Origin of the sequence: Lysobacter sp. TY2-98, assembly GCF_003367355.1 — a bacterium.
Classification (GTDB): Bacteria; Pseudomonadota; Gammaproteobacteria; order Xanthomonadales; family Xanthomonadaceae; genus Cognatilysobacter.
Genome location: NZ_CP031413.1, coordinates 2,267,658 through 2,487,723 on the forward strand (window position 1 = coordinate 2,267,658; position 220,066 = coordinate 2,487,723).

The 220,066-nt window shown below is 67.7% G+C and carries 231 protein-coding genes, 1 tRNA gene and 4 pseudogenes (2 of these 236 only partly in view); 131 read left to right on the plus strand and 105 right to left on the minus strand.

Features of this window, described 5'->3' with window-relative positions; all coding sequences use genetic code 11:
- Together DWG18_RS10970 and DWG18_RS10975 are read left to right on the plus strand one after the other, a co-directional pair.
- A protein-coding gene (locus tag DWG18_RS10970) for a hypothetical protein (RefSeq protein WP_115647225.1) crosses the window boundary here: on the plus strand, positions 1-103 show its 3' portion. Its footprint begins 101 nt before the window's first position; the window shows 103 of its 204 coding nt (coding positions 102-204); its start codon lies off the left edge, out of view; its stop codon occupies positions 101-103.
- Between the two features lie 3 nt (positions 104-106).
- Positions 107-832 (plus strand): annotated as a pseudogene (locus tag DWG18_RS10975) (DNA-formamidopyrimidine glycosylase family protein); the annotation flags it as partial.
- 211 nt (positions 833-1,043) lie between these two features.
- Here DWG18_RS10975 and DWG18_RS10980 read toward each other — a convergent pair.
- From DWG18_RS10980 to DWG18_RS10990, 3 genes are all read right to left on the minus strand, one after another.
- The gene (locus DWG18_RS10980) at positions 1,044-1,877 is read right to left on the minus strand and encodes a hypothetical protein (protein ID WP_115647227.1); all 834 of its coding nucleotides are present in this window, start codon (positions 1,875-1,877) and stop codon (positions 1,044-1,046) included.
- 74 nt (positions 1,878-1,951) lie between these two features.
- On the minus strand, positions 1,952-2,839 hold the full coding sequence (locus DWG18_RS10985; protein WP_115648147.1) for a DMT family transporter: 888 nt from the start codon (positions 2,837-2,839) through the stop codon (positions 1,952-1,954).
- Positions 2,840-2,875: 36 nt separating this feature from the next.
- The gene (locus DWG18_RS10990; protein WP_115647228.1) at positions 2,876-3,388 is read right to left on the minus strand and encodes a hypothetical protein; all 513 of its coding nucleotides are present in this window, start codon (positions 3,386-3,388) and stop codon (positions 2,876-2,878) included.
- 115 nt (positions 3,389-3,503) lie between these two features.
- Here DWG18_RS10990 and DWG18_RS10995 point away from each other — a divergent pair, with 115 nt between their 5' ends.
- Complete coding sequence (locus tag DWG18_RS10995) at positions 3,504-3,986, plus strand: YajQ family cyclic di-GMP-binding protein (RefSeq protein ID WP_115647229.1); 483 nt, start codon at positions 3,504-3,506, stop codon at positions 3,984-3,986.
- On the plus strand, positions 3,987-4,538 hold the full coding sequence (locus DWG18_RS11000) for a DUF1415 domain-containing protein (RefSeq protein ID WP_115647230.1): 552 nt from the start codon (positions 3,987-3,989) through the stop codon (positions 4,536-4,538).
- Here DWG18_RS11000 and DWG18_RS11005 read toward each other — a convergent pair.
- Both DWG18_RS11005 and DWG18_RS11010 read right to left on the minus strand, forming a co-directional pair.
- Positions 4,529-5,230 carry a 16S rRNA pseudouridine(516) synthase gene (locus DWG18_RS11005; RefSeq protein ID WP_115647231.1) on the minus strand — a complete coding sequence of 234 codons (702 nt, stop codon included), beginning with the start codon at positions 5,228-5,230 and terminating at the stop codon, positions 4,529-4,531. The two genes, DWG18_RS11000 and DWG18_RS11005, sit on opposite strands and share 10 nt — an antisense overlap.
- Entirely contained in the window at positions 5,227-6,252 is a 1,026-nt protein-coding gene (locus tag DWG18_RS11010; protein WP_115647232.1) for a methyltransferase, read from the minus strand. The genes DWG18_RS11005 and DWG18_RS11010 overlap by 4 nt, the downstream gene beginning before the upstream one ends.
- A 128-nt stretch (positions 6,253-6,380) precedes the next feature.
- Here DWG18_RS11010 and DWG18_RS11015 point away from each other — a divergent pair, with 128 nt between their 5' ends.
- Complete coding sequence (locus DWG18_RS11015) at positions 6,381-6,638, plus strand: hypothetical protein (RefSeq protein WP_115648148.1); 258 nt, start codon at positions 6,381-6,383, stop codon at positions 6,636-6,638.
- A 4-nt stretch (positions 6,639-6,642) separates the two neighbouring features.
- Here the strand turns inward: DWG18_RS11015 and DWG18_RS11020 are convergent, their stop codons facing one another.
- On the minus strand, positions 6,643-7,302 hold the full coding sequence (locus DWG18_RS11020; protein ID WP_115647233.1) for a M23 family metallopeptidase: 660 nt from the start codon (positions 7,300-7,302) through the stop codon (positions 6,643-6,645).
- Between the two features lie 120 nt (positions 7,303-7,422).
- On the opposite strand from DWG18_RS11020, the gene DWG18_RS11025 reads away from it, so the two are divergent.
- The 4 genes from DWG18_RS11025 to DWG18_RS11040 all read left to right on the plus strand — a co-directional run bounded on the left by DWG18_RS11025 (position 7,423) and on the right by DWG18_RS11040 (position 11,556).
- A complete protein-coding gene (locus tag DWG18_RS11025) occupies positions 7,423-7,779 on the plus strand; it encodes a DUF3247 family protein (protein ID WP_162823803.1) in 357 nt (118 codons plus the stop codon).
- 70 nt (positions 7,780-7,849) lie between these two features.
- Positions 7,850-8,464 carry a PAS domain-containing protein gene (locus DWG18_RS11030; protein WP_115647235.1) on the plus strand — a complete coding sequence of 205 codons (615 nt, stop codon included), beginning with the start codon at positions 7,850-7,852 and terminating at the stop codon, positions 8,462-8,464.
- 193 nt (positions 8,465-8,657) lie between these two features.
- A complete protein-coding gene (locus tag DWG18_RS11035) occupies positions 8,658-10,397 on the plus strand; it encodes a diguanylate cyclase (RefSeq protein ID WP_115647236.1) in 1,740 nt (579 codons plus the stop codon).
- Between the two features lie 106 nt (positions 10,398-10,503).
- Entirely contained in the window at positions 10,504-11,556 is a 1,053-nt protein-coding gene (locus tag DWG18_RS11040) for a GAF domain-containing protein (RefSeq protein ID WP_115647237.1), read from the plus strand.
- Between the two features lie 77 nt (positions 11,557-11,633).
- Here DWG18_RS11040 and DWG18_RS11045 read toward each other — a convergent pair whose 3' ends face one another.
- Both DWG18_RS11045 and DWG18_RS11050 read right to left on the minus strand, forming a co-directional pair.
- On the minus strand, positions 11,634-11,840 hold the full coding sequence (locus tag DWG18_RS11045; protein WP_115647238.1) for a cold-shock protein: 207 nt from the start codon (positions 11,838-11,840) through the stop codon (positions 11,634-11,636).
- A gap of 142 nt (positions 11,841-11,982) precedes the next feature.
- Positions 11,983-12,462 carry a hypothetical protein gene (locus tag DWG18_RS11050; protein ID WP_115647239.1) on the minus strand — a complete coding sequence of 160 codons (480 nt, stop codon included), beginning with the start codon at positions 12,460-12,462 and terminating at the stop codon, positions 11,983-11,985.
- Positions 12,463-12,556: 94 nt separating this feature from the next.
- On the opposite strand from DWG18_RS11050, the gene DWG18_RS11055 reads away from it, so the two are divergent.
- The 3 genes from DWG18_RS11055 to DWG18_RS11065 all read left to right on the plus strand — a co-directional run bounded on the left by DWG18_RS11055 (position 12,557) and on the right by DWG18_RS11065 (position 15,042).
- On the plus strand, positions 12,557-12,823 hold the full coding sequence (locus DWG18_RS11055; protein ID WP_115647240.1) for a DUF3297 family protein: 267 nt from the start codon (positions 12,557-12,559) through the stop codon (positions 12,821-12,823).
- Positions 12,824-12,941: 118 nt separating this feature from the next.
- Positions 12,942-14,201 carry a PilT/PilU family type 4a pilus ATPase gene (locus DWG18_RS11060; protein WP_115647241.1) on the plus strand — a complete coding sequence of 420 codons (1,260 nt, stop codon included), beginning with the start codon at positions 12,942-12,944 and terminating at the stop codon, positions 14,199-14,201.
- 43 nt (positions 14,202-14,244) lie between these two features.
- Positions 14,245-15,042: an MOSC N-terminal beta barrel domain-containing protein gene (locus DWG18_RS11065; RefSeq protein WP_115647242.1), complete on the plus strand. Its 798-nt coding sequence runs from the start codon at positions 14,245-14,247 to the stop codon at positions 15,040-15,042.
- A gap of 2 nt (positions 15,043-15,044) precedes the next feature.
- Here DWG18_RS11065 and DWG18_RS11070 read toward each other — a convergent pair whose 3' ends face one another.
- From DWG18_RS11070 to DWG18_RS11080, 3 genes are all read right to left on the minus strand, one after another.
- Complete coding sequence (locus tag DWG18_RS11070; RefSeq protein ID WP_205289343.1) at positions 15,045-16,025, minus strand: NAD(P)H-quinone oxidoreductase; 981 nt, start codon at positions 16,023-16,025, stop codon at positions 15,045-15,047.
- A gap of 55 nt (positions 16,026-16,080) precedes the next feature.
- The gene (locus DWG18_RS11075; RefSeq protein ID WP_115647243.1) at positions 16,081-17,691 is read right to left on the minus strand and encodes a diguanylate cyclase; all 1,611 of its coding nucleotides are present in this window, start codon (positions 17,689-17,691) and stop codon (positions 16,081-16,083) included.
- 208 nt (positions 17,692-17,899) lie between these two features.
- Positions 17,900-18,496 carry a YdeI/OmpD-associated family protein gene (locus DWG18_RS11080; RefSeq protein WP_115647244.1) on the minus strand — a complete coding sequence of 199 codons (597 nt, stop codon included), beginning with the start codon at positions 18,494-18,496 and terminating at the stop codon, positions 17,900-17,902.
- Positions 18,497-18,724: 228 nt separating this feature from the next.
- On the opposite strand from DWG18_RS11080, the gene DWG18_RS15655 reads away from it, so the two are divergent.
- Positions 18,725-19,027: a KGG domain-containing protein gene (locus DWG18_RS15655; RefSeq protein WP_115647245.1), complete on the plus strand. Its 303-nt coding sequence runs from the start codon at positions 18,725-18,727 to the stop codon at positions 19,025-19,027.
- Positions 19,028-19,102: 75 nt separating this feature from the next.
- Here the strand turns inward: DWG18_RS15655 and DWG18_RS11090 are convergent, their stop codons facing one another.
- Entirely contained in the window at positions 19,103-19,999 is an 897-nt protein-coding gene (locus DWG18_RS11090) for an HAD family acid phosphatase (protein ID WP_115647246.1), read from the minus strand.
- Positions 20,000-20,114: 115 nt separating this feature from the next.
- On the opposite strand from DWG18_RS11090, the gene DWG18_RS11095 reads away from it, so the two are divergent.
- From DWG18_RS11095 to DWG18_RS11110, 4 genes are read left to right on the plus strand one after another with little or no spacing between them, the layout of a single operon-like run.
- Complete coding sequence (locus DWG18_RS11095; RefSeq protein ID WP_162823804.1) at positions 20,115-20,570, plus strand: hypothetical protein; 456 nt, start codon at positions 20,115-20,117, stop codon at positions 20,568-20,570.
- 3 nt (positions 20,571-20,573) lie between these two features.
- Entirely contained in the window at positions 20,574-21,809 is a 1,236-nt protein-coding gene (locus tag DWG18_RS11100) for a divalent metal cation transporter (protein WP_115647248.1), read from the plus strand.
- Positions 21,806-22,186: a hypothetical protein gene (locus DWG18_RS11105; protein ID WP_115647249.1), complete on the plus strand. Its 381-nt coding sequence runs from the start codon at positions 21,806-21,808 to the stop codon at positions 22,184-22,186. Before DWG18_RS11100 ends, DWG18_RS11105 begins: the two co-directional genes overlap by 4 nt.
- The gene (locus DWG18_RS11110) at positions 22,183-22,479 is read left to right on the plus strand and encodes a hypothetical protein (protein WP_115647250.1); all 297 of its coding nucleotides are present in this window, start codon (positions 22,183-22,185) and stop codon (positions 22,477-22,479) included. Before DWG18_RS11105 ends, DWG18_RS11110 begins: the two co-directional genes overlap by 4 nt.
- Positions 22,480-22,536: 57 nt before the next feature.
- Here the strand turns inward: DWG18_RS11110 and DWG18_RS11115 are convergent, their stop codons facing one another.
- Complete coding sequence (locus tag DWG18_RS11115; protein ID WP_162823805.1) at positions 22,537-23,811, minus strand: L,D-transpeptidase; 1,275 nt, start codon at positions 23,809-23,811, stop codon at positions 22,537-22,539.
- 222 nt (positions 23,812-24,033) lie between these two features.
- Between DWG18_RS11115 and DWG18_RS11120 the strand changes: the two genes are divergently transcribed.
- From DWG18_RS11120 to DWG18_RS11130, 3 genes are all read left to right on the plus strand, one after another.
- On the plus strand, positions 24,034-24,441 hold the full coding sequence (locus DWG18_RS11120; RefSeq protein WP_115647252.1) for a hypothetical protein: 408 nt from the start codon (positions 24,034-24,036) through the stop codon (positions 24,439-24,441).
- Positions 24,438-24,869 (plus strand): VOC family protein, encoded by a 432-nt coding sequence (locus tag DWG18_RS11125; RefSeq protein WP_115647253.1) that lies wholly within the window; start codon positions 24,438-24,440, stop codon positions 24,867-24,869. Before DWG18_RS11120 ends, DWG18_RS11125 begins: the two co-directional genes overlap by 4 nt.
- Positions 24,870-24,937: 68 nt before the next feature.
- Positions 24,938-25,276: a hypothetical protein gene (locus DWG18_RS11130; protein WP_115647254.1), complete on the plus strand. Its 339-nt coding sequence runs from the start codon at positions 24,938-24,940 to the stop codon at positions 25,274-25,276.
- Positions 25,277-25,312: 36 nt separating this feature from the next.
- On the opposite strand, the gene DWG18_RS11135 is transcribed toward DWG18_RS11130, so the two are convergent.
- On the minus strand, positions 25,313-27,229 hold the full coding sequence (locus DWG18_RS11135) for a M61 family metallopeptidase (RefSeq protein WP_115647255.1): 1,917 nt from the start codon (positions 27,227-27,229) through the stop codon (positions 25,313-25,315).
- A gap of 176 nt (positions 27,230-27,405) precedes the next feature.
- On the opposite strand from DWG18_RS11135, the gene DWG18_RS11140 reads away from it, so the two are divergent.
- From DWG18_RS11140 to DWG18_RS11155, 4 genes are all read left to right on the plus strand, one after another.
- The gene (locus DWG18_RS11140; protein ID WP_115647256.1) at positions 27,406-27,831 is read left to right on the plus strand and encodes a hypothetical protein; all 426 of its coding nucleotides are present in this window, start codon (positions 27,406-27,408) and stop codon (positions 27,829-27,831) included.
- A 67-nt stretch (positions 27,832-27,898) separates the two neighbouring features.
- Positions 27,899-30,019 (plus strand): M13 family metallopeptidase, encoded by a 2,121-nt coding sequence (locus DWG18_RS11145; protein ID WP_115647257.1) that lies wholly within the window; start codon positions 27,899-27,901, stop codon positions 30,017-30,019.
- Between the two features lie 199 nt (positions 30,020-30,218).
- Positions 30,219-30,509 carry a hypothetical protein gene (locus DWG18_RS11150; protein WP_115647258.1) on the plus strand — a complete coding sequence of 97 codons (291 nt, stop codon included), beginning with the start codon at positions 30,219-30,221 and terminating at the stop codon, positions 30,507-30,509.
- Positions 30,510-30,614: 105 nt separating this feature from the next.
- Positions 30,615-30,869 (plus strand): hypothetical protein, encoded by a 255-nt coding sequence (locus DWG18_RS11155; RefSeq protein WP_162823806.1) that lies wholly within the window; start codon positions 30,615-30,617, stop codon positions 30,867-30,869.
- On the opposite strand, the gene DWG18_RS11160 is transcribed toward DWG18_RS11155, so the two are convergent.
- The 3 genes from DWG18_RS11160 to DWG18_RS11170 all read right to left on the minus strand — a co-directional run bounded on the left by DWG18_RS11160 (position 30,870) and on the right by DWG18_RS11170 (position 34,499).
- A complete protein-coding gene (locus DWG18_RS11160) occupies positions 30,870-32,489 on the minus strand; it encodes an ATP-binding protein (RefSeq protein WP_115647260.1) in 1,620 nt (539 codons plus the stop codon).
- Entirely contained in the window at positions 32,486-33,970 is a 1,485-nt protein-coding gene (locus DWG18_RS11165) for an ATPase domain-containing protein (RefSeq protein WP_115647261.1), read from the minus strand. The genes DWG18_RS11160 and DWG18_RS11165 overlap by 4 nt, the downstream gene beginning before the upstream one ends.
- 124 nt (positions 33,971-34,094) lie before the next feature.
- Positions 34,095-34,499, minus strand: coding sequence for a biopolymer transporter ExbD (locus DWG18_RS11170; RefSeq protein WP_162823807.1), 405 nt, complete (start codon positions 34,497-34,499; stop codon positions 34,095-34,097).
- A 136-nt stretch (positions 34,500-34,635) separates the two neighbouring features.
- On the opposite strand from DWG18_RS11170, the gene DWG18_RS11175 reads away from it, so the two are divergent.
- The 4 genes from DWG18_RS11175 to DWG18_RS11190 all read left to right on the plus strand — a co-directional run bounded on the left by DWG18_RS11175 (position 34,636) and on the right by DWG18_RS11190 (position 37,047).
- The gene (locus tag DWG18_RS11175; protein WP_115647263.1) at positions 34,636-35,034 is read left to right on the plus strand and encodes a GFA family protein; all 399 of its coding nucleotides are present in this window, start codon (positions 34,636-34,638) and stop codon (positions 35,032-35,034) included.
- A gap of 104 nt (positions 35,035-35,138) precedes the next feature.
- Positions 35,139-35,522 carry a response regulator gene (locus tag DWG18_RS11180; RefSeq protein ID WP_205289344.1) on the plus strand — a complete coding sequence of 128 codons (384 nt, stop codon included), beginning with the start codon at positions 35,139-35,141 and terminating at the stop codon, positions 35,520-35,522.
- A gap of 97 nt (positions 35,523-35,619) precedes the next feature.
- Positions 35,620-36,267 (plus strand): glutathione S-transferase family protein, encoded by a 648-nt coding sequence (locus tag DWG18_RS11185; protein ID WP_115647264.1) that lies wholly within the window; start codon positions 35,620-35,622, stop codon positions 36,265-36,267.
- A gap of 36 nt (positions 36,268-36,303) precedes the next feature.
- Positions 36,304-37,047, plus strand: a complete 744-nt coding sequence (locus tag DWG18_RS11190; protein WP_115648150.1) for a YafY family protein — start codon at positions 36,304-36,306, stop codon at positions 37,045-37,047.
- On the opposite strand, the gene DWG18_RS15310 is transcribed toward DWG18_RS11190, so the two are convergent.
- Entirely contained in the window at positions 37,048-37,326 is a 279-nt protein-coding gene (locus DWG18_RS15310; RefSeq protein WP_162823808.1) for a type II toxin-antitoxin system HicB family antitoxin, read from the minus strand.
- Positions 37,327-37,440: 114 nt separating this feature from the next.
- Between DWG18_RS15310 and DWG18_RS11200 the strand changes: the two genes are divergently transcribed.
- The 6 genes from DWG18_RS11200 (at position 37,441) to DWG18_RS11220 (ending at position 42,350) form a co-directional block, all read left to right on the plus strand.
- Positions 37,441-38,742, plus strand: a complete 1,302-nt coding sequence (locus DWG18_RS11200; protein WP_115647265.1) for a sorbosone dehydrogenase family protein — start codon at positions 37,441-37,443, stop codon at positions 38,740-38,742.
- A 204-nt stretch (positions 38,743-38,946) separates the two neighbouring features.
- Positions 38,947-39,258, plus strand: coding sequence for a hypothetical protein (locus DWG18_RS15315; protein WP_162823809.1), 312 nt, complete (start codon positions 38,947-38,949; stop codon positions 39,256-39,258).
- 28 nt (positions 39,259-39,286) lie between these two features.
- Positions 39,287-39,817, plus strand: coding sequence for a GNAT family N-acetyltransferase (locus DWG18_RS11205; RefSeq protein ID WP_162823810.1), 531 nt, complete (start codon positions 39,287-39,289; stop codon positions 39,815-39,817).
- A 131-nt stretch (positions 39,818-39,948) separates the two neighbouring features.
- Positions 39,949-41,199 carry a histidine kinase gene (locus tag DWG18_RS11210; protein WP_115647267.1) on the plus strand — a complete coding sequence of 417 codons (1,251 nt, stop codon included), beginning with the start codon at positions 39,949-39,951 and terminating at the stop codon, positions 41,197-41,199.
- Positions 41,192-41,971: a LytTR family DNA-binding domain-containing protein gene (locus tag DWG18_RS11215; RefSeq protein WP_115647268.1), complete on the plus strand. Its 780-nt coding sequence runs from the start codon at positions 41,192-41,194 to the stop codon at positions 41,969-41,971. Before DWG18_RS11210 ends, DWG18_RS11215 begins: the two co-directional genes overlap by 8 nt.
- A 16-nt stretch (positions 41,972-41,987) precedes the next feature.
- The gene (locus tag DWG18_RS11220) at positions 41,988-42,350 is read left to right on the plus strand and encodes a hypothetical protein (protein WP_115647269.1); all 363 of its coding nucleotides are present in this window, start codon (positions 41,988-41,990) and stop codon (positions 42,348-42,350) included.
- Positions 42,351-42,410: 60 nt separating this feature from the next.
- Here the strand turns inward: DWG18_RS11220 and DWG18_RS11225 are convergent, their stop codons facing one another.
- Positions 42,411-42,821: an RcnB family protein gene (locus tag DWG18_RS11225; RefSeq protein WP_115647270.1), complete on the minus strand. Its 411-nt coding sequence runs from the start codon at positions 42,819-42,821 to the stop codon at positions 42,411-42,413.
- A gap of 147 nt (positions 42,822-42,968) precedes the next feature.
- Positions 42,969-44,309, minus strand: a complete 1,341-nt coding sequence (locus DWG18_RS11230) for an amidohydrolase family protein (protein WP_115647271.1) — start codon at positions 44,307-44,309, stop codon at positions 42,969-42,971.
- A 162-nt stretch (positions 44,310-44,471) separates the two neighbouring features.
- On the opposite strand from DWG18_RS11230, the gene DWG18_RS11235 reads away from it, so the two are divergent.
- The 3 genes from DWG18_RS11235 to DWG18_RS11245 are packed head-to-tail and all read left to right on the plus strand — an operon-like array spanning position 44,472 to position 47,704.
- The gene (locus DWG18_RS11235; RefSeq protein WP_115648152.1) at positions 44,472-45,263 is read left to right on the plus strand and encodes a lytic transglycosylase domain-containing protein; all 792 of its coding nucleotides are present in this window, start codon (positions 44,472-44,474) and stop codon (positions 45,261-45,263) included.
- 25 nt (positions 45,264-45,288) lie between these two features.
- Positions 45,289-45,801 carry a hypothetical protein gene (locus DWG18_RS11240; RefSeq protein WP_115647272.1) on the plus strand — a complete coding sequence of 171 codons (513 nt, stop codon included), beginning with the start codon at positions 45,289-45,291 and terminating at the stop codon, positions 45,799-45,801.
- Positions 45,802-45,841: 40 nt separating this feature from the next.
- Positions 45,842-47,704, plus strand: coding sequence for an ABC transporter ATP-binding protein (locus tag DWG18_RS11245; RefSeq protein WP_115647273.1), 1,863 nt, complete (start codon positions 45,842-45,844; stop codon positions 47,702-47,704).
- A 5-nt stretch (positions 47,705-47,709) separates the two neighbouring features.
- Here the strand turns inward: DWG18_RS11245 and DWG18_RS11250 are convergent, their stop codons facing one another.
- Positions 47,710-48,300 (minus strand): hypothetical protein, encoded by a 591-nt coding sequence (locus DWG18_RS11250; protein ID WP_115647274.1) that lies wholly within the window; start codon positions 48,298-48,300, stop codon positions 47,710-47,712.
- Positions 48,301-48,618: 318 nt separating this feature from the next.
- Here DWG18_RS11250 and DWG18_RS11255 point away from each other — a divergent pair.
- From DWG18_RS11255 to prpF, 6 genes and pseudogenes are all read left to right on the plus strand, one after another.
- A pseudogene (locus DWG18_RS11255) lies at positions 48,619-49,098 on the plus strand (fasciclin domain-containing protein); the annotation flags it as partial.
- Between the two features lie 152 nt (positions 49,099-49,250).
- A complete protein-coding gene (locus DWG18_RS11260; RefSeq protein ID WP_115647276.1) occupies positions 49,251-49,754 on the plus strand; it encodes a VOC family protein in 504 nt (167 codons plus the stop codon).
- A gap of 187 nt (positions 49,755-49,941) precedes the next feature.
- Entirely contained in the window at positions 49,942-52,557 is a 2,616-nt protein-coding gene (acnD, locus tag DWG18_RS11265; protein ID WP_115647277.1) for a Fe/S-dependent 2-methylisocitrate dehydratase AcnD, read from the plus strand.
- 26 nt (positions 52,558-52,583) lie between these two features.
- Positions 52,584-53,132 carry a hypothetical protein gene (locus DWG18_RS11270; protein WP_162823811.1) on the plus strand — a complete coding sequence of 183 codons (549 nt, stop codon included), beginning with the start codon at positions 52,584-52,586 and terminating at the stop codon, positions 53,130-53,132.
- 31 nt (positions 53,133-53,163) lie between these two features.
- Positions 53,164-53,619: an SRPBCC family protein gene (locus DWG18_RS11275; RefSeq protein WP_115647279.1), complete on the plus strand. Its 456-nt coding sequence runs from the start codon at positions 53,164-53,166 to the stop codon at positions 53,617-53,619.
- A gap of 39 nt (positions 53,620-53,658) precedes the next feature.
- Positions 53,659-54,852 (plus strand): 2-methylaconitate cis-trans isomerase PrpF, encoded by a 1,194-nt coding sequence (prpF, locus tag DWG18_RS11280; RefSeq protein WP_115647280.1) that lies wholly within the window; start codon positions 53,659-53,661, stop codon positions 54,850-54,852.
- Positions 54,853-54,868: 16 nt separating this feature from the next.
- Here prpF and DWG18_RS11285 read toward each other — a convergent pair whose 3' ends face one another.
- Positions 54,869-55,231, minus strand: coding sequence for a J domain-containing protein (locus tag DWG18_RS11285; protein WP_162823812.1), 363 nt, complete (start codon positions 55,229-55,231; stop codon positions 54,869-54,871).
- Positions 55,232-55,388: 157 nt separating this feature from the next.
- Between DWG18_RS11285 and DWG18_RS11290 the strand changes: the two genes are divergently transcribed.
- Complete coding sequence (locus DWG18_RS11290) at positions 55,389-56,072, plus strand: YbhB/YbcL family Raf kinase inhibitor-like protein (RefSeq protein ID WP_115647282.1); 684 nt, start codon at positions 55,389-55,391, stop codon at positions 56,070-56,072.
- Positions 56,073-56,184: 112 nt separating this feature from the next.
- The gene (locus tag DWG18_RS11295; protein WP_115648153.1) at positions 56,185-56,799 is read left to right on the plus strand and encodes an ACP phosphodiesterase; all 615 of its coding nucleotides are present in this window, start codon (positions 56,185-56,187) and stop codon (positions 56,797-56,799) included.
- 92 nt (positions 56,800-56,891) lie between these two features.
- Here the strand turns inward: DWG18_RS11295 and DWG18_RS11300 are convergent, their stop codons facing one another.
- The gene (locus DWG18_RS11300) at positions 56,892-57,107 is read right to left on the minus strand and encodes a hypothetical protein (protein ID WP_115647283.1); all 216 of its coding nucleotides are present in this window, start codon (positions 57,105-57,107) and stop codon (positions 56,892-56,894) included.
- Between the two features lie 232 nt (positions 57,108-57,339).
- On the opposite strand from DWG18_RS11300, the gene DWG18_RS11305 reads away from it, so the two are divergent.
- Positions 57,340-58,278 (plus strand): DUF72 domain-containing protein, encoded by a 939-nt coding sequence (locus DWG18_RS11305; RefSeq protein ID WP_115647284.1) that lies wholly within the window; start codon positions 57,340-57,342, stop codon positions 58,276-58,278.
- Positions 58,279-58,305: 27 nt separating this feature from the next.
- Here the strand turns inward: DWG18_RS11305 and DWG18_RS11310 are convergent, their stop codons facing one another.
- The gene (locus DWG18_RS11310; protein ID WP_162823813.1) at positions 58,306-58,731 is read right to left on the minus strand and encodes a hypothetical protein; all 426 of its coding nucleotides are present in this window, start codon (positions 58,729-58,731) and stop codon (positions 58,306-58,308) included.
- Between the two features lie 62 nt (positions 58,732-58,793).
- Positions 58,794-59,438, minus strand: coding sequence for a DUF5671 domain-containing protein (locus DWG18_RS11315; RefSeq protein ID WP_115647286.1), 645 nt, complete (start codon positions 59,436-59,438; stop codon positions 58,794-58,796).
- Between the two features lie 158 nt (positions 59,439-59,596).
- Here DWG18_RS11315 and DWG18_RS11320 point away from each other — a divergent pair, with 158 nt between their 5' ends.
- Both DWG18_RS11320 and DWG18_RS11325 read left to right on the plus strand, forming a co-directional pair.
- A complete protein-coding gene (locus DWG18_RS11320; protein ID WP_240318515.1) occupies positions 59,597-60,838 on the plus strand; it encodes an amidohydrolase family protein in 1,242 nt (413 codons plus the stop codon).
- Between the two features lie 330 nt (positions 60,839-61,168).
- Entirely contained in the window at positions 61,169-61,726 is a 558-nt protein-coding gene (locus DWG18_RS11325; RefSeq protein ID WP_162823814.1) for a hypothetical protein, read from the plus strand.
- Between the two features lie 130 nt (positions 61,727-61,856).
- On the opposite strand, the gene DWG18_RS11330 is transcribed toward DWG18_RS11325, so the two are convergent.
- The 5 genes from DWG18_RS11330 to DWG18_RS11350 form a co-directional block, all read right to left on the minus strand.
- Positions 61,857-62,246, minus strand: a complete 390-nt coding sequence (locus tag DWG18_RS11330) for a DUF3037 domain-containing protein (RefSeq protein WP_115647288.1) — start codon at positions 62,244-62,246, stop codon at positions 61,857-61,859.
- Positions 62,233-62,988: a HipA family kinase gene (locus DWG18_RS11335; RefSeq protein ID WP_115647289.1), complete on the minus strand. Its 756-nt coding sequence runs from the start codon at positions 62,986-62,988 to the stop codon at positions 62,233-62,235. Before DWG18_RS11335 ends, DWG18_RS11330 begins: the two co-directional genes overlap by 14 nt.
- 142 nt (positions 62,989-63,130) lie before the next feature.
- Positions 63,131-64,003, minus strand: coding sequence for an alpha/beta fold hydrolase (locus tag DWG18_RS11340; RefSeq protein ID WP_162823815.1), 873 nt, complete (start codon positions 64,001-64,003; stop codon positions 63,131-63,133).
- 66 nt (positions 64,004-64,069) lie between these two features.
- A complete protein-coding gene (locus tag DWG18_RS11345; RefSeq protein ID WP_115647291.1) occupies positions 64,070-64,684 on the minus strand; it encodes a TetR/AcrR family transcriptional regulator in 615 nt (204 codons plus the stop codon).
- Between the two features lie 90 nt (positions 64,685-64,774).
- On the minus strand, positions 64,775-65,638 hold the full coding sequence (locus DWG18_RS11350) for an AraC family transcriptional regulator (RefSeq protein WP_115647292.1): 864 nt from the start codon (positions 65,636-65,638) through the stop codon (positions 64,775-64,777).
- A gap of 137 nt (positions 65,639-65,775) precedes the next feature.
- Here DWG18_RS11350 and DWG18_RS11355 point away from each other — a divergent pair, with 137 nt between their 5' ends.
- Positions 65,776-66,333 (plus strand): DUF1579 family protein, encoded by a 558-nt coding sequence (locus DWG18_RS11355; RefSeq protein ID WP_115647293.1) that lies wholly within the window; start codon positions 65,776-65,778, stop codon positions 66,331-66,333.
- A 5-nt stretch (positions 66,334-66,338) separates the two neighbouring features.
- On the opposite strand, the gene DWG18_RS11360 is transcribed toward DWG18_RS11355, so the two are convergent.
- From DWG18_RS11360 to DWG18_RS11395, 8 genes are all read right to left on the minus strand, one after another.
- The gene (locus DWG18_RS11360) at positions 66,339-66,890 is read right to left on the minus strand and encodes a YaeQ family protein (protein ID WP_115648155.1); all 552 of its coding nucleotides are present in this window, start codon (positions 66,888-66,890) and stop codon (positions 66,339-66,341) included.
- Between the two features lie 108 nt (positions 66,891-66,998).
- The gene (locus tag DWG18_RS11365) at positions 66,999-69,644 is read right to left on the minus strand and encodes an EAL domain-containing protein (RefSeq protein ID WP_115647294.1); all 2,646 of its coding nucleotides are present in this window, start codon (positions 69,642-69,644) and stop codon (positions 66,999-67,001) included.
- 6 nt (positions 69,645-69,650) lie between these two features.
- Complete coding sequence (locus DWG18_RS11370) at positions 69,651-70,115, minus strand: prepilin-type N-terminal cleavage/methylation domain-containing protein (RefSeq protein ID WP_205289346.1); 465 nt, start codon at positions 70,113-70,115, stop codon at positions 69,651-69,653.
- Between the two features lie 323 nt (positions 70,116-70,438).
- Positions 70,439-71,107, minus strand: a complete 669-nt coding sequence (locus DWG18_RS11375) for a DsbA family oxidoreductase (RefSeq protein ID WP_115647296.1) — start codon at positions 71,105-71,107, stop codon at positions 70,439-70,441.
- Positions 71,108-71,239: 132 nt separating this feature from the next.
- Positions 71,240-71,530 (minus strand): hypothetical protein, encoded by a 291-nt coding sequence (locus DWG18_RS11380; protein WP_115647297.1) that lies wholly within the window; start codon positions 71,528-71,530, stop codon positions 71,240-71,242.
- 263 nt (positions 71,531-71,793) lie between these two features.
- On the minus strand, positions 71,794-72,432 hold the full coding sequence (locus tag DWG18_RS11385) for a dihydrofolate reductase family protein (protein WP_115647298.1): 639 nt from the start codon (positions 72,430-72,432) through the stop codon (positions 71,794-71,796).
- 375 nt (positions 72,433-72,807) lie between these two features.
- Positions 72,808-73,146 (minus strand): hypothetical protein, encoded by a 339-nt coding sequence (locus tag DWG18_RS11390; protein WP_115647299.1) that lies wholly within the window; start codon positions 73,144-73,146, stop codon positions 72,808-72,810.
- A gap of 169 nt (positions 73,147-73,315) precedes the next feature.
- Entirely contained in the window at positions 73,316-73,600 is a 285-nt protein-coding gene (locus tag DWG18_RS11395) for a hypothetical protein (protein ID WP_115647300.1), read from the minus strand.
- 342 nt (positions 73,601-73,942) lie between these two features.
- On the opposite strand from DWG18_RS11395, the gene DWG18_RS11400 reads away from it, so the two are divergent.
- The 3 genes from DWG18_RS11400 to DWG18_RS11410 all read left to right on the plus strand — a co-directional run bounded on the left by DWG18_RS11400 (position 73,943) and on the right by DWG18_RS11410 (position 76,163).
- On the plus strand, positions 73,943-74,485 hold the full coding sequence (locus tag DWG18_RS11400) for a cytochrome c (RefSeq protein ID WP_115647301.1): 543 nt from the start codon (positions 73,943-73,945) through the stop codon (positions 74,483-74,485).
- Between the two features lie 145 nt (positions 74,486-74,630).
- Entirely contained in the window at positions 74,631-75,677 is a 1,047-nt protein-coding gene (locus DWG18_RS11405) for an oxidoreductase (protein WP_115647302.1), read from the plus strand.
- Between the two features lie 255 nt (positions 75,678-75,932).
- Entirely contained in the window at positions 75,933-76,163 is a 231-nt protein-coding gene (locus DWG18_RS11410; RefSeq protein WP_162823816.1) for a hypothetical protein, read from the plus strand.
- 108 nt (positions 76,164-76,271) lie between these two features.
- Here DWG18_RS11410 and DWG18_RS11415 read toward each other — a convergent pair whose 3' ends face one another.
- Positions 76,272-76,760: a hypothetical protein gene (locus tag DWG18_RS11415; protein ID WP_115647304.1), complete on the minus strand. Its 489-nt coding sequence runs from the start codon at positions 76,758-76,760 to the stop codon at positions 76,272-76,274.
- A 242-nt stretch (positions 76,761-77,002) separates the two neighbouring features.
- Between DWG18_RS11415 and DWG18_RS11420 the strand changes: the two genes are divergently transcribed.
- The 3 genes from DWG18_RS11420 (at position 77,003) to DWG18_RS11430 (ending at position 80,007) form a co-directional block, all read left to right on the plus strand.
- A complete protein-coding gene (locus tag DWG18_RS11420; RefSeq protein WP_115647305.1) occupies positions 77,003-77,800 on the plus strand; it encodes a M48 family metallopeptidase in 798 nt (265 codons plus the stop codon).
- A gap of 285 nt (positions 77,801-78,085) precedes the next feature.
- Positions 78,086-78,943 carry a PA4780 family RIO1-like protein kinase gene (locus DWG18_RS11425; protein ID WP_115647306.1) on the plus strand — a complete coding sequence of 286 codons (858 nt, stop codon included), beginning with the start codon at positions 78,086-78,088 and terminating at the stop codon, positions 78,941-78,943.
- A 416-nt stretch (positions 78,944-79,359) separates the two neighbouring features.
- Positions 79,360-80,007, plus strand: coding sequence for a hypothetical protein (locus DWG18_RS11430; RefSeq protein ID WP_162823817.1), 648 nt, complete (start codon positions 79,360-79,362; stop codon positions 80,005-80,007).
- A 529-nt stretch (positions 80,008-80,536) separates the two neighbouring features.
- Here DWG18_RS11430 and DWG18_RS11435 read toward each other — a convergent pair.
- The gene (locus DWG18_RS11435; RefSeq protein WP_115647308.1) at positions 80,537-81,883 is read right to left on the minus strand and encodes a peptidoglycan-binding domain-containing protein; all 1,347 of its coding nucleotides are present in this window, start codon (positions 81,881-81,883) and stop codon (positions 80,537-80,539) included.
- Between the two features lie 1,133 nt (positions 81,884-83,016).
- Here DWG18_RS11435 and DWG18_RS11445 point away from each other — a divergent pair.
- Positions 83,017-84,930: a M14 family zinc carboxypeptidase gene (locus tag DWG18_RS11445; RefSeq protein WP_115647310.1), complete on the plus strand. Its 1,914-nt coding sequence runs from the start codon at positions 83,017-83,019 to the stop codon at positions 84,928-84,930.
- A gap of 370 nt (positions 84,931-85,300) precedes the next feature.
- Here DWG18_RS11445 and DWG18_RS11450 read toward each other — a convergent pair whose 3' ends face one another.
- The 6 genes from DWG18_RS11450 to aceE form a co-directional block, all read right to left on the minus strand.
- A complete protein-coding gene (locus DWG18_RS11450; RefSeq protein WP_115647311.1) occupies positions 85,301-85,606 on the minus strand; it encodes an antibiotic biosynthesis monooxygenase in 306 nt (101 codons plus the stop codon).
- A 192-nt stretch (positions 85,607-85,798) separates the two neighbouring features.
- Positions 85,799-86,791, minus strand: a complete 993-nt coding sequence (locus DWG18_RS11455; protein WP_115647312.1) for an LLM class flavin-dependent oxidoreductase — start codon at positions 86,789-86,791, stop codon at positions 85,799-85,801.
- A gap of 236 nt (positions 86,792-87,027) precedes the next feature.
- Positions 87,028-87,840 (minus strand): CHAD domain-containing protein, encoded by an 813-nt coding sequence (locus DWG18_RS11460; RefSeq protein ID WP_115647313.1) that lies wholly within the window; start codon positions 87,838-87,840, stop codon positions 87,028-87,030.
- A 531-nt stretch (positions 87,841-88,371) separates the two neighbouring features.
- Positions 88,372-90,234: a UvrD-helicase domain-containing protein gene (locus DWG18_RS11465; protein WP_115647314.1), complete on the minus strand. Its 1,863-nt coding sequence runs from the start codon at positions 90,232-90,234 to the stop codon at positions 88,372-88,374.
- Positions 90,231-92,576 carry an AAA family ATPase gene (locus DWG18_RS11470; protein ID WP_115647315.1) on the minus strand — a complete coding sequence of 782 codons (2,346 nt, stop codon included), beginning with the start codon at positions 92,574-92,576 and terminating at the stop codon, positions 90,231-90,233. The genes DWG18_RS11465 and DWG18_RS11470 overlap by 4 nt, the downstream gene beginning before the upstream one ends.
- 65 nt (positions 92,577-92,641) lie before the next feature.
- Positions 92,642-95,344, minus strand: a complete 2,703-nt coding sequence (gene aceE, locus DWG18_RS11475) for a pyruvate dehydrogenase (acetyl-transferring), homodimeric type (protein WP_115647316.1) — start codon at positions 95,342-95,344, stop codon at positions 92,642-92,644.
- A gap of 239 nt (positions 95,345-95,583) precedes the next feature.
- Between aceE and DWG18_RS11480 the strand changes: the two genes are divergently transcribed.
- From DWG18_RS11480 to DWG18_RS11490, 3 genes are all read left to right on the plus strand, one after another.
- Positions 95,584-95,973, plus strand: a complete 390-nt coding sequence (locus DWG18_RS11480) for a BlaI/MecI/CopY family transcriptional regulator (RefSeq protein WP_115647317.1) — start codon at positions 95,584-95,586, stop codon at positions 95,971-95,973.
- 5 nt (positions 95,974-95,978) lie between these two features.
- Positions 95,979-97,757 carry a cytochrome c oxidase assembly factor Coa1 family protein gene (locus DWG18_RS11485; protein WP_162823818.1) on the plus strand — a complete coding sequence of 593 codons (1,779 nt, stop codon included), beginning with the start codon at positions 95,979-95,981 and terminating at the stop codon, positions 97,755-97,757.
- Positions 97,758-97,835: 78 nt separating this feature from the next.
- Positions 97,836-98,927, plus strand: coding sequence for a S41 family peptidase (locus DWG18_RS11490; protein WP_115648156.1), 1,092 nt, complete (start codon positions 97,836-97,838; stop codon positions 98,925-98,927).
- A gap of 36 nt (positions 98,928-98,963) precedes the next feature.
- Here DWG18_RS11490 and DWG18_RS11495 read toward each other — a convergent pair whose 3' ends face one another.
- From DWG18_RS11495 to rsgA, 4 genes are all read right to left on the minus strand, one after another.
- On the minus strand, positions 98,964-100,001 hold the full coding sequence (locus tag DWG18_RS11495) for a glycosyltransferase (RefSeq protein ID WP_240318516.1): 1,038 nt from the start codon (positions 99,999-100,001) through the stop codon (positions 98,964-98,966).
- Between the two features lie 3 nt (positions 100,002-100,004).
- Entirely contained in the window at positions 100,005-102,302 is a 2,298-nt protein-coding gene (locus tag DWG18_RS11500; RefSeq protein ID WP_115647319.1) for an NADP-dependent malic enzyme, read from the minus strand.
- An 85-nt stretch (positions 102,303-102,387) separates the two neighbouring features.
- Positions 102,388-103,659, minus strand: coding sequence for a flavohemoglobin expression-modulating QEGLA motif protein (locus tag DWG18_RS11505; RefSeq protein ID WP_115647320.1), 1,272 nt, complete (start codon positions 103,657-103,659; stop codon positions 102,388-102,390).
- Entirely contained in the window at positions 103,659-104,792 is a 1,134-nt protein-coding gene (gene rsgA / locus DWG18_RS11510) for a ribosome small subunit-dependent GTPase A (RefSeq protein WP_115647321.1), read from the minus strand. Before rsgA ends, DWG18_RS11505 begins: the two co-directional genes overlap by 1 nt.
- Positions 104,793-104,890: 98 nt before the next feature.
- Between rsgA and DWG18_RS11515 the strand changes: the two genes are divergently transcribed.
- From DWG18_RS11515 to DWG18_RS11525, 3 genes are read left to right on the plus strand one after another with little or no spacing between them, the layout of a single operon-like run.
- Complete coding sequence (locus DWG18_RS11515; RefSeq protein ID WP_115647322.1) at positions 104,891-106,138, plus strand: aminotransferase class I/II-fold pyridoxal phosphate-dependent enzyme; 1,248 nt, start codon at positions 104,891-104,893, stop codon at positions 106,136-106,138.
- A 1-nt stretch (position 106,139) separates the two neighbouring features.
- Positions 106,140-106,751, plus strand: coding sequence for an SGNH/GDSL hydrolase family protein (locus tag DWG18_RS11520; protein ID WP_115647323.1), 612 nt, complete (start codon positions 106,140-106,142; stop codon positions 106,749-106,751).
- Entirely contained in the window at positions 106,748-107,446 is a 699-nt protein-coding gene (locus DWG18_RS11525) for a methyltransferase domain-containing protein (protein ID WP_240318517.1), read from the plus strand. Before DWG18_RS11520 ends, DWG18_RS11525 begins: the two co-directional genes overlap by 4 nt.
- Positions 107,447-107,453: 7 nt before the next feature.
- On the opposite strand, the gene DWG18_RS11530 is transcribed toward DWG18_RS11525, so the two are convergent.
- Positions 107,454-108,290 (minus strand): polysaccharide deacetylase family protein, encoded by an 837-nt coding sequence (locus DWG18_RS11530; RefSeq protein WP_115647324.1) that lies wholly within the window; start codon positions 108,288-108,290, stop codon positions 107,454-107,456.
- A gap of 74 nt (positions 108,291-108,364) precedes the next feature.
- Between DWG18_RS11530 and grxD the strand changes: the two genes are divergently transcribed.
- Positions 108,365-109,291 carry a Grx4 family monothiol glutaredoxin gene (gene grxD, locus DWG18_RS11535; RefSeq protein ID WP_115647325.1) on the plus strand — a complete coding sequence of 309 codons (927 nt, stop codon included), beginning with the start codon at positions 108,365-108,367 and terminating at the stop codon, positions 109,289-109,291.
- Positions 109,292-109,348: 57 nt separating this feature from the next.
- Here grxD and DWG18_RS11540 read toward each other — a convergent pair whose 3' ends face one another.
- On the minus strand, positions 109,349-109,888 hold the full coding sequence (locus tag DWG18_RS11540; RefSeq protein ID WP_205289447.1) for a DUF924 family protein: 540 nt from the start codon (positions 109,886-109,888) through the stop codon (positions 109,349-109,351).
- A 4-nt stretch (positions 109,889-109,892) separates the two neighbouring features.
- A complete protein-coding gene (locus DWG18_RS11545; RefSeq protein WP_115647327.1) occupies positions 109,893-110,450 on the minus strand; it encodes a lysozyme inhibitor LprI family protein in 558 nt (185 codons plus the stop codon).
- A gap of 246 nt (positions 110,451-110,696) precedes the next feature.
- On the opposite strand from DWG18_RS11545, the gene DWG18_RS15320 reads away from it, so the two are divergent.
- A complete protein-coding gene (locus DWG18_RS15320; protein WP_162823819.1) occupies positions 110,697-111,254 on the plus strand; it encodes a hypothetical protein in 558 nt (185 codons plus the stop codon).
- A gap of 11 nt (positions 111,255-111,265) precedes the next feature.
- Here the strand turns inward: DWG18_RS15320 and DWG18_RS11550 are convergent, their stop codons facing one another.
- Positions 111,266-112,042, minus strand: a complete 777-nt coding sequence (locus tag DWG18_RS11550) for an AMP nucleosidase (RefSeq protein ID WP_115647328.1) — start codon at positions 112,040-112,042, stop codon at positions 111,266-111,268.
- Between the two features lie 178 nt (positions 112,043-112,220).
- Between DWG18_RS11550 and DWG18_RS11555 the strand changes: the two genes are divergently transcribed.
- The 8 genes from DWG18_RS11555 (at position 112,221) to DWG18_RS11590 (ending at position 121,832) form a co-directional block, all read left to right on the plus strand.
- Positions 112,221-113,648, plus strand: a complete 1,428-nt coding sequence (locus tag DWG18_RS11555) for an amidohydrolase (RefSeq protein ID WP_115647329.1) — start codon at positions 112,221-112,223, stop codon at positions 113,646-113,648.
- Positions 113,645-114,940 (plus strand): amidohydrolase family protein, encoded by a 1,296-nt coding sequence (locus DWG18_RS11560; protein ID WP_115647330.1) that lies wholly within the window; start codon positions 113,645-113,647, stop codon positions 114,938-114,940. Before DWG18_RS11555 ends, DWG18_RS11560 begins: the two co-directional genes overlap by 4 nt.
- Positions 114,941-115,084: 144 nt before the next feature.
- Positions 115,085-115,486, plus strand: coding sequence for a DUF1761 domain-containing protein (locus tag DWG18_RS11565; RefSeq protein ID WP_115647331.1), 402 nt, complete (start codon positions 115,085-115,087; stop codon positions 115,484-115,486).
- Entirely contained in the window at positions 115,477-116,136 is a 660-nt protein-coding gene (locus tag DWG18_RS11570) for a hypothetical protein (protein ID WP_115647332.1), read from the plus strand. Before DWG18_RS11565 ends, DWG18_RS11570 begins: the two co-directional genes overlap by 10 nt.
- A gap of 92 nt (positions 116,137-116,228) precedes the next feature.
- Entirely contained in the window at positions 116,229-117,173 is a 945-nt protein-coding gene (locus DWG18_RS11575) for a DegV family protein (protein WP_115647333.1), read from the plus strand.
- A 92-nt stretch (positions 117,174-117,265) separates the two neighbouring features.
- Positions 117,266-120,667: an amidohydrolase family protein gene (locus tag DWG18_RS11580; RefSeq protein ID WP_115647334.1), complete on the plus strand. Its 3,402-nt coding sequence runs from the start codon at positions 117,266-117,268 to the stop codon at positions 120,665-120,667.
- A 126-nt stretch (positions 120,668-120,793) separates the two neighbouring features.
- Positions 120,794-121,138 (plus strand): hypothetical protein, encoded by a 345-nt coding sequence (locus DWG18_RS11585; RefSeq protein WP_115647335.1) that lies wholly within the window; start codon positions 120,794-120,796, stop codon positions 121,136-121,138.
- Between the two features lie 10 nt (positions 121,139-121,148).
- Entirely contained in the window at positions 121,149-121,832 is a 684-nt protein-coding gene (locus DWG18_RS11590; protein ID WP_240318518.1) for an adenine nucleotide alpha hydrolase, read from the plus strand.
- Positions 121,833-121,844: 12 nt separating this feature from the next.
- On the opposite strand, the gene pyrC is transcribed toward DWG18_RS11590, so the two are convergent.
- The 6 genes from pyrC to DWG18_RS11620 form a co-directional block, all read right to left on the minus strand.
- Positions 121,845-122,882 (minus strand): dihydroorotase, encoded by a 1,038-nt coding sequence (pyrC, locus tag DWG18_RS11595; protein WP_115647337.1) that lies wholly within the window; start codon positions 122,880-122,882, stop codon positions 121,845-121,847.
- The gene (locus tag DWG18_RS11600; RefSeq protein WP_115647338.1) at positions 122,879-123,880 is read right to left on the minus strand and encodes an L-threonylcarbamoyladenylate synthase; all 1,002 of its coding nucleotides are present in this window, start codon (positions 123,878-123,880) and stop codon (positions 122,879-122,881) included. The genes pyrC and DWG18_RS11600 overlap by 4 nt, the downstream gene beginning before the upstream one ends.
- Positions 123,877-124,566, minus strand: a complete 690-nt coding sequence (bioD, locus tag DWG18_RS11605; protein WP_115647339.1) for a dethiobiotin synthase — start codon at positions 124,564-124,566, stop codon at positions 123,877-123,879. The genes DWG18_RS11600 and bioD overlap by 4 nt, the downstream gene beginning before the upstream one ends.
- A gap of 62 nt (positions 124,567-124,628) precedes the next feature.
- The gene (locus tag DWG18_RS11610) at positions 124,629-126,689 is read right to left on the minus strand and encodes an outer membrane beta-barrel protein (protein WP_115647340.1); all 2,061 of its coding nucleotides are present in this window, start codon (positions 126,687-126,689) and stop codon (positions 124,629-124,631) included.
- 90 nt (positions 126,690-126,779) lie between these two features.
- Positions 126,780-127,106 (minus strand): hypothetical protein, encoded by a 327-nt coding sequence (locus DWG18_RS11615; RefSeq protein WP_115647341.1) that lies wholly within the window; start codon positions 127,104-127,106, stop codon positions 126,780-126,782.
- Positions 127,103-128,386, minus strand: a complete 1,284-nt coding sequence (locus tag DWG18_RS11620; protein WP_115647342.1) for a tryptophan--tRNA ligase — start codon at positions 128,384-128,386, stop codon at positions 127,103-127,105. Before DWG18_RS11620 ends, DWG18_RS11615 begins: the two co-directional genes overlap by 4 nt.
- A 146-nt stretch (positions 128,387-128,532) precedes the next feature.
- Here DWG18_RS11620 and DWG18_RS11625 point away from each other — a divergent pair, with 146 nt between their 5' ends.
- Positions 128,533-129,318 carry a hypothetical protein gene (locus DWG18_RS11625; protein WP_115647343.1) on the plus strand — a complete coding sequence of 262 codons (786 nt, stop codon included), beginning with the start codon at positions 128,533-128,535 and terminating at the stop codon, positions 129,316-129,318.
- Positions 129,319-129,380: 62 nt separating this feature from the next.
- Here the strand turns inward: DWG18_RS11625 and DWG18_RS11630 are convergent, their stop codons facing one another.
- From DWG18_RS11630 to birA, 8 genes are all read right to left on the minus strand, one after another.
- Entirely contained in the window at positions 129,381-129,533 is a 153-nt protein-coding gene (locus tag DWG18_RS11630) for an entericidin A/B family lipoprotein (RefSeq protein ID WP_115648159.1), read from the minus strand.
- A 150-nt stretch (positions 129,534-129,683) separates the two neighbouring features.
- A complete protein-coding gene (rocF, locus tag DWG18_RS11635; protein ID WP_115647344.1) occupies positions 129,684-130,607 on the minus strand; it encodes an arginase in 924 nt (307 codons plus the stop codon).
- Positions 130,608-130,703: 96 nt separating this feature from the next.
- The gene (locus DWG18_RS11640; protein WP_115647345.1) at positions 130,704-130,955 is read right to left on the minus strand and encodes a hypothetical protein; all 252 of its coding nucleotides are present in this window, start codon (positions 130,953-130,955) and stop codon (positions 130,704-130,706) included.
- 13 nt (positions 130,956-130,968) lie between these two features.
- Positions 130,969-134,283, minus strand: coding sequence for an EAL domain-containing protein (locus tag DWG18_RS11645; RefSeq protein WP_115647346.1), 3,315 nt, complete (start codon positions 134,281-134,283; stop codon positions 130,969-130,971).
- Positions 134,284-134,393: 110 nt separating this feature from the next.
- Positions 134,394-134,469 (minus strand) — tRNA-Thr (locus DWG18_RS11650).
- Entirely contained in the window at positions 134,460-135,128 is a 669-nt protein-coding gene (locus DWG18_RS11655; RefSeq protein WP_115647347.1) for a hypothetical protein, read from the minus strand. Before DWG18_RS11655 ends, DWG18_RS11650 begins: the two co-directional genes overlap by 10 nt.
- A 55-nt stretch (positions 135,129-135,183) precedes the next feature.
- Positions 135,184-135,909 (minus strand): type III pantothenate kinase, encoded by a 726-nt coding sequence (locus DWG18_RS11660; RefSeq protein WP_115647348.1) that lies wholly within the window; start codon positions 135,907-135,909, stop codon positions 135,184-135,186.
- Positions 135,906-136,883, minus strand: a complete 978-nt coding sequence (birA, locus tag DWG18_RS11665; protein ID WP_115647349.1) for a bifunctional biotin--[acetyl-CoA-carboxylase] ligase/biotin operon repressor BirA — start codon at positions 136,881-136,883, stop codon at positions 135,906-135,908. The genes DWG18_RS11660 and birA overlap by 4 nt, the downstream gene beginning before the upstream one ends.
- Before the next feature lie 371 nt (positions 136,884-137,254).
- Here birA and DWG18_RS11675 point away from each other — a divergent pair.
- A pseudogene (locus DWG18_RS11675) lies at positions 137,255-138,053 on the plus strand (M90 family metallopeptidase).
- A 1-nt stretch (position 138,054) separates the two neighbouring features.
- Here DWG18_RS11675 and DWG18_RS11680 read toward each other — a convergent pair.
- Genes DWG18_RS11680 through DWG18_RS11700 form a run of 5 tightly spaced genes read right to left on the minus strand, consistent with a single transcriptional unit; the run spans position 138,055 to position 142,013 of the window.
- Positions 138,055-139,188 carry an AI-2E family transporter gene (locus DWG18_RS11680; RefSeq protein WP_115647351.1) on the minus strand — a complete coding sequence of 378 codons (1,134 nt, stop codon included), beginning with the start codon at positions 139,186-139,188 and terminating at the stop codon, positions 138,055-138,057.
- 4 nt (positions 139,189-139,192) lie between these two features.
- Positions 139,193-139,558: a hypothetical protein gene (locus tag DWG18_RS11685; protein WP_115647352.1), complete on the minus strand. Its 366-nt coding sequence runs from the start codon at positions 139,556-139,558 to the stop codon at positions 139,193-139,195.
- Between the two features lie 7 nt (positions 139,559-139,565).
- Positions 139,566-140,141 carry a phage holin family protein gene (locus tag DWG18_RS15430; protein WP_205289348.1) on the minus strand — a complete coding sequence of 192 codons (576 nt, stop codon included), beginning with the start codon at positions 140,139-140,141 and terminating at the stop codon, positions 139,566-139,568.
- A gap of 7 nt (positions 140,142-140,148) precedes the next feature.
- Complete coding sequence (locus DWG18_RS11695; protein ID WP_115647353.1) at positions 140,149-140,544, minus strand: hypothetical protein; 396 nt, start codon at positions 140,542-140,544, stop codon at positions 140,149-140,151.
- A 38-nt stretch (positions 140,545-140,582) separates the two neighbouring features.
- Positions 140,583-142,013, minus strand: coding sequence for a trypsin-like peptidase domain-containing protein (locus DWG18_RS11700; RefSeq protein ID WP_115648161.1), 1,431 nt, complete (start codon positions 142,011-142,013; stop codon positions 140,583-140,585).
- 453 nt (positions 142,014-142,466) lie between these two features.
- Here DWG18_RS11700 and DWG18_RS11705 point away from each other — a divergent pair, with 453 nt between their 5' ends.
- From DWG18_RS11705 to DWG18_RS11725, 5 genes are all read left to right on the plus strand, one after another.
- Positions 142,467-144,629: an adenosylcobalamin-dependent ribonucleoside-diphosphate reductase gene (locus DWG18_RS11705; RefSeq protein ID WP_115647354.1), complete on the plus strand. Its 2,163-nt coding sequence runs from the start codon at positions 142,467-142,469 to the stop codon at positions 144,627-144,629.
- Between the two features lie 216 nt (positions 144,630-144,845).
- Complete coding sequence (locus tag DWG18_RS11710) at positions 144,846-145,661, plus strand: hypothetical protein (protein ID WP_115647355.1); 816 nt, start codon at positions 144,846-144,848, stop codon at positions 145,659-145,661.
- A gap of 121 nt (positions 145,662-145,782) precedes the next feature.
- A complete protein-coding gene (locus DWG18_RS11715) occupies positions 145,783-146,505 on the plus strand; it encodes an NrdJb (protein ID WP_115647356.1) in 723 nt (240 codons plus the stop codon).
- 98 nt (positions 146,506-146,603) lie between these two features.
- A complete protein-coding gene (locus DWG18_RS11720) occupies positions 146,604-148,571 on the plus strand; it encodes an AAA family ATPase (RefSeq protein ID WP_115647357.1) in 1,968 nt (655 codons plus the stop codon).
- Positions 148,572-149,077: 506 nt separating this feature from the next.
- Positions 149,078-149,392, plus strand: coding sequence for a hypothetical protein (locus DWG18_RS11725; protein WP_162823820.1), 315 nt, complete (start codon positions 149,078-149,080; stop codon positions 149,390-149,392).
- Between the two features lie 342 nt (positions 149,393-149,734).
- On the opposite strand, the gene DWG18_RS11730 is transcribed toward DWG18_RS11725, so the two are convergent.
- Positions 149,735-150,190 carry a hypothetical protein gene (locus DWG18_RS11730; RefSeq protein WP_115647359.1) on the minus strand — a complete coding sequence of 152 codons (456 nt, stop codon included), beginning with the start codon at positions 150,188-150,190 and terminating at the stop codon, positions 149,735-149,737.
- Between the two features lie 304 nt (positions 150,191-150,494).
- On the opposite strand from DWG18_RS11730, the gene DWG18_RS11735 reads away from it, so the two are divergent.
- The 3 genes from DWG18_RS11735 to DWG18_RS11745 all read left to right on the plus strand — a co-directional run bounded on the left by DWG18_RS11735 (position 150,495) and on the right by DWG18_RS11745 (position 152,372).
- Complete coding sequence (locus DWG18_RS11735) at positions 150,495-150,938, plus strand: DUF3833 domain-containing protein (RefSeq protein WP_162823821.1); 444 nt, start codon at positions 150,495-150,497, stop codon at positions 150,936-150,938.
- 297 nt (positions 150,939-151,235) lie between these two features.
- Positions 151,236-151,910, plus strand: coding sequence for a hypothetical protein (locus DWG18_RS15325; protein ID WP_162823822.1), 675 nt, complete (start codon positions 151,236-151,238; stop codon positions 151,908-151,910).
- A 108-nt stretch (positions 151,911-152,018) separates the two neighbouring features.
- The gene (locus tag DWG18_RS11745; protein WP_115647362.1) at positions 152,019-152,372 is read left to right on the plus strand and encodes an FKBP-type peptidyl-prolyl cis-trans isomerase; all 354 of its coding nucleotides are present in this window, start codon (positions 152,019-152,021) and stop codon (positions 152,370-152,372) included.
- A gap of 232 nt (positions 152,373-152,604) precedes the next feature.
- On the opposite strand, the gene DWG18_RS11750 is transcribed toward DWG18_RS11745, so the two are convergent.
- Entirely contained in the window at positions 152,605-153,231 is a 627-nt protein-coding gene (locus DWG18_RS11750) for an RDD family protein (protein WP_162823823.1), read from the minus strand.
- A 777-nt stretch (positions 153,232-154,008) separates the two neighbouring features.
- On the opposite strand from DWG18_RS11750, the gene DWG18_RS11755 reads away from it, so the two are divergent.
- From DWG18_RS11755 to DWG18_RS11765, 3 genes are all read left to right on the plus strand, one after another.
- Complete coding sequence (locus DWG18_RS11755) at positions 154,009-155,652, plus strand: DUF3300 domain-containing protein (RefSeq protein ID WP_115647364.1); 1,644 nt, start codon at positions 154,009-154,011, stop codon at positions 155,650-155,652.
- Between the two features lie 14 nt (positions 155,653-155,666).
- Positions 155,667-156,566, plus strand: a complete 900-nt coding sequence (locus DWG18_RS11760; protein ID WP_205289349.1) for a DUF2950 domain-containing protein — start codon at positions 155,667-155,669, stop codon at positions 156,564-156,566.
- Positions 156,567-156,710: 144 nt separating this feature from the next.
- A complete protein-coding gene (locus DWG18_RS11765; RefSeq protein ID WP_115648163.1) occupies positions 156,711-156,899 on the plus strand; it encodes a CPXCG motif-containing cysteine-rich protein in 189 nt (62 codons plus the stop codon).
- Between the two features lie 104 nt (positions 156,900-157,003).
- Here DWG18_RS11765 and DWG18_RS11770 read toward each other — a convergent pair whose 3' ends face one another.
- On the minus strand, positions 157,004-158,143 hold the full coding sequence (locus tag DWG18_RS11770) for a glutathione-independent formaldehyde dehydrogenase (protein ID WP_115647365.1): 1,140 nt from the start codon (positions 158,141-158,143) through the stop codon (positions 157,004-157,006).
- A 269-nt stretch (positions 158,144-158,412) separates the two neighbouring features.
- Between DWG18_RS11770 and DWG18_RS11775 the strand changes: the two genes are divergently transcribed.
- Positions 158,413-158,883, plus strand: coding sequence for a DUF1456 family protein (locus DWG18_RS11775; RefSeq protein ID WP_115648164.1), 471 nt, complete (start codon positions 158,413-158,415; stop codon positions 158,881-158,883).
- Positions 158,884-158,984: 101 nt separating this feature from the next.
- On the opposite strand, the gene DWG18_RS11780 is transcribed toward DWG18_RS11775, so the two are convergent.
- A complete protein-coding gene (locus tag DWG18_RS11780) occupies positions 158,985-160,286 on the minus strand; it encodes a dicarboxylate/amino acid:cation symporter (RefSeq protein ID WP_240318659.1) in 1,302 nt (433 codons plus the stop codon).
- Between the two features lie 269 nt (positions 160,287-160,555).
- On the opposite strand from DWG18_RS11780, the gene ppk2 reads away from it, so the two are divergent.
- From ppk2 to DWG18_RS11800, 4 genes are all read left to right on the plus strand, one after another.
- Positions 160,556-161,338: a polyphosphate kinase 2 gene (ppk2, locus tag DWG18_RS11785; protein ID WP_115648165.1), complete on the plus strand. Its 783-nt coding sequence runs from the start codon at positions 160,556-160,558 to the stop codon at positions 161,336-161,338.
- Between the two features lie 120 nt (positions 161,339-161,458).
- Positions 161,459-162,358, plus strand: coding sequence for a prohibitin family protein (locus DWG18_RS11790; protein WP_205289350.1), 900 nt, complete (start codon positions 161,459-161,461; stop codon positions 162,356-162,358).
- A gap of 132 nt (positions 162,359-162,490) precedes the next feature.
- Positions 162,491-162,883, plus strand: a complete 393-nt coding sequence (locus DWG18_RS11795) for a hypothetical protein (RefSeq protein ID WP_162823824.1) — start codon at positions 162,491-162,493, stop codon at positions 162,881-162,883.
- 94 nt (positions 162,884-162,977) lie between these two features.
- Positions 162,978-163,397 carry a hypothetical protein gene (locus DWG18_RS11800; RefSeq protein WP_115647368.1) on the plus strand — a complete coding sequence of 140 codons (420 nt, stop codon included), beginning with the start codon at positions 162,978-162,980 and terminating at the stop codon, positions 163,395-163,397.
- Positions 163,398-163,406: 9 nt separating this feature from the next.
- On the opposite strand, the gene DWG18_RS11805 is transcribed toward DWG18_RS11800, so the two are convergent.
- A complete protein-coding gene (locus DWG18_RS11805; protein ID WP_115647369.1) occupies positions 163,407-163,829 on the minus strand; it encodes a DUF6326 family protein in 423 nt (140 codons plus the stop codon).
- A 210-nt stretch (positions 163,830-164,039) separates the two neighbouring features.
- On the opposite strand from DWG18_RS11805, the gene DWG18_RS11810 reads away from it, so the two are divergent.
- Positions 164,040-164,951, plus strand: coding sequence for a CPBP family intramembrane glutamic endopeptidase (locus DWG18_RS11810; RefSeq protein ID WP_115647370.1), 912 nt, complete (start codon positions 164,040-164,042; stop codon positions 164,949-164,951).
- A 42-nt stretch (positions 164,952-164,993) separates the two neighbouring features.
- Here the strand turns inward: DWG18_RS11810 and DWG18_RS11815 are convergent, their stop codons facing one another.
- Together DWG18_RS11815 and DWG18_RS11820 are read right to left on the minus strand one after the other, a co-directional pair.
- Positions 164,994-165,464 (minus strand): hypothetical protein, encoded by a 471-nt coding sequence (locus tag DWG18_RS11815; RefSeq protein WP_115647371.1) that lies wholly within the window; start codon positions 165,462-165,464, stop codon positions 164,994-164,996.
- A 214-nt stretch (positions 165,465-165,678) separates the two neighbouring features.
- Positions 165,679-166,041, minus strand: a complete 363-nt coding sequence (locus DWG18_RS11820; RefSeq protein ID WP_115647372.1) for a DUF1428 domain-containing protein — start codon at positions 166,039-166,041, stop codon at positions 165,679-165,681.
- A 131-nt stretch (positions 166,042-166,172) separates the two neighbouring features.
- On the opposite strand from DWG18_RS11820, the gene DWG18_RS11825 reads away from it, so the two are divergent.
- The 9 genes from DWG18_RS11825 to DWG18_RS11865 all read left to right on the plus strand — a co-directional run bounded on the left by DWG18_RS11825 (position 166,173) and on the right by DWG18_RS11865 (position 171,101).
- A complete protein-coding gene (locus DWG18_RS11825) occupies positions 166,173-166,658 on the plus strand; it encodes a DMT family transporter (protein WP_205289351.1) in 486 nt (161 codons plus the stop codon).
- 83 nt (positions 166,659-166,741) lie between these two features.
- A complete protein-coding gene (locus DWG18_RS11830) occupies positions 166,742-167,299 on the plus strand; it encodes a hypothetical protein (RefSeq protein ID WP_115647374.1) in 558 nt (185 codons plus the stop codon).
- A gap of 82 nt (positions 167,300-167,381) precedes the next feature.
- Positions 167,382-167,603 carry a hypothetical protein gene (locus DWG18_RS11835; RefSeq protein ID WP_115647375.1) on the plus strand — a complete coding sequence of 74 codons (222 nt, stop codon included), beginning with the start codon at positions 167,382-167,384 and terminating at the stop codon, positions 167,601-167,603.
- A gap of 29 nt (positions 167,604-167,632) precedes the next feature.
- On the plus strand, positions 167,633-168,208 hold the full coding sequence (locus DWG18_RS11840; RefSeq protein WP_240318519.1) for a hypothetical protein: 576 nt from the start codon (positions 167,633-167,635) through the stop codon (positions 168,206-168,208).
- 3 nt (positions 168,209-168,211) lie between these two features.
- Positions 168,212-168,697 (plus strand): hypothetical protein, encoded by a 486-nt coding sequence (locus DWG18_RS11845; protein WP_115647376.1) that lies wholly within the window; start codon positions 168,212-168,214, stop codon positions 168,695-168,697.
- A 33-nt stretch (positions 168,698-168,730) separates the two neighbouring features.
- The gene (locus DWG18_RS11850) at positions 168,731-169,075 is read left to right on the plus strand and encodes a hypothetical protein (RefSeq protein ID WP_115647377.1); all 345 of its coding nucleotides are present in this window, start codon (positions 168,731-168,733) and stop codon (positions 169,073-169,075) included.
- 106 nt (positions 169,076-169,181) lie between these two features.
- A complete protein-coding gene (locus DWG18_RS11855) occupies positions 169,182-169,805 on the plus strand; it encodes a HupB (protein WP_115647378.1) in 624 nt (207 codons plus the stop codon).
- 118 nt (positions 169,806-169,923) lie between these two features.
- On the plus strand, positions 169,924-170,442 hold the full coding sequence (locus DWG18_RS11860) for a GNAT family N-acetyltransferase (protein WP_115647379.1): 519 nt from the start codon (positions 169,924-169,926) through the stop codon (positions 170,440-170,442).
- A gap of 101 nt (positions 170,443-170,543) precedes the next feature.
- A complete protein-coding gene (locus DWG18_RS11865) occupies positions 170,544-171,101 on the plus strand; it encodes a hypothetical protein (protein ID WP_205289352.1) in 558 nt (185 codons plus the stop codon).
- Between the two features lie 5 nt (positions 171,102-171,106).
- On the opposite strand, the gene DWG18_RS11870 is transcribed toward DWG18_RS11865, so the two are convergent.
- Positions 171,107-172,717, minus strand: a complete 1,611-nt coding sequence (locus DWG18_RS11870; RefSeq protein ID WP_115647380.1) for an MFS transporter — start codon at positions 172,715-172,717, stop codon at positions 171,107-171,109.
- Between the two features lie 223 nt (positions 172,718-172,940).
- On the opposite strand from DWG18_RS11870, the gene DWG18_RS11875 reads away from it, so the two are divergent.
- A complete protein-coding gene (locus tag DWG18_RS11875; protein ID WP_115647381.1) occupies positions 172,941-173,792 on the plus strand; it encodes a hypothetical protein in 852 nt (283 codons plus the stop codon).
- Positions 173,793-173,842: 50 nt separating this feature from the next.
- Here DWG18_RS11875 and DWG18_RS11880 read toward each other — a convergent pair whose 3' ends face one another.
- The 3 genes from DWG18_RS11880 to DWG18_RS11890 all read right to left on the minus strand — a co-directional run bounded on the left by DWG18_RS11880 (position 173,843) and on the right by DWG18_RS11890 (position 175,356).
- Positions 173,843-174,268: a hypothetical protein gene (locus DWG18_RS11880; RefSeq protein WP_115647382.1), complete on the minus strand. Its 426-nt coding sequence runs from the start codon at positions 174,266-174,268 to the stop codon at positions 173,843-173,845.
- 72 nt (positions 174,269-174,340) lie between these two features.
- Entirely contained in the window at positions 174,341-174,601 is a 261-nt protein-coding gene (locus DWG18_RS11885) for a hypothetical protein (RefSeq protein WP_162823825.1), read from the minus strand.
- 74 nt (positions 174,602-174,675) lie between these two features.
- On the minus strand, positions 174,676-175,356 hold the full coding sequence (locus DWG18_RS11890) for a potassium channel family protein (RefSeq protein ID WP_115647384.1): 681 nt from the start codon (positions 175,354-175,356) through the stop codon (positions 174,676-174,678).
- 112 nt (positions 175,357-175,468) lie between these two features.
- On the opposite strand from DWG18_RS11890, the gene DWG18_RS11895 reads away from it, so the two are divergent.
- On the plus strand, positions 175,469-176,110 hold the full coding sequence (locus DWG18_RS11895) for a CPBP family intramembrane glutamic endopeptidase (protein ID WP_115647385.1): 642 nt from the start codon (positions 175,469-175,471) through the stop codon (positions 176,108-176,110).
- Here the strand turns inward: DWG18_RS11895 and DWG18_RS11900 are convergent.
- From DWG18_RS11900 to DWG18_RS11920, 5 genes and pseudogenes are all read right to left on the minus strand, one after another.
- A complete protein-coding gene (locus DWG18_RS11900; RefSeq protein ID WP_115647386.1) occupies positions 176,107-176,478 on the minus strand; it encodes a response regulator in 372 nt (123 codons plus the stop codon). The genes DWG18_RS11895 and DWG18_RS11900 overlap by 4 nt on opposite strands.
- Positions 176,479-176,629: 151 nt before the next feature.
- Complete coding sequence (locus DWG18_RS11905) at positions 176,630-177,808, minus strand: diguanylate cyclase (RefSeq protein ID WP_162823826.1); 1,179 nt, start codon at positions 177,806-177,808, stop codon at positions 176,630-176,632.
- Positions 177,809-178,014: 206 nt separating this feature from the next.
- On the minus strand, positions 178,015-178,545 hold the full coding sequence (locus DWG18_RS11910; RefSeq protein ID WP_115647388.1) for a tetratricopeptide repeat protein: 531 nt from the start codon (positions 178,543-178,545) through the stop codon (positions 178,015-178,017).
- Between the two features lie 87 nt (positions 178,546-178,632).
- A pseudogene (locus DWG18_RS15520) lies at positions 178,633-178,803 on the minus strand (LysM peptidoglycan-binding domain-containing protein); the annotation flags it as partial.
- Positions 178,804-179,183: 380 nt separating this feature from the next.
- Positions 179,184-179,384, minus strand: coding sequence for a hypothetical protein (locus DWG18_RS11920; RefSeq protein ID WP_115647389.1), 201 nt, complete (start codon positions 179,382-179,384; stop codon positions 179,184-179,186).
- 186 nt (positions 179,385-179,570) lie between these two features.
- Here DWG18_RS11920 and DWG18_RS11925 point away from each other — a divergent pair, with 186 nt between their 5' ends.
- Positions 179,571-180,557, plus strand: coding sequence for a cation diffusion facilitator family transporter (locus DWG18_RS11925; RefSeq protein WP_240318520.1), 987 nt, complete (start codon positions 179,571-179,573; stop codon positions 180,555-180,557).
- A 30-nt stretch (positions 180,558-180,587) separates the two neighbouring features.
- On the plus strand, positions 180,588-181,031 hold the full coding sequence (locus DWG18_RS11930; protein WP_115647391.1) for an EamA family transporter: 444 nt from the start codon (positions 180,588-180,590) through the stop codon (positions 181,029-181,031).
- A gap of 1 nt (position 181,032) precedes the next feature.
- Here the strand turns inward: DWG18_RS11930 and DWG18_RS11935 are convergent, their stop codons facing one another.
- The gene (locus tag DWG18_RS11935; RefSeq protein ID WP_115647392.1) at positions 181,033-182,670 is read right to left on the minus strand and encodes an acyl-CoA dehydrogenase family protein; all 1,638 of its coding nucleotides are present in this window, start codon (positions 182,668-182,670) and stop codon (positions 181,033-181,035) included.
- 133 nt (positions 182,671-182,803) lie between these two features.
- Here DWG18_RS11935 and DWG18_RS11940 point away from each other — a divergent pair, with 133 nt between their 5' ends.
- The gene (locus DWG18_RS11940; RefSeq protein WP_115647393.1) at positions 182,804-184,252 is read left to right on the plus strand and encodes a PLP-dependent aminotransferase family protein; all 1,449 of its coding nucleotides are present in this window, start codon (positions 182,804-182,806) and stop codon (positions 184,250-184,252) included.
- Between the two features lie 6 nt (positions 184,253-184,258).
- Here the strand turns inward: DWG18_RS11940 and DWG18_RS11945 are convergent, their stop codons facing one another.
- Together DWG18_RS11945 and DWG18_RS11950 are read right to left on the minus strand one after the other, a co-directional pair.
- Positions 184,259-185,146: a helix-turn-helix transcriptional regulator gene (locus DWG18_RS11945; RefSeq protein ID WP_115647394.1), complete on the minus strand. Its 888-nt coding sequence runs from the start codon at positions 185,144-185,146 to the stop codon at positions 184,259-184,261.
- A 293-nt stretch (positions 185,147-185,439) separates the two neighbouring features.
- Positions 185,440-188,445, minus strand: a complete 3,006-nt coding sequence (locus tag DWG18_RS11950) for a TonB-dependent receptor (protein ID WP_240318521.1) — start codon at positions 188,443-188,445, stop codon at positions 185,440-185,442.
- Positions 188,446-188,676: 231 nt separating this feature from the next.
- Between DWG18_RS11950 and DWG18_RS11955 the strand changes: the two genes are divergently transcribed.
- Positions 188,677-189,450 carry a DUF1223 domain-containing protein gene (locus DWG18_RS11955; protein WP_115647395.1) on the plus strand — a complete coding sequence of 258 codons (774 nt, stop codon included), beginning with the start codon at positions 188,677-188,679 and terminating at the stop codon, positions 189,448-189,450.
- 11 nt (positions 189,451-189,461) lie between these two features.
- Here the strand turns inward: DWG18_RS11955 and DWG18_RS15330 are convergent, their stop codons facing one another.
- The gene (locus tag DWG18_RS15330) at positions 189,462-189,614 is read right to left on the minus strand and encodes a hypothetical protein (RefSeq protein ID WP_162823827.1); all 153 of its coding nucleotides are present in this window, start codon (positions 189,612-189,614) and stop codon (positions 189,462-189,464) included.
- A gap of 314 nt (positions 189,615-189,928) precedes the next feature.
- Here DWG18_RS15330 and DWG18_RS11960 point away from each other — a divergent pair, with 314 nt between their 5' ends.
- From DWG18_RS11960 to DWG18_RS11980, 5 genes are all read left to right on the plus strand, one after another.
- Positions 189,929-190,156: a hypothetical protein gene (locus DWG18_RS11960; protein WP_115647396.1), complete on the plus strand. Its 228-nt coding sequence runs from the start codon at positions 189,929-189,931 to the stop codon at positions 190,154-190,156.
- Positions 190,157-190,220: 64 nt separating this feature from the next.
- Positions 190,221-190,619 carry a DUF488 family protein gene (locus DWG18_RS11965; protein WP_115647397.1) on the plus strand — a complete coding sequence of 133 codons (399 nt, stop codon included), beginning with the start codon at positions 190,221-190,223 and terminating at the stop codon, positions 190,617-190,619.
- 69 nt (positions 190,620-190,688) lie between these two features.
- Positions 190,689-191,906, plus strand: a complete 1,218-nt coding sequence (locus tag DWG18_RS11970; RefSeq protein WP_240318522.1) for a cation:proton antiporter — start codon at positions 190,689-190,691, stop codon at positions 191,904-191,906.
- Positions 191,907-191,990: 84 nt separating this feature from the next.
- Positions 191,991-193,241, plus strand: coding sequence for a threonine synthase (locus DWG18_RS11975; RefSeq protein WP_115647399.1), 1,251 nt, complete (start codon positions 191,991-191,993; stop codon positions 193,239-193,241).
- Positions 193,242-193,327: 86 nt separating this feature from the next.
- Entirely contained in the window at positions 193,328-193,729 is a 402-nt protein-coding gene (locus DWG18_RS11980; RefSeq protein ID WP_162823828.1) for a hypothetical protein, read from the plus strand.
- A gap of 3 nt (positions 193,730-193,732) precedes the next feature.
- Here the strand turns inward: DWG18_RS11980 and DWG18_RS11985 are convergent, their stop codons facing one another.
- The 5 genes from DWG18_RS11985 to DWG18_RS12005 form a co-directional block, all read right to left on the minus strand.
- Entirely contained in the window at positions 193,733-194,059 is a 327-nt protein-coding gene (locus DWG18_RS11985; protein WP_115647401.1) for a hypothetical protein, read from the minus strand.
- A 106-nt stretch (positions 194,060-194,165) separates the two neighbouring features.
- Positions 194,166-194,474, minus strand: a complete 309-nt coding sequence (locus DWG18_RS15660) for a glycine zipper 2TM domain-containing protein (protein ID WP_115647402.1) — start codon at positions 194,472-194,474, stop codon at positions 194,166-194,168.
- A gap of 372 nt (positions 194,475-194,846) precedes the next feature.
- Entirely contained in the window at positions 194,847-195,167 is a 321-nt protein-coding gene (locus tag DWG18_RS11995; RefSeq protein WP_115647403.1) for a thioredoxin family protein, read from the minus strand.
- Positions 195,168-195,170: 3 nt separating this feature from the next.
- Entirely contained in the window at positions 195,171-195,359 is a 189-nt protein-coding gene (locus DWG18_RS12000; RefSeq protein ID WP_115647404.1) for a hypothetical protein, read from the minus strand.
- A 1-nt stretch (position 195,360) separates the two neighbouring features.
- Positions 195,361-195,585, minus strand: coding sequence for a hypothetical protein (locus tag DWG18_RS12005; protein ID WP_115647405.1), 225 nt, complete (start codon positions 195,583-195,585; stop codon positions 195,361-195,363).
- Between the two features lie 146 nt (positions 195,586-195,731).
- On the opposite strand from DWG18_RS12005, the gene DWG18_RS12010 reads away from it, so the two are divergent.
- A complete protein-coding gene (locus tag DWG18_RS12010; RefSeq protein WP_162823829.1) occupies positions 195,732-196,280 on the plus strand; it encodes a hypothetical protein in 549 nt (182 codons plus the stop codon).
- Here DWG18_RS12010 and DWG18_RS12015 read toward each other — a convergent pair.
- The 3 genes from DWG18_RS12015 to DWG18_RS12025 all read right to left on the minus strand — a co-directional run bounded on the left by DWG18_RS12015 (position 196,223) and on the right by DWG18_RS12025 (position 200,521).
- Positions 196,223-199,159, minus strand: a complete 2,937-nt coding sequence (locus tag DWG18_RS12015; RefSeq protein WP_162823830.1) for an EAL domain-containing protein — start codon at positions 199,157-199,159, stop codon at positions 196,223-196,225. The genes DWG18_RS12010 and DWG18_RS12015 overlap by 58 nt on opposite strands.
- Before the next feature lie 108 nt (positions 199,160-199,267).
- Positions 199,268-199,873, minus strand: a complete 606-nt coding sequence (locus DWG18_RS12020) for a DNA-3-methyladenine glycosylase (RefSeq protein ID WP_115647408.1) — start codon at positions 199,871-199,873, stop codon at positions 199,268-199,270.
- Positions 199,874-200,020: 147 nt separating this feature from the next.
- A complete protein-coding gene (locus DWG18_RS12025; RefSeq protein ID WP_115647409.1) occupies positions 200,021-200,521 on the minus strand; it encodes a hypothetical protein in 501 nt (166 codons plus the stop codon).
- A 96-nt stretch (positions 200,522-200,617) separates the two neighbouring features.
- On the opposite strand from DWG18_RS12025, the gene DWG18_RS12030 reads away from it, so the two are divergent.
- The 3 genes from DWG18_RS12030 (at position 200,618) to DWG18_RS12040 (ending at position 202,547) form a co-directional block, all read left to right on the plus strand.
- The gene (locus DWG18_RS12030; RefSeq protein WP_115647410.1) at positions 200,618-201,343 is read left to right on the plus strand and encodes an HAD family hydrolase; all 726 of its coding nucleotides are present in this window, start codon (positions 200,618-200,620) and stop codon (positions 201,341-201,343) included.
- A 102-nt stretch (positions 201,344-201,445) separates the two neighbouring features.
- Entirely contained in the window at positions 201,446-201,928 is a 483-nt protein-coding gene (locus tag DWG18_RS12035) for a hypothetical protein (RefSeq protein WP_162823831.1), read from the plus strand.
- A gap of 121 nt (positions 201,929-202,049) precedes the next feature.
- Complete coding sequence (locus DWG18_RS12040) at positions 202,050-202,547, plus strand: hypothetical protein (RefSeq protein WP_115647412.1); 498 nt, start codon at positions 202,050-202,052, stop codon at positions 202,545-202,547.
- 164 nt (positions 202,548-202,711) lie between these two features.
- On the opposite strand, the gene rpsU is transcribed toward DWG18_RS12040, so the two are convergent.
- Positions 202,712-202,927: a 30S ribosomal protein S21 gene (rpsU, locus tag DWG18_RS12045; RefSeq protein WP_115647413.1), complete on the minus strand. Its 216-nt coding sequence runs from the start codon at positions 202,925-202,927 to the stop codon at positions 202,712-202,714.
- Positions 202,928-203,079: 152 nt separating this feature from the next.
- Here rpsU and tsaD point away from each other — a divergent pair, with 152 nt between their 5' ends.
- The 3 genes from tsaD to folK are packed head-to-tail and all read left to right on the plus strand — an operon-like array spanning position 203,080 to position 205,031.
- Positions 203,080-204,135, plus strand: coding sequence for a tRNA (adenosine(37)-N6)-threonylcarbamoyltransferase complex transferase subunit TsaD (tsaD, locus tag DWG18_RS12050; RefSeq protein WP_115647414.1), 1,056 nt, complete (start codon positions 203,080-203,082; stop codon positions 204,133-204,135).
- 54 nt (positions 204,136-204,189) lie between these two features.
- Positions 204,190-204,546: a dihydroneopterin aldolase gene (gene folB / locus DWG18_RS12055; protein WP_115648171.1), complete on the plus strand. Its 357-nt coding sequence runs from the start codon at positions 204,190-204,192 to the stop codon at positions 204,544-204,546.
- Entirely contained in the window at positions 204,543-205,031 is a 489-nt protein-coding gene (folK, locus tag DWG18_RS12060) for a 2-amino-4-hydroxy-6-hydroxymethyldihydropteridine diphosphokinase (RefSeq protein WP_115647415.1), read from the plus strand. The genes folB and folK overlap by 4 nt, the downstream gene beginning before the upstream one ends.
- Positions 205,032-205,033: 2 nt before the next feature.
- On the opposite strand, the gene DWG18_RS12065 is transcribed toward folK, so the two are convergent.
- A complete protein-coding gene (locus DWG18_RS12065; RefSeq protein ID WP_115647416.1) occupies positions 205,034-205,450 on the minus strand; it encodes a hypothetical protein in 417 nt (138 codons plus the stop codon).
- A gap of 39 nt (positions 205,451-205,489) precedes the next feature.
- Positions 205,490-206,245 carry a pteridine reductase gene (locus DWG18_RS12070; protein WP_115647417.1) on the minus strand — a complete coding sequence of 252 codons (756 nt, stop codon included), beginning with the start codon at positions 206,243-206,245 and terminating at the stop codon, positions 205,490-205,492.
- A 60-nt stretch (positions 206,246-206,305) separates the two neighbouring features.
- On the opposite strand from DWG18_RS12070, the gene DWG18_RS12075 reads away from it, so the two are divergent.
- From DWG18_RS12075 to DWG18_RS12130, 12 genes are all read left to right on the plus strand, one after another.
- Positions 206,306-207,511 carry an SAM-dependent methyltransferase gene (locus tag DWG18_RS12075; RefSeq protein ID WP_115647418.1) on the plus strand — a complete coding sequence of 402 codons (1,206 nt, stop codon included), beginning with the start codon at positions 206,306-206,308 and terminating at the stop codon, positions 207,509-207,511.
- Positions 207,511-207,846, plus strand: a complete 336-nt coding sequence (locus DWG18_RS12080; RefSeq protein WP_115647419.1) for a VanZ family protein — start codon at positions 207,511-207,513, stop codon at positions 207,844-207,846. Before DWG18_RS12075 ends, DWG18_RS12080 begins: the two co-directional genes overlap by 1 nt.
- 64 nt (positions 207,847-207,910) lie before the next feature.
- Positions 207,911-209,044, plus strand: coding sequence for a lytic murein transglycosylase B (gene mltB, locus DWG18_RS12085; protein WP_115647420.1), 1,134 nt, complete (start codon positions 207,911-207,913; stop codon positions 209,042-209,044).
- Complete coding sequence (locus tag DWG18_RS12090) at positions 209,041-210,282, plus strand: septal ring lytic transglycosylase RlpA family protein (RefSeq protein ID WP_115647421.1); 1,242 nt, start codon at positions 209,041-209,043, stop codon at positions 210,280-210,282. The genes mltB and DWG18_RS12090 overlap by 4 nt, the downstream gene beginning before the upstream one ends.
- 134 nt (positions 210,283-210,416) lie before the next feature.
- The gene (locus tag DWG18_RS12095; protein ID WP_115647422.1) at positions 210,417-211,625 is read left to right on the plus strand and encodes a D-alanyl-D-alanine carboxypeptidase family protein; all 1,209 of its coding nucleotides are present in this window, start codon (positions 210,417-210,419) and stop codon (positions 211,623-211,625) included.
- Between the two features lie 159 nt (positions 211,626-211,784).
- Complete coding sequence (locus DWG18_RS12100; RefSeq protein WP_240318523.1) at positions 211,785-212,723, plus strand: CsgG/HfaB family protein; 939 nt, start codon at positions 211,785-211,787, stop codon at positions 212,721-212,723.
- 234 nt (positions 212,724-212,957) lie between these two features.
- Positions 212,958-213,254 carry a hypothetical protein gene (locus tag DWG18_RS12105; RefSeq protein WP_115647424.1) on the plus strand — a complete coding sequence of 99 codons (297 nt, stop codon included), beginning with the start codon at positions 212,958-212,960 and terminating at the stop codon, positions 213,252-213,254.
- A 53-nt stretch (positions 213,255-213,307) separates the two neighbouring features.
- Positions 213,308-213,586: a DUF493 family protein gene (locus DWG18_RS12110; protein WP_115647425.1), complete on the plus strand. Its 279-nt coding sequence runs from the start codon at positions 213,308-213,310 to the stop codon at positions 213,584-213,586.
- The gene (gene lipB / locus DWG18_RS12115) at positions 213,574-214,281 is read left to right on the plus strand and encodes a lipoyl(octanoyl) transferase LipB (protein WP_115647426.1); all 708 of its coding nucleotides are present in this window, start codon (positions 213,574-213,576) and stop codon (positions 214,279-214,281) included. Before DWG18_RS12110 ends, lipB begins: the two co-directional genes overlap by 13 nt.
- A 167-nt stretch (positions 214,282-214,448) precedes the next feature.
- Complete coding sequence (gene lipA / locus DWG18_RS12120; protein ID WP_115647427.1) at positions 214,449-215,450, plus strand: lipoyl synthase; 1,002 nt, start codon at positions 214,449-214,451, stop codon at positions 215,448-215,450.
- Positions 215,451-215,746: 296 nt separating this feature from the next.
- The gene (locus tag DWG18_RS12125; RefSeq protein WP_115647428.1) at positions 215,747-217,924 is read left to right on the plus strand and encodes a carboxy terminal-processing peptidase; all 2,178 of its coding nucleotides are present in this window, start codon (positions 215,747-215,749) and stop codon (positions 217,922-217,924) included.
- A 64-nt stretch (positions 217,925-217,988) separates the two neighbouring features.
- Positions 217,989-218,807 carry a methylated-DNA--[protein]-cysteine S-methyltransferase gene (locus DWG18_RS12130; protein WP_115647429.1) on the plus strand — a complete coding sequence of 273 codons (819 nt, stop codon included), beginning with the start codon at positions 217,989-217,991 and terminating at the stop codon, positions 218,805-218,807.
- Here DWG18_RS12130 and DWG18_RS12135 read toward each other — a convergent pair.
- Positions 218,804-219,118 (minus strand): hypothetical protein, encoded by a 315-nt coding sequence (locus tag DWG18_RS12135; RefSeq protein ID WP_162823832.1) that lies wholly within the window; start codon positions 219,116-219,118, stop codon positions 218,804-218,806. The two genes, DWG18_RS12130 and DWG18_RS12135, sit on opposite strands and share 4 nt — an antisense overlap.
- Before the next feature lie 310 nt (positions 219,119-219,428).
- Here DWG18_RS12135 and DWG18_RS12140 point away from each other — a divergent pair, with 310 nt between their 5' ends.
- Positions 219,429-220,066, plus strand: the 5' portion of a protein-coding gene (locus DWG18_RS12140; RefSeq protein WP_205289353.1) for a tyrosine/phenylalanine carboxypeptidase domain-containing protein. Its footprint extends 676 nt past the window's final position; 638 of the gene's 1,314 nt are visible here — the first part of the coding sequence; its start codon is at positions 219,429-219,431; its stop codon lies beyond the right edge, outside the window.

The window sequence follows — 220,066 nt, forward strand, 5'->3', positions numbered from 1 at the left end:
GGGCAAGCGCAAAGGATTGGAGCTGGGTTGGAAGGCGCTGATCAGCGGAGACGCCGCGCTCGCCGCCGCACTGCAGGGCAGCCTGCAACAGCTGAGGCACTGAGCGATGCCCGAAGGTCCCTCGCTCGTCATCCTGCGCGAAAGCGCCGAATCACTCGCTGGCCTCAAGGTGCTGGAGGCCACCGGCAACACCAAGCAACCGCTCGAACGCCTGCCCGGCTCGCGTCTGCGCGCCGTGCGCACGTGGGGCAAACACTTCCTGCTCGACTTCGGCGACTTCGCCATCCGCATCCACATGCTGATGTTCGGCAGCTACGCCATCGATGAGCGCAAGCCCGACAAGACGCCGCGGCTCTCGCTGCGCTTCACTCGCAAGCGCGAGATCAACTTCTATTCGTGCTCGGTGCGGTACATCGAGGCGCCGTTGGAGGAGGTCTACGACTTCTCCGCCGACGTGATGTCGGACACATGGGATCCGAAGGCCGCGCGCGCCAAGCTGAAGGCGATGCCGAAGATGATCTGCGCCGATGCATTGCTCGAGCAGGAAGTCTTCGCGGGCGTCGGCAACATCATCAAGAACGAAGTCCTGCACCGCATCCGCGTGCATCCGATGACGCGCGTCGGCGACCTGCCGCCCCGCAAGCTCTCGGACATGATCCGCGAAGCGCGCGACTACAGCTTCGACTTCTACCGCTGGAAGAAGGAGTTCACCCTGCGCGCGCACTGGCAGGTGCACGCCAAGAAGACCTGCCCGCGCGATGGAACGCCGCTGAGCTTTGAACGTCACCTCGGCACCAAGAAGCGCCGCGCGTTCTGGTGCGACACGTGCCAGGTGTTTTACGGCGATGCGCGGCCGGCTACGAAACCGGCCGCGACCGTCGCGATGAAGCGGACGAATCGGTCCGCTGCTGGCGATGCTGCGACCCCGACATCGAAGCGCGCAAAGAAGGCGCCGCCGAAAGTTGCGACGCCGCGCGCGGCGAAGGCCGCTCCGAAGCGAGCATCGCGGCCCGCAACGAAGGCGGCCAAGGCCGCGAAAGGCGTCAGTCGCCGATGATGCGGAAGCCGAGGATGATCGAGGCGAAGCTGACACCGCGAGCTGCACCGCTGATGTTCATGCGGACGGTCGTCGGCTTCTTGAAGAACTCGGTCACCTGCGCATCGCTGAGGCCGAACGTGTCCGTCAGCGTGCGGCGGTTGATGAAGCCGGCGATGCAGACCGCCGAATCGCGGTAACGCTCGGTGATCGTGGTGCCCGGCGGCAGCGGCACCTGGTAGATCTCGGACGAGGTCATGCTGGTGGTCAGGTGACCGTTGAACGGTGCGCCCGTGGTCGGGTCGATCAGCGACGGATCGGCGAGCACCGGGTTCTCAATCGTCAGCGTTGGGTTGTAACGCAGGAGCGACACCGCGTTCGCCGCGGTCGGATTCGAGTACGTGACGTTGATCACCGGCGACAGCCAGTAGCACATCAGCGACTTGGTCGCCTTGCCCGGCAGGCTGATGTGCGCCATATCGGTGAAGCTGAAATTGGTCGTCGAACCCGGCGCAGGGTTGATGACCTGGCAGGGCTCGGTGCTCGCCGGGTCGCAGGCGCTGTCGAGCGTGACGACCGACTGGGTCAGGCCCAGCCAAGTGAGATTGCGGCCGAAGGAATCGACATCACCGACGTCGTCGACCGTCACCGCGGCGGCGGCCATGGTTGGCGTGGCGGCGCTCTTGTGGCCGCGCGTCAGGCTCAGCGCGCGCTTGCTCGGCAGCAGGTCCAGTCCGCGGCGTTCGGTCTCGTTCTTGCGCGGCGCCGCGGCTGCCGTGGAAAGCAGGGCGCCCGCCAGAACGAGCGCGAGAACTGAAACGGTCGGCGTGACACGTGCCATGACATCCCCTCCGTGAGTTGTGGAGCGCGGAGGATGAACCTGTGACGGAGCGCACAAGCGGCCGTCCGTCGGCTTCACGGGGTCGTAACGATTTCCACCTCCGCGGCGCGCACGCGCTCACGCCGCAGCAGGTACAGGCCGCTGGCGACGATGATCGCCGCACCGACCCACGTCATCGCATCGGGCAGCACACCCCACAACGTCGCGTCGAGGATCACGCCCCAGACCAGCGCGGTGTATTCGAGCGGCGCGATCAACGACGCCTCCCCCAGGCGGAACGCTTCGGTCACCGCGTACTGGCCGATGCCACCGGCGACGCCCACGCCGACGATCACCGCGAAGTCCGCGCTGCGCACCGGTTGCCACTCCGGAATCGCGAGCACGCCCGCGCCCGTCGCCATCATCACCAGCAGCCACACCATCATGGCCTGCGTGCTGTCGGTGCGCGCGAGGATGCGCACGCTGATCGCGCTGACGGCGTACATCGTGGCGGCGAGCAGCACGGCCAGCGCTGCGATGCTGACGACGCCTTCGCCGGTGGGACGCAGCAGCACCAGCGTGCCGAGCAGGCCGACGCCGATCGCCGTCCAGCGTCGCGGCCCCACGCGCTCGCCCAGCAACGGCACCGACAGCGCGGTGACGATGAGCGGCGCGACGAAGAAGATCGAATAGGCCGTCGACAACGGCAGCGTTTTCAGCGCATGCACGAACGACGCCATCATGGCCACGCCCATCGCGCCGCGCAGCAGGTGCAGCGGCCAACGCACGCGCAGCAAGGGGGCGACGCCACCGCGATGCAGCGCCCACGCCAGCACGAACGGCAGCGAGGCGGCGCCGCGCAGCGCCGCGACCTGGAAGGCCGGGTAGTGCGTGCTGAGCTGCTTGAGGCCTGCGTCCATCAGCGAAAAGCTGGCGACGGCGAGCAACATCATCAGCACGGCGCGGGACGGACGGATCGGCATCGGCGGTTCCTGCACGGGAACGCGCACGATGCGGTGCTACGTGCCCCCGTGCAACCGCGCGAACCGTCGCAGCCGCGCGCGCAGCACCAGCGCGTGCGCCAGCGGATAGCCGCCGAGTAATCCCGCGAGCATCGGCAGCGTGGTGCGCATGTCCGCGGGCAGCATCGCCAGCCCGCCGGCGGTCGACAGCGCGGCGCGCAGCAGCACCGCGACAGCGAGCAGCACCATGAAGAGCCGATGCGGGCGCTGCTCGACGAAGCGCCCCTGCCGTCGCAATTCGGCGGTGGTCGCGGCACCCGCGCCGAGCACCAGGCCGACGCCGAGCCCCCAGGCGAGCGCGGTGACTGCGTCCGGATGACGCCAGGCCGCGACCGCGAACGCGACCAGCACCGCGATCGTGAGCATCAACGCGCGCAGCGTCAGCGGCGGTCCGAACACCGGCTGCCAGACCGGACGCCGGAACGGTCGACGCACGAGCCCCACCACCCCGAGCACGATGCCCAGCGCCACCACGGCCACCAGCAGGGCAAGGGCGATCAGCAGCGGCATGACGCGGCGTGTCGGCGGGATTCGGCGCGATCCATGCCGCGAGCATCGCGCCGCGCGTGTCGTCGTCGCGCGACCGCTGCGCTAACCTGTGGCCGCTTTTTTTGGGAAATCCGCCATGCCTTCGTTCGATATCGTCTCCGAAGTCGACAGCCACGAGCTCACCAACGCCATCGACCAGGCCAACCGCGAACTCTCCACGCGCTTCGATTTCAAGGGCGTGGACGCGAAGTTCGAGCTCGACGGCGAGACGATCAACCTCTCCGCGCCGAGCGAATTCCAGCTCAAGCAGCTCAGCGACATCCTGCGCGCGCGCCTGATCGCACGCGGCATCGACGCCCGCTGCCTGGAGTTCAAGGACGTGCTGACGAATGTGGCGGGCGCCCGTCAGCAAGTCGTGGTCAAGCAGGGCATCGAGCGCGAGCTCGCGAAGAAGATCCAGACCGCGATCAAGGACGCCAAGCTCAAGGTCGACAGCCAGATCAACGGTGACAAGCTGCGCGTCACCGGCAAGAAGCGTGATGATCTGCAGACGGCGATCGCGCTGCTGCGCGCCGCCGAATTCGAGCGCCCGCTGCAGTTCGACAACTTCCGCGACTGAGTGGACGCCGAGCCCGCCGAAATCGCCGCGACGCGCCGCTGGCTGGAGCGTGCGGTGATCGGGCTGAATCTGTGTCCGTTCGCCAAGGCGGTGCACGTGAAGCGCCAGGTGCGCTTCGTGCTCAGCGATGCGCGCGATACCAATGCGTTGCGCGATGAGCTCGAGCGCGAATTGCGCCTGCTCGAGTCGATCGATGCCGCCGAGATCGACACGACGCTGATCGTGCATCCGCACGTGCTGCAGGACTTTTTCGACTACAACCAGTTCCTCGACGTCGCCGACGGTTGCGTACGCGAGCTCGGGCTCGAAGGCGATATCCAGGTGGCGAGCTTCCATCCCGACTACGTCTTCGCGGGCGAGGCCGAAGACGATCCGTCGAACTGCACGAACCGCGCGCCCTACCCCACGCTTCACCTGCTGCGCGAGGCCAGCATCGATCGTGCGGTTGCCGCCTATCCTGATCCCGACGTGATCATCGAACGCAACATCGCGACGCTGCGGCGTCTGGGCGTCGACGGCTATCGACGCCTGCTCGCTGACGATCAGGCCTGAAAGATCGCCTCGACGTCGAACGGCGTCAGCTCGCGCCATTGACCCGACGGCAGGGAACCGAGGTCCAGCGCCCCGATACGCGAGCGATGCAGTGCATCGACGTGATTGCCGACCGCGGCGAACATGCGGCGCACCTGGTGGTAGCGGCCCTCGGTGATCGTGAGCCGCGCGTGGCGTGTGTCGAGCACCTCGAGCGTGGCCGGCGCGAGTGGCGTGGTTTCGTTGTCCAGCATCAGCGTGCCGCTGGCGAACAGCGCCGCTTCGTCGCCACGCAGGTCGTGCGCGAGCGTGGCCTCGTAGACCTTGGGCACGTGGTGCTTGGGCGAAATGATCCGGTGCAGCAGCGCGCCGTCGTCGGTCATCAGCAGCAGGCCGCTGGTGTCGCGATCGAGGCGTCCGACCGTCGAGAGCACGGGGTCACGAACGCGGAAACGCGGCGGCAGCAGGTCGTAGACGAGGCGGCCGGCATCCTTGGTCGAACAGGTGTAGCCGACCGGCTTGTGCAGCATGAGGATCAGACCGTGGGGCGGATCGAGCGGCTCGCCGTCGATGCGCACATCGCGCGGGTCGCGCACGTCGTCGGCGTAGAGCACATCGCCTGCCGCGTCGGTGACGAGTCCCTCGCGGAACATCTGCTGCACCTGCTTGCGCGAGCCGTAACCGAGATTGGCGATGAGGCGCAGCAGTTTCATCGGCGCGCCTCGAAGGCCTTGAAGCCTTTCGCATCGGCGAGCACGCGCACGTCGCGGAACGTACTGGCGAGCGTCGCCTCGTACGGCAGATGGCGATTGGCGACCATGAAGAAGCGCCCGCCCGGATTCAGCGCCGCAGCCGCGACTTCGATGAAGCGGCGGCCGAGATCGGGTCGATCCGTACGATCGTCCGCATGGAAGGGCGGATTGCTGACGATCACATCGAAGCGCGCATCGAGGCCGGCGGTGACGTCGGCCCAGTGCGTGTCGACGGCGACGCGCGGCGCGAAGCGCGCGAGATTGCGCGACAGCAGTGGCAGTGCGCGGTGTTGCGCCTCGTAGGCATCGAGCGTGGTGATGCCGGGATTGCGGGACAGCAGCTCGATCGCGAGATACCCCCACCCCGCACCGAGATCGGCTGCACGACCGGCCAGGTCGCTGGGCAGGTGCGCGGCCAACAGTGCGGACGCGACGTCGATGCGATCCCAGGCGAACAGCCCGGGGCGGCTCTCTACATCACCATCGAGAATCGCGCGCGGCGCATCGAGGGTGAGCCAGGCATCGACCCGCGCATCGTCGACATGACCGGGCTGCGTCCACGCGACGCGGCATTTGTGTTTGCTCAGCACGCCGACATCACCGGCGAGTGCGGCGAGGTCGTCCTGCATCGAGCGTGCGCCCGCGTTGTTGGCGGCGCAGGCGACGACGCGCCCGGTGTCGCCCGCCAATCGCATCGCGCGCGCGAGCACCGCCCGCGCCTGCTCGCGCTGACGCGGAGGCAACACCAGCACGGTTGCGAAGTTCGCCGGTGGTACCAGTTCGTCGGCGACCACCGCGAACCCCGCGCGTTCCAGCGCCGTCGCGGCCGGCCGGTAGTCCTGCTCGCAGGTCAGGCCCGCCTGCGCCCAGCGCTGCAACGCGGGGCCGGAGCGCGCGCCCAGAAAAGCCGCGCCCTGCGGGGGCGGCAACAGGCCCTCGTCGAACGGCAGGAACAGGGCATCGAGGGCCGGGTCGGCGTGCACGGCGGGGGTCCGGGGCGGCGCGACAGTCTAGAGCCTGTCCGGATCGCGCCGCCGCAACGCCCGCTTCATCGCGGGCGAACGAGCCCCGGCCCAGTCTGGTCCCATTCCATCCAACCGGAGGCGACATGATCCGTGCACTCTTCGTCGGGGGCGTGGTCGACAACAGCGAAATGGACCTGGATGGTCCGCATCCCCCGAAGCATTACCCGGAGAACACGGGCGGTGGCGCGTCGCGCTACAGCCTCCGCCAGGTCGGCACGACGGACGATCGCGTGGTCTACGCGGTGTACGGCGCGCCCGATCTCGACGATGGTTTCGTCGAACGCGTCGCGGGCGAGCGCGATTACGCGCGCCGCTTCGCCGCGAAAGTGCAGACGGTGCACTGACGCGCTACTGCGCGAGCAGCGGATACGGATTCGTCGGCGTCGATTTCCACCACTGCTTGTCCGGCCCCAGGTCGCCCACCGAGAAATGCAGGTGCGGCGCTTCGGGGCTGGCGTCGCCCGTGCTGCCGACGTAGCCGATCACCTGCCCCTGCTTGAGCGCCTGGCCTTCGACGAGGCCGGGCGCGTAGCTCTGCAGGTGCGCGTAGTAGTAGACGCGGCGGCCGTCCGGATCGAACTGGTAGATCGTCAGCCCGCCGAGCTTGCTGGTGAACAGCTTGGCGACCGGGCCGTCGACCGCGGCAAGTACCGGCGTGCCGGCCGGCGCCATGATGTCGATCGCCTCGTGCAGGCGGCCGGCCGCGCGACTCTGCGTGTAGGTGTCGACCAGCTGCGACCGCTGGATGCCGGCGACGGGAATGATCAGGCCGCTCGAGGTCACGACGGGCGTGCTTGCCGGGCTCGCGGGGGCCGCTGCCACGGGCGCTGCGGACGGCGCGCTTGAAGCGGCCGTCGTGGGCGACGCGGTCGCCGCGACGGGCACGGCCCCATTTGACGCTACGGCAGCGGTCGACGGACACGGCGTGACCGCCGGACGTGCGTAATACCAGGCGACGTTGGCGCCCAGCAGCGCGCCGATCACGAATACAAGCAAGTAACGAAGCATGCGGAGGACCTCCTGCCGCTGATGCTGCTGAGCGGCCGTTCTCGCCCGCGTGAAGCCGCTTCGTTCACCGCGGTTTGTCGCGGCGCCGCCGAGCATGGCCCCACTCCAGGAGACCGCGACATGCGCATCGCCCCCCGCGTCTACACCGCCCAGCCGGACATCGACCGCCTGCAGGCCATAGCGCTTGAACTGCCGAACGACGAGCACGTGCAGGTCACGCTCGACGATGGCCGCGTCTTCACCGGCATCGTCGCCGCGCGGCCGATCACCCAGCAGTTCTACGACGCGAACGGCGACGAGGGCACCAACGGCGCGGTGCGGCTGGAGCAGTCGGCGCTCGAACATCCGGAAGACGCGCGCTGGGTCGACCTCTATCTCGACCAGATCGTCGAAGTGCGCCACCTCGACCGCGACGAACCGGGCGCGCGGCATCCCCTCCACAGCGCGAACAACGGGCCGTGGTCGCGCAGCGGATGAACAGGCAGCGTTGACGCCTGCTTCACGGTTCCGCGCAAATCCTCCCGCCCCTTATGGCGGAGGGTCCGGGATGTTGATGCAGGCTGGCGGTTCCGGTGCGGTCGACGGGGCGCTCGTCCACCTGCATCCGATGCTCGACCTGCTGCCGGCGGGTGCCTGCATCTGCGACGTACGCGGCCACATCACCCACTGCACGCCCAAGGCGGTCGCGTTGTGGGGCTGCCGTCCCGCTGACGACGGCGTCGGGCCGCGCTGGAGCGGCGCGATGCAACTGTTCGACGAAGACGGCCGCCCGATCCCCCACAACGCCTCGCCGCTCGCGCGCGCCGTCAGTGACGGCATCCCGCATCACGGCCGACGCGTGCAGTTCGAACGCCCCGACGGCAGCCGCCGCCACGCGCTCTGCTACGCCAGCCCGCTGCTCGACGCAAACGGCGCCGTGGTGGGCGGGCTCGACCTGATGGTCGATGTCACCGAACAACACCGCGCCGCACAGGCCGAACGTGATCGCGTGCGTACGCAGGGCGAACAGCTCGTGGCGCTCGCCTGCGAGATCCGCGCCAGCCTGACGCCCCTGCGCCGCACCGATCGCGAAGCCTCCGCGCGCGCGCTCGACGACCAGCTCCGCCACATCACCCGGCTGGTCGACCGCGTCCTCAACCTCGAGGTCGACGCGGCGGACTGATGGGCGTGCTTGATCTTCGGCCTTCCGCGCTCCACGCTGAGCGCCGGCCGGGCCGCTGTGCCCGGGGACACGCCGGCTGACCCATGGGAGCTTCACGACATCGAGGCGCTTTTCGCGCGCTTCGCGGCCAGGCCGCGTGCCGCTCGCGCGCGCCTGCGACGCTCCCGCATGTTGCCACGCAGCAATCGTCGCAATGAACAGCCTGCTCCTCGACCGCCCACTGGACGCCATCGCCTTCGAGGCGACCTTCGCCGATGCGCCCTTCGGCATGGGCTGCGTCGACGCCTGCGCACGCTGGTTGCACGCGAACACCGCACTGCGCGCGATGTTCGGCGTCGACACACTGCCGTCCTTACGCGCCCTCGCCGGCCCGCAGCAGGCCGCCGCGCTCGATGACCTGCTCGACGGACGCCGCGCGCGCCTGCGCCTGGAACCCGAGCTGGGCGCGCATCGTCCCGTGCTCGACCTGTCGCCGTTGCGCGAGGCTGACGGGCGCGTCGTCGGTTTCATCGTGCACGGCGAAGACCGCGCCGCGCAGACGCACGCGACCAGCGAGCGCGACGCCTTCTTCGCCCTCACGCCCGACCTGCTCGCCTTCGTCGACGCACGCGATCGCCTGCTCGAAGTGAATCCCGCCTGGGAAGCCACGTTGGGCTGGTCCCCGCGCGACCTCGAAGGCCACCGCCTCGACGAATTCGTGCACGAGGACGACCGCGAGCGCGTGCTCGCGCAGTTCGCCGAAGTCCGCAACGGCACCGTGGTCGACGCCAGCTTCCGCGGGCGCCTGCGTTCGCGTTACGGCGGCTATCGCTGGATCGAATGGCAGGTGCGCGAATTCGACGTCGCCCGCCTGTACTGCACGGCGCGCGACGTCACCGATCAGGTGCGTGCGCGCGACTCGCTGCTGCGCAATCGTGACGAACTCGAACGTCGCATCGCACAGCGCACGCACGAGCTCGATCGCGCACTGGCGCGCCTGCAGCTGCATGCCGACAACTCGCCGCTGGCGACGATCGAATGGGATCGCCAGCTCAACGTCGCGCAGTGGTCGCACCGCGCACGCGAGATGTTCGGCTGGCACGAGGACGAGATCGTCGGTCACGCGCCCTCGGTGCTGCCGATGCTGCATCCCGATGACGTCGCTGGGGTGGACGCCGCGATGGCGCGTCTGGCGTCGCGCGAAACATCGCGCCACGTGCACACCGTGCGCATGGTCGCGCGAGACGGCCGCGTGCGCGTCTGCGAATGGTTCGATTCCGCGCTGTTCGATGCGAACGGCCGGGTCAGCTCGATCCTGTCGCTGGTGCAGGACGTGACCGAACGCGAAGCTGCAGTCGCCGCGCTGCAGCGTGCGCACGAGGACCTCGAAGCGAAGGTCGCCGAACGCACGCTCGAACTCGAACGGCTGATGGCCATGCTGGAAAGCCAGGCGCGCCAGGATCCGCTGACCGATCTGCCGAATCGTCGCGGCCTGATGGAGCGCCTGCCGCGCTCGCTGGACCGCAGCACGCGCCACGACGGCGCGATCGCGGTGATGTTCGTCGATCTCGACCGCTTCAAGCACGTCAACGACACGCTGGGCCATGACGCCGGCGACGAGCTGCTGCGCGAATGCGCGCGCCGGCTGGTGAGCGCGGTGCGCAAGACCGACATCGTCGCGCGGCTCGGCGGCGACGAGTTCGTGATCGTGCTCGAGAACGTCCGCGATCCCGAGACCCACGCGCGACGCGTCGCCGAGAAGGTGCGCGAAGCACTGGCCGAGCCGGTCGACGTTGGCACGGCGAAAGTGCGCGTGTCGGCGAGCATCGGTGTCGTCATCCAGGCCGACGGCACCATCACGGCCGAAGACCTCATCTCCCGGGCCGACCGCCGCATGTATGCGGCCAAGCACGCCGGCGGCAATGCCGTGCGGACCGACGACGGCGCGATCTGAAATCGCGATACGCGTCACCCTTCTTCACGCAGTGCAGGGGTTTTCCCCGCGTGTAGTGGGAACCGCGTCTCGCTAGGCTGGGGCCACGTCCGCAGCCCGAAGCGCCATGCCCGCCGCCCCACTGCCCGCCAACGAACTCTCCCGCCAGGCGCTGCTCGAAGCGCTGGGCATCCTCGACACCCCGCCCGAAGACGACTATGACGACATCGTGCGCATCGCCGCGGCGGTCTGCCGCGCGCCGATCGCGACGATCTCGCTGGTCGACGCCGACCGCCAGTGGTTCAAGGCGCGCGTGGGCCTGGACGACGCGCAGACGCCGCGCTCGCAGTCGTTCTGCGCGCACGCCATCCTCGATCCCAACGACCCGCTGGTCGTCGAGGACGCCACCGCCGATCCGCGTTTCGCCGACAACCCGTTGGTGACCGAGCGCGGCATGCGTTTCTACGCCGGCGCGCCGATCGAGGCGTCCGGCATGCCGGTCGGCACCGTCTGCGTGCTCGACCGCGAGCCGCGTTCGCTCACGCAGCAGCAGGTCGAGGTGCTGCAGGCGTTGGCGCGACAGGTGGCGCGCATGATCGAGTTCCGGCGCGCCAGTCGCCTGCTCAAGCTGCACCTGCGCGAGCGCGAATGGTTCGCCTCGCAGCTTGTGCGTCACGAATCACTATTGCAGGCGCATGCACCGCAGGTGGCGCCGGCGGGCGTCGTCGATGCGCTGACACGCCTGCCCGGCCCGGCGGCGTTCGCCGAAGCGCTGGACGCGGAGATCGCGGCGCATGGCCGCCAAATCGAATTGCAGGTGGCGCGCATCGAGATTGACGACCTCGCCTCGTTCGGCGCGATCCACGGGCACGACGAAGTCGAACGCATCCTCCGCGAGCTGGCGTCGCTGCTGCGCGCGGGCGAGATCGCCGAGGGACGCGTCGCGCGCGTCGGCACGGGTTTCGCGTTGCTGATGCCGATGCCGCTGTCGCAAGCGGTCGCGCAGTGCGTGCGCCTGGCCGACCACGCCGGCAATCCGGCCTCGGGCGTGCCGGTCACGCTGAGCATCGGCCTGACTACGGTGGCCGCGGGCGAAGGCGGTGCCGACGCCCTGGAATGCGCCGAGCATGCGCTCGCACAGGCGCAGGGCGCGGGTGGCGCACGCGTCGAAGTGCGCTGACGTTCGCTGAAACAGACGCAAAAAAAAGCCCGGCCGAAGCCGGGCTTTTCAGATCGTGAGACCTGAGGGGCAGCGGATTACTCCGGCTGCACGGCCTCGGCCTGCAGGCCCTTCTGGCCCTGCGTCACGGTGAAGGAGACCTTCTGGCCTTCCTTCAGGCTCTTGAAGCCCTGGGTCTGGATAGCGCGGAAATGGACGAAGACGTCTTCGCCGTTCTCACGCGAGATGAAGCCGAAGCCCTTGGCGTCGTTGAACCACTTCACGGTGCCGGTTTCACGGGACATTGTGTAACTCCTGGAACATATCTAAAGGTGCCGCACGGAGCGGCGGTAGCGCTGTTCACAAGGAGTGATCTAGCAACGATGGAGCGGATCATCGATCAACAGCATCGGGTCACAGGTCACGGTGACCCCTGGAGCAGCGGGGCTACCGTAGAGCCTGGACCGGGGAATTGCAACGCCCGTCTGTCGCTTCTTCAGCTGCGCGGCAGGCTGCGGCGACGGCCGGTTGACCGGGCTCTACCACGACGGGATCGGCCAGTAGCCAGCGCTCGGCCTCCTTCTCGCCGCGGAAAACGCGACCGGTCAGTCCCGCGCTGGTGACACGGCGTTCGGCCGCGACCAGCAGTCCGGCGTCCTCGGTCGCATCCACGTAGGCGATGCGCATGTCGCGGAAGCCCATGGCGATCAGGGCGGAGACGACGTCGGCCATCTCCGCGGGGACCGCCGTCCCGGCCAGCTCCTCGACCACCAGCAGCCGGCGGACGCCGTCCGCCCGGCATCGCGCCTCGATCTCGGTCCAGTAGGCGACGGACACTTCGTAGGTGTCCTCCGGCCCCTCGACGTGGGCATAGAGGTACTGCTCGCGGGGCTCGAAGCGGAGGGTGTAGGCCGGACGTTCGCTCATCCCGCCACCCTAGCGGCCGTGACGCCGGTCGCACACGGGCGGGAGGTCACGGTCCGCTGCGATAATGCCGGCCCGCTCCACCGACCCGATCCCGATGACCGACACGCTCCCCGACCGCCTCGCCACCGATCCGCGCAGTCCCTTCCACGACGCCGCCCTGCTCGAGCGCGGCATCGGCATCCGCTTCAACGGCCGCGAGCGCCGCGACGTCGAGGAGTACTGCGTGAGCGAGGGCTGGATCCGCGTGGCGGCCGGCCGCGCCATGGACCGCCGCGGCCAGCCGATGACGCTGAAGCTGCGCGGCACCGTGGAGCCCTACCTGCTGATCGCCGACACCGCGTCGGACGCCGACGCCGGCTGATCGCGCGGCATGCACGACCGCCGTCGCGATCTCCGGATCGCCACGGCGCGCACGGTTCACGCTGTTCATCGATCGCGCCTGCGGCCGATATCGCGGTGGTCTCCCCCGATCGCCGCGCATGACCCAGCTCACCGACGACCAGGCTCGCGATTACATGCACAAGCTCCTGGCCGCCATGGCGAACGCCGGCGGCTCGGACCTGTTCATCGCGCACGATTTCCCGCCGAGCATGAAGGCGCACGGCCAGATGACGCCGCTGAGCCCGCAGAAGCTCACCGGCGCCGTCACCCAGCAGCTCGCGCGTTCGTTGATGAACGACAAGCAGCGTGCGGAGTTCGCCGAGCAGTTCGAATGCAATTTCGCGATCGCCGTGCCCGGCGTGTCGCGCTTCCGCGTCAACGTGTTCATGCAGCAGGGCCATGTCGGCATGGTGCTGCGCACGATCGCCGCGGAAATTCCGAACTTCGAAAAGTTGCGGCTGCCCGATGTGCTGAAGGAGCTGGTGCTCGCCAAGCGCGGCCTGATCCTGCTCGTCGGCGGCACCGGTTCCGGCAAGTCGACCTCGCTCGCCGCGATGCTCGACCACCGCAACCGCACCACCGCCGGTCACATCATCACGGTGGAAGACCCGGTCGAATACGCGCACGCCTCGCAGAAGTCGCTGGTGACGCACCGCGAGGTCGGCGTCGACACGCACAGCTGGCACCACGCGCTCAAGAACACATTGCGCCAGGCGCCCGACGTGATCCTGATCGGCGAGATCCGCGATGCGGAGACCATGGAGCACGCGATCGCGTTCGCCGAAACCGGCCATCTCTGCCTGTCCACGCTGCATGCCAACAGCGCGTCGCAGACGATGGAACGCATCATCAATTTCTTCCCGGAAGAACGCCGCACGCAGCTGCTGATGGATCTTTCCGCCAACCTGCGTGCGATCGTGTCGCAGCGCCTGGTGCGCACCGAAGACGGCAAGGGCCGCGCCGCGGCGATCGAGATCCTGATCAACACGCCGACGATCGCCGAGAAGATCTTCAAGGGCGAGTTCAACGAGCTCAAGGCGATCATGAACAAGTCGCGCGAGCTGGGCATGCGCACATTCGACTGGGCGCTGTTCGAGCTCTACAACGACGGCATGATCAGCTACGACGAAGCGATCCGGAATGCCGACTCGGCCAACGAGCTGCGTCTCAACATCAAGCTGAAGAGCCGTCGTGGCGAACCGGCGAATGCGGCGGCGCTGTCGCTGTCGCTCGATGCGGCGCCGACGGCGGAAGACGCTGAAACAATCCGTCGCGAGGAACTGCGTCGCCAGCAGGAAAAGCGCGACCAGCTGGAACTCGAGCGCCTGCAGCGCGAGAAGGCCGCGCGACCGGCCTGATCCCGGCATGGCGATAATGGCGGCCCGACCGGAGCCGCCACCGATGCACGTCGCCTCGCTGCACCTGTATCCGCTGAAGTCGTGTGCGCCGCTCGATGCCGAGGCGCTCGACGTGACGTTGCGCGGCCCGGTGGGCGATCGTCGCTGGATGGCGGTCGATGCGAACGGGCGCTTTCTCACCGCGCGCCAGCATCCACGCCTCGTTGGCATTCGTGCGTTGCCGGACGACGCTGGCATCGTGCTAAGTGCGAACGACATGCCGGCGTTGCATGTCCAACCTCCAGCCAACGATGCGCCGCGCCGCGAGGTCGTCATCTGGGACGACACCGTGCATGCCGTCGATGCCGGCGACAACGCCGCGGCATGGCTGACGCAGTACCTCGGCCTGACGACGCGCCTCGTGCACATGGATGCCACGGTGCATCGGCCGGTCGACGCGAAATACGGGAAGCCGGACGACGAGGTGAGCTTCGCCGACGGCTATCCGCTGCTCGTCATCACGCAATCGGCGCTGGACGAACTCAACGCGAGACTCGCATCGCCGGTGCCGATGGCGCGGTTCCGACCGAACATCGTCGTCGCAAGCACCGCGCCGAATGCCGAGGACGGCTGGCGACGCGTGCGCGTCGGCGAGGTCGAATTCGATGCGGTGAAGACGTGCATCCGCTGCGTGTTCACTACGATCGATCCGGCGACGATGACGCGCGATCCCGGCGGCGAGCCGCTGCGCACGCTGCTGACCTATCGCCGCACGCCGAAAGGCGTGTCGTTCGGCATGAACCTGATTCCGCGCGGCACCGGTCGCATCGCGCGTGGCGATGCAGTGGTCGTACTCGACTGAGGCTACGTCACCAGCACGATCTTGCCAGTGTGCCGGCCGGACTCCAGCCAGGCGTGTGCCTGGGCGGCTTCGGCCAGCGGGAAGGTGCGATCGACGACGACGCGAACGCGGCCTGACTCGATCCACGGCCACACGACGCGCTCAACCTCGGCGGCCAGACGGGCCTTCTCATCGGCATCGCGCGGGCGCAGCGTCGAACCTGTGAGCACGGCACGTTTTCGCATCAGTGCCCACACCGGCACCTCGAGCATGTCGCCGCCCTGCGAGGCGATGTAGACGATGCGGCCGCCGGTATTGAGCGCATCGAGCGTCGTCGCGAAATACGGCGCGCCGACCATGTCGAGTGCGACGTCGACGCCGCCGTTCGCCTTCGCGATCGCGCCGAAGTCCTCGTGCGTGGTGTCGACGGCGATATCCGCACCGAGTTCGCGCGCCGCGGCTGCCTTGTCTGCGCCGCGTGCCGTCGCGATCACGCGCGCGCCCGCCGCCTTGGCCATGCCGATCGCCATGACGCCGATGCCCGACGTCGCGCCGTGCACGAGCAGCGTCTCGCCGGCTTTCAGCGCGCCATGTTCGAACACGTTCGCGTAGACGGTGAACGCGGTTTCGGGAATGGCAGCGGCGTGCACGAAATCGAGATCGTCCGGGATCGGCAGCGCATGGCGTGCGTCGACGACCGCGTACTGGGCGTATCCGCCGCCCCCCAGCAGCGCGCAGACTCGCTCACCCTCTTTCCATCGACCGGCGCCGCGTACCACCTCGCCCGCAATTTCGAGACCGAGCGTCGACGGTGCGCCAGGCGGCGGCGGATAACGACCCTCGCGCTGCAGGATGTCGGGCCGGTTCACGCCCGCCGCCCGCACGCGCACGAGCAGTTGGCCCGGGCCCGGTTCGGGCCGGTCGACGATCACCGCGTGCAGTGCTTCGGCGGGGCCGGCGCCGTCGCGCACGGCGATGGCGGTCATGGTGGCGGGCAGGCTCATGCGGGACTCGCATTCGGGGACGCGGCACCGTAGCGCAGTGGCGCGTTCGTCGGCGTCAGTGCGCGGCGACGGGCGCGAGCCCGGGTTCCCACACCGTCGCACGCCCCTTGCCACTTCGCTTGGACGCGTACATCGCCTGGTCCGCGCGTGCGAGCAGCGCGTTGGCGTCGATACCGCTGCGCGGCAGGTAGACCGCCACGCCCACGCTGGAGGACATGCGACGCGGCGCACCGCCGATCACGTACGGCGTTTCGGCCACGCGCAGCAGCTTGTCGGCGACGATGTCCGCGTTCGGCATCGGTTCGGCGAACGCCTCGGCCACCACGACGAATTCGTCGCCGGCGAGGCGCGCCACCATGTCGACCGCGCGCACCGAATCGCGGATGCGACAGGCGAACTCGCGCAGCAGGTCGTCGCCCGCGTCATGCCCATAGGTGTCGTTGACCTGCTTGAAGCCGTCGAGGTCGATGAAATACACGCCGAGCGCGGTGCCGTTGCGGTCCGCACGTTGCATCGCACGCGGCAGCGATTCCAGCAGCAGGCGACGGTTCGGCAGGCCGGTCAGTGCGTCATGCAGCGCCTGCATGGCGAGCGAGACTTCGAGCTGCTTGCGCTCGGTGATGTCGCGCAGGAACGCATCGAAGTAGCGGCGCTCGCCGCGCCAGCGCGAACGCATCGACACCTCTGCCGGGATCTCGCGGCCGTCGCGCGTCAGCGCCTGCATCTCGACACGACGGCCGATCCATTGGGTCTCGCCGGTCGCGAGGAACCTGCGCAGGTCGGCGTCGAAGGCCTCGCGATGCGCTTCGGCGAGCAGCATTTCCGAGAACAGGCGCCCATAGGCCTGGCTGCGCGACCAGCCGAAGATGGTCCGTGCGGCGCGGTTCCATTCGACGACGCGGCCGTCCTCATCGAGCATGATGAACGCGTCGTTCGCCTGCTCGAGGATGGCGCGGTGGTTGGCGGCGTTCTCCGCCATTTCCGCCGTGCGCTCCTCGACGCGGCGCTCGAGCTCCTCGTTGATGCGCGCCAGCGCCTGCTTGCGCTCGGCCAGCGCGTCGAGCATGGCGTTGAACGAATCGACCAGTCGGCCGACCTCATGCACGCGACTCGGCAATGCACGCACGTCGTGGCGGCCTTCGCGCACCGCGTCGGCGACGTCGAGCAGGCGGTAGAGCCGGCGCGTCACCATGTGCGCGAGTGCGATCGCCAGCAGCGCGCCGAGTGCGACGGCGACAAGTGCGAACAGCAGGCCGTCGCGTACCGTGTCGCGCAGCGCACAGGCGATCGGCACCGGGTCCGGCGCGACGCGCAAGGCGCCGATATCACGACCTTCGCTGCGCAGCGGCACGGACGTCGTCGGCGGCGTCCCGCCGCGTTGCCAGACAACGCGACCATGACCATCGACGATCTGCAGCGCGACAAGGCCCGCATCGTCGATCAGGTCGCGGGCATCGGCCTCGATGCCGGCGCGATCGCCCCGCGCGAGTTCCGGCGCGATGTGCAGCGCGGCGCGCGTCGCGAGCTGGTGGACGTGGCGCGCCTCGGTCTCTCGCAATGACGCCTGCTGGCGCCACACCGCGTGCGCGACGAAGGCCGTCATCAGCACCGCCTGCACGAGCATGACGCCCGCCGCGAGCTGGCGGCGCAGCGAGGCGCGACTCATCCGCACCTCCGATCACGCCCACACGGCAGCGTCCGCGCGCGTGTGCGCGTCGACAGCTCCGCTGGAGCGCCGGCCGGCGATGCAACCCCGGCCGACGGCGTGTGGTCGCGCATCGGCAAGCCCCGCAAACGTCGTCGGGCGGGACGCCCCGCCCGGCGGCCGCTAGGACGGTCCGCCGTGTTCCTTAACGGCCGGGGCGCCCGACTCTTCAGCGGGGCATGTGCTTCCAGTGGCGGGGTTTGCCCTCGGCGAGCCACTCCAGCGCCTGGGCGAGACGGCGGTCACGGGTGTCTTCGCGCTTGGCCTCGACGATCCATTCGACGTAGTCGCGGCGCTGACTCGGAGGAAAGCCGTCGAAGGTCGCCTTCGCGGCCGGATGCGCCGCGAGCGCCGAGCGCATCACCTCGGGCATCTCCAGCGCCGGCCGCGGCGTGCGCGGTCTGGCCGGACGCGGTGCATCGCTGTCGACCAGCGTGACCGCGCGACGCACCTGCTCGGCGATGTCCTTCGCCGGCGGCAGGTCATCGAGCGTGCGCAGGCGACCGAACTGGCCCATGCCGTCGTTGCGTGCCGCGCCCGTAACCTCGCTGGCGCGCCAGTAACCGAAGCTCGCGTGCTGCTTGAACGCCGCCATGCCGGCGATGAGCCGTCCCTGATGCATGAACACCGGACGGCCCCAACGGATCGATTCATCGATATGGCTGCAGGCCGCGTGCACGTCGCGCCGCAGCCGTTCGAGCAGCGGCCGCGCGAACGGCGCAGCGTTGGCGATGTAGGCGTCGACGCGCGGATCGGTGGTGGTCATGCCGGCGTGCTCCGTTCGTATCGCCCGCCATCAGCGGGCGACCGCATCGTCGCACTGTGCTGTCGCATTTGCATCGCGCGCTGCGACACCGCGATGCAGCGGAGTGCACCGCGGTGAACGCCGTTAATTGGTTTCGACATGCGGATGCCGTGGAACTTACGGCCCGATGCGGAGACTGCGCCCGGGCGTCGAGCACGTCCATGCAATCAATCCAGAGAGGAGTCGAAGATGGCGAACAACCAGGGCGGCAACAATCGCAACGACAACGATCGCGGTGGCAACCAGGGCAGCAATCAAGGCGGCAACCAGGGCGGAAACCAGGGCAGCGCCCGTGGTTTTGCCGCGATGGATCGGGACGAGCAGCGCGAGATCGCGTCGGAAGGCGGTCGCGCGGCGCACCGCAGCGGCAACGCGCACGAGTTCACCTCGCAGGAAGCCCGTGAGGCCGGTCGCAAGGGCGGCGAAGCCAGTCATGGCGGCGGCAGCAATCAAGGTGGCAACCAGGGCGGCCGCGGCGGCGACGACCGCTGACACGCGCTGATCCGCGCAAAAGAAGACAGCGCGGAATTCCGCGCTGTCTTCGTTCCCGTACCGCTGTCGACGTGATCAGTGCGCCAGTCGCAGCGCCTCGCGCTTCGCGGCGCGGCGCGCATCGCGCGGCTGGCGGTAGTTGTTGTCGAACAGCGCCGGTTCCCATGAGCCGTAGGTCGGATTGGCGAGCACCCACCAGCGCTGGCCGAACCAGTCCTGGTGCGCGTTGTAGATCGTTCCGCGATTGTCCGGCGTGTTCGGTGCGATCTGCACGAAGTCGCCGAGCTGGTCGCCGAACTGCATCAGCACGCGGTACTTGCGGCCGATGAGCTGGCGACGGCAGTTCTTGTCGCTGCCGTCCTGATCGCAGTCCTGCACGACGGTGCCGAGGCCGAGGAATGCGTCGTCCTTCACGTTCAAACCGACGCCGCGCAGGTTGGCGATCGTCGCGTCCTTGAGATCGACGGCGCGGTTGGAGATGAAGAACAGCGCGATGCCGCGTGCCTGCGCGGCCTTGGCGAATTCGAGCACGCCCGGAATCGCGGTGGCCTTGCGCTCGTTGACCCACGCCGCCCATTCGGCTTCGTTGAACTCGCCGCCCGCCTGCGTCAACCGCGCCTGGTAGGGCGAGTTGTCGAGCACCGTTTCGTCGACGTCGAAGATCACCGCCGGCGGCAGGCCGCGCGCCGGATTGCTGCGCTCGACCGGATCGAGTGCGTCCCACGTCTTGTCCTTGAGTGCGCGATCGAGCTGTGCGGTCGCGGCGCGGTACGTCTGCAACGAATTGGCGCGGTACTCGACCGACGTCTGCATCCACAGCACGGCGTTGAGGTTGTCGTCCGCAGGGACAGTGGCTGTCGGTGCGGGCGCCGAAACGGGCGCGTCGGCCGCGGGCGCATCGGCGCGCACGGCGTCGTGCTGGCAACCGGCGAGGACAAGGGCGAGGCACAGCGGGGCGAACGAAAGGCGCATGGGGTCGGCCGGGAACGCGGGCCGACAGTCTAGGCGCTCGGCCGCTTGGACAGAACGGCGGCTGCCACAGCGCGTTCACTGCCGCTTGCCTACGGTCGCCGCCAAGGAGGTGTCCGTGCAGCCCAAATCCCGACGTGCCGCATGGTGGCAGGCCATCGCGCTGGTCGCCGTGACCGCGACGATCGCCACCGCGACGACGGTCCGCCTGCATCGCCCGTTCGATGCCGACACCCTCGCGATCCAGGTCGGCGAGCTGCACTCGGTCGCCGCCGAGACGCAGTTGCTCGTCGAGCAGGCCGGTCACGACCATCTCGCGCCTGCGTTCGTGCGGCACCACGCGCAGCAGCTGCGGACGACGGTCGAGCGCACGCGTGACGCGCTGGCCGGCAAGGCGGCGATCGCGCGCTACGACGCACAGCGTCGCCAGGCCCTAGCGCTGGCCGACGCGCTGCATGCGCGCCTCGACGTGCTGGCGCGCGACGCCGCTTCGGCGTCGGCCACGCCACAGGCCTTCGCCGCGCTGGCGGACGCGCTCGACGCGCTCGATCACCGCATCAAGCCGGACGCCTGACCGATGGCGATGTTCCTTGAACTCTTCCTCGGCGTGCTGACCGCGATGGGCGGCTTCGTCGAGATCGGCGAACTCACCTTCATGCTCAACGCCGGCAGCAAGTTCGACTACTCGCTGCTGTGGGTGGTCGCGATCGGCACGGTCGGCATCATGGTCTACGGCGAGATCGCCGGGCGCATCGCCGCCGTGCGCGGCCAGGGCGTCTTCAACGTGATCCGCGAGCGCGCGGGCATCCGTCTCGGCCTGCTCACGCTGTTCGCGGCGACGCTGGTCTGCCTGCTCACCACCGCCGCGGAAATCGGCGCGATCGCGCTGCTGTGGAACCTGCTGTCGGGTTGGCCGTATCGCTGGCTGCTGCTCGCCGCGTTCGCGTTTCTCGTGCTGGTGGTGTGGTTCCTGAAGTTCGGGACCATCGAGCGCGTGTTCGGCCTGTTCGGGCTGATGATGACGGTGTTTCTCGTCGCCGTGTGGAAGATGCATCCCGACTGGAGCGCGGTCGCGCATGGGTTGGTGCCGACGGTTCCCGCGTTGCCGCCCGGTCGCAAACTGCTGTACGCGTACTACGCGGTCTCGCTCTTCAGTTCGGTGATGCTGCCGTACGAGACCTACTTCTACGCCTCCGGCGTGGTCGAGGATCACTGGACACCGAAATACCTCCGACTCAATCGTTTCATCGTCATCGTCGGCTTCGCGCTCGGTTCGTTGCTTTCGGCGTCGCTGCTGGTGATCGGCAAGCTGTATTTCGGCCATGCGCAGGTCGATCCCTCGCTGCCGGGCACCGCGGCGTTCAGCGCGGCCAGCGTGCTCGGACGTGCAGGCCTGTGGCTGGCGGTCGGTGGCATGTTCTTCGCGTTTGCGGGCGCGGGCATCGAGACCGCGATGTCGTCGGCGTACAACATCGCGCAGTTCTTCGGCTGGACGTGGGGCAAGTACCGCACCGCGCGTGGCGCGCCGCGATTCGCACTCGCATGGATCATCGTCTTCATCGCGGCCACAGCCATCGTGCTGACGGGCGTCGATCCGATCCAGGTGGTGGAGTACTCGATCGTGTTCTCGGTGGTGATCCTGCCGCTCACCTACTTCCCGATGATGGCGATCTCGCGCGATCCCGACACGATGGGCGTGTACCGCAACGGCTGGCTGTCGAACACGCTGGGGTGGGCGTTCTTCGTCGTCGTCTGCATCGCCGCGGTCGCCGCGATCCCGCTGCTGGTCATGACCCACGGAGGCCAGGGATGAAACACGGACTCGGGCGCGAGCCCTACATCGACGTGTTCCGGCAGGTGCTCGACCACGCAGTCATCGATGCGGACGACTGGATGTGCGGCATGGTCGACGACATCGAGCTCGAGGGCGGGGTCGGTGAGCCCTTGCGGATCACCGCGCTGTTGATCGGTCCCGGCGCGTGGATGCCGCGCCTGCCGGCGCTGTTCGCGCGCACGTTGCCGCATGTGTTCGGCACGCGCTGCGTGCGCGTGCCGTGGGCGGAAGTGTCGAGCGTGGGCGAGCACATCCGGCTCAAATGCCGGCGCGCGCAATACGGACTGGCGACGGTCGACCGCAGGCTCGGCCTGAGGATCGGCAAGGTTCCGGGCAGCGAACGGGGTGGCGCATGAACGCGACGACGCGGCTGACGCGCATCACCCAGCTCGAAGGCATCGCCGTGCGCGCGCAGGACGGTAGCCGGCTCGGTCATGCGTTCGAAATCCGCAGCAACGGTGCGGCGGAGACGCAGCCCACCTGGCGCGAGCGCAGCATCGATGCGCTGCTGTGCGGACGTCTCGGTCTGCTCGAACGGTTGGGCTGGAGGGAGCCTGACGCGCTCGTCGTGCCGTGGGAGGCGGTGATCGCGCGCGACGAACGCGGGCTCATCGTGCGCGGCACCCGGGACGACTACACGCGCACCTGATACGACGCGGCCCGCCTCGAGGGGCGGGCCGCAAGTCAACGCCGGCGCAGCTTCACGTCACTCGCGCATCGTCACCTGCATGCCGGGCGTGACCACCTTGGACAGTGCCTGCACATCCCAGTTGGTCATGCGGATGCAGCCATTGGATTCGGTCTTGCCGATGCGATCGGGATGCGGCGTGCCGTGGATGCCGTAGTGCTCCTTGGTCAGGCCGATCCAGACCGTGCCGACCGGGTTGTTCGGGCCCGGCTTCACGTCGGCTTCCTTGTCCGTCTTCTTGCTGCCGGCGATCAGCTTGGGGTCGTAATGCCAGACCGGGTTCTGCTGCACGGCGGTGACCTTCCAGTCGCCGATCGGCAGCGGGAACTCGGCGCTGCCCGTGGTGACGGGGAACTGGGCGAGCGTCTTGTCGTTCGCGTCGACGATCAACAGCGCGGAATCGGACTTGTCGACCACGAGCTTCGCCGGCGCGGGGAACTGCTCGCCCGGTTGCACGTTGAGCACGGTGATCGTCGTGCCGGCAGCGGGCGCAGCCTTGGTGGTGGCGGTCTTGGACGCATCCGCCTTGGCTGTCCCCTTCGACGCATCGGCCTTCGCAGCGTCGGCCTTCGTCGTCGATGCCGCGTTCGCCGCGTCCAGCGCCGCGAAGTCGACATCCGGGTTGAGCTTCTTCAGCAAGGCCGGCGCCATGTGGAACTTCTCGGCGATCTTTTCGAGCGCGCTCTCGTACGGCAGTGCATCGAGCTTGGCCATATCCATCGGCGACTTCGGCGTCTTCGCGAACGAGCCGGCGAGATCGTCGGCGGTCAGCGCGTAGTCGATCAGCACGGGTGCGGTGTCACGATTGAGCAGGTCCCAGGTCGCGCTGTCGAGCGTGCCGGTGGCCTTGATGCTGTTCGCGCCCTGGAACGCCTTGACGGCGCGCTGCATGTTGCTGCCCTTCGCGCCGTCGATTTCACCGGGCGAGAAGAACGCGCGCTCCAGAAGGACCTGCGCGCGCAGGGGATCTTCCTTGGCTAGCTTGGCGTCGGCGGCCGCGGCCACCACGGGCGGCGGCGTAGGAACGGGCGCAGGCGCCGCGGCGGCGTCGCCCGGTGCGACCGGCAACGTCGACGTCGGCGTGCCCGGCTGGCCGTCCTGCATGCCGGGCGGCTGCGCGACACCGGGTGAGACGGGTGCCGTCGTCGCGACCGACGTAGCGGCGGGTGCAGGTGTCGGTGCGGACGTCGCCGCATCCTTCGACGGGCTGGGCGACATCGAACATGCGGCGAGCAGCGCGACGGACAGCGCGGACGCGAGGGGCAACAGTTGCGAGGACGAAGTGGATCGCATGGAGACGGCACCGCGGTGGAGATGCGTTCCATCCTTCGTGCGGCCGGTCTTCGAGGCGTGAATCCCCGCCATCGCGGCAACCGTCCGTTCATGCTTGCGACGCGCTCGTCGCCGTGACATCGCGACGGCCAGCGCCGCGCGACGATCCGTCCCGACCGCCGGCCCAATTCGCAGGCCATCGCCGTGCGAGCATCGGCCGCCGCACTCCGGGGGGATTGCCGAATGGCCATGGTGTTCTGGGCGCACGTCGCGTTCGACGGCGCACTCCACTGCGAAGGCGCCGACCGCCTCGCGCTCTACCGTCACCGCCACGCGCTCGATGCGCTGGCGCAGCGACTGGGTCTGCCGCGCCTGGACGCGATGGTCGACACCACCGACCTGCGCTTCAACTTCGGTGAGCTTGATGTCCCCGACGACGACCCGAACGCGGCGATGCTGGTCAACGGCGTCTGGTGCGACGCCGAGCGGGCGCTGCTGCTGTTCGAGGGCCTCGATGCGGCGCTCGACGGCGAGGCGACGCTGGACGCCAAGGCGCGTCTGGCCGTGCGCGAGGAGCTGCAGGGCGTGCTCGACTTCCTCCGGCCGCGCGCCATCGACGGCGCGCGCTTCAACCTCGCGGTGGTGATGTGAGCCGACGCCTGACGCCGTTCCATCTCGCGATTCCCGTGCATGACGTCGCCGCGGCGCGTGCCTTCTACGGCGGCGTGCTCGGCTGCGCGGAAGGGCGCAGTGCCGAGCGCTGGGTCGACTTCGACCTGTACGGCCACCAGCTGGTCTGCCATCGCGTGGATGGCATGACGGCGCGTGTTACCGGCGACAACGCGGTCGACGGCCACGACGTGCCGGTGCCGCATTTCGGTGTCGTGCTGGAGATGGACGACTGGACCGCCCTCGCCGATCGCCTGCGCACCGCCGGCATCGACTTCGTGATCGAACCGCACGTGCGCTTCGTCGGCCAGCCGGGCGAACAGGCGACGATGTTCTTCCTCGATCCGTCGGGCAATGCGGTCGAGTTCAAGGCGTTCGCCGACATCGATGCGCAGCTGTTCGCGACGTGAGCGGAATGTTCAGCCGTTCGCACACGGCGCGTGCGAGTCTCCACGTCCCGCCACCGTGGATATCCGCCATGCAGCGACTCCTCGTCCCAGCCGCACTCGTCCTGTTCGCGACCGCCTGCGCCCATGCTCCGGGGGCGACCTCGTCGGGCAATGCGATCGAGGGCCGTGTCACCGCGCTCGACACCGCGCCGTGGGCCTATGACGGCAGCGGCACGCTGACGGTCGACGCGGGAACACGCACCGTGCGCGTGTCGTTGCCGGCCCGCTGGAACCTCTGCAAGGGCCGCGGGCTGGATCGCGTGGGCGACCTCAAGGTTGGCGACCGCGTGCGCGTGACGGGCACTGCGGGCGACGACGGCACGGTCGACGCCTGCAGCGATCCGAACGGTTCGATCGAGAAACTCTGACCGCGTGCGGCGGACCGCACGCGGCCGGATGCCGCGTCAGCGCGGCGCGTAGATCGAGGTCAGCAGATCGGGCTTGCCGGCGATGCGCTCGAGATGCGGGTAGCGCAGGCCGCCGTGGTAGTCGACCGGAATCGTCTGGTAGCGATCGAACGACTTCACCATCAGGCGGATCGGCGCCTTGTCGTCCTTGGCCGCCTTCACCGCGTCGCTCAGCACGTCCTTGCTGTACTCGCGATCGTTGACCGCGACGATCGTCATGCCGCTGCCGATGCCGGCGTTGAACGCGGGGCTGTCCCAGCGCACGTCGGACACCTTGCCGTCCTTGCCGATCGACAGGCCCAGCGAATACACGAAGTCCGCACCGCCGCCCTTGGCCGCGGCTTTGGCGACGCCGTTGGGTTCGTCCTTGTAGACGAGCTTCCAGCCCGACGCTTCCAGGCCGCCGGTGAGCGGCACCTTGCCGTCGAGGCGGTCGCGCAGGAACGTCGCCCAGTCGTCGTGCACCACGCCGTCGAGCGTCTTGACCACGTCGTCGAAGGTGTAGGTGTTCTGCACCTTCCACTCGCCGTCATTCACGCCGAAGAACGCACGCGCGAAGTCATCCAGCGACTTCTTGCCGCCGGTCTTCGCGCGGATGCGTGCGTCGGCTTCGAGCCAGATCATCTGCCCGGCGGAGTAGTAGTCCTCGGACAACTGGTAGTTGCGGTACGACTTGGGACGACGCGACGCGATGATCGGATCGTTCGTCGTGTCCTGCACCGCGCGCCACGCGAGGCCCGGGCGGTTGTCGGCATAGGTCGCCGCGGTGAGCGCGAGGGCGTCGAACGCGGCCTGCTTGCTGCGCAGGCCGGAGCGACCGGTCAGCACGTTGCCCCAGTACTGCGTCTGCCCTTCATAGACCCACAGCAGCGAGTCCTGCATCGGCACGTTGTAGTTCGGTGTCCACAGGTCGGCCGGACGGCGGTACTTGCCGTTCCACGAGTGGGTGTACTCGTGCGCGAGCAGGTCGCTGAAACCGGCCTTGGGGTCGTAGTCGGTGAAGTAGCCGGTGTCCTCGCCGTCCTCGCTGGAGCGCTGGTGTTCGAGGCCGTTGCCACCGAGCTGGTCGGACAGCGAGAACAGGAAATCGTAGTGGTCGTAGTGCTGCCCGCCGTAGAGCTTCATCGCCTGCTGGTAGAGGCGGCGATGCGCGTCGATCTGTTCGGGCTTGGCTTCGAGGTACTTCGGCGCGTCGGCAAAGATGTTGAGGCGCACCGGCACCTTCGCGCCCGGCGCGAGGTCGATGACCTTGCCGTAGCGGCCGGCGTAGATCGGCGAGTCGACGAGGATGTCGAGCGGCACGTTGCGATAGGTGACCGTGTCGCCCTTGGTCTCGGCGACGTCCAGCGCGGTGGCGGCACCGAAGCCTGCGGGATATCGCACCGACGCCGAGGTGTCGATGCGGCTCGCGTAGTGGCCCGCCGGGTACAGCACCAGCGCGTTCCACTGCAGGTTCATCATGTTCGGCGTCATGACGATGCGGCCCTGCGCGGGATCGGTCGGCGTGAGGTACTGGTATTCCGCCGTCACCGAGGTGGCGCCCTGCGGCACGTCGACGTGGAAGGCGAAGACATTGAGCGGATCGCGCGTCCACGCGAGCTTCTGGCCGTTCGCGGTGAACGCGAGGCCGGCGATCTTGTCCAGCGGGCCGGACGGGCCGTGGTTGCCCGGCAGCCACTGCGGATACAGCAGCGTGAGGCGGCCGGCCTGCGCGGGAATCTCCTCGCGAACGCGCACGATGCGACGCGCGAGGTCGGTGGCGTCGACGTGGATCGACACGGTGCCGGGGTACGCGGTGTCGGCCGGAACCGGCACCTGCGCGCTGGTCAGCGCGATGTCCTGGGCGAAGGCGGGCGCAGCGGCCAGGGCGGCGGCACAGAGCAGCGGAAGCAGGCGACGGACGGGTCGGGACATTCGATGCGGATCCGGTGGCGTGGAAGTCGCCGGATCGTACGTGGGCCAGCGGCTGCGCCGCGTGTGCCATGCGCAACGATCGGCACTGCGTCACATCGTGCACTGCAACACGTATGCACGGTCTTTAACCGCATTCGCGCAATACTCCGGCCGTCTTCCCACCAACGGCACCCGTCATGAGCCTGCGCCCCCTGATCCTCGCCGCTGTCCTCTCCGTCGCCGCGCTGCCCGCCTCCGCGGCCGACCTGTCGTGCACGCTGAATTTCTCGATGACCGGGTGGAGCGCGTTCTACAAGCACTCCGAAGGGACGGGCACCGTCACCTGCAACAACGGCAAATCGCTGCCGGTGAAGATCGAAGCCAAGGGCGGCGGCCTCACCATCGGCAAGTCCAAGGTGACCGGCAAGGGCAAGTTCTCCGGCGTGCACAACATCCGCGACGTGCTCGGCGGCTACGCGACCGGCGAAGCCAACGCGGCCGCGGGCAAGGCGGGCAAGGCGCAGGTCGTGACCAAGGGTCCGATCTCGCTCGCGTTGTCGGGCGTCGGCGAGGGCGTCGAGCTCGGCATCTCGTTCGGCAGCTTCATCATCAGCGCGCGCTGACTTCCGGTACACGCGCCTTGACGGGGCCAGCGGGTAGCCTCGGCGGATTCCACCACCGGATTCCGCCATGCGACCGCTGCCCCGTCGTCTGCTCGCCGTCACCGTTTCCGCCGCGCTCGTCGCGGGCCTCGCCGCCTGTAACCGGCAGCCCACGCCGCAGCCTGAAGGCGCCGCGCCGAAGGCCGCGCCCGCTGCAGCATCGACCAAACCCGTGCTCGGCACGTTCGGCTTCGACACGGCCGGCATGGACCGCTCGGTCGCGCCGGGCGACGACTTCTACCAGTACGCCAACGGCGGCTGGATGAAGACGACGGAGATTCCCGCCGATCGCTCCAGCTTCAACAGCTTCACCCGCATCTCGCTCGACACAGAAAAGCAGGTGCGTGACCTCATCGAAGGCGCCGCCAAGGACAAGAACGCAAGCGGCGACCTGCGTCGCATCGGTGACTACTACACCGCGTTCATGGACGAGGCCGGGATCGAGGGCAAGGGCATCGCGCCGCTGAAGCCGACGCTCGACGCGATCAATGCCATCACCGACGTCAAGTCGCTCTCGAACGAATTCGGCTCCGAACTGCGCGCCGACGTCGACCTGCTCAACAACACCGACTACTTCACCGATCGCCCGTTCGGCGTGTGGATCACGCAGGACATCCACGATCCGACGCGCAACATTCCGTACTTCGTGCAGGGCGGCCTGGGTCTGCCGGATCGCAGCTACTACCTCGACCCGAAGAGTGCGGCCCTGAAGACCGCGTACCAGGCGCACGTGCAGAAGGTGCTCGAACTGGGTGGCGTCGCCGATGCCGCCGCGAAGGCCGCGCGCATCGTCGCGCTGGAAACCGCGATCGCGAAGGTGCACGCCACGCAGGAACAGACCAACGACGTCGACCGCGGGTCGAAGAACGTGTGGACGCAGGAGGACTTCGCGAAGAAGGCGCCAGGCCTCGATTGGGCGACGTTCATGGGCGCCGCGAAGCTCGGCGGGCAGAAGGACTTCGTGGTGTGGCAGCCCGAGGCCGTCGCCGGCATCTCCAAGCTCGCCGCCAGCGAACCGCTCGATACCTGGAAGGACTACCTGACCTTCCACGCGCTCGACCGCGCGTCGTCGCTGCTGCCCAAGGCATTCGCCGATGAGCAGTTCGCGTTCTACGGCCACACGCTCAACGGCACGCCGCAGCAGCGTGACCGCTGGAAGCGCGCGGTGTCGATGACCAGCAACGTGCTGGGCGAAGCCGTGGGGCACGAATACGTGAAGCGTTACGTCGATCCCAAGACGAAGGCGCGCGCGGAGGAGATGGTCAAGAACATCGTCGCGGCGTTCGGCAAGCGCATCGACGCGCTCGACTGGATGAGCCCGGAAACCAAGGCCGCGGCGAAGGCGAAGGTGGAAGGTCTGCAGGTGGCGGTCGCCTACCCCGATACATGGCGTGACTACAGCGCACTCGACATCAAGCCCGACGACGCACTGGGCAACGCGCAACGCGCGGAGATGGCCGAGTACCAGCGCAACCTCGCCAAGCTCGGCGCGCCCGTGAAGCACGACGAGTGGTACATGACGCCGCAGACGATCAACGCGGTGAACATTCCGCTCGAGAACCGCCTGATCTTCCCCGCCGCGATCCTGCAGCCGCCGTTCTTCGATCCGAATGCCGACGATGCGGTGAACTACGGCGCGATCGGTTCGGTGATCGGCCACGAGATCAGCCACTCGTTCGACAACTCCGGCGCGCTGTTCGATGCGCAGGGCAAGTTGCACAACTGGTGGACGCCGGCGGACTTCAAGAAGTTCGACGCCGCGGGCCAGGCGCTGGCGGCGCAGTTCAGCGCCTACAAGCCGTTCCCGGATCTCGCCATCAACGGCAAGCTCAACCTGGGCGAGAACATCGCCGACGTCGCCGGCATCGCCACCGCGCTCGACGCCTACCACCTCTCGCAGCAGGGCAAGACGCCGCAGACGCTGGAAGGCTTCTCGCCGGACCAGCGTTTCTTCCTCGGCTTCGCGCAGGCGTGGCGCAGCAAGGCGCGCGACGAGGCGATGCGCAACGCGGTGCTGACCGACGTTCATTCGCCGGGTCGCTATCGCGCGCAGACCGTGCGCAACGTCGACGCGTGGTACGACGCATTCGACGTGAAGCCCGGCCAGGCGCTGTACCTGGCACCGGACAAGCGGGTCAAGGTGTGGTGACGCGAAACACGTAGCAACCCGAGAACGCCCGGCCAACGCCGGGCGTTTTTCTTTGGAATGCTCACAGGGCCTCGACGTCCCTGAGCGCTTCCAGTACGACGACTCACGGACGTCGCGATGCAGCGTTTCATTTCACGGCGGGCACGACGGCGCACTGCCTACGCTTGCGTTCGTCAATAACGCCGTACCGAGGTCTGTCATGCGCCGCTTCGTGTCTTTCGCTCTCGTGGCGCTCCTCGTGCCGGCCTGTGCATTCGCCCAGGGCGCACCAGCATCGAAAACCGCCGCTGCGCCCGCTGACGCCACCAAGGCGAAATCGAAGAGCCCGTTCGGCCTGGTGATCGCCGAACTCACGCGCGCCGCGCAGGAGAAGCAAGCGGCCGCGAAGGTCAAACCGGATTCGGCCGGGAGCGCCGCTGCAGCGCCGGCACTGCCGCCTCCGGCGCACGCATCGGCCAGCGCGACGCTCGCCGATTCCAGCGGCGGCTGAGCCGCTTCTTTCTCGCCTGCATCACGGCCGCGAGCGTCCATCACGGGCGCTCGCGGCGCGCTTGTGTATCACCGGCGGACGCGGGTGGTCCGCGAGGAGACGACGATGGAGCAGAACGAGCTGGCCAGCGCGGTTGCGCAGGCCGTGGGACAGGCACTGGGCGAGATGTCGGTCGGTGTCGCGGTGGTGATTCTCGCGGCGACGGATGCGGTTTCGAAGCAGACGGGTATCGATCGCGCGCAGCTGTTCCAGGACATGCTCGGCAACCTCCCTGACGTCGAGGGCGCCGCGCGCAACGTGGTCGACGTCGTGCGTGAAACGGTCGGCGCCGCATTGCGCGACGCGAAAGCCGCGGGCTGATCAGGCGCCGGGCGCGGCCTGCATCGTCGGTCGCGCCGCCTGCATCACTACGGGGGGCGCGGCCCCTACCAGCTCCTGCAACGCGCCGATATCCACCGGCTTGCTGAGGTGCTGATCGAAGCCCGCGGCGCGCGTGCGCTCGCGGTCCTGCGCCTGGCTCCAACCGGTGAGCGCGACCAGGCGCACGCCGTCATAGGCTGAATCGGCACGGACGCGACGCGCCACTTCGCAGCCGTCCATGCCTGGCATGCCAATGTCGAGCAGCACGATGTCCGGTCGGAATTCGGCCATCGCGGCCAACGCCGCCGCGCCGTCGAACACCACGCGATGCTCGATGCCGAGCAGGTCGAGCACCATGCCCATGGACTCGGCCGCGTCGACGTTGTCATCGACGACCAGCACGCGCGCAGGCTCCGACGCATCGCGCTCGCGCGCCGGCGCCGGGGCCACCGCCTCGAACGCGCTTGCCCGTGCCACCGGCAGCGTCACGACGAATTCCGCACCGTGGCCGCGCCCTTCGCTGGCCACGGCCACGGTGCCACCGTGCATTTCGACGAGATTGCGCACGAGCGTCAGCCCGATGCCGAGTCCATCGTGCGCGCGGTGGCGCTCGCGGCGCCCCTGGGTGAACAGTTCGAAGACGTGCGGAAGCATTTCCGGCTCGATGCCGATGCCCCGATCGCGCACGTGGATGCGCACGGTATCGCCGTCGCGTTCCACCCGCACGGAGATATGGCCGCCCGGCTCCGCGTACTTGGCCGCGTTGTTCAGCAAATTGCCGAATACCTGCGTGATGCGCACCGGATCGGCGTCGATCTCGGTGCCGGCATCGCCCAGCGAGACGTCGAGCGTGTGGTTCCCGGCGTCCACCAGCGGCCGGCTCTGGTCGATCGCATGCTGCAGCACGGTGGCGAGGTCCACGCGCTCGCGCTTGAGCGCGATCGTGCCGCGCGAGATGCGCGAGACATCGATGAGGTCGTCGACCAGACGCACCATGTGGTCGACCTGGCGCTTCATCATGTCGCAGAGTGCGTGGTCGTCTTCGGGCAGGCGCGGGTCCGACGCCAGCAGGTGCAGTGCATTGCGCACCGGCGCCAACGGATTGCGCAGCTCGTGACCGAGCATGGCGAGGAACTCGTCCTTGCGGCGCGCGGTTTCAGTCAGGGCGTCACGCGCGGCGGCGATGTCATCGAGATGCCGACGGATCTGGTACTGGCGTTCGCGCGCGCGCAGCGCCGTGCGCACGTTGCTCGACAGCGCGGCGAGGCGCAGCGGGCGCTCGAGCAGCATCACGTTGCCGAGTTCGGCCAGTGCGTCGGACACGTGTCGCGATTCGCTGCCCTCGCGCGCGAGGATCAGCACGGGAAGGTCCGACCACGCCGGCTGACGCTCCACCGCGCGGCCGATCAGCATGTGCGCGCCGGCGGCGAGCAGTTCCTCGCAGACGAAGACGCCGCCCGCACCGCGCTGCAGCTCGCGCTCGAGCTCGGCGGTCGACGAACACGCGTGCGTGGCGATGCCGTCGCGCGCGAGTACTTCGGCGGTGAGTACGCAGTCGCGCTGCGTGGGAAGCAGCAGCAACAGGCGATTTTCGATCGCCGCGTCTGCAGCTGCGGTCATCGCGCCGGGCCTGGTTCGTCGGCCTCGTATGGCACGCCGGTCAGCACGCCCCGGAACTGACGCAGCGGTTCACCGATGGACACACCATCGGGACCGAGCACCAGCGGGCGGATCGTGCGTTCGTGGCCTCCGGTGCGCTTTTTCAGCACCGAGATCGCCTGCTTCACCTCGCCGCGCATCTCGAAGTAGCGCAGCAGGATCACCGAATCGGCCAGGTAGCTGACGTCCAGTGCGTTCTGCATCTGGCCGATCAGCCCCTGCTGCGCGCTGATGAGAATGGTGACCACGCCGTGGTGCGCCAGGAAGGCGAGCAGTTCGTGCAGCTGCACCACCACGAAGCGTTCTTCGGGCATCGCGCTCAGGTAGCCGTTGAGGCTGTCGATCACCACGGTGCGTACGCCACCGTTGACGACGACGTCGCGAATGCGATGCGCGAACTCGCCCGGCGAAAGTTCGGCCGGATCGACCGATTCCACGATCATTCGACCGTCGGCGATGTGCTGCTCGACGTTGAGGCCGATGCCCATCGAACGGGTGAGGAACGAGCGCACCGTCTCGTCGAACGTGAACAACGCCACGCGCTCGCCACGCTCGGCCGCGGTCACCGCACACACCGTCGCCAACGACGACTTGCCTGTGCCGGCCGCACCGATCAGCAGCGTGCTGGTGCCGCGATGCAGACCGTCGCCGAGCAGCAGATCGAGGCCTTCCGAGCCCGTCGACACCGCGCGTTGCTCGACGTCGCGGCGATGCTCGGCGGCGACGATGCGCGGATACACGCACAGGCCACCGGTCACGATCTGGTAGTCGTGGAATCCGCTCATGAAGCGGCGCCCGCGGAACTTGGTGACGCGCAGCCGCCGGCGGTCGCCGCCGTATTCCGGATTCATCTGGTCGAGCGATATCGTGCCGTGCACGAGCGTATGCACGTGCAGGCCATGCTCGGCCGTCGCGCTGTCGTCGAGCAGGAGCACGGTGCAGTTCTGGCCGACGAAATACTGCTTGAGCGCCAGCACCTGGCGGCGATAGCGCAGCGGTGAGCCCGCCAGCAGCCGCAGCTCGGCGAGCGAGTCGAACACCATGCGCGTGGGGCGCAGGCCCTGCACGCGATCGAGAATGCGCTGCGTGGTGTCGCCGAGCTCGACTTCCGATGGGTGGAACATCGTGTAGTGCGAGTCGGGATCGAGGCTGTCGTGCGGCGGCGCAAGCTCGTGCACGTGGATGCCGTCGAGCGACCATCCGTGCGACGCCGCGACCTCGCGCAGCTCGTGCTCGGTTTCCGACAACGTGACGTAGAGGACGTTCTCGCCCCGCCGCACGCCTTCGAGCAGGAATTGCAGCGCGAGCGTGGTCTTGCCCGAGCCGGGCACGCCTTCGATCAAATACAGACGATTGGGCGTAAAGCCGCCGCCCAGTACGGTATCGAGCCCCGCGACCCCCGACTGCAGGGTGTCGGGCGCGACCGGTTCAGTGACTGCCATCCACGGATCCCGCGAGAAAGTACCGGGCCGTCGCATGGCGCGGCCCGGCGGAATGGGATCATGAAGCGGTTAATTCCGCGTCAAACCCCGTTTGCACCGTAGTCTGCGGCAGCGGCCGTGAAGATCAGTTCTCCAGCGCGAGGTTGGCGAGCCCGCTGTCCTGCGCGGCCGCGAGTGCCGTCGCAAAGCCCTGGTACTCGCTGTCGGCGGCGACGCTGACGTGCACCACGGTGTCTGGCGCAACCCGCGCGATGCCGTCAAGGGCGGCACGCAGCGACTTGGCATCGAGCGTGCGTCCGTCGAGCGTGTAGCTGCCGAACGCGTCGACGTGCAGATCCGTGCGCGGCGGCGGTGATGGCGGTTGCTCGTGACTGGGAATCGGGAGGTTCATCGGCAAGGTCCGCGTCAGCGTCGGCGCGGTGATCATGAAGATCACCAGCATCACGAGCATCACGTCGACCAGCGGCGTCACGTTCATGTCGGCCATGGCGCCGTCGCGCGGGCGGGGAGCGTAGGTGGATGCGGCCATCGTCGATCCTCCATCGGGCGGTATGCCCGACTCGACCGTACGCCGGCGTCCGGCCGCTGGCAACACGCTGCGACAACCGTTCGAGTGGCGTTTGCCGCCGGTCGTCGCTGCGCCCTGCCTGCACGACAATGGCGGCATGAACGCGACCACCCTCACCACCCACCACGGCGGCTGCCACTGTGGCCGCGTCCGTTTCGAAGTCGATGCGCCGACGCCGCTGCACGTGCTCGACTGCAACTGTTCGATCTGCCGAATGACCGGCTTCCTGCACCTGATCGTTCCGGCGGAGCGCTTCCGGCTCGTGCAAGGCGAGGACGCGCTGGTCGACTACCGCTTCAACACCGGTGCCGCGCGTCATCTCTTCTGCGGCCACTGCGGCATCAAGAGCTTCTACGTGCCGCGCAGTCATCCCGACGGCTACAGCGTCAACGTGCGCTGCCTCGACGGTGTGCCGCTCGACAACCTGCGCATCACACTGTTCGACGACGGCGATCGCGCGGCATCGATGGCCGCGCTTGCCGATCACGGTCTCTGAACCGGCGGCATCGCACCGCCTTGCGCGTCGGTGCTTTCGCGTCGACGCAACGCGCGCGGGCGCATTCTTTGCGCCGCCCGGGTGGGGCGCTTGATGTTGGGACGATGGACGGGATCGAAGGCCTGCGACTGCTGCTCGTTGAGGACGAATTCGTCCTCGCGATCGGCCTTGCCGAAGCGCTGGGCGACCTCGGCGCGGTGGTGCTCGGCCCGGTGACGACCGTCGAGGACGCGCTCGCGCTGGTCGAGCGCGTGCCCGAGATCGATGCCGCGGTGCTCGACGTCAACCTCGGCCAGCAGGTGGTGTATCCCGTGGCCGATGCGCTGCTCGCGCGCGGCATCCCGTTCCTGTTCGCGACCGCGAACGAACCGGCGAGCCTGCCCGAGCGTTTCGCGCGCGTGCCGATCTGCCGCAAACCGTTCGGCGTGCGCCATTTCCACGACGCCGTGCTGGAGCTCGCGCACACGCCGCCCCGCCGCGTCGCCTGACGCGGGAGGAAGTCTGCTGACACCACGCTGTCAGCAGGAGGCGCCGAGACTGGGTCCGTGACGCGCCACGCGTCCGCCACCGGCCAGGAGCCTTCCCATGTCGCGACGGATCACCTTCTTCTACGCCCCGCATTCGCGTGCGGCCTGCACGCTCGCCCTGCTGGAAACACTCGGCGCGGATTACGACCTGCACCCGCTCGATCTGATCGAAGGGACGCAACGCCGCCCCGACTATCTGGCGGTGAATCCGCTCGGCAAGGTGCCGGCGATCCGCCACGGCGACGCGGTGGTGACCGAGCAGGTCGCCATCCTGATCTATCTCGCCGACCTCTATGCCGATCGTGGCCTGACGCCGGCGCTCGACGACCCGCTGCGCGGCCCCTATCTGCGCTGGGCGGTGTTCTATGCCGCCTGCTTCGAGCCGGCGATCACGGACCGCTCGCGCGGCGTCGCAGCGGGCCCGGCCATGAGTTCGCCGTACGGCGACTACGACGCGGTGGTCGAAGCCATCGCGACGCAGCTGTCGAAGGGTCCGTACATGCTCGGCGAGCGTTTCACCGCGGTCGACGTGCTCTGGGGCACCGCGCTGCGCTGGGCGCTCGCATTCAAGCTGGTGCCGGATGAGCCGGTCTTCCGCGACTACGTGGACCGCGTGACCTCGCGCCCTGAGATCCAACGCGCGACCGCGCTGGACACCGAGCATGCGGCGGCGCAGGCCGCGCGTCGCGAGGCCGCGACGGCCTGAGCCGGGACGATGCCGGCGCATCGCTACAATCCGGCGATGCGCCGCGCCGACCGCTTGTTCCTGCTCGTCAACGCCCTGCGCGGCCGTCGCCGCGCGGTGCTCGCGCGCGAACTCGCGGACACGCTCGGCGTCTCGCTGCGCACCGTGTACCGCGACGTCGCCGACCTGCAGCGCTCGGGTGTGCCGATCGAAGGCGAAGCCGGTGTCGGCTACGTGCTGCGCCACGGCGCCGACATTCCGCCGCTGATGTTCGACGAGGACGAGATCGAAGCGGTCGTCGTCGGCATCCGCCTCGCGCGTGCGTTCGCCGGCAACCGCCTAAGCGAGAGTGCAGCGCGCGCACTGGTCAAGATCGAGGCTTCGATTCCCGAACGCATCCGCGCCTGTGCGGAGCGTGCGGCGATCATGGCGCCGGAATGGCGTGGCGAACTCAGCCGTGAATTCGGCGAGCTGCTCGATCGCCTCAATGAAGCGATCGCCGCGCATCGCGTCCTGCAGCTCGACTACCGCGACGAGAGTGGCGATGCGTCCACGCGCGAGGTCGAGCCGCTGTGCATCGTGTTCTGGGGCGGTTCGTGGACGCTGGGCGCGTGGTGTCGCCTGCGCGGCGCGTTTCGCCAGTTCCGGCTCAATCGCATCGTCGCAATGAACGCGACGGGCGAAATCGTCGTCGACGATCCGTCGCGCAATCTGGCGGCGTTGCTGCGGGAAGTGCGTCGACGTCCCGCGTTCGCGGCATCGACTGAGCCGCGTGTCAGTCCGCCGAACGCGCTCGCCTGATCACCAGCCCACGCCGGGCGGATATGCGGCGATCACGGGCGAGAGATCGACCAGCATCCAGTAGCCTTCGCGCGTTTCGAACGACGGCGGCAGCATCTCCGCGCGCATGGGTTTTCCCAGCGGCGTCACGCAGGCCGCGAGGTGCGCGGAGGCGGCGTGCTGCGCGGCTTCGGTGATGCCGACGAGGCTGTCCGCTTCGGTCACGCAGCCCGGGAAGTCGGGCAGCGTCACCGAGTAGTGGCGGTTCGCGTCGCGTTCGACGAAGGCGAAATATTGCATGCGGCGCACTATCCGAGCGGTGCCGCGAAGCGGCTGTGAACAAGCCGCCCCGCGTTCGCGGGATCGCGACATTGGTGCCCGGAGCCTGTGGCGATCCCGTGCGGAATCACCCTCATGCCCCTTCGGTTCGCGATCGCGTGCGCGGTCCTCGTCGCCTGCGGCGCTGCACGCGCGCAGGACCCCGGCACCGGCCCGTCGCCCGCGTTGCCGGCGCCGCACCATGCGCTCATTCCCCACGTCGACATCGCGCCCGCCGTCCACTGGCCTGCCGGCGCCATGCCGACGCCCGCGCCCGGGCTGGCGGTCACACCGCTCGCGACGGGGCTCGACCACCCCCGCTGGCTCTACGTGCTGCCCAACGGCGACGTGCTGGTGGCGGAAAGCAATGGCCCGGCCGGCAAGAGCGGTATCCGCGGCATCAAGGGCTGGGTGATGAAGCACGTGATGGCGAAGGCGGGCGCGGGCGTGCCGAGCCCCGAGCGCATCGTGCTGTTGCGCGACGCCGATGGCGACGGCCGCGCGGAGCTGCGCAGCGATTTCCTCTCCGGTCTGCACTCGCCGTTCGGCATGGCGCTGGTCGGCGACACGCTCTACGTCGCGAATACCGACGCGCTGGTGCGCGTGCCGTACGCCGCCGGCGCCACGCGCATCGACGCGACGCCCGAGCATGTCGTCGATCTGCCCGGCGCCACCGGCGAGTTCAACCACCACTGGACGAAGAGCCTCGTCGCGTCGCCCGACGGCACGCGGCTCTACGTCGGCGTGGGTTCGAACAGCAACGTCGGCGAGAACGGCATGGCGGTCGAAGCCTCGCGCGCGGCGATTCTCGAAATCGATCCGCGTGCGCGCACGACGACCGTGTTCGCCGACGGTCTGCGCAATCCGGTCGGCATTGCATGGCAGCCCGGCACGTCGACGCTGTGGGCGGTCGTCAACGAACGCGACGAACTCGGCAATGACCTGGTGCCCGACTACCTGACGCAGGTCGAGCGAGGCGCCTTCTACGGCTGGCCGTACAGCTACTGGGGCGCACACGTCGACGCGCGCGTGTCGCCGGAACGCCCCGATCGCGTCGCCGCCGCACGCGTGCCGGACTACGGCCTCGGCAATCACGTCGCGCCGCTGGGTCTCACGTTCAACACGTCGGCGACACTCCAACCCACCTTCGGCGACGGCGCATTCGTCGGCCGGCACGGCTCGTGGAACCGCACGCCGCTGTCCGGCTACGACGTGGTGTTCGTGCCGCTCGTGGACGGCCGCCCGCAGGGCGCGCCGCGCGAGGTACTCGCGGGCTTCGTCGACGCGGAGGGCAATGCACGCGGCCGACCGGTCGGTGTCGCGATCGCGCGGGACGGCGCGCTGCTGGTGGCCGACGACGTCGGCAACGCGATCTGGCGGGTGAGCCCGTCGCGCTGATCGCACGGGCTCGCTGCGACCGCAGCAGGACGGCCGGGCGCCGGCGCATGGGACGACCGCCCATCCGCCCCGTCGTGCCGTCCGCCGCCGCGCGTGCGTGGCGGCCCGGCGGGGCCGCGCCGCTCTGGCATAAACGCCCACGGCCGGCGTCACGTGGCCGAAACGTTGCCCGCATACCGTTACGCCTCCGCGCAGGATGCCGCCATGCTCATCTACGATCGCCGCCGCTGCCGGCCGCTGCCGGTCCCCGAGCTCCGTCGCCGCCTGACGATCGCCCAGCGCGCGAAGCTGAGCTGGCTGGAATACCTGGGCTGGCGCCTGCTGTTCGTCCGCGGCGAACCCGCCAACGTATTCGTAGCGCACGACGAGAAGGGCTATGCGGTCATCGGCCGCGAAGGCCGCGTCGTCGGCTGCCGCAGCCTCACGGTGCGCCCGGCCGACCGCAAGGATCCCGCCTACCGCGCAGCGCCTTCGTTCGAAGGCGACGACGGCGGGTCCGAGGCGCGTGCCGCCTGATCCGCAGCGCCGCGATCGCGCGCCGCGCATGACGGCGCCGGTCATCCGCCGCATCGAACGCCACGAGGCCGCGCGCCTTGCCGCGCTGCTGCGCCGCCTGTTCGTCGAGGCCTATGCCGACTGCAGCGCACCGGCGAATGTCGAGGCCTACCTCGACGACGCGTTCGGCGTCGCGCAGCAGACCCGGGAGCTCGACGATCCCGCCCATCCGGCCTGGGTGGTCGAGCACGATGACGAGTGGCTGGGCGTGCTGCAGGTGCGCCTGCCGTCGACGCCACCGCCCCAAGTCGATCTCCTCCGGCCCGCGCAGCTGCACCGCATCTACCTGACCACCGCCGCGATCGGCCGCGGCCTCGGGCGTCGCCTGCTCGACATCGCGCTCGACACCGCGCGCCGTGGCGGCGCCGACGGGCTCTGGCTCAGCGTCTGGCAGCGCGCACCCGGACCGATCGCCGTCTACCAGCGCGCCGGCTTCCGCATCGTCGGCACCACGACCTTCGTCGTCGGCGACGATCCGCTCGACGACTGGATCATGCAGCGGCGCATCGACGCCGCCTGACGCAGCGGGCCCGGCCGCGCCCGACGCCGCGATCCGCAGGTTCGATCCGCGAAATCCCCGGTCCGTCGCAGAGCGCTCGACGGCGCGCACGGCGTCCTTATCCTCGCCGCATCGCCTGCCGGAATCGCCCCGTGTTCAAGAGCCTCGTCTTCGTCATTCGCATCGCGATCGCCTGGGCACTCGCGTCGGCGCTGTTCGTGGGCTTCTGGTCCGGCATTCCGCTGATCGGACGCTGGGACTTCCCGCCGGTCGCGCTGGGCATGGTGGTGATGGCGTTCGTCGTCGCCGGCGCGTTCTCGCACCTGCGCCGCGTGCGCCTGATTGCCGGGCACGTCGATGGCGGCGCGCTCGGCAACCGCCATCGTCGCCAGATCGAGATCCCGTTCGAGGCGGGCCAGGCCTTCGACCTGCTCGACGCCGCCATCCGCGAACTTCCGGGCATCGAAACGGTGCTCAGCGCACGCGACAGCCTGCAGATCCGCGCGCAGGTGAATCGCCCTGACAGCTATACGCAGAGCGCGCTCGGCCGCTGGAATCCGCTGTCGGGTTTCGGCACGCAGCACAACCAGATCCGCGCGACGGTGACGCCCACTGCCGACACCGGCAGCGTCACCTTCATCTGCGAGCCGCAGGTGGGCGCGTGGAGCGACTGGTTCTTCGTCGACGACGGCACCAACCTCGAGAACGCCGAAGCGATCACCCGCGCGATCACGCGCCGCGTCGCCGACGCGCGCCGTGGCGAACAGATGGCCGCCGTGCGCACCGCGACCGAGAAGGAATTGACCGTCGCCAAGCTCAACCTGCTGCATGCGCAGGTCGAACCGCACTTTCTCTACAACACGCTGGCGAGTGCGCAACTGCTGACGCGCAGCGACCCGGCGCGTGCCGAGGAAATGCTCGGCCATCTGATCCAGTACCTGCGTCATTCGCTGCCGCGTACCGAGGATTCGCCATCCACGCTGGGCGCCGAGCTCGAACGCGCGCTGGCCTATCTCGAGATCATGAAAGTGCGCATGGGCAATCGCCTCGACGTGCAGGTCGACGTGCCCGAATCGCTGCGCGCGACGAAGCTGCCCGCGATGATGCTGCAGACGCTGGTGGAGAACGCGATCAAGCACGGCCTGGAGCCGCGTACCGGCGGCGGCACGGTGTGGATCCGCGCACGCCGCGCCGACGACACCGTCGCGATCACCGTCGCCGACGATGGCGAAGGGCTCGGCGGCAAGACCAACGGCACCGGCATTGGCCTGAAGAACGTGCGCGAACGACTGAAGCTGGCGTTCGACGGCGCGGCCTCGCTCGCCGTGGTCGCGAATTTCCCGGCCGGCGTCGCCGCCACGCTCACCGTGCCGGCCGAACGCGAGACGGTGCGCCATGACTGAGTCGATCCCCACCTGCGTCGTCGCCGAAGACGAAACGCTGCTGCGCGACGCGATCGTCGCGCAACTGCAGCGCGCCTGGCCGGCGCTGCGCGTCATCGCCGAATGCGAGGACGGCGCCAGCGCGCTGGAAGCGATCGCCGAGCATCAGCCCGACGTCGCATTCCTCGACATCCGCATGCCCGGCCTCACCGGCCTCGAAGTCGCCGCGGCCTCTGCCGAAGCCAGTCCACAGACCCAGATCGTGTTCGTCACCGCGTACGACCAGCACGCGATCGCCGCGTTCGAACGGGGCGCGGTGGATTACCTGCTCAAGCCGGTGACGCCAGAACGCCTCGACGCCACCGTCGAACGTCTGCAGTCGCGCCTGGGCCAGGGGCGCGATGAGGCGCTGGCCGCGTTGCTCGCGCGCCTCGGCCCGGTGCTGCCGCGCGAACCCAGCGCGCCGGAGCCGTTGACGTGGCTCACGGCCAGCGCGGGACGCGAAACGCGGCTGATCCTCATCGACGAAGTCGCCTACTTCCGCGCCGACCACAAGTACACGACGGTGGTCACCGCCGATGGCGAGTCGCTGTTGCGCACGTCGCTACGCGAACTGCTCGCGCGACTCGATGCCAACACCTTCAAGCAGATCCACCGCTCGACCGTCGTCAACATGAAAGCGGTGGCGGGCATCACGCGGGACGACACCGGGCGCGGCACGCTGCGCCTGCGCGGACGTCCCGAAACGCTGACGGTCAGTGCGCCGTTCATGGCGCTGTTCCGACCGAACTGATCACGGAGACGTCGTCATGGACAAGTTGTTCGCGCTGTTCGCTTTCCTTGCCTCGCTGATCGGCTGCGATGGCGGCCGCGACACGGTGGTGCATCGCATCGTCGGCACCGGCGCCGACGTGCTCTTCAGCCGTGCGACGGTGCAGGACGGCGTCGCCCGCTTCGACTGCGTGCGTAGTGCGAGCGGGCCTGCCATTACCTGGTATTGCCGCGCGGCTGCGATCTGGGCCAGCCCTGTGCGACGCATGCCAGCCGTTACGACGTCGCCGCGGGTGATTCGCGCCAGGTCACCGGCCTGCACACGTTCCGGCTGTGCGTCAGCCCCGCCGAAGGCGATGTCGCCTGCAGTGCGAGCGACGCGCTGGGCCACTGATTCCTAGGCCCGGAACGAAACGAGCCCCGCGATGCGGGGCTCGTGGTGGCGTCGGTTAAAGCGCGGATCAGATGCCAAGGATGCGCGAGATCAGGCCGGTCGCCGTCTGCACCAGGTAGACGTCGCGCGAGTCGGGGTACGGGCGCACCCACACCATGCCGCGCGGCGGCGGCGCCAGACGGTAGACGGTGTAATTCGTGACGTAGTAGCGCGGCACCACGTAGGTCATCGGCAGGCGCTCACCGCGCGCCCACTTCTTGTATTGGCCGAGGTGACGTCCCTTGTCGTGGTGGTAGTCGGGGCGATGGTCGTCGCGGTCGTGCCAGGGGCCGTTGGGATTCGGCTCACCGATGCGGATGCCTTCGACGGCCTCGTGCCCGTGACCCTTGCCGTGGCCCTTGCCATGACCCGGGTCGGCCAGCGCGGGGCCGGCGAGCAACAGCGAAGCGATCAGGACGAGCGGGGACATACGGATCATGTTCGGTCTCTCCTCGTTGGACGCCGACACGCTAGCGGTGGCGGGCTGAACCTGTCATGGAAATCGCCAGCGCCGTACCGCGTCGGCTCAGCATGGTGACGTGCGCGTGCAGGCGGCGATGCCATCCGCCTGCACGGCGTCGCACCGTCATTCGGCCCCGCGCACCACTTGGCCGTTCTTCATCACGAATACCGGGTGCTCGGTGGCGCGGATGTCCGTCAGCACGTTGCCCGGCACCGCGACCACATCGGCGTACTTGCCCGCCTCCAGCGTGCCGACATCCTTCTCGACGCCGAGAAGCGTGGCCGCGCCGATGCTGCTGGTCATCAGCGCCGCCGCCGGCGACATGCCGACGTCGACGTAGTCGCCGAACTCACGACCGTTGAGGCCGTGCGGGAATACCGCCGCGTCGGTGCCCAGCGCGATCGGCGTGCCGATGCGGATCGCATTGCGCAGCATCTGCTCGTGCGACGTGTACGCCGCATGCGCCTTGCCCGCGATCTTCGGCGGATAACCGGCGAGCTTCGACTCGGTCCACAGCAGCGTGGTGCGCGTCGGCACCAGGTAGACGCCCTTCTGCTTCATCAGCTGCAGCGTTTCGGGCTTGAGGAAGCTGCCGTGCTCGATGGAATCGACACCGGCTTCGATCGCGAGCCGCGCCGCGGTATCGCCATGCGCGTGCGCGGCGACCTTGCGGCCCCAGTTGTGCGCTTCGGAGATGATCGCCTTGAGTTCGTCCGGCGTGAGCTGCGGCACGTCGACCGGATCGGATTCACTCAGCACGCCGCCCGACGCGCAGATCTTGATGACGTCCGCGCCGTACTTCATCTGCAGGCGCGTGGCTTCGCGGCACTGCTCCGCGCCGTTGCAGACCCCTTCCATCGGTGTCGAGGGGATCACGCGCGTCGGCGGATACGGCGAACTGTCGCAATGCCCGCCGGTCGAGCCGATCGCGTGACCGGCGACGATCATCCGCGGGCCAGTCGCGTAACCGCCGTTGATCGCATTGCGCAGCGCGACATCGATGAAATCACCGGCGCCGAGCACGCGGATGGTGGTGAAGCCTGCGTCGAGCGTGACCTTCGCATTGCGTTGCGCGTGGAAGGCCTGCTCGGCGGGGAACCGCATCATCCCGTTGTAGATGCCCGCAGCCCAGTCGTCGTCGTGGTCGTCGGCGATGTGCGTATGCGCGTCGATGAAGCCCGGCAGCAACGTCGCGTCGCCGAGGTCGATCACGCGGGCGCCATCGGGGACCGCGACGTTGGCGCCCGCGCTGACGATGCGTTCGCCCTGCACCAGCACCATGCCGTTCTCGACCATGCGACCGCTGCGACCGTCGAACAGGTGGGCGGCCTTCAGCACCACCGGCCGCACCGCGGGGGGCGTGGTCGGCGCCTGCGCATGGCCGGCGAACGCGGCGAACAGACCGGTAACGAGAAGGCCCGCGGAGGCGAGACCGGCGAACAGCGGTGCAAGACGGAGCTTCATGCAGGGACCTGTCGGGCGGAAAGACCCGAGTGTAGGCAGAAGCGGCCGTGGCCTGCCTGTGCCGGCGGTCGCTGATTTCCCGTTCCGCCGGAGGCGTCCTCCCAACGTCCCCCTGACCTCGGGCACATCCCGGGTTCATGCGCGACCACTAGGATGCGCGCCATGCGTCGCCTCGCCGCCACCGCCGCTCTCGCCTGCCTGCTGCTCGCGCCGCAGGTGCAGGCGCGCACGGTGTATCGCTGCGTACGCAATGCGACGGTGAGCCTCGCGACGGCGCCAGAACCCGGCTCGAAGTGCGAAGCGAAAACCATCGCCGACGACGCGGTGAAAGTGCCCAACCTCTGGGGCGCGCTCGGCGTGGTGAAGGGCAACCTCTACGAACGCCAGCAGGACGGCAAGACCGTCTACAGCACGCGCAAGCTGCCCGGCTCGACGAAGGTGCTGTCGTTCACCGTCGAAACGCCGCCGGGTGAGCCGGCGCATGCAGGCCTCGGCCAGGTCGGCAAGCCGCAGATCGATCGCTTCGCCAAGCAGTTCAAGGCGGCGTCGAAGAAGACGGGTGTCGACGACGCCTACCTGCGCGCCATTGCCCATGCCGAGAGCGGCTTCAACGCGGCCGCGGTGTCGCCCAAGGGCGCAGTCGGCGTGATGCAGCTGATGCCGGAGACGGCGCGCGAATACGGTGCCGATCCGACGTCGCCCGACCAGTCCATCGAGGCCGCGGCGCGCATGATCCGTCAGCTCGCGACGCGCTACCGCGGCGATCTGCGCATGGTCGCGGCGGCGTACAACGCGGGCTCCGGCGTGGTCGCGCATTACGGCGGGGTGCCGCCCTACCGCGAAACGCAGCAGTACCTTGCCAAGGTCGAGGCGCTATACACGCGCTACCGCACCGCACTCGGCAAGACGCCGAAGACGCTCGACGGCACCGAGATCCTGCGCGCGGCGGAATGATGCGACGCGCCCGCATACTGCGCGGGTGACCTTCGACCTCGACTCGCTGCGCAATGCGCTCGCCGACGTGCCCGTCGTCGCGTGGTGCGCGGTCATCGCCGTGCTTCTTCTGCAGCGGGTCGCACGTCGATTCGGCTTGTGGCTGTACGCGGCCTTCGCGCTGCCCGGCACGCTCGCGCACGAACTGGCGCACTACATCGTCGCCTTGCTGCTCGCCGCGCGGCCGCAAGTGCCGCGCTTGTGGCCGGAGCGGACGCCCACCGGATGGCGTCTCGGTTCCGTCGCCTTCCGTGCACCGTGGTGGCGCGCCGGCCCGATCGCCCTCGCGCCCTTGCTGCTGTTACCGGGCGCAGTGGCCTGGATCGTCATGTTCCTCGCCGACGCACGCGGGGCGTGGATCGCGGTGCATGCATGGATCGCCGGCACGCTGTTCGGCGCAGCGATGCCGTCGCGCGCGGATGTGCGCATCGCCGCGCCGACACTCGCCGTGCTGGCCCTGATCGCCGCCGCCGTCGTCGCCGTCCGCATCACCGTTTGAAGCTGGCACCCGCTTCACGGCGCGTATCGACAATGGCGCGATGCCGTCGCCGACCACGCCCCGTCGCACGTCGATGCCGTTCCGCGAACGCGTCGACGCCCTGCGCAACCTGCGTCCTTTCCTGCGCCAGATCTGGGCGACCAGCCCGCGATTGACGCTCGCCAGCCTCGTGTTGCGACTGGTGCAGGCCCTCACGCCCATTGCGCTGCTCTACATCGGCAAGCTGATCATCGACGAGGCGATCCACCTGGTCGCCGTCGGCGGTGCGCATGCCGACCTGGGCACGCTGTGGGCCAGTGGCGCGCTGCATCACCTCGCCCTGCTCGTGGTCGGCGAGTTCGCGCTCGCCGTCGTCTCCGACCTGATGGCGCGCGCCGCCAGCTATGTCGACGGCCTGCTGTCCGAGCTGTTCACCAACGCGACCAGCATCCGCCTGATGGAACACGCGGCGACACTGGACCTCGAGGATTTCGAAGACCCCGACCTGCAGGATCGCCTCGACCGCGCGCGTCGCCAGACCATGGGGCGGATGAACCTGCTGAGCCAGCTGTTCGGGCAGGCGCAGGACGCGATCACCGTCATCAGCTTCGCGATCGGTCTGCTCGCGTATGCGCCGTGGCTGATGGTGCTGCTCGCCATCGCACTGGTGCCGGCCTTCGTCGGCGAATCGCACTTCAACGCACTCGGTTACTCGCTCAACTTCCAGTGGACGCCGGAGCGCCGCCAGCTCGAATACCTGCGCCAGACCGGCGCCAGCGTCGAGACGGCGAAAGAGATCAAGATCTTCGGGCTGCACCGTTTCCTGATCGATCGCTTCCGCGTGCTGGCCGACAAGTTCTACGCGGCGAATCGTGCGCTCGCAGCGAAGCGTGCGTTCTGGGGCACGGTGCTCGCGGCGCTGGGCACGCTGGGCTATTACGTCGCGTATGCCTACATCGTCTGGCGCACGGTCAAGGGCGACTTCACGATCGGCGACCTCACGTTTCTGGCGGGCAGCTTCCGACGCCTGCGCCAGTTGCTCGAAGGCCTGCTGATCGGCTTCTCACAGGTCGCAGGCCAGGCCTTGTACCTCGACGATCTGTTCTCGTTCTTCGAGATCGCACCGGAAATCACCTCCACGCCCGATGCGTCACCGGTGCCGCGTCCGATCGAGCGCGGCTTCGTGTTCGAGAACGTGGGCTTCCGCTATCCCGACGCGGAACGCTGGGCGCTGCGCGGCCTCGAATTCGAACTCCGCGCAGGCGAAGTGCTGGCGCTCGTCGGCGAGAACGGCGCCGGCAAGACCACGCTGGTGAAACTGCTCGCGCGTCTCTACGACCCCGACGAAGGCCGCATCCTGCTCGACGGTCGCGACCTGCGCGACTACGACCTCGACGACCTGCGCAGCAACGTCGGCGTGATCTTCCAGGACTTCGTGCGGTATCACCTCACCGCCCGCGAGAACATCGGTGTCGGTCGACTGGAAGCGATGGGCGACGAGGCGCGCATCCGCGAGTCCGCGCGCCGCGCGCTCGCCGACGAGGTCATCGAAGCGCTGCCGCAGCAGTACGACCAGATGATCGGTCGCCGCTTCAGCACGGGCGTCGAACTGTCGGGCGGCCAGTGGCAGAAGATCGCGATCGCCCGCGCCTACATGCGCGATGCGCAGGTCATGATCCTCGACGAACCCACCGCGGCGCTCGATGCACGCGCCGAATACGAGGTCTTCCAGCGCTTCAAGGAACTCAGCGAAGGCCGCACCGCGGTGCTGATCTCGCACCGCTTCTCGAGCGTGCGCATGGCCGATCGCATCCTCGTGCTCGGCGGCGGCAAGGTCGAGGCGTCCGGTACGCACGATGAACTCATGGCGCAGCGCGGCCGCTACGCCGAGCTGTTCGAACTGCAGGCGGCGGGCTACCGCTGAGGCGGTCAGTCCCCGCCCTGCGCCGCCATCGCCAGGTCGGTGCGCGCTGCGATGAGGCGTTCGAAGGCCGCCACCGTGCCGACGAACTCGCGCGCGGTGTCGACCGTGATCTTCGGATCGGAAGCATGTGCCGCGGCATTGCGCAGGCGACGCAGTTGCGACAGCAGGTCCGCCTGGCTGGCGTCGAGCAGGTCCGCGTTGATCAACGCATCGGCGAGTCGCGCCGGCTGCTGCAGCTCCTGACGCGTCACCGCGACCCCGCGACGCCGCAGCGCGTTCATCGCCGCAACCTCCAGTTCGATCCACGCTTCGAGGATCGCTGCGCGCGGCGAGATCTCCGCCAGCTGCAGGCGATGGTCTTCACCCTCGAGCGTCAGCGGCGTGCCCGCGTCCGCATCCACCAGCTCGCGTCGCGCCTGCGCCGCCAACTCGTGCACGCGGCGACCGAACCGGAAGCGGAAGTCCTTCCATTCCAGAATCTCGAGGTCGGGAACGCGCGCCAGCAGCGGGCGTCGCACGAGCAGGAACAGCACGATCAGTGCGAAGGGCCACGCCAGCGACGCGGTCATCGCCGCGATGAATTGGAGCCAGTCCATGGAGCCTCCGTGCGGTTGCGGCCGAGCCTAGCGGTCGACGCGCCGTTCGTCGAACCCGTGCATCCGAACCCGGCGCGGCGCCGTAGTGCTGGAGGTGCCCGATGAGGCACGCCCCCTCAGTCCAGGAGCGTCCCCATGAATTACCGCATTCTCAGTCTCGCGCTGATCGCTGCGCTGCCGCTCGCCGCGTGCAGCCGCCCCGCCGCCGAGGACGCCGCTGCGCCCGCGGCAACGACAGCCGACACCGCCGTGCCGGCCGAACCCACCGCGCCGATGCCCGCATCCGCCGAAACCGCGGCGGACGCGATGCCGATGCAGAACCCGATGGTCGGCGGCGCGCCGATGTACGCGGAGAAGGACATCGTCGACAACGCCGTCAATTCGAAGGACCACACCACGCTGGTCGCGGCGGTGAAGGCCGCCGGCCTGGTCGACACGCTCAAGGGCGCGGGTCCGTTCACCGTGTTCGCGCCGACCAACGCCGCGTTCGACAAGCTGCCGAAGGGCACCGTCGACACGCTGCTCAAGCCTGACAAGAAGGCCGACCTCACCAAGGTGCTGACCTACCACGTGGTATCCGGCAAGCTCGATGCCGCCGCGTTGAAGCAGCAGATCGCCGCCGGCAACGGCAGCGCGACGCTGAAGACCGTGCAGGGCGAGACCCTGACCGCGAAGGACGACGGCGCCGGCGGCATCGTGCTGACCGATGCGAAGGGCGGACAGTCGCACGTCACGATCGCCGACGTCATGCAGAAGAACGGCGTGATCCACGTCGTCGACACCGTGCTGATGCCATAAGCGTGCTCCGCCGCCGGCTCCTCGTCGCCGGCGGTGTTCGCGGGGACGGCGTTCGCGTCGTCCCCGCGTCTTTTGCGATGACCGGACGCCGAAGCACACTCGCCTAACGCCGCGGTGCGACACTTCGCACCCGCCGACAGGAGAGCCACCGGATGGGACTCGTCCACCGCATCACGCCCTGCCTCTGGTACGCCGACGCCGCCGAAGAGGCGGCGACCGCGTATTGCGAGATCTTCCCGAATTCCCGCATCAGCCGCGTGCTGCGCTACGACGCCGCTTCGGCGCGTGCCGCCAATCGGCCCAAGGGCAGCGTGTTGACGGTGGAGTTCGAACTCGATGGCCAGGGCTTCACCGCGCTCAACGGCGGGCCGCTGTTCCGCTTCAACGAGTCGATCTCGTTCGTCGTGCGCTGCGACAGCCAGGCGGAGATCGAGCACTACTGGGCCGCGCTTACGCGCGGCGGCGATCCGATGGCGCAGCAGTGCGGCTGGCTCAAGGATCGCTTCGGGGTGTCCTGGCAGGTGGTGCCGGCGTCGCTGCCCGACTGGCTGACCGACGCCGACCCCGCCCGCGCCGCGCGCGTCATGCGCACCATGCTCACCATGCGCCGGCTCGACCTCGCGCCGCTGCGTGCGGCCTATGACCACGCCGACTGAAGCCAGCGGGCTCGGCCGTGGCGTCCCATCGCCATGGCGCCGCGTTCCACCGTGGTTTCCGAAGCCCGCGCGCGTCTGCGGGATAATGGCGATCTGCCGGCCCGACCGGCCCGTCTTCTGATCCGACTGCCACGCGGCGACGCGTCGATGCGTCCGCCGCTGGCGTCCTCCACGGATTCCGCACCCGATGAACACCGCCCACCGCAAACCGCTTCCCGGCACGCCGCTGCACTGGTTCGACGCCCGCGAGGCGGTCGACGCCCTCAAGCCCGGCGCTTGGGCGACGCTGCCCTACACCTCGCGCGTGCACGCGGAGAACATCGTGCGCCGCGCCGATCCGTCGATGCTGTCGGCGTATCTCGAACAGCTGATCGAACGCCGCCGCGACCTCGACTTCCCGTGGTTCCCGGCGCGCGTGGTCTGCCACGACATCCTCGGCCAGACCGCGCTGGTCGACCTTGCCGGCCTGCGCGACGCGATCGCCGAGCGCGGTGGCGATCCCGCGCAGATCAATCCGGTGGTGCCGACGCAGCTGATCGTCGACCACTCGCTGGCCGTCGAATGCGGCGGCTTCGATCCGGATGCATTCGCGAAAAACCGCGCGATTGAAGAACGTCGCAACGAGGACCGCTTCCACTTCATCGAGTGGACGAAGCACGCGTTCCGCAACGTCGACGTGATCCCGCCGGGCAACGGGATCATGCACCAGATCAATCTGGAGAAGATGTCGCCGGTGATCTACGTCAAGGACGGCGTGGCGTTTCCGGACACCTGCGTCGGTACCGACTCGCACACGCCGCATGTCGACGCACTCGGTGTGATCGCCGTGGGCGTCGGTGGCCTCGAGGCCGAGAGCGTGATGCTCGGCCGCGCGTCGTGGATGCGCCTGCCGGAAATCGTCGGCGTCGAGCTGACGGGTCGCCCGCACGAGGGCATCACCGCGACCGACATCGTGCTCGCGCTCACCGAGTTCCTGCGCCAGGCCAAGGTGGTCGGCGCGTATCTCGAGTTCCGCGGCGAGGGCGCGCGCGCACTGACGCTCGGCGACCGCGCGACCATCTCGAACATGGCGCCCGAATACGGCGCCACCGCGGCGATGTTCTTCATCGACGACAACACGCTCGACTACCTGCGCCTGACGGGCCGCGAGGAGCAGCAAGTGTCGCTGGTCGAGACGTACGCGAAGACGGCGGGCCTGTGGGCCGACGACCTGGCCGATGCGCAGTACGAGCGCACGCTGACGTTCGATCTCTCGACGGTGACGCGCAACATGGCCGGCCCATCGAACCCGCACAAGCGCCTGCCGACGAGCGATCTCGCCGAGCGCGGCATTGCCGGCAACCTCGACCTCGCGCGCGTCCAGGAAGCCGCTGGGCTGATGCCGGACGGCGCGGTGATCATCGCCGCGATCACCAGCTGCACGAACACGTCGAACCCGCGCAACGTCATCGCGGCCGGTCTGCTCGCGAAGAAGGCGAACGAACTAGGCCTCGTGCGCAAGCCGTGGGTGAAGACCTCGCTGGCGCCGGGTTCCAAGGCCGTGCAGCTCTACCTCGAAGAAGCCGGCCTGTTGCCGGAACTCGAATCGCTCGGTTTCGGCATCGTCGGTTTCGCCTGCACGACCTGCAACGGCATGAGCGGCGCGCTCGATCCGCTGATCCAGAGCGAGATCATCGATCGCGACCTCTACGCCGTTGCGGTGTTGAGCGGCAATCGCAATTTCGACGGCCGCATCCATCCGTATGCGAAGCAGGCGTTCCTCGCATCGCCGCCGTTGGTCGTCGCGTACGCGCTCGCCGGCACCATCCGTTTCGACATCGAGAAGGACGTGCTCGGCGTCGACGCCGCGGGCAATCCGATCACGCTGAAGGACCTGTGGCCGAGCGACGCCGAGATCGACGCGATCGTGCGCGAGCACGTGAAGCCCGAGCAGTTCCGTCGCGTGTACGGCCCGATGTTCGCGGTGCGCGTCGACACCACCGGCCCGGTCAAGCCGCTCTACGACTGGCGCCCGATGTCGACCTACATCCGCCGCCCGCCGTACTGGGAAGGTGCGCTGGCTGGGGAACGCACGCTCCATGGCATGCGTCCGCTCGCGGTGCTCGGCGACAACATCACCACCGACCACCTCTCGCCGAGCAACGCGATCATGCTCGACAGCGCCGCGGGCGAATACCTCGCGAAGATGGGCGTGCCGGAAGAGGACTTCAATTCCTACGCGACGCATCGCGGCGACCACCTCACCGCACAGCGCGCGACGTTCGCGAATCCGAAGCTGCTCAACGAGATGGTGGTGGACGCCGACGGCAGCGTGCGCCAGGGGTCGCTGGCTCGTGTCGAGCCCGAAGGCCAGGTCACCCGCATGTGGGAGGCGATCGAGACCTACATGCAGCGTCACCAGCCGCTGATCATCATCGCCGGCGCCGACTACGGCCAGGGCAGTTCGCGCGACTGGGCGGCGAAGGGCGTGCGCCTCGCAGGCGTCGAAGCAATCGTGGCGGAAGGTTTCGAGCGCATCCATCGCACCAACCTCATCGGCATGGGCGTGTTGCCGCTGGAGTTCGAAGCCGGCACCAACCGCAAGACGCTGGCCATCGACGGCACCGAAACGTTCGACGTCATCGGCGAACGCACGCCGCGCGCGACGCTCACGCTCGTCATCCATCGCAAGGACGGCAACATCCTCGAAGTGCCGGTGACGTGTCGGCTGGATACGGCGGAGGAAGTGTCGATCTACGAAGCGGGTGGCGTACTGCAGCGTTTCGCGAACGATTTCCTGGAGGGCGCGCAGAGCGCGGCGTAACGCAGGTGGCGCGCGAACCCCGACTGATGCTGATTGCGCGCCCGCCACGGGCGGTCGTCGATCGCCTGTATCAGTCGTTGGTCGACGCGGGCATCATCGCCATGCTCGGCGGTGAGATGTTTCCCACCGCGAACTGGCATCAGTCGTTAAGTGACGCGTGGTCTGAGGTGCAACAGATTCATGACGCGATGATGCGGGCAGGCGACGAACTCGTCGCCGCACCCGTAACCATGCAGCTGGCACAGATCGACGGGCCGCGCCAGAACGGTCGGCGTCTCGACTGGGTGATTCGACCGTCGGCGTCGGTCGGTGGCTTCGCCGATCTCGTCGGCGCCGTGAGGTCGTCGCTCCAAAAGCACGGCATCAACGAAAGGGCCGGGCACACACCGCACATCACCGCCAGTTATCGCGGGCCCCACCTTCTTCCGAAAAAGCCAATCGCGCCCGTTGAGTGGACGATCGACACGGTCGAACTCGTCGCCACGCGCGAAACACCTTATCGGTACGAGACACTCGCGAGATGGCCGCTAACCGGTGCGCCGGAACCGCGGCCGCAGATGTCTCTTTCGTTCTGAGTAGTCCCACCCTGTCAGCGAGGACCTTGGCATGACCGAAGCAACCGGCACCGTCCGCCTCCACCGCGTGCTGCGCGCGCCGCCGTCGAAGGTGTATCGCGCTTTCCTCGAGCCGGCCGCGATGTGCAAGTGGCTGCCGCCTTACGGTTTCGTCGCGAACGTCGAGCACATGGACGCGCGCGTCGGCGGCACGTTCCGCATGACGTTCACCAATTTCGGCACCGGCAAGGTCGAAGCCTTCGGCGGCGAGTATTTGGAGCTCGTGCCCGATGAGCGCCTGCGCTACACGGATCGCTTCGACGATCCGAACCTGCCCGGCACGATCGAAGTGACGGTCGAGCTGAAGCCGGTGCTGTGCGGCACCGATGTGTCGATCGTGCAGTCGGGCCTTCCGGCAGCGATTCCGGTCGAGTTCTGCTACCTCGGCTGGCAGGAGTCACTCGAGCAGCTTGCGCGTCTGGTCGAACCGAACATTCCCGACGCCTGATCCGCGCATTTCCACGTTTTCGCATTTGACGAGCCCGCCATGACGCACGCCCCGCAACTCCGCATTCCCGCCACCTACATGCGCGGGGGCACCAGCAAGGGCGTGTTCTTCCGGCTGGACGATCTGCCCGCGGCCGCGCGCGTGCCAGGCGCCGCGCGCGATGCGTTGCTGATGCGCGTGATCGGCTCGCCCGACCCGTATGGCAAGCACACCGATGGCATGGGCGGCGCGACGTCGAGCACCAGCAAATGCGTGATCCTGTCGAAGTCGGCGGTGCCGGATCACGATGTCGACTACCTGTACGGTCAGGTGTCGATCGACACCGCCTTCGTCGACTGGAGTGGCAACTGCGGCAACCTGTCGTCGGCGGTCGGCCCGTTCGCGATCGCGAACGGCCTGATCGATCCGTCGCGCATTCCGCGGAACGGCCACTGCACCGTACGCATCTGGCAGGCCAACATCGGCAAGACGATCATCGCGCACGTGCCGGTCACGAACGGCCAGGTGCAGGAGACCGGTGACTTCGAGCTCGACGGCGTGACGTTCCCCGCCGCCGAAATTCCGCTGGAGTTCGTCGATCCGTCCGATGACGGCGATGCGGGCGCGATGTTCCCCACCGGCAACCTCGTCGACACGCTGCATGTGCCGGGCGTCGGCGATTTCCAGGTGACGATGATCACCGCCGGCATTCCGACTATCTTCCTGCGCGCGGCCGACCTCGGTTTCGACGGCACGGAGCTGCAGCCGGCGGTCAACGATCACCGCGCATTGCTCGACAAGCTCGAGCTGATCCGCGCGGCTGGCGCGGTGCACATGGGCCTGATCGCGAGCATGGACGAGGCCGCCAAGCGCCAGCACACGCCCAAGGTGGCATGGGTCGCGCCGCCGAAGGACTACGTGGCGTCGAGCGGCAGGACAGTGCACGCCGGCGACATCGATGTGCTCGCGCGCGCGATGTCGATGGGCAAATTGCACCACGCCATGATGGGCACGGCGTCGGTGGCGATCGCCACGGCGGCCGCGGTGCCGGGCACCCTCGTGAACGAAGCCGCAGGCGGCGGGAAGCGCGAGGTCGTGCGCTTCGGACATCCGTCCGGGACGCTGCGCGTCGGCGCGGATGTCGCGCAGGTCGACGGTGCGTGGGTCGTCACCAAAGCCGTGATGAGCCGCAGCGCACGCGTGCTGATGGAAGGCGCGGTGCGTGTACCCGCCGATCCGGCGTACGGCGGGTAATGGGCGACGGCGTCGCCTAGCGGCGTCCCAATCCGGCGAACTCGGCGTACGTCGCGGCCACGCGTTGGCGAACGGGCGCTGGTGGACATGCCGCGACATCGACCGGCGCGACCTTCGCGCCCGACGCAGCCACGCCCTCGCCGCCATCGCTCGAACGCCGACGCCACGCGCGACGCAATTCGCGGTCGTAGCGCGAGCGCGCGACCGGGTCCGACAGCAGGCGCCATGCCTCGTTGACCTGCTGCATGCGCCGCAGGGCATCGACATCGCCATCGCAGCGATCCGGATGGTGCCGCGCCGCGAGCACGCGATACGCCGCGCGGATCACGTCGATCGGCGCGTCCGTCGCGACCTTGAGCGTGGCGTAGTGCGTGGGCACGCGGTGACCCTGTGGAGGCGGGGGTCCAGTCTTATACCGCCGGTGTGACGGCCGCTGCAGTGTCGGGGCAGCCATGGGCAGGCTGTTGCCGCCGCAGTGACCCGTCCTCGACGTCGGCAGGACCACGCTCGGACGACACCTGCACGCGGAGGTCACCATGAATGCGCGTCGAGTTCTTGTCCCCGCCCTGCTCGCCGCCGCCCTGCTGGTCGCGATGGGTCCGGCACGCGGCCAGCCCGCACCGCCCGCCGGCGCACCGCATCCGATGTCGCACGGCACATCGCCGGTGAATACCGGTACCAGCGCGGCCGCCGCTGCGAAACAGGCCGCCGTCCAGCGCGTTGACGCGAAAGGCGCCGCGGCGATCCACGTGACCTCGCCGCAGATCCGCGCGGACACTCCGATTCCCGCGCACCACACCGCGTACGGCGACAACCTGTCGCCAGCACTCGCATGGACGCCCGTGCAGGGCGCGCAGAGTTACGCCCTGCTGCTCGAAGACCCGGACGCACCGCGCGAGCAGCCGTTCGCGCACTGGGTCGCCTGGAACATTCCGGGGAACGTGCACACCCTTCCGGGCAGCCTGCCGACACGCGGGTCACCGACCGCCGTGCGCGGAATGGCGCAGGGCCGTAACGACCGCGACGGCACCGGCTATTTCGGACCGCGCCCACCCGCCGGCGATGCGCCGCATCACTATCACTTCCAGATCTTCGCCCTCGACCGCACGCTCGATCTACCGGCAGGCGCGACCCGCGATCAGGTGGTCGCCGCGATGAGCGGCCACGTGATCGCCAAGGGCGAGCTGGTGGCGACGAGTCAGGCGCCGAAGACGCACTGAGGTACCGTCCCGCGCCCCCAAGTCGTGCCCCCGGAGGAAGCGACAATCTCGTCGGACGCTGATGCGCAGACGCCGACTGTGCGAACGTGAGGCGTCTCCGATCGGCGCCACGATGAACTGGCTCGCCCACATGCACCTCGCGCGATACAGCGACGCCGCGATGCTCGGCGCGCTGCTGGGCGACTTCGCGTTCGGCTCCAGCGGCTTGGACCGCTTCGGGGAGGTCGAGCGCCGCGAGATCCTCGTGCATCGACGCGTGGACCGCTTCACCGACAGCCATCCCGACGTCGTCGCCCTGCGCACGCATTTTGCGGACGGCCGGCGCCGCTATGCCGGCATCGTGCTCGACGTCTACTTCGACCACCTGCTCGCGCGCGACTGGTCGCGCTGGAGCGACGTGACACTGGACGCGTTCACCCGGCGTGCTTATGCAGTCCTGCACGAGCGCCTCGACGACCTTCCACCGCACCTGCGAGCGATCGCACCGCGCATGGCGTCGGGCGACTGGCTGGGCAACTATCGCGAACGGGCAAGTGTCGATCGCGCCATCACGCGCATCGCGCATCGCCTGTCTCGAAACGGGGATCGACTGGTCGCCACGCTTCACGATTTCCGTGAAGTCGAGCGGCAGGCGGCTTCGATGTTCAACGGATTCTTCGCCGAACTCGAAGAGTTCGTCGTGCGCGAGCGCGCGTCGATCGTCCAGGAAGATCGAGCGGGCCTTTAGAAAGAGCAAAAAAGAAGGGACGACGGAGTCGTCCCTCGAAGTTACTCAACCCTCTTCCCGTTTGCCCGATGTCGGGCACTCACTCCACTGCGTTAGTGGTTCGAGCTGTCACTGCGCGACGATGAGCTGCTGCCGCGACTGCTGGAACTCTTGTCGTTCTTGCCGACGTCCTGCTGCGAACCCTGGCGCGACGCGCCCTGCATCGACTGCTGTGAGCGGTCACCGCCCGACGCCTGGCGCGACGACGCGCTGTTGTCCAGGTTCTGGTTGTTGCCGCGATTCGAGGTGTTCTGATCGTTACGGTTCATGCGTCCTCCTGATCGACATCTTTCGACATCGCCCGCATTGCGGACGGTGATCAGATTACGCATGCGGCCCGTCCGAGCAGGTGACCTCGACATTAGCGTTGCGTTAGATGGCCGGTGCATTCAGCGCACCGCCATGTAGATGACGCGTGATTCATTCACGCACTTTTGCGTTTCGCGTCGCGCAACCGTCACGCTCGCGACCGCCGCGCGGTGATCGCGCTACTCTCGCCTCATGAGCCTCATACGCGTCGGCACGGCAAGCTGGACCGACCCCACGCTGATCCAGTCGAAGCAGTTCTATCCGCGCGGCTGCAGCTCCGCAGAAGATCGCCTGCGCTTTTACGCGAGCCGCTTCCCGATGGTGGAAGTCGACTCCAGCTATTACGCGATGCCGAGCGAACGCAACGCGCAGCTGTGGGCCGAACGCACGCCGGACGACTTCACGTTCAACCTCAAGGCCTTCCGCCTGTTCACCGGCCATCAGACGCCCGCGAAGGCGTTACCGCCCGACATCGCAGCGGAGCTCGCCCCCGTTTTCGCAAAGAAGCGCAACGTCTATTACAAGGACGTGCCGGACAGCCTGCGGGACGAAATGTGGCTGCGCTTCGAGCGCGCCGTGCGTCCGCTGCGCGACGCGGGCAAGCTCACCGCGCTGCATTTCCAGTTCGCGCCGTGGGTCGTCCCGTCGCCCGACTGGAAGCGGCATCTCGAGGAATGCGTCGGCCGCCTGCCCGACTACCTGCTCGCCTATGAGTTCCGCACCCGCGCCTGGTTCGACGGTCGGCACGACGACGCGACGCTCGCGATGGAGCGCGACCTCGGCGTCGCGCACGTCGTCGTCGACGAACCCCAGCTCGGTACGAAGTGCATTCCGCAGGTGTGGGACGTCGCGTCGCCGCGCCTTGCCATCGTCCGCATGCATGGTCGCAACCATGAGACCTGGGACATCAAAGGCTCGACGGTCGCCAGCGACCGCTTCGACTACGACTATTCCGACGACGAACTGCGTGAGATCGCAACGCCCGTCCGCGATCTGGCGCAACGCGTTGCGGAGCTGCACGTGGTGTTCAACAACAATCAAGGCGACCAGGGCCAGCGCAACGGCCGTTCGCTGATGGCGATGCTGGGTGACGACGCGTTCGGCGCCGACACGCGCGCCGACCTGATCTGACCCGTGCTGCTTCGGCGGGCGCGTCGATCAATTCACCGGCGCTAGCGCTGCCGCGGCGTCCGCCGCAGCATCGGCGGCGTCCTTCGCGTCGTCCTCCCGCGAGAGCACCTGCCTGAAGCAGTATCGGCCGGCCGGATGCATCCACGCGGTTTCGTACGCATACGTCGGCTCGCTGTCTTGGGTTCGCGCGGTCGCGAACACCGCGCACAGCTCGTAGTGGCGCGCATCGGTCGGCCGGTAGTCGTAGGCACGACGGCTCTCTGGGTCCACTGGAATCGCAGCTGCGTCGTGCGTGGCGCGTTCGAGCTCGTCCAGCGTTTTCGGCAGGCGATGTTCCAGACGCGCGTAGGCCTCCACCCGGCTGTCGATACCGCGCAGATCGGAGACACGCCGTTCGTCGAACCGGAGGGCGCGCTGGTGCGCCGGTGAACCGATCACGACGATCGCCGTCACCAGACTGGCGAGCACGGCGATGGCGGCTACCGAAAGAAACCACGTGCCGACAGGACGCGCGCTCATGCCTGCACCTCTTCGCGACGCAGGTCGTGGAGGTAGTAGCCGAAGATACTGCCCGCGATGAACGCGACCACCGCAACCTTGGACAGGAAGCGCGTGGTGAGCTCGCCGCCGAGCAGGTTGTAGACCAGCGTGGTGGTGTCGCCGATCAGTGCGCCCGCAGCGATGAACAGCGTGATGTAGGTGAGCCAGCGCCGGATCGGCGACAGGCGCTTGATCGGATGCTGCGCGACGTCCCGCGCGACGCGGCGGGCGACGAAGGCGAACACCGGGAACGCGATGACCAGCGCCGCCATCGACCAGCGGATCGAGCTATCGGTCGCGTTGAACATGTAGGACCGCATGGCCGGATCCGGCCAGGTGCGATTGATCAGGTCGAACAGGAGGCTGCCCAGGTTCCATGCGCCGAAGTAGAGCGTGGCGAACATCACCAGATAGGCGAACGCCTCGCGCGCGGAGAGCGACGCGCGCGGTCGCGGCACCGGAATGGGGAAACCGACATCGGCGTAGGCGTCGAGCACGCTGCGCGTCTGCTGCGGGGTCCAGCCGGCCTGCACCAGCGCCGCGTTGATGGCGTCCTTCGATTGCCCGCGCATCAGCGCGTCGCGCACGAACAGCTCCAGATCCTGCGATGGTGCGGCCATAGGCTCTCCCCCGATGTGCCGGCGACCATAGCGGAAATTCCTTGGCCGGGTGGTGGCTCTCCATCAGCCGGCGGACGCCGTTCGTTCCCCTGCCGGACGGCATGGGGCCGGCCCACCGACCGCGGCTAAGCTGCGCGCATCCGTTCCGGAGAGTCGCCATGCGCACGCTCGTTCCGCTTCTGGTGGCCGCGATGGCGGCATCGAACATCGCGCATGCCGGGACGCTGGCGTTCGTCGGTGCCAAGGTCTATCCCGCACCGGACGCGGCACCCGTCGAGCATGCGACGGTGCTGATCCGCGACGGGGTGATCACCGCAGTCGTCGGTCGCGACCTGCGCGTGCCGAAGGACGCCACGGTGATGAACGTCGACGGCAAGGTCATCGTCGCGGGGTTCTGGAACAGCCACGTGCACCTGCTGCAGCCACCGTACCGCGGTGCGGCAACGCAGCCCGCGGCAGCGCTGTCGGAAGCGCTGGAATCCAACTTCACGCAGTGGGGCTTTACGACCGTGTTCGACATCGCGTCCCTGCCGGGCGACGCGCTGGCGCTGCGCGCGCGCATCGAGCGTGGCGAGGTGACCGGGCCGCAGATCCTCACCGTCGACGCGCCCTTCTTCCCTGAAGGCGGCACGCCGATCTATGTGCACGATTTGCTGGAGTCGCTGAAGGTGCCGACGTTCGAGGTCAAGGACGTCGACGAGGCCGTCGCCCGCGCGACGCGGCAACTCGATGCCGGTGCCGACGGCGTGAAGCTGTTCGCGGGTGCGATCGTCGGTGGGCCGATCGGGGTGTTGCCGATGAAATTGCCAATCGCGCACGCCGTGGTCGGCGAGGCGCACAAACGTGGCAAGCCCGCGTTCGCGCATCCCAGCAATCTGGCCGGCCTGCAGATCGCGATTGACAGCGGCGTCGACGTGCTGGCGCATACGACGCCCAACATCGGTCCGTGGCCGGATGCGCTCACGCAATCGCTGGTGTCGCACCGCATGGCGCTGATGCCGACGCTCGCGTTGATCGAACAGGAGGCCGGCGCCGATCAGCTGCCTGAGGAACTGAAGGCGAAGATGCTCGCCGCCGCATCGCAGCAGCTGAAGAGCTTCGCGGACGCCGGCGGGCAGGTGCTGTTCGGGACCGACTGCGGCTACACCGCCGTCTACGACCCGCTGCTCGAGTACCGCTACATGGCCGCGGCCGGCCTCGACTGGCGCGCGATTCTCGCCAGCCTGACGACCGCACCGAGCGCGCGCTTCGGCCAGGCCGCACGCAAGGGCCGCATCGCGGCGGGCTTGGATGCGGATCTCGTGGTGCTGCAAGGCGATCCGGCCCAAGACGTCACCGCGCTGGATCGTGTGGAGATGACGGTGCGGGCCGGACGGGTGATCCATCGGGCACCACGATGACGGAATCGGACCGCGCGTCCCGGGACTAGACAGTGGCCTGCGTCCACGGTGCGGTGCCGTGCGCTCGTCGCGCCGGGCGCCGTCGTCAGATGCCCGGATCGATTTCTGGACCACGAACACTGCCGCGCGCTCGCATCGTTTGCTACCGTCCGCCCCAGCGCAGGGCATGGGGATGTCCGCAGCTCACGATGCCTCTCACGACAACGATCTGGACTCGCTGGGTCCGACGCCCGTCGTGCGCACGCGCGATCGTGCCCTAACCCCATCCCGCCCGATGTCCCGTTACTGATTGCCGCGCCGTAGTCCGTGCCCAATTCTCCGGAGGTTTCCATGCGCCACCCGCTGATCGCCCTTGCCCTCGCCGCATCGCTCGCCTTACCCGCTGCCGCCATGGCACAGGACGACACACAGGCCGCCGCCGCGATGATGGAGATGCTCCAGGACCCCGACGGCCTGCCGCAGGCGGACATCGAGAAGGACAACAACAACTGGCTGCTGTCGCACGAAAAGGGCCTCTGCCGGATGCTCAGCTTCAACGATCCGCTGATGCTGCAGGTCGATCCGGCGCATCCGGAGCAATCGGCCATGCACTTCCGCGTGATCGACGGAACGATCCCCGAGAAGGAAGGCACGACGATCCCGGTGATCCTCGCGATGCGCGACAAGGCGGATGCCGAGTTCGGCGGCTACCAAGGTGTAGCGCTCGTCACCAAGGACACGGTGCCGGCGTATGTCGTGCAGGTGCCGATGAAGGATCTGGCCGAGAAATTCCCGAACGGCTTCCAGGTCATGCTCATGGACTCGACCGGCGAGAAGAAGATCATGCAGTCGGACACGCTCGGCACGCGCAAGTACATGACCGCGCTCGCCAAGTGCGGTGGCGCCTGAGTTGAAGCACTGCACGCCTTCGTGCGGGTACTTCGGCGACGTGTACGCACGAACGCAGCCTGACTGATCGATTCCGCTGACTGCGTACCGCAGGGTCGCCTTCGCAAGGCGGCCCTTTTTCATGGCCGCGTCAGCCCGTTCGCACCATGCGGTCGAACAGCCGATCAATCGTGTGCAGCGGATCACCGCATTGCCCGGTGTGCACGGGGGACGGCTGGATGAGCGCGCTGCGCTTCGCCGTCAACCAGTGGAAACGCGCGCGGATCGGCAGTTCACCGATCGGGCCACTGCCGGGACGGCCTTCGCAGATCGCGACGATCGCTTGCAGTTGGCGCTCGACCAGTTCGACGTCGACGTCCGGATCCAACGCGCGCAGGCGCGCGGCGTCCACACCGACACGCGCGAGCAGCAGACGCTGCGACGGACACGACAGCAGCACGCCGACGTTGATGAACTCCTCGCGCTCGACGCGGGGCACCGCACGCAGGATGGCGTAGTCGTAGAGATCAGCCGTGTGCACGACGTGCCTCCTCGACGAATGCTGCGCGCCGCTCGAGTCGCGTGGTGAGGTAGTCGACATAGCGTTCGCGGGTGGCGACCGGCGTGTCGCCCAGCCAGGCGTCGGGCACCTCGCCCAGCACGCGTTCGAACAGGGGACGATCGAGCATTGGCGCGAGGTCGGCATCCGCTTCCATGATGCGCGACGCGGCGGGCAGCAGCACGTGCTCGCGAACCATCGGGAACGCGCTCGCGGCATCCGGCGTCTGCGTGTCCCAGCCGTGGTGGAAGTACAGCGCGGCGCCGTGATCGATCATCCACAGCGCGCGATGCCAGACCATCAGGTTCGGATTGCGTGCGGTGCGGTCGACGTTGCTGACGAAGCTGTCGAACCAGACGATGCGCGAGGCGAGATCCGCGTCCGGCAGGCCGGCGACGGGATCGAAGTTCGCCGCGCCGGGCAGGTAATCGAGCGCCACGTTCAGACCGGCACTCTCGCGGATCAGGTGCTGGATCTCGGAATCGGGCTCGGTGCGCGCCAGCTCGGGGTCGAGGTCGACGAACACGAGCTCCGGCACCGGCAACTGCAGCGCCTGCGCGATGCGTCCGGCGATCAGCTCGGCGACGAGCGCGCGCGTACCCTGCCCCGCGCCGCGGAACTTGAGCACGTAAAGGCCGAAGTCGTCACCTTCGACGATGGCGGGCATCGAGCCGCCTTCGCGCAACGGCGTCACGTAGCGGGTCGCAGTGATGTGGCGGAGCATCGTCCGGTGTCGTGTCGGGGCGTGGCCAGTATCGCGGAGAACGGGCGACGTGGTGCCATGCGCCGCCGACCCGTGTATTCCCGCCTTACCGCGGGATCGGACGATCAACGCTTCGTGGCGACGCGCTGCACCCCCCCCCGTGTCACGCAACGCCCATCGGCAACTCGTGCGTCGACACCACGCGCTGGCCCACCGCCTCGCCGCGCAGGAAGCGCACACCGGCATTGATGACGCCCGGATCGCTCAGTACACGGCTGTGCCCCAGCCCTTGCGTGCTCAGCAGACGTGCGCGCGGCCAGTAACGCGCGTAACGCTCGCCTTCGTCCCACGGCACGACCGGATCGGCGACGTCATGCACGATCAACGCGGGACGCGCGATCGAAGGCGCGGCGCGTTCGGCGCGCTGCTCGTCGAAGGTGATGCCGAGACTGGCGTGGAAGCCCGCCATCATGCGTTCGCACAGCGCACGACCGAGGCCCACGGCGCGCGCAAAGCGGTGCGCGGCTTCCACGGGATCCGCCGCCGGCGCGACCAGGATCGCGCGACCCGCCTGCAGGCCGCGCGACAGCGCGAGCATCGCCGCCGCACCGCCGAGCGAATGGCCGATCACCGCATGCGCGGGTCCGAATCGCTTGCCGACGCTGACCAAGACGTCGGCGAACTCCGGCAGGGTCGTGCGTCGCCCGGGGCTCGCGCCGTGCGCGATCTGATCGAACGCGATCACCGCGAGGCCGGCGTCGCGCAAGGCCGGTACCCATGCGGCGATGCGCGCGCCGCTGCTCGCCCAGCCGTGCGAGAACAGCACGTAGGGCTGCGTCGTCGGATCGCCCCACTGATAGCCGACGAGGCGATGCCCGCAGGCGTGGATATCGAAGCGCTGCGCGCCCTCGGCCACGGGCGTCGGCGCGTTCCCACCCGGATGCGGCGTGCAGAAGAGCGCGGCTGCGCGACGCACCGCCGCACGCGGCGCAATCCGTCGCGCCGTCGCGAAATAGACGCGGATCGACGCTCGCATCAGGTTGTTTCGAACGGTCGTGCTAATCCGGGGCGAGCGCGTGTCCATGCTGCAGTCCTCAGGCGATCAGGCGGTTGGGGAATTGGCGTCGACGAGCCGGTCGAACGCGCGCATGCCGCGTTCGTAGGCGATGTCGTAGCCGCGCAGGCCGGCGTCGTGGTGCACGACGAGCGCGAGCGCGTAGAGCTCGAAGGCGAGTTGTTCGACGTCGGTGCCGCGGGCGAGCTCGCCGGTTTCGATCGCGAGCGACGCGGCGCGTGCAAGCTCGCTGCGCCAGCGCTCCATCTGCGCGATCACGCGATCGCGTAACGGGCCCGGGCGGTCGTCGTATTCATTCGCGGCCGCGAGGAAGATGCAACCGCCGTCGTCGCGATGGCGCGCCCAGTCGAACCAGCGGTCCATCAGCGCGCGCAGGCGGGCGACGCCGCGCGGCGCGGGCAGCGCCGGCACCATCACGTGCTCGACGAAGCGGCGGCCGGCGTTGTCGAGCACCGCCAGCTGCAGGTCCTCGCGCGAGCCGAAATGGGCGAACACGCCGCTCTTGGACATGCCGACCTCGGCCGCCAGCCCGCCGATCGACAGGCCTTCCAGCCCTTCGCGGCAGGCGAGCCCGTAGGCGCGATCCAGGATCAGCTCCCGGGTGGCGGCGCCTTTGGTGACGGTGCGGGCGGCAGCGGACATGGCGCGACATTAGCACGGTCGTGCTTTTTATCGATCGACCGCTGGCGGTGATCGGACGAGTGGTCGGAGGGCGGCGATGCGCCCGGCCGGTCAGCGTCGATCAGCCACGATCTGCCCAGGGGTCACCCCGCACAGCTGCCGCAGGCAACGCGCCATGTGACTCGCATGCGCGAAACCGGTGGCGTGGGCAACCTCCGTGATCGTCGCCCGACCATCGCGCAACATCAGCCGCGCGCGCTCGACGCGGCGTTGCATGACGAAGCGATGCGGCGTCATGCCGGTCGCGTTCTTGAACAACGGCGTGAAGTGCGAAACGGCGAAGCCGGCGACGTTCGCAAGCTGCTCGAGTGCGAGATCCGCGTCGAGATTCGCTTCGACGTAGTCGATCACGCGCTGCAATCGCCACGCAGGCAGCGTGCGTCTCGCTTCGATCGACGTCGTCGCCTTGCGCGACTGCAGTGCACGCAGGCGCGCCGCGAGCGACCACGCGAGGCCGTCGGCGAACAGACGCCCCGTGGGATAGCCGTCGTCGCTTTCGGCCTGCATCAGCCAGCCGATGCGCTCGATCTGTGCGTCACGGACGTGGATCGCCGGCGCCGGGTCGCAGGCGCTGGCGCCGCTCGATTCCGCGGTCTCGCGCATCACCGCGGGCGACAGCCGCAACAGCAACGACGTCGCCGTATCCGACAACGTCCATCGTGTGCTGGCGCCCGCGGGCACCACGCAGAACTGGCCGTGCAGCCGCGTACCGCAACGCTCGACGCGGCCAGCACGGTAGGTCACCGGCACCGGCGCGCCGAGGTGCAGGCATAGCACGTGGCGATGATCGACCGGCGAATCGAACCGCCCGCTCGGCACCGGTGAGATGAGCACGTCGAGCGACGGCAGTACGGCGCCGTCCTTAGCCTGCGCGGAAGCGGCCGGATAGCACGCGGGTCTGCCGGGATCGGTCATACCCACAGGCTTCACCCGTTGCCGCGCGCGACGTAGTCCCGAAAGTCATCCATCCGTGCGCGTCGCCAGCCGATCGTGCGCGCGTCGCAGCGGATCGATGCCGACCATGGCGCGATCGCCCAACGGATCCGCAGTCGATGAAAACTCTCCATGTCGCGGTACTGACCCTGGTGCTCGCTGCCGGCACGCATGCCATCGCCGCCGCCAACGTGTCGTCGCCACTGCCGGATGCGATCGCACAGGACGATGGCCACCGTCAGCTGGCCGAATTCGCCGGCCTCTGGACCGTGCGCCAGTCGCTCTGGCTCGACGCCGGCAAGCCGCCGCAGATCGACCCGGGCACCGCGCTGTTCACGCCCGTGCTCGGCGGCCGCCAGCTGCAGCAGGATCTGCGCGTGAGTTCGCGCGAGCCGTTCCAGGCGCTGGGCTACATCGGCTACGACCCGCGCACCCACATCTACGTGACCATATGGATGGACCTGCACCTCGCCAACCCGCTGCTCATGCGGGGCCGCTATGACGTTGCGGATCGCACGTATCGCTTCAGCGGCGAGACGACGTTCGACGACGGCCAGACCGTTCCGACGCGTGAGGAATTCCACCGCATCGACGCCGACCATTTCATCGTGCGCTATTTCGAAACACGTGGTGGCCGCGAAGCGCTCGTCGTCGAGCTGGCGTACTCACGCCGATGAAGCGCCTAGCGCGGCGTGCCGCCCTGTCGAATGCGCGGACGCAGCGCGACGCTGCGCTCGGCATCCATCAGTTGCAGTTCGCCGTCCTGGATCATCGCGGTGAGGCGCGCACCGCGCGTCAACAGCGGCTGCGCGGCGTCGAGTTCCGCGCTGTCGAAATCGAGCACGGTGAGGTTCGACAGGCGCGCGAGCGTCGCCGCGTTGCGCGACCACCACATCTCCGCCGCGTTGCCGCCGTAGCCGACGACGATGACCTCGCGCGCACGTCCGGCCGCCTTGCGCAGGCGCGACTCGTCGGGTTGGCCGACTTCGATCCACTGTTCGATCGCGTCGGTGTAGTCGCGGCGCCACAGCGCGGGCTCCTCCTCGTCGCTGAGGCCGCGCCCGAACTCGAGGCGGTCATCGGCGAACAGCGCGAATGCGATCAGCCGCACCAGCAGGCGCGTGTCGGTCTCCGACGGATGCTGCGCCAGCGTGAGCGCGTGCGAGGCGTAGTAATGCCGATCCATGTCGCTGACCTGCAGCTCGACCTTCACGACGGTAGCTTTCGGGGACATGGCGGACTGCGCGGCAAGGGGCGGCCATTCTAGGCCGATGGCGTCGACGCCGACGGCCGGCCTCATGCGCCGCACGTGTACATCGCTTCGATCGACACGTTCGAGCCGTCAGACCGCCGTTCCCGCCACCGCTGCCGATTCGAGCAGCCGCTGCACATCCCCGGCCGGCATCGGGCGGTGGAACAGATAACCCTGGAAGACGCTGCAGCCCCAGCCCTGCAGCACGTGCAGCTGCGCATCGGTTTCCACGCCTTCGGTAATGACGCGCTTTCCGAGTGCGGTGGCGAGCGCGAGGATCGACTTCACCACCGACGCGGTGCCGGCTTCCTCGAGCGCGACGACGAAGGCGCGATCGATCTTGATGGTGTCCAGCGGCAGGCGCGCGAGGTAGGCCAGCGAGCTGTAGCCGGTGCCGAAGTCGTCGATCGCGACGGTGACGCCCAGCTCGCGCAACGCCTGCAGCTGGCGCGCGCTGGTTTCGACGTCGGCGATCAGCAGCGATTCGGTGATCTCGACCTCGAAGTCCGACCACTGCGCGCCCATGGCATCCAGGACACGTCCCATGTCGTCGACGAGCGTGCCGGCGCGCAACTGCTCGCTCGACACGTTGATCGCGACGCGCCCGAACTGGAGCCCGTGTGCGCGCCACCCGGCGATGTGTGCGCATGCCGCGTGCAGCACGAACGCGCCCAGCGCATCGATGAGACCGTGGCGCTCCGCCAGCGGCACGAATCGCGCCGGCGGAATCCAGCCGCGCTGCGGATCGTGCCAGCGCGCCAGCGCCTCCATGCCGGTGCGTGCACCGGTGCGCGCGTCGATACGCGGCTGGTAATAGACGTCGAGCGCGTTCGCCGCCAGTGCGGCACGCAGCGCGGCGACGAGTTCAACCTCTTCGCGCGCGGCCTCGTTCATGCCGGGCGAGTACACCGCGAAGCGACCGCCACCGTCCTGCTTGGCCCGGTACATCGCCACGTCGGCCTTCTGCACGAGCTCGTGTGCGTTGTCGCCGTCGGCGGGATGGAATGCGACGCCGGCGCTGTAGCGCAGCGCCATGACGTGCGAATCGAGCACCACGGGCACGGCGAGCGCCTCGTCGATGCGCGCACGGATGTCTTCGAGGTCCTCTGCGCGAGCAACGTTGTGCAGCAGCAGCACGAACTCGTCGCCGCCGAAGCGCGCCACCATGTCGCCGTGCGGCAGCGCGCCGCGCAGACGACCCGCCACCTCGACCAGCAAGCCGTCACCGAGTGCGTGACCCAGGCCATCGTTGACCGACTTGAAGCGGTCGAGGTCCATGAAGACCACCGCGAACGGCCCACTGGATGCGGCGAGCGCGGCGTCCAGCGCTTCGATCGCCGCAAGGCGATTGGGCAGGTCGGTCAGCGCATCGTGTCGCGACTGGTGCACCAGCCGGCGTTCGCGGGCGTCGAGCGCCAGTGCAATCGACACGCGATCGGCGAGCTGCCGCGCCGCATCGAATGTCTCGTCGCTCGGCGTCGCGCTATGCGCAAGGAGCACGACCCACGCGTGCGGTTCGCCGGACTCGCCGATGGCGAGGCGATACGCCGGTGCATCGCGTCCGGACGAATCGCCGTCTTGCGTCGCGATGGGCTGCCAGGCCGAATCGACGGCGTCCAACGTCGGCGAATCGAGCAAGCGCAGCACGGTTCCGTGATCGAGCGGGCCGTTCGATCGCCCGGCAAGGTGCACGTCGCGCATGCCGTGGGTGGACAGCTCCACGACGATCGCGGCATCGGCGATACCGGGCAGTGCGCGCAGCTCCGAGGCGACGAGCGCGAGGATGTCGTCCAGCGACTGGCGCGACACGATCCCGGAATCGACGGTCGACAGTCCGCGCAGACGCGCGAGCTGGCCGCCGATGCGCTGTTGCATGTCGTCGAACGTCGTCGACAACGCGGCGAGTTCGTCGGGCGCGCGCGCGGCGCCTGCGGGGCCGCGCGAGCCCGAGAACAGACGGATGCGGTCCATCAGCGCTTCCAGCGGCACCAGCATGCGACGGATCTGCACCAGGCTCATCAACGTCGCCATCAGCAGCAGGCCGGCGGCGAGCAGTGCGAACCAGTGCACCTGCAGATCGGGAATCGCCGCGTGTTCGTGTTCGCTTTCGAAACGCCAGGCTGGCGCGCCGAATTCCGCCTTCAGGTCGAGGTCCCACGTATCACGCATGATGCGTGCGTCGTTGTCGACGTGGCCCGCACATCCGACGGTCTGCGTGCCGGAGTGCATGCAGACGCGCGTGCCATCGACGACGTCCTCGTCCGGATGCAGCAGGTAGTGCGGGGACAGGATGCCGGCGTAGAGCGTGGTCAATCCGTCAGGCCGACGTCGCGTCGTCAGCAGGACGACACGGGTGTCGTGCGACGCGGGCCGGGTCCACACGTGCAGGCGCGGCAGCATGGACGCCGCGACGCCCGCATCGAGCGGACGCTGGATCACCGCGTCGAACAGATGCGTTTCGCCGGGCGCGTAGACGCCGCCCAGGTCGGCGATGCGCGCGAGCAGCGCTTCGGCGCTCTGCAGGCGGCTCAGCACGGTGAAGGCGACGAAGCGCGTCTCCGCGCGGACGTTGCGGTGTTCGGACGTATCGATGGCGCGATCGGCCTGGCGCCACGTCAGCCAGAACACCAGTGCAGCCGGCACGAACGCCATCGCGCAGAACATGAGGAAGACGCGCCGCGCCAGTCGGCTGCGCAGCCACGTGCCTTCGATGCGGAGGCCCGAACGGTTCGACATCGGCGATCAGTAATCCTCCGCGAGGCCGACGTAGCTGCCGCCGCGCGCGCGGATCACGTCGTCCAGGCTGTCCTTCTGGGTGATCTGCGTCTTGAACACGCCATCGCTCCCGGCGCTGAAGAGGTCGTAATCGGCGTTGAGCGGGTTCAGGCGATGGTCCTTGCGCGCCGTGCCATGGCCTTTGGTGCCGGTCAACAGCGTGTAGTAGTACGGGTTGCCCCACGGATCGAGGCGCGCGGACTCGCCGATGTCGGCAAGACTCTCGGGATAGTCGAAGTTGTTGGTGTGGTAGCGCTCGATGCGCATGCTGAGCTCGCCGATATCGGCGATCGCGTGGGAGACGCGGGCGCGTTCAACGATCGACCGGTAGCCGATGTTCGCGATCGCCGCCAGCACGAGGATCATCGCCACCACCAGCACCAGTTCCACCAGCGTCAGCCCGTCCTCGGCGCGCCGGCCTATCCGATGCATCTCACCACCACCCGTCATTCGCCTCTCCCCAGCCCCGCCCGGTGGGTGGAAGGCCAGCAGCCCTGAACTTGTACCGTCGAGGTGCCAGCCTACCCGCCATCGCCAAGGCCCTTCCGCCCGGTCTTCTGACGCTAACGGCCGTCGATCCGCAAAGATGAGCGGGGCGTGGTTCGACGGTATCCGGCGCACCGGTCGATCGGTCGACGTCGCCTTCCGACACCTATACGGATTCAGGTTCGCACTGCCGCTTGTGCGCGACGCGGGCTGAAACAGTGCAACGGACGTCGCAGTGGAGCGCGTCCGCATTGTTTTAAACGGCGGGGTCAGCCGCGGCGCTTGCCCGCGATCTGCCGCAGCGCCTGCTCGAAGACCTCGACCGGCTGGCCGCCGGAGATCAGGTACTCGCGGTCGAGGATGATCGCGGGCACCGAGCTGATGCCGGCGCGCAGGAACATCTGTTCGTCGGCGCGGACCTCGTCCGCGTACGCGTTCGACGCGAGGATGGCCGCCGCGCGGTCCGCCGGGAGTCCGACCTGGGCCGCCAGGCGCACCAGCGTCGCGTGATCGCTAACGTTCTCGCCGTCGGTGAAGTAGGCGCGCAGCAGCGCGTGCTTCAACGGCACCTGCTTGTCCATCTCCGCGGCCCAGTGCAGCAGGCGGTGTGCGTCGAAGGTGTTGTAGGTGCGCGTGCGCGCGCCCATCGCGAAGTCGACGCCCACATCCGCACCGCGCTCGCGCAGGCGCTCGCGGTTCTGCTGCAGCTGCACGGGCGACAGACCGTATTTCCGGCCCAGGTGCTCATCGATCGGCTCGCCCTCGGGCGGCATGTCCGGATTGAGTTCGAACGGCTGCACGTGCAGCTCGACGGCAACGTCGTCACCAACGCGCGCGATCGCCTGCTCCAGCGACGCCAGCCCGATCGCGCACCACGGGCAGACGACGTCCGAGACGAAGTCGATGCGGACGGGAACAGCAGTGGACGGTGTATTCATGCGTGGCCTGAAGGGTGATGTCGGGGACGAGCGGGCCGTTGCCCGGGCTCACGAACTATGTGCGGCCACCGTAGACGAAGAAAAAGGCCCCGTCGCCGGGGCCTTTCGGGTCTTGTTGCTGTGGCGGCAGCGTCAGTGGATCGTGGCGTCGGTGCCGCCGTCGCTGTCGGTGGCCGGCTGCAGCGACACCGCCAGTTCCTCCAGTTCGGCAATCTCCGCCTCGATCGCCTCATGCAGTTCGCCGGCACGCACCATCAGATCTTCGATGCGGTCGGCCTGCTTGAGCTTCTTGAGCTCGCTGTCGAACAGCAGCCACTGCGTGGTCAGGCGCTCGACATTGGCCTTCGAGTAATGACGCATCTCCTTGAGCTGCGTCACCGTGTCGTTGACGTGGTCGAACGGCGTCTTGCTTTCGGCCGACATGATGACCTCCTGCTTCGGTGGTGATGCAAGCAGGAGTACCCGATGACGCGTGTCGGCTTGTGAAACAGCGGCGCTGCCGGTTGGGAATGTGAAGCCCCGGTGGAGGGTGCGGCGGAATGACGCACGCGATGTGACACCCACCGCATCCGCGACCGAGTGGCACACGGCACTCGATCGAGCCTGCACGATCGCGGCGACTGGCCGCACTACGTTCACGCACCGATGGCTTCCGCGCACCTGTGACGCAGCGACACGGCGTCGCCCTACTCCCGCACGTAGCGCACGTGCGTCGCCGACGAGCCGTTGATCACCTGGTCGATCCGGAAACGCGGTACGGGCTCGCGCAGGTTTTCGAACAGGCGTCGACCGCCACCGAGCAGCACCGGTGCGATCGCGATCTCGAGTTCATCGACCGCGCCGAGATTCAGGTATTGCTGGATGACATCGGCGCCGCCGGAGATGCGGACGTCGCGATCGCCGGCCGAAGCACGGGCCTGTGCAAGTGCGCTTTCCGGGCCGTCGTTGACGAAATGGAATGTCGTGCCGCCGGGTCGCACCCAGGGTTCGCGCTTCTCGTGCGTCAGCACATAGACCGGCGTGTGGAAGGGCGCTTCTTCAGGCCATGAGGCCTCGCCCTGTTCGAACATGCGCTTGCCGAGGATGTTGGCGCCGGTGCGCTCCATCGTGTAGCGGGCCATGTCGTTGACCGGCCCGGTTTCGCCGCCGGGCCCGAACTTCAGGTTCTCGCGAAAGTACGCCGTCTTGAGCAGCCACCCCATGAGCGCACCCCACTTCGCGCCCCAGTCCTTGTAGTCGGGCGTGGTCCAGTGCTGCATGGTCATGCCTTCGGGCGCCATATAGCCATCGAGGCTGAGCCCGATATTCACGAAGACCTTGCTCATTGCTTCTCCCGGCCGTGATGGCGATCCGTTGTCGAAGGCCGAAGCGTACCCACCCATCGGGCGCGACGTCTGCGCACGTCGCGCCCGTAACCTCACGCGCCATGCTGCGATGTGCCCCACGCCCGCTTCGTACAGAGGCGCCGAGGCCAACAATCCGGCACCGTACCGCGAACCTTCGCTGCGTCATCCGGGCCGGCGCAGAGATCGAAGACGCGCCAGTGAAGTCGACTGAGTCAGTAAGACGACGAATCAACACCCCGGCGCTGTAGCAAGCGGTGCGGCGACTTTCGCCCCGGCGCGCAGGATTTATCGCGCGGCGCGGTGAGTCGCCACGCGAGCGAAGTGGTCGCGGACAGCAGGCGACTCGGCGATGCGTTACGCCGGACCGGACACCATGGGGTCGATCAGGCCGCCCTGCTGTCGATGCGGCACATCCATCCCGTCCATCGACTCGTGCGCGGCGCGCAAGTGGGCGATCGTGGATGCATTGCAGTGCGGGTGGATGCGGCAGATGCGCTCGAGCGCGTCGAAGACGAAGTCGCGATCACGCGGCGATGCGAACGCCAGCAGATCCTTGGCGGCGTCGCGGAACATGGCCTGGAATTCGCGATCGGAATGGTCGGTGCGCGGACTGCGCGCGTGCTGCACGGCCGCCAGTGAGAAGTTCTGGAGTTCGGCGTCCAGCGCCGACCGATCCCAATACGCGTTACCCATTCGATGCCATCGCCTGAAAACCACCGGCGCACGCTAGTGACGACGGAGTTACCGCATCGTCAACGTCGCGCGTTCATGTTGATCAAGTCAATTTCATCGGCCGACTCGACGCGGCCGTCGTCGCGAAGTGCGGCCACCATGTCCGCAGTCAGCGGTGCGCGTGCGTGCGTCAGCCGACGGGCCAATCGGCCAAGCGCTGTGCGATGGCCACGGCGATGACCAGCACCGCGGGGCATGCCCAGCCATAGCGCACCGCGATCGACACCGTGCGGCGCGACTCGCTGCGGTGGTCGAACGCGGAGAGCGCCCAGGCGAAGTTGAGGAGCCATCCCGCGCTCACGCTCAAGCCCGCCGCCACATAGCCATTCACATCCTCGGCCGACAGCACAAGGAACAGCGCGATCGGCGCGGCAAGCGCGACGACCAGTACGACGAGCGAAACCGGATTCTTCATTGGGGGACTGACGAAAGCAGGGCGTGTCGGCCGACGGCGCAACGCGCACCGGTGGGGGAAGTGGATGGATCGACGCGCTTCGCTGGCACGATGCGGACACCCGCGCGTGGTCGGCGACGCCGGCATGTCCGCGCGTCGGCACAGCCCCACATCGGCTCGCAGGCGTTTGACTTGAGTGCTTCATGGCGCTTCGGCGCTCGAACGTGCACGCCCCTACTAAATCGTTCACACGCACTGTTCGTGGCGTTCGCGGCAGGTGCTGACACACAGCGCCGCGCCCGTCCACACCGCCCACACGGCCGCCCCGCGACGCTGACACCCCGTTATTCGAGAGCGTTCGCCATGTCCGCCACCGCACGCGGCTTCCTTCTCGGCGTCGTCACTGCGCTGGGCCTCGCCGCATTGGGCGCGGTCGCGTTCGTCCATGCAGGCGCCTACCCGATCGGCGCCGACGTTCCCCACGCGCCGATGACGCTTCGCCTGATCGACACCCTGCGCGATGCGTCGACCGAGCGCGCCGCGCAGTCGGTCACCGTCCCACGCGACCTCGATGACCGCGCAGTGATCGCACAGGGCGCGCACGAATACGCCGAAGAGTGCACGGGCTGCCACCTGGCGCCGGGCATGACCACCAGCGAGCTTCGCGCCGGCCTGTATCCGCAGCCGCCGAACCTCGCGCAGGACGGCATCGACAACGACGCCGAAGCGTTCTGGATCATCAAGCACGGCATCAAGATGAGTGCGATGCCGGCGTGGGGACGCACGCATGACGATCGGACGCTGTGGTCGCTCGTGGCGTTCGTCCGTCAGATGCCGAAGTTGACGCCCGCGCAGTACCACGCACTGGTCGCGTCCCGCGCGCCCGCGGATCACGACGGCAGCTGACTTCCGCTGAGCACACGCGGCAGTGCGCGCCGATGTGACGCGCTGAAACGGCACCTGACACCACGTTGCCCGCAACCCGGGGGCGTGCTTCGCTCGGAAGCCGCTAAATTCAGCGCGCACTGCCAGCAACAGGATCCGCCTCGCGATGAAGCCCTCGGTCCCCGTCCGCGTTGCACTCATCGGGTACGGCTTCGCCGGGCGTACGTTCCATGCACCGCTTATCCACGCGGTGTCCGGGTTGTCGCTGGTGCGGGTCGCGTCGCGGTCGCAGGCGACGGTTCACCGCGATCTGCCCGACGTCGCCGTCGAGCCCGACCCGATGCGCGCGGCGGTGTCGCCCGACGTCGACCTCGTGGTGATCGCGGCGCCGAACGATGCGCACTATCCACTCGCGCGCGCGGCGCTGCAGGCCGGCAAGCACGTCGTCGTCGACAAGCCGATGACACCGCGGCTCGAGGAAGCGACCGACCTGGTGCGACTGGCGCACGCCAACGGCCGTCTGCTGGCGGTCTTTCACAATCGACGGTGGGACAGCGACTTTCTCTCCGTCAGGGAGGCGATACGCAAGGGCGCCGTCGGCGACGTATGGCATCTCGAATCCCGCATCGAACGGTTCCGACCGGAGGTGCGCGACCGTTGGCGCGAACGCCCGGGCCCGGCAGGCGGTCTGTGGTGGGATCTGGGGCCCCACGTCGTCGACCAGGCGCTCGTGCTGCTCGGGTGGCCCGATACGGTGCAGGCGAGCTTCGCGATGCAGCGCGCCGGCGCGTCGACGGATGACTGGGCGCACGTCGTTCTCGGCTTCGGTGAGCGGCGCGCAGTGCTGCATACCAGCATGACGGCCGCGGCATCCGGTGCGCGGTTCGTCGTGCATGGGCGCGCCGGCACGCTGGTCAAGGAGCGAGCCGACCGCCAGGAGTCACAGTTGATCGCAGGGCTTCGCCCTGGCGACGACGACTGGGGCGTGGATCCCGACCCGCTCGTTTGGCACAAGGCGGATGGGTCCATCGAAACCGTGCCGGCCACGCGCGGCGACCAGTCGCAGTTCTACGTCGAGCTGTGCAGCGCACTCGCGGGCGAGCGCGCGAATCCCGTGCCGCCCGACCAGGCAGTCCGCGTCATGCGTGTCCTGGAGGCGGCGATCGAGGCGGCGTCGCAACGGCGAACGGTGGAGCTGCCGCAACTCGACTGAACGCTGCCGCTGCACATTCGACTGGGGGGTTTGATCAAACGTGCTGGCGCGGTGGAGCGCGCCCGGGTATCGGCGACGTCCGCTGTCGACCCAAAGCGGATATCGGCGCCGCTTACAAAGCTGCAGGTCGCTACGTACCCACCGCTTGCAGCGGCGGACCGGCGTGCGCTTGCGGGCGCAACTCTTGCGCGATGCGGCAGGCGTCCATGATCAACACCCGGTCGGCGCTGGCAATGGTCGGGGCGGAAGGCCGAGTTGAGCCGCATCGATTTTCGATCGACCTTTCCCCAGGTGCGCGACGCCGTGTCGAAACGCGGCGTGCACCTGGTCTGCCAACCACGCGATCCCGATGGGATTACGGAATGCATCGGGGATGACCCGAAAAGCTTCGGGCTTTTCCCCACGTGGCGAATCCGGATCGACGCCGCCTTTACCGACGGCACGTTGCTGACGATTGATCAGTCGGCCGACCCGCGTCCGTTCTGAGATGTGCCGTCGACTCTCAGCGACTTGGTGCAACGAGAGGATGCGCTCAACGCTCGAGTCAACGCACGACCACGGGTGTGGACGCCAACTGATCCTCACCAGCGAAGCTCACAGCGTCGTGTGCGCACCGTGGAGACTTTCGCGCTCGAACGCTTGCGGCTCCATCGTCCGCGACATGGACCCCGATGCGCCCATCGCACACGATGCGGGACGCCATTCGTCCACGCCGATGCAATTGAGCCGTGCGAATACACGCTCTATGCCGTCGGGTTGTTCCAGCACCGACGCCGGCACCGAGCCGTCGTCCGGATCGGGGGAGGTCAGGAAGTCGACGACGGCATCCGTGGTCCCGAAGGCATCGCCCAGTGCGCGATGCAGGCGGACCAGCCGCACGCTGCGCTGGCCCATCGGTGATGCGGGGTGGACCAGTTCGCGGCCCGACAACACCGCGTCGGCTTGGTGCGCGTCAATGTCGAGAACGCGTGCGAGCTTCACCGCGTCCAGAGTCATCGTGCGCACCGCCCTCATCAGGTCGTAGGTCAGCAGCTGCGCTGCCGCCCTGCAATCGAAGAAGTCCGCTCGTGCGCCATCCCCCATGCGAGGAAGGTAGACAGCGGCTGTGTGAGCGATGTGTCAAGCGGGCCCATCCGTAAGCGGCCGCGCCTGACGGATTCAGCTCGGTGCGGTTCGACACGCTCGGATGCGTTGCTCCGTTCCCGTTTTGGTACGCCTCGACGCGCCTGCCCGCCCGTGCTGAAGGCTGAACGTGCCAAGGCCGCTTCGCGCCGCGTTGATGGGCCGCTGCCAACTCTGCTTGTCGACGTGCCTCGGAGATCCTGATGAAACCGGCCCTGCTCGCAACCGCCCTGACGTTCACCCTCGCCGCGCTGTGCGGCGTCGCTGACGCGCGCCAACCGTTGCACCTGGTGTCCGATGCGCAGCTCGCGCAGATGGGCCAGGACGAGTTCGCCAAGATGAAGGCGACGCAGAAGATGTCGACCGACACGCGCCAGCAGGCCGCCGTCGCCTGCGTCGTCAATTCGTTGCGCGCCGTGTTGCCCGCGCCCTACTCGTCGCAGCAATGGGAAGCGCGCGTCTTCGTCGACGACACGCCCAACGCGTTCGCGCTGCCGGGCGGCAAGGTCGGCGTGAACACCGGCATGTTCAAGGTCGTGCAGTCGCAGGACGAACTCGCGGCGGTCCTGGGCCATGAGATGGGTCACATCGTCGCGCGTCACACCAATGAGCGCGTGTCGCGCCAGCTCCTCACGCAGACCGGCGTGCAGCTGCTCGGTGCGGTCGCCAGCCATCATGCATCCGCCGCGACCACGCGCGGCCTCGTCAATGTCGCCGGCGCCGGCGGTCAGCTCTTCTTCCTGCTGCCCAACTCACGCACGCAGGAAGCCGAGGCGGACGCGCTCGGCCAGCGCTACATGGCGCAGGCCGGGTTCGACCCTGCGCGCGCGGTGACGCTTTGGCAGCACATGGACAGCATTTCGAAGAGCCGTCCACCGCAGTTCCTGTCGACGCACCCGAACCCCGCCAATCGCCTGCACGACCTCAGCGCGAGCGCGCCGGCCCTGCAACCGGTCGCGGCTGCGGCGCGACGTGCGGGTCGGAATCCGAAGTGCTTCTGACGTCGGGGGTGCTACGGCGGCGCTCGTGACCCGCCGCCGCTAACCCGAACTCGGCGGCGGGGCCTTTTGTTCGATCGATGAAGCGCGGAACCTCATTAATGAGGCTTGAGCTTCATGCGGGAGGCTGCGAGCCTCTTCAGGGGGCTCGGAACCGCGGGGATGAGGCGCGCCACGGGCGCCTACCGAGCGCCCATTGACGAACGGAACGTTGGTGGCCGGCAGCGACAGGCTCGACCTGCAACACTACGCGCCCTCCGCCATCGGCGCGGCGGCGACCGGAGCCCAGTGAAGACACCGCCCAGCCTGCAGACGCTCATCGACGATGGCGTGATCGACGAAGTGTTGCGCCCGCTCAAGAGCGGCAAGGAAGCTGCGGTGTACGTGGTGCGCGCGGGCGACGACGTGCGCTGCGCGAAGGTCTACAAGGACATGGCGCAGCGCAGCTTCAAGCAACGCGTGCAATACCAGGAAGGTCGCAAGGTACGCGGCAGCCGCGAGGCGCGCGCGATCGAAAAGGCCAGCAAGTACGGCAAGAAGCAACAGGAAACCGCCTGGAAGAACACCGAGGTGGACGCGCTGTACCTGCTGCGCGACGCCGGCGTGCGCGTGCCCACGCCCTACGGCTACTTCCATGGCGTGCTGGTGATGGAACTCGTCACCGACGCCGAAGGCTTTTCCGCACCACGACTGGGTGAGGTCGAACTGACGCCGGAGCAGGCACGCGCGTTCCACGTGGTGCTGGTGCGCCAGGTGGTGCGGATGCTGTGCTGCGGGCTGATCCACGGCGATCTGTCCGAATACAACGTGCTGGTCGGCCCCGACGGCCCCGTGATCATCGACTTCCCGCAGGTGGTGAGCGCGGTCGGCAACAACGCCGCGCGCACGATGCTGCTGCGCGACGTGAACAACCTCACCGCGAGTCTGGGGCGCTGGGCACCGGAGCTTCTCGACACGTGGTTCGCCGAAGAGATGTGGGCGTTGTACGAAGCCGGCGAGCTGCAGCCCGACACGCCGCTGACCGGCCGCTTCACCGCCGAGCTTCGCCACGTCGACATCGACAGCGTGCGCGAGGCCATCAACGACGCACGCGAGCTTGCGCTCATCCGCCAACAGGGCCGCGAGGAAGCGCAGTACGACGATTGAGGGCGGATGCTTCGCCGGCCGCCCTCATCGGCGCGGCGTTCCGGGGATGGATTTGCTTCGGTGGGGACGCGTTCTTCGTTCGTGAAGCTAGGAGCCTGATCGTTGAGGTTTGCAGCGTCATGCGAGCGGCTTTCTTGCTTCATCGATGAGTCCCAGAGGCCCCTTCCCTGACGCACTGCCTAGCCCACGAGCACTAGGATCTCGAGAGTCCGATACGTCGTTTCATCGATGAGGCCGCAAGCGTCGGCGGCCGAGGCTTTTTGCGTAAGCGACGACCCTTTTGAGGTGGAAGCCGACCCGGTTTCGCCTCTTAGGAGCCGCGTTGCTCACACGCGCGATCGCCCGGTTTACGCTATGGAACATCGACGCAGACGCCCTAAGACCGGGTGGCCGTCACAGCGACAGGGACTGTCACCATGATCCGAACCGCGCTCGTCTGCGCTGCAACACTTCTTCTGGTTGCCTGCACAGGCACGAACACGCCGTCCGCGCGTGCGCCGCATGCACCATCGCCCGTACCCGCTGCTCCCCATTCCGCTACCGCTACCGCAGCCGCGGCGACGCCGGCCGCATCGATCGAGTCGCTGACCGATTTCGCAAAGCGGATTCGTGTGGAGTGCACACCGAAAGGCCGCGATCTTGCGTGCATCGGTGGAAAGCCGGAGAACGGTGAGATCTACGACGTCGAATTGATGCCGGATTGTGGTCCAGACGGCTACTTCGGTGGTGTCGCGAACGAAGACGGCGCGGAATTGAGAGACGCCCTGCCGCCCAAGGACGAATCGACGCCCGCCGTGCTGGCTGCCGGGCAGCTCGTGTGTATCGAGGCGGTCGGGTCGGCCGGACAGGAGCCGTCCTATTTCTACGTAGCGGCGGTGCCTGCCGGCGATGTTCTGGCATGCCGGGGCAACCCCCTGTGCGTTACGTACGGCGATCGGAAAGCCAACGGCTGGAAGGGCGATGCCACGCAGTGCCACATCGCTTCAAGCGGTTGGCCGGCCGGAGCGTGTCCCCAAGGCTGGGTAGACGGCGAGGACATCGAAGACTTCTCGAATGGGATGTGATGCAGCATCCGCGAAGAAATCAGGAGACATTGAGTGTCGCAGCATCGAATCACTCGTCGTCTATCGGCACGACGACGCGCTGTCGACACCGAATCCCGCCAATCGCCTGCACGACCTTGGCGCAAGGGCGCCAGCGGCAGTCCGTCGCGACTGCAGCGCGCCGCGCGGGCGGAGTCCGACATGTTTCTGAGCGACGCGTGCCCGTAAGTCGAGGATGAGGTTGAGGACCTATGGAGCCCCCCGCCGCACGAGAATCACCCGGGATACGCGAGGGTTAGTTTTCCGAGCGCAGGCACAACATGGCTAGCTAAAGCGTGGGACGAGTGGACTCGCCAACCGGTGCTGATCAAACCTCTGCATGATGCGCCGTAGCGTGTCGTGCGCGGCTTGGTTGCGCCGTCCGCGCGCCGCCCGCGCGCCGGATCGGCCCGGAATCATGTCCAGTAAGGTCGATGCGGTCCTCGGCTAGTGCCCAATGGAAGCGTGCACGTTTCGCTTGCCGTGCCAAACGGGATCCCGTCCCGGACGGTTAAAGCACAGGCGCTCGCATTGGCGCGGACACACGTTGCTGATGTTCCGCGACGGAGGCCAGTCGCCGGTGGACATCCAATGCTTGGTCGCTACTGACCGCTAGCGAGCGTTGGATCGCGGCCTGCGTGTTGACGGTCTCGGTCGTCGAGTTCAACAGTGGAACGTCGCCGGCGGCAGTAAATTGCACCCCGCGAGCGAATCGACCATTCGCACCGATCTCGACGCGATCGATGCGCGTCAGTCCTGCCTGCACAGCCTCAGAGGCCACGACACCGGCCAAAGCGATCGAGTGACGCCCCGTCGTTACGCCCCTTTCCCGCTCGGCGATCATTACGGCGCCGAGCGACTGCTTGTAGAGATCGTGTAGTGGGTGCGTGGAGCTCGCCATGGTCCGGTCCTCAGCTTTCAGAGCTGCACGAGACGCCGCGTCGAGATGTCCCGTCGGATGCAGGCCCTGATCGCGTTGGAACTGCGAGATCGCGTGGTGCGTGTTGCGACCATTGCGCCCGTCAACGTCGAGGGCGCGACCGTCGGCGCCGGTGTAGCCGAGATGCGCTAGCGCGGCCTGAGCCTCCATCAGCCCGCTGTCCTGCGCATGCGGATGACGCCGGGGAGCGCTGTGCGGCGGGTGCTCTGGTCGATGCACGTGAGGGCCTGGGGCTTGCGGCGCTGGCGCCGGTACCCGCGGGTGTGCGTTCGGTGCCAACGTCGCCGCTTCCGCGAGCCCCACCAAGTCCTTGCGCTCTTCATGCGCTCGCCGAAGCAGTCCGTTCCACAACGTTGGCGATTTCGAAAAGAGTTCAGCGTTGTGGCGAATCTTGTAGTCCTGAACCGCCTCCACGATCTGCCGATCGGTCAGCTCGCCGACGTCGACATGCTGACCGTATGCCTCTTTCAGTCCGCGCTCGAAGACTCGCGGTGTCAAAGCCCGCATTTGGACAGCCGTGCTCCAGACACAGTCCTGCACCGCCGGTCCACGGTGGTAGAGATCGATCCCGCGCGCTTGTAGGCGATGCATCTGGTCGCCGTAGTGGCTTCGACCTATGAACTGGTGTTGATCGGCTGCGAAGCCTGGATCGCCATGCGCGACCTCACGCCACTTGTTGTCGAATGCCGGCGAGCCGGGCACCAACCCAGCGAACTTTGCACCGTACTGCGACTGGTTCAGATATTCGCGCAACGTGCCGGCGCGACTCGAGAGCTGGTACTCGCCATAGGAAGCGCCCCCATGGTCGCCCGGCACATGCGCGATGGTCCCGGCGCCGCCGCCGGATGATTCGTAGCGGGCCGACGTGTGGCCGAGGCGCCATGACTGCAACAGCGTTTCCGCATCATGCGTATTCATTGGTCAATCCCTGACTAAATGCTGGTTGATTACCGGCTGAGTTCGTCTGCCCTGGCAGCCATTGCCTCGAGCTCGCACGCGTTCGCTTCGAGTCGCTGGCCTTGGCCTTCCTCGGCAGCATTCCAGCTGCATCTCGCGTCGGTCGCTTTTCGCCACGTCGCCTGCGCTGCACGGGTGGCCGCCGCGTCACTCGTGGCAAGTTTTCGGTCGAGCGCTGATTGCAGCCGCTGCTCCTGATATGTGAACTCGCGACCGATACATGCTTGGGTATCTGGCACAACGCCCGCAGCGTCGTCCACGCACTTCTGGTAATCAGGACGCAAGCCCAGTGTCTCTCCTGACGACGGCGGGGTCGGCGGCGTGGCAGCCGTGTGCGAGGGACCCGACTGCGCAGGAGCGGGGGTAACCTGAGAGGTAGGCGGCGTCGCGGCGCTGCAGCCTGCGAGCAGGGCAAGCCCGACAAAAAAGATAGTGCGCTTCATAGGATTGTTCCGAGTGGCGAAGCATTGCCAGTCGGCGAGTTCACGGAATCATCCTAGTCCCGTCGCGGCGCCATCCTGGTGCGGACTTCAAGTATCTCCACTGGTGACCGGCTCGGCAATCGGTGGGCGCACTCTCCAGCCGACGCAAAAGAATGCGGCTGTGCAATCTTGGGCGCTGTGTGGTTCTGACACGCCACCTCTCAGCCCCGCAACGCATCCATCGCCAACACATACGCCCGCAGCCGTGTGTCGGGATCGAAGGCTTTCCTCGTCACGATGAGTTCGTCGGGCCGACGGCGCTCGACGAGCCTGCTCACCCATGTCGCGACCGTGGCAAAGAACCTGCGACCGAGCACGCGAGTGCGGGCTCGATGCCGACCTCTCCCATCGGCCTGCAGTGGGATGACTCCCTTCTACGCGCCGTGGGATGGCAAGCCGCGGTTCCGCTGCAACGCCTACCACTCTTAGATCGCCGCGCCCACACCACGCGGTGTCGGCCATGCGCGGTCGCGGTGAAACCGCGTTCCTGCTGCTTGCCGTGCGTCACTGCAGAGCTCCCTTGCCGCCGAGCGGTCGGTCGGCGCGCCGCGTTCAGGACAACACTCCGCGCAGCGCCTGGATTCGCTCGTTCGCCGCAAATGGAGATGCACGATGAAGCCGAATACACCCGCATTGCCCGCGCCACCGCTGCGCATCCTCGCGATCACCGCGTGCACGTTGCTTGGACTCGCCGCCGTCGACGGTTGCGCACCCGCGCCGACGCGCGCCACCGATACACCGGGCTCGACCGCATGGGGCGCGATTCCCACCGGCACCCGGCAACCGCTGCCCGGCACCGACCGCGACAAGGACGGCGTGCCCGATGATCGCGAACGCGACCTCGGCAGCAACCCGGAACAGATGGACACCGACCAGGACGGCTACGCCGACGGTGTCGAAGATCGTCTCGCCGAGTTCGGCTTCGACCCGACGAAACCCGACACCGACCGCGACCATGACGGCCTCACCGACGCGCACGAAGCGGAGCTCGGCACCGATCCCGCCTCCGCCGACACCGATGGCGACGGCTGGAGCGATTTCGATGAAGTCATCAATGCCTACTTCGGCTTCGACCCGCACGAGAAAACCGTCGACGCGGACTTCGACGGCCTCGGCGATGCGCTGGAAGAACGCCTGGGTTCATCGCCACGCAAGGTCGACAGCAACGGCGATGGCATCAGCGACTTCCAGGCCTACTCGGCGGACCAGTCGCCCATAGGCAAGCCGCTGAAAGGCCCGCTCGCCGACCTGATGGGGACGACCTACAGCCCGGCGATGGGCGAAGCGCTTGATCGCATCCGCAAAGGCGGGGACTTCCCCGCCGCGCTCGCGAGGCAGTTGCCGTATCCCGATGTCACCGCGCCATTGGTGACGGCGACGACGCCGCGTATCCGGCCCTCCGCCGCGTTGATGCAGCGTGCGCTGTACAACCCGCACAACTCGCCCGGCATCTACAAGACCTATACCGAGATCGAGCAGGAGCTGTCCAAACTCGCGACGACGTATCCGTCGCTGGTGCGGCTGTTTCACTGGACCGGGCAGACGATCGACAACTGCGACGGCAAGCGACGCGTCGGGCGCACGATCTACGCGGTCAAGGTATCCCGCAATCCACAGCAGAACGATCCCGAGCCCGAGGTCGCGTTCCTCGGCGTGCACCACGCGCGCGAGGTGATCACCGCGTACCAGACGATGCGCCTGCTGCATGCATTGACCGACGGCTACGGCAGCGACAGCACGATCACCAAACTGGTGGACTCGCGCGAGGTCTGGGTGATCCCGGTGGTCAACCCCAACGGCTACGACCGCGCGGTCGCCAACCAGTTCGACTGGCGCAAGAACACCCGCCTGGTCGAAGGGCAGAAGCGCTGCGGCATCGACCTCAACCGCAACTACGCGTTCGGACATCCGTCGACGTTCACGCAGGCGCAGCGCGCGTCGCTGCCCGACATGGGCATGAGCGGCGTCGATGCCGCCGGTAATCTCGTACCCGACTACGACACCTACCCTGGCCCCTCAGCGTTCTCCGAAGTGGAGACACAGGCCGTGCGTGGACTCGCGCACAGCCAGTTCCTGACGCGCAACAAGCGCGAGGTCGACGGCCTGGTCTGCATGCTGTCGTGGCACAGCTACGGCGGCGTGGTCGGGCACCCGATGGGCCACGTCGCGGTGCCGCCGGCGACCAACCTCAACCCGCCCGACGTCGCACCGTTCGACAAACTGACCAAGGCGATGGCCACCGCGGCCAGCTACACCGACGTGCAGGACGACTACGCCACGGTCGGCGTCGTCGACGGCTGCGCAACGCCGCATTACATGGTCTACGGCGATTCCAACGACTGGTTCTACAAGGACGGCCACACGTTCGGCACGCTGATCGAGGAGTTCTCGTCGCCGGAGCGCGGCAGCTGCCCGACCGGCCCGATCCAGAACGACTTCAATCCGCAGACCGCGGCGCTACGGGACGCCGTGGCCGACACCAACGTCAAGGCGGCGATCGCGATGTTGAAGACGTGTCCGCCGTGACGTGATCGCACGCGTCATCGCTACAGCAAAAGGCCCCGTCTCCGGGGCCTTTTCTGTGGTGCGTGAGTACTGCGATGCGAAGGCGTTCGGTTTCGCTGCGGTGCCCGTGCCGGTGTGAGATGAGTCGACGCGCCACGCAGCAACGGGAGTGCGCCCACTACGCGTCTGTTCCTGGCGCGCGTCTCTTCAGCCCCGCAACGCCTCCATCGCTAACGCATACGACAGCAGTCGCGCATCGGGATCGAAGATGTTCGCGGTAACGATCAGCTGATCCGGTTGATGAGGTTCGGCGAACGCATTCACCCGTGTGGTAAGCGTCGATAGCGAACCCACCGACGAGCGCGACGTCGAGCCGAATGCTTCGCCTGCTTCACGAACCCGGCAGTTTCGCGGCCAGAACGTCGACCTTTTCGATGGACGGTGGTGTTGAAAAGAGTTCGCCGGCTTGCGCCATGAGCGCAGCGGCAACCTTGCCCGATAAATGCGCCTGACGACCGGCCTCGTCGGGGAAGGCGTCGAAAATGCCGTAGGTCGACGGCCCCAGGCGAATGCCGAACCATGCGGTGGTCGCCGGCTCCGCCTGCACCAGTGGAAGGCCGCTCAGCAGGAACTGCTCGACGTCCTTCTCTTTTCCGGGCTTGGCTTCCAAGCGGACGAACAGAGCTACGTTGACCATGGCGCGCCTCCTCTGATGGGGGAGCCGCCGACCTTACGCCCCTCTTCCGTGAAGGCCGACATGCATCCGGTCGCTTGTGCAGGCGGATCAGACTTGGCGCCTCAACGCCCCACGGTCACGGCCTCGACTGCGCATGTGCGCTCCCACCGTCGGCGTGCGCTTCGCCGGACGCCCGTTCGCGTCGCTAGCACGTCAGCCTCGCAACGCCTCCATCGCCAACGCATACGACCGCAGCCGTGCATCGGGATCGAAGATGTTCGCGGTGACGATCAGTTCGTCGGGTTGATGGCGTTCGACGAACGCATCCACCCACGCCTTCACTGTCGACGGCGAGCCCACCGCCGAGCACGACAGCGCTTGATCGATGCCCGCCTTCTCCATCGGATTGCAGAAGGTGGCGAGGTCGTCCGCCGACGCCAGCGGGGGCGGCACGAGGCCCGGTCTGCCGCGACGCAGGTTGACGAACGCCTGCTGCTGCGTGGTGAACAGGCGTCGCGCTTCGTCGTCGGTGTCGGCGCAGACGATGTTGATCGCGAGCATCACGTGGGGTGACGCGAGCCTTGCCGACGGCTCGAAGCGCGCGCGGTAGACGCGCAGTGCGTCCTCGAGCGCGGCGGGTGCGAAGTGCGACGCAAAGGCGTAGCGCAGGCCGAGCTTGGCCGCGAGCTGCGCGCCGAACAGGCTCGACCCCAGGATCCACGGCTCGACCTCCACGCCGCTGCCGGGCACCGCCTGCACGGCCTGCCCCGGCTGCACCGGCTCGAAGTAGCTCAGCAGCTCGATGACGTCGGCCGGGAACTCGTCCGCACCCGCGTAGTAGCGGCGCAGCGCGCGCGTCGCCGGCGCGTCCGTGCCGGGCGCGCGCCCCAGGCCGAGATCGATGCGGCCGGGGTAAAGCGTGGCGAGCGTGCCGAACTGCTCGGCGACCTGCAGCGGCGCATGGTTCGGCAGCATCACGCCGCCGGCGCCCACGCGGATTGTCGACGTCGCGCCCGCCACGTACCCGATCAGCACCGCGGTCGCCGCGCTGGCGATGCCCGGCATGTTGTGGTGTTCGGCGAGCCAGTAGCGGCGGTAGCCGAGCTGCTCGGCATGGCGCGCCAGATCGCGCATGTGCGCGAACGCCTGCGCGACGTCGCGACCCTCACCGACGGGCGCGAGGTCGAGAACGGAAAGGGGAATCATGGACGCTCGATGGTGTGACCTGCGGACAGTGTCCCCCTGCGCGTGGACGCGCAGGTCAACGGCAGTGGGTTGGTGCGTTTGACGCAGGCCGAGTCGATGCGACCAAGCGAGAGCGCGAAACGGGCCGGTCGCCAATGCGTCGGTCCAGCCGAGCGAGCGGACAGGACACGAGCGACGAGTCGGGCGCCGAGCGAAATGCAGGCCAACTCCGGTGCGACGCCCGCCCCACGTCGACGCTAGCCGATGAAGCGGACCACCGACAGCAGCCGTTTGCGGTGTTCGTTCCGCGCCTTGCGTACCGCCCGTCGAAAGCGCCTTCGTTCACTGCCGCGCAGCCCGGTCAGCTGTGGTGCGCTTGCCATGAGGACGTTTTCGTCCTGGATGCGTCCAAGCTGCTCGGCCACGCACTCGGACAGGGTCTCGGCAGGTACGGGGATGCCTAGCGCGATGCACGCGTCGTACTGCTGCAGCAGGCGGCGCAGTCGACGTCGCCACGTGTGCAGTTTCTTCGGCGACGGATCAGCCAATGCGGCGCGGCGCGCATCCGCGACCTGGCCGCGTGTCGCGGTCAGCGCGGCCTGGATGTCGGCATCCACGACATCGTTCCACGGCAACGCCGCGATGCCGGCCGAAACGAATGCGACACGCTCACGTGCCGCGACCACGCGCGCGATCGACCTTGCGTCGCATTCCAGTCGTGCACGCGTGCGCTTCATGCTGCGGCGCGCGATCTTGAGCGCGTGCCGCGCTTTGCCGCTCGCACCACGTGCCAGCGTCTTCAGTGCGCCGACCTGCGCGTTCGCATCCCGCAGATCCGATAACTGGTCGTTGGCGCGCTTGAGCTGATCCAGCGCAATCGCCACGCTCGGAGTCGGGCGTCGCCAACACAGCAGCAGCGCCGCCCGCGCACGGCGCACCGCCTTCCGCCCCTGATGGATGCCGCGCCGGGACTCGCGGCTAGCGAGCTCGAGCGCGGGTAGCGCAAAACACAACTGATCGGATACGTACCGTTGGAACCGCTTTCCGACCGGGTCGTCGTGCGCGCTCATTCGACGAGCTTCGCCTACGCGTCTTGAAGAATGCGTCTAGCTGCGTCCCGAAGCGGAATCCAACTCCATATCGAGTGGGAAATGGAACCTGACCCCGTTTCGTTCACGGGCGAGGTCGGCGTCAAGGATGGTCAGCATCGGAAAATGCACTCTGACCCCTGTTTCCGGCGCCGGGGAACGATGCACACAGGCGCTGGACGCTCTCGATATCCATGCCGTGGATTCTGCGGTATGGAGCAAGAGCCTGCGTCATAGCGACGCAACGCTCGATCCACTGGCTCACTCACCAACTATCTTGGAAATGGAACCTGACCCCGTTTCCCGCGTTAACGCGGAGTCGACCTTTCGCGACCGCCCGAGAAAGACGACTCCGACCCCTGTTTTGCGAGAAGCGTCATGGTCTTCTGCATGGCATCCTCCGGTGAGGTCGTCACGATAGCGGGCGATCGGCTGCGAGGGCGCGCCGGCGGGTGATCGAGCGCGCTAGTTCGCCATGTGGGAAATGAAACCGCACTCCATTTGGTTAGCCTTTCAGTCTGGAATTCCGACCACCACTTCCTCATTGGTGAACCAGTCCTGGCCAATGACGTAGTCGCGAACCCGCGCCACATCGCTCGTATAAGCGACAAGTGCCAAGCTTCTTCGCGCCCGACTGCACGTGACGTAGAAGAGCCGTCTCGTGCTCTCTACTGTCGCGCCTGCTGTCTTACCGCCGAAGAGGTCTTCGTATTTGAATAGGAAGCCTCTTGCTTCGGCATCGTCCATGACAACCATCACGCGGTCGAACTCCAAACCTTTCACACCCTGATGTGTGTCGAAATGTGCCTGCCCGCCTAAGTATTCTGAGAACGGTGCAACTTGGGAAAACGGCGCATCCAGAAACTTCTGGATCGCCTCAGCCTGCTCTGATTGGCGATCCTCAGGATCGTCATTATTCTCACGCCCCACCGGTGACTCCGTTGGCGCGTCAGCGATTGCGCCCTTAAGGGCATCGGGAATCTCCAGAAGTCCGCTCTTCGCTACGCATAGCAAAACGTCGCGGAGCTTCGGCGATTGAGATGAGTGGCAAAGCTCAACCAATTGGCCGACTGCTGCGTTCGCCGCCTGCAACTGCCCCTCACCTGCGGCAGCACGAAGTGCATTTCGAGAGATAAGAGGCGAATAGTTCTTTACTAGGCGCGCCAAGCCGAAAGCATCTCCGCCGACTTTGGCGTTAACAATCGGCAGCACCTGCTCAGAGAAAAAACGAAGAATCGGCAGTTTCCCGTCGAGAAAACTGGTTCGCCAACTATTGACCTGATAGAGCGGCGAAAACATCTCCAAGAAGCCCATGCGCGCCGCCGCCATGCGATGTTCTAGGGTGAGAGTCTTGACGGACTTCGGGTCGCGCCACATTTCATCGTCCGCAATCTCGGCCATTCGGCGCGCAACCGCTGCTTCGGCCGCCGCCTTATCGGCGTGATCCCTAGGCATTAGAAACAAGCGAACGACGCCTTCTGTAGCCCCGGACCACGCCTGCTGCTCTTGGCCGTCAGCGGTGCTCCGTATGCGGTTAATAAGCGTCACGACGCGGCGGGGACAGCGATAGTTGAGCTTCTTGCCGGACGTCATCCAGTCGGAGGGGAGGCTTTCCCCGAGCCCATCTTTCCCGTCACTATAAATGCGCTGCATCATGTCGCCGATCAGGCCCAACATGAATTTCTTCTTCTGTGCAGCCTGGACAGCAAATAGCGAATCGACGAGATCTTTGTTCGTATCTTGGCTCTCGTCGATCAGAAGGATCGGATATCGCCCAACGAGAATGCTTTGCATCGCTGGCTTTTCGCGTAGAAAGTCTGCAGTAATCCTTAAGACTTCCGAGTGATTCAGAGCGTCCCGACCACGATTGTCGCTTGTCGGGCTATATACGAAGCGCTTGATATTTGGCAAGTCATTGAGCCGTCTAGTTTTCGATGCGATCTTCCGGAGACGCTCATTGGAGGCTTTGGTACCTTTCCTTCCCTTCGCTTCCTCTGCCGCAAGGCGATCGATGTCTGCCGCCAAGTCGACACTTAGCCATGTGCGGATGTCGTTGCTTAGGCCATCAATCAACGACCACGCGAAGCTATGGATCGTTCGGACGTCAATCAACGGGTCGAATAAAAGTCGCCGCTTGATTTCGTCGCTCGCCGCGTTCGTAAAAGTTATGACTGCAACACGTTGGCCGCGCGACCTAAGCTGCCCTCCCAAAGTCGTCTTGATGTATTCAAGTGCCGTTACAAGCGAACGCGTCTTTCCTGATCCGGCACCCGCAAACAGGAAGAAACTGCGCGGAGCCTCAAGATTTAGGCAGCCCGCAATTTGTGCATCTACGTGGTCATCCGCGGCGTCAAGCTCAGCTAGGACGACGCTCACGCGGTGGCTCCTTGTTCCGTGGGGACGGCATCGTTAGCTGCGTCCTGTTGAAGGATTGCAACCATCTTTCCATCCACTTGATCGTCTTTCCGTCGCAGCTGCTCGGCTAGCCAAAGCAAGCCACGGTCAATGTATGCGGGCACTGTCAGGGCATCGATTTCCTGGGTATGAAGCAGATCCATAGCCAACTCGGCTTTACCACCTTTACTCAGCGCATTTGCCAACCTTTCCGCGAGCTTCGCGGCACTTTCGTAGGATCCCAATGCATCGCGGAATCGCGCAATCAAGCCGGTTCCCTCTAAGTCCCTGAATGCGTCTACGTTTTCGTAGATGAGTGCATCTTCGAACGTGTTTGCGAGCGCCTCGACTGTCGTGCCGGGCTCGAATGTCGCTTGGATTGGCTGTTGGTACGCCACACGAATTCCGCAGCCAGCTGAGCCATAGGCGATGAGCTCTGCGGGCGCCTTGTCGAGCAACGAGTCGAGGGAATCCTCCTTAGGAATCCACGTCTTGAGTGTCTCGTTGCGTGCTCGAAGTCCTGCATTCCTGCACGGAGGCACGGCTCGGTTATCCGCGTCCTTAGCGTCAATATCGGTCACGATCAGGGCATGGATGCCAAGCTGCTCAAGCAACGGCCTCAGACGGTGAGCGTGGCTGCCGCCTATCTCTAGCCACGTTATGTACGCGCGCCTCAGGTACTCGTATTCAGCCCTCGTCCTAACAAAGTGCGGGAGAAGAATTCGCTCCGCGGGACCTTCAACCAGAATTGCAGCGTCAGCAAAAAAGAGATCGCAATGAGTCACTTTGAGGTACCGCTTAACAAAGCGCGCGGTTTCATCCTCGTGCCCAAATACTCTTGAGAGATTGACCACTGAAGAGATAGGAATTGAGCCTGCGGCTTCTTTTACGGGCAGGCGCCTGAAATATCTCAGCGAAGCGAAATCCGCCTCGTGTGCCAAGTGGCTTGAATGTGTGCTGACGACGAGTTGCGTTCTAAGTGCCTCCGCATCTCCGAGGTCACTGTGCTTGCGCAGGACACCATAGGCCTGTGTGATAAATACTTGCTGTACCTGAGCGTGAAGATGTGCCTCCGGCTCTTCGATCAGCACAAGGTGCAGCGGAGGAATTTGGGCCTCATCGTTAGCGACAGACTTGGCTGCCCGCCCCACGCGCATCCACTTGTCGCGGAAGCTCATGAGCGCGAAGACAATGGATACAAGGTTCTGGTACCCAAGCCCGTTAGATTCTTCGGGCAAACGATGGCCGTAGCCACTGACGGCCAGATAGGTAGGCACCTCGTACTGCACCGCCGAAGCATGATTGAGGCCATCAACCGGCTTGATGTTGGTCGATAACGTGAGCTTGGGGTCCGTTACACCGGGATAGCCGATTTGTTCCAACTCTTGCAGCGCGCTCGCAAAGGATGTTGCGAGTCTCTTCCCGAATTCGGACTGCGCTTGGTGGAGCGCCTGCAGTGCCTCTAGGTCTTTTGGTTCGGGGTCCTCAAAGGGGTCGAGGTGTTGCGCGTAATACGCCCGAAGCTGGCTGGATAGCTTTCTGCCGCTTCGAGTCGGTAACTCGCGCTCTTCGTCGCCATCTTTCGATGGTTTCGGCGCGAATCCAAAACCGCGCTGAGCGCTGATCTCGTCGATCCGAATTAGGCCTTTGAAAGGGTCACCTTCAATCGGCTCGGCTCCGTCCGCGAGAAGCTGCGGAGACGCAATACCGCCTACGGGATCCACAAGCTTGGCCGGATCCAATAGATAGGCGCGGACCTCGAACGTTGATCGAAGTCGCTTGGATAGAAAGTCCATCATGGATCGCGGCCAAAGGGCGAACGCGCCGTGTTCCGCGTCCGTCGAAGCGCTGGCGATGGCGCCTGCGGATTGAGCAGCCTTCATGACGGCGGCGGCGGCCGTTCGAGCAGCTAGGTATTCCGCCTTGAGCGCCTCTACGTCCTTGGGCTCGTATCGCAGCCGAACTCCGATATAGGAGCCGTTCCAGTCCAAGGTGGGCAAGAGCTTCTGCACGTAGTGAAGCTGCTCGATCGGCACGCTGAGCCAAACGTCGAGATGTGGCAACACGCTGGCCCACTCACCGTCATCTTGGCTGTCAGCAGACTCCCAAGCCGCTGCGGCCGCGTCGAATTTCGCCCAGTGACACAACGTTAGATCGTTGATTGAGAAGTTATCGCGCTCGATCAGAAAACGACGTAACGCAACCATCGCTGAGGTCTTTCCGCTGTTGTTCGCTCCCACGAATACCGTCGTCCTTTCAGCGAAATCTATGCGGACGGACTGCAGTTTTCGAAAGTTGCCCACTTCGACGTATTGAATGTGCATGGCTCACCCGTACGGACCTGCATTCAAAAAAAAAGGGGTGGCGCATGGCCACCCCTCTGTTTATTTCACACGCCGATCGGATTCGGCTTATCCACATCCAACCTGTACTGCTTGATCGCCCTCGCCACATCCTTCCCCGTCATCTTCCCTTCCGCCGCCAGCGCGGCGATCGCCGCGTGCGCGATGTGGAAGCGGTCGACTTCGAAGTGGCGGCGCAGGTTCTCGCGGGTGTCGCTGCGGCCGAAGCCGTCGGTGCCGAGCACGGTATAGCGCATGGGCACGTATTCGCGGACCTGGTTGGCGTAGGTGCGGATGTAGTCGGTCGCGGCGATGGCGGGGCCGGTGCGGCCCTGCAGCAGTGAGGTGACGTACGGAACGCGCTGCGTGTCTTCGGGGTGCAGACGGTTCCAGCGTTCGACGTCGACGGCTTCGCGCGCGAGTTCGGTGAAGCTGGGGCAGGACCAGATGTCCGCCGTCACGCCGAAATCCTTGTCGAGCAGTTCCGCCGCGGCGATGACTTCGCGAAGGATCGTGCCCGAGCCCATCAGCTGCACGCGCAGTTCGCCCTTCTTGGGCTTGGCGCCGCCCTGCAGCAGGTACATGCCCTTGATGATGCCGTCGGCCGCGCCTTCCGGCATTTCCGGGTGGGCGTAGTTCTCGTTCATCAGGGTGATGTAGTAGTACTCGTCCTGCTGCTCGGCGAGCATGCGCTGCATGCCGTACTGCAGGATCACCGCGACTTCGTACGAGAACGTGGGGTCATAGCTGCGGCAGTTCGGGATGAAGCTGGCCTGCACCATGCCGTGGCCGTCTTCGTGCTGCAGGCCTTCGCCGTTGAGCGTGGTGCGGCCGGCGGTGGCGCCGAGCAGGAAGCCGCGCGCGCGCATGTCCGCCGCCTGCCACGCGCTGTCGCCGATGCGCTGGAAGCCGAACATCGAGTAGTAGATGTAGAACGGCAGCATCTGCAGGTCGTTCGTCGAATAGCTGGTCGCCGAGGCCATCCAGCTGGCGAACGCGCCTGCTTCGGTGATGCCTTCTTCCAGCACCTGGCCCGCGGCGTCTTCGCGGTAGTACATGAGCTGGTCGCGGTCGACCGGCTTGTACTTCTGGCCGTGCGGCGCGTAGATGCCGAGCTGGCGGAACAGGCCTTCCATGCCGAAGGTGCGCGCCTCGTCGGCGACGATCGGCACGCAGCGGGGACCGACCTGCTTGTCGCGCAGGATGATGTTGAGCGCCTGCACGAACGACATGGTGGTGCTGATCTCGCGATCGCCCGTCGACTTCAGCAGACGATCGAACACTTCGAGCTTGGGCGCTTCGAGCGACTGCGTGGCCTTGCGGCGACGCTGCGGCAGCGCACCGCCGAGCGTGCGACGGCGCTCGAGCATGTACTCGACTTCCGGCGACTTCTCGCCCGGGTGGAAGAACGGTACTTCGCCGCCTTCGAGCTGCTTGTCGCTGACCGGAATGTTGAAGCGGTCGCGGAACGCGCGGATGTCCGCGTCGTCCATCTTCTTGGTGCCGTGCGTGGGGTTCAGCGCTTCGCCCGCGGCGCCCATGCCATAGCCCTTCACCGTCTTGGCGAGGACGACGGTGGGGATGCCCTTGGTCTGCGCGGCTTCGTGGTACGCGGCGTAGACCTTGTGCGGATCGTGGCCGCCGCGGTTGAGGCGCCAGATGTCCTCGTCACTCATGTTGGCGACGAGCGCGGCGGTTTCCGGGTATTTGCCGAAGAAGTGCTCGCGCGTGTACTTGCCGCCGAACGCCTTGCAGTTCTGGTACTCGCCGTCGACGGTTTCCATCATCAGCTGGCGCAGCCTGCCGGTGGTGTCGCGCGCGAGGAGCGGATCCCAGTAACTGCCCCAGATGACCTTGATGACGTTCCAGCCGGCACCGCGGAACTGGCCTTCCAGCTCCTGGATGATCTTGCCGTTGCCGCGCACCGGGCCGTCGAGGCGCTGCAGGTTGCAGTTGACGACGAAGACCAGGTTGTCGAGGCCTTCGCGGCCGGCGACCGAGATCGCGCCGAGGCTTTCGGGCTCGTCGGTTTCACCGTCGCCGAGGAAGCACCAGACCTTGCGGTCGGTCTTCGGCATCAGGCCGCGGCCTTCGAGGTACTTCCAGTTGCGCGCCTGGTAGATGGCGGCGATGGGGCCGAGGCCCATCGACACGGTCGGCAGCTGCCAGTAGTCGGGCATCAGCCACGGGTGCGGGTACGAGCTGACGCCGCGGCCGTCGACTTCCATGCGGAAGTGGTCGAGCTGGTCCTGCGTCAGGCGGCCTTCGAGGAAGCTGCGCGCGTACATGCCCGGCGAGCTGTGGCCCTGGAAGCCGATGAGATCGCCCGGGTGGTCGGCGCTCGGGGCGCGCCAGAAGTGGTTGAAGCCGACGTCATAGAGCGTGGCCGACGACGCGAACGACGCGATGTGGCCGCCAAGTTCGCCGGGCTTGCGGTTGGCGCGTACGACCATCGCCATCGCGTTCCAGCGCAGGATGGAGCGGATGCGCCATTCCATCGCGGCATCGCCCGGGCTCTTGGCCTCGAGGTGCGGCGGAATGGTGTTGATGTATTCGGTGGTGGGCGAGAACGGCAGGTGCGCGCCGGCGCGGCGGGTGAGTTCGACCATCCCTTCCAGCAGCTGGTGGGCCCGCTCCGGGCCCTCCCGGTCGATGACGGCGGAGATCGACTCGAGCCATTCGCGGCTCTCGGTCGGGTCCGGATCGTCGTGCAGCATTTCGGTGATTGCGCTGGAAAGATTGCCGATCATTCGTCCACGGCCCCTTGGCCGTTGCTGGTTGTGCAGGGGAAGGGCCGATTCTAGCAGTGGGGTCTGAGACGACTCTCAGCAGCGGTACGCACTGCAAACGAATACCGGGCGACGTACGCAGGCGGATGTTTTGCGTGTCACGCGACGTGTTGACCCGCGTCATCCAGGCCATGCCGACGGACGGCCGTTGACGTCTACTAACGGTTTCGTACTAAATGCGGCGTACACCGGAGAGCCGCATGTCGACCCCCCAACCCACCGAAGGCGAGCTCGCGCTGCTGCGCGTGCTCTGGGCCCGCAAGGCGCCCATGACCGTGCGCGAGGTGCACGCCGATCTTTCGAAGTCGAAGGACACGGCCTACACCACCGTGCTGAAGATGCTCACGATCATGGCGGACAAGGGCCTGGTGCATCGCGACGAGAGCGAGCGCAGCCACGCCTACACGCCGGTGCATCCGGAGCCCGTCGTGCAGCGCTCGCTGGTCAAGGACCTGGTGCGACGCGCATTCGCCGGTTCGGCCGCGACGCTGGTGCAGCGCGCGCTGGATGACGGCGTCGCCAGCGAACAGGAACTCGATGAGATCGCGCGGATGATCGCGGAAGCGAAAGCGCGTCGACAGGCGAAGTGATCGACATGGCCGCCAGCACGCAACTGCTCCTCGCGTCGGCGCTGTCGTCGGCGCTGCTGCATTCGCTGTGGATGGACGCGGTGATCGCGGGCGTCGCGGCGCTGGTGCTGGCGTTGATGACACGCGCGTCGGCGGCGTCGCGGCATTCGGTGGCGATGGCGTTCCTGGTCGCGATGGTGCTGGTGCCCGCGGGGTTCGCGGTGCGCGTGGCGACGGCCAGCGATGTCGGCACCGCGTTGCCGGTGCTTGCGCCGGTGCAGACGGTGCGTGCGGCAGCCGGATTGGTCGTGCAGGAGTCGACGCCGATCGCTTCGGTGCTCGTCGCGCTGTGGCTGGCGGGGGTGCTCGCGGTGCTCGTGTGGCGACTCGGCGGTTGGCGGTATGTCGACCGACTGGATCGCGTGCAGTGGGTGGCGTTGCCGGACTCGTTGCAGGCACGCGTCGACCAGTTGCGCGTTGCGTTGCGGATCACCCGCGACGTCTCCGTGCGCCTCGCCGATGAAGTGCTGGTGCCGTTCACCGCGCGCCTGGTGAAACCGGTGATCTGGCTGCCGTCGGAACTGCTGCGTCGCCTGCCGACCGCGCAACTCGAAGCATTGCTCGCGCATGAGCTCGCGCACGTCGCGCGGCTCGACTGGCTGTGGAACGGCGTGCAGTGCGTCGTCGAAGCCCTGCTGTTTTTCCATCCCGCGGCGTGGTGGCTCGGCCGGCGCATCCGGCTTGAACGCGAACACGCCTGCGACGACCTTGCGGTGGCGGCCTGCGGAGACGCCATCGCTCTCGCCGAAGCGCTCGCGCATCTCGAGCACCACCGGCATCCGACGCTCCGCTTCGCGCTTGCAGCAACGGGAGGTTCCCTCATGCAACGCATCACACGTTTGATCGCTCCAACATCGGCACCCGCGCGACGTGGCGCACGCGTCGCCGGGCTGCTGTTGCTCGTCGGTGGCGCACTCGCGGCCTGGCAGGTCGGCGCCGGCCCCAAGGGGGTGCACATCCAGGTCGAATCCAGCGGCAAGAACGGCAACGTGCCAGACGTGCGCGTCATCACCGATAACAACGGCAAGGTGATGCGTCAGTACCGGGGTCAGCTCAACAAGGACGGCAGCGTCGTCGAGACGTACACCGAGGACGGTGTCACCAAGCCCATCACCGCCAGGACGCGTCAGTGGCTGGCCGATGTTTCGCGCATCGCACCGCCGCCCGCGCCACCTGCACCTCCGCCGCCACCTGCGCCGATGGCGGCGCCTGCGCCGCCCCCTCCGCCCGCGCCGCTGCTGTATGACCCCGCGCATGACGCGACGACTGCTGCGCCCGCAGCACCCGCAGCACCCGCGTCGCCCGTCGCCCTGCCTGCGCCCGTTGCAAGCGCGGCGCCTGCAGCGCCGAACATGAGTGCTGCACCGCTACCGCCCGCGAAGCCGGCGCATGCAGCGCGCCCGACGGCTGCGCCCGCCCCGCACGCAGCGCCCGCGCTCGACGCCGACATCCCGGCGCCGCCTCCGCCGCCGGCACCGCCCGCGATCACCGACAGCGCCGAGTTCAAGTCGCTGCTGCAGAAGGTCAGCGCTGATCGCGGCGTGCAGGCCGCACTCGGCACGCCGATCCGCGTCAGCGGTCGCGAACTGCACGGCGAAATGAATGTCGACGATCAGCGTGGCCATGCGGACATGCGCATGACGCTGCGCGGCCCGAAGGGCGAGCGCATGGTGCATGTCGTCGCGAGCCGCAACGGCGGTGCGTGGTCGACGCAGACGGTCAACGTCGAAGGCCCTGCCCACTGAGTTTTTTTGTCCGCCAGTACTAATCCTTTCGTAGTCAAATCCGGCGGACTCGTCCGCCTCGACATGGAGAGTTCCACGATGCAACGACGGATTCTTTGCCTCGCCACGCTGCTCGCGCTTGCACCACTCGCGCGTGCGCAACACGTCGACGACAACGTGCCGATTACCGCGGCCGATCGTCACGACGTGATCGAAACGCTCGCGACGCAACTGCAGAAGCGCTACGTGTTTCCCGACGTGGCCGCGAAGCTCGCAACCACGCTGCGCGCCCGCGATGCAGGAGGCACGTACGCGAAGGACGCGACGATCGCCGCGTTCGGCAAGCACCTGGCCAACGACATGCGCACGCTCGGCGACGACGGCCACTTCAACATCCACTACGACCCGAACTTCAACCCGCCGACCGACGAGCGTCCGCCCTTCCCCGACGCCGCGGAGATCGCGCGCGGTCGCGAGGAAGTCGCCGAACGCGGCTACGGCATCGACAGCATCGCGCGGCTGCCGGGCAACGTCGGCTACATCGAAGTGCGCGGCTTCGGCCCGACCGAACTCGTCGCCGACGCGATGTCCGCCGCGATGACGCTGCTGCAAGGTACCGACGCCCTCATCATCGACCTGCGCCGCAACCACGGCGGCGAGCCGAACACCGTCGCGTACCTGATGAGCCACTTCTTCCCGGTCGGCGACCAGCGTCATCTCAACGACATCTACAGCCGCGCCGACGACAGCACGCAGCAGTTCTGGACCAACCCGAACGTGCAGCCGCGCTACAGCAAACCCGTCTACGTGCTCACCTCATCCGGCACGTTCTCGGGCGGCGAAGAGTTCGCGTACGACATGCAAACGCAGAAGCGCGCGACGCTCGTCGGCGAAACCACCGGCGGCGGCTCCAATCCCGGCGACATCTATCCCATCGGCCACGGCTTCGGCGCCTTCATCCCGCACAGCCGATCGATCAACCCGGTGACGCATACCAACTGGGAGCATGTGGGCGTCAAACCCGACATCGCCGTGCCGGCCGCAGATGCGAAGAAAGTCGCGCAGGTGGCGATCCTCAAGGATCTCGTCGGCAAGGCGACGGATGCGGACCGCAAGGCCGAACTGCAGGATGCGTTGGCGAAGGTGCAGTCAGGGAAGGACGACGCACCGGTCTATGCGTTGAGGCGGTGACGGCAGCGACGCTTCGCGGGTCGAAGCGTTGCGCGCTCAGGAGTGCGCCGGCTGCGGCTCGACCGCAGCACGGTGCAACACATCCGCAGTGAACGCATCGATCGCCGTGCGCAGGCGGTCGGGGAACGCGGCGTCGTTTTGCAGATACCAGGCACGCGCTGCGGCGCCGGTTGCATCGAGTTCCTCGTCACTCATCGCCAGCGCGCGTTCGATGGCTGCCTCGAGGGCGGCCTCGTCGACGAAGTAGGTCGTCGCCAAGTGCTGGGAGCCGGTGCGATTGCACGGCACGCAGATGCCCCGCGTCTCGTCGACCAACTCGTTCATCGGCGCGCCATCGGTGGTCAGCACGAACGCGCCGACGCTCATCGCCTCGACGAGGTAGTGACCGAAACCTTCCGTCTCCGAGCAGCAGACATGCACCCGGCTCGCGTTCTGCAGATTCCGCAGTTCGACATCGTCGATGTAGTCGATGCGGTGGGTGATGTTCGATACGGGCGGATCGATCGTGGTCGCGGTGCGTGGGCTCTGGACGATGACCAGCTGCGGCCATTCCGGATGCCGCTTCCAGGCCTCGATGAGGACGTTGGTCCCCTTGTTGACGCTGCGCCCGGCGAGATGGAAGAACGTGCGTTCGCGCTTTACCGCGGGGTCGAACCTGTCTTCGCTAGTGAAACCTATGTAGCGCGTCCATAGACCGCGCGCGGCGAAGATTGCCTCCGCGTGGCGGGTCTTGGCGAGAACGCCTTGCACCAGTGGCAGGCGTTCGACGTCGACGGGCACGCACCACTCGGGATTCGGAATGAACAGCGTCGCCACCGCGCTGCCGAGATCCTCGCGGCGCACGTGCTCGAGCATGATGTTCACGTCGTGCGCGGGGCGGCGCATCACCAGCTTGCGCAACCGACCGCGCCACGTCATCACCAGCGGCCTGAACCACTTGCGCAGCTTGCCGCGACCGATCGCGGTGACATGCACCGTGAACCCACGAGATCGCAGTGCCGAGGCGAGCAGTGCGAGATCGCGAGTCAGGCCGACCCCATTGTTCCAAGCGATGAGGTTCAGCCGCGGCAGCATTCCCTAGCTCCGTTTCGCGCCCTGCGCCGCGCGGATCTGCGCATCGACCGCCGCAATCGCGGTCATGTTGACGACGCGGCGCGGCGTCGATGCAGGGGTCAGGATATGCGCAGGCTTGTCGAGGCCCATCAGGATGGGGCCGATCGCGACACCATCGGTCATCACGCGGACCATGTTGTAGACGATGTTGGCGGCGTCGAGGTTGGGCATCACGAACAGGTTGGCGCGGCCGCGCAGGCGCGAGTTCGGGAACATGCGCACGCGCAGTTCGTCGTCCCAGGCGGTATCGGCCTGCATCTCGCCTTCGATCTCGAGCTTGGGCGCGCGTGCGGCCAGCAGCTCGCGCACCTGCGCCATCTTCCGCGCCGATGCGTTGTCGTGGCTGCCGAAGTTGCTGTGGCTCAGCAGCGCGACCTTCGGCTCGATGCCGAACAGCTTCATCCGGTACGTCGCCTGCAGCGTGGCTTCGGCGATCTGCTCGGCGCAGGGGTCGACCTGCACATGCGTGTCGAGGAAGAACCACGTGCCGAGGTTGTTGATGACCGCGGTCATCGCCGCGGTGCCGGTGACGCCGCGGTCGAAACTGAAAACGCTGCGCAGGTAGCCGAGCTTCTTGTGGAAGCGCCCGACGAGGCCGCAGATCATCGCGTCGGCTTCGCCGCGTTCGACCATCAGCGCGGCGATCAGCGTCGGCCGTGAACGCAACAGGTTCTTCGCCGCCGCCGGCGTGACGCCGCGACGCTCCGTCAGCGCGTGGTACTGCTGCCAGTAGCTGTCGAAGCGCGGATCCGAATTGATGTTGGTCAGTTCGAAATCGACGCCGGGACGCATGCGCAGGCCGAGGCGTTCGATGCGCGTGGCGATGACATCGGGGCGTCCGATCAGGATCGGTTTCGCGAGCTGTTCGTCGATAACGGTCTGCACCGCCTGCAGCACCGTCTCTTCCTCACCTTCGGCGTAGACGACGCGCTTCACATCGGCCCGCGCGCGGTCGTACACCGGCTTCATGATCAGGCCGGTGCGGTAGATGAACTGGCCGAGCTTTTCCTCGTACGCGCGCATGTCGGTAATCGGGCGCTTTGCCATGCCCGAGTCCATCGCGGCGCGCGCCACGGCCGGCGCGAGTTCGACCAGCAGGCGCGGATCGAACGGGCGCGGAATCAGATAGTCGGGGCCGAACTTCGGGACGTCGCCGCCGTAAGCGCTGGCGAGGTCACCCGCCTCCATGCGTGCGAGCTTCGCGATAGCGCGCACGCAGGCGAGCTTCATCGCCTCGTTGATCTCCGTCGCGCCGACGTCGAGCGCGCCGCGGAAGATGTACGGGAAGCAGAGCGCGTTGTTGACCTGGTTCGGGTAGTCCGAACGACCCGTCGCGATGATGCAGTCGGGCCGCACCTTCTTCGCATCTTCCGGCAGGATCTCCGGATACGGATTGGCCAGCGCGAGGATGACCGGCTTGTCGGCCATGGTCGCGACCATCTCGGGCTTGAGCACGCCGCCCGCGGAAAGACCCAGGAAGACGTCGGCGCCGACCATGATGTCGGCCAGCGTGCGCTTGTCGGTGTCGCGCGCGTAACGCTTCTTGTCCGGGTCCATGTGATCGCGACCCGTGTAGAGCACACCGTCGCGGTCGACCGCGAGGATGTTCTCCGGCTTCATGCCGAGTGCGACCAGCATGTCGAGGCAGGCGATACCGGCCGCACCCGCGCCCGACGTCGCGAGCTTCACGTCGCCGATCTTCTTGCCGACCACTTCGAGTGCATTGAGCACCGCGGCACCGACGATGATCGCGGTGCCGTGCTGGTCGTCGTGGAACACCGGGATGTTCATCCGCTCGCGCAGCTTGCGCTCGACGATGAAGCATTCCGGCGCCTTGATGTCCTCGAGGTTGATGCCGCCGAAGGTGGGCTCGAGCGAGGCGATGATGTCGACCAGCTTGTCGGGATCGCGCTCGTCGACCTCGATGTCGAACACGTCGATGCCGGCGAACTTCTGGAACAGCACGCCCTTGCCTTCCATCACCGGCTTGCCGGCGAGCGGGCCGATGTCGCCCAGGCCCAGCACGGCGGTGCCGTTCGAGATGACGGCGACGAGATTGCCGCGCGCGGTGAGTTCCGACGCCGTGTTCGGGTCGGCCACGATCGCTTCGCAGGCATAGGCGACGCCGGGCGAGTACGCGAGCGCGAGGTCGCGCTGGGTCACGAGCGGCTTGGTCGGGGCGACCTTGATCTTTCCGGGGGGGTCGGCCCGGTGGTACTCGAGGGCGGCCTGCTTGAGATCGTCGCTGGAGCTCTGGGTCATCGGGACGCGAAACCGGGCGGGCCCTCGATTCTAACCGCCGCCACCGGCCGCTTCGGACGCACGCGCACGGTTCGGGGCTCGAGCGTCAGAAATCGAGCAGGAAACCGCCCTCGTCGGCGATGCTGTCCAGGCGGATGCGATTGGCGAACAGCGAGAACGCGAGCATCCCGGCCAGCCCGTTGATGCGGGTTAGCCACGGCGGCATCCAGCGCGGCGGCAGCAGGGCACCGGATTCGAACAGGGGTTCGAAACGCTGGACGTCGGCCAGCGTCATCTTGCCCGCGAAGAGGTACCGGCACAGCGCGAGCTTGCGATTGCGCAGCGCCCAGCGGAAGAACGTGTGCACACCCACCAGGCCGCGCACGTAGACGGTGTCCTTGGTGAACGCATGGCCGCCCGTGGTGGGCACGCCACGGAAGATGCGCTGCGCCGACGAGAAGCTTTCCTGCGGCGTCTGCCCGGACTCGACGAAGTAGCGGAACACGTCGATGAAATCGGCGCCATCGAGTGCACGTGCCACCGCCTCGATGCGCAGCGAGATGCGTTTCATGCGCCCGATGTCGATGCTGCCGGTGATCTGCTCGGCGAAGGTCGCGAGGCCTTCCTGCGTCGCCGTGGTGCGCGGCGACGACAGCGACAGACTCGACAGCACCGGCTGCTCGCGGCCGTTGAGCGCGGTGATCGAATGCACGAACGCTTCGTGGTTGAGCAGCTGGTCGCGGTCGTACTGGCTGAAGTTCGCGCTGGCCCGCAGGCGGATGCGCGTCGCGCCCGCGGCGGCTTTCGCGATGAGATCCGGATCGAGTTCGACTTCGATGACGCGCTTGTTGAAGAAGTCGTCGAGATCGTTCTGCAGCTGCAGGCGAAGGGCCGTCGCGGAAATGCGGATGGTTTCCGACGGCGACAGCAGGCCGGCGTCGAGTTCATCCGCGATCGAAATGAAGTGCTGTGCGGCTTCGCGCGCAGTGGGACCGTTGCCCGGCAGCGTTTCGTTCGGCGTGCCGTACAGCTCCTTCGAATGAGCGAGAACGCGCGTCGTGCCGAGCTCTTCGCACATCAGCGCGGCGGTGCCCCAGTTGCGCGCGGAGTCGATCAGGTACTGGCCCAGCGGGTGCTGCGGATCGGCTTCGCGCACGATCGCTTCGAGTTCCCTGCGCGCCTCGCGGAAGTCACTCTTCGGGTAGGCGATGACGGGCGGCCGGGCGGTGCCGGCGGCGTAGTCGGCGAGGAATTTCGCTTCCTCGCCCGCCGGCCAGCTCACCAGCGCGAGCACGCGGATGTCGCGGGCGACGCGCACCATGCGGGCATCGAGTGCGGCGTGGTGCGCGACGTCCGCGGGCAGTTCCACGGTCGCCATCAATGCTTGCCGTACTTGTCGTCGAGGCGCTTGCTCAGCGCGCGCGTCTGCACCTTCGACTCCGCCTGCTGCTGGCGGCGCGTCGCCAGGCGATTGGCCGCGCCGGCCACCTCATCCGACAACTTGCGGAAGTTCGCGAACCGCTGCGGATCCAGCGTGCCGGCCTCGACCGCCGCACGCACGGCGCAACCCGGCTCCTTCTCGTGCTTGCAATCGCGGAAACGGCATTGGGCGGCGAGCGCTTCGATGTCGGCGAAGGTGTCGGTGACATCTTCCTCGCCGGTCGGTTTGAGTTCGCGCATGCCGGGCGTGTCGATCAGGCACCCGCCCTGCGGCAGCGGAATCAGCGCGCGATGCGTCGTCGTATGACGACCGCGCGAATCGTTTTCGCGCACCGCACTGGTCTTCATCTTGTCCAGTCCGAGCAGCGTGTTGGTGACCGTCGACTTGCCCGCGCCCGAGCTGCCCACCAGCACCGCGGTGCGACCGGCGCCGAGCCAGCGATCGAGTTGCGCGACGCTCGCCGCGTCCTTCGCGTTGACCGCGACCACGGCTAGCTGCTCGCCCACTGCCGCGCGCAGGATGGTCGCGGCCTCGGCGGCATCGGCCTTGTCGGCCTTGGTCAGCACCACCACCGGCTCGACGCCGCCGCCCTGCACCAGCAGCAGGTAACGCTCGATGCGGCGCGGATTGAAGTCGCCGTCGAGTCCGCACACCACGAAGGCGACGTCGATGTTCGCCGCGATCAGCTGCTGGCGGTAATGCTCGCCCGCGGCGCCACGCTTGATCGCCGACATGCGCGGCAGCAGCGCCACGGCCTTGGCGTGGCGGCGGCCGCCCTCGATCAGCAGCCAGTCGCCGACGCCGGGACGATCGGTGGGATCGGTGCGGCCTTCGCGATAGCCCGGCGGGCGCAGCCAGTCGCCCAGCGATTCGACGCTGAACGAGTCGTCGGGGCCGTCCAGGACGATGTAGCCGGTGCGGTGCTGTTCGACCACGCGGGCGGGACGGGCGTCCGGGCGGGCGTCGAGCGCCTCGCGCCAACCGTCGGGGCCCGCGTCGACCGTCACCGGCCAGCCGATCGCCTGCAACGCGGCGAGGTCGGATGTGAAAGCGGCGGTGGTTTCGGTCATGCATGGATTCTAGCCAGACCGCACCCCCCGCCGTCCGCCGGCTGCGACACGTTTTCCGGTAGGCTGGCCGCCATTTTCCGCGTACCAGCGCCGCTTCCATGTCCCACGCCCTCAAGACCCGCGAACGCCTCTCCGAAGTCCGCTACGAAATTCGTGGTGAACTCGCCCGGCGAGCCCGCGAGCTGGAGGCCCAGGGCCGCAAGCTGATCAAGCTCAACATCGGCAACCCCGGCGCGTTCGGGTTTCGTGCGCCCGAGCACCTGCAGCGCGCGATCACCGAGCGCATCCACGACACCGATCCGTACACCCACCAGCAGGGCCTGCCCGCGGCGCGCGAAACGCTGGCCGACTACCACCGCCGCCGCGGCACGCCCAATGCGTCGCCGGAACGCGTGTTCATCGGCAACGGCGTCAGCGAGCTGATCGACCTGTCGTTGCGTGCGCTGCTGAATCCGGGCGACGAAGTGCTGGTGCCGTCGCCGGACTACCCGCTGTGGACGGCCGCGACCATCCTCAACGACGGCTGCGCGGTGCATTACACCTGCGCGCCGGAGAACGGTTTCCTGCCCGATCCGGACGAGATCGAGCGCCTGGTGACGCCACGCACGCGCGCGATCGTCGTCATCAACCCGAACAATCCGACTGGCGCCGTCTATCCGCGCGAGCTGCTCGAACGCATCGTCGCGATCGCCGCGAAGCACAAGCTGCTGCTGATGTCGGACGAGATCTACGACGAAATCCTCTACGACGGCGCCGAATTCCAGCCGCTCGCGCCGCTGGCCGGCGACGTGCCCTGCCTGTCGTTCGGCGGCCTGTCGAAGGTGCACCGCGCCTGCGGCTGGCGCGTGGGCTGGGCGGTGCTGAGCGGCGATCCGCTCGCGATCGGCGACCTGCACCACGCGATGGACCTGCTGGGCGCACTGCGCCTGTGCGCGAACGTCCCCGGGCAGTTCGCGATCGATGCGGCGCTGTCGGGCGCGTCAACCATCCATGCACTCACCGCACCGGGCGGCCGTCTGTACGAAGCGCGTCGCGCGGTCGACGAAAGCATCGCCGCAAGCCGTCACCTGCGCATGGCGACGCCTGCGGGCGCGCTCTATGGCTTCCCGCAGGTGGTGGGCGACGCCGCGATCGATTTCGACGATCAGGCGTTCGCGCTCGAGATGCTGGAAAGCGAAGGCGTGCTGATCGTCCCCGGCACCAGTTTCAACATGCGCGACCGCGACCATTTCCGCGTGACGCTGCTGCCCGAGCCCGACCAATTGCGCGAAGTGTTCGCGCGCATCGACCGCGTGCTCGAGCGCCGCGCGCAGGCGGCGAACGCGAGCCGCGTGCAGGTCGCCTGACATGCGCGCACTCGCGCTCGGCGACAGCTACACCTGCGGCGAAGGTGTCGAGCCGGCGCATCGTTGGCCGGTGCAGCTGGCGCGCGCACTGCGCGACGGTGGCGTCGACGTCGGCGAGCCGCACGTGATCGCGACGACGGGCTGGAGCACCGAGGAACTGGCGCTCGGCATTGCCGCGGCGCAACCACTGGGCACCTACGACTTCGTGACGCTCGGCATCGGCGTCAACGACCAGTACCGCGGGCATACCACCGCCGAGTACCGCGCGCAGCTGAGCCCGCTGCTCGACACCGCCACTGCGCTTGCGGGCGGACGCCCTGACCACGTGCTCATGCTCTCCATTCCCGACTGGGGCGTTACTCCCTTCGCGCGCAACGAAGGCCGCGACAGCGCGCAGATCGCGCGCGAGATCGATGCGTTCAACGACGTCGCGCGCTCGATGTGCGAGGCACGGCGCATCCCCTTCGTCGACATCACGCCGGCCAGCCGCGAACGTGGCGATGCGGACGCGATGGTCGTCGCCGACGGCCTGCATCCGTCGCACGCGATGTATGCGCGCTGGGTGGACGTCGCGCTTCCGGTCGCCCATCGCCTGCTCGGCGATACCGCGTGACCGCGGTTCTGGAGACGCGCCCCCTCGACGGCGCGCGCGCCCGCAGCATCGCCCGTGCTTTCCTGCCCGATGGCGCGTTCGGCAATCGCTGGAACTACTTCTACACGCGCACCAAGCTCGGCAGCGATCCCCTATATCCGGCGGTCGCCGATGCGTTGCGCGACACGACCGCGCCGCTGCTCGATCTCGGTTGCGGGCTCGGCCTGCTGGCGCACACGCTGCGCGAGGACGGTGTCGACCTGCCGTACCGCGGCGTCGATATCGATGCGGGAAAGATCGCGCATGCGCGTCGTGTTGCCGATCGCGCCCGACTGCGTGATGTCACGTTCGATGCGGTGGACCTCAGCCGCGTGATGCCCGAACACGCCGGCAGCGTCGCCCTGCTCGACGTGCTGCAGTACGTCGACACTCCGGCACAGATCCGCATTCTCGATACGGCGACGGCGATGGTCGCGCCGTGTGGGAAGCTGTTCATTCGCAGCGGCCTGGAAACGCCGGGCTGGCGCGCGCGTACCAGCAAGGCGTTCGACACGCTGGCCGCGGTCGCCGGCTGGATGTATTCGGCGCCGCGTCGTTATCCCAGTGAAGCCCTACTGCGCGATCGCTTGGATGCCGCCGGTCTGCGTTACGCGATCACGCCACTCAACGGCAACACGCCGTTCAACAACTGGCAGATCGTCGCCTGGCGCGAGTGATCGCGCTTCAGTCCGCGACGCTGGAGTGCGCGCGCGGCAAGGTCGGGCCCGGCGTCGACGCCATCGGCACGGGCAGCACGCAGCGATAACCGAGTTCATCGAACCGCTGCAGCATCAACGCGAGCGTTTCGAGGTTGCCCCCATGCTTTGCGCCTTCATGCGCCAGCACGATCACGCCCGGCGCCAGCAGACGTTCGACGCGGCGCACCACGCGCTTCGGATCCGACACCGCCCCATCGAAGCCACGTGCCGTCCATGCGACGCGCGCGAGTCCGAGCTTCTGCAGCGGTGCGGCCACGAACGGATTGGCCATGCCGACGACCGCGCGGAACCATACCGGTGGCGTTCCAGACAGCTCCGTGAGCGTCGCTTGCGCGCGATGAATCTCGTCGCGCATCTGGCCGGGGCCGAGCGCCCAGAAGCGCGCGGTGGGATGCGAGTCGCTGTGGTTGCCGATGCCGTGACCGCGGCGGGCGATCTCGCGCACGTGGTCGGGATGTCGGCGCGCCCGCTCGCCGACCAGAAAGAACGTCGCGCGTGCGCCGTGCGCGTCGAGCAGGTCGAGCACGGCCGGCGTGTCGTCGGACGGGCCGTCGTCGATCGTCAGCCACAGCACGCGCTCGTCGGTTTGGAAACGCGTGAGCGCAGGCCCGAACAGCCGCGAATCCGGCCGCAACGTGCCCCAGACCATCGCCAGGTGCGAGGCGACCAGCAGCGGCAGTCCGTACTGCCATCCGTAACGCCACCACAAGGCGAACGCGAGCACGTGCGCGGCCATCAGCCCGATCCACCACGCATGGGGATAGCGCGGCACGCGGTGGAGAGCGACGGCTGGAACGGTCATGCCCGCATGATGCCACGCCGGTCGGAAGGCCCCGCGCCGTAGAATGAGCGTTCGCTTTCCTGAAGGTTAACGTCATGTCACTTGACCCCGCCCTGCGCACCCGCATCGACACCCTGCTGCAGGCGAACCGCGTCGTCCTCTTCATGAAGGGCGATCCCCGCATGCCGCAATGCGGCTTCTCGGCGAAGGCGTCCGGCATCCTCAACGGGCTCGGCATCGACTATGCGCACGTGGACGTGCTGGCCGATCCGGAGATCCGCGAAGGCATCAAGGCCTATGGCGACTGGCCGACCATTCCGCAGCTGTATGTCGACGGCGAACTCGTCGGCGGCAGTGACATCGTGATCCAGATGGCGAACTCGGGGGAGCTGCACACGCTGCTCGGCGTGCAGGCGCCGGACCGCACTCCGCCGTCGATCGAGATCACGCCGGCCGCCGCCGACATGCTGCGCAGCGCGATCGCCGACGCCGGTCCCGGCTATGCGCTGCAGGTGTCGGTCGACGCCGATTTCCGTGCGCAGCTCCAGCTCGGACCGATCGATCCGCAGGCGATCGCAACGGAAGTCGACGGCATCCGCGCGCAGTTCGATCTCGCCAGTGCGCCGCGCGCACAGGGCCTGCGCATCGACTGGGTCGACGACGAGCGCGGGCGCGGCCTGGTGGTCGAGAATCCGAAGGCGCGCACGGTAAAGTCGATCACCGCCGCCGACGCCGCGCGCATGCTGGGCGACGGCGCGATCACGCTGGTCGATGTGCGTCCGCCGGAGGAGCGCGCCATCGCTTCGGTGCGCGTGCCGTTCTCGGTGCTCGATGGCAACGCGTCGGCGGAGCTCGAAGCACTGCCGAAGGACACGCCGCTGGCGTTCATGTGCCACCACGGTCGTCGCAGCGCGGCGGCCGCCGAGCATTTCCGCCGGCTTGGCTTTACGAACGTCCACAACGTCGAGGGCGGCATCGAGGCGTGGTCGCAGCAGGTGGATGGCGCGGTGCCGCGCTACTGAGTGGCGTCGCTGCCTGCAGAAAAACGGCCGCGTCTGCGGCCGTTTTTGTTTCCGATGTCAGCCGGCGAATCCGCCGCTGTCCAGGAAGGCCTGCTCGTCCGCTGTAGTCGCGCGACCGAGCGCAGCATTGCGATGCGGGAAACGGCCGAAGCGCTCGATGATGTCGAGGTGCAGCTTCGCCCACTGGTCCGCATCGGGTGCACTGAGCCGGTCGCGATGCAGCTCAACGGCGCGACGCTGGTCGTCGAGCGCTTCCGAATGCTCGAACGGCAGGTAGAGGAACGGACGAAGCAGTTCCTCCGTCGCAAGGTCGAAGCCGGCGTCGATCGCCTGCTGTGCGATCGACTTCGCCAGCGGGTCGGTGGCGTACGCATGCGCGCTACCGCGGAACGCATTGCGTGGAATCTGGTCGAGCAGGATGACCAGTGCGAGCGCCCCGGTCGCATCGTTGCGCCAGTCGTCCAGCTCACCGCGCGCCGCCGCGAAGTGCAGGTCGAGCACGCCGCGGCAGCACGCGTCGAACGTGTCGTCGCGCGTGAACCATTTCGACGGACCCGCCTCGCGCCAGAACGCGACGACATCGGCGGCGGTCGTGATCACGTCATTCACCGAGTTGCGTCTCCAGTTCGGCGATCCATGCGGCGGTGAGGCTTTCCAGCGTCACCGCCTGGATCAGGGCGCGGATGGGACCGCGAGCATAGGACTGTGCGATGAAAAGCGCATGCCGGTCGCGGAACGCCAGCCACGCGGTATGCGTGCGATCGAACGCGACCTGGCCATCGCCATCGAGCTGGCCGCGCAGGCGCGCGACGACGCGATGCAGGCGCGCATCCGCGAACAGCAGGCGCTCGCGCGCCTGCGCGGTGAATTCGTCGTCCTGCAGCACTTCGACCGCGCCGCGTTCGATCACTTCCTCGGCGCGTGCGAGATAGCCGTCCGCGATCTCCACCGCGGTTTGCGCCTTGCCGACGAGGCCGGCTTCGAACCGCTGCAGATCCCCGAGGCTGGTCTTCGACCCTTCCAGCCCCTGCTTGAGTGCCAGCAACTTCTGGTTGCGCTCGATGGTTTCGGTGGTGCGCCGACGTTCGACCTGGCGCTGGATGAAATAGAAGATCCACGCCAACGCCGCGCCGAGGATCACCAGGAAGGCATGCTCCATGTCCCGCTCCTGTCTGGGGTGACAGTCTCGGGCGCGAAGGTCTCAGGGGTCGCGACGTCGAATGCCGTCGGTCGGTTGGACTAGAGTGTGGACATGAACCGTCGACGCAAACTACAGCCCATCGCTATCGCATGTTTTGCGACGGCGCTTGCGGCCGGAATGAGCGCGTGGGTGGTTACGTCGCGCGCTCGGGGCCCCGTAGCGATATCGCTCGACCACGCGTGGATTCCTCTGCCGCGATCGGGAATGGACGCCACGAACTACGATGTCCGGAGCGTCATCGAACTTGCCGGACACAGCGCGCGGGCCGAGGGCAGTGACGATCGCCCCCTCGCGACCACCTGTGGTCAATCCACCGATGAATCGACGGAACCCCACTACCGGGTGACCATCGGAGACGGGTTCTTCAATCCGCCTTACCGCACGTGGCGTGTCGACATCCTCGTCCACGGCGAAGAGGCGGACCTGTCGGTGCGCGAGGCCCCAATTCCAATACCGCCCCCACCACCTCTGGACGCGCCGGCCGCGCCGTTCAGACGGTGGGTTGCACCTGCCGCAACGCGCACCGTCCCGACACGTTCACTGGAAGCGATTCGAACGACGTGGAATTCCGACGAGATCTGGCATTCGCCGCAAGGGAATACCGGGTGCACGGATGGTCGCGACTCGCTTCTCGAGGCCTGCATCGGCGGGCGCTACGCCGCGCGCGACCGCCACTGCGGTTCGGACCGCAAGGTTGACGAGCTCTGGCGTGCGCTGCTGCGCACCGTGCCCGCACCGCCTCCGGGCGCTTGGAGCCCATGACCCACTAATGACTACTCATCAAACTTCAAATGCTTCACCGACTTCCCATGTCGGCGAATCAGGCGAAGCGCTTCGATACCCACCTGAATGTGGTTGTCGACGAAGTCCGCAGTCACGCGCGCGTCCGACTCGGCGGTCTTGACGCCTTCCGGCGTCATCGGCGCATCCGACACGAGCAACAGCGCGCCGCAGGGAATGCGATTGGCGAAGCCGGCGGCGAAGATTGTGGCGGTCTCCATGTCGATCGCCATGCAGCGCAGCTTGCGCAGGTAGTCCTTGAACGCTTCGTCGTGTTCCCAGACGCGACGGTTGGTCGTGTAGACGGTGCCGGTCCAGTAGTCGTGGCCGAGGTCGCGGATCATCGTCGACACGGCGCGCTGCAGCGCGAACGCGGGCAGCGCCGGCACTTCCGGCGGCATGTAGTCGTTCGACGTGCCTTCGCCGCGGATGGCGGCGATGGGCAGCACGAGGTCGCCGAGCACGGTCTTGCGCTTCAAACCGCCGCACTTGCCGAGGAACAGCACGGCCTTCGGCGAGATCGCCGAGAGCAGGTCCATGAGCGTCGCCGCGTTCGGGCTGCCCATGCCGAAGTTGATCATGGTGATGCCGTCGGCGGTGGCGCTCGGCATCGGCTTGTCGAGGCCGACGACGGGCGCGCCCATCAGGCGGGCGAAGGTCTGCAGGTAACCACCGAAGTTCGTCAGCAGGAGGTGCTGGCCGAACTCCTCGAGCGGAACGCCGGTGTAGCGCGGCAGCCAGTTGGCGACGATCTGGTCTTTGTCTTTCATCGTTTTCGTCCTTTTTTTCTTTGCATGGTCGCACGAGGCGGGCCACCGACCCAGAAGCCGGCGTGCGGCGACGCATTGCCCGAAGCGCCACCTGCGTCGATGCCGGCATGACCAAGGGCACGGTGACGATCGGCAGCACACCGTTACGGTCGTCGGCTACCTCGTCCGCGGAACGTCCATGCTCCGGATCCTCGCTTCCTTCGCCTGCACCGTCGCGCTGGCGGTGCCCCTCGCGGCCGGCGCCGCGGGCTCGCCCTCGCGTTTTGTGCAGGACCCTTACCCCAGCACGTATGCGCGGATTCCGTCCGCGCCAGTGCTGATCCGCAACGCCACCGTGCTGACCGGTACGGGCGAACGCCTCGACGGCGCCGACGTGCTGATGCGCGACGGCAGCATCGCGGCGGTCGGCAAAGGCCTGGAAGCGCCGGCCGACGCCACCATCGTCGACGGCACCGGCAAGTGGGTGACGCCCGGCATCATCGACGTGCATTCGCACCTCGGCGTGTATTCGAGCCCGGCCGTCAGCGCGGCGAGCGATGGCAACGAAGCCACCGCGCCGACGACGCCGAACGTCTGGGCCGAGCATTCGATCTGGCCGCAGGATCCGGGCTTCCTCACCGCGATGGCGGGCGGCATCACCACGCTGCAGATCCTGCCGGGCTCGGCGAACCTGATCGGCGGCCGCGGCGTCACGCTCAAGAACGTGCCGTCCACGACCTACCAGGGCATGAAATTCCCGGGCGCACCGTGGGGTCTGAAGATGGCCTGCGGTGAGAACCCGAAGCGCGTCTACGGCAAGAAGGGCGGCCCGTCGACGCGCATGGGCAATGTCGCCGGCTACCGCGCCGCGTTCATCGACGCGACCGAGTACCTGAAGAAGAACCGCCCGCAGCCGGCGAAGAAGGACCATTGGTGGTCGGCCGATCCGAAGCCGGACTCGGAGAACGCCACCGGCGGCAAGCGCGACCTGAAGATGGACACGCTCGCCGGCGCGATCAACGGCGACATCCGCGTGCACATCCACTGCTACCGCGCCGACGAAATGGCCGTGATGCTCGACCTCGCGAAGGAGTTCGGCTTCAAGGTCGCCGCGTTCCACCATGCGGTCGAGGCCTACAAGCTCTCCGACCGCCTCGCCGCCGAAGGCGTCTGCGGCGCGATGTGGGCCGACTGGTGGGGCTTCAAGATGGAGGCCTACGACGGCATCCAGGAAAACATCGCGCTGGTCGACCGTCCGCAGAACAGCTGCGCGATCGTGCATTCGGATTCGGAGGAAGGCATCCAGCGCCTGAACCAGGAAGCGGCGAAGGTGATGGCGCACGCGAAGCTCGCGGGCATCGACATCACACCCGAGCACGCCATCCGCTGGCTCACGCAGAACCCGGCCAAAGCGCTGGGCATCCTCGACAAGACCGGCACGCTGGAGACCGGAAAGATGGCCGACGTCGTCGTCTGGAACGGCACGCCGTTCAGCAGCTACGCGCAGGCCGAACAGGTCTACGTCGACGGTGCGCGCGTCTACGACCGCAAGGATCCGTCGCGCCAGCCGGTCTCGGATTTCATGCTCGGCCAACGCGCCGCGCCGCAGACGGGAGGTGTGCGATGAACCGCTGCGTTTCTGTACTCGCGGGCGCGCTGCTCGTTGCGCTCACCGGCTCCGCGTCCGCGCAGGAGCTGCTGATCCGCAACGCCACGGTGCACACCGCGACCTCCCGCGGCACGCTGCAGAACGCCGACGTGCTGGTGCACGGCGGGCGCATCGCGGCGGTCGGTCCGCATCTGTCAGCACCCGCCGGCGTCACCACCGTCGACGCGAACGGTGCACCGGTCACGCCGGCGCTGTTCGGCGGGCTGACGCATTTGGGCGTCGAGGAAGTGTCGGGCGAGGACTCGACGGTCGACGCCTCGCTCGGCATGGGCGAGAACGGCCGCGCCATCAACGTGCGTCCTGAATTCGACGTCACCCTCGCGTTCAATCCGGATGCCACCGCGATTCCGGTCAGCCGCATCGAAGGCATCGGCGACACCATGCTGATGCCGAGCCTGGGCGAAGGCGGCTCGATCATCCTCGGCCAGGGCGGCATGGTGCGCATGGACGGCACGCCGGATCCGGTCGGTGCGCGCGTGCTGTTCATCGCGCTGGGCGACCAGGTCGAAGAGGAATCGGGCCATTCGCGCGCGGGCCAGTGGATGCTGCTCGAACAGTGGCTGGATGAAGCGCGCGGCCGCATCGCGCCGACGACGAACGCGGCGTCGCTGACGCCGGCCGGTCGCGCGGTGCTCGCGAAATTCGCGCGCGGCGAAGGCCTGGTGATGTTCCAGGTCGATCGTGCCGCCGACATCCGCCAGCTGCTCAAGTTCGCCCAGCGCCAGCACCTGCGCATCGGCATCGTCGGTGGGTCGGAAGCCTGGCGCGTCGCGCGGGAGATCGCCGCGGCGAAGGTGCCGGTGTTCGTCGATCCGCTGGCGGACCTGCCGGCGAACTTCGACGAGATCGGCGCGCGCATGGACAACGCGGCGATCCTGCGCGCGGCCGGCGTCACCGTCGGCATCGTGCAGGGGGGCGAGAACCCGACGCACAACGCGCGCAATACGCGTCAGCTCGCGGGCAACGCCGTCGCGAACGGCCTGTCGTGGGAAGACGGCCTCGCCGCGCTGACCCGCGTGCCGGCCGAGGTGTTCGGCCAGCGCGACACCGGCACCATTGCGGTCGGCCAGCGCGCCGACCTCGTGCTGTGGACGGGCGATCCGCTCGACGTCGCGAACGTCGCCAAGCAAGTCTGGTTCGACGGTCGCCCGATCGTCATGCGCAGCCGCCAGACCGACCTGCGCGACCGCTACCTCGCGCCGCAAGGGCCGCTGCCGCGCGCGTACGCAGTCCCCGATCGCGCGCGCTGACGCCTGATCGATCCGCGGCATCGCCGGTCATCCCGGCGGTGCCGCCCTGCGATCGCCGACACGCGGCGATTGTGCAATGCGTCACATCGCGTACGCTCCGCCACGGTTCGACGCCGGGGAGCGTCGCCCTGCCCGGATCCCCGCATGCCCGAGTTTTCCGCCATCAATCCCTGGGCCGTGCTCGTTGCGGCCGCATCCGCTTTCATGCTCGGTGGCCTCTGGTACGGCCCGTTGTTCCTGAAAGCCTGGGGCCGCGCCGCCGGGATCGACGTCACCCAGTCGCCCAAGCACCCGGGCCGCACGTTCGGTACCGCGTTCGTGCTGAGCCTCGTCGCCGCGTTCGCGATGGCCCTCGCGTTGCCCAAGGACGTCGGCGTCGCGCACGGCGCCGGGCTTGGAGCACTGATCGGCCTGCTGTTCGTCGCGACGAGCTTCGGCATCAACTACACGTTCGCACGCAAGCCGCTGACGCTCTGGCTCATCGACGGCGGTTACCACGTCGTGCAGTTCCTGCTCTACGGCGCGATCCTCGGCGCATGGCACTGATCGGCGTCGCCCTCGCCGCCGCATTCGCGCTGCAGCCGCTGGGCGTCTTTCACGAAGGCGAAGCCACGGCGCGCGACGGCGAGAACTGGCTTGCGCTGCAGGTCACGACCGGTCGCAGCGCGCTGGTGGCGACGGAAGTGCGTGTTCGTCGCGTGCACGACGACGTGGTCGACGCCGACGGCACCGACACCGGCCTCGAAGTGACGACGACCGTTCGCGACGCCACCTTCCTCCTCCGAGGCCCCAAGCTGCGCATCGGCCCCGTCGACACCGCGTGGGCCGGCGTCGAACCGCTGCGCCTGCCGACCAAGCCGCTCGCGCTCAAGCTGCACGGCGCCTCATACCGCCTGCAGCTCGACTGCGCCGCGCGTGGCGACGTCTGCCGTCTGGTGCTCGCCGGCGGCGCACGCACGCAGGTGTTGCAGGAGTTCCACGCGGGCCGTTACGACGACGGCACGTTGATGCTCGGCGACGACGCATCGCCCGCATTGCTGTTCGCCGGCGACCTCGATCACGACGGACGCCTCGACCTGATCCTCGATATCACCGACCACTACAACGCGAGCGAGCGGACGTTGTTCCTCTCGTCCGGCGCAGCACCGAGGGCACTGGTTCGTCGTGTTGCGCTGCACCGCAGCACGGGATGCTGAACGGCTGCGCCGCCAGCGCGATCAAGAATCCGCGGACGCGACCGATAATCCGTCTGCCAAAGAACAATAAAAGCCCACAGGGGGCCTGACCCATGCGCATCGGACTCGTCGTCGACTCGGCCTGCGATCTTCCGCTCGAGTACTTCGCCCAGCACGAAATCACCCTGCTGCCGATCACCGTCAAGATCGGCAACGCCGTGCTCGCTGACCAGCGCAACGAACAGGCGACGCTCGAGTTCCTCGACGCGCAGTCGGCCGAGCTGATCGCGCAGGCGGAAACGCAGCCTTTCACCGTGCAGCAGGTCCAGGACCTGTTCCTGAAGAAGCTGGTCGTCGAATACGACTACGTGTTCTGCATGACGATCACGAAGACGCGCAGCCCGATCTTCGAGAACACCTCGCAGGCAAGCTTCGCGATCCTCAACGAATACAAGGAGCCGCGCGCTGCGGCCGGCATCACCACGCCGTTCGCGCTGCGCGTGATCGACACGCAGAACGTGTTCTCCGGCCAGGCGATCTCGGCGGTCGAAGCCGTGCGGCTGCGCGATTCGCAGGAAGGCGCGCCGAAGATGCGAGCGCGCATCGAACAGGTCGCCCTCGCGACGCACGCCTACATGGTCCCGCGCGACCTCAACTATCTGCGCGCGCGTACCCGCCATCGCGGCGATCGCAGCGTGAGTTTCCTCAGCGCCACGCTCGGCAGCGCACTCGACATCAAGCCGATCCTGCACTGCAACCGCGGCGAGACCGGCCCGGTCGCCAAGGTGAAGGGCTTCGACGCCGCGGCGGAAAAGCTGTTCACCTTTGCCGCGCGCCGCATCCGCGACGGCAAGCTGATGACGCCGACGCTTGCGATGAGCTACGGCGGCCCGCTCGACGAAATGCGTCGCCTACCCGGCTACGCCGAGCTGATCGAAACCTGCCGCACGCACCGCGTCGAAGTGTTCGAGAGCCTGATGAGCCTCACCGGCATGGTCAACGTCGGCCGCGGTTCGCTCACGCTGGGCTTCGCGTCCGACGCGCCCGCCTGGGAGTGATGGCGACGCGCGTCACGCGCGCATGACGTCCGGCCCGGTCGCGCATCCCGCGGCTGGGCTACCGTCGACGGGTTATCCCGCCCTTCGACGCCATGACTCCGACCCGCACGCTGCTTTACGTCGCACTCGCCGGCGCGCTTTCGCTCGCCTCCTCCACCGCCTTCGCGCAGGCCGCGAAGTCCGGCGACAGGCCGCCGCCCACGCCACCGGACACGCAGCTCGAGCAGGACGCGCTGAATCCGGCCGGCGTGCCGAAGGCCAAGGACCCGGGGCAGGCGCAGCGCGGCCCCTCGAAGCCCGACGCCGGCGACAAGAAGTGGGACGTCAACGCGCCGCACGGCCCGACCAAGACGATCCGCTTCAGCACGGACGAGGGCACGTGGCTCGACGTCGACGTCGCGCCGGACGGTCGCCAGCTCGTGTTCTCGATGATGGGCGACGTCTATCTGCTGCCGATTGCTGGCGGCAAGGCGACGCGCATCACCAGCGGCCCGGCGTGGGACGTGCAGCCGCGCTTCTCGCCCGACGGCAGGCAGATCGCGTTCACCAGCGATCGCGGCGGCGGCAACAACATCTGGCGCATCGACACCACCGGCGGCAACGCGGTGCAGGTGACGGAGGAAGACTTCCGCCTGCTCAACAACCCGGCGTGGACGCCCGACGGCCAGTTCCTGATCGCGCGCAAGCACTTCACCGGCGAGCGTTCGCTCGGCGCGGGCGAGTTGTGGATGTACCACGTCGCCGGCGGTGGTTCGGGCCTGCAGCTCACCAAGCAGAAGAACGACCAGCAGGATCTCGGCGAGCCCGCGGTGTCGCCGGACGGTCGCTACGTCTATTTCAGCGAGGACGTCAGCCCCGGCCCGACGTTCCAGTACAACAAGGATCCGCACGGCGTCATCTACGCGATCAAGCGCCTTGATCGAAAAACCGGCAAGGTCGAGACGATCATCGACACACCCGGCGGCGCGGTGCGGCCGCAGCCCTCGCCGGACGGCAAGTCGCTCGCGTTCGTGAAGCGCATCCGCGAGAAGTCGGTGCTGCACGTGATGGACCTGAAGAGCGGCGAAGTACGCCCGGTGTGGGACGGCCTCTCGCACGACCAGCAGGAAGCGTGGGCGATCTTCGGCCCGTACACCGACTTCGACTGGACGCCGGATTCGAAGAACGTCGTGATCTGGGCCCAGGGCAAGCTGTGGCGCGTCGACATGGCGAGCGGCAGCGCGACGAACATTCCGTTCATCGCCGACATCGAGCAGACCGTCGCCGAACCGCTGCGCTTCACGCACGACATCGAGACCGGCAGCTTCACGCCGAAGATGATCCGTGACGTCGCGACGAGTGCGGACGGTCGCACGCTGATCTTCAACGCCGTCGGCCAGTTGTGGCGCAAGACATTGCCGAACGGCACGCCCGAACGCCTGACCAACAACACCGGCGTCTACGAATACCAGCCCAGCTTCAGCGCGAACGGCAGCAAGCTGCTCTACACGACGTGGTCGGACGAAGGCCTGTCGGCGATCTGGTTGCGCGATGCGGGCGGCACGGGCGCAGGCCGCAAGCTCACCAGCGAGAAGGGCTACTACTACGCCCCGCGCATCTCGCCGGATGCTCGTCGCATCGTTTATTCCAAGAGCGGCGGCAGCGGGCTCACGGGTTCGGCGTGGACGCAGGACCAAGGCATCTACGTCATGAACGCCGACGGCAGCGGCGCGCATCGCATCGCCGACGAAGGCGACGCGCCGCAGTTCAGCGCCGACGGCACGCGCGTGTACTACTTCACCGGCGGCGGCCTCAAGAAGAAGCTGATGTCGGTCGGCTTGAACAGCGAAGAGCCGCGCGAGGTGTATTCGCTGAAGTATCCCGACACGGTCAGCATCAGCCCCGACGGCAAGTGGGTCGCGTTCACCGAGCTGTTCAATGCGTATGTGACGCCGCTCGTCGAGACGGGGCAGTCGGTGGAGTTGTCCAAGGACAGCAAAGCCGTACCGGTGACGCAGGTCACCGCCGACGTCGGCAGCTACCTGCACTGGGGCGCGGATTCGAAGTCGCTGCACTGGATGATGGGCGACCGCTACTACTCGCGTGATTTGCGCGATGCGTTCGCATTCGTGCCGGGCGCGCCGAAGGATCTGCCGAAGCCGAGCAACGACGGCGGCATCCCGGTCGGCCTCACGCAGACGGTGTATGCACCCGACGGCACGGTGGCGTTCACGCATGCACGCGTCGTCACCATGCGCGATGCGGAGCACACACAGGACGTGATCGACGACGGCACCGTCGTCGTGCAGGGCGATCACATCGTCGCGGTCGGTCCTTCAGCGCAGGTCAGCGTGCCTGGCGGCGCACGCACCATCGACGTGCGCGGCAAGACGATCGTGCCGGGCTACATCGACGTGCACGCGCATTCGGCGAACTTCGGCTCAGGCGTGGTGCCGCAGAAGAACTGGGCGTACTACACCAACCTCGCCTTCGGCATCACCACGATGCACGATCCGTCGGCGAGCAGCGAGTACGTGTTCTCGCAGTCGGAGCTGCTCAAGGCCGGCAAGATGGTGGGGCCGCGCCTGTATTCGACCGGCACGATCCTCTACGGCGCGGATGGCGACTTCAAGGCGGTGGTCAATTCGCTCGACGATGCACGCAGCCACCTGCGCCGCATGAAGGCGATCGGCGCGTTCTCGGTGAAGAGCTACAACCAGCCGCGTCGCGAGCAGCACCAGCAGATCAACCAGGCCGCGCGCGAGCTCGGCATGCTGGTGGTCGAGGAAGGCGGCTCCACGTTCAACCACAACATGCCGATGATGCTCGACGGCGTGACCGGCATCGAGCACAACATCCCGATCGCGCCGCTGTACAAGGACGTGCTCGGCGTGTGGTCGCAGACCGACGTGCGCAACACGCCGACGCTGGTCGTCACCTACGGCGGCCTGTCGGGCGAGTACTGGTGGTACGCGCACGACAACGTCTGGGAAGACAAGAAGCTCGCGCGCTTCTTCCCGCGCGAGACGCTCGATGCACGCAGCATCCGCCGCGAGATCGCGCCGGACTGGGATTACTGGCATGTCGAGATCGCGAAGTCCGCGAAGAAGATGCGCGATGCCGGCATCAAGGTGCAGGTCGGCGGCCACGGCCAGCTGCAGGGCCTGTCGGCGAACTGGGAGACCTGGATGCTCGCGCAGGCGATGGGCAACTTCGAAGCGCTGCGCGCGGCGACCATCGACGGCGCCGACTACCTCGGCCTGTCGAAGCAGACCGGCTCGCTGGAAGTCGGCAAGAAGGCCGACCTCGTGGTGCTCAACAGCAATCCGCTGGAGAACATCCGCAGCACCATTGATACCCGCTACGTGATGGTCGACGGGCGCCTGTTCGACGTGGGCGCCGGCATGAAGGAGATCGGCGGCAAGGACACGCCGGCGCCGGTGTTCTTCTGGCAACGCGGGCAGGACGGTCGCAGCTTCGGCCAGGAGGCCACCGCCGGCGCCGACCGCGACTGATCGGTACGCTGCGCCCCGACACGGCCCGCTTCGGCGGGCCGTTGTCGTTTCGGGGCTCGTCACGCGCTTTCACAAAGCGACCGTGGCAGCCTGAATACACTGAACGCACCCGCTGAGGAGCCTTCCATGTCGACGCGCTACTACATCCGCCTGCCCGATGGCGCCGCCGCACGCGGCGACACCGCCGCCACCTCGTTCACCGCGCACGGCGCGGACGGATTCGCCGAACAGCTTCAGCAGGCCGTGCGCACGACGCAGGTGTTCGACCGCTGGCGCGGCACGCAGGACGATCCGGACGACGTCGATCCCGCGCTCGGGGCGACCGATCCGAATGCCGTCGTCACCGGCGAGCAGGACGATCTGCACATCGACCTGGTCCTGACCACCACGCTGCCCGGCGACGTCGTCCGTCACCGCCTGCGCCTGCTCGCCGGCAGCCACTGGCAGCTGCGCGACGTCACCGCGGCCTGAGCGCGCCTCCGTGCGACGCCCGATGCTGCTGTCGTGGAGCGGCGGCAAGGACGCGGCATGGACGCTGCACACGCTGCGCCAGCGCGATGACGTCGAAGTCGTCGCGCTACTGACCACCGTCAATCGCGAATTCGACCGCATCGCGATGCACGGCATCCGTCGCGACGTGCTGCAGGCGCAGGCGAACGCGACAGGCCTGCCGCTGATCGAAGCGGAGATCGAGCCGCAGTGCGACAACGCGCGCTACGAAGCCGCGTTCGCCGCGGCGCTCGACGAGGCGAGACAGCGCTGGCCGAACCTCGACACCATTGCGTTCGGCGACCTGTTCCTCGAGGACGTGCGCAGCTGGCGCGAAGCCTCGTGCAAGACGCTCGGCTGGCACATCGACACGCCGCTGTTCGGCGAAAACACTGCACGTCTCGCCCGCGAAATGATCGCCGGCGGCCTGCGCGCGCACCTGTGCTGCGTCGACACCCAGCAGCTCGACGCGACGTTCTCCGGCCGCGCATTCGACGACACGCTGCTCGCCGCGTTGCCGAACGACTGCGATCCCTGCGGGGAGAACGGCGAGTTCCACACGCTGGTCGTCGGCGGCCCGATGTTCGGCCGCGCGATCGACGTGCGCTCGGGCGAGCAGGTGCTGCGCGATGAGCGCTTCTTCTACACGGATTTCCTGCTGGTCGACGCGCCCTGACGGCGCGTCGCGTCAGGCCTCGACGCGCCAGCCCACCGTCGCGCCGGCGCGGAACGGCACGAGTTCGTCGCCGCCGACAATCAGCGTCTCCGGCACGGCAACGTCGCCACGCACCAGCGTGATCGTGCCGGAGTTGCGCGGCAGGCCGTAGAAATCCGCGCCATGGAAACTCGCGAAGCCTTCGAGCCTGTCGAGCGCGCCTGCGTTGTCGAACGCTTCCGCGTACAGCTCGATCGCGGCGTGCGCCGTGTAGATGCCCGCGCAGCCGCAGCCCGATTCCTTCGCATGCTTCGGATGCGGCGCGCTGTCGGTGCCGAGGAAGAACTTCGGATTGCCCGAGATCGCCGCCTTCACCAGCGCCTGGCGATGCAGCTCGCGCTTGAGCACCGGAAGGCAGTAGTGATGCGGCCGCAGGCCGCCGGCGAAGATCGCGTTGCGGTTGAGCAGCAGGTGGTGGACGGTGATCGTCGCGCCGACGTTGGCCGGCGCATCGGTCACGAACTCGGCTGCCGCGGTGGTCGTGATGTGTTCGAGCACGATCTTCAGCTGCGGAAAGTCGCGCACCAGCGGGGTCAGCACCCGTTCGATGAAGACCGCTTCGCGGTCGAACACGTCGACGTCGGGATCGGTGACTTCGCCGTGCACGAGCAGCGGCAGGCCGACGCGTTGCATGGCGTCCAGCGTCGCGGCGCAACGGCGCAGGTCGCTGACGCCATGGCTTGAATTCGTCGTCGCATGCGCGGGGTAGAGCTTCACGCCGTGCACGAAACCGCTCGCCTTCGCACGCTCGATCTCCGCGGGCGTCGTGCCCTCGGTGAGATAGAGCGTCATCAGCGGTTCGAACGATGCCCCAGCCGGCAGCGCGGCGAGGATGCGATCGCGGTACGACGCGGCGTCATCCGTCGTGACCACTGGCGGCACGAGGTTCGGCATGACGATCGCGCGGCCCATCTGGCGCGCGGTGTCGGGCAGCACGTCGCGCAGCATCGCGCCGTCGCGCAGGTGCACGTGCCAGTCGTCGGGGCGGGTGATGGTGAGGCGGTCGGTCATGCGTGCAAGTCTGACGCATCGGGCGCGCCATCGCCGAGACCCGCCGCACGGCGCAGGCGATCCTGCAGCGCTTCGCTGATGCCCTCGCGAAGCGGCGGCACGACGGCGACGACGATGTCGAGCCCGAGCGCGTCCGCATCCCGCAGCCGCTGGTAGAGCTCGCGGGCCTGGGCGTCGGCATCCTGCGGCAGGCCGAGCCAGTCGATGCCGGCTTCCATCGGCGCCTTCGTCGACAGCAGACCCACACGTGCGCCGCCCGCGTGGAAGCAGCGCGCAAGGCTGACCGCTTCCGCGTCGCTCGCGAGCAGTACCTTCGCGCGTGGCGCGTAATGCGACGGCTTGCGACCGGGCGCGGGCGTCGCGTTCTCGCCCGCATGGCGCACGCGTTGGCCGAGCACGCGTTCGAGCATCTCGACCGTCACCGCACCGGGCCGCAGCAGCACCGGCTCGTCGCCGGAAAGATCGACGATGGTGGATTCGATGCCGACATCGCAGGCGCCGCCTTCGAGCACGAGGTCGACGCGATCGCCCAGTTCCTCGCGCACGTGCATCGCGCGCGTCGGGCTGACGCGCCCGTAGCGGTTCGCCGATGGCGCGGCGAGTCCGCCGTCGAACGCCCGCAGCAGTGCGAGCGCGACGGGATGCCGCGGCACGCGCAGCGCGACGGTGTCGAGGCCGCCGGTCACCGCGTCGGGCACGCCCTCGGCGCGCCGCAGCACCATCGCGAGCGGACCGGGCCAGAACGCCGCCGCGAGTTTCTGCGCGGCTTCGGGCACGTACGATGACCACCGCGGCAACGCCTGCGCGGAGGCGATGTGCACGATCAGCGGATGGTCGGACGGGCGACCCTTCGCCGCGAAAATCTTCGCGACGGCCTCTGCATCGCGCGCGTTCGCGCCGAGGCCGTAGACCGTTTCAGTCGGGAACGCGACGAGCCGCCCCGCACGCAGCAGGTCGACCGCGCGTTCGATATCGGTGTCGCGCGCGTGCATGGTCATGCCGCACGCGCCTGCAGATCGTCGAGGAGCGATGCGAGCACGTCGGCCTCGCTCGACCACGCGTCGCGCCCGGCCTCCCCGCCGTGCGGGAACTCGATGACCGGGATCGCAAGGCGTCGACGCAGGGCACCGGCGTTGTCCATTGCGACGTCGACGTCGCGCGACGTGCGGTTCAGCACGATCGCCGCGATGTCGAGTCCGCGTTTCTGCACGGCATCGATCGTCAGCAGCACATGGTTCAGCGCACCTAATCGGTCCGCCGCGACGATCAGCACCGGCAGGCCGAGCGCAGTCGCGAGATCCGCGTTCAACGCACCGTCCGCGATGGGGGAATAGAAGCCACCCGCGCCTTCGACCAGCGCGAAATCGTCGGCGGAGACATCCCGCCGCGCGGCATCGACGAGTCGCTGCAGCGGCAGTGCAACGTTCTCGAGCGCCGCAGCGCGTTCGGGCGAAAGCGCCGCGCGCAGCGTCAGTGAACAGACGACGTCGATCGCTTCGTGCGCGCCGGCCGCTTCCCGCAGCGCCAGTGCATCCGTCGGACCCACGCGCGCGTCGACACCCGATTCCACCGGCTTGCGCGCATGCACGCGCACGTCGCGGCGCGTCAGTGCGTGCGCGAGGGCGGTGGCGACGCGGGTCTTGCCCACGCCGGTGTCGGTTCCGGTAACGAACAGGCCATGCATGCGCGCATTGTCCGCGCGGACGACGCCGGGGTCGACCGCGCGGGCGGAACGCCGCGTGCCGGTCAGAAGGTGCCGGACACTTCCAGCTTCAGGACCGGCCCGATGCGGCGGTCGCGAACCTCGTGGAAATCCAGCGGATCGGTGCGACGGCCGTCGTAGACGTAGCGGTCGCGATAGCTCCCCGCGCCGAAGAGGTTGCTGAGCGTGCCGCGCACGGTCAGGCCGAAGAAGTCCTTGCGCTCGACGAACACCGAACCCCAGACCGGGCCTTCCCACGTGTGGTCGATTTCGGTCAGCCGCACGTTGCGCGAGTCCAGCTCGTGGTTGACGTCGAAGCCCCAGGCCCACGGCGTCCCGGGTACGTCGTTGCGCAGTGCCACGTCCCAGAAGTGGATCAGGCTCCAGCTGGTGCGGCGTCGCTCGCCCGTCAGCGGATCCTTGACGCTGCTCTGCTGCACCCACCAGCGCGTATCGAGCTTCGCGCCGCGCCAGCCGAGCGGATCGAACTTCCACGTGCCCTTCCACTCGAGGCCGTATTCGCGGGCGCTGTCGATGTTGCCGGGGCTTTCGCCGTCGGTGCCGATCGGGATCGTGTCGATGAAATCGTCGAAGCGGTGGTCGTACAGGCGCAGCGTGGTCGTGCCCCACTCGCCGAGCGTGCGCGTGGTTTCGACTTCGAACTCCCAGCTCTGCTGCGGCACGAGGTCGGGGTTGCCGGCGTTCTGGCTGCCGTCGTTGAGGTTCACCGATGCGAGGAAGTCGTAGAAGTTGAGCTGGCCCACCTTGCGCTGCAGCTTGAAGTTGACGTCGAGCACATCGCTCGCCTTCCACGCCAGCGACATCGAGCCCTTGGGCCGGATGAATTCGCGTGTCAGCCCGCCCGCGCCCACCTGCTGCAGCTTCGAGTACTCACCACCGGCCGACATCTGGAACTTCAGCGATGCACCAAACGGCCGACCCCAGCTGCCCATGAGCTCGTAGCGGTCCTCCTGCACCGTCGCATTCGCGCCCGGCAGTGGCACGCCCACGAAATTCCCGCCGGTGTCGAGCACGGCAATGCTCGATGCACTGTCGAGCGAGTTGAATGCGCCTTCCGCCGAGATGCGCCAGTCGTTCTTGCCGGTCGTCCACTTGTACTCGGCGCGCGCGATCTTTTCCGACTCCTCGCTGTCGCGCGCGAAGCGGCTTCCGTTGTCCGGCGCGGAGCCGTCGACGTAATGCGTCACCACCGTCTGGTCGTACGGCTGGTGCTTGTAGCGATCGAGGCCGATCAGCTTGAGCTTGCCGATGCCGAGTCCGAATTCGTAGTCGCCGCCGATTTCGTACGAATGCCCGCCTTCGTTCTCCCGCACCGCGCGCGTGCGATCCGGCAGGCCGGGCCCGCTGCGCGTACCGACTTCACGGTAGTGGTAGAACTCCCTCGACACCGACGCATTGAGGTTGGCGATGTCGCCATCCGCCGCGGTGTAGGTCAGGCGCGTGCTGAGCGTGGGATTGTCGGACTCGCCGGTCCAGGCGTCGTCGCGCACATCGCGCACGCTACCGTCGGCGTTGTAGATCACCGTGCCGCCGCCGGCGCCGCTGTGGTTGCCGTTGTTGCTCAGGCCGACGTTGTACTGCAGCGCGCCGGCGGAACCGCTCACCGACACGTCGCCGCGCGTGATCTGCGGCCGCGTGTAGTACTTGCGGATGTCCGGCTTCCACGACCACTGCCCGCTCATGCCGCCGGGCTTGGTGACGACGTTCGCGACCAGACCGGTGAGGCCGGGGATCGCCAGCGACGAGCCGTCGACGATCTCGATGCGCACGACGTTCGCCGCGGGAATGCGCGTCATCTCGGTGAGCACGTCGTTGGACTTGCCCGAAATGCGCTGGCCATTGATGACGACGTTGCCGGTCGCCTCGCCGAAGCCGCGTTCCTGGTCCGCCTGGCGGATCACGAAGCCGGGCACCTGCTTGAGCATGTCCAGCGCGTTGTGCGGGTTGTAGCGCGCGAAATCCGCGGGCACGTAGGTGTGCACGGCGGGTGCGGTGGCGGCGGGCGTGGCGTCCTGCGCGTGTAGCGTGGAGGCGGCAAGCAGCAGCGCAACGCAGAGCGCCGTACGGGTCGGGCGACGGGTCATGGACGAACCTTCGGAGTGCGGGACGTCGCGACGCGATCGTCGTCGACACCGGCATTGATGCGTAGCCGTCGCCGAAGGTTTAAACGCCGTTTATCGGTGGTGCGACGCGCCGCGCAGCCAGCGTCGCCGCACGAGCCACGCGACCAGCATCACCGCGAGGAACACGCCGTAGCCCGATGCGGTGGCGAGCACCTGCCGCCAGATGTTGCCGGCCGGGCCCGTCGGTACCGCATAGCCATGCGCCCACCGCACGACCACGCCGCACGCGATCACGGCGATCGCGATCGCCACGAGATCGAACAGGCGACGCACCGCGGTGCGCGGCTGGCGCGGATACCACCAGAACAGGCCCGCGAGAACGGCGAACCACGGCAGGAACAGGATCAGCGGGAGGAGCTGCTGCAGCTGCAGGCTCATGCCGCGGCTTCGGCCATCTCGGCGAGCGCGGCGTCGACTTCGTCGCGCGTGGCGCCTTCTGCGAGCAGCGCCTCGTCGTCGAGGCGTGCCGCCTGCTTGAGCGCCGCCACGCGCTGGCCCGCCTCGCGCGGCGCATCGAAGCCCGCGCTCTGCAGCAGCACGCGATCCCCGCGCACGAGCTTGAAGTAGAAACGACCATCGTTCTCGCGGTACTGCTTGAACGTCGCCGGCGCGGGCCTGTCGTCGGCCTTCGACACCGCCACCGACGCCTTCGACAGATCGCGCAGGCCCACCGCATCGCGCAGGTCGGCGAGCAGCGGCATCGCATAGCGCGCGCGCAGGCGCGCCGCGCCGTCGCGCAGGATCGCCTCGATGTCGGCGGGCTTGGCAATCAGCGCTTCGTACTTCTCGCGCATCGGCGAGATTTCGGCGTCGATGCGTTCGAACAGCGCCTGCTTGGCGTCGCCCCACGCGATGCCCGATTCGAAGGCGCGGCGCATCTCGGCCGCCTGCTCCGCGCTCGCGAACGCCTGGTAGAGCTGGAACACGTTCGATGCGTCGGGGTCCTTCGCTTCGCCCGGCGCGCGCGAGTCGGTGACGATCGAATAGATCAGCTTCTTCAGCTGCTCGCGCGGTGCGAACAGCGGAATCACGTTGTCGTAGCTCTTCGACATCTTGCGGCCGTCGAGGCCCGGAAGCGTCGCAACGTGTTCTTCGATCGCCGCTTCCGGCAGCGTGAAATGTTCGCCGAACAGATGGTTGAAGCGCTGGCCGAAGTCGCGCGCCATCTCGATGTGCTGGATCTGGTCGCGGCCGACCGGCACCTTGTTGGCGTTGAAGATGAGGATGTCCGCGGCCATCAGCACCGGGTACATGAACAGGCCTGCGGTGATGCCCGCATCGTCGTCCTCGCCCGCTTCGCGGTTCTTGTCGACGGACGCCTTGTAGGCATGCGCGCGGTTGAGGATGCCCTTGCCGGCCACGCAGGTGAGCAGCCACGTGAGTTCCGGAATCTCCGGGATGTCGCTCTGCCGGTAGAACCAGACCTGCGACGGATCCAGACCTGCGGCGAGCCAGCTCGCGGCGATCTCGAGGGTGGAGCGCTGAACGCGTGCCGGATCCTGCACCTTGATGAGTGCGTGGTAGTCGGCGAGGAAATAGAAGCTTTCGACCGACGGGTCGCGGCTGGCTTCGAGCGCCGGCCGGATCGCACCGGCGTAGTTGCCCAGGTGCGGCGTGCCCGAGGTGGTGATGCCGGTGAGGACGCGGGTGCGGGTCATCGTGGTGCGCGAAAGCGTTCGGTCCGCGAGTTTACCGTGCAGCGCGCGAACGCCCGCCCGGGCCTCGGGCTGAACGACGCGGCGCCCGGCAACCCCGCGACCGCGCGGTGCGCGTTGAACCCGATACCCGTCCTGCGAGCATCGCCATGTCCCGCCCGTCCCGCACCCGCTTCCTCCTCGCCGCCCTGCTCACCGTCGCCGGAGCCGCCCACGCGCGGAACTGGAGCGGCGGCCGTGTCGACATGACGGTCATCGACCGCGACGACGGTCGCGAACTGCCCGAATACCGCTACCGCAGCCAGGACTGGGTGGCGGGCACACCGGGCCATCGCTATGCGGTGCGCCTGACCAACCGCAGCGCATCCCGCGTGCTGGTGATGCTCAGCGTCGACGGCGTGAACGCCGTGACCGGCCAGACCGCGAGTGCCGACCAGGCCGGCTACGTGCTCGAGCCGTACGCGACCACCGAACTCACCGGCTGGCGCAAGTCGCTGCAGCACGTCGCGCAGTTCTACTTTTCCGATGTTGGCGACAGCTATGCCGCGCGCACCGGGCGGCCGCGCAATGTCGGCGTGATCGGCATTGCGGTGTTCGATGAAGCACGCCCCTTGCCACCGCCTCCAGCGCCACCGGTGTACATGCCCGAACGACGCGAAGCCGACGCGGCGGCGAGTGCCCAGGCGGCGCCGAAGGCCGGGATGCGCGCCCAGCAGGCGATCGGCACCGGTCATGGCGATGCCGAATACTCGCCGGTGTCGCGCACGGGCTTCGTGCGGACAAGCCGCTCACCCGCCCAGGTGAGCGAGATCCGCTACGACGACGTGTACGCGCTGGTGAAGCGCGGCGTCATTCCTTATGCGGAGCACTACGCGCGGGGTCCGCAGGCGTTTCCCGGCAGCGGTTTCGTGCCCGATCCACCGCCGGGCTGGTGACGCGAAAACACGAAGGGCCGGATTGCTCCGGCCCTTCGCATGTCAGCTGCAATGCGCTGGGATCAGCACTTGCCGTCCTTGCAGTCCTGCGCCTTGTCTTCGACCTTCTCGCCGACCTTCTGCACATCCTTGCCGGCGCCCGCCATCGTGTTGCAGGCGGTGAGGGTGCTCATCGAGAACATGGCGAGGAGGAGCAGGGCAGTGAGTCGCTTCATGGTGTCATCTCCAGGGTCGCCGCGATGCGGCATGGGAAATCCGTGCGGCGATGACACGATTTCGCGCGTGAACCCGATGTCGACTGTTGCTTCGATCGCGTGTTTCCCGTCACGCAACATTCAGACGGACGACGACATCGCGCTCACGCATCAATCACGCAGCAGCGTGGACTTGCCGAACAGGCTCTCGACGAGATCGACCGCCAGAATCGCCGTGCGGTTGTGATCGTCGATGAGCGGATTGAGCTCCATGATGTCCAGCGAACCGAGTCGACCGGTGTCGCAGATCATCTCCATCACCAGCGACGCCTCGCGATACGTCGGCCCGCCGAGCACCGTGGTGCCGACGCCGGGGGCGATCGAGGGATCGAGGAAATCCACGTCGAAACTCACGTGCAGGTGCGTGTCGTCGTCCATGCCGTCGAGCGCTTCCTCCATCGCCGCGCGCATGCCGATCTCGTCGATATAGCGCATGTCGTAGACGTCGATACCGTGCTGGCGGATCAGGCGACGCTCGCCTTCGTCGACCGAACGGATACCGATCTGGCGGATGTCTTCCGCGCGCACCGCCGGCGCGCTGCCGCCGAGATGCGTCAGCGCCTGCGGACCGAGGCCGCACAGGCAGGCGACCGGCATGCCGTGGATGTTGCCCGACGGCGTGACCTCGCTCGTATTGAAATCGGCATGCGCATCGAGCCACAGCACGCGCAGCTTCTTGCCGTTCTCGCGACACCAGCGCGCGACGCCGGTGATCGAGCCGAGACCGAGGCAGTGATCGCCGCCGAGCAGGATCGGCATGCGCCCACCGGACAGCTCGCCGTACATCGCCTCCATCACCAGCCGATTCCATTCGGTGACTTCGGCGATGTGGCGATACCCGTCGACGGCGTCGAGCCACGGGTTGCGCGGGCCGTCGAGATTGCCGCGGTCGCGGACGTCCACGCCGCGCGCGATCAGTGCTTCACCGAGGCCTGCGATGCGCAGGGCCTCCGGCCCCAGGCGCGCGCCGCGATGGCCGGCGCCGACATCAGTCGGGGCCCCGATCAGGGTGACGGGGAAAGGGGTACGGGACATGCGGAGCTCTCCGCGTCCGGGCGCCGCGACAACCCCGTCCCAGCAGGCCCGGCCGGTGCCCGCATTGTATCGGCCGGGCGCTGCACGCCCGCCGGCTCAGCGCGGTTCGCCGTCCGGCACGCCGCGGTCGTCGCTGCGCACGTCGGCCGACGACGGCGTACTGCGTGCCGCGCGACGCCAGGCCTCCGCTTCGGTCGCCGCCGACAGATCATCGTCGTCGCGACCTTCGATCGCCTGGCGATCATCGAGCTCGGTGTCGATGCGATCCGCGCCGCGAGCAGTGGGATCCGCATCGCCCTGTCGACCGATGCCGCTGCGCGGCACGCCGCCCGATAGGTTGCCTGCCATGTCGCTCTCCTCGTTACTTCGAGGCTTCGAGCGTGGCGGCGTCCAGGTGAGCTGATGGCGAAAGCGGCGCGGCCGACGTTTCGCGCAGGCGGCGTTCCATATCGGGCGCCGGAATCGGTCGACCGAGCAGGAAGCCCTGCATCTCGTGGCAGCCGAGTGCGAGCAGCGCTTCGGCCTGTTCATCGGTCTCGACGCCTTCGCCGACGACGCGATAGTCCAAGGCGCGCGCCATGCCGAGGATGGCCTCGACCACGGCCTTCTGACCCGGCTCGCGCGGCAGCCCCTGCACGAACGAGCGATCGATCTTGATCGCGTCGAAGCGATGGCGCGTGAGGTAACCGAGGCTCGAATAGCCGGTACCGAAATCGTCCACGGACACACGCACGCCGAGCTTGCGGATGCCCTGGATCAGGTGCGACGCGCGCTCGCTGTGGTCGAGCATCTGGCTTTCGGTGAGTTCGACTTCGAGCAGCCACGGCGCAAGGCCGCTGTCGCTGAGCGCACGCGCGATGCCGTTGACGATGCGCGCGGGATCGAAGCGCGCCAGCGAGAGATTCACCGCGATCGGCAACGCCGGCAGACCGGCGTCGATCCATGCGCGGTTCTGCCGGCACGCCTCGCGCAGCACCCATTCATCGATCGAGGTGATCAGTCCGGTTTCTTCCGCGACCGGAATGAAGTCACCGGGCGGCACGACATGGCCGTCGCGATGGCGCCAGCGCACCAGCGCTTCCATGCCCGAGATCGTCTGGTCCGGCAGCCGGAACTTCGGCTGGTAGACGAGGAAGAGCTGCCCGTCGGTCACCGCCGTGCGCAGTTCGCTTTCGAGCCGCAGGCGCTGATCGGCACGTTCGCTCATCACCGCGGTGAAGTAGCTGTAGCGCGAGCGGCCCGACTGCTTGGCGTGATACAGCGCCGTGTCGGCCTGCTTGGTGAGCGTGCGGATGTCCTGCCCGTCTTCTGGGAACAGCGCGATGCCGACGCTGGCCGAGACATGCAGTGCGCGGTCTTCGATCTCGATCGGCGCTTCGATCGCGGCGATCAGGCGCTCGGCGACGCGCGCGGCGTCGCTCGGGTCGGTCAGGCGCGTGAGCAGCAGCACGAACTCGTCGCCGCCCTGACGGCTCACCGTGTCCTCGGCGTCGACCACGCCGGCGAGGCGACGTGCGACCTCCTGCAGCACGCGATCGCCGGCCTGGTGGCCGAGCGAATCGTTGATGGTCTTGAAGAAATCGAGATCGACGAACAACACCGCGCCGTGCGCGCCGTGTCCGATCTGGTGGATCGACTGCGACAGGCGGTCCTGCAGCAGCACGCGGTTGGGCAGGCCCGTGAGGTAGTCGTGCTGCGCCAGGTGCGACATGCGCTCGGCCATCGCGCGCACTTCGCTGACATCGCGCAGCACCGTCACGCCGCCGATCACTCGCCCATCCGCATCGCTGATGGGCGAATGCGCGTATTCGACGTGCAGCTCCTGCCCATCGTGGCGCTTCAGCAGCGCCGCGCCTTCGCGCGAATCACCCGGCCGGCCCTCGGTGTGGTGCAGGCGGATCACTTCGTCCATCGACAGGCCGATCGCGCGCTCGCGGATCAGACCGGTCATCGCCTCGGCGATCGGATTGAGCGACGTCACCGTGCGCGCGGTGTCGTAGGTCACCACCGCGTCGCCGATCGAATTGAGCGTGACCTGCGCGCGTTCGCGCTCTTCCTGCAACGCGCGCTCGGTACGACGGCGTGCGGACACATCGCGGATCGCCGCGACCAGCTGCACGTCGTCGCCGGCGCGCAGTTCGCTGAGGACGACGTCCACCGGGAAGTGCAGCCCGCCCGCGTGCATCGCCTGCAGTTCGAGCACGTCACCCTGCGTACGCGACGCACGCGCGTCGAGGTGATCGCGCACCGCCCGCGGATCGATGCGATCGAAGCCTTCGACGAATTCGGCGACGCGGTGATCCAGCAATTCGGCGCGCGGACGGCCGAACATCAGCTCCGCCTGGTGATTCACCAGCAGGATCCGGCGCGTGGTCGGATCGAAGAGGACCATCGCGTCGGGTGCGGATTCGAGCAGGTGACGGAAACGGCGCTCGGCTTCGTAGCGCCAGGTCACGTCGTGCGCCATCAGCACGAAGCCGCCGGAATGCGCGAGCGGTTCGTAGAAGACGTCGAGCCGCTGGTCCCCGAGTTCGAATTCGAAGTGCTGCGGCTCGCCGGTCAGCGCGCGCTCCATGTGCGGGCGCGCGCGCTCCGCGGCGGCCTCGCCGAGCGCTTCAGCCGGCATGTGGCCGATGAGCTCCTCAGGCGTCTTGCCGAGCCAGCTGAAGTACTTCCGGTTCGCGAAGCGGTAGCGCAGATCCGGGCCGAGTTCCGCCACGTAGGCGGGCAGGCTGTCGGCGATCACCTGCAGCCGCTCGGCGGTGCGCTGCGAGCGTTCGCGTTCGCGATCACGATCCGCCGTCAGCACCGCTACGACCAGCGGGCCCACCGCGCTGACGCAGGCCTGGAACCACGCGAGCTGCAGTGCGGGATCGTCCGGTCCGTTCGACGACGCCAGCACGCCGTGCTGCTGCAGCGTCGTCACCGTGATGACGGTGGCGATCACGAGCACGTTGCAGATCGACGTCACCAACGCACCGCGCGTGGCGACGAGCAGCAGCGGCAGCGCGATGATCGCGTACGGATGCCGCAACTGCGAAACGGCGACGTAGGCCACCGCCATCGATGCCACTGCGCATGCGGCGAGTTCGGCGCCGCGCCGGCCGCGCAGCAGTTCGCGGCCTTCCTCGCGCGTGTACGACCATGCGAACGGCAACGCCACGAACATGCCGAAGGCGTCCGCGCAGTACCAGCGCAGGAATTGACCGCTCCACACGCCGATCGGCAGCGGTACCCAAGCGCCCACGAACGCGCCCGCCGCCGGCGCGAGCGCGACCGCGATCGCAAGGCCGGCGAGCACGCGCGCGCCATCCGGCGCAGCGTCGACACCCACTCGCAGCCGGCGCAGCAGCACCAGCGCGATGGCGACTTCGACGACGTTCGCCGTGCCCGCGGTGACGATCGGCACCCAGTCGCGCCACGGATAACCGGCGGAGAGCAGCGTGCCGAAGAAGGCGATCGCGACGAGCGGCAGGATGCGTGCCGTCGGAACGCGCAGCGCGTAACCGACGATGAGCGCGTTGGCGATCCAGAGCGAGGTGGTGCCGCCCGTCACGCGGCCCAGTGCGAGGGCGATCATCGCGGCGAACGCGAACAGCACCGACCCGACGACCACATGCGGCAGCGTCGTACCCAGGTCGAGCGATTCCCAGCGCGATACGGCCCGTGCGGACACGCGTCGTCTCCGTCCCGCAGCGCCCCCTGGCCGCGATCAAGGCCACGTTACAACACCGGGAAGGCGGCGTCCGTCGGGCAAAGCCTGAACGATCAAGGCGCGGGACGGCGTGGTGCCGGCTGTCGGAATCGAACCGACGACCTACTGATTACAAATCAGTTGCTCTACCAACTGAGCTAAGCCGGCGCCGGGATAGTGTAGCGCCCGTCGCGGACGACCCCGGCGCAGTCGATGGTGACGCCGGTGAGGCCGAGCGCCGCGGAACGGGCGTCGAACGCCGGCGTGGCGGCGACATCGAGCCACTGCACGACGCGCCCGCCCACCGGCTCGACGCGGGCCTGGAAGCCCGCGCGCTCCAGCGCCGAGGCGCGGTCGCGGGCCGAGGTTTCGCCGCGATAACGGCCCAGTGCGATCGTGTTCGCATCCGGCCCGCCTTCGGGCAGGATCAGGTAGTCGGCGAAACCGGCGGCGCCGATGCGCGCGGCCGTGGCCGTCGCGGTCGCGCGGTCGGGCTGCGGCAGCACCACGCGCCATGCCCGCGGCGCACCGGCGATCTGTTCGGCCGTCGCCGTCCACGCCACCTGGCTGACGATCGCGCGACGCGCGGCTTCGAACGCGGCGGGATTCGTGAACGGCCCGTAGCGCCAGCACCGCAGGGACGACGACGGCGCCTGCGGCGTGCGCACGGCAGCGATGGCGTTGCCGGCGTCGACCAGCTCGAGCGTCGGTACATCGCCGGGCAATGACGACGGCGGCGCTGCGGGCGCAGACGCGTGCAGCGCCCACCACGCGGCAACGCCCACGTTGAGCACCAGCAACAGCACGAAGAGCGCGCGCGTCAGCATCGATCGATTCTAGCGATCGACGCGCGCACCCCGCGCCACTGCGACGTGACGTCGCTCACGTCGTCGCCCAGACCGCGAGGCCGTCGAGCACCAGCGCACCGGCTTCGCGTGCTTCGGGCAGGCGCGCGAGCAGCGGGGTCGCACCGCCGCCGTGCAGCAGCAGCGTCGGTGCGATGCCGAGCGTCGTCGTTGCGGATTGCTGCGCGTCGCGGATCAGCGTGAGCGCTGCGCCGAGGCAGCCCGACGCCAGCGCGTCGACGGTGTCATCGGCCCAGTCGACCCAGTCGCCGCCGTCGAGCGGCAACTGCGGCGCGCGCTGGTGCAGGGCTTCGCGCATGAGGTCGGGCGACGGCGCGATGCGACCGCCGCGATGCAGGCCGTCGGCGTCGACGAGATCAATGGTCAGCGCGGTGCCGACGCCGCAGACCAGCACGGGGCCGCGTTCGTGACGCCGCGCGCCGAGCATGGCGAGAAAGCGGTCGACGCCGAGCCGCGCGGGCGTCGCGTAGGCGATGCGCAGGCCGGCGAAAACCCGCTGCGTGCGCGCAAGCTCGATGCGCGCGCAGCGTGCAGTGAGTGCATCGAGCAGTTCCACGCGCAGCGCTTCGCCGGCAACGCTGGCGACGTATGCGACGTCGATGCGTGGCGGCAGCACCGCGGCGAGCGCCGCGGCGAGCTCACCGCTCGCATGCGGCAGCGCGTGCACGTCACCAACATCGCCATCGACCAGCGGTGCGCACTTCAGTCGCGTATTGCCGAGATCGAACAACCACGCCGTCATGCGGCCACCCGCAGGCTGACTTCACCCGCATGCACGTCGCGTTCGCCGTCGGACGTGCGCACGCGCAACGCGCCGTCGTCGGCGAGGCCGAGCACGCGCGCGGGCTCGGTGCGGTCGGGCAGGTGGAGCACGACATCGCGACCGTGCAGCACGTCGAATTCGCGCCAGCGCGCGGCGAACGGCGCGAAACCGTCGCGATCGAAGAGGTCGAGTGCGGGCAGCAGGTGCGCGAGCAGCGTCGCCGCGAGTGCATTTCGCGTCGGCGCATGGCCGAGCGTGGCGACGTCGATCCACGGCTGGTCGATCGCAGTCGCGGCGGATTCGGGAAGCCGGACGTTGAGGCCGATGCCGATCACCGCGCGCGCCGGACCGCCATGTTCGCCACCGCCTTCGACCAGCAGGCCGCCGAGCTTGCGCAGCGTGCCGCCCTGCTCCACCACGACATCGTTCGGCCATTTCAGACCGACCGCGTCGAAACCCACGTCGCGCAGCGCGGCGGCGGTGGCGATACCGGCCACCAGGCTGAGTCCGCCCAGGCGCGCCAGGCCGCCGTCGAACGCGCGCGACACCGACATCAGCAGGCTCGCGCCCAGCGGCGACTGCCACGTGCGGCCGCGCCGACCGCGTCCGCCGGTCTGGCGCTCGGCGAAGAGCACCCGCGCGCCACTAGCTGGCGCGGGCTCGCGCAGCAGGGCCGTGTTGGTCGATTCGATGGTCCAGGCGACGTCGAGGGCGGCCAGCGCGCCAGCGGCCTCGGCCGGCAGCGCGTCGCGGATCGCGCCCGCGTCGAGCAGGTCCAGCGGCATCGCGAGGCGGTAGCCGCGGCCCGCGGCGGCCTCGACCGGAACGCCCGCCTCGCGCAAGGCCTCGATACGCTTCCAGACCGCGGCGCGGGTGGTGCCGGCGATGCGGGCCAGGGCGTCGCCCGAGACGGGGCCGTCCGCCAGCGCCCGAAGCAGCGCGCGGTCGTCCATGGGGCGGGCCGGGCGGTCGGGGGTCGCAGGGCTCATGCAGCCATTATGAGGGGCTGAACCGGTGCCGACGTCCGGCACGGTGGCGGTCCGGGATTCGCGCTATCCTCGCGGAGTTCCGGGAGCAGCCCGGTCCGGGGGTCGCCAATGCGCCGTATCTGCCTGTGCCTGCTGATGATTCTCGCCTGCGCGAATGTCGCGGCGCGCGAAGTGCGTCTGAGCAGCCCGGATAGCGGGGCCTGCCCGGACACGGTGACCGCGGCCAAGTCCGCGGTGCGCAAGCCGGCCGCGCCGGCGCGCGATGCGGCACCCGCGAACGAATCGCGCATCCGTCCGAGCGTGCACGGCGATGTCGGCAATACGCCGCGCATGCGCTGGCACAGCTTCCTGCCGGGCATGTTCCGCTGACGCGTGCTCGGCTGGCTGCGTCGCCTCGCGCGACCTGATCGACCCGACACCCCGCTTCCCGCCGCTCTCGACGCCCACGTCGTCGCGCATCTGCCGTGGGCGTCTGCACTGGATGCGGTGCGTCGCGAACGTCTGTCCTGTCTCGCCGCGTGGTTCCTGCGCAACCGCGTGATCACGCCGATCGGCGATCTCGAGCTCGATGACCACGATCGCGCGTTGCTCGCCGCGGTGTGTTGCCTGCCGGTGCTCGAAGTCGGCGTCGCCGGCCTGCGCGGCTGGTCGCAGCTGATCGTCTATCCCGACGCGTTTCGCGTGAACCGCAGTCACGTCGACGCGGCGGGCGTGTTGCACGAAGGCGAGGACGATCTCATCGGCGAGGCGTGGGAGGGCGGGCCGCTGATCCTGTCGTGGGCCGACGTGCAGGCCGATTGCGCATCACCGAACGAAGGCTTCTGCGTGGCGGTGCACGAGATCGCGCACAAGCTCGACATGCTCGACGGCGAACTCGATGGCACGCCGCCGCTCACGTCGGACTGGCATGCGCAGTGGAGCCGCGACTTCCAGCAGGCGTTCGACGATCTGACCGATCGCCTCGATCGCGGACGTCGCGCGCCCATCGACGACTACGCCGCGGAAGCGCCGGACGAATTCTTCGCGGTGGCGAGCGAATACCACTTCAGCGCGCCGGACGTGCTGCGTCGCGCGTATCCGAAAGTCGCCGACCACCTCGCGCGCTACTACGGCCCCTCGCCGTTCGCGCGCTGACTCATTCGAGCAGTCGCGCCCAGCCGTCCAGGCCTTCGATGCGTGACAGCACCAGCTTCACGCAGACGAGCAGCGGCACCGCGAGCAGCAGGCCGACGATGCTCCACACCCAGCCGAACACCATGAGCGCGAGAATCAGCACGAGCGGCGACACGCGCATGGAACGCCCGAGCACGATCGGCGTAATGAGCTGGCCTTCGAGCACGTGCACCAGCAGGTAGATCGCCGCGGGTGCGAGCACGTTCCAGTGCTCGAACCGCAGGAAGCCCATGACCAGCAGCGTCAGGATGCCGATCAGCGGCCCCACGTACGGCGCGAAGTTGAGCAGGAAGGCCATCGTGCCCCACAGCAAGGCTTCCTGCTGCGGCACGCCGATCCAGATGAGCAACGCGGCGATGACCACGCCGACGACGAGATTGATCACGCTGATCGTCAGCACGTAACGCGAGATCTCGCGCTCGATCGAAGTGAGGATGTCGACGGTGATGCGTTGCTGCTGCCGTGTCGGCAACAGCGCGAGCGCGTGCTTCTGCAGGTTCGCGCCGTAGACCATGAAGAAGAACGTGAGCAGCACCACCGCGAGCACCGAGCTCACCAGCTTCGGCGTGCCCATCAGCCAGCGGAACGGATCGCCACTGTTTTCGGTGCGCACCACCTGCACGCGTTGCTGTTCGGAACCGGCGGTCGCCGCATTGGCGAGGCGCTGCGCGGCCTGGTTGGCCTCGTGCACCGGCTTGACCATCGCGCGCAGCTTGGGCGCGAGCGAGCGGATGCCGCTGGGCGCGTCGTGGATCCACTCCGTCGCCGGCTGCACGAGCTGTTCGACCAGCAGCACCGTGCCGGCCAGACCCAACGTGATCACCAGCAACGCACTGATGAATCGCGGCACGTAGGCGCGCTTGAGCAGCCGGATGATCGGATTGCCGACCAGCGCGAAGAACACCGCGAGCAGCACCGGCAGGATCAGGCCCTGCGCCGCCCACAAGGTGAATCCGGTGGCGAGGACAGCGAGCACCACCACCGCCAACGGCGCACGCGGTCGTGGACGCGCGGGGTGCGGCGCTTCGTCGTGCGGCGGCGGCGCGATGGGATCGTCGGGCGGAACCAGCGTGTGCTGCGGTGTCGAACTCGTCATGCGCTCATGCGTCCACCGGCGCGTGGTCGGGCACGGCGGATTGCACGGTGTCGGCGACGTCGCCCACGTCGTCGGCAACAGTCTCGACGTGGCTCGCAGCGTGCTGCGCCGTCGCGCTCGCGAAGAGGCCGGACAGCGCGGTGATCATCTGCATGATGCTGTTCCCCTTGGCCACGCCCCTGGCCGGTTCGATGCGGCCGACGACGAAGCCGGACACCAGCCCGGCGATCACGATGCGCCCTGGCGTCCAGCCGGTCTTCCATGAAGCCTTGAGCTGACGCCAGTCCGCGGCGACCTGGCGCTCCTTCGCTTCGAGCGCGTTCTCGGCCTGCCCGACCTTTTCGATGAGTTGCTTGAACGACGTGGCCATCTCGATCTCAGGGCGGAGTTACGGGCACGCCGGTCTTGTCCTTGACGGGCTCGCCCGACGCGGTTTTGACGTCGTCGCTTTCGATGTCCGCAGCCGATTTCGCCGAACCAGGCGTCGGCGTGAAATCAGCGAGCTCGCCGAAGCCCAGGCGCGCAAGCTGCCGACGCGAGGCCTGCAGGCGCGTGTGCTCGAAGTAGCGGATCGAGATCCACCCGGCGAGCGCGCAGAACACGACGCTCACCAGCGCGCAGATCAGCAGCGACGCCGTCCACGACATGCCGACGCGCCCGACGAGTATGGAGATCACGCTCGCCATCAACAGCAGCCACGCGCTGGCGCCGAAGGCGATCGCAAGCCCGGTGAACGCGACGGTGCGACCGAGTGCGCTGCGTGCGAGCGAAATGTCGGCGGCGACGAGACTGCGAAACGCCTTGGATGCTTCGTTCGCGGCCGACAGGCTCGATCGCCCCGCGGCCATCACCTGCCGCAGCGATTCCTCGAGGTCCGGCGGAAGGTCATGCGAAACGCCCGGATCCGACGGACCCGGGCGTTCGTTGTCGCCTGCGCTCCCCGCGCCGGTCACGCGCGTGTCAGCGGTTGCTGTTGCCGCGTGCGAGCTTGGCGATCATCCAGCCCGCCGCGAACGCGACGCCGAAGCTCACCAGCGGACGCTCGCGCACGAGCTCCGCGGCGCTGTCGAGCAGGTCGCGGCCCTTGTCCATCAACTGGTCCATCTGCTCGCGCGCGGCGCCGCCGGCGAGTTCGGCCGCGGCGATGCCGGCCAGGGCCGAATCGGCGAGATCCGCCTTGAGGTTGGCCTTGCCGACGCGCAGCTCTTCGCCCGCGGCGATCGCCGCGTTCTTGAGCGCATCGCCGGTGTCGACCGCGGCCTGCTTGAGGCTGCCGCCGGCTTCGCCGAGGTTCGAGCGGAAGGTGCCGGTCGCCTCGAGGTCAGTCGACGAACCGTTGCGGGTAGTGGTGGCCATTGAACGCTCTCCTGGGATCCGTGGAAGGTCGGACGCGGTCAACGCACGGGCAGCACGCCCTGCTGATTGCCGCGCATCACGCGCAGCGCCAACTCTGACGGCCGCTGTGTGAAGCCGGCGCGGAAGGCGGCCAGGTCGTCGAAGGCGCCGACGGTCGATGCGAGGACCACGTCCCCGGCCTGCAGGCCATTCTGCGCCGCGCGCGACCCGCGGGCGACCGACTCCACCAGCACGCCCGACAGCCCCGCATTGCGCAGGCTGGCGGGCAGTTCGACGAAGGTGGCGCCGGCCAGGCGCGGGTCCACGTCGCCGCCCGCGACCGAACGCGCCTGCTCCTGCAGGCCGATCTGCAGCTGCACCGGCTTGCCGTCGCGCAGCACCTGCAGGCCGACGCGGCTGCCCAGCGACTGCAGGCCTTCGAAGTTGCGCAGCGCGTCGCGGCCGGTGATGCGCTGGCCGTTCGCCGAGGTAATCACGTCACCCGGGCGCAGACCCGCCCGGGCCGCTGCCGAGCCCGGGAACACACGCGTCACCACCGCGCCGCCGTCGGCGCTGATGCCGAGGCCGCGCGCGATCGCGTCGGTCAGATCCTGCGATTCGATGCCGAACGTGCCGCGCCGCACGACGCCCTTGTTGCTGATCAGCTGCTCGGCGATGTCGTGCGCGAGATTGGCCGGAATCGCGAAACCGAGGCCGATGTTGCCGGCGATCGCACCGCGCGGATTGAAGCTGGCGGTGTTGATGCCGACCAGTTCGCCGTTGAGGTTCACCAGCGCGCCGCCGGAATTGCCCGGATTGATCGACGCGTCGGTCTGGATGAAGTTCTGGTAGCCCATGCCCGGCAGGCCGCTGCGGCCGACCGCCGAGACGATGCCGCTGGTCACCGTCTGGCCGATGCCGAACGGGTTGCCGACCGCGACGACGAAGTCGCCGACGCGCAGCTGGTCGGAATTCGCGAACGAAATCGCCTGCAGCTTGTCGGCCTTGACCCGCATCACCGCGATGTCGGTATCCGGATCGCTGCCGAGGAATTCCGCCGGCAACGTGCGGCCGTCGGCGAGCGTGACCGACACCTGGTCGGCGCCCTGGATCACGTGGTGGTTGGTGAGGATCAGCCCGCGCGCCGCGTCGACGATCACGCCCGAACCCAGCGATTCGCTGATGCGTTCCTGCGTCAGGCCCGGAAACATCTGCGAGAACATCGGGTCGTTGAACGGGCTGACGCGCACGCGCTGCTTGGAGTGCACGCTCACGACGGTGGGCGTGACGCGCGCCAGCATCGGCGCGAGCGACGGCATGGGCGTCGAACCCACCGCGGTGGGCAGCGCGCCGACCGCGGGGAGCGTGGCGGCGGTCGCCGGCGCCGCCTGCGCCTGGTGATCCAGGGCTTCGCGGCAGGCGGTGGCGACGAAACCACCGAAGGCGGCGGCCATGGAGAGGGTCAGCAGCGTGGTGCGGGGGGAAGCCATCGCGGTCCTCGTCAAACGGAACGGCAGTGTCGCGGTCACGATGTCGCGGCATCGCGCCTCGATTCAAGTCCCTGACCGACCACCGCCTTTCGGCACAGTTCCCCTGCCGCTCGTCGGGGTGTCGCGACGCAACACGGAAACACGGCGAAAACGACCGATGTGACGGTCGTCAAGACGTTGACGTCCGGCCGGGCGTGAGCGTAGTTTGACGTCTTCGCGCGACCACTAAGTCTTGTGGTTCGCGCCGGCTCGATGGGGAACAGGTTGAGGTATTCCGGCTCTGGGGCGGGACGCTCCGGACCACTGTCCCGACCCCATCCGAGTGGTTTCACGGCCGCCTCGACGGACTGTCGCCCCGTGGAACACGACCCCATAAGGACCGCCGCGAAGACGGGGGTCCGCCCTCAACACCCGGCCGTCCCGCACGGCCTTTGATTCGGAGATGACGCAGGAATGAGCACGGTGCGCCTGGAGGTGGTCGGCATGGGCAAAACCCCGAACGCGGATGGGGACATCTCCCTTCAACCGGCCTCGCTGGACATCTGGGACAAGAAGTACCGGCTCAAGACCAAGACCGGCGCGCCGGTCGATGCGGACATCGACGGCACCTACCAGCGTGTCGCGAAGGCGCTGGCCGAGGCCGAGCCGACCGCCGAGAAGCAGAAGTACTGGAACGAGCGCTTCCTGTGGGCGCTGCGCCGCGGCGCGATTCCCGCCGGCCGCATCACCTCCAATGCCGGTGCGCTCGAGCACAAGCCCGCCACGTCGACGATCAACTGCACCGTCAGCGGCACGATCGAAGATTCGATGGACGGCATCCTCGAGAAGGTCCACGAAGCGGGCCTGACGCTGAAGGCCGGCTGCGGCATCGGCTACGAGTTCTCGACGCTGCGTCCGCGCGGCGCGTTCGTCGCCGGCGCCGGCGCGTACACGTCGGGCCCGATGTCCTTCATGGATATCTACGACAAGATGTGTTTCACCGTGTCGTCCGCCGGCGGCCGCCGCGGTGCGCAGATGGGCACGTTCGACGTCTCGCATCCGGACGTGAAGGACTTCATCCGCGCCAAGCGCGAAGACGGCCGCCTGCGCCAGTTCAACCTGTCGCTGCTGATCACCGACGGCTTCATGGACGCGGTAAACAACGACGCCGACTGGCCGCTGGTGTTCCCGGTGCACGTCAAGGAACAGAACGATCTCGACCTGACGAACGAGGAGCAGGTGGTCTGGCGCGACTGGCCGACCCACCGCAACTACGTGACGCGCGACGACGGCCTGGTCGCCTGCCGCATCTACGGCCACATCCGTGCGCGGCACCTGTGGGACATGATCATGGTCTCGACGTACGACTACGCCGAGCCGGGTTTCATCCTCATCGACCGCGTCAACGAGATGAACAACAACTGGTGGTGCGAAACCATTCGCGCGACCAACCCCTGCGGTGAGCAGCCGCTGCCGCCGTACGGCGCCTGCCTGCTCGGCTCGGTGAACCTCACCAAGTTCGTGCGCAACGCGTTCACCGACCAGGCCACGTTCGACTGGGACGAGTACCGCGAAGTCGTGCGCGTGTTCACCCGCATGCTCGACAACGTGGTCGAAGTGAACGGCCTGCCGCTGCAGCAGCAGCGCGACGAGATCATGCGCAAGCGCCGCCACGGCATGGGCTTCCTCGGCCTGGGCAGCACGATGACCATGCTGCGCATGAAGTACGGCTCGAAGGACTCCTGCGAGTTCACCGAGCAGATCGCGCGCGAGATGGCCGTCGCCGGCTGGGAAATGGGCCTCGAGCTCGCCAAGGAGAAGGGCCCGGCGCCGATCATGTCGGAGACGTTCACCGTCACCGCCGAGATGCTGCGCAAGCGCCCGGAAATGGCGAAGGACGGCTGGAAGGTCGGCCAGGAGATCACCGGCAAGGTGCTGCACGCGCGCTATTCGCGCTACATGCAGCGCGTGGCGGAGGCCGCGCCGCAGCTGGTGGACGAACTCGCCGAGGTCGGCAGCCGCTTCACCCACCACTCCTCGATCGCGCCCACCGGCACCATCTCGCTGTCGCTGGCGAACAACGCGTCCAATGGCATCGAGCCGTCGTTCGCGCACCACTACAGCCGGAATGTCATCCGCGAAGGCAAGAAGTCGAAGGAAAAGGTCGACGTCTATTCGTTCGAGCTGCTCGCCTACCGCGAGCTGATCAACGACAAGGCGATGCCGTTCTCGACGGAGCCCGACGCCGCCCTGCCCGACTACTTCATCTCGGCCGACGACATCACGCCCAAGGCGCACGTCGACGTGCAGGCCGCGGCGCAGAAGTGGGTGGACAGCTCGATCTCCAAGACCGCGAACGTCCCGACGGACTACCCGTACGAGGACTTCAAGGACATCTACACCTACGCCCACCAGCAGGGCCTCAAGGGCTGCACCACGTTCCGCTTCAACCCCGCCGCCTTCCAGGGCGTGCTGGTAAAGGAGAAGGACCTGGAGAACACCACCTATCGCTTCGAGCTCGAGGACGGTTCGACGATCGAGGTGCGCGGCAACGAGGAGATCGAATACGACGGCGAGAAGCACACCGCCGCCAACCTCTTCGATGCCCTGAAGGAAGGCTATTACGGCAAGTTCTGACCGGCGCCGGTGACGCGCCGGGCAACGGACCCGGCGCGCGCAGGTCGCATGCATTCCGCAACAGCGTCAGGAATGCAGCGGTCCCATCAAAAACCCCGATGCAGTACGCGTAGTTTTCACGCCATGTTGTGTGCAGCGACGGTATAGGTCGCCGCGATAACGCTACAACCCGTTATCCCGATTCCGCATAACAAAGCCCCTAAGGAGGGCCTTCCCATGAGCAATGGAAATGGAGTGACCGCCACGCTGTCCAACGCGGCGAGCACCGTCGCCGAAACCGCCAGCACCATCGGCAGCGCGATCGCCGACACCGCCAGCACCGCCGTCGACCGCGTCAGCGAAACCGCCGGCACCGCGAAGCGCGCAGTGCGCCGCGTGGTCAAGAAGGCAAAGAAGAGCCTCGCCCGCACTTCGGCTGCCGCCCGCAAGGAAGCCCTCGCCGCCAGCAAGAAGACCGGTGCGCGCAAGGCGGCCAAGAAGGCCGCGAAGAAGGCCGGCGCCCGCAAGGCCACCGCGAAGAAGGCCGGTGCTCGCAAGACCACCGCCAAGAAGGCCGGCGCGCGCAAGACGACCGCCAAGAAGGCGACGGCCCGCAAGAGCACCGGTCGCAAGTCGGCCAAGCGCGTCGCCGCCGGCAAGAAGGCGGCCACCACGCGCAAGGTCGGGGCCGCCAAGAAGGCGGTGAAGAAGGCGACCAAAAAGGCCATCAAGCGCGCAGGCGCCGCGGTCAAGAAGGCGGCAACCAGCGCGCGTCGCTCGGCGGCCGCGAAGAAGGGCGCCGCCGCCCGCAAGGGCACGGCCCGCAAGACGACCGCCCGCAAGGCCGTCGGCAAGCGCGCCACCGCCAAGAAGGCATCGACGAAGAAGTCGTCGGCCAAGAAGGCATCCGCCAAGAAGGCCACGCGCAAGACCGCGGCCAAGAAGGGTGGTGCCCGCAAGACCGCCGCGAAGAAGGGCGGCGCCCGCAAGGCCACCGCACGCGGCGCATCGCGCGGCCGCGGTGGTCGCGCCGACAGCCGCGCCAGCCTGTAACCCGCCACACGCTGTAACCCCGGTGCCGGCGGTCCGCCGCCGGCACCTTCCGAATCCACCACGCGCCGCATGACGCGACGCGCCTACGACATCAACACGAAAGCAGCACGGGGAAGGGCCGATGGCCGTCAAGATCGAAAAGAAAATCAAGGGCTACAGCGTGATCAGCGCGGAGGACCGCGCGCGCGAGGCCCAGGCCAGCACTGCCCCGGCGGAATCGAAGATCGCCGACGTCATCCAGATGCACGAGCGCCTCGAGCGCCCGGAAGTGCTGATCGGTTCCACCTACAAGATCAAGACGCCGCTGGTCGAGCACGCCATGTACGTGACGATCAACGACATCGTGCTCAACGCCGGCACCGAACACGAACAGCGCCGCCCGTTCGAGGTGTTCATCAACTCCAAGTCGATGGACCACTTCCAGTGGATCGTCGGCCTCACCCGCATCATGTCCGCCGTGTTCCGCAAGGGCGGCGACGTCACCTTCCTCGTCGACGAGATGAAGGCCGTGTTCGACCCGCGCGGCGGCTACTTCAAGGCCGGCGGCGTCTACATGCCGAGCCTGGTCGCCGAGATCGGCGCCGTGGTCGAAGACCACCTCAAGTCGATCGGCATGATCGTCGACAACAACCTCTCCGACACCCAGCGCGCGCTGATCGCCGAGAAGCGCGCCGCCTACGAGCGCGCTACCCAGCCCGCCGCCAACGAAAGCGTCTCCGTCACCGGCGACGGCACCGCCTTCCCGCCCAGCGCGACCATGTGCCACAAGTGCAGCACGAAGGCGCTGGTGCTGATGGATGGGTGTGCGACTTGCTTGAATTGTGGGTATAGCAAGTGCGGGTGAGGTAAAACGCAATAGTGTTCGATGAGAAGGGTCGGGATCAGAAATGAGCCCGACCTTTTTTCTGGGCGTACTACCAGCACTCCACTTCGAGACACAACGTGCGCGTCAACTCGATAACGATTCAGAACGTTCGCAGCTTCCTCGAACCCGCCACATTCAGGCTCGACGGACCCATGAGTATCGTCATCGGGCCGAACGGCGGCGGCAAGACAAATTTGCTCGACACGCTGTTTCTTACGCTGCGACGTCACATCTTTGCATCGATGTACGCACGCTTAGAACCAACGCCGGAAAATGCCGGAAGGCATGTCTTTCAATACAACGACATGCTAAGCAACATCCGCTTAGAGCCGCACAGCATGTCCCCGCAAGGCTCTGAGCAAGCCGTCGCACTTGAGCTTGAGGTCACGGAGACAGATCTCATCAACATGCGCGCGATGCAGTCAGATGCGCCAGACCTGCTGCGCTTTGCCCAAGGGCGCTACGACAATTCGCAGCTTGAGATCGTTAGCGAATGGCGAATCAACGAAATTGTGGCGGGTACAAGATTCACTTACCACGTCGTAAACAATCAACTTAGGCCAGCCGACAGCCAACCAGCTGCATGGTTTCTCCAGTATCTACAGCGCTTCGAGGTAGATGCGCTCCTTCGAGAACTGACTGGAAACGGGCGCCTATCAATTCCCCTGCTGTATCTGCCCGTCAACCGCTCCCGACACGATTTTCAATCTGGCGTCGAGCTAGCCAACCACAACAATTACGAAACCAAACGGACTGTAGACGTCGGCAGTTCACGAATGGCCGTCAACATCGTCAGCCTCGCGATCGGGACGCTCGCGGCGAAATACAGGCTGCTCCGTGAAGACGACAATGTCGGCGCGAAAAGCGCGTTTTATAGCGATCCGCAAGTGGAGGAGTTGACCAGGATCCTGTCCGAACTCGGATACGAATGGGAGCTCCGCTGCACCAATCCGATGTCCAATCGATACGACGTGCAGCTTACGAAGCAGGGCTCCTCGTTCCTCATAGGCGCAGCGTCATCTGGCGAACGCGAGCTACTTACATACCTATTTTCGATCTTCGCGTTGAATGTTAGGGATGCACTTGTCGTCATCGACGAACCAGAGCTACACCTGCACCCGAAGTGGCAAAGAATGCTTCTCGGCGTATTTGAGCGATTGGCCAGAGAAACGGGCAATCAATTCCTGCTGGCAACCCACTCGCCGACATTCGTCTCTCCCGACTCTATCCAGTACGTCTCGCGGGTTTACAGCGATGCGCAACGGAGTCGAATAATTCGGTTGAACACGCAGAACCTGCCGAACGCCAAGCACCTCCTGAACATCGTCAACAGTCAAAATAACGAGCGTCTATTCTTTGCCGACTCCGTAGTGCTGTGCGAAGGAATCTCCGATCGAATCGTTCTTGAATCCATTCTCGACCGTTTCGGCCGATCCGCTACTGCTGGCAAGATCATTGAAGTGATCAGCGCGGGCGGTAAAGGCTCGTTCCGCTTCTACAAAATGATCCTAGACGCCTCAAAGATTCCCTATTCAATCGTCGCAGATCGCGACTATGTTGAGCAGATTGGCGACGAAAAAGTGAAGAGCCTTTTTCTGCTAAACACGGATGAGATCAAAAGGAATGTCGTCGAAGACGTATCTAGCCGGGACGGTGCCAGGCTAGTTCAAGACATTGAAGATGCCATTACATCAGGCTCTTGGGACGCTGCTCGCGCGACGTGGGAGTACATAAAGTCTCGCCGCAGGTTAATGCCTTCTGCTCTGAGCGCTGAGCAGCAAACAATTTTTGACACCTTCCTGTCTCAGCAGAGAGCGGAAGGCGTCTACATCTTGCGTCGAGGGGCACTTGAGCAATACCTGCCTGAGGGTTTCGCGGGCAAGGACGTAGAGAAGCTCATTCAATTGCTTGAGGCCACCGACTTCTGGGAGCGGCTTCCCACGCCGGGTCGCGACGAGCTCCAATGGATTGCGCGAGACATTCTGGACGCATTCGAAGGGAGAAACGGGGGTCAGAGTGCAATTTCTGATCTGACAATCGCGTAGCGCTCGCACAGGACCCGAAGGGCGGCCGACAGGACGTCGGCCGTCGCTGGAAACGGGGTCAGGTTCCATTTCGGCACTCAAACACTGACGTCGTCACACAAGACCCGAAGGGCGGCCGACAGGACGTCGGCCGTCGCCACCCGAGGCAGGATGCCGAGTGTGGCGATCGCGAGGAATCAACACGCGCGAGCTGTAGATCCGTCGAGGAAGGTGCTTTCTTTGGTTATCTTTCTTTGCACCAGCAAAGAAAGTAACTCGGGCGCGCAGCGCACGAAACGCTCTTGCCGTCGTCGCACGGCAATCGATGGCATCAATCCACTCGACCGGAATGCGCCGCGCTGCCGCGCGTCGCCATCGCGACGATCCCGAGTGCTTATTCGACGTCAGCGACTGCAAAAGTCTCCGCTTTGTCGTTCTCGTGAGCGTTCTCATCGCACCAGGCCGCACACGTTTACAGCATCGCAACGGACCACGGTTCAACCTGCCCGCGCACCGCAATGCACCGCGTGCATCCCACCATCGTGTTCCGCATCCCCAAGGACTGGTCGATGAAAAAATCTCTGCATTCCCTCGGCGGTTTCCTGGCCGCTTCCCTGCTGGGCGCGACGCTGGCGTTGCCCGCCGTCGCCCAGGCCGGCTGCCCGTCGTACGGCAACCAGGGCATGTCGGGCGACTGCTCGCCACGCAGCAGCCAGTGCTTCAACAGTTGGGTGACCGACCACCGCATGTTCAGCGGCGTGTGGCACTACAAGCTGCTCGTGTACCGCCGCAACGCGGGTGGCACATGGTCGTACTACAGCGAGACCTGGCATCCCTGCTGAGCGACGCCGGAAAAACAGGGCCAGAGTGCAGTTTTCCTCGACCCCGCCAACTGATCAGCGACACAAGACCCGAAGGGCGGCCGACAGGACGTCGGCCGTCGCCACTTGGCGAAGCGGCGCCGCTTGCGAATCGCAGGTTCGCGCGCCGGTGAGCGCCCGCCGCGCTGCGGCGGGCCGAAGGATGCCGAGTGTGGCGATCGCGAGGAATCAACACGCGCGAGCTGTAGATTCTTCGAGGAAGGTGCTTTCTTTGGCTATCTTTCTTTGCACCAGCAAAGAAAGTAACTCGGGCGCGCAGCGCACGAAACGCTTTGCCCCTAGACGCGACAATCGAACCACCGACTACCGAAACCCACCCTTCGAAGGCCGCTCAATCCGGCAAATCCCCTTCGACGCATGCGGATTCATCGACCGCATGGCGCCCCGCGACATCTGTCCGCGCCCTGCCCGCACTTCCCGCCAATCATGCTCGCCCGGATCCAGCGCAAGCGTCGGATCCTTCTTGCGACCGTCCAGCTCGGCGACGACATCCTCCGCACGCAGCACCAGCCAGCGCTGCGCGAACGCCAACGCGCGCGGAAGTGATGAAAAGCACCGCCGCATGTGCACGCGACGATGCTTGCCGGTCAGCACTTCATACGACCCGTAATACGTGGCGCCCACCACCGCGACGCTGACCCATGTCGGCGCATCGCCATGCAGCAGGTGGATCTGCGCGCCGTAATCGGACCATGCCCAGCGGAAGCCGGGCGGAAGCGGTGTGTCGGGAAGGTCGGCTCGGGTCAGCGGCGGCAGCATGGGGACACGATCCGCTGCGCACGTCTCACCGAGTGAGGACGTCGCCGATCGGCAGTCAAATGAAATGGGGGGCCAGGTTCCATTTCCTCGTCGCTTCGTTCGGGCAGGCGTCTATTTGCTGTCATGACTTCTTTGCGCTCGCGAAGAAGAGCGGCTCAAGCGCGCCAAGGCACGAACGTCGTCGCTGCCAAACATGCACCAAGCGCTCGCGCATGCATCCCGTGCCACGGTGTTCACCCCGCCGCGGCACTAATGCACGCCATGCGCATCGCCCCCTGCTGTCCTGCTCGCTGCCGCGTTGCTCGTGCACGCGCTCCCCTCGGCCGCCGATCCGCTGTCGATGTTCGAAGGCGCGTCGCAGGGTCGCGGCGAGCTGACGTTGGGGCTGGGACACGCGACGCCCTACACCGTCGACAACCTCGGCCGTCGCGACGCCGACGGCACGTTGCACCTCCATCAGGTGGTGCACATGGCCGGTGAGCCCGAGCGCACGCGCGACTGGGTGATCCACCCTGCCGGCAGCGGCGCTTATACCTTCACGCTCAGCGACGCGAGCGGGCCCGGCGTCGCGACCGTCGACGGCGCGCGCCTGTCGCTGCGCTACGCGCCGCACCACGGGATGCGCATGCGGCAGGTGCTCGAGCTGTCGCCCGACGGCACCACGCTGTCGAACACCGGCCGCATCAGCCTGCTCGGGTTTCCGATCGGCCACCTCGACGAAACGATCGTCCGCACCGGGGCGGAATGAATCGGGGGCCCGGTTCCATTTCTTCGTTGCTTCGTCCGGGCAGGTGTCTATTTGCCGCCATGCCTTCTTTGCGCCCGTGGTGAAGTGGGGTCAGGTTCCATTTTCCGGGGGCCACCGCGCTTTACCAAGCGAGAAGGGCATGGCGATCGCACGGAGCTCGCAAGTCGCAAGCGGTAGGTCCGTCGAGAAAGGCGCCTTCTTTGGTTATCTTTCTTTGCACCAGCAAGAAGGTGGCTCGGGCGCGCCTGCGCACGAGGCGCTTTTTGCTCACGCGACTAAAGATGAGCACCAGCGCACATGACAACACCGCTCTCCCTAACCGCCGCATTCCTGTTGTCAACTACCTTGGGTGTTCCAACCGCCCCGCCCGCGGCCGGCAACACCGTTGATCCTTCAGCCGTATCGCTCTATCGGCAGACTCAGCAGTTGCTGCTCGATCGCATCCGTGGCGGCGTTCGCGCGCAGGTGCATCTCGAATTGCCCGACGCAAGCGTCGACGATGGATTCGACGAGTACGTAATAGACGACCTGGTCCGACTGCGCGAAGTCCGCCTCCATCGGGAGTCGTTCGTAGTCGGGACGGGCTACTGCAACCGCGTGGACGACGGGGAGTTCAAGTGCCGTCAGATCGAAGAGGTGGAGCTCGGCATACGCCCGATCCACGACGATCGTGTCTACCGGGCCCTCGCGTCGGAGTCGCCTTGCGGCGCATCCATGTGTCGCCAGATCGATGTTGAGGAGCGGGATAACGATGCGGAAACCCTGGATTTCGTAGAGAGCCTGGGTGCCGTGCCTGACCCGACATCCCACTACGCGTTTCGCCTGCTCATCCGCGCTGACGGATTGCCATATTCGTTCGAAGAGGTTCGCCTCAACGCGGACGGCCTGATCGAACCGCGTGCCACCTTCACCTTCGACTACTCCACACCGGTAGGAGCGATCAGGTTGCCGATCGAGCCCCCGGCGATCTGACACGCGAAGACAGGATCAGGTTCCGATTTGCCGAAGGAACGAGCCTGAGGCCTCTTTCATGGGACCGCTACACTTCGGGGCCGACCGCTTCACCGACAGGAGCCCGCTATGACCTACACCACCACCGCATCCGGCCTGCAGTACGAGGACACCGTCGTCGGTACCGGCCCAGAAGCCAAGCCCGGTCGCAATGTCGTCGTGCATTACACGGGCTGGCTGTTCGAGAACGGCCAGCAAGGCGAGAAGTTCGATTCGAGCAAGGACCACGGCGAGCCCTTCATCTTTCCGCTGGGCGGCGGCATGGTCATCAAGGGTTGGGACGAAGGCGTGCAGGGCATGCGCGAAGGCGGCGTCCGCACGCTGATCATTCCGCCCGGCCTGGGCTATGGCGCGCGCGGCGCCGGCGGCGTGATTCCGCCGAACGCGACGTTGAAGTTCGAAGTGGAGTTGCTCGGCGCCTGAGGCACCGGAATGAGGTCGGCTTCGTTTTGTCCTGACTGAAGTCAAGTCAGCTTTGCCGATTGTTTTCTCTTCGACCGCTGTCGTAGCCACTTCGACGGCATCGGAAAGCGGTCGGACCGCTTCGAAAGGTCTGCGGGCGACCTCCCGAAGCGCTCCGGAGCCTTTCAAAAAAAGGCCGGGCTCAATCCGCAAGGAATGATCCCGGCCTCTTGTTCACTTCCCGACCTGACGCTCAGCGCGCGCGCACGACCTTGGTCTTGGCGATCGAGTCGTGCCAGCCGGTGGCGTCCTCGCTGAAGAGTACGGAAAAGGCTTCGAAGGGAATCATGCGCGAGAGCGTGCGGCCCAGGGCCTGACCCATCGAGGGGGCGGCGCCCCGCTCCGTGACCACGCGCGTGCCGCAGACGAACTTGCCGACCGTGCGCCCGAAGAGTCCTTCGAACAGCGTCCAGTACAGAACGAAGACCGGGACGCTGACGGCGTAGGCGCGTCCACCTTGAACGGCGTCTTCGCCCGCGACGACGATCACGGGAATCATGACCAGCATGACCAGCACGAAGTAGACCGCGTAGTCGATCAGCATGGTCAGGAAGCGCCGGCCTTTCCCGGCGTTCTCAGCGGTGTGGACGCGTTGCGATCCTGCGGCGATCACGGCGTCGCCGGCGCTGTACGGGTTCTGCATTTCCATCGGTTTTCCCCCTGGTGTGTAGGTGCTGTGCCTTATGCGTCGCTGTCCCCACAGCGACGAGCTGAGCTTATCGCTTCCGCCTTTTCGCGTCCGCCGCCTGCCTGTCCGTGCTGTCAGGAGGCACTTGCGCGTTGCGCGCTCCACCGTGATCACCGCAAGCGTCGAAACCACGGCGGGAAACAGGGCCGGGTTTCATTTTCCACGCCCGCCTTCAGCTGCGACCGCTTTCAGGCAGGCTCGTGCGCCGACGACCGCATCCCCGCTCGACGTCCCATCTGCCATGCTGCCCGCCGGCCGCAGCTTCCCTGCGGCGAACAGGAGTGCGCCATGAGCAAGGGTATGGACCGTAAGAAGGAAACGAAGAAGAAGCCGGCAAAGACACCGCAGGAAAAGCGCGCGGCCAAGAACGAGAAGAAGGCCTCGAAGCCGTTCGCCCCCACCTGACCGCGCCGGCGGAAGGCGGGAACAGGAAATGGGTCGCGCTCCACTTTCGGCAGGCGCGCGACGGTGAACCGATAGACCCGAAGGCGGCCGACACGGTGCCGGCGGTCGCCACCGGGAGCCGCGTGCCGAGGCTGGCGGTCGCGATGCGTCGTACGTCGCGGGGCCATGGATGCCTCGGCGACGTTCTCTATCGCTCTGGCCTGCGTTGCGCCGCGACCGGCTGCTTGCGTCGCGACTGCGGACGACCGGCGCTGCGGTCGCGCGTGTTGGGATACGACGCGGCGTCTTAACCTGCCGACGAAGTGAAACGGCGCGAGTCGTCGCACTCGCGATCGCATTGCTCGGGCGCGTCAGTCCTTCAGTGCTGCTCCACGCATGAGTCCGCTCACAGGCAACTTACGAAGTTGACTCGAAGATGGCCGCGACCGGGCGGACTCGAGCCCGATCTCAACCGATGGCGGTGCGGCGTTTCGGCCGATGGCTTGGTTGCATGCGGGAGGTGTCATGCGCATTCCCCTTGTCTGCATCGTTTCCACAGCTCTCCTTCTGACCAGCAGTTGCTCGCGCGACAAGGCGCCGACGACGGCGACGCCCACGGCCGCGCCCGCCGCGGCAACCACCGCTGCGCCGCCTGCCGCGGCTGCGGCGAAGCGTCCCAAGGAAGTGCTCTTCAGCCCGGAAGAGCTGCAGCAGATGGTGGCGCCGATCGCGTTGTATCCCGACGCGTTGCTGGCACAGGTGCTGATGGCTGCGACCTATCCGAGCGATGTGGCGGAAGCCGCTGCGTGGTCGAAGGCGCACCCCGAAGCGAAAGGCGACGCGGCGGTGAAGCAGGTCTCCGACCAGCCGTGGGATCCCAGCGTGCAATCACTCGTTGCGTTCCCGCAGGTGCTGTATGCCGCGGGCAACCAGGCCGCGTGGGTGCAGCGCCTGGGCGATGCGTTCCTCGCGCAGCCCGATGACGTGATGGACGCGGTGCAGCAGTTGCGCCAGAAGGCGAAGGCGAACGGCACGCTCGACTCCAACCAGTACCAGAAGGTGACTTCGCAACCGCGCGCGGCGGCGCCTGTGCAGGCAGCGCCGGCGCCATCCGAGCCGGCGGTCGGCGGTTACGAGTCGGCGCCTGTCGCCGCGGCGCCGCTCACCGAGACGATCCTCATCGAGTCGTCCGACCCGCAGACCGTGTACGTGCCGAGCTACGACCCGAACACCGCGTACGGCGCGTGGTCGTATCCGGCGTATCCACCGGTGTACTACCCGCCGCCCGCGAGCTACTACCCGATGGGCGGCGCGCTGGCGACGGGGCTGATGTTCGGCGTGGGGCTGGCGGCCGCCGACGCGCTCTGGGGCGACTTCGACTGGAACGACAACGACATCGATATCGACGTCGACCGTTACAACAACATCAACACCAACCGGCAGATCAACCGCACGCAGAACACCTGGAACCACAACGCCGCCAATCGCGATGGCGTGCCTTACCGCGACCAGTACGACCGCCAGAACAACAGCCAGCGTCTGGCCGGTGCGGATCGCCGCAGCGAATTCCGCGGCGAGGATGCGCAGCGTGCGCAGTCGCGCGAGCAGGCGCGTGCGTCGATGCAACAGCGGGGCGTGCAGGCGCCGGCGCGCAGCAACCAGGAAGCGCGTGAACGCGCGCAGGCCGCCACCTCCGAGCGCGACCGGACGCAGGCGCGGGAACGTGCGCAGACGCAGGCGCGCGAGCGGGCGCAGTCGGATCGCGCGCAGGCGGCACAGGCGGATCGCGCACGGGCTGATCGCGCGCAGAGTGCGAGTCGCGACCAGGCGCGTGATCGTGCGCAGCAACAGGCGCGCGCATCGCGGGACGGCGCGCAGAACCGGTCGCAAGCCCCCCAGCGGCATAGGCAGACGCAGAGCAACACGCAGGCGCGAGCCGCCGCGCGCAACCAGCAGCAGGCGCGACAACCGTCGCGGAGTAATGCCTTCGAAGGCGCCAGCAGGCCGCAGCAATCCCGGGCTTATGCGGAGCGCGGCCAGGCGAGTCGTCAGTCGGCGCAACGCCAGTCGCCACAACGTTCGTCCGGACAGCAGCGCTCATCGCCGCAGCGTCAGTCGTCGCAGCGATCCGGTGGCCAGCAGCGTCAAGGCGCGGGCGGCCGCCGTTAACCAGGAGTCTCCGCATGAAACGCTTCATGTGTTCGCTCCCGCTCGCGTTGTTGCTGGCGCTGGGGTCGTCGTCGCCGGTCGTCGCGCAGACGCGCTTCCCGACACCGGACGCCGCTGCCGATGCGCTGGTCAAGGCGCTGGGCACGCAACGTGCCGATGCGGCCGCGCTGGCCGCGCTGCTGGGTGCGAACTGGCGCGACTACGTGCCACTGGAAGGCATCGATCGCGCGGACGTCGACGCGTTTCTCGCCAAGTACCGCGAACGGCACGCATTCGAGACCGCGGCGGATGGCACGTCGACGCTCAGCGTCGGCACCGACCCCTGGACCTTCCCGATTCCGCTGGCCAAGGCTGCGGGTGGCTGGAGCTTCGACACGAAGGCGGGCGCCGAGGTGATGCGCACCCGTCGCATCGGCCGTGACGAACTCGATGCGGTGGAATCACTGCGCGCCTACCACGACGCGCAAATGGACTACGCCGAAGCGGATCGCGATGGCGACGGCGTACTCGAGTACGCGCAGAAGATCATCAGCACCGATGGGCTGCACGACGGCCTGTACTGGTCCGACGACGACACCGGCGAGATCAGTCCGCTGGGACCGCTGTTCGGCGATGCCGCGGTGGGCAACGACTGGCACGGCTACCACTTCCGCATCCTGACCGCGCAGGGCTCGCATGCACCGCGCGGCGCGCGCAGCTACATGCTGGGCGACAACATGAGCGGCGGCTTCGCCGCGATCGCGTGGCCGGCGAAGTACGACGAGACCGGCGTGATGAGCTTCATGATCAGCTGGAACGGCAAGGTGTACGAGAAGGACCTGGGTCCGAATTCGGAAGCGATCGCGCGTGCGATGAAGCAGTTCGATCCGGACGAGGGCTGGGTGGAAACCAAGGCCGCGGCGCCGGCGAAATAGTTCGGCGTGCAGGGCCGCCGTGTCAGGACCGGCGCGGCTCGCGAGCGGTAGCGCCCGCCCCTCGGTCCGCAACCGCGCTGATCCGCCCGCGACACCGACCGCCGCACAGTGCGTACGCGCATCCCGCCCGCGATCGGACTCGTCATGCTCGCCACCCTCGACACCACCTGCCCGTACTGCGGCGAAGTCATCAGCCTTGTCGTCGACGGCAGCGCCGGTGACCAGCGCTACATCGAAGACTGCAGCGTCTGCTGCCGCCCCATCACGGTCATCGTCGATGTGGATCACGAGGGCGATATCGACCTGCGCGTGCAGTCGGAATCCGAGACCTGATTCCGCCGGTCGACATCGCGCACGCCCGCCGCGCGATGCGAAACCCTGATGCGAACGGGTGCCGCACACGGATGATGTTGCGTCGCCCCAATCGCTAGTCGCCATCACGTTCCCGGCTTCAGCAACACCTTCGTCCACCCTTCATTCCGCGCATCGAAATTCCGATAGCCCTCCGGCGCCTGCTCGAGCGGCAACTCGTGCGAGACGATGAATGAGGGTTTCGCCTTGCCCGCATGGATCAGGTTCATCAGGTAGCGGTTGTATTGCTTGACGTTCGCCTGCCCGGTGCCGAGCTGCAGGCCCTTGCTCCAGAACTCGCCGAAGTCGAACGCGATCTGACCCTTCTTCGCGAGCGCATCCGCGCCGCCGGGATCCTTCGGCATGAACACGCCCACGCAACCGATGCTGCCGGTGTCCTTCACTGTCTTCACCAGGTTGTTCATGGTGAGGTTCGGCACTTCGTGGCCGGCGCCGTTGAAGCACTGGTAGCCGACGCATTCGCAGCCGCGGTCGGCGCCTTTGCCTTTCGTGAGTTCGAGGATCTGTTCGACGCCGTCCTGCTCGGTATCGTCGATCGTGATCGCACCGATCGCGTCGGCGAGCGCGAGGCGATCCTTGTGGGAATCGACCACCATCACCTGATACGCGCCGCGGATCATCGCCGAGTACGCCGCCATCAGACCGACGGGGCCCGCGCCGTAGATGACGACGCTCTCGCCCGGTCGCACGCCGGCGAGTTCGGTCGCGTGATAACCGGTCGGAAAGATGTCCGACAGCATCACGTAGTCGTTCTCGCGGTCCCCCGCGTCTTCGGGCAGCACGAGGCAGTTGAAGTCGGCGTACGGCACGCGCAGGTATTCGGCCTGGCCGCCGTCGTACGGGCCCATCTCGGCATAGCCGTACGCGGCGCCGACGCTGCCGGGGTTCGCGATGAGGCAGGCGGCGGTGAAGCCGCGCTCGCAGTTCTCGCAGAAGCCGCAGCCGATGTTGAACGGCAGGCAGACGCGATCCCCGACCTTGACGCGTTCGACGCAGCCGCCGGCTTCGATCACTTCGCCGAGGTTCTCGTGGCCGAACACCTTGCCCTTTTCGACGCTGGTGCGGCCTTCGTACATGTGCAGGTCGGAACCGCAGATGTTGGTCGTCGTGATGCGGACGATGACGTCGGTGGGCTTTTGGATCTTCGGATCAGGCCGATGCTGGACGCTGACATCGCGCGGGCCGTTGTAGACGAGTGCTCGCATGGAAGACTCCTGCGCCGTCGATGCGTCCGCAGCTCGGGACGGCGGCCGTCCACAGGCGCGTTCGCGAGCGGCCGCGCGCCCGATCGATACGACGGGACGCGACGCGACCGTAGGTGCAGGCGCGTGCACCGCACGGCAAAGCGAACGGGGTCGGCGGGCGCATCGAGCGTGCGAGACACGCGGCACGTGCACGTCGTTTCGATGGCAGCGCGACGGACTGCCGCCACGTCACTTATCCTGCGCAGGTCCCACAGCGGCCGGTGGAAGCCATGATCAATAACGACGTCCTGCGCAGCGTGCGCTACATGCTCGACCTCAGCGACGCGCACGTCGCCAACCTCGTCGAGATGGCGGATCCGAGCGTGGTGCTCGATCGCGGCGACGTGCAGGCGTTCCTGCGCAAGGAAGACGAACCAGGCTTCGCACCGTTCAGTGATCGCCTGCTCGGGCTGTTCCTCGACGGCCTGGTGATCCATTTCCGCGGCCGGCAGGAGGGCGCGACGCCGCGACCGCCCGAGAAGCGCGTCAACAACAACGCCGTGCTGAAGAAGCTGCGCGTCGCGTTCGAGCTGAAGGACACCGACCTGACGGAAATCTTCGCGTCGGCCGGTTACGCGATCTCCAAGCCCGAGCTGTCGGCGCTGTTCCGCCAGCCGGGCCACAAGAATTTCCGCCTCTGCGGCGATCAGCTGCTGCGCTACTTCCTGCGCGGGCTGACGTTGCGGGTGCGCGGGGGCTGAGGGTCAGGCCGGCCGTTTGACGCCGGCATCGAAGCGTTCGCGGGTATCCATGCGCAAGTTGCGACCGCGTTCTACCGGGGCCGCACCGGAGACGCCAGGTGTCAGTCGATGGGCGGCTCGCCCGATGCGGAGATCAGTCGCGGTGCTCCGTCCAGCGCCGCCTTGAGCGCGTCGCGATCGAGTTCGCCCTCCCAGCGCGCGACCACCACCGTCGCCACCGCGTTGCCAATGAAGTTGGTCAGCGAGCGGCATTCGCTCATGAAGCGGTCGACGCCGAGGATCAGCGCCATGCCGGCGACGGGCACTTCGGGCACGACCGCGAGCGTCGCCGCCAATGTGATGAAGCCGGCGCCGGTCACGCCGGCCGCGCCCTTGGAGCTGAGCATGGCGACGAGCAGCAGCACGATCTGGTGACCGAGCGTGAGGTGCGTGTCGGTGGCCTGCGCGATGAACAGCGCGGCAAGCGTCATGTAGATGTTGGTGCCGTCGAGATTGAACGAGTAGCCGGTCGGCACGACCAGGCCGACCACCGACTTGCCGCAGCCCGCCTGCTGCATCTTCTCCATCAGCGACGGCAGCGCCGATTCCGACGACGACGTGCCCAGCACCAGCAGCAGCTCGGCCTTGAGATAGCGCACCAGCTTCAGTACGGAGAAGCCGCACAGCCGCGCGACGATGCCGAGCACCACGAGCACGAACAGCAGCGAGGTGATGTAGAACGCGCCGACCAGCCACGCGAGGTTCACCAGCACCGCGATGCCGTACTTGCCGATGGTGAACGCCATCGCGCCGAACGCGCCGATCGGCGCCAGCCGCATCAGCATGTGCACGAGGCGGAACACGGGCGCGACCAGTGCGTCGAGGAACACGACGATGGGTCGACCGCGCTCGCCCGACAACGTGAGCGCGATGCCGAACAGCACGGCGACGAACAGCACCTGCAGGATGTTCTCGCCCACCAGCGGGCTGACCAGCGTGGTCGGAATGATGTCGAGCAGGAACCCGGTCAGCGTGAGTTCGTGCGATTTCTTGACGTAGTCGTTCACCGCCGACGGATCGAGCGTCGCGATGTCGACATGCATGCCCGCGCCCGGCTGCACGACGTGCGCGACGACCAGACCCACCACCAGCGCGAGCGTGGAGAAGAACAGGAAGTACACCATCGCTTTCACGAACACGCGGCCGACGCTGCGCAGGTGCGGCATGCCCGCGATGCCGGTGACGATGGTGAGGAAGATCACCGGCCCGATGATCATCTTCACCAGCTTGATGAAGGCATCGCCGAGCGGCTTCAGTGCGGCGCCCCATGCGGGCTCGAAGTGGCCGAGCAGCGCGCCCAGCAGGATCGCAACCAGCACCTGCGCGTAGAGGTGGCGGTGGAACGGCGGACGCGACGTGGGCAACGCGCGGGCATCGGTGTTGGCTTGCAGATCGATCACGCGGGCTCCGTGGGCAACCTCGGGTTCGTAGGGCGCGGCGGACGATGACGCGATCCGCGTGCCGAGCATAGGGCGGCATCGTGCCGCGCGGGTGGAGGCGACGGGCGGCCGCGGAAGGCGTCCGGCCGATCGTGGCGGATGCCGCCTCCACATCGCGCGACGCAGCGCCGTGCATGATCGAGCGGCAGGCGCATCCGCCCGACGCGCCACCATTTGCCTGCTGCGAGGCGTCCATGAGTCGACTGAAGAAGAAGGCCTACAAGGCGCTGATGGAGCCGATGCAGCGGGAGCTGGTCGCCATGGAGGAGTGGCTGCGCCATGCCGGCGAGCGCGTGCTGGTGCTGTTCGAAGGCCGCGACAGCGCCGGCAAGGGCGGCGCGATCCAGGCGATCGCGGAACATCTCAATCCACGCCAGTGCCGTCGCGTCGCGCTGCCGAAACCGACCGAACGCCAGTCGACGCAGTGGTATTTCCAGCGTCACGTCGCGCACCTGCCAGCGGCGGGCGAGATCGTGCTGATGGATCGCAGCTGGTACAACCGCGCCGGCGTCGAACGGGTCATGGGCTACTGCACCGATGCGCAGTACGAAGCCTTCCTGCGCCAGGCGCCGCTGTTCGAACGCCTGCTGGTCGACGATGGCATCCGCCTGTTCAAGTACTGGCTGTGCGTCGACCAGGACAAACAGGACGAGCGCTTCCAGGAGCGTCTCGACAATCCGCTGAAGGGCTGGAAGCTGTCGCCGATCGACCTGCAGTCGCGCACGCACTACCAGGACTACACCGACGCGCGCGAAGCCATGCTGCGCGCCACGCACACCGACCAGGCGCCGTGGACGCTGGTCGACTTCAACGACCAGCGCCGCGGCCGCCTCACCTTGGTACGGGACCTGCTCGACCGCCTGCCGGACACGCGCGTCGATACGCCGGCGATCACTCTGCCGCCGCTCGACGGCCCGCTGAAGGACGAGACCTACAGCGTGCTCAAGCCGGTGCCTTCGTTTCCGTTGTCGGAATGAGACCGACGCGCGCTGGCAGCGCGACCCGTCCAGTGGTCTCATAGGCGCACCGGAGTGGGGACTCCGCGCGCCGCAGGCCAGCGCCGACGGTTGCGTCTTCGATCAGCAGGGGAAAGTGCAATGCGTATGAACCCGATGGGCACGGGGCCGTCCGGCCGCGCGGGCGCCCGACTCGTGAAGTGGGTGGTGATCGCGCTGGTCGCGATCGTGGCGCTGTTCGTGTTCCTGCCTTTCGCGGTGGTGCCCAACGGGCATCGCGGCGTGCGGCTCACGTTCGGCAGTGCATCCGACGAGGTGCTGACCGAAGGCCTGCACTGGCGCACACCGCTGATGCAGACGGTCTACAAGATGCCGGTGCTGATCGAGCGCTCGGAGACCGAGAGCGAAGCGGCGTCGCGCGACCTGCAGCGCGTGCGCACGCAGGTGGTGCTCAACTACCACGTCGACCCGAAGCAGGTCGTGCGCGTGTACCGCACCATCGGCGAGTTCGACAACATCGAGCCGCGCATCATCGATCCGACCGTGCAGGAAGCTATGAAAGCGGTGACCGCGCTGTTCACCGCAGAAGAACTGGTGACCAAGCGTCCCGAAGTGTCGGACCGCATCCGCTTCGCGGTGAACAACCGCCTGCAGCGGCACGGCATCATCGTCGACGAATTCGCGATCACCAACTTCAAGTTCAGTGAATCGTTCGACGCGGCGATCGAGGCCAAGACCGTCGCCGAACAGCAGAAGCTCAAGGCCGAGCGCGACCTCGCGCGCATCCAGGTGGAAGCGGAGCAGAAGGTCGCTGAAGCGCGGGGCCTCGCCGAGTCGCAGAAACTCAACGCCGAGGCGCAGGCGGTCGCACTGCAGGCGCAGCGTGCGGCGGTGACGCCGGAGCTGATCGAACTGCGTCGCGTCGAAGCGCAGCTGGAAGCGATCAAGCGCTGGGACGGCCATCTGCCGACGGTGTCGGGCGGCGCGACGCCGCTGCTCAATCTCGACGCCGAGACCTTGCAGCGCGGCCGCACGCCGTAACACGACACGGCACCGCAACCCCGCTCGCCCCGCCCGCGCGTTCGGGACACTGCGGCCGCCGCGATGCGCGGTCCACCCACTCCTCCAATGCACGCGGCGCGACGCCGCAAACGTCCGACCGGGGAAACGAAGATGGCCCATCTGTTTGCACGATCCAGCGCCGCCAAGGCGCTCGCACTCGCCGGACTGGCGCTCGTCAGCGCACCCGCGCTCGCCGGGGACTGGATCGACGAGCTCGACGCCCGCTGCAACGCCGGCCAGGCGAATGACTGCGCCACGCTCGGCGACCAGCTGGCGGGTGGCTACGTCACCGCGAAAGACCCGGTGCGGGCGCGGGCGGCATACGAGAAGGAGTGCGCTCTGGACAGCAAGGGCCCGTGCGTCGGCCTGTACCAGATGCTCGCGCTGGGCATCGGTGGCCCGGCCGATCCGGTGCGCGCCAGGCAGCTCGAAGCCAAGGCCTGCCACACCGGCATCCTGTCGTTGCAGGTTCATCTGGAGTCCAAGGGGCTCTGCAAGAAGTAATTCGCGCCGTGCGTGCGCGACTCGACGTTGAAACCGGGTCGCGCATGCGTCGTGTCACGCAGTCGAGTTTCCGAACCGCCCGGGGCCGTGCCGCATGAAGAACGTCGTCCGACTTGCGATCCTCGCATCCGTGCTGCTGCCCGCCCTCGCCTTCGCCGACGAGCGCTGGTACTGGGCCACCGCACAGTGCAGCGATGAAGACGATGAAACCGTCTACATGTTCGCGGCGCTCGTCGACATCACCACCGACATCGACCCGGACAGCGACGAGCCGCAGGAAAGCAAGGATCACGCGCGTTTCGGCTTCGGCAACTACGCCGAGGACACGTACGCCGAGCAGTACTGCGGCGTGGCGGAGATCACCGCACAGAACATGTACGCGACCAGCAGCTTCGACACGCGCGAGGAAGCCGAAGCGTCGCTCGACGACTACGTCGCGCGCGAGGAAGCGGACGACCGGCCGTGGCTGAAGATCATCCGCGTCGACGAATACGACTACGACAGCACCGAATAGGCGCGGGAACTACGCCACCGCGCGGCGCGGCCACCGCCATGCAGTCCAGACGATGAGTGCGGTCAGTACAGCTTCGAGCGCACCCATCGCGATGTAGAACGCCCAGCCGCTCTTCGATATGACGAGCAGCTGGATCAACGTGTAGAGCGCACCGACACCGATGTTCAGCACGCGGCATGCGCGGCTGCCGAGCACGATGCTGAGCACGATCATCAGGCTCGGCACCATCAGCATGATCGACGTGCCCAACAGCACGCCCTGCGTGACGGGGCCGAGCGGAGCAATGCGGCCGGCGAGCATGCCCGAGAGCTTGCCGGGCACGTACAGCTCGAAGTAGTCGGCATAGACGTAGCAGAACATCGTCGACGTCCACATCGCGGCGAGCGTATAGCGCGTGGGGACGCGGACATCGTCGAGCGGCGGCGCGGCCATGCGGAAACTCCTCGTCGTGGGCGACGGTGCGGATCGTGGCGCATGTCGGGCCGCGATGGTGGACGAGCAAGCCGTCCGTTTGCGCGCCGCTGACCGGCGGTGCACGCGATATGCAACACGGGAGGTCGCGACCATCGCCGGCCCTATCCCCGTCGGATCCATGACCATCCGCCACTGCCGTTCACGCTGCGACACCGGCATGCTGGGCGCATGTCGACCCGATCGTCCCGTTCGCATGCACGCCTCGCACTGGGCGTGGTGGCGCTCGTCTACGCCGCGGCGTTCGTCGTGCTGATGCGCATGCCCGGTGCCAGCGTTGCCGAGCCCTTGTTCCTGCTCGCGGCACTGGTCGGCGTGTTTCCCCTGCTGGCCTGGGCGCTGACGCGTCGACCGCGCCCGGTGCACACGCCGCGACGCCGCGCTCCGGCGATACCGGTGCTCGCCTATCTCGCGCTGTTCGCGGTGCTGGTGCTGGGCTGGGGCTTCTCGGCGCTCAACACCGCCGTGCCGGGGCAGCCCGCGCAGACCATCGCGCAGACCGCGCTCAAGCTGATCACGATGACGCTGCTGCCCGCGATGCTGTTCCTGCGCGGACGCCGCCTGCCGTCGCGCCTGTCGTCGACGCGCCTCGCGGTCACGTTCGTGGTGCTGTCGATCGCCTACCTCGGCTTCCAGGCCGTGTTCGGGCGCGGCCTGCGCACGCTCGCCGAGCTCGCCCCGTCGACGCTGACGCTGCTGTGGGCGGTGCCGGCCTGCTTCGCGTGGGAAACGATCGAAGCGGGTCTATGCGAGGAGATGCTGTTCCGTCGCGTGCTGCAGCAACGCATCGAGGACGCAACCGGCTCACCCGTCGCCGCGGTGGCCTGGGCCTCGCTGCTGTTCGGACTCGCGCACGCACCGGGCCTGTGGATGCGCGGCGGAAACCTGATGGAAGGCGTCGCGCACGCGACACCGCTCTGGGCGATCGCCTATTCGATCGTGATGATCGCGCCGGCCGGCGTCGCGTTCGGCGTGCTGTGGACGCGCACGCGCTCGCTGTGGCTGGTCGTGCCGCTGCACGGCATGGTCGACCTGCTGCCGCACCTCGCGCCCTTCATCCGCGACTGGACCGGCGTGCACTGAACCGCATCGCGGCGACGTCGTGCGCCGCCGCGATGCCGCAATTCAGTAGTTGTCGCGATCGCCCGACAGCTTGATCTCCATGTCGTCCGCCTGTGTGGCGGCGATATCCATTGCGGCTTCGAGCTCGGCGGCGCTGACGTCGTCGGGCAGTTTGATGACGTAGACCAGCGTCTTGCCGCTGAGCTCCCAGGCGCCGAGCTTGGCCGATCGGCTGTTGTCGAGCAGCTTCAACGCCATCGCGCCGTCGATGGGGTCATCGTCGATGTTGCCGGCGGGCGAGAACACTTCGCGCACCGTGAAGCCGCCGACGTCTTCGGTCGATCCGCCCACGAACACCAGCTGCGTGCGGCCTTCCTTCGCGTAGTTGTAGACGACGCGGTAGTCGCCGTCCTTGTCCTTCTCGAACTTGACGTGGCGTGCATCGAGTCGGGCATCGACCGTCTGCGCGGCCTGCGCGGTGGACGTGGACGCGAGCAGACAGCAGGACAGTACGGCGAGCGCAATGGAACGCATGGTCTTCCCCCTTTGGGATGGCTTGACGACGATGGATGCAGGCCCGTCCCCACAGGCCGACGCAGTCGACGGACGCAGCATAAAGCACGTCCCCTCCCCGGCATCGGCGTCTGCAGCGACGTCATGGCGGTCGGCAGACACCACGAAGGCCGACATCGGCCGGCCTTCGTGGTGATCCGACGGACGATGGAACGCGCGTCGTCGCGCCGCGGGGTTATCGCGCGTCGAGCGTGCTCACGAACGGCTTGAACCCGCCCCAGAACATGCGCTTGCCGTCGAACGGCATGGGCTGCGCACCCGGCTGCATCTCCGGGTCGGCCATCAGCTTCTCCCAGCCGGCGTCACGCGTGGACTTGTCCGGCCAGACCAGGAACGAGAACACCACGTTCTCGCCGTCCTCGGCTTTTACCGCGCGGAAGAAGTCGGTGGTGTGGCCGTGTTCGAGGCCATCGCCCAGCGCTTCCACCGAGCCGACCGCACCGAGCGCCTTGGCCTTGGTGGCGAACGATTCGGCCATCTTGGTGTAGTCGCCGATCTTGTCGTCGCGTAACGGAAGAACGAATCCATCGATGTACATATGTGTCTCCAGACGAGGGTGGAATGCGTCGCGAGCGGCCGTGCCGCCCCCGACAGGCGGGCCCGACGGTAGGCGCGCGATCGATAAGGCGCTGCGAAGGTGGCGTGGGTCCCGGGGGATCCGCAGACTCCATGGCACCGCGCCATCGCGCCATGAGCCCACCTGTCATGAATTTCTCCACACTTCTCCCCGCGCTGCTCGTCCTCGTCGCGGGCGGCCTCATCGCGCTACAGGCGCCGACCAACGTGATGCTTGCGCGCGCAGGCGGATCGCCACTGTTGGCGGCGCTGATCTCGTTTTCGGTCGGAACGGTGGCGCTGTTGTTGGCGTGGGTACTCGGCGCGAGCCGTCCCACGCTGGCCTCTTTCGGGCCGCTGCCCTGGTACGCGTGGATCGGCGGACTCTACGGTGCCACCTATGTCGCCATCGCCGCCTACGCCGCGCCGCGCATCGGGTTGGCCACGCTGATCACGATCGGCATTGCCGGCCAGATCGCGATGGCGCTGTGGCTGGACCACCATGGCGCGCTCGGCCTGCCGCGCGTGCCGGTGAACCTGCCGCGGGCGATCGGCGCGGTGCTGGTCGTCGTAGGCGTGGTGCTGGTGCGCAAGAGTTAGACAGCCCGACGGACCGAGGGTCGTCTCGCCACAGCCGTTCCATCGGCTACGATCGCCAATGACGTCATCCTCAGGGATTCACCATGGCCACCAAGACTGTCATTGCGATTGGCTTGCTCGCGCTGTGCGGCTCGACCGACGCGTTCGCTCGCGAACTTTCGCCGCTCACGCGGTGCTTGAAGACAACATTCACGGAACAGCTTAGTGGGCCGGTACGCGAGCAGCCGCGTCTCGCGTCGAGCCATCGTGACTTCATCGCGCTCCACGACGGTAACTTCCGCTGGCATGGTGAGCCCAAGCAGAGTCCCGCCAACCTCACCTACGTCTACTGCTTTCGCAAGATCGAGGATGAAGGCGGCGTTCTGTTTGCTGACGGCAAGCCCATTCCCATGACGCGCAAGGCGGGCGGACAACGTGTCAGCAGCGGTGCTGAGTCGACCATGCTGCGCGACGGCGACACGATGGAGACGCTCTACACCAGCTTGGGCAGCAAGGGTGGCGCCAGCACCGCGATCGAAATTCTCTACGACGGTCAGGACAAGACGTCGCGGCTTACCATGCTGACGACCCAGCGCAACGATGGCACGTTGGTGATGATGACGGCGCCCGCAGTCGAGACCGAAATCCCGCCCGGCAGCTGATCGGCCGCGCCGCACGCCCGACGCAACCCCGCGCCACGCAAGGCTTCTCAGTCCGTGAGATGCGCACGTCGAGACTGGCGGCATGCCCGCCATCCGCTCGACCCGCCCGCCGCAGGACTTCGTGTCCATCACCGCGCCCAACTGGGCGCAGCTGTGCGCACTGCTCGGTGAAAGTCCGAAGCAGCTGACGCTCCGGGTCGACGGCAAGTGCGTCGGCTGGCGCGCGCCGCAGATGTGGTACGTCGACCCGGACAGCTACCGCGCGGTGATGCAGCGCTGGCCCGACGGCTACTGGCCCGGCTGACGGCCGTGCCGGCGGCGGCGATCCGCGCGATGATGGACGCCCGCATTCCGTCGGCCACCGCCATGCATTCCGAGTACGACCCCGACGACAACTTCGCGCACGCGTTCGGCGAATCGTCCGACCTCGACGATGAAGCCGCGCTCGAGGCCGTGATGTGGCAGCTGCTGCTCGCGATCAATCCGGGCGACGACGACGCCGCGCAGGCGCAGTTCGCGCTGTGGCAGGAAGCCAGCGGCGGCACCGACGACCTCGACGTCGCGCTCGATGCGTTGCGCGAGGCGATCGACTGGAAGTCCGGCTTTCACATCGTCGAAGGTGATACGCGCGGCCTGGTCGAAAGCCTGGAAGAACTCGCTTCGCGCTTCGACCTGCGCATCGACTGGGGCGTCGAGGACGCGACCGACGACGACTTCCTCGACGACACCGACGTATCGGCGTTGCTCGACACCGCCTTCCATCGCCTGCGCGAACACCATTACACGCTGTGGGTGCGTGATGCCGGCCCGGACCTACATGCCGGCTGGATCGCGCACAGCCGCGACGACGAGAACATGCGGGCGATTGCCGAAGCGCTCGGCATTCACGTGCGTCCGGCCGCCGCCTGAGCCGTGGACCGCGGCCGCAAGCAACCGCTCTACCGCCGCGTGAACACGCGCACCCACGGCGTGCGCGATCACGACCGCGGCGGTGAATTCCGGCACACGCGCAATGCCAAGAATCCCGAGCACGACTTCGTCACGCAGGCGTCGATGGGGGCGGAAACGAACCGTGGCGTCGACTACACGCCGCTCTACCGCTTTCTGCTCTCGCGCGTCGGCCGACCGTGGGAGGAGACGTATCGCGAGGCGGTGTCGCGCCTCGACCGGCCCGAACCGGTCTTCTGGATGGTGGCGAAGCAGCGCGAGGACGCGCGCGACGTGGTGCGAACCGGTCATTCGAGCTACTTCAGCGGTCTGTACGTGGGCGACGACGGCCTGCTCCATCGCACCGACCCGTCGCTGGACGAACACTCGCTGGCGCCGGACTGCCGCTGCTGCACGCACACGTTCAACGGCGTGCGGTTCACGCGGCCCTGCCCTGACGACGTTCCCTGACGTTTCCGCATTGCAGTGAAAGGACTCGCCCGCATGCGCACCGCCACCATCGTATTCGTACTTGCGCTGTCCGCCGGCACCGCGCGTGCCGACACCACGCTGTGCACGTTCTCCAGCCCCCACCACGACATCGAATTCGCCGGCGATGCCGCGGTATCGGCCGTCTACGTGCAGCGCAAGGACGGGCCGCATTCGCTTCCGGCGGGCAGCTATCGCCTTCTGCGCTTCGAAGCGCATGAGGCGCGTATCGACTTCGTGTTCGAGAATCCGGGTGATGCCCGGCTCCCTGCGTCGTTCACCCTGAAAGGCGCGGGACGCGAGGTGTGGATCGTCCAGGGTCATGAGCGCGAACGCGGCGAACTTCACTGCGGCCCCTGAGTGCTTCGCACCGCGTGCCGACGTCGACGTCTTGTCGCGACGTCGACAACACGCTTGTTATCGGAGCGGTGGCGCAACCCCGAGCGCCATCCATCAGGAGAACGACATGCCCCGTGGTGACAAGTCGTCGTATTCGAGCAAACAGAAGCGCCAGGCCGAACACATCGAGGACAGCGAGCGCAAGCAAGGGCGTTCCGAAGAATCCGCCGAGCGCATCGCCTGGGCGACGGTGAACAAGCAGGACGGCGGTGCGAAGAAATCCGGTGGGCGCAAGTCCGCCAAGAAGGCTGCGAAGAAGACCACGAAGAAGGCTTCGAAAAAGTCGAGCGGCCGCAAGTCGGCGTCGAAGACCGCCGCGCGCAAGAGCACGGCCAAGAAGGCAACACGCAAGACGGCTGCGAAAAAGACGGCCCGCAAGTCGGCTGCGAAGAAGGCGACACGCAAGACCGCTGCGAAGAAGACTGCGCGCAAGTCGGCTACGAAGAAGGGCGCACGCAAGAGCACGGCGAAGAAGGCTGCACGGAAGTCGACCGCGCGGAAGTCGACGGCCCGCAAGGCGGCGGCGAAGAAGGGCGGACGCGCCAGCGCCGCGAAGAAGACGGCGCGCAAGTCGACCGGTCGCAAGACGGCCAGCAAGAAGAGCGCGCGCAAGTCGACCGCGAAGAAGTCCACCGCGCGCAAGGGCGGCGCCCGCAAGCGCGCGTCGAAGTCGGCGTCGCGCAGCCGCTGAGCGCTTGAACGCGACGGGTCGCCGCAATGGCGGCCCGTCGCATGTTCGCGGGTGCGATCGCTGACGTTGCACGGCGCACAGCGACTACGATGCCGGCAGCCTCCCGCGGTCGCCGCCCATGTCCGACTTCAACATCGTTCCGCTGCGCCCTGACGACGCGATGCGTCTCGGTCGCCTGATGGTGGCTGCGTATTCCGCACTCGAGGGCTTTCCGACGCCCGACGAACAGCCGCAGTACTACGCCCTGCTCGCCGATGTCGCACGTTTCGCGAAGGTGCCGGGCGCGACGGTGTTCACGGCGCTCGACGAGGACGACACGCTGCTGGGTGGCGTCGTGTATTTCGCCGACATGGCGCATTACGGCGCCGGTGGGGTCGCGACGCAGGAACGCCAGGCGGCCGGCTTCCGCTTGCTCGCCGTCGATCCGGCACTGCAGGGGCGCGGCGTCGGCAAGCGGCTGACGCAGCACTGCATCGACCAGGCGCGTCGCGACGGTCGTCGCGAGGTGATCCTGCACACCACCGCGGCGATGAAACCCGCGTGGGCGATGTACGAGCGGCTCGGCTTCCGCCGGTCGGAGGATCTCGACTTCCTGCAGCAGGGCTTTCCGGTGTACGGGTTTCGCCTCGCGCTGTAGCGGCTCGGCGCATCGACTTCGTACTCGCTTCACACACGGGTCATTCGGCGCCCATGCGTACGCGTCAGCCTGCGGCCCTGTCCGAAACCGGAGTTCGACCCATGGCCACGCCCACTCCCGTCGCACCGCATCGCGAACGCTGGACACCTGCGGCATGGATCGCCGCCACCATCCTCCTGCTGCTGCCTGCGATCGCCATGTCGCTTGGCACCGACGGCGTGACGTGGACGCCGTCCGACTTCGTCGTTGCCGGCGTGATGCTCTACGGCGCCTGCGCTCTGTACGAAGTCGCGCGTCGCATGTCGTCCGATCGCTGGTATCGCGCGGGTGCAGGCGTCGCCGTGCTGAGCAGCTTGCTGCTGGTGTGGGTGAATCTTGCCGTCGGGATCATCGACAGCGAACGCGACGCGGCGAATCTGGTGTTCGCGGGCGTACTCGCGATCGGCGCGATCGGTGCCGCCGTGGTGCGCTTGCGCGCAGGCGGCATGGCGACGGTGCTGCTCCTCGCCGCCACCGCGCAGGCGGGCGCGGCGGTGTATGCGGGGATCGCAGGCCACGACGGCAAGGACCTGGCCGCCGCCGGTCTGTTCGTGCCGATGTTCCTGGCGTCGGCGTGGCTGTTCCGGCGCGCGGCTGCGAGCACCGTCGCACGTCGCTGAGCCGATCAGGTTTCCAGTGACGCCTGGATGTCTTCGAGGCGTGCGCCGCGCGTCTCGATGCCGCTCACCAGCAGCATCACCATGGAGATCGCCATCGGGATCGCGATCAGGAACGCGGACATCGCGAAGTTCTGGAAGAACCCGTACACGCCGAGCCCCGCGCCGATGATGCCGCCGAGCTTCGAACTCGCGGCCACGGCGCCGGATCCGGTGCCGCGCAGGTGCACGGGATAGATCTCCGCCGCGTACGGAATCAGCATCGCGATCACGCCGCTGACGCTTACCAGCAGGGCCACGACCACCGCGATCACCGCCGCCTGCGAACGCAGGCCGAGCATGCCGATCGCACCGAGGGCGACCAACGACAGCGCGGTGAGACCGATGAACAGGACGAGCGCGCGATAGCTGCTCCAGCGGTGGTAGAGCCAGACCACCACGGCGATGCCCGGCAGCGCGTACACGGCCGACTTCGCGAGCAGCGCGCTGGTCGCCTTGGCGTCCACGCCCAGTGCCGTGAGGTTCACCGGCAGCCACAGCAGCACGCCGAAGTTCACCAGGCCCCAGGCGATGCCGCAGACCATCAGGCCGGCGGAGATGCGCGCATGGCGGCCGCGCATCAACAGGCGGATACCGCTGGCGGCGTGTTGTTCGTCGATGACCGGAGGGCCGGGGTGCGCCGCGTCCTCGACTTCGACGCCGTCGCGTGCGGGGCCGACGAACTTGCCCAGCACAGCGCGCGCAACGTGCTCGAGGCCCATGCTCGACAGGAAGCGCGGCGATTCGGGAATGAAGCGGTTGAGGATGATGATGATCGCGCCCGTCGGCAGCCCGAGCAGCCACAGCACGCGCCAGCTGAACATCGGCTCGAGCGTCGCCGCCGCGCCGGCCGCGAGCAGGTAGCCGGCCGACGTGCCGATTCCGCCGAGCGCTACGAGCAACCAGCCGCGGTGGGCCGCCGGAATCGTCTCGGCCATCAGGGTGAACGTGATCGGCAGCAGACCACCGGCCGATGCGCCCATCAGGAAACACATCGCGAGGTTCCAGCCGAACGACGGCATCGCGCCGCAGATCGCGGTGCCGATGAACATCAGCGCGGACAGCAGGATCGCAGCGCGCCGCCCCAGCCGGTCGGCCATGCGTCCCCACACCACCGAGCCCACCGTCGTGCCGGTCAGCGCGCACAGTGCGAGCAGGCTGGCGGTCGGCTTGGCGATCTTGTACTCGGCGCTCATGCCGGGCACGACGAAGCCGAGCGTCGCCGGCTTCATGACGTCGATCGCCAGCGTCACCGTCAACACCAGCACCAGCTTCCAGTGCTCGATGTTGAGCGGCACGCCGTCGGCGATGTGGAACTGCAGCGTCGGCTTCGACGCATGGCCGTGATGCCGCATGGCGTCGAAGCGCGGCGCGAGGCCATAGGTGGCGAAGGCCAGGCCCAGCGGAATCGCCGCCATGCCGAACAGCATGGCGGTCGTCATCGGCATGCCGACCATCTGCCAGTGGGTGTACTGGCCCATCATGAACATGGGCATGTGCGCGAACACGCCGGCCGTGATCAGCGCGCAGCCGAGCCAGAAGGCCCAGGCATGGTGGAAGGAAACGCCGCTGGCCTTCATGTCATCCCCCGTGTCGAACAGGGAGTGTAGTGCGCCGCGCGCGTCAGGCCGCGCTCGTTCGCTCCGCGGTCGCGGACGACGTGTGCGACGGCATGCATACATGACGATCCGCACGGGCCCCTGCATGCAGCGCGCGCTGCCCCGTCGGGCAATGCCGACAGACGGCGATCCGCGCGCCGAAAGTGGACAGGACGATGAAACCTCCTGACCGAGAGACGTCGTCATGCAATCGACCCATCGCGTATCCGTCGCCGGTCGGCCGCTGCAGCTCGCGCTGGCGTTCGCCTTCGCCGCCGCACCGCTCGCGGCGCAGGCCGTCACGCCGCTGGACACCTTCAGCGCGCGCTTCGGCGGCTACATCAAGCAGTTCGACACCCAGCTCCGCGCCGACAGCCAGACACAGCAGGGCACGGAGATCGACCTCGACAAGGACCTCGGCCTCGGCGGCCAAGGCAATGCGATCGCCTTCGTCAACGCGACCTGGCGCCCGCTCGACAACCACGAGTTCGGCATCGGCTACTACCAGGACGACACCAGCGCGACGCGGCGCACGACGCGCACCTTCGAATTCGACGGCAACACCTACCAGGCCAACAGCACGCTGCACGCCGAAAATGCGATCGACACGTACGAGGCGTACTACGTCTGGTGGGCCGCGAACAATCCGAACTGGGCGCTGGGACCGCGCGTGGGCCTGACCTGGTACCGCATCGACCTGACCGTCGACGTGCAACTCGATGCCAACGGCAACACCGCGACCAACAGCCAGCGCGGCGAAGTCTCCGCCGATCTACCGGTACCGACGCTCGGCGGCTCATGGCGCTATGTACCGGGCGGCAATTCCGACTGGCGCTTCGGTGCGGACGGCGGCTGGTTCTCGCTCAATTCCAGCGGCATCGACGGCGATGTGTACTTCGCGCGCGTCGGCGTCGAATGGTTTCCGTGGGAACGTTGGGGCTTCTCGGCCGACTACACGTCGCGGCGGGTCAAGATCGACGCCGACAAGAGCGGCTTCACCGGCAACCTGAACTTCAAGGACAGCGGCGTGCGTCTCGGGGCGGTGTACCGGTTCTAGGCTGCGGCCGATCGCCCGATATCGCGTGCGACGCGAGCGCTCGTCGCACGTCAGCCCTGCGATTCTTCGGCCACGACGTCGAGCATGTCCGCTCGCCGCGTGTGGAACAGGCGCTGCCGACGCAGCCACGCGACGCCGTCCTCGCGTGCGGTGAACACGCCCGCGTTGAGGCCCAGCTGCGATGCGACGACCATGCCGATGCGGTCGTCGTCGAGCAACGCGTCGTCCGCGACGAACGCGATCGACAGGCCCGGCACCGCGATCGATGCCCATTCGCGCACCGTGTCCACGCGCTCGATCACGCTGGGCATGCCGAGGCCGGTCGCCTGCAGCACGTCGATGAGGATGCGCCGGTAGCCCTGCTGCTGGACGTCGATGAGCCCGGCCTTCACCGCGCCGCGCACGACCGCGACCGAAGCGTTGCCGTGCACGGCCAGTACCGCGATGCCGTTTTCCATCGTGACGATGTCGAGCATGAGCCCTCCCCTGCCCCGCATCCTACCCATGGATGCGGTCGCTCATGCGACGCCCGCCTCGATTCGGACGATTCAGGGCTTGCAGCGCGCTTCCACGATGCGGACCTGGGCGTCGGCCACGGTGGCCGGCCGGCCTTCCGAGTCGAACAGGTCATAACCCTTGGGCCGGCAGAGATCGCTCGCGCGCTCGAAGCACGTGAGGTCACCGCCGGGGGCGCAGACCACGGCGCTCGTGCGTGGCGCCGGGGCACTTTTGGGACCGGACGCGGTGGGCGCGGTCGAGGCGCAGCCGGCCAGCAGCAGCGGGACGGCGAGGATGCGGATGGGCGACATGGCGACCTCCTTCGGTGTGCGCGACGGGGTGCGTACACGGTACGCCTGCGCGGCCACCGCGTCCTGCGGCGTCCTCAGGCCCGCGCCTTGACGATCGACAGCCCGATCAGCCGCGACACCACGATCGTGACGTAGCCGATGCCCGCCATCTGCTCGAACATCACCAGTACGCGAGCCGGCGGCGAGATCGGCATGACATCGCCATTCCCCACACCCGACAGCGTCGACACGCTGAGGAACAGCAGCTCCAGCCACAGCCGCGGACGTGCGGGTTCGACTGCGCCGATGAAGCTCCGCGGCTCGATCGCCTGACAGACGAGGTAGGTGTAGGCGAAGGCCCAGGCAAGCAGGGTAAACGTCGCGCCCGAGGCGAACAGCTCGTCGGCGGTGACTTCATGGTCGTGCAGCATGTAGCCGATCAGGCTGATCGCGGCGTAGAAATACAGCACCGCTTCCAGCACGGACGACCACATCGCCAGCGTCGGCATGTCGAAGAGGATGGCCGCGCCCGACAGCAGGATCGCCGGAATCGCCAGCGCCCACGCGACCGAATTGGCCGACGGACTGCGTCGCACCACCCACACCGCGAGCGGCACCACCACCAGCGCGCCGGCACTGAACAGCAGGCGCTCGGATTCCGACTCCGCGCCGCCGAGCCGCGCGTACAGCACGAGGCTCAGCAGCTGCGCGGCGAGCAGATAGGCCGACGGATGCCGGCGCGGATGCAGGAACGACGGGACGGCGAGCGGTCGCATAGCGGTCTCCGGCAATCGGCGCATCTAACACGGCCGATCGTGGGCGGGATGTGCGCGCCGGTCGCACCACGCCGGTATCCTTCGACGTCGCACGACCGGGAGGGGAGCCCGCATGCGGTCCATGTCGCAACGCACCGAGTGCCTGCTCGTTCTGCTCGTCGCGTTCGCGATGCCGGTGCTGTCGAGCATGACGTCGCTGATCGCGCCGTCCACGCAGCCGGCGATCACCGAGGACGGCCTGCGTTCGCTGATCGTCTACGAAGCCGTGGTGCTGCTCGCGCTGTTGCCGCTGCTGCGCCTGCGCGGCTGGCAACGCGCGCATCTGGGTGCGGTGTGGAACGACTGGGACCTGCCCGCCGGCGCGCTGCTCACGCTGGTGACGCTGCTGGCCTGCGGCGTGCTCGGCGTGCTGATGCAGGAGGTCGCCCACATCGTGCCGCCCGCGCCCGACACGCTGGTCGCGCGTGACATTCCGATCGCGACGGTCGCGCTCGCGTCGATGGTGAATCCGCTATTCGAGGAACTGTTCCTCTGCGGCTATCTGGTCGGCGTGCTGAAGCCCGCGCGCGGCACCGCGTTCGCGGTGAATGCGAGCACCGCGTTGCGACTGTCGTACCACCTCTACCAGGGCGCGCCGTCGGTGTTGATCATTCCGGTCGGCCTGCTGTTCGCGGCGTGGTATGCACGCACCGGTGGACTGTGGCCAGTAGTGATCGCGCACGCCGCGTTCGACGCGATGGCGCTCGCCCGTTAGGCCTCGCGACCGCCGAACGCGCGCAGCGCGTCGAGCAGGGGTTCGATCGGCCCGGTCTTCGAGAGCACGCGGCAGCCGATGTCTTCCGCGAGGTTTTCCAGGTCGACCTGATCGCCCACCGCGGTCATCACCAGGATCGGAATGTCCGCGTGCACGGTGCTGCGGATCGCCTTCATGAAGCGCAGGCCGTCCATCACCGGCATCACGAGATCGAGCACGATCGCGTCCGGGCGCAGCCCCGCGCGCAGCAGGTTCAGCGATACCAGCCCGTTCTCGGCACGGCTCACGCTGAAGCCTTCGAGTTCGAGCAGGTCCGCAAGTCCGTTGCGGGTGGTAGCGTCGTCTTCGACGATCAGGACGTGCGTCATTACGCAGGCCGGGGACGGGATAACGGCATTAACGGCCGCATCCGGAAGTTCTTGAGCGACGCGGCGTCGGCAGGATCGCGCGGCGCGGTCGGGCGAGGCGGCATGGAAGCCCGCCCCGCATCAAGCGCACATGAAGGCCGTCGGGATCGGATCAGGCGACGGCCGCGACACCACCGCTCACGCGCACGCCATTCCGGCCGGCCTGCTTGGCCGCGTACAGCGCGGCGTCGGCGGCCTCCATCAGGCGGTGCGGCGTGCCGGATGCGGTCGCCACCGTGCTTGCGATGCCGATGCTCGCGGTCAGCACGCCGCATTCGCTGTCCAGGTGCGCGATGCCGAGCTGTTCGATCGCCGCACGCAACTGCTGGCCGAGCGCATCGAGTTCGGCGTCGACCGGGCGATACCAGACCAGCATGAACTCCTCGCCGCCGTAGCGTGCGGCCAGGTCGAGCGGTCTCCGCGCCTGTGCGCCCACCACCGCCGCGACCGCCTGCAACGCCGCATCGCCCTCCGCGTGGCCGTAGCGATCGTTGAAGCGCTTGAAGTGATCGACGTCGACCATCGCGATCGCCACCGTCGCACGCTCACGCAGTGCCTGCCGCCACGCGCGGTCGAGGTGTTCGCCGAGGGCTGCGCGATTGGCGAGCCCGGTCAGCCCGTCATGCAGTGCGCGCTCGTTGAGCAGGCGCTGGACGAGGAAAACCGAACGCGTGGAGTGTTCGAGGAAATACGCGCCGGTCGCCCCGACTACATTTGCCGCGAGCATGAAGACGATCTGGTACAAGCGCGCCTGCGGATCGGACTGCCACGCGAGTTCGGTGCCGATCAGCGCAGCCAATGTCGCCAGGTTCACCGCGAGGGCGCGCCACCAGCCCAGGCTCGCAAGCAGGTAGATGAACATCGCGACCAGCAGGATGCCTTCGTACGGCAGCGGATGCCGGTGGCGCAGACCGATCGCGATCAGCGCGACCGTGCCCAGCCCCGCGATCGCCGCGGCCGCGGTGATCGGCCCCTGCATGCGCGGCTGCCACGCTTCGTGTCGCGTCGCGAGGATGACGCCGAGGAAGCCCGGCATGATCAGCAGCACGCGGATCGGGGCCGTCCAGCGGTGCACGTCCGGCGGCAGCGTCAGGATGTCGATCGCCACGAACACGCCGTACAGCGCGAACGCCAGCCACGCCGACCAGCGCACGCGACCCAGGTTCACGCGGCTGTGGAAACGCTGGAATTCGCGCTCGAGCACGGGCTCGAAACGCAGGCCCGGAAAGCCGCGTTCGAGCGTGCGCTGGTAGGGCGAGGCGGCCGAGGCCAGCGCCGGGGTCGAGCTCATGACGGGTCCGATCGTCGCGGGACGCGGCGACTCGCCTCGGTATCGGCGCCGGTGCATGTCTTCTTTGGTCGGAGCGCCGCTGCAAGCCGACTTGTTCAGCCGCGCGACGTCCCGACCGCTCGTCCAGAAGGCTCCGTCCAGAACGCTCCGCCCAAAAAACGAAAAAGGCCGGCAGGTCGCCGGCCTTTCCGTTCACCGCAGCGGGCTTACGGCTGCGGTTCGACGCCCAAGTAGGCGCCGGCCATGCGCATCGACGCCCAGGTGCTCTTGGGATCGCGGGCGATCGCCTGCTGGAAATAGCTCTCTGCCGTCGCGCGGTCGCCGTTGAGCAGGTAGTACGCGCCGATCTCGGACAGTTCCTTCTCGTCGTAGTCGCCCATCGCGAGGAACTGGTCGAACATCGGCTTGGCCTTCGCCCAGTCATGCGCTTCGGCGTACACGCGCGCGATGCGGTAGACATCGCCCGCGTCGTGCTTGCCGGCGAGCACCTGGTCGAAGATCGTCTGCGCATCGCTCTTCTTGCCGCCGAGATACAGCACGCGGCCGACGCCGATGCGCTCCCAGCTGCCGCCTTCGGTCTGCGACATCGCGGCGTCGAGCAACGCCTTCGCGGCCGCGTCCGGCGCCTTGCCGGCGTACATCGACGTCTCCGACTTCACCACCACGCCCTTCGCCTGCGCGGCGCCGGCGACGAGCAACACCGCGGCCGCGACGGCCACGAATCCGGTCTTCTTCATTCGTTCCCCTGGAATGATGGCGGCCGCCATGCGGCCCGACGCCGGTCCCCTCGACCGGCCGCCGGATGCTAGCAGCCGCGATGACCCTCAGTGCAGTGGCGGTGCGTCCGGCACCATCAACACCTGACCGGGATAGATGCGATCCGGATCGCTCATGCGGTCGCGATTGGCTTCCATCAGCAGCGTCCAGCGGTTCACGTCGCCGTAGAGTCGCAGCGCGATTTTCGACAGCGAATCGCCCTGCTGCACGGTATACGTGCGCTGCCGCGCCGTCGGCGTGGGCGCGACCGCGTTGGGCGGTGTTGCGGGTGTCGTGACCGGGTTTGTCGACGTGGGCGCTGCCGATTGCGGCGCCGCGGGCACGTCCACCACGCGCGGCACGATCTCCCGCGGTGTGTGCGTCGAAGTCGAACTCGCGGTTGCAGCCTCGTCGCGATGGAACATGCGCGAGAACATGCGCGCGATCGGATTGGAATGCGCCTCGGACGTCCGGCTCATGACGTCACCTCATCGTGTTTCGAAGAATCGACGCTCGCATCGTTCCCGTTACGCATGCATGGTGGCCGCGTCATCGCGCCACGTCTCGATTCATTCTTGCGATGCATGACGCCGCGCACTGCGATACGCCCCGCGGCATATCACCGCGACGGACGTCCGAAGCCCGCACCGCGGCCGTGCATGCCGGTGGGTTGCCCGCCACCCTTCACACCCTCGGACTGGTCGGCCTTGCTGTCCTTCGACAGCGGCGTATCACGATGCCCCTGCGTGTCGACCTCACCCTTGTTGCTGGCACGGATCATGTGCGGCGATTCGGACGACGGCTTCTTCGGCGTGGTCATGCGTTCTCCTCGATGGCTGCGGATGCGGCCCGTGCGACAGCGTGGCGTTCCGCGTGTGAGCGCGCCGCCGCTGAACAGGTGACGAAGCTGTCCCGCAACTGACCGCACCGATCACTCCGCGCGATTCGACAGCCGGTTCACGGGGTGGCGTCGAGCATCGGCGTCCCGTCTCCCGCGGTATCGCCCTTGGCGTCGTCCAACCACCGGGTCGTCCTCGCCGCGCTCGCCGGCAATGTCGCGGTGGCGATCACCAAGTTCGTCGCCGCGGCGATCACCGGCAGCTCGGCGATGCTGAGCGAGGGCGTGCATTCGCTGGTGGACTGCACCAACGAACTGCTGATGCTCTACGGCATGCGCCGTTCGCAACGCGCCCCCGACGAGACGCATCCATTCGGCTACGGCCGGGAGCTGTACTTCTGGGCGTTCATCGTCGCGCTGCTGGTGTTCGCGCTCGGCGCCGGCGTGTCGTTCTATGAGGGCGTGCGCCAACTGCGTCATCCCGCGCCGATGGTGCGGCCGCTGGTGAACTACCTCGTGCTCGGCGCGTCGATCGTGTTCGAAGGCTGGTCGTGGCTCGTCGCGACGCGCCAGTTCCGGCGCGACAAGGGCAAGCTCGGCTGGTTCGAAGCGGTGCGCGTCAGCAAGGATCCCACCGTCTTCACCGTGCTGTTCGAAGACACGGCCGCGCTGGCCGGCCTGGTGGTCGCACTGATCGGCGTCGCACTCGCGCAGGTGACCGGCAATCCGTTCTTCGACGGCGCGGCATCGTTGGTGATCGGCCTGATCCTTGCAGTCACTGCCGGCCTGCTCGCGCGGGAAACCAAGGCGCTGCTGGTCGGCGAAAGCGCCGGACGCGGCGTGCGCGAGGACATCCTGCGCATCGCGGGCGCCGATCCCGACGTGCGCTGCGCGAACGGCGTCATCACCCAGCAGTTCGGGCCCGACACCGTGGTCGCCGCGCTCAGCGCCGACTTCCACGACCACCTCGATACGCCGCACATCGAGCAGTGCATCCGCCGCATCGAATCCGGCGTGCAGGCCGCGCATCCGGAAGTGGTCGCGTTGTTCGTCAAGCCGCAGACGGCGGAGACGTGGCGGCACCGCATGTCGCGGCTGCGCGAGGGTGTGCTGCCCGCGCAGGAGGGCACGCCGCCATCCACGGGCACGCATTAGCCTTGGATCTTTCCGAACCGGAGCCGCGATATGCCGACCACCACTGGATGGCTCGTCTGGGCGCTGATGTCCGCCACGTTCGCCGCGCTCACGGCGATCTTCGCCAAGATCGGCCTGCAGGGCGTCGACTCCGATTTCGCCACGCTGCTGCGCACGTTCGTGATCGTCGCGGTGCTCGCGCTGTTCGTCGCGATGACCGGCAAGTGGAGCGACCCGCGCGCACTACCGCCGCGCACGCTGCTGTTCCTCACGCTGTCGGCGCTGGCGACCGGTGCGTCGTGGGTCTGCTACTTCCGCGCGCTGCAGCTCGGCCACGCCTCGCAGGTCGCGCCGGTCGACAAACTGAGCGTGGTGCTGGTCGCGCTGTTCGCGGTGGTTGCGCTAGGCGAGCGACCGAGCGCGCGCGAATGGCTGGCGATCGCGATGATCGCGGGGGGCGCGGTGCTGATGGCCTGGGCACCGCGTAGCGGGTGACTCAATCCGGCAGGACGCGTTCGAGCACGGGTGCGACGTCGATGCGTGCATCGTCGAGCGTGCCGAAGGCCAGCCGGTGCGCCTCGCCGAGGCGGCTCGCAACGAACGCCGCCGCCACGGGTGAGCGCGCGCGGACGAGCACGACCGCCTGCAAGGCGAGCGCGAGCGCTTCGGTCAGGCGTCGCGCCTGTGCCTCGGCGGGCGGCGCGCGCTCAAGCCCGTACAGCAGCGCTTCGACCGCGGCGTCGTACGCCGCATCGTGTCCGCGCGCGCTGTCGAGTTCGGCGACGAGCGCCTCCCGACAGGCCGGGTCGCGCGCGAGTGCGCGCAGCACGTCCAGGCACTGGATGTTGCCGCTGCCTTCCCAGATCGAATTGAGCGGCGCCTGCCGATACAGGCGCGGCAGGATGGATTCCTCGATGTAGCCGGCGCCGCCGAGGCATTCCTGCGCCTCGTTCACCACCACCGGCGCGCGCTTGCACAGCCAGAACTTGCCGATGGCCGTGGCGACGCGCGCGAATGCCGCCTCACGCGCATCGTGCGGCGCCGAATCGACCGCACGCGCGACGCGCATCGCCAGTGCGACCGCCGCTTCGACTTCCAGCCCGAGATCGGCGAGCACGTTGCGCATCAGCGGCTGTTCGACCAGGCGCGCACCGAAGGCGACGCGATGCCGCGCGTGATGCATGGCCTGCGCGAGTGCCATGCGCATCTCCGCGGCGGCGCCGAGTATGCAGTCGAGCCGCGTGAGCATGACCATCTCGAGGATGGTGGCGATGCCGCGGCCTTCGTCGCCGATGCGCCACGCCAGCGCGCCGGTGAATTCGACTTCCGCCGATGCATTGCTCCAGTCACCGAGCTTGTCCTTCAGCCGTATCAGGCGGAACGCGTTCTTCGCACCATCGTCGAGCCGGCGCGGCATCAGGAAGCAGCTGAGCCCGCCCGGCGCCTGCGCGAGCACGAGGAAGCCGTCCGACATCGGAGCGGAGAAGAAGAACTTGTGGCCGACCAGTGCATAGCGACCGTCGGGCTGCGGCGTCGCGGTGGTCGCATTGCTGCGCACGTCGCTGCCGCCCTGCTTCTCGGTCATGCCCATGCCGAGAGTGACGCCGCGCTTGTCGGCGATCGGTACTTCGCGCGCGTCGTAATGGGGCGCGGCGGCTTTGTCGGCCCAGTCGCGCAGCGCGGGCTCGCGACGCAGCACCGGCACCGCGGCATGCGTCATCGTCAGCGGGCAGCTGGTGCCGGCGTCGGCCTGGTGGTGCAGGTAACTCAGCGCCGCGCGCGCGACGTGCGCGCCGGGTCGTGCGTCGCGCCATGACAGCCCCGCGACACCGTGCGTGACCGCCGCGTCCATCAACGCGTGATACGCGGGATGGAACTCCACGCGATCGATGCGCCGGCCGCGTGCGTCGTGCGTGCGCAGGCGCGGACGATCGCGGTTGGCGTCGAAGCCGTGCGCGTACAGCGGGTCGCCCGCGAGTCGGCCGTAGGCCGCGACGTGCGCGTCGAACGCCGCACCGCCCTCGCGCGTGACTGCTTCGCGCAGCGCGGGGTCGTCGCGCCAGAGGTTGCGGGGCGCGAAATCCGGCGACTGATTGGTGACTTCGTGGGTTTCGAAGACGGGGGGCGTCGACATAGCGGGCACCGGCGGGGCGATGTATCGATGCTAGTCGCTCGTCGCCCCCGCAGCAGCGCTTCGCACATCGGCCGGCGGGTCCGGGCTTCTCTTTGCCCGCCGCTTGCGGTCCACTGTCGCGGGAGGGTGTCGAATGGACCTGATTCTCGACGGCCGCGGCCCGCGCTATCTGCAGCTGGCGCGGGCACTGCGCGCAGCAATCGGCGCGGGACGGTTGCCGCACGGCAGCCGCCTACCATCGACACGTGAGCTCGCGGCGTCGCTCGGCGTGTCGCGGACTACCGTGGTCGCGGCGTACGAACACCTCCACGCCGAAGGCCACCTCGAGGGCAAGATCGGGTCCGGCAGCTATGTCCAGACACCGTTGCAGCCGTCGACGTCGGCCGGCGCCGTGCGGCGGCCTGTCCCCGCGCAATCATCGTTCAGCGCGCGTGCCCGCCGTCTGCACGATCCCCGAGCGTTGCCCGGACGCCGCGCGCCCGATGTGCGCTATGCATTTCAGTACGGATTCCCGTCGGTAAACACGGAGATCGCGACGCAGTGGCTGCGCGAACTCGCACGCGCCGCGCAGTACGCGAGTCCGAACTATCCACCTGCCCAGGGCCTGCCTGCATTGCGCGATGCCGTGGCGCGGCACATCGGTCGCACGCGCGGCGTCACGTGCGACGCGGACGACGTGGTCATCGTGCACGGCACGCAGCAGGCGCTGTCCCTGATCGCGAACGTGCTGCTGGATCCCGGCGACGATGTCGCGATCGAGGAGCCGCACTACTTCGGTGCCCGGCGCGTGCTGGAAATCCTCGGTGCACGGCTGCACGGCGTGCCCGTCGACCGCGAAGGCCTGTGCGTCGACCGCCTGCCCGATCCGCCGGCCAAGGTCACATACGTGACGCCGTCGCACCAGTTTCCCACCGGGGTGGTGATGTCGCTGGAGCGGCGCCATGCGCTGCTCGACTACGCGCGTCGCAACGACGGCTGGATCATCGAAGACGACTACGACGGGGAATTCCGCCACGCGCAGCAGCCGGTCAGTGCATTGCAGGCGCTCGATCGCGACGGCCGCGTGCTGTACGTGGGTACGTTCTCGAAAACGCTGTTTCCGTCGCTGCGGCTCGGCTACATCGTTACGCCGCCCGGGTTGAGGGACGACCTGCTCGCCGCGAAATGGGTGGCCGACTTCGGCACCTCCCCCACCGAACAGGCAGCGCTCGCCTCGTTCATCGCCTCGGGCGTCTACGACCGGCACCTGCGCGTAGTGACGCGGCGACTGGCGGAGCGCCGCGAACTGCTGCGGCGCCTGCTGCACGAACGGTGCGGACCGCGCGTCGAGGTCGCCGATTCGAAGTCCGGCATGCACCTGCTCGCCTGGGTGCGCGACCTCTCACGCGACGGCGGCGATGCGCTGGTGCGCATGGCGCAGCAACGCGGCGTGGGCCTTTACACCGTGGCGTCGAGCTACCTCGATCCACCGGACGCGACCGGACTGATCATGGGATTCAGCGCCATGTCGACGCGCGAGATCCGCGAGGCGATGGAGATCGTGGCCGACTGCCTGTCCCACTGCCCTTCGGAAGCTCGCTGACCGCGCTCAACCCCGTGCCCTGACGAGGCGATCATGTGCACCGAGCCCACGCCCGGCGCGTCGTGCTTCGGTGGCGGTCACGCCGAAATGCGACTTGAAGGCGCGGCAGAATGCACTGGGACTCTCGAAGCCGACCTCCGCTGTAATGTCGCTGATCGACAAGGGGGAGTCCGCGACGAGCTGCCAGGCCCGGGCGTGCCGCAGCGATGCGGCGTATTCGCTCGGCGTGTGGCCGAATACGTCGCGATACAGGCGGACCAGATGGTGTGCGGAGTAGTTCGCCTCGGCAGCGAGCCCGTCCAAACGCGCGACGCTGTCGACACGGCTCTGGATGGCGTGACGGACCCTGCATAGCCTCGTCAACGTCCGTATCCGTGCGTCGCGTGTGCGCCCGGGGCACGCGGCGAGATGGGGCGCAAGTTCGACCTGTTGCTCGCGCACCAGAGCGACCAGCAGAGAACGCGCCAGCGCCGGGTCCGCTGCGTCGCGTACGTGCCGGGCCAACCGCATCCACGCGCGCAAAACCGCCACCGATGCACGCGACTGCCATAGCAGCAGCGGCGGCTCCCCGCGCATCCACGCTCGGACCGCGACTGCGGGCACACATGCGGCGAGCGCCCAGGTCGAGCGCGTCGGCGTGACCAGCACGTCGCTCTCCGGCCAGGACAACACGTCGCGCTCGCCGAGGCACCAGCTGCGTTCGGCGGCGTCGCCGCAGAGCGAGCCCCGCAGGCTCAGCCAAAGCGCGACATGGCTCGCGGGTACGCTGAAGGGCGGCGTGCGCGGGCCGATGCAGATGAGGCGCGCGTGGTCGTCACTCCAGTCGCGCGCGCTCACGTGGGCACGCTGCGCGCGGTCGAAGGTCCAGCGGATGCTGTGGATGTCCGTCCCCATGCCGGCAGCGTAGGAAGCCGTTCGCGAAGGAAGCAGTCCACTTCACGCGTGGAAAAAAGAGGCCACCGCGGTGGGGAACCGCGGTGGCCCAGGGTGCCGGCGACCGGCGACTGCACTCGAAGCGGGAGACCAATCCCGCGACGCATGGGCACCGTGAGAGAGCGGTGGTGCAGTGGCGTCAGGATCACCGCGGCACCACGGCGATGATGTGCAGCGGCGAGCCTCCGGATTGACCGGAATGGGCGAACCGCGTCGCGACAGGTCGTGCGCGACGCGGTTCGCGTCACGGTGCGTCAGAACTTCTGGTTGTACGAGAGATAGAAGAAGCGGCCCGGTACCTCGTACTGCGGATCGAAGCTGTTGGCGAACGTGGTGAATGCCAACGGCGGTTCCTTGTCGAAGGCGTTGTTGACGCCCACCGTGACCTTCGCGTCCCACGGCGCCTTCCAGTACACCGACACGTCGTGATAGGTCGTACCGCCGATGTGGTTCTTCGACCCGGGCTGCACGACGCCATTGGCATCGACGGTGGCGTCGTTGCAGAGCTGACCGAAGCCGTAATCGTTGTAGTAGAAGGGGCAGTTCTCTTCCTGGCGCGAGAAGTACCGGGTGAACCAGGTGGCGCCGAAATCGCCCATCTCCCAGCGCGCCATGAGGTTGCTGCGGATCCGCCAGTTGTTGCTGCGGTCGAAGTACTCGCCGACGATGCTGCCGCCGTCGCCCGGATCGATCACCCCGTTGTTGTTGTTGTCACTCTCGAACAGCGAGGTGTAGGTCGTGTCCCACGCGAACGAGAGCCGCCCCCAGCCCATGTCCGGCAGGCGGTAATTCACGGTCATGTCCCAGCCTTCGACGTTGGATGCACCGACGTTGAGGCCACTGGACAGCAGCGTGTCGATCGAGCCCGCGGGCGAGCGCGAGTAGAGGCCGCAGAACGGTTGTGCACCCTCGACGATGCACTGGTCGAGGATGAACTGACCCGAGAACTGGGTGATGGCGTTGCGCAGTTCGATGCGCCACCAGTCCAGCGACACATCGAACGCGCCCGGAATGAACTTCGGACTCCAGACGACACCGAGCGTCTTGGTCGTCGACGTCTCCGGCCCGAGATCCGGATTGCCGCCGACACTGATGCGGATCTGCGCATTGCCCTGGTCGTAGCCACCGACCGGCACGCCCTGCGCATGGCAGCGCGCCTTCTGTTCCGGCGTGAGGCTGTTGTAGGCACCGCTGAACGTCGTCGAGCACGGGTCCGCGATGGTGGGGAACGAGTCGGTCACGCCCTGGTACAGCTCGAGGATGGACGGTGCGCGGAAGCCTTGCGCCCAGTTGCCTCGGACCATCAGCTCATCGATCGGACGCCACTTGAAGCCGAACGCCGAGTTCACGGTGCGGCCGAAGTTGGAGTAGTCCGACACGCGCGAGGACAGGTCGAATTCCAGTTGCTTGGCGCCGGGGATGTCCTTCAGCAGCGGCACGGAGACTTCAAGGTAGGCCTCGCGCACGGCGTAGCCGCCGGCGGTGGGTGCGCTGGCGTTGCCGGTCGTATTGCCGGACGCGATGAGTGCATCGGGCTGGCTGAAGCCGCTTTCGGTGCGGCGCTCGAGGCCCGCCGCGAACGCGAGCATGCCGCCCGGCAGCTCGGCGATTTCGCCGGTGATGTTGGCGTAGTAGTCCTTCATCTTGTACGACAGCTCGTCGTGCGCGACGAACGACGAATACGACAGCATGTCCGGCGTCACCGTGCCGACACCGCCGAGCAGATTCAGCGGAACGCAACCGGGAATGACGGTGGCGAGGTTGCCCGGCGTGCTCACGCAGACCGGCGTGCCGGTCGCATTGAGCATCGACGGGCCGAGGGCGTTGCGCAGGGCGAGGACGTTGAACAGCCCGTAGGTCGTGTCGTTTTCGTCGTTGCGGGCATAGACCATGCCCGCATCCCAGGTGAAGTAACGGTTCCAGCGCTCGAACGAGCCTTCGAGGCCACCGTTGAAGCCGAAGGTGTCGACGTTTTCGTTGAACGATCGGCCGCCGGTCTCGACGAGCCGGCGCTGCACACGCGTGACGTCCTGGCCGAACGGGTTGTAGAGGTTGTACTGGCTGATGAAGACACTCTGCGACTGCACGCCAGCGCCCGGGCCGAAGCCCAGCACGATCGGCATCGCGGCAAGCAGCTGCTCCGAACGACGATTGTTGTACGTCGCGGTGATGAATGCGCTGACGCTGTCCGTCAGGTTGACCGAGGCGCGCCCGAAGATCGACTTGCGCTCCTGTGGCGTGAGCAGATAGTTGTCCGGCGCGAAGTTGTAGAGGTCGGAGGCACCGCGAACGCGGAACGGCGAAGCCGCGTCATTACGCGTGACGGTGCCCTGCACGCAGCGCGTGCCGGCAAACTGCGGCGGCAGCTGGTTACCTGCAGCGGCGATGGCCGGCACGCCCGTGTTGGTCGTGGTGGTCGAACCGTCCGGGTTGAGGAAAAGCGGGGCGCCCGACGCGTTCTGCCGCTGGCAACCGGTGGCGCCGAAGCCGAAGCGTCCATTCGGCGTCGTGGACGAGCCGAATGCCAGACCCGTGTGATACGTCGGCTCCGCCGAAACTTCCCGGTCCCCGGCGTGGACCGGCTCTTCCTTGACGTAGCCGGCGCCGAACATGGCGCTGAAGCGGTCGTCGGAGGTGCCGATGGTGAAGTCGTAGGACTGACGGAAGCCGTCGCCCTTGTCGAACATGCCGAGGTAGCCGTTGAGCTCGGCGCCCTGGTAGTCGGTGCGGAGGATGACGTTGACCACGCCCGCGATCGCGTCGGAGCCGTAGATCGACGAGGCGCCGGCCTTCAGGACTTCGATGCGCTCGACCGCGGCGGTCGGGATCGTGTTGAGGTCGACCGCGCCGCCGAGGCCCGTGCCACCGACCCAGCGACGACCGTTGACCAGCACGAGGGTGCGGTTGGAGCCGAGGTTACGCAGGCTGACGCGGGTTTCGCCATCGCCGCCGTTGTTCATCGTGGTGTTGAGGGTCGAACCGTTGGCGGCGAGGTTCTGGATCACGTCGCCGACCGAGGTCAGGCCCTGGGCCTGGATCTCTTCTCGGTTGAGCGAAACGATCGGCTGGGAGGTCTCGGACTCGGCGCGACGGATGCGCGAACCGGTCACTTCGACGCGGCCCAGCTCCTGGGTCTTCTTGTCGCCCTCGGACGACGCTGGGGTGTCCTGCGCGAAGACCGGCAGCGCGACCATCACGGTCGAGGCCAGCGCAAGGTGCAGGCCACGCGTCAGCGGGTGATGCGGAAGATGGAAAGTCATGGAAGCTCCATTCGAATAGCCCGCCGGACGGCTGGGTCAATGGAACTTACAAATCGTTAACGGCCGACCATTGCCGGATCGTGCGGTTCCGATGTGCGGGAAGCAGGATTTCGCACACGAGCGGTCCATCGCCGCTCATCCGCGAGGTGGACCGTTCGATGGTGCTATGAAGTGGTCTGCGGAGGCGGCTGCAGTTGACCTAGCGTCGACGCGACATCAACGGAGCCCCGCATGTCTCGACGCTGGATCGCCATTGCCGTCATGGCCACATGCGCGTTGTCATCGGCGAGCGCAGTGGCGGCCTGTTCCGCCACGAGCGGCACGACGCGCGTACCGATCGTCGAGCTCTATACCGCGGAAGGCTGCGACCAGTGCCCGCCGGCGGATCGCTGGCTCGGCGCGCTGGCGGCCTCGGAGGATGTCAATGCGATGGCTTTCCACGTCGACTACTGGAACGACGCGGGCTGGGTCGATCCTTTTTCCGACGCGGCATACACGCGTCGACAGGAGTATCGGGTTCGCCTGGCCGGCACGAGCACGTTGTTCACGCCGCAGGTGATGGTGGGCCGTCGCCATGCGGTCGACTGGAAGAGCGACCCGGCATTCCGGCGGGCCGTAGCCGATGCGCGAGAAGGTGCGCCGGCCGTCAGGCTTGGCCTCTCGGGCCAGGTCGACGCCGCGACGGGCACCGCCCGGCTGAAACTCGACGCCACGCCCGCCGCGCGCATCACGGAGCCCGCGATGCTGTGGATCGCCGTGTATCGCGATGCCGTTGAGCACCGCGTCACGGGCGGCGAAAATCGCGGCCTCACGTTGCATCACAGCCACGTCGTCCAGCAACTCGCCGGGCCGTGGAAACTCGATGCGAACGGTGCACACGGCAGTGTCGTCGTGCCATTGCGCGGCGTGGGTTCCGCCTCGTTGACGGCCGTGCTGTTCGCCGAAAGCGGACGCGACGGCACGACACTGCAGAGCGTTGCGCTACCGCTGGCGCGTTGCCAGTAGGCGACGCGCGGTCACCGGATCGCGCACGCGGCGCTGGTGACGAGCAGTGCAAGCAGGATCGCGACGCGCTGGAAACGCGCTCGCATGCGGGACAGCTGGCGACGGGTGAGATGCCGCGACGGGCCGCCGTCGGCGCGGCGTGCGGCGATGTATCGAGGGCTCATGGCGCCAGTAAACCGGTCGACTGTCGCTTGCGGATGAAGACGCGTCACGGTTTTCGACGGCGCGTCGACGGCGGTCGCGACCGCACGTCGGAGCGTCGCCGGCTGCTCGTGTCCGACCGTGCCGCGTGATTGCACGGTCGAGCCGCAATGCAGCCCTACAACGCGCGATGGCGCGCGCGCCGGACCGCGAGCGCCGCTTGCGTGACGTCAGTGACCATGACTGACGACCTGGTGCGCGATTTCGTTGCAACTTTTCGCGCGCGGCAGGCATCGGAATAGATGTGCCGCCCCGGCACGCGTCCCGTCTCCCCGCCATGTCCGCCTTCATGCTGTTCGGCACCGTGCTGACGATCGCGTTGGTGCTTGCCCTTTCGTTCCTGGTCGGCGATGCGCTGCATCGCGAACACGTCGAAGACGACGAACGCATGCGCCGCCGCGCGCGCGTGTTCCGTCTGCCCACCATCATCAGCCGCACCTATGTCGGCATCGACCGTCGCCGCGTGCCGCGCGCCGCGAATGACGACGTGCGCCACGCCGCCTGAGTCCCGCCCGCTGGCGCTCCGGAGCGCGACGCGCGAGCATCGCGCGACCGTTCCGGAGCGCCCCATGGCCATTCGCATCGTCCGTCTCGGCTCGCCGCGTCATCCCGGCGAGGGCACGCGCCTCGGCACCGTGCGGCGCCCGCCCCGCGGCGTGCGCAAGGACGAGTTCGCCACGCGCGATTTCTACGACGTCTGGCTGCCGACGCTCGCGCCGCAACCCGAGACGGTCGCCGCCGCACTTTCGGCGACCACGCCACGCGAGCTCGCAGCGTTCGTGAAGCGCTATCGCAGCGAGATGGGCAAGGGCGAGGCACGCCACGTGCTCGACACGCTCGCCGCGCTGTCGCATACGACCGACTTTTCGGTCGGCTGCTATTGCGCGGATCCCGCACGCTGCCACCGCTCGATCCTGCGCGACCTGCTGGCCGAACGGGGCGCCGCGATCGTCGACGAGCCGCTGTAACCCGCATCGCCACGGCCGCGGGCATACTCCGGCCTTCCTTGGGGAAGGACCGCCGCGATGCCGCATGCGATGAGCACCACCGAAGTCTTCCTGATCGCGATGGCGATCATCTTCGCCGTGCCGTACATCATCTGGCGGCTCGGGCGCACGGACTACTTCGCGCCGCTGGTGGTCGTGCAGATCATCATGGGCATCGTGCTCGGCCCGGGCGTGCTGGGTAAGGCGTATCCGGACTACTACGCACTGGTGTTCGCGCCCGATGTCGTGAAGTCGCTCAACGGCCTCGCGTGGTGGGCGGTGATGCTGTTCGTGATGATCGCCGGCATCGAACTCGACCTGCGCAAGGCGTGGGAGAAGCGACGCGAGAGCACGATCACCGCGGGCCTCGCGCTGACGGTGCCGATGCTGTTCGGCTCGGTGGTGGCGATCGGCATGCTCGGCCTGCCCGGCTGGATCGGCGAGAAGGGCCTGCCGTGGCAGTTCGTCATCGGCGTCGGCATGGCCTGCGCGGTGACCGCGCTGCCGATCCTGATCCTGCTGATGGAGAAGCTCGAGATCCTGCGCGCGCCGATCGGCCAGCGCATCCTGCGCTACGCGAGCCTGGACGACGTCGCGATCTGGGGCGTACTCGCCGTCGTGCTGATGGACTGGCAGCGCATCGGCCGCCAGGCCGCGTTCCTCGCGGTGTTCGCCGTCGCCTGCGCGCTGTATCGCCGGCTGATGCCGAAGCTGCCGGCGCGCGATCGCTGGTTCGTCGCGCTGATCTGGCTCGCGCTGTGCGCGTTCGGCGCCGACTGGTCGGGGCTGCACTTCATGGTCGGCGCGTTCCTCGCCGGCGTAGTGATGGACGCCGAATGGTTCGAGCAGAAGCAGATGGACCAGCTACGCCACCACGTGCTGATGGTGATGATGCCGGTGTTCTTCCTGAGCACGGGCCTCAAGACGGCGTGGTCGGTCGGCGGCGCGACGGTGTTCCTCGCCGCGGGCGCGCTGCTGGTCGCGTCGGTGACGGGCAAGCTCGCGGGCGTGCACATCGCGGGCCGCATCCTCGGCTGGAAGCGCGGCGAGGCTTCGATGATCGGCTGGCTGCTGCAGACCAAGGCGCTGATCATGATCATCTTCGTCAACGTGCTGCTCGACAAACAGCTCATCACCGCGGCGACGTTCACCGCACTGCTGCTGATGGCGATCGGCAGCACGATGCTGACGGTGCCGGTGGTCGCGCCCAAGCTGCGCCGTCTCGCCAGCGCCGCCGACACGCGCGGGGAACTCGCCCCCACCACCTGAGGCATGAGCTCAGAACGCGCGCGCGGTTGAAATCCGCGCGCGGGGCTGCGATACCGGCGGACGACTTTTTCCGAGCGACCGTCCATGGGTTACGTGCGTTGCGTCCGCGGCATGGCGTCCGGCGTCGAATATTCCGCCGACCTGCCGATGAACCTCGATCCCGTCGACGGCCGACCGGTCGAGATGGTGCTCGACCTCGAGCGCCTCGCGGCCGAGGAACCGGACGCGTCGTGGTATCGACCGCAGCGTCGCGACATGTGGCGCTTCGGCGCATTGATGGCGCTAGATGCGAGCGATCCGCGCGACGCAACGCATCTCGTCCCGCTCGGCGAAGGCGCGACGCCGCTGCTCGACTACTCGACGCATCCGGTCGCAGCGAAGGCGGCCCTGCGGCTGCAGCTCAAGGACGAAGGCAAGGCGCATCCGGGTTTCGGCGCGAATCCGACGCAAAGCTTCAAGGACCGCGGGATGGCGATGGTCGCCGCGCAGGCACGCCGCCTCGGACTGACGAAGCTTGCGGTGCCGACACAGGGCAATGCCGGCGATTCGCTGGTGCGCTATGCGCTTGCAGGTGGACTGTCGGTGGTCGTCGCGATGCCGGAGGACACGCCGATGCCGATCCTCGGCAGCGTCGCCGCGGCGGCGAAGCGGTGGCCGGATAGCGTGATGCTGGAACTCGTCGGCCCGACCATCCGCGAAGCCGGCGCGTTCCTCAAAGCGCACTACATCCCGCAGGGCTGGTTCTCGGTCGCGACGTTCCAGGAACCGGGCTGGCGCATCGAAGGCAAGAAGTCGCTCGGCCTCGAACTCGCCGAACCCGCGCCGGGCGAGACGCGCTGGTCGCTGCCCGACGCGGTGATCTATCCCACCGGCGGCGGCACCGGCATGCTGGGCATGTGGAAGGCCTGGGACGAACTCGAAGCACTCGGCCTGATCGATTCCCGCCGTCCGCGCATGCTCTGCGTGCAGAGCAGCGTCACTGCGCCGCTGGTGCGCGCTTTCGACACGGGCGCCGACGACACCACGGTCGTCGATGCGGGCCACACGCTCGCGACGGGCCTCAACGTGCCTGGAGGCGTCGGACATTTCCGCGTGTTGCAGATCATTCGCGCCAGCGGTGGTGCCGCCATCGCCGTCGACGAAGCGGACATCGCGAACGAACTCGCGTCGACCTGGCGTCGCACGCATGACTGGGTTTCGCCCGAAGGCGCAGCCTGCCTCGCCGCGCTGCCGCAATTGCTCGATCGCGGCCTGTTGCGTGCCGGCGAGCGTGTGGTCGCGGTCAATACGGGCTCCAGCGAAAAGTACCTGCCCGCGCTGCGCCACCTGCTCTGACGCCGGCGCGTCATGAATACTGGTCAGGCTGATGGCATGACCTGGACCCACCGGATCGTCGCGTTCATCTGGGGCATGGCGGTCGCATGGAACGCCATGCTCATCGCCATGACATGGGGTGCGTGCGCGATAGCGCGACGTTGCCGCAGTCTCCGTGGCTAGTCGGCGGCGCGCTCGCGTTGTTCTGGGTCGCTGGCGTCGGTCTCGCGGCGTATGCGTCGATGCAGGCCTGCACGCGCGTCCAGCTGTTCGACGACGGTGGCCTGCTGGTACGGCAGAACTTCCCGCTGCGCGCCATCGAGCACCGCTTCGCACCCCGCGAGCGCCCGCACGCGCATCTCGTCGAGAGTGTCGACAGCGACGGCGATGCCTACTTCCGCTGCGATCTCGCGCCGCGCGCGCCGTTTGCTTCGCCAGTCTGCGTCGTCGAAGGCCCGCGGAATCGATGCGAAGCCGCGTGCGCACGGCTCAACGCCGCACGGCGATGAGGATCAGGCCGGACCGCCTTCGCGCAGCTCTTTCGCGTTCCACAACTGGAAGCGACGCTGCCCGCGTGCGGTGTCGACCAGGAATTCGACGATGCCATCAGGCATGTGCACGTAGACACCGCTGGCACGCGCCGTCGCGGCCTTGATCGCCTTGAAGAACGCGCGGTCGGCGAGCGGATCGATATGCGATACCGCAAGCACGCGGATCGCATGGACATGCTCGTCCACGGCCGCATCGAATGCCTCGACATCGAGTCGCCGCGCGCCCAGGCGCGCGATCGACTCGGCGTGGTCGACGATGGCGTCGGCGATTTCGGAATAGGCGCTCACGCGGGACTCCGCAAAACGGGGGCGCAGTGTACGCAGGCGCTGTCGATAGCGCGGAAACGACGACGGCCGGACCCGAGGGCCCGGCCGTCGCCTGCTACGTCACGTCTTAGCGATCGCAGACGCGCACGACTTCCTTGTACACGCGATCCTGGTTGTGACGCTGGATCTTGTGGCCGGCCACGCCGCCGGCGACTGCGCCGCCGACCGTTGCGAGATCCTTGCCGGTGCCGCCACCGACCTGATGGCCGAGCAGGCCACCCAGGGCGGCGCCGACCACGGTGCCAGTGACGCGATGCGGATCCTTCACCGGCTTCTTGTGGTAGACGACCTTGTCGTGGCACGCGGCCTGGGCCGCCGGAGCAACGACGGCGGTGGAGAGCAGCACGGCAACGAGAAGCGAACGGACGTTCTTCATGACGACCTCGGGGTTCGGGGATGGACCCACCCTAGTGCGCGCTTCCCGGCTGTTCGCTGACTGCGGGCCGTGCCGAGTCAGGCGGCGGTAATGGATGTCGCCGCCGCGCGAGCACCGTCACGTTCGCCTGCCGTCTCGACCTCATGCGCGCAACAATCGACGCGCAACCGAAGCCGCTGTTGCTCAGCGTCGTGGATTGCGCCTGCTTCCGGGCCGCTTGTAACGCACATGTCCGCCTTCGTCGCACTCGTGTAACCGCGCTCCACACCGCTGTCGACGCGCAGCCCGTGGCGACCGCCCATGATCTGCGCGAGGCATAGCCCGACGTTGCGCCGCGTGCGATGTGCGGAGTGGATGCGACGGGCTGCATCGCTACGCCTCGTCGTCGAACAACGCTTCGATCTCACTCGACCCGCGGGGCCGCACGACGCGCCCGTACTCGACGCCGTCGCGCATCAGCACGAACGTCGGCCAGAGCTTGATGCGGAACGAGCGACCCAACGGTTTGCCGCGTCCGTCCTCGATGCGCAGGTGGCGCACGTCGTGTTCCGCCAGCGCGTGCTCGGCCAGCGGCTCGGCGGCGAGGCAGTGCGGACACCACGGCGCGCCGAACTCGAGCACCACGTCGCCCGGCATCGCATCAACCGCCGCGCGGGTGGGCTCCTGCGCGACGTAGGCATGGCTGGCGGGCATGCGTCAGTGGTGGCCGCGACCGAAGCCGGGATCCCGCGAACGACTGCGATCGATCGCGGCGGCGGTGTCCTCGGCCTGGGTTTCCGGGCGGTTCGGGGGCGACACCTTCTGGCCGTGACGGTCGAGGTCGCGCGCCTCGTCCTTGCGGCGCGAGTCGCGGGTGGTGCGGCGGTCGGTCGGATCGGTGCGCATATCAGGCGCCTCCGCTGCGATCGCGGTGGCTTTCACTGCCGCTTCGGCGGTCGTCGCTGCCAGCGTCGCGGGTCGGCGTCTCCTTCTGCAGCGCCGACTTGCGCTGGGTGGGTCCGTCGCGCCCCGCGCGCAGCGCGTGGGTGCGACCGCCGAGGTCGTCTGGACCGGACGGCGGATTGCTGCGGCCCGCGTCGTTCAGGTGCTTGTCGTGGATGTTTCGACTCATGGTGCCCTCCTGCTCGTGTCCACGATGCTGGTCACCCGCGCGTTAGACAGGGGCCACGGGGCGGTGAGCGCCGGATAACGCCGTCGGTCGGAAACCGCCGCCTCGTGCACGCAGCTCCCACAGCCGGACGGTAGGTTGCGACATTAATGAGACGACGGTCACATTCCGACAGGACGCTGCCCCGGCTGCTCGCGGGGCTGGCACTGCTCGTCGCGACGTCAGTGCCGGCCGCGCCGGGCTCGGGTCAGGCGTCCCCGGGCGCCGCGGCGCCTGTGTCGCGCTGGCAGGCCCGCGGCGAAGGGTTGGGCGCCCAAGCGGCCTGGCGGATGCCGGGCGATGGCGCCGGCTTGATCGTCCAGTGCGACCGCGGCGCCGCGCGCATGCTGTTGCGCATCGAAGCCACGGCACTGCCGTCCGGCCTGGACAAAGCGTCGCTGGTCGCCGACGGCATCGGCATGGACTATCCACTGGACCGCCGCAGCAGCGGTGGTTACGTCGCCCGGATCGCGCTGGACGCACCGATCCTCGACCGCATGCTCGTCGCGCGCTCATTCACGCTGTACGGCGGCGGTCGCCTGCTGCAGACCGGCACGCCCGGCGAGGCACTGGGGCGCGTGGTGCGCGCCTGTCGCGACCTTCACTGGCCGCGCGAGGCGAGTATCGATCCCAGCGAGGCGGGCTTGGCGAAAAAGTAACCCTGACCGAGTTCGCAGCCGAGCGTCATCAGCGCGCGCCGCTGCGCTTCGGTCTCGATACCTTCGGCCACCACTTCCAGACGCTGTGCACGCGACAGCGCGAGGATGGCGCGTACCACCGCGGTGCTGCCGCCCTCTTCCTCGATCTGCAGGTCGTTGATGAACGAGCGATCGATCTTCACCGTGTGCAGCTTGAAGCGATGCAGGTAGCTGAGCGACGAATACCCGGTACCGAAGTCGTCCAGCGCGATCAGCACGCCGCTCTCGCGCAGGCGGTTGAACACCAGGCCGATCTGCTCGGGATTCTCGAGCAGTGCGCCCTCGGTGACTTCGATGCGCACCTGCGACGGCGACACACCCTTGGACGCGACGAGATCGAGGAAGCGCTGGTCCAGTTCCTGCGAGCGGAAGTGGCGCGGCGAGAAATTGAGATTGACGTACTGCCCCGGCTTCAATAGGCGCGAAATGCAGTCGAGCGTGCGGTCGAACACCTGCCAGTCGATCGCTTCCATGCTGCCACTCGCATCGGCGACATGCAGGAAGGCGCCCGGCGCCAGCACGCCACGATCCGGATGGTTCCAGCGCATCAACGCTTCGTAGCCGACGACCGCGCCATCCGTCAGGCGCACGATCGGCTGGAAATACGGCTCGAACTCCTGGCGGGTGATCGCGCGGCGCAGGTCGCTCTCGACTTCCAGCAGCTGCAGCGCCTGTTCGTGCAGTTGTTCGTCGAAGACTTCGATGCGGTGGCGACCGCCGGCCTTGGCGCGGTACATCGCGATGTCGGCGTCGCGCAGCAGGTCTTCCGGCGAGGTGTAGTGGGGGCTGCTGAGCGTGATGCCGACGCTGACGCCGGAGAACAGCTCCTTGCCCTCGACACGCACCGGCTCCCTCAGCGCATCGATCACGCGCTGGCCCATGCGCATCGCCGATTCGGGCGAGTCGACCTCCATCAGGATGGCGAACTCGTCGCCGCCCAGGCGCGCGACCATGTCACGTCCGCCACGCACGCAGTGGCTGAAACGGCGCGCGACCTCCTTGAGCAGCGCGTCGCCCACCAGGTGGCCGACCGAGTCGTTGATGACCTTGAAGCGATCGAGGTCCATGAACAGCACGGCGAAGCGATACGACGGATCACGTTCGCGATGCGCGAGCGCGCGCACCAGCTGGTCGCGCAGGTAGGCGCGGTTCGGCAGGCCCGTCAGCGAGTCGTGCAGCACTTCGTGCTTGAGGCGCTGTTCGATCTGCTCGCGCACCTCGATCTGCTCGGAGAGCTCGATGGTGCGTTCGGCGACGCGGCGCTCGAGATCCGCGTACGCGTTCTTCAGTTCACCGGCGGCGCGTTGACGCTCCAGACCGTTCGCGATCTGGTAGCTGATGAAGGTAAGCAGTTCGCGATCGCGATCGCTGTAGCCGACACCCGGCGTATAGCTCTGCACCGCGAGCACGCCCATGACGCGATCGCCGAGCACCAGCGGCACACCGAGCCACGCGACCGACTCCTTGCCCATCATGCTGAGCTCGCCGCGATGCTGAAGGTCGCGGATGTGCTCGATCGTCTCCGGATTGGTCATGTCGAGCAGCAGCGGCTTGCCATAGCGCATCGCGTATTCGGACACGCCGCGGCCCAGCGGACGGCTCTCGGCCTTGTTGCCGTACTGGTCGACGAAGTACGGGAAGTTCAGTGTCGCGCCGTCGTCGGAAAGCAGCGCGATGTAGAAGTTCCGGGCATCGAGGAACTCGCCGACGATGCGATGCACCGCAGCGTGGAATTCGTCGAGGTTGGTCGCGGTGTGCGAGAGCTCGGCGATCCGGTAGAGCGTCTCCTGGATGCGCACGCTGCGCTGGCGCTCCTGCACCTCGAGCGTGAGCGCCTGCGTGCGCTCCTCGACGCGGCGCTCGAGTTCTTCCTGCTGCAGCTTGCGATCGAGCGCGGTGAGGATGTGGCTGCCGACGTAGGTCAGCAGCGCCTGGTCGGCCACGGTGTAGCGCGGGCGTTCGATGTAGCTCTGCACCACCAGCACGCCGCGCACGGTGTTGCCCACGAGGATCGGCACGCCCAGCCAGTCGTAGGCGTCGACGCCGATGTCGCGCATCGGGCCGGAGATCTGCTTGCGCATCGCCTGCATCGAACCCATCAGCGGATGCTTGTCGCGGATCACGTACCAGGTGAGGCCGCGCTCGAGCACCTCCATCGAGATGAACTCGTTTGGCGGACGCGTGATCGTGTCTTCGGTATCGACGAGGTAGATGAAGCGGATCGCGTCGCGCGTGTCGTCGTACAGCGCGATATAGAAATTCTCGGCGTACATGAAGCGACCGACGATCGCATGCAGCTCGCGCAGCATGTCCTCGAGGTCCATTTCCGAACTCGCCATGTCGGCGATCTGGAACAGGGCCGACTGCAGCTGCTCCGAACGCTCCAGCGCGTGCATGGATTCGGTCAGGCGGTTCTTCTCGAACACCGCGCGGGCGACTGGCGCCAACAATTCGCACTGCTCGCGCACCTGCGCGCGCATGTGGGCCTGGCCGTCGAGCACGACGCCGATCGCGTCACCGCTGGCCTGCACTTCGATGCACGCCGCGACGCGGCCGTGCGTGGCGTCGACCGCCCAGTCGTCATTCGAACGCGCCGAGCGCGCAAGCGGCATGTCGCCCTCGAGCAGGCAGGCCGACGGATGCGACTGCAGGTCGCCGCCCGCGCTGCGCCAGACCACGGCGACGCGCTCGAAGCCCTCGCCGGTGAGGTAGGCCGCGACGCGTTCGGCAAAGTCCGTGATGTCGGCGGCATCGAGCAGGCCGCCGAGCGCGCGCCCGATGCGCTGCCGCTCTGCCGCCGGTGCCCGATCCATCCTCATCGCGTTCAGTGCCGTTCCCATCGTGTCCATCTCCGGCCGTCTTCTGGCCACGCCTACGGGAGGGCAATCCTCCCTGCCGTCATATCGGCCGGCCGCTCACAACGCTTGAACGGCCACACGTGACAGGTGTCAGGCTTTCGAAACGAACGAATTGCAAGGAACGTACCATCGCCAGGGTGCAGCCACTGCGTGACGGATGCCGATGCGTCGGCCGGTTACGGGCGATTCGGGCGGAAGTGTGCCGTCGTCCACGATTCGCAGTCCGCCGCGTCCGCTGACGAGGTCTGCGCCGTCCTCGGCACCCGTGATGTCGAAGGCTTGGCACAGGCGCGCCGGTCCGCGGCAGAGATCACGGTCGGACTTCGCAGCGGGTCGTGCGGCGCGCATCAGCGGCAGCCCATCGAGCGGCTCGAGCGCGCGCAGCAGGACGGCAACGCCTTCGCCGACGTCGCCGCAGACCGGGTTGCAGCACCAGTGCATGCCGTAGGTGAAGTAGACATACAACCGTCCGGGCGGACCGAACATGGTGGCGGTGCGCGGTGTCGGCCCGCGGTAGCTGTGCGCGGCCGCGTCCTCCGCACCGCAGTACGCTTCGACCTCGACGATGCGCCCGCGCCGGCCGTCTTCACGCACCAGCACTTTGTTGAGCAGCTCGGGGCCGACGATCCGCGGATCGCGGCGATAGAACGCGGCCGGTAACGTGCGGCCGCGCCGGGCGGGCGACGGTGTATTCACCGCGGACTCCGCAGCATCGCCTGCCCGTAGTGACGTCGGTCATGCATGCGTTCGCGTGTTCGCTTTGCCGGCTGCCTGCCGAGCCTCGTCATCTCCGTCGTGCTGACGGTGCTCGTCAATGTGCTGCTGCGCGCCTGCAGTGGCTGATCAGCGCAGCGTGCTCGTCGCGTGCTCGAACGGCAGCAGGGTCGCGCCGGTGGCTTCGATCGCCGGACCCGCGACGCGCTGCGTGGCGGCGTCGGTATCGATCACCACCAGGATGCGGCCCGCGGCGATCTCGTCGTGGAACTTCTGCCGCACCGGATCCGGCAGGCCCGAGCCGAACAGCGCGGACGAGAATCCGCCGATACCCGCGCCGGCCAACGCGACGATGCCGGCTCCGGCGAGGGTGATCCCGATCGGCGTGAAGACGACCGCGGCAAGGCCCAACAGCAGGCCGGTGGCGCCGCCCGCCACCATGCCCTTGATCGCGCCGGGGATGGCATCGCTGTCGGCTTCCTTGTGATCGTTCGGGATGGCATCGAGTTCGATGTCCGACCGCGCGACGAGCAACAGGCATTCCTCGCCAACCCCGGACCGGCGTGCGGCGGTCATCGCGGCGCGGGCCATGTCGAGGTCGGTGGTGCTGTAGACGTGACGGGTTTTCATGGCGACTCCCTTCGCACGCGTCGCGCGTGCCGTAGAGCGGCAGCGTGGCGCGCGGCCGGTACACGAAGCGTGAGGGGCGTCTGCGATACTGCGTGCATGGCACTCAGGATGATCGGCTTCGACGGCGACGACACGCTGTGGCGGAGCGAAGACTATTTCGCGCAAGCGCAGCAGACGTTCGAAGCGATCGTCGCGCCCTACGTCGAACTGCGCGGCGACGCGCTGCACGAACGCCTCTATGCGGTCGAGAAGCGCAACATCGCCGTGTTCGGCTACGGCGTGAAAGGCATGGCGCTGTCGATGATCGAGACCGCCATCGAGATCACCGACGCACGCATCGCCGCCGCCGATATCCACCGCATCGTGCAGCTCGCGCAGTCGATGCTGCGGCATCCGGTCGAGTTGCTCCCCGGCATCCGCGAAGCGGTGGAGCGCGTGGCCGCACGCTGGCCCGTCGTGCTCATCACCAAGGGCGACCTGTTCCATCAGGAAGCGAAGGTGCGTGAGTCGGGGCTGGCGGATCTCTTCCACCGCATCGAGATCGTCAGCGAGAAGGACGTCGCCACCTATGCGCGCTTACTCGAGGAGTTCGGCATCGACGGCGCCGACTTCGCGATGGTCGGCAATGCGATGCGATCGGACATCGCGCCGGTCATCGAACTTGGTGGCCACGGCGTGCACATCCCGTATCACCTGACGTGGGTGCACGAGCGCGAAGCGCAGCTCGCCGATCCGTCACGTCTGCGCACGCTCGAAAACGCGAACGCCCTGTACGACGTTCTCGACGAGATCGAACGCCGCATGACCGCAACGGGAACGTGAGCTGAGCCGATTCGGGCCTCACGTCGAAATTAAATAGGGATTCACTTCACCGGGTGCATCGTCGACCCATGCCCGCATGGTGCGGGACGAATGGAGGATTCCATGGCTCTTACCCGCTGGGTCGCACCCGCCGTCCTCGCCGCGTCGCTCGGCGTCGCCTCGCTCGCGCCAGCCCCGGCGAAGGCACAGTCGATGAACGACCTCACGCAGGCGATCGTCAACATCGCCGACGTCGTGTTCCAGGGCAATCAGCCGTACTACCGCTACGGCGATTACAGCGCGGACGATCGACTGGTGATGCGCCGTGACGCATACGGCCGTCCGGTGTACTACCGCGTCGTCAATGGCAATAACGGTTACAACAACTACTACAACAACAGTTACAACAGCGGCTACTACAACAACGGCTATCGCACCTCCGCGCCTTATGGTCGCGCCTACGGTTACTACAACAACCAGGGCAACCAGCAGCGCGTGAAATGCAACAAGAACGGCAAGTGCAAGGCGGAGTACTACGATCCGCGCTATGACCGTCACGGTTACGGCCGCGACGACCGCCGCTGGCACGACCGCGACGACGACTGAGTCCTCGGAACGACCGATCGGTCCACGCGCCACGGCCTTCGGGCCGTGGCGTTTTTCGTTCGCGACTGGCAGACCCGTCATCGCGCGCGCATGATCGTCCCGCGCCACGTCGAGAGTCCCAATGAAGAGCCCCGCCGCCCTGCTGCTCGCGTGCCTGCTGCTGCCCGGCATGGCGGGTGCACAGGCATCGCCCGATCGCCATACCGGCGACGCCTGGGTCGACGCGCGCCTCGCCGACATCGACGTGTACGCCGCCACCTACCGCGACGCGTTCGTCGACGAGATGGCCCGCTACCACCGCGCGCCCCGCGAATTCGTACTCGAACTGCTCGCGCGCCCCGGCTGGACCGCCGGCGATGTCTACTACGCCTGCAGCCTTGCGCAGCAGGCCGGACGGCCGTGCCGTGCCGTCGCCGACCTTCGTGGGGCGACCCCGACGCCGGGCTGGGACACGCTCGCCCACGATCTGGGCCTCATGCCTGGCTCGCCCGGCTTCCATGCACTCAAGCGCGAGGTGGTCACCACCTACGATCGGTGGGCACGGCCGGTGCGGGTCGACGCCGAACTCGCACGCGACTTCCCGCAGCGCCCGCGCGAGGCGGACAAGCCCGCGAAATGACCTTCGCGCCCACCCGGCGCGAACCTGACTGTCGTCAACCGGTTGAGCCCGCTAGGGGCCGCCAACAGAATCGCCAGAACCAGAACGCAGAAAAGCCGGCCACGCGAGGGCGTGGTCGGCTTTTGGTGCTGCATCAACGCGCGCCGGCGAACCGGCGTCGCGGATCAGTACATGCGCTGGCGCTTGGTCACGTCGCGCGACGAGCGACGGGCCTGACGCTTCACGGCCGCAGCCGCCTTGCGCTTGCGCTCCTGCGTCGGCTTCTCGTAGAACTCGCGCTTGCGGGTCTCGGCGAGCACGCCGGCCTTCTCGCAGGTGCGCTTGAAACGGCGCAGGGCAAACTCGAAGGGCTCGTTTTCGCGGACTTTGACGCTCGGCATACGGTATCTCGTGGTTGGGACCGCCGGGCACGGGCCAGGCGAGCCGCCTATGATATCGGCCTGCCCCACGGCGCCGCAACCCGTCGCTCTCACTTTTTCGTCATGGCGGCCGCGCCGCGGTCGGACATGCCCGCCAATTCGAGGCCAAGTCGTTGAAAGTCCTGGGAATCGAGACCAGCTGTGACGAGACCGGCGTGGCCGTCTACGACACCGTCGACGGCCTGCGTGCCCACGCCGTCTACAGCCAGATCGCCCTGCATGCGCAGTACGGTGGGGTCGTGCCCGAGCTCGCCAGCCGCGACCACGTGCGCAAGACGCTGCCGCTGATCCGCCAGACGCTCGCCGACGCCGGCCTGTCCACCGCCGACCTCGACGGCGTCGCCTATACCGCCGGCCCGGGCCTGGTCGGCGCCCTGCTGGTCGGCGCCGGCGTGGCGCGGGCACTGGCCTGGTCGCTGGACGTGCCGGCCATCGCCGTCCACCACATGGAGGGCCACCTGCTCGCTCCGTTGATCGAGGACGCCGAGCAGCGCGCCGCCCTGCACGCCGGTCGGCCGCCCGAACCCTTCGTCGCGCTGCTGGTGTCCGGCGGGCATACCCAGCTGGTGGGCGTTGACGGCATCGGCCGCTACCGCCTGCTGGGCGAGACGCTGGACGACGCCGCCGGCGAGGCCTTCGACAAGACCGCCAAGCTGATGGGCCTGCCCTACCCCGGCGGCCCCCAGCTGGCGGCGATCGCCGAACACGGCCGCCCCGGCGCCTTCAAGTTCGCGCGCCCCATGACCGACCGTCCCGGCCTCGATTTCAGCTTCAGCGGTCTCAAGACGCAGGTGCTGCTGGCGTGGCGCGCCTCCGACCAGACCGATGCCACCCGCGCCGACATCGCCCGTGCCTTCGAGGACGCCGTGGTCGACACGCTGGCGATCAAGTGCGCGCGGGCGCTCGATGCGACCGGCTTCCGCCGCCTCGTCGTCTCCGGTGGCGTCGGCGCGAACCGGCGCCTGCGCGACAAGCTGCGCGAGCTCGCGGCCCAACGCTGCGCGGCGGTGGGCTTCCCGCCGCCGGTGCTGTGCACGGACAACGGCGCAATGATCGCGTTCGCCGGCGCACTGCGCCTGCAGGCCGGGCAGCACGCCGACCTCGGCGTGCACGTGACGCCGCGCTGGGACATGTCGACGCTGCCCCCGGTCGAGTTCGCGACCGCGTGAGTGGACATCGCGCGGCGCGTCCGTAGCATCGCCGCACCGCCCGGGAACGCCACCATGGACCACGTCTTCATCGAAGGCCTCGAAATCGAGACGCTGATCGGCATCTACGACTGGGAACGCCGCATCCGCCAGCCGTTGCTGTTCGATCTCGAGATGGCCTTCGACAATCGCGTGCCTGCCGCCCACGACGACATCGCGCATACGCTCGACTACAAGGCCATCAGCACGCGCATCCGCGACTACGTGTCGGAGTCCGGCTTCGGCCTCGTCGAAACGCTGGCCGAACGCGTCGCCGAACTGGTGCTCGCCGAATTCCCGGTGCAACGCCTGAAATTGAAACTGAGCAAGCCCGGCGCGGTGCGCGGCGCGCGCGCGGTCGGCGTCATGATCGAGCGCTCGCGCGCGGCATGAGCGGTCGCGCCTATCTGAGCCTGGGCAGCAACGTCGCGCCCGCGGCGCATCTGCGCGCGGCCATCGATGCGCTGCAGGCGCGCTTTGGCGACGTCGTCGTGTCGCCGGTCTATCGCACACCCGCGGTCGGGTTCGACGGGCCGGCGTTCCTCAATGCCGCCGCGATGATCGATAGCGATCTGGAACCCCAGGCGCTCAACGACTGGCTGCACGCACTCGAAGACGCGCACGGTCGTGATCGCAGCGGCCCGCGCTTTTCCGATCGCACACTCGACATCGACATCGTGCTGTTCGACGACCGCGTGCTGAGCGGCGACGGTCATCTGCGCATTCCACGCCCCGAACTCGAGCACGCGTTCGTGCTGCGCCCGCTCGCCGACATCGCACCCGACGTCGTCGTGCCCGGCACGGCCCGCACCCTCGCGCAGTTGTGGGCGGCGCATGCCGAATGGGGCACGCCGGGCGACGTCGTTGCGCTGACGTAGGGTCAGTCGTCGCCGCGCGGCGGCATCGCAGCGAGTTCCGCGTCCATCCACGTGATGGCGTCGCCGACATCGCCGAACACGTCGAAGTTGAAGCTCAGGCGTCGGCCGATGATGAAGCCGATGCGCCCGGGGTCGACGAACGCAAGGGGAATCACCAGCGCGACGACGAATCCGGGCGATGCCTCCGCCGCGGACGCCCATTCGAAGATGCTGTCGATGCGCAGCGCGAGCGAGGGATTCTCGCCGCCGTTCCAGCCGTGGAAGTCGGCGAGCAGGCCGCGCCGGCCTGACGCGCACGCGATGCGGATCGCATCGGTGACCGCGGCGCGCGCGGTATGCAGCGGCAGATCGTTGCCCGGCGCGACATAGGCCGCGCCGTCGGGCATCCGCGGAATGGCCGCGACAGGCTCGGTCGTCATGCCGCGGACTCTAGGCCTGCGCACGTGCACGGCGCATGGTCAGCCGGCGAGCGTGCGTCCACCGTCGACCGCCAGCACGTGGCCGGTGCAGTAATGCGCATCGAACAGCAGCCAGCGCACGGCTTCGGCGATTTCCTCCGGCGTCCCGGTGCGGCCGAGCGGCGTGCGCGCGAGCATGGCGTCGCGCGCGGCGGTGTCGCCGCCATCCTCCGGCCACAGGATCGCGCCGGGTGCCACGGCATTCACGCGCACCTCGGGACCAAGCTCGAGCGCGAGCGCCTTCGTCGCCATCTGCAGGGCGGCCTTAGCCATGCAGTAGACGCTGTGCTGCGGCAGCGGGCGTTCGGCGTAGATGTCGATGATGTTGACGATCGCGCCGTGCGTGGCGCGCAGGTGCGGCGCCGCGGCCTGCGCGAGGAAGAACGGCGCGCGTGCGTTCGAGGCGAAGAGTGCGTCCCAGTCGGAGGGCGCCACGCTGCCGAACGGCGTCTGGCGGAAGGTCGAGGCGTTGTTGACGAGGCCGTCGAGGCGACCGAAGCACCCGATCGTCCTCGCCACGAGTTCGGGCAGACGATCGAAGGCGGCCAGCTCGGCCTGCAGCGGCAGCACGGACTGCGGCCTCGCGCGCTCGAGTTCGTCGGCGAGCGCGAGCGCTGCATCGCGGGAGCCGCGGTAGTGCAGCGCGACGTCGCACCCGGCGGCGTGCAGGCACCGCGCAATGGCCGCACCGATGCGCCGCGCCGCGCCCGTCACCAGCACCACCGGGCGTGCACCGCCCTGCGTCGTCGCCTGCATCACCGGTCCTTTCCGCGAACGTCCCGTATCCTGCGCGAGTCTCCCACGTCCCGTGTCCCGATGCCGATCGATCCCGCTGCGCGCGCCGCGTCCGAGCTGCCCCTGCCCGACGAGGCCGCGCGTGCGCACAGCACCGCGCTGGCGCGGCATATCGATGCGGAGATCGCGGCGAACGGCGGTGCGATTCCGTTCTCGCGCTTCATGGAGCTCGCGCTGTACGCACCGGGTCTCGGCTACTACAGCGCCGGTGCGACGAAGTTTGGCGAAGCCGGCGATTTCGTGACCGCACCCGAACTGGGCCCGGTGTTCGCGGCCTGCGTCGGGGATGCGGTCGCCCCCGTGCTGCAGCAGCTGGGAACGAGTGCCCTCATGTTCGAGCTCGGCGGCGGCACCGGCGCATTCGCGCAGGTCGCACTGATGCGGTTGATGGAACTGGACGCACTGCCGGCGCGTTACCTCATCCTCGAGCCTTCGGCGCAACTACGCGAACGCCAGCGCGCGCGCCTGTTCGAACGCCTGCATCCGATGCTGTTCGAACTCGTCGAATGGGTCGACGGCCCGGTGCCGCATGACTGGAACGGCGTGCTGTTCGCCAATGAAGTCATCGACGCGCTGCCGACGCCGCGTTTCTCCATCCGCGGCAGCGAGGTCATGGAGCAGTACGTCGCAGTGGAAGACGGACATTTCGTCACCCAATGGCGCCCTGCGGATTCGATGCTGTTGCAGGCGGTGCGCCATGTCGAGCGTCGCATCGGGCGCGCACTGCCCGACGGCTACGTCTCCGAGGTGCTGCCGCAGTTGCCGTACTGGATCCAGGCGGTCGCCGGCGGCATGAAGCGCGGCGCGATGCTGTTCGTCGACTACGGCTATGCGCGCAGCGAGTACTACGCCGCCGATCGCCGCGACGGCACGCTGCGCGCGTTCTATCGGCATCGCATGCACGACGATGCGTTCGCCTGGCCGGGGCTGCAGGACCTCACCGCGTCGGTCGACTTCACTGCGCTGGCGGAAGCCGGCGTGGCCGCGGGGTTCGACTTCGCCGGTTATTGCTCGCAGGCGAGCTTCCTGCTCGGCAACGGGCTGGCGGGCGTGCTCTCGCGCATCGAACATCTCGAGGACGACGCCGAACGCCTGCGTCGCACGAGCGAGGTCAAGCGCCTCACGCTGCCGACCGAGATGGGCGAGCGTTTCCAGGCGATGGGCTTCTCGAAGGACGTCGAATTCGGTGCCGCCTTCCTCGCGGGCGACCTGAGCCACCGCCTGTGATGCGACGTCGTGGCGCGGTCGCGCTGTGGATCGCGATGTTCATTGCGATCACCGTCGGCTCGCTGCTGCCCGCACACGACCTGCCTCCGCCGGCGTTCGACGGCATGGACAAGCTCGAGCATGCGCTCGGCTATGCGGTGCTGGCCGGATACGGCACGTGGCTGTTTCCGACGCGTGGCCTGCGCGTGCTGATCGGCGTGGTGCTGTTCGGTGTCGCGATCGAAGTTGCGCAGGGCGTGTTCACGACATCGCGTTCGGCCGATCCGCTCGATGCGATCGCCGACGCGCTCGGTGCGGTGATCGCACAGATCGCCGTGCGCCGCGGCGCGCGCTGAACGAAGGACATAGCGGCGGCGAAACGTGTGATCCGCGCGAAAATCGCGTGATAACCTCGCGACGATGACGACGAATCGCCCGTATCTGCGCTCGCTCACCGCCGCTCTCGCGCTCACCGTCGCCTCGTGCGCCGTGCCGCCGAAGCCGGCGACTCCGCCGCCAACGCCGGTCGCCACCACACCGCCGGTTCCCGCCCCGCTGCCGCCGCGCGTGCCATTCGAAGCCGCACGCGCCAGGTTCGTGCAGGACACCGCGAAGCAGTACGGCATCGATCCGGCGTACATCCAGTCCGTACTGGCGAGCGCGCAGATCCGCGATTCGATCATCGCCGCGATGTCCCGCCCGGCCGAAGCCAAGCCGTGGCGCGACTACCGTCCGATCTTCCTGACCGACGCCCGCATCAATGGCGGCCGCCAGTTCCTCGCCGACAACCGGGCCGATCTCGCCAGCGCCGAGGCGCGCTTCGGCGTGCCGGCCGAGATCATCACCGCGATCATCGGCGTCGAAACCAGCTACGGCGCGAACAAGGGCAGCTATCCGGTCGTGGATGCGCTGTACACGCTGGCGTTCGCGTATCCGCGCACTGGCGATCCCGCCAAGGCCGCGCGCGAGGAGCAGCGCGAGCAGTTCTTCCGCGGTGAGCTCGCGCAGCTGTTCGCGCTCGGCAAGGAAACCGGCTTCGACATCACCCAGCTCAAGGGCAGCTATGCCGGTGCGATGGGCTGGGGCCAGTTCATGCCGTCGAGCTATCGCGACTATGCGGTCGATGCCGACGGCGACGGCCGCCGCGACCTGTTCGACAGCAAGGCCGACGTGTTCGCCTCGATCGCCAACTACTTCGCGAAGAAGGGCGGCTGGGTGCGCGGCGGCGCGGTGGCGGTGCGCGCGACGCACGATCCCGCGGCGCAGACGTTCGAACCTGAGGCGCTCGATCCGATCTACACGATCACCGACCTGAAGGCGCGCGGTTACCAGCCGCTGGCGCCCGTGCCGCCGACGGCGACCGGCGTGCCGCTTCGCTTCGACGGCGTGAGCGGCCCCGAGTACTGGCTCGGCTTCCGCAACTTCTACGCGATCACCCGCTACAACATCTCCAAGCATTACGCGATGGCGGTGTACCAGCTGGCCGAATCGATCGCCGGCCGCGACATCCCGCCGCTTCCTGCCGCCGCTACGGACACGCCCCCGGCCCCATGAAGAAGCTCGTCGTCGTGCTGCTCTGCGCAGGCCTCGCCGCCTGCGCGAGCGCTCCGCCGCCCAAACCGGCGGCATCGAGCGCCGCGATCGTCCACGCGCCTTCGCCGGTCGGGCACGACTGCAGCTGGTACCAGCCCGCCGAAGAGGATCTGAGCAAGCGCGGTGACTACGTCGCCGGCGGCCTGTACCGCCCGGACGAGAAGGACCGCGTGCCCGGCGCGATTCCCGACATCGACTGCATCCCGGAGCCGCAAGTCGTCGCGCTGCCGCGTTCGAAGCTCGGCAACAAGCCGGTGTACTCGGTGCTCGACAGGGAATACCGCGTGCTCGACGACACCCACGGGTTCGTCGAGGAGGGCCTGGCGTCTTACTACGGCGAGAAGTTCCACGGCCGCCGCACGTCGAACTGGGAGGTGTACGACATGTACGCCTTCAGCGCCGCGCACAAGACGCTGCCGATTCCGAGCTTCGCGCGCGTTACGAACCTGGTGAATGGCCGTTCGGTGGTGGTGCGCGTCAATGATCGCGGCCCGTTCCACGAGGGGCGCGTGATGGACCTGAGCCTCGCTGCCGCGGTGAAACTCGGCATCTACCCGGCCGGTACCGGGCGTGTGCGTGTCGAGGCGCTGCAGCCGGGCGACACCGCGACCGGCACGACGTTCGCGTCGACCACGACGTCGCCGATCGCGCCGTCCCTGCCACCGCCCACACCGACCGCGCTCGACGTGGCGACGCGCGATTACCGCTATGCGACGTCGACCACCGGCACCGCGGCGGACAGCCAGCGGTTCGATGCGTGGATGAAGGAGCGCGGCATCCATGTCGCGACCGGCAAGCCGACGGTGATCGCATCGACGGACGCGAAGACTGGTGGGCGTACGGCGGCCGCTTCGGTGTCGACGCCTGCCGCACCGCGTGACGCCGCGCCGTCGATCGATTCGCCTGCAGTGACACCTCCTGTCGCGACCGCCCCTGCGCCCATCAAGCCTGCACCCGCGCTCGACACCGCCGACGCGATCACCCTGCAGGTCGCCAGTTTCTCCACCCGCGACAACGCCGATCGCGCCCTCGCCGCCCTGCGCGGCGCGGGCATCGCCGACGCGCGCCTGTTCGACGCCGTCGCCAAGGGCCAGCCGATCTGGCGCCTGCGCGTCGGCCCGCTGCCGGCCTCCGCCGAGGCGGAACTCGCCGCGCGTCTGCGCGGTCTAGGCTTCGCCGCGCAACGCGTCCACGACTGACCGCGGCGCGCGGGGTTTTCACCCGCGTCGCCGACGCCTTCCTGCGCTTTTGTTTATCTTTCTTTGCTGCCGCGGAGAAAGGTCCGCCCGCAATCCGTTCCATCGCCGCCCGCCGGCCCCGGAGTCCCGCCTTGATGAAGTCCCCCGCCCGCCTCGCCGGCCTGCTCGCCGCCGGTCTCACCCTGACGCTCGGCCTCGCCGTCGCCCAGACCGGTCCTGTTCCGAACAACCAGCCGCCGCCGGCCATCGACGAACTCCCCGTCCCGCCGCCGCCGACCGTGCAGGCCAAGGCCTGGATCCTGATCGACTACGCCAGCGGCAACGTGCTCGCGGGCGAGAACTACGACACGCAGGTCGAGCCGGCGAGCATCACCAAGGTGATGACGAGCTACGTCGTCGCCGCCGAACTCAAGGCCGGCAAGGTCAAGCGCGACGATCCGGTCATGATGACCGAGAACGCCTGGCGCAAAGGCGGCGCCGGCACCGAAGGCTCGTACTCCGGCTTCGAGGTCAACAAGACCGCGCCGCTGATCGAGATGGAAAAGGGCATGGTGGTCCAGTCGGGCAACGACGCCGCCATCGCGCTCGCCGAGCACATCGCCGGCAGCGAGGACGCGTTCGCGTCGCTGATGAACGCCTACGCCAAGCGCATCGGCCTCAAGCACACGCACTGGATGAATCCGGACGGCCTGCCGGCCGAAGGCCACTACACGACGGCGCACGATCTCGCGCTGCTCGGCCGCGCGCTGATCCACGACTTCCCGGAGTCGTATTCGCTCAACAAGATCAAGGAATACACGGTCGGACCGATCACGCAGAGCAACCGCAACCGCCTGCTGTGGCGCGACGCGACCGTCGACGGCATCAAGACCGGCCACACCGCGACTGCCGGCTTCTGCCTGATGGCGTCGGCGCAGCGTGGCGACCAGCGCCTGATCTCGGTCGTCATGGGCGAACCGTCGGACGACCAGCGCATCAACGATTCGCAGGCGCTGCTCAACTGGGGCTTCCGCTTCTTCGAGACGCACAAGCTCTACGACGCGAACAAGCCGATCTCAACGCAGCGCGTGTGGAAGGGCGCGGAGAACGAAGTGCGCCTGGGCCTCACTGAGCCGATGATGGTTACGCTGCCGCGCGGCCGCTACCAGCAGCTCAAGCCGGTGATGGACGTGCCGAAGCAGATCGTCGGCCCGATCGCGAAGGGTCAGAAGATCGGCACCGTGCGCGTGATGCTCGGCAACAAGGTGCTCGCGCAGCGTCCGCTGGTCGCGCTCGATGCGGTCGAGGAAGCCGGCTTCTTCAAGCGCCTCTGGCACGAGCTTCTGATGTGGTGGAACTCGTAAGCGTTCGCGCCCCTGTCGACACGGAAAGCCCGCCTCGCGCGGGCTTTTTCGTCTTAGCAATTCCTTAGCGCGACGCGCCGATCGGCGGCGCGCGTACAGCCGCTATGCTGGCGGCCGGCGCGCCGCGCCGATGACCTCACCGCCAGGATGCTCGACGCCATGACCGTACGGACCACCACCCTTTTCGCCGCCCTTGCGCTCGCCGCACTGCCCGCCGTCGCGGCCAACGTCGACGACGTCCGCAAGCAGCAGACCGCCCAGATCCCGACCTGCGCGCGTCCGCTCGGCACGATCTCGGTGTTGGAGCCGGAAGACGCGACCAACTGGTGGACCGGCCAGCAGCTCGAAGCACCCAGCAAGCTGATCAAGCTGTTCGTCGCCAAGTCGCGCTGCTTCACGCTGGTCGACCGCGGCGCCGGCATGAACGCGGCGATGCGCGAACGCGACCTCGCCTCGAGCGGTGAGCTGCGCAACCGTTCGAACATCGGCAAGGGCCAGATCAAGGCCGCCGACTACGTGATGGTTCCGGACCTCGTCAACGCGAACAACAACGCCAGCGGCGCGAATATCGGTGGCCTGCTGGGTGGGCTCGTCGGCGGCCGCGCCGGTGCGGCGATCGGCGGGCTGAACTTCAAGAGCAAGACGGCGAACGTCGTGCTGACCGTCACCGATGTGCGCTCCTCCGAGCAGGTCGCGATGGCCGAAGGCAATGCCAAGAAGACCGACCTGGGCTGGTCCGGCAACGGCGTGCTGTTCGGCAGCTCGGGCCTCGGCGGCCTCGGCGCGGGCGGCTACGCGAACACCGAAGTCGGCCAAGTAATCACGCTGGCCTACCTGCAGGCTTACAACGACGTGGTGTCGCAACTCGGCGGCCTGCCGGCCAATGCCAGCGCCGCCAACGCCACGCAGGCGGTGACCGTCGCCAAGCCGGCGCGCCTCTTCAGCGATCCGGCCGGCAAGGGCAAGGTCGTCCGCGGCCTCGACGTCGGCATGATGCTGTATCCCACCGGCCAGAAACAGGGCGCGATGTGGGAGGTCGAGGACGAATTCGGCAACAAGGGCTGGGTGTCGTCGATGCTGCTGGAGATGTCGAAGTAACGCGTCTCCGGCGCGTTCTTCCGAAGTGCCGCATGGGTGCTCGCGGCCTTCGAATTCTGAGGAGTCGGTACAGCCGCTCGGCGGAGTAGGCACACGACAACACGCCGCGTTTGCGGCATGGTCATGCAGGGCATTCGCCCTGCATGAACCAACCCCGACCTTACTGACCTTCGGCACGCCCCACTTCAGGCCGCCGATGGCAGCCTACGAATCTGTCCCGCAAGGATTTCCTGCATGAAGACGATGCTGCTCGCGCTGGTGCTTGTGACCGGCGCTGCCCAGGCCCAGATGGCCGAGACGACGTCTACCACCGCGTCCGCTTCGACGGAAAACGCCAGCGCTTCCGAAGCGTCGTCGATCACGACGCCGGCCGCGCCAAAGGTCGCCGACAACGGCGAAAAGAAGATCTGCAAACTCGAGCGCGAACTGGGTAGCAATCGCGCCAAGCGCGTCTGCCACAGCCGTGAGGAGCTTGACGCGCAGAGCGAGGCGTCCCGCGCGGCGCTGTCCGCAGCTCAGCGCGGCCACTGAGGCGTCGCCGGCGCCCGGGTTGTGATCGGCGCGCCGGCCCCCATAGTGGGGCGATGGACATCCACTCCGACAACCCCGATCACGGCTTCCAGTTCCCCGGCGAATTCGAGCTGTCCGCGATGGGTCCCGCCGAGGCCGGACTCGAAGTCTCGTTGCCGCGTCTGCTGGTCGAGGCCGGCGTCGATCTAATCCACGAGGACGTGAGCTGGAAGGCGTCCTCGAACGGCAAGTACGTCTCGGTGCGCATCCGCTTCCGCGCCAACAGTCGCGACGAGCACGAGCGCGCGCACAGGCTGCTGCGTGACCATCCCGAAGTGAAGTGGACGCTGTGAGCGACGCCTGCGCGGCAGTCGCCCCGCCTGACGGCGGTGCCGACGCGACCGTGCCGACGGCGCTCGTCCGCGACCTCGGCCGCCAGCCGTACGAGCCGGTGTGGCGCGCGATGCAGGCGTTCACCGACGCCCGCGACGAGGCCACGGCGGACGAGCTCTGGCTGGTCGAACACGATCCGGTGTTCACCCTCGGCCAGGCCGGCAAACCCGAACACGTGCTGATGGCCGGTGACATCCCGGTGATCCACGTCGATCGCGGCGGGCAGGTGACCTACCACGGCCCCGGCCAGATCGTGCTGTATCCGCTGCTCGACCTGCGCCGGCTCAAGGTCGGCGTGAAGGACTACGTCTGCAAGGTCGAGCAGTCGATGATCGACACGCTGGCCGACTGGAACATCCACGCGGTGCGCCGCGACGGCGCGCCCGGCGTCTATGTCAACGACGCCAAGATCGGCGCGCTCGGCATTCGCGTGCGCCACGGCTGCACGTTCCACGGGCTCGCGTTCAACATCGCGATGGACCTGGAACCGTTCCGCCGCATCAATCCCTGCGGCTACGCCGGTCTGCAGGTGACGAGCATGGCCGGCCTGGGCGGCCCTTCGTCGCTCGAACCCGTGAAGACCCGGCTGATCGAGCACATTGCGCGCCAGTTCGGCCTGTCGACCTGCACCGGACCGGCGCCCCCGTTCGCCTGACCGCCACGCGGACGTCGCAACCACGCATCCGCGCATCGGGTACAGCCCGCCGGCCATCGTCCCGCCCGCATCGACCCGCCGTTGCTCCTGCGTTTTGGCGTTCGACGTCGCGGCGCGGGACAATGCATACCCGGCCCGCGCCGGATCGTCCTCCCACGGCCGCTGCCATGTCCGACTCCCGCACCATTCCCCTCGCCGTCGTCGAAAGCGCCTCGTCCCTGGTCGAGGGCGCGAAGCAGCTGGGCGGCGACAAGATCGGCCGCAGCCCGGTGAAGTTCGACGAGGCGCCGGTGCTGCGCAAACCGTCTTGGATCCGCGTGCGGATTCCATCCGGCAACGCGGTGGCGAACCTCAAGGCCAAACTGCGCGAGAACCGCCTCGTCACCGTCTGCGAGGAAGCGAGCTGCCCGAACATCCACGAGTGCTTCGGCCACGGCACCGCGACTTTCATGATCCTCGGCGAGGTCTGCACGCGCCGCTGCAGCTTCTGCGACGTCGCCCATGGCCGTCCGAAGCCGCCGGATGCGAGCGAGCCGCTCAACCTCGCGCACACCGTCGCCGACATGGGCCTGCGCTACGTCGTTGTGACCAGCGTCGACCGTGACGATCTCCGCGACGGCGGCGCGCAGCATTTCGTCGACTGCATCAGCGCGATCCGCGAGCACTCGCCGCGCACCAAGATCGAAGTGCTCACGCCGGATTTCCGCGGCAAGGGCCGCATGGACCGCGCACTGGAAATCCTGGCGACGAGCCCGCCCGACGTGTTCAACCACAACATCGAGACGGTGCCGGACCTGTATCCGAACGTGCGCCCGGGTGCGGATTACCAGTGGTCGCTTACGCTGCTGCAGCGCTTCAAGGCGCAGCACCCCGACATCGCGACCAAGTCGGGCGTGATGCTCGGCCTCGGCGAGACGATGGAGCAGGTCGAGAACACGCTGCGCGACCTGCGCGCGCACGACGTCGACATGGTGACGATCGGCCAGTACCTGCAGCCGACGCCGCACCACCATCCGGTGATGAAGTACTGGACGCCCGATGAGTTCAAGCAGCTCGAGGACTTCGGCTACGCGCTCGGCTTCACGCACGTCGCGTCGGGCCCGCTGGTGCGTTCGTCCTACCACGCGGACCGCTCGGCGGCCGAAGCCGGCGTTGTCGAAACGGCCTGATCCGCCTGTTGGCGACACGCTGCGTCGCACCGCATCCACGCCGCATTGCCGCCCACGCGGCGCATAGTCCCTGAACCCGCGGCGACCGCCACGGCCGCTGGGTGACGACGCCCGCAATCCCGGCTGAATCCCCGGCGACGGGCGCCGTGTGCAGCTTGCGCTGCGCGCCCCATCGCGTTCATATGGGGTCGACGGCCCGTGCAACTTTCGGCACTGGGCGGCGGTCTCAACCGCATCCACCGTGGTACCCCCGGCGATTGGCCGGACCTGATCGGCGACCCCACCGCCCGGATCCGATGAAGCTCAAGACCTCCCTGCTCGCCCTCCTCCTCACTGCGCCGGTCGCGCTGCTCGCGCGTCCCGACAGTGCGTCCACCGCGATTCCGAACGCGCCCACGCAGGACCAGGCCACCGCGGCCAAGCTGGTCTACGGCCTGCTGTCGGACAGTCGCTACGCGTACCGCCCGCGCGCGCTCGACGACGCGCTGAGCGCCGACATCTACAAGCGCTATCTCGAATCGCTGGATCCGAACAAGCAGTTCTTCACCGCGCAGGACATCGCGAAGTTCGATGCGTACAAGGACAAGCTCGACGACGCGATCAAGAGCGGCGACCTGAGCCCCGCGTACGCGATCTTCGCGTCGTATCGCCAGCACGCCACCGCGCGTGCGCAGTACGCGCGTGAACTGCTCAAGCAGAACATCTTCGATTTCAGCGGCAACGACCAGTTCCAGTACGACCGCAAGGATGTGCCGTGGGCCGCCGACAACGCGGCGCTCGACACGCTGTGGAAGGAGTCGGTGCGCAACGACTGGCTGCGCCTGAAGCTCGCCGGCAAGCAGCCCGACGAAATCCGCAAGACGCTCGACAAGCGCTACGCCAACCTCGCGCAGAGCATCGGCGAGTTGAAGGGCGAGGACGTGTTCCAGTCCTTCCTCAACAGCTATGCGAATGCGGTCGATCCGCACACGGATTACTTCACCCCGCGCAGCGCCGACAATTTCAACCTGACGATGTCGAACACGCTGGAAGGCATCGGCGCCGTGCTGCAGAAGCAGGACGACGTCGTGGCCATCCGCGAGATCGTCGCCGGCGGTCCCGCGTCGAAGACCGGCAAGGTCAAGCCGGGTGATCGCGTGATGGCGGTCGGCCAGGGCACCAGCGGGCCGATGGAAGACGTGATCGGCTGGCGCATCGACGATGTCGTCGCCAAGATCCGCGGCACCAAAGGCACGACGGTTCGCCTCGATGTCGTGCCGGCGGAATCGCCGCTCGATTCGAAGCCGATGCGCGTGAACATCGTGCGCGATCGCGTGCGTCTCGAGGACCAGGCCGCCAAGGCCGAAACCATCGACGTGCCCGCCACGAACGGCAAGCCCGCGCAGAAGATCGGCGTGATCAAGCTGCCGGCGTTCTACCAGGACTTCGACGCGCGCCGTCGCGGTGACAAGGACTTCGCGTCCGCCACGCGCGATGTCGCGAAGCTGCTGCAGACGTTGCGCGACCAGCACGTCGACGGCGTCGTGCTCGACCTGCGCGGAAACGGCGGTGGTTCGCTCGACGAAGCCATCGAACTCACCGGCCTCTTCATCGACGAAGGCCCGGTCGTGCAGGTGCGCGAGTCCGGCGGCCGCGTGACGGTCAACGGCGACGACGACAAGCACATCGCATGGGAAGGCCCGCTCGCGGTGCTGATCAACCGCGGTTCGGCGTCGGCGTCGGAAATCTTCGCGGGTGCGATCCAGGACTACGGGCGCGGCCTCGTCATCGGCGAGACCACGTTCGGCAAGGGCACCGTGCAGACGCTGCTCGATCTCGACCGCTGGCCGGCGAATGAGCAGGCGCGCTTCGGCCAGGTCAAGCTCACCGTGCAGCAGTTCTTCCGCGTGAGCGGCAGCTCGACGCAGCACAAGGGCGTGGTGCCCGACATCGCGTTCCCGGCGTCGGTCGATGCCAGCGAATTCGGCGAGAGCACCTACGACAACGCGTTGCCGTGGGCGCGCATCGCCGCCGTGCCGCACACCACCTACGGCGATTTCCGCCCGATCCTGCCGACACTGCTCGCCGATCACGAGAAGCGCGTCGCCGCCGATCCGGAATTCCAGTGGTGGAGTCAGGACGTCGCGCAATTCCGCAAGGAACGTGCGGACAAGTCGATTTCGCTCAACGAGGCCGAACGCCGCGGCGAGCGTGACCAGGAAGAAGCCAAGCGCAAGCAGCGCCAGGCCGAGCGCGCCAAGCTCGGTATCGCGCTGGATCCACTGGCGGACGACGACGACGACGGCCTGCAGGCGAACGAGCGTGACATCGCGAAGGATGCGCAGCGCGACAAGCTCGCCGACAAGCGTCCCGACCCGCTGCTGCGCGAAGCCGCATCGATCCTGGGTGACGCGGTGAGTGTGCTCGGCAACGATCGCCAGCTCTCGGCGAAGGTGCTGCCGACCGCGCGCAGCCCGGGCCACTGGGCCGACTGATCCGATCGCAACATCGCAACAAACGGATAGCGGGCGCCTTCGGGCGCCCGTTATCGTTTCAGCCATGGACCGCACCCCCGACAAACTCGACCGTGCCCGCGACCTGCTCGACGACGGCGAGCCCACGCTGCAGCAGCTGGCCGATGCGGTCGGCTGGAGCCCCGCGCACCTGCAGCGCCGCTTCGCCGCGCGCTTCGGGCTGAGTCCCGCCGACTACCTGGCGCAGCGCAAGCTCGGTCGCCTCAAGCAGGCGCTGCGCGATGGCGTCGACGTCACCACCGCGATCGTCGACGCCGGCTACGGCTCACCGTCGCGCGTGTACGAATCGGGCGCCGCGCGGCTGGGCATGGCGCCGTCGCGCTATCGCCGCGGTGGCGCGGGCGAGGCGGTGCGCTGGAGCGTCATCGACACCGCGCTCGGCCGCGCACTCGTCGCTGCGACCGAACGTGGCATCTGCTCGATCGAACTGGGCGACGACGAAGCGGCACTGGAAGCGAAGCTGCGGCACGAATTTCCGCAGGCGACGCTGGAGCGCGTCGACGAAGGGCGTGATGATTTTCTCGCGCCGCGCCTGCAGTCGGTCGCGAATGCGCTCGCGGGACTCGCATCGGACGTCGAGCTCGATCTCATCGGCACGGCGTTCCAGAAGCGCGTCTGGGACGCGCTGATGCGCATTCCGAAAGGCGAGACCCGCAGCTACGCCGAGCTCGCCGAATCGCTCGGCGCACCGCGTGGTGCGCGTGCGGTGGCGCGGGCGTGCGCAGGGAACCGGCTGGCGATCGTGGTGCCCTGTCACCGCGTGGTGCGCGGTGATGGCTCACTGGGCGGCTATCGCTGGGGGCTGCCGCTCAAGCAGCGCGTGCTGGATCGCGAGCGGGCTTAACCGCGCGTCGGTGACGCGCCGGCGGCATCTCCGTCGCGCCGACGCTGCGCCGCATTCGGCAGCGGCAACAGCGGCAGATCGCCGCGGCTGTCGTCCCGGACATGATCCGCGCCGCTGGCGAGCAGGTCCCGGCACTGCTGCAACGCGCCCTCCGCTTCGCGCAGAAATTCGATGGCCGATTCGATGTCCTCGTGCACGAGTTCACGACCGACGCTGGCGGCCACGCTCGCCGTGCTGACCATGTTGCGCAGGTCGTGCAGCCAGCGCGCGTGGGACGGCGTTTCGTCAAACGGTGGGATCGCCTCGAACATCATCGACTGCGGGACTCCTGGCCGATCGGCCTTCACGACGCGTTGACGCCACCTTATCGGGCACCCCTCCTGCCGCTCAATGGACGCTTGGCGTATTCAGCAATTCAGCAAGCTGATGCGCGTCACACCATGCGGCCGCGCATCCACTCAAGCGGCTGCACGCGAGCGGCCGTACGTGCCGCACGTGCGGACCCGCGTCGCTGCACCTAGGGGCAATAGGCACCACGGCGCGATCCGCCTCTAATGACGTCACGCGACGCGCCTTATGCGCGCGTCGCCATCGTCGCCGTGCTGAGACGGAGAGTGCGTCGTGGCCACCGTTTCCCCGCCTATCGAAACCGACGAACGCCTGCAGGCGCTGTTCGCATGCGATCGCGCGCTGTGCAAGGTCAGCGGCAAGATCCGCGTGCTCAATGCGATCGGCTGGCCGGCCGAGATGGAAGCGCGCTTTCTCGAAGGTTGGCGGGCGGGCCGCCCCGAACTTCCGCGACCGCCGACAGTGCCTGTTGCGCTGGACGCGGAACTTGATGCACTCGACGGGATCATGCACACGCTCGATCGCGGGCATCCCGTCGGCAACTGGCTGTTCAAGACGGCGTGGAGCTATCGCGTCGCAGCGCGCATGCTCGGGCAGATCGGCCATCCCGGTTTCACGCGGTGTTCTGCCTTGCTCTACGGGCGACCTGACGTGCGCTATCGCAGCCAGGACGTGTGCAATGCGGACGCGGCACAGGAAGTGCTGACGATCACCGACGATCTGATCGATCGCCAATTGCTCGCGCCGGTCGACTGCGACATCCCCGCAGAGACGTTCGCCGAGCGCCTGCGCGAACGCATCGGCGAGTTCTTCGTCCATGACAAGGTCGACGTGGTGCTGGATCCGACTCTGTCGTCGAAGGCGACGGCGAGCAGCACGAAGGTGAAGTTGCGCGCCACCGCCGTGTTCTC

Coding starts and splice junctions, on each gene's coding strand:
- DWG18_RS10980 (WP_115647227.1), bottom strand. CDS start 1,877: ATGGCACGTGTCACGCCGACCGTTTCAGTTCTCGCGCTCGTTCTGGCG.
- DWG18_RS10985 (WP_115648147.1), bottom strand. CDS start 2,839: ATGCCGATCCGTCCGTCCCGCGCCGTGCTGATGATGTTGCTCGCCGTC.
- DWG18_RS10990 (WP_115647228.1), bottom strand. CDS start 3,388: ATGCCGCTGCTGATCGCCCTTGCCCTGCTGGTGGCCGTGGTGGCGCTG.
- DWG18_RS10995 (WP_115647229.1), top strand. CDS start 3,504: ATGCCTTCGTTCGATATCGTCTCCGAAGTCGACAGCCACGAGCTCACC.
- DWG18_RS11005 (WP_115647231.1), bottom strand. CDS start 5,230: ATGAAACTGCTGCGCCTCATCGCCAATCTCGGTTACGGCTCGCGCAAG.
- DWG18_RS11020 (WP_115647233.1), bottom strand. CDS start 7,302: ATGCTTCGTTACTTGCTTGTATTCGTGATCGGCGCGCTGCTGGGCGCC.
- DWG18_RS11025 (WP_162823803.1), top strand. CDS start 7,423: ATGCGCATCGCCCCCCGCGTCTACACCGCCCAGCCGGACATCGACCGC.
- DWG18_RS11030 (WP_115647235.1), top strand. CDS start 7,850: ATGTTGATGCAGGCTGGCGGTTCCGGTGCGGTCGACGGGGCGCTCGTC.
- DWG18_RS11035 (WP_115647236.1), top strand. CDS start 8,658: ATGAACAGCCTGCTCCTCGACCGCCCACTGGACGCCATCGCCTTCGAG.
- DWG18_RS11040 (WP_115647237.1), top strand. CDS start 10,504: ATGCCCGCCGCCCCACTGCCCGCCAACGAACTCTCCCGCCAGGCGCTG.
- DWG18_RS11045 (WP_115647238.1), bottom strand. CDS start 11,840: ATGTCCCGTGAAACCGGCACCGTGAAGTGGTTCAACGACGCCAAGGGC.
- DWG18_RS11050 (WP_115647239.1), bottom strand. CDS start 12,462: ATGAGCGAACGTCCGGCCTACACCCTCCGCTTCGAGCCCCGCGAGCAG.
- DWG18_RS11055 (WP_115647240.1), top strand. CDS start 12,557: ATGACCGACACGCTCCCCGACCGCCTCGCCACCGATCCGCGCAGTCCC.
- DWG18_RS11060 (WP_115647241.1), top strand. CDS start 12,942: ATGACCCAGCTCACCGACGACCAGGCTCGCGATTACATGCACAAGCTC.
- DWG18_RS11065 (WP_115647242.1), top strand. CDS start 14,245: ATGCACGTCGCCTCGCTGCACCTGTATCCGCTGAAGTCGTGTGCGCCG.
- DWG18_RS11070 (WP_205289343.1), bottom strand. CDS start 16,025: ATGAGCCTGCCCGCCACCATGACCGCCATCGCCGTGCGCGACGGCGCC.
- DWG18_RS11075 (WP_115647243.1), bottom strand. CDS start 17,691: ATGAGTCGCGCCTCGCTGCGCCGCCAGCTCGCGGCGGGCGTCATGCTC.
- DWG18_RS11080 (WP_115647244.1), bottom strand. CDS start 18,496: ATGACCACCACCGATCCGCGCGTCGACGCCTACATCGCCAACGCTGCG.
- DWG18_RS15655 (WP_115647245.1), top strand. CDS start 18,725: ATGGCGAACAACCAGGGCGGCAACAATCGCAACGACAACGATCGCGGT.
- DWG18_RS11090 (WP_115647246.1), bottom strand. CDS start 19,999: ATGCGCCTTTCGTTCGCCCCGCTGTGCCTCGCCCTTGTCCTCGCCGGT.
- DWG18_RS11100 (WP_115647248.1), top strand. CDS start 20,574: ATGGCGATGTTCCTTGAACTCTTCCTCGGCGTGCTGACCGCGATGGGC.
- DWG18_RS11105 (WP_115647249.1), top strand. CDS start 21,806: ATGAAACACGGACTCGGGCGCGAGCCCTACATCGACGTGTTCCGGCAG.
- DWG18_RS11110 (WP_115647250.1), top strand. CDS start 22,183: ATGAACGCGACGACGCGGCTGACGCGCATCACCCAGCTCGAAGGCATC.
- DWG18_RS11115 (WP_162823805.1), bottom strand. CDS start 23,811: ATGCGATCCACTTCGTCCTCGCAACTGTTGCCCCTCGCGTCCGCGCTG.
- DWG18_RS11120 (WP_115647252.1), top strand. CDS start 24,034: ATGGCCATGGTGTTCTGGGCGCACGTCGCGTTCGACGGCGCACTCCAC.
- DWG18_RS11130 (WP_115647254.1), top strand. CDS start 24,938: ATGCAGCGACTCCTCGTCCCAGCCGCACTCGTCCTGTTCGCGACCGCC.
- DWG18_RS11135 (WP_115647255.1), bottom strand. CDS start 27,229: ATGTCCCGACCCGTCCGTCGCCTGCTTCCGCTGCTCTGTGCCGCCGCC.
- DWG18_RS11140 (WP_115647256.1), top strand. CDS start 27,406: ATGAGCCTGCGCCCCCTGATCCTCGCCGCTGTCCTCTCCGTCGCCGCG.
- DWG18_RS11145 (WP_115647257.1), top strand. CDS start 27,899: ATGCGACCGCTGCCCCGTCGTCTGCTCGCCGTCACCGTTTCCGCCGCG.
- DWG18_RS11150 (WP_115647258.1), top strand. CDS start 30,219: ATGCGCCGCTTCGTGTCTTTCGCTCTCGTGGCGCTCCTCGTGCCGGCC.
- DWG18_RS11155 (WP_162823806.1), top strand. CDS start 30,615: ATGGAGCAGAACGAGCTGGCCAGCGCGGTTGCGCAGGCCGTGGGACAG.
- DWG18_RS11160 (WP_115647260.1), bottom strand. CDS start 32,489: ATGACCGCAGCTGCAGACGCGGCGATCGAAAATCGCCTGTTGCTGCTG.
- DWG18_RS11165 (WP_115647261.1), bottom strand. CDS start 33,970: ATGGCAGTCACTGAACCGGTCGCGCCCGACACCCTGCAGTCGGGGGTC.
- DWG18_RS11170 (WP_162823807.1), bottom strand. CDS start 34,499: ATGGCCGCATCCACCTACGCTCCCCGCCCGCGCGACGGCGCCATGGCC.
- DWG18_RS11175 (WP_115647263.1), top strand. CDS start 34,636: ATGAACGCGACCACCCTCACCACCCACCACGGCGGCTGCCACTGTGGC.
- DWG18_RS11180 (WP_205289344.1), top strand. CDS start 35,139: ATGGACGGGATCGAAGGCCTGCGACTGCTGCTCGTTGAGGACGAATTC.
- DWG18_RS11185 (WP_115647264.1), top strand. CDS start 35,620: ATGTCGCGACGGATCACCTTCTTCTACGCCCCGCATTCGCGTGCGGCC.
- DWG18_RS11190 (WP_115648150.1), top strand. CDS start 36,304: ATGCGCCGCGCCGACCGCTTGTTCCTGCTCGTCAACGCCCTGCGCGGC.
- DWG18_RS15310 (WP_162823808.1), bottom strand. CDS start 37,326: ATGCAATATTTCGCCTTCGTCGAACGCGACGCGAACCGCCACTACTCG.
- DWG18_RS11200 (WP_115647265.1), top strand. CDS start 37,441: ATGCCCCTTCGGTTCGCGATCGCGTGCGCGGTCCTCGTCGCCTGCGGC.
- DWG18_RS15315 (WP_162823809.1), top strand. CDS start 38,947: ATGCTCATCTACGATCGCCGCCGCTGCCGGCCGCTGCCGGTCCCCGAG.
- DWG18_RS11205 (WP_162823810.1), top strand. CDS start 39,287: ATGACGGCGCCGGTCATCCGCCGCATCGAACGCCACGAGGCCGCGCGC.
- DWG18_RS11215 (WP_115647268.1), top strand. CDS start 41,192: ATGACTGAGTCGATCCCCACCTGCGTCGTCGCCGAAGACGAAACGCTG.
- DWG18_RS11220 (WP_115647269.1), top strand. CDS start 41,988: ATGGACAAGTTGTTCGCGCTGTTCGCTTTCCTTGCCTCGCTGATCGGC.
- DWG18_RS11225 (WP_115647270.1), bottom strand. CDS start 42,821: ATGATCCGTATGTCCCCGCTCGTCCTGATCGCTTCGCTGTTGCTCGCC.
- DWG18_RS11230 (WP_115647271.1), bottom strand. CDS start 44,309: ATGAAGCTCCGTCTTGCACCGCTGTTCGCCGGTCTCGCCTCCGCGGGC.
- DWG18_RS11235 (WP_115648152.1), top strand. CDS start 44,472: ATGCGTCGCCTCGCCGCCACCGCCGCTCTCGCCTGCCTGCTGCTCGCG.
- DWG18_RS11245 (WP_115647273.1), top strand. CDS start 45,842: ATGCCGTCGCCGACCACGCCCCGTCGCACGTCGATGCCGTTCCGCGAA.
- DWG18_RS11250 (WP_115647274.1), bottom strand. CDS start 48,300: ATGGACTGGCTCCAATTCATCGCGGCGATGACCGCGTCGCTGGCGTGG.
- DWG18_RS11260 (WP_115647276.1), top strand. CDS start 49,251: ATGGGACTCGTCCACCGCATCACGCCCTGCCTCTGGTACGCCGACGCC.
- acnD (WP_115647277.1), top strand. CDS start 49,942: ATGAACACCGCCCACCGCAAACCGCTTCCCGGCACGCCGCTGCACTGG.
- DWG18_RS11270 (WP_162823811.1), top strand. CDS start 52,584: ATGCTGATTGCGCGCCCGCCACGGGCGGTCGTCGATCGCCTGTATCAG.
- DWG18_RS11275 (WP_115647279.1), top strand. CDS start 53,164: ATGACCGAAGCAACCGGCACCGTCCGCCTCCACCGCGTGCTGCGCGCG.
- prpF (WP_115647280.1), top strand. CDS start 53,659: ATGACGCACGCCCCGCAACTCCGCATTCCCGCCACCTACATGCGCGGG.
- DWG18_RS11290 (WP_115647282.1), top strand. CDS start 55,389: ATGAATGCGCGTCGAGTTCTTGTCCCCGCCCTGCTCGCCGCCGCCCTG.
- DWG18_RS11295 (WP_115648153.1), top strand. CDS start 56,185: ATGAACTGGCTCGCCCACATGCACCTCGCGCGATACAGCGACGCCGCG.
- DWG18_RS11300 (WP_115647283.1), bottom strand. CDS start 57,107: ATGAACCGTAACGATCAGAACACCTCGAATCGCGGCAACAACCAGAAC.
- DWG18_RS11305 (WP_115647284.1), top strand. CDS start 57,340: ATGAGCCTCATACGCGTCGGCACGGCAAGCTGGACCGACCCCACGCTG.
- DWG18_RS11315 (WP_115647286.1), bottom strand. CDS start 59,438: ATGGCCGCACCATCGCAGGATCTGGAGCTGTTCGTGCGCGACGCGCTG.
- DWG18_RS11320 (WP_240318515.1), top strand. CDS start 59,597: ATGCGCACGCTCGTTCCGCTTCTGGTGGCCGCGATGGCGGCATCGAAC.
- DWG18_RS11325 (WP_162823814.1), top strand. CDS start 61,169: ATGCGCCACCCGCTGATCGCCCTTGCCCTCGCCGCATCGCTCGCCTTA.
- DWG18_RS11335 (WP_115647289.1), bottom strand. CDS start 62,988: ATGCTCCGCCACATCACTGCGACCCGCTACGTGACGCCGTTGCGCGAA.
- DWG18_RS11340 (WP_162823815.1), bottom strand. CDS start 64,003: ATGCGAGCGTCGATCCGCGTCTATTTCGCGACGGCGCGACGGATTGCG.
- DWG18_RS11345 (WP_115647291.1), bottom strand. CDS start 64,684: ATGTCCGCTGCCGCCCGCACCGTCACCAAAGGCGCCGCCACCCGGGAG.
- DWG18_RS11350 (WP_115647292.1), bottom strand. CDS start 65,638: ATGACCGATCCCGGCAGACCCGCGTGCTATCCGGCCGCTTCCGCGCAG.
- DWG18_RS11355 (WP_115647293.1), top strand. CDS start 65,776: ATGAAAACTCTCCATGTCGCGGTACTGACCCTGGTGCTCGCTGCCGGC.
- DWG18_RS11360 (WP_115648155.1), bottom strand. CDS start 66,890: ATGTCCCCGAAAGCTACCGTCGTGAAGGTCGAGCTGCAGGTCAGCGAC.
- DWG18_RS11365 (WP_115647294.1), bottom strand. CDS start 69,644: ATGTCGAACCGTTCGGGCCTCCGCATCGAAGGCACGTGGCTGCGCAGC.
- DWG18_RS11370 (WP_205289346.1), bottom strand. CDS start 70,115: ATGCATCGGATAGGCCGGCGCGCCGAGGACGGGCTGACGCTGGTGGAA.
- DWG18_RS11375 (WP_115647296.1), bottom strand. CDS start 71,107: ATGAATACACCGTCCACTGCTGTTCCCGTCCGCATCGACTTCGTCTCG.
- DWG18_RS11380 (WP_115647297.1), bottom strand. CDS start 71,530: ATGTCGGCCGAAAGCAAGACGCCGTTCGACCACGTCAACGACACGGTG.
- DWG18_RS11385 (WP_115647298.1), bottom strand. CDS start 72,432: ATGAGCAAGGTCTTCGTGAATATCGGGCTCAGCCTCGATGGCTATATG.
- DWG18_RS11390 (WP_115647299.1), bottom strand. CDS start 73,146: ATGGGTAACGCGTATTGGGATCGGTCGGCGCTGGACGCCGAACTCCAG.
- DWG18_RS11395 (WP_115647300.1), bottom strand. CDS start 73,600: ATGAAGAATCCGGTTTCGCTCGTCGTACTGGTCGTCGCGCTTGCCGCG.
- DWG18_RS11400 (WP_115647301.1), top strand. CDS start 73,943: ATGTCCGCCACCGCACGCGGCTTCCTTCTCGGCGTCGTCACTGCGCTG.
- DWG18_RS11405 (WP_115647302.1), top strand. CDS start 74,631: ATGAAGCCCTCGGTCCCCGTCCGCGTTGCACTCATCGGGTACGGCTTC.
- DWG18_RS11415 (WP_115647304.1), bottom strand. CDS start 76,760: ATGGGGGATGGCGCACGAGCGGACTTCTTCGATTGCAGGGCGGCAGCG.
- DWG18_RS11420 (WP_115647305.1), top strand. CDS start 77,003: ATGAAACCGGCCCTGCTCGCAACCGCCCTGACGTTCACCCTCGCCGCG.
- DWG18_RS11430 (WP_162823817.1), top strand. CDS start 79,360: ATGATCCGAACCGCGCTCGTCTGCGCTGCAACACTTCTTCTGGTTGCC.
- DWG18_RS11435 (WP_115647308.1), bottom strand. CDS start 81,883: ATGAATACGCATGATGCGGAAACGCTGTTGCAGTCATGGCGCCTCGGC.
- DWG18_RS11445 (WP_115647310.1), top strand. CDS start 83,017: ATGAAGCCGAATACACCCGCATTGCCCGCGCCACCGCTGCGCATCCTC.
- DWG18_RS11450 (WP_115647311.1), bottom strand. CDS start 85,606: ATGGTCAACGTAGCTCTGTTCGTCCGCTTGGAAGCCAAGCCCGGAAAA.
- DWG18_RS11455 (WP_115647312.1), bottom strand. CDS start 86,791: ATGATTCCCCTTTCCGTTCTCGACCTCGCGCCCGTCGGTGAGGGTCGC.
- DWG18_RS11460 (WP_115647313.1), bottom strand. CDS start 87,840: ATGAGCGCGCACGACGACCCGGTCGGAAAGCGGTTCCAACGGTACGTA.
- DWG18_RS11470 (WP_115647315.1), bottom strand. CDS start 92,576: ATGCACATTCAATACGTCGAAGTGGGCAACTTTCGAAAACTGCAGTCC.
- aceE (WP_115647316.1), bottom strand. CDS start 95,344: ATGATCGGCAATCTTTCCAGCGCAATCACCGAAATGCTGCACGACGAT.
- DWG18_RS11480 (WP_115647317.1), top strand. CDS start 95,584: ATGTCGACCCCCCAACCCACCGAAGGCGAGCTCGCGCTGCTGCGCGTG.
- DWG18_RS11485 (WP_162823818.1), top strand. CDS start 95,979: ATGGCCGCCAGCACGCAACTGCTCCTCGCGTCGGCGCTGTCGTCGGCG.
- DWG18_RS11490 (WP_115648156.1), top strand. CDS start 97,836: ATGCAACGACGGATTCTTTGCCTCGCCACGCTGCTCGCGCTTGCACCA.
- DWG18_RS11495 (WP_240318516.1), bottom strand. CDS start 100,001: ATGCTGCCGCGGCTGAACCTCATCGCTTGGAACAATGGGGTCGGCCTG.
- DWG18_RS11500 (WP_115647319.1), bottom strand. CDS start 102,302: ATGACCCAGAGCTCCAGCGACGATCTCAAGCAGGCCGCCCTCGAGTAC.
- DWG18_RS11505 (WP_115647320.1), bottom strand. CDS start 103,659: ATGGCGACCGTGGAACTGCCCGCGGACGTCGCGCACCACGCCGCACTC.
- rsgA (WP_115647321.1), bottom strand. CDS start 104,792: ATGACCGAAACCACCGCCGCTTTCACATCCGACCTCGCCGCGTTGCAG.
- DWG18_RS11515 (WP_115647322.1), top strand. CDS start 104,891: ATGTCCCACGCCCTCAAGACCCGCGAACGCCTCTCCGAAGTCCGCTAC.
- DWG18_RS11520 (WP_115647323.1), top strand. CDS start 106,140: ATGCGCGCACTCGCGCTCGGCGACAGCTACACCTGCGGCGAAGGTGTC.
- DWG18_RS11530 (WP_115647324.1), bottom strand. CDS start 108,290: ATGACCGTTCCAGCCGTCGCTCTCCACCGCGTGCCGCGCTATCCCCAT.
- grxD (WP_115647325.1), top strand. CDS start 108,365: ATGTCACTTGACCCCGCCCTGCGCACCCGCATCGACACCCTGCTGCAG.
- DWG18_RS11545 (WP_115647327.1), bottom strand. CDS start 110,450: ATGGAGCATGCCTTCCTGGTGATCCTCGGCGCGGCGTTGGCGTGGATC.
- DWG18_RS15320 (WP_162823819.1), top strand. CDS start 110,697: ATGGACGCCACGAACTACGATGTCCGGAGCGTCATCGAACTTGCCGGA.
- DWG18_RS11550 (WP_115647328.1), bottom strand. CDS start 112,042: ATGAAAGACAAAGACCAGATCGTCGCCAACTGGCTGCCGCGCTACACC.
- DWG18_RS11555 (WP_115647329.1), top strand. CDS start 112,221: ATGCTCCGGATCCTCGCTTCCTTCGCCTGCACCGTCGCGCTGGCGGTG.
- DWG18_RS11560 (WP_115647330.1), top strand. CDS start 113,645: ATGAACCGCTGCGTTTCTGTACTCGCGGGCGCGCTGCTCGTTGCGCTC.
- DWG18_RS11565 (WP_115647331.1), top strand. CDS start 115,085: ATGCCCGAGTTTTCCGCCATCAATCCCTGGGCCGTGCTCGTTGCGGCC.
- DWG18_RS11570 (WP_115647332.1), top strand. CDS start 115,477: ATGGCACTGATCGGCGTCGCCCTCGCCGCCGCATTCGCGCTGCAGCCG.
- DWG18_RS11575 (WP_115647333.1), top strand. CDS start 116,229: ATGCGCATCGGACTCGTCGTCGACTCGGCCTGCGATCTTCCGCTCGAG.
- DWG18_RS11580 (WP_115647334.1), top strand. CDS start 117,266: ATGACTCCGACCCGCACGCTGCTTTACGTCGCACTCGCCGGCGCGCTT.
- DWG18_RS11585 (WP_115647335.1), top strand. CDS start 120,794: ATGTCGACGCGCTACTACATCCGCCTGCCCGATGGCGCCGCCGCACGC.
- pyrC (WP_115647337.1), bottom strand. CDS start 122,882: ATGACCGACCGCCTCACCATCACCCGCCCCGACGACTGGCACGTGCAC.
- DWG18_RS11600 (WP_115647338.1), bottom strand. CDS start 123,880: ATGACCATGCACGCGCGCGACACCGATATCGAACGCGCGGTCGACCTG.
- bioD (WP_115647339.1), bottom strand. CDS start 124,566: ATGCATGGCCTGTTCGTTACCGGAACCGACACCGGCGTGGGCAAGACC.
- DWG18_RS11610 (WP_115647340.1), bottom strand. CDS start 126,689: ATGACCCGTCGCCCGACCCGTACGGCGCTCTGCGTTGCGCTGCTGCTT.
- DWG18_RS11615 (WP_115647341.1), bottom strand. CDS start 127,106: ATGAGCCTGCAGCTGCAGCAGCTCCTCCCGCTGATCCTGTTCCTGCCG.
- DWG18_RS11620 (WP_115647342.1), bottom strand. CDS start 128,386: ATGACCCGCACCCGCGTCCTCACCGGCATCACCACCTCGGGCACGCCG.
- DWG18_RS11625 (WP_115647343.1), top strand. CDS start 128,533: ATGTCCCGCCCGTCCCGCACCCGCTTCCTCCTCGCCGCCCTGCTCACC.
- DWG18_RS11630 (WP_115648159.1), bottom strand. CDS start 129,533: ATGAAGCGACTCACTGCCCTGCTCCTCCTCGCCATGTTCTCGATGAGC.
- rocF (WP_115647344.1), bottom strand. CDS start 130,607: ATGTCCCGTACCCCTTTCCCCGTCACCCTGATCGGGGCCCCGACTGAT.
- DWG18_RS11640 (WP_115647345.1), bottom strand. CDS start 130,955: ATGGCAGGCAACCTATCGGGCGGCGTGCCGCGCAGCGGCATCGGTCGA.
- DWG18_RS11655 (WP_115647347.1), bottom strand. CDS start 135,128: ATGCTGACGCGCGCGCTCTTCGTGCTGTTGCTGGTGCTCAACGTGGGC.
- DWG18_RS11660 (WP_115647348.1), bottom strand. CDS start 135,909: ATGACGGCGTGGTTGTTCGATCTCGGCAATACGCGACTGAAGTGCGCA.
- birA (WP_115647349.1), bottom strand. CDS start 136,883: ATGGACGACCGCGCGCTGCTTCGGGCGCTGGCGGACGGCCCCGTCTCG.
- DWG18_RS11680 (WP_115647351.1), bottom strand. CDS start 139,188: ATGACGAGTTCGACACCGCAGCACACGCTGGTTCCGCCCGACGATCCC.
- DWG18_RS11685 (WP_115647352.1), bottom strand. CDS start 139,558: ATGGCCACGTCGTTCAAGCAACTCATCGAAAAGGTCGGGCAGGCCGAG.
- DWG18_RS11695 (WP_115647353.1), bottom strand. CDS start 140,544: ATGGCCACCACTACCCGCAACGGTTCGTCGACTGACCTCGAGGCGACC.
- DWG18_RS11700 (WP_115648161.1), bottom strand. CDS start 142,013: ATGGCTTCCCCCCGCACCACGCTGCTGACCCTCTCCATGGCCGCCGCC.
- DWG18_RS11705 (WP_115647354.1), top strand. CDS start 142,467: ATGAGCACGGTGCGCCTGGAGGTGGTCGGCATGGGCAAAACCCCGAAC.
- DWG18_RS11710 (WP_115647355.1), top strand. CDS start 144,846: ATGAGCAATGGAAATGGAGTGACCGCCACGCTGTCCAACGCGGCGAGC.
- DWG18_RS11715 (WP_115647356.1), top strand. CDS start 145,783: ATGGCCGTCAAGATCGAAAAGAAAATCAAGGGCTACAGCGTGATCAGC.
- DWG18_RS11730 (WP_115647359.1), bottom strand. CDS start 150,190: ATGCTGCCGCCGCTGACCCGAGCCGACCTTCCCGACACACCGCTTCCG.
- DWG18_RS15325 (WP_162823822.1), top strand. CDS start 151,236: ATGACAACACCGCTCTCCCTAACCGCCGCATTCCTGTTGTCAACTACC.
- DWG18_RS11745 (WP_115647362.1), top strand. CDS start 152,019: ATGACCTACACCACCACCGCATCCGGCCTGCAGTACGAGGACACCGTC.
- DWG18_RS11755 (WP_115647364.1), top strand. CDS start 154,009: ATGCGCATTCCCCTTGTCTGCATCGTTTCCACAGCTCTCCTTCTGACC.
- DWG18_RS11760 (WP_205289349.1), top strand. CDS start 155,667: ATGAAACGCTTCATGTGTTCGCTCCCGCTCGCGTTGTTGCTGGCGCTG.
- DWG18_RS11765 (WP_115648163.1), top strand. CDS start 156,711: ATGCTCGCCACCCTCGACACCACCTGCCCGTACTGCGGCGAAGTCATC.
- DWG18_RS11770 (WP_115647365.1), bottom strand. CDS start 158,143: ATGCGAGCACTCGTCTACAACGGCCCGCGCGATGTCAGCGTCCAGCAT.
- DWG18_RS11775 (WP_115648164.1), top strand. CDS start 158,413: ATGATCAATAACGACGTCCTGCGCAGCGTGCGCTACATGCTCGACCTC.
- ppk2 (WP_115648165.1), top strand. CDS start 160,556: ATGAGTCGACTGAAGAAGAAGGCCTACAAGGCGCTGATGGAGCCGATG.
- DWG18_RS11790 (WP_205289350.1), top strand. CDS start 161,459: ATGCGTATGAACCCGATGGGCACGGGGCCGTCCGGCCGCGCGGGCGCC.
- DWG18_RS11795 (WP_162823824.1), top strand. CDS start 162,491: ATGGCCCATCTGTTTGCACGATCCAGCGCCGCCAAGGCGCTCGCACTC.
- DWG18_RS11800 (WP_115647368.1), top strand. CDS start 162,978: ATGAAGAACGTCGTCCGACTTGCGATCCTCGCATCCGTGCTGCTGCCC.
- DWG18_RS11805 (WP_115647369.1), bottom strand. CDS start 163,829: ATGGCCGCGCCGCCGCTCGACGATGTCCGCGTCCCCACGCGCTATACG.
- DWG18_RS11810 (WP_115647370.1), top strand. CDS start 164,040: ATGTCGACCCGATCGTCCCGTTCGCATGCACGCCTCGCACTGGGCGTG.
- DWG18_RS11815 (WP_115647371.1), bottom strand. CDS start 165,464: ATGCGTTCCATTGCGCTCGCCGTACTGTCCTGCTGTCTGCTCGCGTCC.
- DWG18_RS11820 (WP_115647372.1), bottom strand. CDS start 166,041: ATGTACATCGATGGATTCGTTCTTCCGTTACGCGACGACAAGATCGGC.
- DWG18_RS11825 (WP_205289351.1), top strand. CDS start 166,173: ATGGCACCGCGCCATCGCGCCATGAGCCCACCTGTCATGAATTTCTCC.
- DWG18_RS11830 (WP_115647374.1), top strand. CDS start 166,742: ATGGCCACCAAGACTGTCATTGCGATTGGCTTGCTCGCGCTGTGCGGC.
- DWG18_RS11835 (WP_115647375.1), top strand. CDS start 167,382: ATGCCCGCCATCCGCTCGACCCGCCCGCCGCAGGACTTCGTGTCCATC.
- DWG18_RS11840 (WP_240318519.1), top strand. CDS start 167,633: ATGATGGACGCCCGCATTCCGTCGGCCACCGCCATGCATTCCGAGTAC.
- DWG18_RS11850 (WP_115647377.1), top strand. CDS start 168,731: ATGCGCACCGCCACCATCGTATTCGTACTTGCGCTGTCCGCCGGCACC.
- DWG18_RS11855 (WP_115647378.1), top strand. CDS start 169,182: ATGCCCCGTGGTGACAAGTCGTCGTATTCGAGCAAACAGAAGCGCCAG.
- DWG18_RS11860 (WP_115647379.1), top strand. CDS start 169,924: ATGTCCGACTTCAACATCGTTCCGCTGCGCCCTGACGACGCGATGCGT.
- DWG18_RS11865 (WP_205289352.1), top strand. CDS start 170,544: ATGGCCACGCCCACTCCCGTCGCACCGCATCGCGAACGCTGGACACCT.
- DWG18_RS11870 (WP_115647380.1), bottom strand. CDS start 172,717: ATGAAGGCCAGCGGCGTTTCCTTCCACCATGCCTGGGCCTTCTGGCTC.
- DWG18_RS11875 (WP_115647381.1), top strand. CDS start 172,941: ATGCAATCGACCCATCGCGTATCCGTCGCCGGTCGGCCGCTGCAGCTC.
- DWG18_RS11880 (WP_115647382.1), bottom strand. CDS start 174,268: ATGCTCGACATCGTCACGATGGAAAACGGCATCGCGGTACTGGCCGTG.
- DWG18_RS11885 (WP_162823825.1), bottom strand. CDS start 174,601: ATGTCGCCCATCCGCATCCTCGCCGTCCCGCTGCTGCTGGCCGGCTGC.
- DWG18_RS11890 (WP_115647384.1), bottom strand. CDS start 175,356: ATGCGACCGCTCGCCGTCCCGTCGTTCCTGCATCCGCGCCGGCATCCG.
- DWG18_RS11895 (WP_115647385.1), top strand. CDS start 175,469: ATGCGGTCCATGTCGCAACGCACCGAGTGCCTGCTCGTTCTGCTCGTC.
- DWG18_RS11900 (WP_115647386.1), bottom strand. CDS start 176,478: ATGACGCACGTCCTGATCGTCGAAGACGACGCTACCACCCGCAACGGA.
- DWG18_RS11905 (WP_162823826.1), bottom strand. CDS start 177,808: ATGAGCTCGACCCCGGCGCTGGCCTCGGCCGCCTCGCCCTACCAGCGC.
- DWG18_RS11910 (WP_115647388.1), bottom strand. CDS start 178,545: ATGAAGAAGACCGGATTCGTGGCCGTCGCGGCCGCGGTGTTGCTCGTC.
- DWG18_RS11920 (WP_115647389.1), bottom strand. CDS start 179,384: ATGACCACGCCGAAGAAGCCGTCGTCCGAATCGCCGCACATGATCCGT.
- DWG18_RS11930 (WP_115647391.1), top strand. CDS start 180,588: ATGCCGACCACCACTGGATGGCTCGTCTGGGCGCTGATGTCCGCCACG.
- DWG18_RS11935 (WP_115647392.1), bottom strand. CDS start 182,670: ATGTCGACGCCCCCCGTCTTCGAAACCCACGAAGTCACCAATCAGTCG.
- DWG18_RS11940 (WP_115647393.1), top strand. CDS start 182,804: ATGGACCTGATTCTCGACGGCCGCGGCCCGCGCTATCTGCAGCTGGCG.
- DWG18_RS11945 (WP_115647394.1), bottom strand. CDS start 185,146: ATGGGGACGGACATCCACAGCATCCGCTGGACCTTCGACCGCGCGCAG.
- DWG18_RS11950 (WP_240318521.1), bottom strand. CDS start 188,445: ATGACTTTCCATCTTCCGCATCACCCGCTGACGCGTGGCCTGCACCTT.
- DWG18_RS11955 (WP_115647395.1), top strand. CDS start 188,677: ATGTCTCGACGCTGGATCGCCATTGCCGTCATGGCCACATGCGCGTTG.
- DWG18_RS15330 (WP_162823827.1), bottom strand. CDS start 189,614: ATGAGCCCTCGATACATCGCCGCACGCCGCGCCGACGGCGGCCCGTCG.
- DWG18_RS11960 (WP_115647396.1), top strand. CDS start 189,929: ATGTCCGCCTTCATGCTGTTCGGCACCGTGCTGACGATCGCGTTGGTG.
- DWG18_RS11965 (WP_115647397.1), top strand. CDS start 190,221: ATGGCCATTCGCATCGTCCGTCTCGGCTCGCCGCGTCATCCCGGCGAG.
- DWG18_RS11970 (WP_240318522.1), top strand. CDS start 190,689: ATGAGCACCACCGAAGTCTTCCTGATCGCGATGGCGATCATCTTCGCC.
- DWG18_RS11975 (WP_115647399.1), top strand. CDS start 191,991: ATGGGTTACGTGCGTTGCGTCCGCGGCATGGCGTCCGGCGTCGAATAT.
- DWG18_RS11980 (WP_162823828.1), top strand. CDS start 193,328: ATGGAACGCCATGCTCATCGCCATGACATGGGGTGCGTGCGCGATAGC.
- DWG18_RS15660 (WP_115647402.1), bottom strand. CDS start 194,474: ATGAAGAACGTCCGTTCGCTTCTCGTTGCCGTGCTGCTCTCCACCGCC.
- DWG18_RS11995 (WP_115647403.1), bottom strand. CDS start 195,167: ATGCCCGCCAGCCATGCCTACGTCGCGCAGGAGCCCACCCGCGCGGCG.
- DWG18_RS12000 (WP_115647404.1), bottom strand. CDS start 195,359: ATGCGCACCGATCCGACCGACCGCCGCACCACCCGCGACTCGCGCCGC.
- DWG18_RS12005 (WP_115647405.1), bottom strand. CDS start 195,585: ATGAGTCGAAACATCCACGACAAGCACCTGAACGACGCGGGCCGCAGC.
- DWG18_RS12010 (WP_162823829.1), top strand. CDS start 195,732: ATGAGACGACGGTCACATTCCGACAGGACGCTGCCCCGGCTGCTCGCG.
- DWG18_RS12015 (WP_162823830.1), bottom strand. CDS start 199,159: ATGGGAACGGCACTGAACGCGATGAGGATGGATCGGGCACCGGCGGCA.
- DWG18_RS12025 (WP_115647409.1), bottom strand. CDS start 200,521: ATGAAAACCCGTCACGTCTACAGCACCACCGACCTCGACATGGCCCGC.
- DWG18_RS12030 (WP_115647410.1), top strand. CDS start 200,618: ATGGCACTCAGGATGATCGGCTTCGACGGCGACGACACGCTGTGGCGG.
- DWG18_RS12035 (WP_162823831.1), top strand. CDS start 201,446: ATGGCTCTTACCCGCTGGGTCGCACCCGCCGTCCTCGCCGCGTCGCTC.
- DWG18_RS12040 (WP_115647412.1), top strand. CDS start 202,050: ATGAAGAGCCCCGCCGCCCTGCTGCTCGCGTGCCTGCTGCTGCCCGGC.
- rpsU (WP_115647413.1), bottom strand. CDS start 202,927: ATGCCGAGCGTCAAAGTCCGCGAAAACGAGCCCTTCGAGTTTGCCCTG.
- folB (WP_115648171.1), top strand. CDS start 204,190: ATGGACCACGTCTTCATCGAAGGCCTCGAAATCGAGACGCTGATCGGC.
- folK (WP_115647415.1), top strand. CDS start 204,543: ATGAGCGGTCGCGCCTATCTGAGCCTGGGCAGCAACGTCGCGCCCGCG.
- DWG18_RS12065 (WP_115647416.1), bottom strand. CDS start 205,450: ATGACGACCGAGCCTGTCGCGGCCATTCCGCGGATGCCCGACGGCGCG.
- DWG18_RS12070 (WP_115647417.1), bottom strand. CDS start 206,245: ATGCAGGCGACGACGCAGGGCGGTGCACGCCCGGTGGTGCTGGTGACG.
- DWG18_RS12075 (WP_115647418.1), top strand. CDS start 206,306: ATGCCGATCGATCCCGCTGCGCGCGCCGCGTCCGAGCTGCCCCTGCCC.
- DWG18_RS12080 (WP_115647419.1), top strand. CDS start 207,511: ATGCGACGTCGTGGCGCGGTCGCGCTGTGGATCGCGATGTTCATTGCG.
- mltB (WP_115647420.1), top strand. CDS start 207,911: ATGACGACGAATCGCCCGTATCTGCGCTCGCTCACCGCCGCTCTCGCG.
- DWG18_RS12090 (WP_115647421.1), top strand. CDS start 209,041: ATGAAGAAGCTCGTCGTCGTGCTGCTCTGCGCAGGCCTCGCCGCCTGC.
- DWG18_RS12095 (WP_115647422.1), top strand. CDS start 210,417: ATGAAGTCCCCCGCCCGCCTCGCCGGCCTGCTCGCCGCCGGTCTCACC.
- DWG18_RS12100 (WP_240318523.1), top strand. CDS start 211,785: ATGACCGTACGGACCACCACCCTTTTCGCCGCCCTTGCGCTCGCCGCA.
- DWG18_RS12105 (WP_115647424.1), top strand. CDS start 212,958: ATGAAGACGATGCTGCTCGCGCTGGTGCTTGTGACCGGCGCTGCCCAG.
- DWG18_RS12110 (WP_115647425.1), top strand. CDS start 213,308: ATGGACATCCACTCCGACAACCCCGATCACGGCTTCCAGTTCCCCGGC.
- lipA (WP_115647427.1), top strand. CDS start 214,449: ATGTCCGACTCCCGCACCATTCCCCTCGCCGTCGTCGAAAGCGCCTCG.
- DWG18_RS12125 (WP_115647428.1), top strand. CDS start 215,747: ATGAAGCTCAAGACCTCCCTGCTCGCCCTCCTCCTCACTGCGCCGGTC.
- DWG18_RS12130 (WP_115647429.1), top strand. CDS start 217,989: ATGGACCGCACCCCCGACAAACTCGACCGTGCCCGCGACCTGCTCGAC.
- DWG18_RS12135 (WP_162823832.1), bottom strand. CDS start 219,118: ATGTTCGAGGCGATCCCACCGTTTGACGAAACGCCGTCCCACGCGCGC.